Here is a 230686-nt window from a genome sequence, read left to right as displayed (position 1 = left end):
ACCGTCAGGGACCATTAGAACGGTTATGGAAAAAGGCAACCTGGATTAAAACTGGAAAAGAATAACTTGCCGAATCACATCTTCTTGTCCAGACAACTGAGTTATAGGCTCTAGGATCTGACGACTATCCTCATTCAAATGATGGGCTGCGATGTACAAATCTTCTGGAGGTTCATACTTAATTTATGAGTTGAGAGAGTAGGTTCCCAGGTCATATAATTGTATATCTTTGTAAACAATACAATAGAAGTACCGAACAGAAGGATAAATATATCAGAATCAACTACTTTTACTCTTTCTATATTAAGAGGGGAGATTTTTTATTTATTAGTCCGGATATTTCATATATTCATATCATTTTACAAGTATATTATGGTTTTATAGGCAATAGGACAATGAAAACAAAATATAAACCGGCCGGCAAGGACATAAAAAAGTAAGCAAAATGGAAAAAGTATTAGTAATAATAGATATTCAAAATGATATAACAAAGAATTATAAGGAAATAATCGGCAATATAAATAAAGCCATAGATTGGGCGGTCAATAATGGTATTCACGTTGTTTATATAAGACACGAAAACTTATCAGACGGCACCAGGACTTTTAAACCCAACACACAAGGGGCTGAATTAGTTTCGGATTTGAAAATAGTATCAAAAAATATTTTCACAAAATTCAAAGGAAACGCATTAAGCAGTGAGGAGTTCGCAGACTTTGTTAATAAAAACGGAATATCTGATTTCTATATAACAGGAGCAGATGCCATTGCTTGTGTCAAATCAACCTGTTATAACTTGGTTAAGGCAAATTATAATGTCAATGTCTTGTCAGATTGCATTACGAGTTATGATAAAAGGAAAATTGACGAGATGCTGCAATACTATGAAAGTAAAGGCTGTAAAATAACCAATTTGAATGAACTGTTATGACAACAGAAAATAAAATCAAGCATCTAAAAAATCGAGGAGATTGGCGAAAGTGGCTAACGGATAACTTCTATACTGCCGATGAAATTTGGTTTGTATTTCCCAATAAGTCGTCAGGCAAAAAAAGCATTTTATACAATGTACACAACCATAAGAATATTCACAGTTGAATATTTAATATCCTTTGCAATAAAGGTTTCTTTGAAATGAGTATTTTTCCCGTAATATCTTTATCGTTATATAATTTAATTTCTTTAGAAATATCATGAAAATCGATTTTTGCTTTATATAAAGTTCCATTATTATTTGTTTTGCTTATTGGATATATATCAGATATTTTACTCATGAAAGAATGTTCATCTAATAATATTTCTACTTCTTGCCCCTTTTGAATAATTTTCATTTGGTCGGAAGTGATGTAGAATATACCATATATTGAGTGGATAGAATCAGGTATTATCGAAAAAATGACCTCTCCTTTTTCTATGTAATCCCCATTGTCGCAATTGTATAAAATTTCACCTTTGTTCATTGCTTTATATACAATAATAGAATCATGCCCTGTTTTTAATGACCCAACGTATTCATCTAATAAAATTTCAGTTTTATTTGTATTAATTGTAATTATCCCAGAACGAGAAGCTTCTCCTATTTGAATTGTAGGATTTACATATAATGAAATTATAATCTTATTATATTGAGGGAATGGAACCAAATAAGCGATACTTAAAAAGAGTATTATTAAAAAAGAGATTATAAAGGTCCCAATTCTTAATATAATAGAAGGAACTTTTCCGATAATGTTACGAACCTTCTCGCTACGCAATTCAATATCTTTATACTCTGACATAATCTATTAATTTCCAAGTTCTAATTGATTCTTTATTAATTGAAAGTATTTGCCTCTTAATTGAACTAATTCTTCATGATCCCCTCGTTCAACGATCCCTCCCCCATCAAGAACAATGATCTGGTCGGCATTTTTCACTGTACTTAAACGATGAGCAACTACTATTACAGTTTTTCCTTTATAAAAGTTTTCCAGATTTTCGACTATTATTTTCTCATTATTTGCATCCAATGCATTTGTTGCTTCATCTAAAAAGATAAATTGAGGATTTTTATATACTGCCCTAGCTATTAGTATTCGTTGTTTTTGGCCTTGACTTAGGCCTTGTCCTTCTTGTCCGATAATTGTATTATAACCCAAAGGCAGATTTGAAATATACTCATCAATATTTGCTGTTTTAGCAGCATTTTGCAATCTGTATATGTCTATTTGTTCATCTGAAACAGCTATATTTTTAGCGATAGATTCTGAAAATATGAAACCGTCTTGCATTACAGCTCCGCATTGGGAACGCCACCAATATAGATTCATTCTGTCGATAGAAGAATTTCCTATTGTTATATTTCCATTTGTCGCAGAATAGTTTCCAAGCAGTAGTTTAATGAGTGTCGTTTTTCCACTACCACTAGCTCCAACAATTGCTGTCACTTTACCTTCCGGAATTATTACACTAATTCCATTTAGTATTTTTTTTGACAAAGAACCTTCATATTGAAAATCAAGGTTATTAACATAGATTGTCTTATCCTTTAAATTAGAATATTCTGAGATTATTCTGTTATCTGAATCTTCATCACTTTTATTATGTATTTCACTCATTCTTTCCAGACTAATGCTAACATCCTGATATTGATATATAAATTGCATCATTTGTTCTACCGGAGAGTTTAATTGCCCAATAATATATTGAGTCGAAAGCATCATCCCCAATGTCATATCTCCATGGATAACTGCAGTAGCAGCGAAAACAGTGATTAATAAATTTTTGATCTCATTGATACAAATACTTCCCGCCTCCTGTGTTTGTTGTAAAGAAAGCGATTTGAGGCTTACATTAAAAAGATCAGCCTGAGTATCTTCCCATTCCCAACGTTTCTGTTGTTCGCTATTTTGCAATTTAATTTCCTGCATCCCATTTATTAACTGATATGTTTTACTTCGGTTAATGGCTTGCTGTTCAAAGTATTTATAGTCCAGCACCCTGCGTTTTTCAAGAAAGAAAAATATCCAAATGCCATACAGTAAACTACCAGTTATAAATATTAAGAATATTTTGATACTATATATAAAGAGGACTATTCCAAATATAATAAAACTGAAAAGAGAAAATATAAGATTTAAAGACTGAGCTGTAAGGAACCGTTCAACCCTATTGTGATCATCAATGCGTTGCAACAAATCTCCCATAAGCTTCGTGTCAAAGAATGACATGGGAAGTCTCATCAATTTGATGAAAAAATCAGATATTAGAGAGATGTTAATACGAGTACTGATATGAAGTAAAATCCGCCTTCGTATAAAATCGATACTTGCCCGGCCGAGTAGTAGCATTAATTGAGCGACTAATAATAGCCATATAAAATTTATATTCTTATTCCCAATTCCAATATCAACAATTGCTTGTGTCAAAAAAGGAAACAGAAGTTGTAGAAGACAAGCAATAAATAATCCAATAAATAATTGATTGAAAAACTTTTTATATTTAATAAAATAACGTCCCAGAAATTTTAATTTACTATCTATTTTAGTTTTTTCTGTCTCCTTCTGATAAAAATCTGCTGTTGGCTCCAGAATAAGAACAATTCCTTTCTCTTTACCATCTTTTTTAGTACTTATCCAATGAGAATTAAATTCCTCATCGGAGTATTTTAATAATCCTTTGCCCGGATCTGCTATATATAAATCATAACCCGATTTTTTCTTTTTGATATGGTGAACTACAACAAAATGTTCTTGATTCCAGTGTGCAATACAAGGTAACGGAGCTTTTTCAATTAATTTTTCAAATGTAAACCGTCCACCTATTGATTTAAGTCCAATTTTTTCAGCAGCTTTACTTATTCCCAATAATGAAACACCGTCTTTACCTATGTATGAATGATTACGTAACGTTTCTAAGGTACAATTATAACCATAATAGGCAGAAATCATGCGTAAGCATGTAGGCCCGCAGTCCATAGCATCCGGTTGTATATATATAGGAAATTTTTTCATAGCAATATCTCACCTAGAATCGATTAATATCATCTTTAGCTGCGTTTGAGCCTCTGTATTTCTTCTTATAATTATTGAATAAGTAAGTTATGGTAAGTTGTCCATATCTGGTTTCCCTCTTTTTATATTGATCAAAATAAACGTTATTAACTTTCATTACATTTCCTTCTTTTACCCAATTGAAAACATCACGGATTTCCAGGTTTAACTTCAGCCGATTTTCAAAAAATGATTTCCTTAAACCCAAGTCTATTTTTTCATAGTGCCTCATATCCATCAAATAATAACTAAAGTTACTTTGATAGGAGAAATTAAGAGACAATATAAAATTATAAGGTAAAGTGAAGTCATTATATGCTCTAAAAGATAAATCTGTTTTATTATACGTTTCACTTCTATCTAAATAATCGACTGAAAAAAAGGGAGCTCTTATACCTATCGTGTAATTAGGATACCATCTTCCAATTTCATGACTAAAATTGGAAATGATATTAAGTTCCTGATATTTGGGGAAATTATCGACAGCCAGTATAATCGATTCTGAATTATCTTCTTCCTTTTGAGTAAATGTAATTGGATTTTTCTCATAAGTATATCCAACATTGATATAAAACATTTTATAATTAGCTTGTATATTCATATCAAATATATCCACCTTCTTCAAATAAGGGTTTCCAGTCTGTAATAAAAAGCGATTCAAATATATGGTATTACCATTTAAATCAGAAAAATTAGGACGTTGCACACGTTTTGTGGTCCTCAAACTCAGTTGAACATCTTCTATATTCTTTGCAATGGAGAAACTAGGATATAAAGCATTATATATCTGGTTTGTTTTTGTGGTTTTTATGCTATCCTGTGTTGCTTTTATATGAGTATATTCATAACGCAAGCCTGCAGTGAGCCCAAAACCACCAATTTCCTTTGAGTAATTTATAAAAGCAGCCGCTTTTTGTTCATTTGTAGTATATATATTATTTTTTGTATAACCTTCTGGATTTAACATAAAACCTGATCCAGAAATATTATTATATTCTCCTCCAAATTCTAATAGCCCAATAGTCGATTTATAATTATTCGTCATCTTCATCGCATAAAGATCATAATCGGATTGGCTGAGTGTATTTACTATTCTATTTTCCATATTAGAGACTTCCTCTGTATTCTGATCTCTTCTTCCATGATTTTTGATATAATCAAGGTCTATTTGTAACGAGAATCTATTATTATAAGAACCCTTATAAAAAGCATTAACGATATGCTTGTATGGCTTTTCTTTGATAAATGAGTTTGCAATATATTCATCATAGAAACTACTATTTAGAACCGACTTTCCTTTAATATCAGCCCAATTTCTAGATGATTGAAAATAATACTGATATTGTCCTCCAACAGCATGTTTGTCATTAATATTCCAATCCAATCCTAAATTTATTTGCTGAATATCATTTGTATATTTATAAGGCGATTCTAAATCATGTTCCCATAGATTATCGGAAGTAACACGAATATACTCTTTCTCATTTGTTTTCATCTTGCCATAAAGATGATAATATGATGCAAAAAGATTTAAATTGCTTGTAGAATATGCAATATTAACATTCTCATTATCCCCTAAATAAGCTGCTTGTCTCAATCTTTCTGTTATCTGAAATGAAAATCCGTTCTGCTTTTTTTTAGTTTTGATAATTAATACAGCACGTCCCGATGCATCATATTTTGCTCCAGGGTTAGTAAGCAGTTCAATAGTAGAAATTTCAGATGATTCAATTCTTTCCAACTCTTGATTATCATTTAACCGCCTGTTATTTACGTATATTATGGGATTACCTTTTCCTAATACCGAAATGTTGTTGTCTGTCACAATAATGCCAGGCATCCTTTGTATGACATCATTAGCTGTGCCAACACTATTTAGGAGAGAGGTGCTGACATTAGCGATTAGTCCACTATTGCCTGTGAGTTTAAATGGCACCTCTTTGGGTGTAACAACAATTTCATTCAACATTTTAGCAGACGGAGCCAGCATAATATCTTCAAGATTGTTTATGTCGGAACGTAAAATGATATTTTTAAAATAGCTGTTGTATCCAATAAATGATATTTTTAAAATATATTCTTTTTGCTCCAACTTGTCAATTTTGAAATAGCCTTCTTCATCAGTAATTGTTCCTGAAACAAATGTTGAATCTTTTGGCGATAGAATGACAATATTTGCAAACTCGATAGGCGTGTGCTCTATTGAGTCTATTATCTTACCTGACAATATGAAATTTGCATGAAGATTTGCTGTATTGGCAAAAAGAGAAGCAAAAAGAGTAAATAAGAAGTATTTCATATCTATTTAGTTTATTGTAATTGATATATTCTATCTGCAAGACAATTTTTAGGCTTCGCTAAAAAGTTTTTTTCTTTTTCATATCCTTTTAGCCGGCAGAATTTTAATGTGCATTTTTGTTTTAAAGAGCATCCTCCACATTTTTCTAGATTCTGTAATTTTATTTTTCCTCTGTAGTTTGCCCATTTTTCATAATCAACCCAGCAGTCTATGATTGATTTCTCTTTTATATCCCCAATAGCCAATTCTTCATGACCAAATCCATATACACATGGATATAAAATACCATTTGCACTGATTGCTATTCGACGAGTTCCTGCTGAACAATATATATAATCTGTTGATAAATTAGTTATTGAGCCTGGTTCGGATAGGTTAACAAAAGAAAGTTTTATTTTTTCTCCAAACTCTAAGTTTAAGTTTTCAATATTCTCTTTTATTTGCTTATACTCTTTGGCTGACAGTAATAATCTGTTATTAAGTTCAGCACGTCCCATTGCGTCAATAGCACTAAAAGTAATAGACTTGATATTCATTTTTACTGCGTATATTACCATATCCCGAATATGTTGATAATTCTCTTTATGAACAGTATATGAGATATTTATTTTTGCATCATGATTTAGTAATTTCTTTATTGCATTTTCAGTCCTAGAAAAAGTACCTTTTCCTCTCAAAGAATCATGCAGGTTCGCATTATGTCCATCTAAAGAGATATTTAAGAAAATATTTGGACTAGATAATAATTGGATGTTTTTTTCACTAATTAAAGTTCCATTAGTCAATATATTGTAACATAGTTTCTTTTTGATAATCTCTTCCATCAATTCATTAAAATATTTGTAGTATAAAGGTTCGCCACCTGAAATTGTAATTTGAAACATTTTCATTTGTTCAAATTGATCAAAAATATCAAGCCATTTTTCTAAACTCAAATGTGAGAACTTATTACTTTTTGCATCAGATTCTTGGAAACAATGTAAACATCTTAAATTACATTTATGTGTTAAATGGATTTCAGCATCAAATGGAGTAGATGCTACTGGAGCAGATAAACCATGTGTATCAATATTATATTTTTGATATTTTTCTTGGTAAGGAATAGTTGATGGAATTAATAAATTGATAGGGTTATTTTTCTTATATATATCAAAGAAATGTTTCCAGTCAAAATTAATATCTTTCTGCCTGAACATCTCTGTTATTTGATTGAAAGACAGTGAATTTGTCGACATTATCTTTAAAAAAGCAAAAAGGGGTTGATTTAAATATAATATTTGACCAGTGTTTATGTTCAATGCCGAATATTTATTCATATATTCAGAATCATCCCTCAATACCCATTCTTTTCCTAATGTGTATTTGTAATCTTTATTAGTGAATATTTGGTTCATATTAATTTCCTAATTAAATTGTTAAAATTAGGAGGCTTCCTTATTAACCTCCTAATTTGTAAAAAAGTTAAATTAATCTGTTTTACAACTACTTAAATTTTATCAGATCGATGTAGTACAGAATCCTAAAAGGAACTAATTTTATGGTTCAGTTACTTATCCTTCTCGTTTTTTATTGTTATACTTATGTTAAGTAGGATTGCAACAAGCTGAAATTCCATCTGTGTCACGGGATACAGAATCTTGAACAATAGCTGTTTTACCTCCTTTTAATGCATCAGCTTCTATTTCCCCAATGATATCGTTTTCAAGATTTACCTGTTCCTCTTCTTTTTTTAACTTTTCTGGTTTCATAATTAATATTTTTATGTATTACAAATTGCAACAAACATTGAGTCCGGCAATACCAGGAGCAACTGAATCTTGAGCTAAGTCAGCTTTACCTCCTTTTAATGCATCAGCCTCCGATTCATCAATGATATCGTTTTCAAGATTTACCTGTTCTTCTTTTTTTAATTCTTCTGGTTTCATAGCTAATATTTTTATGTATTAAAAATTGCAACAAACATTGAGTCCTGCAGTACCAGGAGCAACTGACTCTTGAGCTAAGTCAGCTTTACCTCCTTTTAATGCATCAGCCTCTGCTTCCTCAATGATATCGTTCTCTAGATTTACATGTTCTTCTTCTTTTTTTAATTCTTCTGGTTTCATAGTTTTAATTTTTTAATTAAAAGTGCCTACTCTCTCTAAGTTTTTCGGCTTCCACTTACTTATAATTGATCAATATAATTTTATAGATTAATGTCTGTACCCTTTGAGAAAAAATGAAAAGTTGTCATCGTTAGAAATGTAATTATTATCCGAAATTCTTTTTTTCTCCGATACATTTTTAGTCCGACCTCCTTTTATTAGTCCAAGATCTGTTTCCTCTAATAAATCGAAATCATCCATTGTTAAATCTGCTAGTCTCATAACTTTTTATTTTAGTTTATAATTTCTTGTAATGCAAATATCTGTTCATTTTCCTTTGAAGCAGGTTATTGAAATATCATCTTTATGTTATATAATTGTTAACACGATCTTTAATTGTCGACCCAGACATACTCTCCGTTTTCGAGTTTTACCCATTGTCCACCACCTTTAACTCTGGATAACATATTTTTACTTAATTCGTATTTTCTGAAATTTTCGAATTTTTTTTTCATATTGTAATAATTTAAGTTGATAATTAATTCTGATAACAAAGTAAGGCAGATAAAACGAAACAATATGTTATCAAAAAATTATATAATGTTATATGAATGTTATTTAAATATTGTTATATTTGTTTACTGTATAATCTCGTGAAAATGAAGAATAATCTTATAAAAATAGTTACCTGTATCGGCCTTGTATTAATATTTGCCCTACAAGGGATTTGGCTCTATAATACATATTCTTTCTATGAAAAAGAGTTGGAAGATAAACTCGAAAAAGAATTCGTCCAATCAATTGAAAAAGAAGTATACCTTCGATTAAATAATTCATCTCGCATACCGAGTGGTAGAACTGTAACAGGAGCAAAACCTGAGAATAGTTCTTATACAAATGCTATAATCTTTAGTGAATTCTTATCTTCAGAGGGATATCCTTTTTCTATATCTAAATTAGATAGCATCTGGAAAGAAACGTTAAAAAAGAATCTTGACCAGATTAATTATTCTATAGTAAAGATTGGAGCAGATGGTGAAATTATAGAAAAAATAGAGACTGGTTTCCAACAGGAATTATCGTCAGGGATTCGGATTCAGAAACCGATCAAAACCGATCGATCGGAAATGATTCAAACAACAGTAAAATCACCTAATCGAATGATATTCAGCAGAATGTTATTATTACTTATAACCTCATTTATAATAGCAATCTTTATTGGCTATTGCCTTTTCTTTCAAATCCGAATAATTACCCGACAGGATCGCATTGCTGAAATCAGACAAGATTTTACACATGCAATGATCCATGACATGAAAAATCCTATAACAACAATATTAATGGGAGTAAATACTCTAAAAGGAGGTAAATTGGATAACAAACCACAATTAAAAGATCAGTATTACAGTATTCTAACTGCAGAAGGAGAGCATCTCTTATCTCTCACAAACAAAATATTGACTATTGCTAAATTTGAAGAAAAAAAGGTAAACTTATCCAAACAACATATTGATATAAAATCAATATTCGACAAATTAATAGAGAAATATAAATTAAATTCAGAAAAGAATATCCAGTTCATTACAGAATATAATAATATAAATACTATCTACGCAGATAGAGAATATATGTATGAAGCATTTAGCAATTTGATTGATAATGCGATCAAGTATTCTAAAAATGAAGTTGTAATAACTATTGTTTGTTTAAAAAATGCATCCAACACAATAATAAAAATAAAAGATAATGGAATAGGTATTTCGTTGAGAGATCAAAAGCGTATATTTGATAAGTTTGAACGTGTAATTTCTCTGAAAAAGGAGAATCACAAAAGTGGATTTGGATTGGGGTTAAATCATGTTTATCAGGTTGTTACGGCACATGATGGAGAAATAAAAATTAATAGTTTATTGGATCTATACAGTGAATTTACTATAATAATACCAAATAAAAATGATAAAACTATTATTAATAGAAGATGATATAAATTTAGCCTATATTATAAAAAGCAGCCTTGAGGAAATCATTGGTGGTTATGAAGTGATAACATCCGTAAATGGTGATGAGGGTTTACAAATATTAGCAGACTATACTCCCGATGTAATTGTATCAGATATTGATATGCCAATTTTAAATGGAATAGATATGGTAAAACACATTCGGAAATCTAACACAGATATACCAATTATTTTTGCTACAGGAAAGAGTTCGTCTACAGACGTTAAAATCGGATATGAAGCCGGAGTAAATAATTATATAAAAAAGCCTTTTTTACCAGATGAATTAGATGCTCATATTAAAGCATTGATGCAGCTAAAATATAATCAGGTAATAAAACATAAAGAAAAGATATATAAAATCGGAAAATATCTATTTGACCCTACGCTCTATCACTTAGACTATAATTCAAAAAAGCAAAACCTTACTTCCAGAGAATCCCAAATATTGAATTTATTATGTGATAAAAAAGGAGAAGTTGTTCTTCGAGAAGATATACTAATCAAATTTTGGGGTACAAATGACTATTTTACATCTAGAAGTCTAGATGTATTTATCAGCAAAATGAGACGTTATTTATCAGAAGATGCCTCAATTTCTATAAAAAACATTAAGGGGGTGGGACTTATTCTAGCATGTGAGTAGCATACAGTATTAGCTCTTTGGATTTTACTCTTAATTCGGAGCTTATCTGTGGATTCACTAAAGAATCAAAATAAAGGAGTTTAGCAAGAAGATTTATTCTGAGACGCAAATCTTCACCCCAGAATTCTCTTTTCAGAAAGTTTAATATAGTCTCACTTTCATTCGAGTAAAAATAATGGAACTCTTTACCAAAAGTTAATATATAAATTGTTTTATAAAATTCTTTTTCCTCGGTTTTTGAAATCATATAAGTCCTTTTTATAGATTCAAAATTATTTAGAATTTTTATAAAAATACATTCTTTAACGTTATCATATTGTTATCATTTCTATGCACAAAAACATCTTCCCTCTTTTTATTCAGCACGATTTAGTTGATTGTGGCCCTACTTGTTTAAGAATGGTGGCAGCGTATTATGGGCGAACTTATTCATTGGAGGATTTAAAGGAGAAATCACGTATAACGCGGGAAGGTGTATCACTTTTAGGCATCAGTGAAGCTGCAGAAAACATAGGCTTTCGTACAATGGGTATAATGATTCCTTTTGATAATTTAAAAGACGCAACATTACCCTGTATCATTCACTGGAATCAATCACACTTTGTTGTTGTATATAAAATAAAGAGAAAAAGAGGTATTGATTATATATATATTGCAGATCCTTCAGGAGGAAAATTTAAATATACGAAAGACGAATTCTGCCATTGTTGGATTAGCTCAGTTAATGAAGGAGAAAAAGTTGGTGTATCTTTACTTTTGGAGCCTACCCCCGACTTTTATGAGCAGAAAACTAATAAGGCTGAGCGCGTAGGACTCAGATTCCTTTTTGCTTATTTAAAACCTTATAAGAAGTTCATATCTCAATTATTTTTAGGTCTGCTCTTTGGAAGTATTATTCAACTAATAATTCCTTTTCTTACACAATCTATTGTTGATTTTGGTATCAACACTCAAAATCTTAGTTTTATCTATCTGGTACTTATAGCCCAGCTCGTATTAATTCTTAGTAGCACATCAGTAGAATTTATACGGGGATGGATACTTTTACATTTGGGAACACGAATCAATATTGCCTTGATTTCAGATTATCTTATTAAACTCATGCGTTTACCTATGGAATATTTTGATACGAAAATGGTCGGAGATATTCTGCAGCGTATAAATGACCATGATCGCATACAAAATTATCTGACAAATTCGACTTTAAACATTTTATTCTCATTTTTCAATATTATCATTTTCAGTATTGTACTATTGCTATACAGCGTGAAAATATTTATTATCTTTTTTATTGGCAGTATCCTGTATTTCTGCTGGGTATGGATATTTATGAAACGAAGAGAAGAGCTTGACCGCAAAAATTTCGCGCAACAATCGGCTAATCAAAGCAATATAGTGCAACTTATAACAGGCATGCAAGAAATTAAGCTTAATGCTTGTGAACGACAGAAGCGTTGGGAGTGGGAACGTATACAAGCAAAACTATTTCGTATCCGTATAAAAGGTCTTGCGTTAGGACAGTACCAAAATTCTGGTGCTATATTGATTAATCAGGTAAAGAATCTTATTATAACGGCTTTAGTTGCTCAATTAGTAGTGCAAGGAGATATGACTTTGGGAATGATGTCGGCTGTACAGTATATTATAGGACAACTAAATGGCCCTATTGATCAAATGATAAATTTTTTCCGACAAACACAGGATGCAAAACTTAGCATAGAGCGTTTAAGCGAAATACATGAAAAAGAAGAAGAGGAGAGTATGGATGAGATACAAATACAGAATATCCCATCAAATAAAGATCTGAATATAAGGAGAATAAACTTCTCTTATGATAAAACATCAATTGGTAAAACCGTTATAAAAGATATTGAATTCCTAATTCCCTATGGCAAACAAACGGCCATAGTTGGAACTAGCGGTAGCGGTAAAACAACTTTGTTAAAACTTCTGCTGAGATTCTACTCTTTGGATAAAGGTGATATCCTTTTAGGTGAAAACAACCTAAATAGTTACAGTATCCGCGAATGGCGTAAAAAATGCGGAGTAGTTATGCAAGATGGGTTTATATTTTCTGATACAATTGCGAAAAACATAGCGCCTGAGGTAGAAAATATCGATAAGGAACGCTTAATGAATGCTGTTATAACCGCAAATATTCGTGAATTTATAGAGTCACTCCCCCTTTCGTACAATACTAAAATTGGAAGTGAAGGGCATGGATTAAGTCAAGGTCAGAAACAACGGATTCTTATAGCTAGGGCCGTATATAAAGATCCGGAATTCGTATTCTTTGATGAAGCAACAAATGCTTTAGACGCAAATAATGAACGTACCATCATGGAAAATCTTTGGGATTTTTTTAAAGGACGTACCTCTATCATTGTCGCCCATCGGTTAAGTACTGTACGCCACGCTGATCAGATTGTAGTGCTGGAAAAAGGCGAAATCGTGGAAATAGGAACACACGAAGAGTTAACAAATAATAAAGGCGCTTATTACAGCCTCGTAAAAAACCAACTGGAACTATAGATGAAATTGAAAGAATCGGATAAAATAGAATTACGCAGTGATGAGGTCAAGGAAATCCTGACCCGTCCGCCACATGCTCTTATAAGGTATGGTATATCGGTTATCTGCGGAGTGATTCTAGTATTGTTTATCGGTTGTTTTTTCTTTAAATATCCTGATATTGTAACTGGAGAGATTGTTATAACGACACAGAACCCTCCAGTATGGCTTGTTGCAAAATCCAGCGGACGAATTAAGGATTTATTATGCAGAGAAAAACAACACGTAAACCAATATGATCTTCTGGCTGTAATAGACAATGCAGCACAAACAAATGATGTAAATAAACTGGGTAATTTGCTAAATCAAGTGGTTATATCCGATTCCGTATTCTATATCCCAACAGAACTTTATACATGCTCATATGAACTCGGCGATTTACAATCGACGTTTTCATTATTTACAAGAGCTGCTGTAAACTATGATAACTTTCATTCCGTCAATCTCACAAGCCAAGAGAAACTGGCTCTTCAAAAACAAATATCAGAAAAGAAGAACTATTTCATTGCTTAAAAAAAACAATTGAAATTAAAAGAAAATGAATTGACATTAGCACGATCAGCTTACAAAAGGGAAGAAAGTTTATATAACAGAGGTGTAATCTCCAAAGCTGAGCTGGAAACAGCTGAACAAACCTATTTAAACCTGCAACAATCCTTTCATCAGCTCCAGACATCAATTATACATGAGAATGTAGAATCTGTACAGATGAATGAATCCGTTAAAAAACTATCTCTGCAACACCTTCAGGACAAGAATCAATATTATTCAGAATTAAGATCGGCATACAGAGAATTAGTTACCGCCATTGAAGCATGGAAGCAAACATATTTGTTAATATCTCCAATAAATGGAACTGTAACATTTAATACTTTCTGGCAAAAAGACCAGTTTGTAGAATCGGGGGATAAGGTCTTTGCCGTTATATCCGAACAGCCAGGAGAAATCATAGGGAAAACGGCTATCGCATCTTTTGGATATGGAAAAGTTAAAGTAGGTCAGGTTACAAACATCAAATTGAATGGATATCCCTATATGGAGTATGGAATACTTAAAGCTAAAATAAGGAATATATCCCTTGTTCCAACAGAAGATAAATATACTGTGGAAGTAGAATTAACTAAAGGATTAATGACGACGTCAGGAAAAATACTCAATTTTACAGGTGAACTATCGGGGCAAGCTGAGATTATTACCGATGACCGTAGCCTTGGTGAACGACTACTTTCCCCTTTAAAATATCTGCGAGAAGAAAAAATAAAATAATTTATAGAAGTTTGGAGAGAGTGTAATCCTCAAAATAGGAGTATAGTATAACGTATAACTAAAAGACGCAAGATGCATGCAATCAAATTTAAATAAACTCTAATTTTTGATCCATGAACAAACTAGCTTATATCAAATACTCTCAAAAGGAAGCCAATCGTAAGATCTGGAATTATTTGATGGATAAATATGAACTGTTAAAAAAGAAATGCATTCTATTAACATACTTATGGTTTCCAATAGCTTGCATTACATTTGGCTTTGTTGCTGTGTTCAGTTGGATTAGCAGCCTTATCTTGTTCCGAAAAAAAGTTCACTTTACGCCCCATTATCTCAGGGTATGTATTGAAATGGCAAATATGAACCAAGAAGAAGCAAATTAGAGGATATGTATATAGATGAAAAGTAAAACAGGATGATTACGATAGGATGAAGGAAAGGTATAAAAAGAAATTGCAGTCATTCAAGAAAAAAAGACAATAGAAGAAAACCTAAACCGTTCTAATATCGAACCAAAATTGAAGTACTCTATTGGCCTGATAGACAATATGGATTACTATATAAAAGAAGGTAAGGTTGAAATGAAATGCAAGCTATTAAGTTCAATGTTCCCCGAAAAAGTCGCATTTGATGGAAATTCATATCGAACCAATTCTTATAATATGGTACTTGATTTAATTTATCAGCAAACCAATGAATTACGAGGTATAAAAACAAAAAGCGGAGAGAGTTTTTCAACTTTCTCCGCCTCAGTACCCAGAGCCGGTTTTGGTAAGTTCAAAACCATCCAAATCAATAAAATTGGAAACAACGTATATTTGTTTGATACACAATATGTAATGGTTGATTTTGATTGAGTATGTTTGGATGCGATTTTAGTACTTTTTGAAAAATGCGGACAAATTGCGGACACGGAAACTTGCTAATTTTCTTATTTATTGTACCTTTGCGAATATAGAAATTTTTCACTTATGGCACAGACCAATTTTTATTTAGGAAAAGCAGTCAATACCGCGGGAGAGTCAGAGATAAGTTTGCGGTTGTATGTTTCTCGTGATATTCGTATCCGGGTGGGCTCTGGCATTTGGGTTGATAGAAAACGCTGGGGGAAGAAAAATGATATTAATATTCCGCTGATACAGGGAGAAGAAAGAGAACTATTGCTAGAAAAGCGTTCTAAACTCAAAGCTCTGACCGAACACCTTGAAAATCTCATAAATACAAGTGAAGATAAAAACACGATAGACAGACCTTTCATTGAAAAAGAAATAAAGAAGTTTTATAAACCTACTCGAAAATCTGTTGCTCCCAAAGAAGAATTCTTCTTTGATGTGATGGAGAAATACCTTTCTATTCATAAATTGTCAGTCCCACGTCAAAAAAATTTCAAAGTAATAATGCGATGTCTGCACCGCTTTGAGTTATTCAAGAAAAAAGAGGGGCATAGAGGATTTAAGCTGTCTTTTGCCAACTTATCTTTAGATTTACTACAACAGATCGAAGATTTTCTAGGAAATGAGAGGGAGGCTTTTCTCAAATATCCAGCCATATATGAAGAATTTCCGTATTCAAGCAAAATAGCAGTTAAAACTCCGAAGAGAAAACGCCCACCTACATTAGACGAAGATGGCAACGTAGTTCCCAAAGGCATTCCGAAACCTCGTGGACAAAACTCCGTTGCTGATATGATGCTCCGTTTTCGTAGCTTTATTATTTGGGCAAACGATAATGAGTACACCACAAATAATCCATTCAAACATTTTACCATTGGCGAGATTGTCTATGGTACTCCCATCTATATAAGCAATGACGAGCGAAACAAACTATTAGACGCTGATTTGTCCGATAATGCAGAGCTGGAAACCCAACGTGATATTTTTGTTTTTCAATGTCTGATTGGTTGCAGGGTTAGCGACCTATACAAAATGACCTATAAAAGCATTATTGACAATGCGATTGAATATATTCCGAGAAAAACAAAAGAGGAACGAGCAATAACCGTTCGAGTTCCGTTGAGTGATACGGCAAAACAGCTCATTGAGAAATATAAAGATTACGAGAGAGAAACCATTTTTCCATATAATACAGAACAAGATTATAACCGAAAGATAAAAGAAGCATTCAAAAGAGCCGGATTGGATCGTATGGTTACAGTTCTCGACCAACAAACCAGAGAAGAAGTTCAGAGACCTCTTTATGCAGTTGCTTCTTCACATATGGCAAGGCGTAGTTTTATTGGAAATATCTATAAAAAAGTAAAAGATCCGAATTTGGTTGGTGCATTGAGCGGACATAAAGAGGGGAGTAAAGCATTTGCCCGGTACAGAACCATTGATGACGAGATGAAGAAAGAATTAATCGGTATGTTAGAATAAAAACGTACTTTTGTATTAAATATCAGATTTTTATGATTTCAAAAGACGAAATAAAAGAATTACTGGAAGATATAGAGAACGAACGTGTCGAGCGAACAATCTCAACAAAAGATACAGATAAGTTTGCAAAAGCTATATGTGCCTATGCTAATGATCTTCCCAATAAGAAATTGCCGGGCTATCTAATGGTAGGAGCACATGACAATGGCACTCTTTGCGGATTGAAAGTTACAGATGAATTGTTGCGTAGTCTTGCCGGTCTTCGTTCTGATGGAAATATACAGCCCAAACCTGCATTGATGGTAGAAAAAGTTTCTTTTCCAGAAGGAGACCTTGCTGTCGTTGAAGTTCTACCGAGTAAAATTACACCCGTTAAATACAAAGGAACGACTTATGTTCGTATTGGAGCAAGAAAAAGCGAAGCCAATGAAGAAGAAGATAGAATCCTTCGTGAAAAAAGCGAAGTCAAATCTCCCACATACGACACTACTCCTTGCTTACACAGCACCATTGATGACTTGGACTTAGATTTATTTAGGACAGAATATCTTCCTAAAATGGTAAATACTGACACCTTAAAGGCAGATAAACGAGATATTAAACAGCAATTGGCATCATTAACACTTTTCGATATAGCTTCAGACTGTCCAACAGTAGCCGGAATCTTATTAATAGGGAAAGACCCAAAGCGTATTCTCTTTGGATCATATATACAGTATGTTGAATTTGCCGGAAAGAAAATAACATCCAAGGTAATAAACGAAAGACAGTTTTCCGGTAATCTAATTACGATGCTGCGAGAGATAGACTATTTTATCAAATACACTATTCAGAAACAGCGTCCGGTATTTGTTACGGTTTTGCGGGAGGAAATGAAAATCAATTATCCATACGAGGCGATAAGAGAGTTGGCGATGAATCTCATCATGCACCGTAATTATCAAACAAATGCACCTGCAAAGTTTTATGAATATTCCGATAGGATAGAATTGGATAATCCGGGAGGTCTTTATGGTAAAGTGCAACCGGAAAACTTTCCTAATGCAAACGACTATCGTAATCCTGTTATTGCAGAAGCAATGAAAACCCTTGGTTATGTAAATCGCTTCAACCGGGGAATAAACATGGTGCAGGAGATACTCGAAGAAAATAAAAACGGACAAGCCATTTTTGATTTCAAAGACATTTTCACTTTCAAAGTTACTGTTATGAATGCAGACCCAAAACCGGAGGATGGTGCAGATGACATAAAAAACGGTGCAGAAAATAGTGCAGATGGTGCAGAAAATGGTATAGATAGTGGTGCAGAAAATTTGACTCAAAAAGAAGCCGATATTGTTGCTCTTATTAAAGAAGATAATAAGATATCAAGAAAATCCATAGCTGAAAAACTAAATATAGGAACGACAACTGTTTATAGGTATATAGATTCTCTTAAAGCCAAAGGTATTCTTGAACGTGTCGGTGGAGACAGAGGCGGTTACTGGAAAATAAACTAAGCACAAAGTTATGGATTACCGAAAAATCAACAGCCATATAATTTTACTCTCGATAGTTGTTCTTGTCGGAGTAATCATATCCATGATTGGACGAAGAATTATGCTTGAGAAAGGCTTTGATACTGGTACAGCAAATCTAACTTTTATAATTATTCTCGGTATATGCATTGTTTTATATTTGATAATCCTTGCAACTTTAGCTCATAGTATTGTTCCTTGGGTAATGAAAAAATTGCCTAGAAAAAACAAATCCACAAGCATAGTTATTGAAGACATAAATAACGCCCTCAGTGAAAAAGAAGAAATGTTGAGACTTCAATCAATAGACGAGATAAGGCGAAATGCAGATAAACTATTCATTGATAAAGAAATAGCAAAAATAAATTTGTTTATTGAATATTCCCATCTGACGATGGCTCCCTACATAACAAATGACGAACTGCTAAGGCTTGATGAGTATATCAAATACTTTGCACGAAAAGAGAGCTTGCCGGATAATCTAATTCCAATCAAGCCAAGAGAGCTAAAGAACCCTGATATGTTTCACTTTGGATGGAACATGTCTCACTATTTTGAGCATGACAAACAAGAAGTAGTTCCTTGGCTTAAAACAGTATTTTCCGAACTGAATAAATTATCCCCCTCAACAATAAAAGGGAAACTTTACGACTACCAAACACGGAAACACACCATTCCGAACATAGACGATATCCCGAAATATATGTCCGAAAACCGTTCATAATCCTTTTTTTTAGAGATAATGGAGAGATTTTGAGGAGATAACCCAGTGATTTGGGTCTCCGAAAAATCTCTCTTTTTATTTGCCTCGGATTCGATTGAGTCCGAAAGTAATTTATTGTTTAATTCTAAAATTTCCGATTATGAATTATCGTGATTTATTGAATTCCGGGGCGAATGTTAGTGTAACACTCAAACTCGAAGATTTGCGAGAAATCTTCAAAGAGATGGTCAGTAGTATCAAGCCAAAAACGAACGACCAATCTCCAGAAGACTTTCTCAGCAGAAAAGAGGTGCTGAATCTCCTCAAAATTGATTCTTCCACTTTATGGAGTTGGGAGAAGACAGGTTATATCAAGTCTTACCCATTCGGAGGGCGAAAGCGGTACAAACTCGTAGATGTCGAAGCGATACGCACCGGCAGGAAAGGAGTACGTCATGGGAAATAAAGAAAAGTATATCCGAGTCGGCACAACTTTATACAAGATTGTCCGCCGTCCGCTAATCAGTGGCGACTATATTGAGGAGAAGATAATTTGGAGTTATGAAACTCTTCGACAGGATTATGGCAAGAATAACCTGCCGGAGATTGAAAAGTATGATGGTTTTTGCATTATTCCGAATCATATCAACTATATGCAGGTATATGGGACTTATCTAAACCAATATGAACCCGTCAATCACGTTCCTTGCGAGGGAGAGTTTCCATATATTTGCATGTTCCTTGAACATATTTTCGAGGAACAGATAGAACTGGCGTATGATTATATACAGCTACTCTACAAGAAGCCTACTCAAATCCTACCGATCATCTTATTAGTCTCGACTGAACGTAACACCGGAAAAAGCACCTTCCTGAAGTTTCTAAAGATGATATTCTGCAAAAACGCTACGTTTAACACAAACGAAGACTTCAAAAGTCAGTTCAATGCTGATTGGGCGAATAGATTGCTGGTTCTTATTGATGAACTTCTCCTTAACAAAATGGAAGATACTGAAAAGATTAAGAATCTATCAACAGCTGGAGATTATAAAATCGAAGCGAAAGGGAAAGACCGACGAGAGATTGAATTCTTCGCCAAATTCGTTCTATGTTCCAATAATGAACGAAATCCGATTATAATTCCAAAGGAAGAAATCCGTTTTTGGGTTAGGAAAGTCAGTCCGGTCGAGAACTATTTAACCGACTTGAAACAATTAATGGAAAAGGAAATTCCTCATTTTCTGCATTTTCTTCTTCACAGAGAGCTATCCACTCAGAACGAGTCTCGAATGTGGTTCAATCCAGCTTTACTCGAAACGCCTGCTCTGAACAAAATCAAGAAATACAATTCCAGTAAGATTGAAATAGAAATGGCTTCTCACTGTAACGAGATGATGGAGTTGACCGGACAGATAACTTTTCGTTGTTGTACAAAGGATTTATTAAACGCAGTTCAAAATGCCGGACTGAAAGCCGACCTCAATCAAATTCGCAATATACTGAAAGATAACTGGGGTGTCCATTCTGAGAACAACAGTTATTACACCCTCTATTCGCAGAGATTTGATGGAGAATTGGATTCAGTGAGAAAAAAAGGACGTTTCGTAGAAATAGAAAAGTCTTTGGTAGATAAAATTCTGTTGTAATGTTCTTTTTTATCTATAACTAATTAAAAATCAAAAAGAACAACTAAGCAACAACAGCGCAACAAAGATACCACAAAACGAAGATTGTGGAGAACAAAGAGTTTAGAAACTAAGATTTGTTGCGAGCCTGTTGATACCGTAACTCATTTATTATCTGCGAAATATATCCGTTTCGCAACAAATCAACAAAAATTTAAGATTATGACTTTAGAAGATATAAAGAAAATAAGTATCCGGGAATATCTTGGGCAAATAGGGATATGTCCGACGAAAGAGAATGTTCGATATGGTATGTATCACTCTCCCTTCCGGGAAGATAGAGATGCCAGCTTGAAAGTAGATTACAATCAAAATTTGTGGATTGATTACGGAACTGGCGAGGGTGGAAGCATTATCGACCTCGTTATGCGAATCAATAATGCTTCAATGAATGAAGTTATTACTTCATTAAGTCAGTACAACATAACGACAGTACAACAGACGAGCCCTTTTTCTTTTCAACGAAATAATATTCCGGAAACACAAGAACCTACAGTAACGATTCGCAAAATACAGTCATTGTCAAATCCAGCTTTGCTTGATTATCTAAAAGAAAGACGAATTTCGACCGATATTGCAAACCGATATTGCAAAGAAGTTTATTACTCAGTAAATGGTAAGCCATATTTTGCAATAGGTTTTCAGAATGATGCCGGAGGCTGGGAACTTCGGAACAAGTATTTCAAAGGAAGTACTACTCCAAAGAATATTACGACTATAAACAATGGCAATGATGCAGTTATGCTATTCGAGGGTTTTATTGATTTTCTCTCTTATCTCTCACTAAAACAGAACGCTTCGCCAACAATAGATTCGGCAATATTAAATTCATTAGCCAATCTTCCAAAAGCGATTCCTTTTCTTCAAACCCACCAGACAATACACGCTTTTCTTGATAATGATGAAGCAGGCAAGCGGGCTGTTCAATGTTTAAGCCCGGTTTGTAAAGAGGTAATCGACCAGTCTGTTTTCTATCGAAATCATAAAGACCTGAACGATTACTGGCGGGATAAATTTAAGCCCAAAAAAGAGGTCAAAGAGAATAATGCCGTCTCTTCTTTTAAACGGCAGATTCCAACGAAAAGGAAAGGGCACAGGATGTAGAGCTAACCTTTGCGCGAAGTGCATTGCAAGACGTCAGTTTGTTACCACAAACTGCGCTTGCCGCCTGAACCGCTTTCGCTGGCGGGAAAATGCAATCGCTTCGCTCTCGACAGTTTTTTTATCAAAATAATCAGTAGTCAAATGAAAAATAGCTATATAAAATTCCGATGTACGGAATTAGAAAAAGAGAGAATCGAGGGCATGGCTGAAAGGTCGGGAGTAAGCCTTTCCGAGTATTGCCGGCAACAATGCCTGACAGGTAGGATACTTGCCAGCCCGAAGCTAAGCCCGACAGAGATTTTATACTTCCGGGAGCTGAAAGAACATAATAATGCCATTGCCCGACTTGCCAATCTTATACGGAACAAAGACCCACAATTAGTGATCGCCATTGCGGAATATCTGGAACAATCCCGACAGTTGTATAACCGATTCTTTTAGGCGTATGATTGGAAAAGGAAAAGCAATAGCACACGGAGGTAATGCGATTAATTATGCCTTGCGTGAGGGTAAGCTGGATAAGATAGTCGGCAGGAACATGGTTGAAAGTGATTCGCCTGCCGACATTCTCCGGGAGTTTGAAATGGTTAATCAATACAACTACCGATGCAAGAACAAATATATGCGTTATGAAATCGGTATATCTCCGCAGGATATTGGTAAACTCAAACCGGGAGATATGATTAAAATAGCACGGACATTCGCTAAAAAAATGGGATTGCAGAATCATCAATGGATAGCCTGCACCCATAAAGACACAGGAAAACCACATATCCACCTGATTGCAAACCGCATCGGAGTAGATAGTAAAGTATTCGATACAACCTTTATGAGCAACCGTTCGGCAAAGATTGCGGAAGAGATAAGCCGTGAAATGGGACTGACGATAGCTAAGGATGTTCAGAAACAAAAAGAGCATCTGAAAGCCTATACAGACCCTGCACGCCAAAAGACAAAAGAAAAGCTCCAACAAATTGCCTATTATGAATTATTCAAGAACGTCAGTTTAGAGGGCTTTTTGCGTGGATTGGAAAACGAAAGTATAGGTGTTGAATCAGCAAAGAACAAGCAAGGGAATACCTATGGTATCCGCTTCACTTACGAGGGGCAGACATTCAAAGCATCTGAAATAGGTCGGGAGTTTGGATTCCGGTCGCTTGCCAACAATTTTTCCTCTTCACTGGAAGAGGATCATTCGCAACAAATTCGGCAGAGTCACAACCAAGATGCAAGCAATCAACAATCCTATTCAGGAGTAAGTTCCGACATAGCTTCGCTATTGGCAGACTTGTTTACTCCCAATAGGCACAATCCCGAAGAAGAAGATAATACATTGAAACATAAAAAGAAGAAAGCTAAAAAACGATATTATGGACGACAACAGTAAAAACTCCAAACGCCGGAATAAGTTTGCCGGAAAAGAGGATATTTCCCGCGAAACAGCAGATAATATCCTGAGCGGTCAAATCTACCAGCTCAGGGAAATATCCCGAATGAACGATGAAACGGCAAACCAAGTCAGGGAGAGTGTAAATATCTTATGTGAGAAGCAAATCTCTATTGACACTAACAAGTTTGAACAACTAAGCCGGAACTTTATCAACGAAATGGAAAATAAACTTCGAAAAGTAAAACAACCATCCAAAGGCTTGAAGTGGTATATTGTGATGTGGGTAATTACTTTGGCTTCTGCATTCCTTGCCGGATATTTCATTCATGAATACAGAGAATGGAAAGAGAAAGCGATGTATTGGTATCAGATGTATGAGGAAACTAAACCTAAGAAATAGATAAAATAAAGGTTTTTAGATAGAAACATGTCTAATTCTTAGATGTTTATTATTTTTGTATGAAATAAGAATTTGCGATTAACATGAATGGATTACTTCAACAGATAGAAAAAGTTTTCAATGAAAATAAATTAATTGGAAACCATGATTTTACCGAAGAAGAATATTCCTTAATGGTAGATGTTGTTGGTAGTTTAAGTGATGATTTTAATAAAAATCATCATAATCTGATATTCGCGACACTTGTTGAAATAGCAAAACGTTGGAAACAATCCGGCACTGATGAAGATAGTGAAGAAAACAGCGGATATTGGGATTATGTATTTAAAATATTATTTGGTTCTGATGTTAATCAACAACTTTGTCAAAAATACAGAGATGTAATTGGTTGGCTCGGTAGAAGTTGTAATATTCCAGTGGTTACATATGGACAAAAGTACTATGCCACCTTGATGATGCACTCGTTTGCACCCAAAAACAGTATTTGTTCATTTTTTGACCTTTGTTACAATGTATTTAAAAAAGATTTAGATTTTGGTTTTACAAGTGATGATGAATGGCTTTGTGAAATTGCTGCAGAGCAAATGAAAAATGTGTTAGGAGGCGGCTATCGAGAAGATAAGTTAGTTTCTATCGGGTCGAGTGCATATTCTATAAAAATTGGTTTACGCTCTTTTGTTTTGAATGAGAGCTTATCTGTCGAGTTCATTAAATTCATAAAAGATACATTCTATAATATAAACAAACTATTTAATAGGGAGATAGTCGAAGAAAACACAAGATTAGAACGATATATTGTTGATTGGTGGAAAAATAAAACTGAATCCGAAAAACTTTCAGATGATATAGTACACAAAAAACGAGTTCCAACAGTTTCAAAGCATGATATTGTTGCGAAATACATTAGAAACGAAAATGAGGTTTTTCTCTGCATTCCGTCAATCAGGTTAGACAACAGCAATAATAAAATATGGCTTGCGGTTTATGTGAATGGCGAACAACTTTATTCAGAAGAATTAAGGACTAAAAGAGGTGAATTGGTTGTTGCCACAAAAACAAAGGAGTTTAAATTAAATGAATTGTTGAAGTGTGCCGATGCTATCACTATTAAGATTGAAATTAAGGAAAACGAGATAGTTATATTTGATTCGGAAAAGAGCAAAACCTCTTCACTTAACAGAGAATTTATTTTGTTTGAAGGCGAAAAAGAAATTTTCAGCCAAATAAATAAACCGACAAATTACTTCGTTTATTCAAAAGATATAGATGCACTAAAAAGTGTTCCAGGCGAACTATCAACTTTTGGAACAAATCTATACAATATTTATCCAAATGCAGGAGAATGCTTAGTCGGCGAAACGAAGCAAGTCTTTTTCATAGATAAAACAAAGACGGCAAGTTTAGGCAAAAATGCTTGTTTGATAGGGAGTGTAGCCGATGTTGAATGGATATTAGATGATATTTCTTGCATTGTGTACAAAAATGCTGTTAAGTTAATGATACCCGAAAATTTCAATTTAAAAGCATTGGAATTGAAAATAGACAATAAACGTTACAAACTACAAGAACTGAATTACGAACGGATTGAACTGAATTGTTATCAATTTGGATTAAAAATACTTGGGTTAATTTCCGAATATTACCCAACTGAAATATCCTTATATTCTTACGAAAAAGAAAAGGAACTATTAAAAGAAACTATCATCGTATTGTCTGAGATTGATATACAATTCAATAATCCATTTTACTACGGAGACATTGGGCGAAAAATTACCATAAACAGCAATAATGAAACAATAGAATTATCTTGGAGTAAACAAGATGAAGAAGTTATTTGCCCCTTAAACGATGGTGTTCTTGTTGTAAAAGTACCTTATTTGAAATGGCGAATAAACGATGATGAATGGCATAATGAGCCGATTAACAAAAAAATATGGTATAAAGATTTGTTGAAAAATGGAGACTTATTGGAAATAGACAGCCCAAAAGAAAATGAAACAGTATCTATTCTTGGGAAAGTTGACGGTAAATCATTTGAAATTGCAAAAAATCAGAGCGGAAAATTTGAAATTGGTCGAGCCATTTATGCTAATGAAAATTACACAAATATTTCTGTTCGTTTTTCAGATGGAAAAAACAAATTTGACCTTTTCAATATCGCCACCAAGGAGCATTTTGTGGAAAATCCGTTAATTTACAGAAATGGAAAAGTTTGTTGGGATGTAGAGAATACTTTTATTGGAGATAAAGACAATGATTTTTTCCTTATTGCGAAAGCAAATGGAAAAAATGAGAAAAGCGGAAGGAAAAAAGTTGGTGCAACAAACATTCAATTTGGTAATTTTGATGAAGATTTTTATAAAATAATTGTGAAAATTAAAGACAAAAATGTCTTTTCAAAAGAAGAAAAGTACGATACTATTTTTGAGGGTGATTTAGTGGTTGGCACTCTCGATAAATTGAGGTTTAAAAACAAAGTAATCAAACTATTGGCAGCAACTTGTATGAATGCAAAATCTTTTGAATGGATTTCATTTATTCCAAAATACTTCATTGACAAATTGGAATTAGTTAAAGAAGAAGAAAATGTTTATTACACAGGACAATTGTGCGTAATAGACCAAAATGGAGAAACAAGAGTGTTAAACAGAATGGAAAACGAAAATGGAGATTATGACAAAGTAAATCCTGTAAGGATTGAACTGAGAGATAATTTTACGCTTTGGTTAGTGGCAGGCTATGAAGGCGAAAATGACTTTATCGGTGGTTTGTTTTTCGATAAAAGACGAAAGGGTATTTGCAATATTGCACAACAAAATGAGCTGTATGACGAGATGAATTTATATAGATTTAAAGAAGAAGAATATGTTTAATCCAGCAAAAGCCGCAGAAGAAATAAAGAAAGAGTACATTGGTTATATAAGTACAACCTTTCATTTCCGTAATCAAAATCTGCAAAAAAGATTAGTTGAAGAATTAGAAAAAACGGTTTCAAGTGGACCTTTTGTTGAGATTAAAGATTCGTTCAAGTCGGGCAAAACGCTTGATGAACTGATAGAAAAAGGTATATTGTCTTCACTTTTCAGAGATTTGGAAAAAGACAAGATACACGAACCAAAACTTCCTGTTTCTCGTCCTTTGTATTTGCACCAAGAAAAAGCAGTCGAGAAAATCGTTGCAGGAAAAAATGTTGTTGTTTCAACGGGTACGGGTAGCGGTAAAACAAACTGTTTTGTTATTCCTGTAATTAGGGTCTGCTGATAAACTGATAATTCGTTAAGGATGAGTGAAAATACTTATATTTGTTTTTTCCAAATGCAAGGATATATGAAGAAACAGCGCAAAAGTCGTGCACTTAGTCCCAATTATGCGAGTCCGAATCAGTTGGTTTTATCGGGATTTGAAAATCCATTCGATCAGCAACTCGATCCGGGAAACCGTTGGGTTGTATTGTCCCATTTGATTCCCTGGGATGAGATTTGCAATCTTTACCTCAAACATGTAGGGGTTAGTTCAACGGGTCGACCGGGATTGAGTCCTCGTGTGGTTTTGGGTTCTCTAATGATCAAGCATCTTTGCAATTTGGATGATCGGGAGACAGTGAGTCAGATTTCGGAAAACATCTATATGCAATACTTTCTGGGGTACTGTAGCTTCACCCATGAAGCCCCATTTGATGCTTCACTGTTTGTGGATTTACGAAAACGCTTGGGTCTAGATACGATCAATGCGATCAACGAGCGGATTGTTCAGTTGAAGACAGGGATGGAGTTTGTGAAAAAAGAATCGGATAAAGACGATTCCGGCATTGATCCTGATGAGGATTCCTTATCCGGTGGCTCAGCGAACAAAGGCCGGATCATTTTTGATGCTACTGCTTGTCCACAGGATATTGCTTATCCAACGGATTTGAATCTGCTCAACGAAGCTCGTGAAATATCGGAAAACCTGATTGATCAGCTCTATACCCATCTGTTACATGATAAAAAGCCGCGTAGCTACCGCAAGGTTGCTCGCAAACGCTATCTGAAGACAGCCCAGAAGAAGAAAAAGAGCAAGAAAGAGATCAGAAACTCCGTTCGCATTCAATTGGGGTATCTCAAGCGGAATATAAATTCTATCCATCGGTTGCTGGATGCTTATCCTAACCTTCCCTTAAAGAAGAAGGATCGGAAATATTTGTATGTTATCCAGACCTTGTTTGATCAACAGTTGTACATGTATAAGTCCAGGACGCATACAGTGGAAGACCGGATAGTAAGCATCCATCAACCTCATGTACGCCCCATAGTCAGAGGAAAGAGTCAAGCCAAGGTAGAGTTTGGTTCCAAGATACATGTTTCCATTATTGATGGCATCTCGTTTCTGGATGAACTTTCCTGGGATGCTTTTAACGAGGGAAGTCACATGGAGCACTATGTTGAAAAGTATCGTGAACGGTTCGGATGCTACCCCCGCGAAGTACTCGCTGATCAGATTTACTGTAGTCGTCCCAATCGGGTTATGCTCAAGGAAAAAGGCATCAAACTTTTAGCAAAGCCACTGGGCAGGCCTTCGCCCATGTCAATTCATGTAAGTCCGGGAGAGCGTAATCCAATAGAAGGAAAGTTTGGACAAGCCAAAACAGGTTATGGCTTAAACCGTATCAAAGCCAGACTCCGACAAACAAGCGAATCATGGATTGCCTGCATCTTCCTTGTGCTAAACCTGGTCAAATTGGCGGGGATGGCACTCCCGTGTCTTATTCAGAACTTATGGTTTAGTTTTTCAGCATTGCTGTTGGAGATAATCGCTAATAAATCGGATGGACGCAATAATAGTTATCGGAACCGGGAAATAGCGGACGCAAACCGAATTAAATATGAATTGGTCTGCTGAGTTTTTCAGCAGACCCTAATTAATGAATTGTTGCGCGAAAAAGAGCAAGGAAAGCTCAATGATGGTGTTAGAGCGGTTTTCATTTATCCGATGAATGCTTTGGCAAACGACCAAATCAAGGGCTTGCGTGAAATTTTAATGAATTATCCCGATATTAGGTTTGGTGTATATAATGGCGGTACTGAAAATAAAGAGGCGGACGCGATAAAACTTTATGAAGCAATGTACGCCAATGAGAAATATCCTGAATTGAGAAAACGATTGCCAAACGAGGAAGTTTCACGCGAAAGGATGAAAGAACACCCACCACACATTTTATTTACAAATTATGCGATGTTGGAACATATGCTCTTTCGCCCGGGCGATGATACAATTTTTAGTAATTCCAATTTTAAGTTTGTGGTTTTGGACGAGGCACACGTCTATGCAGGAGCAACAGGCATAGAAACAGCTTTTCTGATGGGAAGATTAAAAGGAAGAATTAACGGAGAGAGGAAGCCTCAATTTATTTTGACTTCTGCGACTTTGGGTGATGGAAGCCCTGTAAGTAATAAACGAGTTGTAGAATTTGCAGAACGATTAACAGGTTGTGATTTTAGCACAGACGACATAATAACGGCATATCGGGACAATTCTCAAAAATCGTCAGAAATAAAAAAGTATCCAATTCAACTATTTGCCGATTTGGCAAATGAGGAAAATTTCTTTGACGACATATTGAACAAGTACAATCTAAATATTGCATATTCGCGAGAGAAAGAGGCGGAAATCTTGTATGATATTATTTCTACTTCTACTTGGTATGATACAATGAGAAGTAATAGAAATTTAATCAAACTCTATGACTTTGCCAGACTACTTGAAATATCCAGCCAAGAGGCAGTTCAATTTGTTTCTTTGTGTGCAAAAGCAAGAAAAAATGGGAAACCATTGATAGATATTCGCTATCATTATTTTTTAAAAGCATTAGACGGTTGTTATTTAGCACTTGATTACGAGGAAAGTTTGTCATTAATAAGAAAAGATTTTTATTCGACGTCATATAACAATTCAGCAAAAATGTTTGAAGTTACAGTTTGTGAGGATTGTGGCGAAATTGCTATCGTTGGGAAGGTTGTTAATGACAAATTGGTCAGAGCTAGTATTTCAGATGAGCGGAATTTTTATCAACCTCATTTTGATGAAGAATCAAATGACAAAAACGAAGATGTATATTGTCTTTGTAAAACATGCGGTGCAATAGTTGCGGAAGATGAATCACACAATCGTTGGTGTACATGTGGAAATACACAACCAATAAAAGTTGTAAAATTAATAAAAAACACTTCCATAAGCAATAAGGTATCCCATAATTGCCTCAATTGCAAAGGAACTTTGAGATACTTCAATTTGGGTTACGATACAGCAACAGGAGTTGTTGCAACCTCATTGTATGAACAAATTCCCGAATATACATTTACGATTGAGGATAATACTGAAACACAGGTCAAAAAAAATATATTCCTGCAAACTGCCGAAAAGAAAAAGAGTAAATCAAAAACAGGAAGTCAATTTTTAATTTTTTCAGATAGTCGGCAAGGCGCGGCAAAGTTTGCTTGCTTTTTAGGCGATTCATACAAAGAATTTTTACGCCGTCGTGGAATTTGGAATGTTGTAACACGAGAAGAAAACAATTTTAAGAATGGAATTGGCGTTAGCGACTTTGTCGGTTTACTTGATAACTATTTTTCGAGTTTACGATTATTTCGCAAAAGTAATTCCGACAGTGCCGAATCGTCCATAGTGGAAAATCGCCGTAACGCTTGGGTTGCCGTTCTAAACGAGTTGTACAGCAGCAATCGTGATACTTCATTGGTCTCTTTGGGTAAAGTTTCGTTTGAGTATCTTGGTAATAGCGATGATATTATAAATGTACTTGTCAGTAATTATAAACTTTCAAAAGAAGATGCGAAAAATTATCTAAATTATCTTGCTTTTGAAATCGTGCGTTCGGCAGCTATTATTACTGATAACGAAACGGATATAAACGATAGTGATAGAGAATATTTATATTTTACCCCAACGCAAAAGGTAATTACTAAAAATAAAGATAATTCGCTGTATGGTTCACAGGGATTTATGCCAACCCCATACTTATTAAAAAGTGGTGAAAAAAAGTATTATCGTTCTAACAAATTGACAATTACAAAAAAAGTTCTGAGTTTAGATGATGAAAAAGCCGTAGAATTTTTGGAACAGTATTGGGATTATTTGGTTTCCGATGGCAATAAATATAAACTTCAAACAAAAGACGGTAAAGGATATGTTGTTCCTGTAAAATATTTCAGAACGAATCTTGGAAAGAATGCAGTTCTTTGGCAATGCAAGAAATGTGGAAAAGTAACTCAATTTAATATTGGCAATAATTGTATTCAAATTGGTTGTAATGGAAACTTAGAAAGGCTCAATTCAGAAGAATTTTGCCGAAATAATTATTATGCAATGCTTTACAATAGTGAAAAGGTATCGCCATTATTTGTAAAAGAGCACACCGCTCAACTTGCAAAAAAAGATGCCTTGGATTATCAACAACAATTTATACGAAAAGAAATTAATGCTCTATCGTGTTCTACTACTTTTGAAATGGGTGTTGATGTCGGTGATTTAGAAACGGTATTTTTACGTAATATTCCGCCTCTCGCGTCAAATTATGCCCAAAGAGTTGGGCGTGCAGGTAGAAGTATAAACGCAGCCGCCTTTGCTTTGACGTTCGCGAGATTAAGTTCTCACGATTTTACTTTCTTTGACCAACCACAGGAAATGATAAACGGAGTTATTTATCCACCAAATTTTAATTTAGATAATGAAAAAATTCTGAAACGACATATTTACGCAGTTGCATTAAGCTCGTTTTTGAAAATCAACCCCGAATTGTATTCAGGCAATAACGCAAAAGCGTTTATTAACGAAAAGGGGTACAAAGAATTTGTAAATTGGCTTAAATCAGAGCCAAAAGAATTAACCGAGTTGCTAAAAAACTCAATATCAGGCATAAATCAACAGTTAAAAGACAAGTATATTAATAGTTATGAATGGCTTAATGACTTTTGCGGAGAGCAAGGTTCTTTTACAAGAATAATAAATGAGTTTGAACAGAATGTAAAGTATTTAGAACTAGAATACAAAAAGGCGATGAAAGCAAATGAAGCTGCAACTGCCAGAGTATTTGAACGAAAATTAGAAAGATATCAAAAGAACGATTTAATTGATTTTCTTGTTCGTGGAAATATCTTACCAAAGTATGGTTTTCCTGTTGATTCTGTTGAATTGATACAAAACATTGCTTCTCAAAGTTCTAAATCCTTAAATCTTAGTCGTGATTTGGCTGTTGCCATTGCCGAATACGCCCCGTCTTCTGAGATTGTCGCTGATGGCGGGCTATACACAAGTCGTTATATTCGGAAACCGATTGTGAATAAAAGTGAAATGAGCGATTTTGAAACTGCATATATTGCTACTTGTCCTGAATGTAAAAATATCAATTACTCAAATATGCCAATTAGTAAGGACGAAGGCAAACTTTGCGCTATTTGCGAAAAAGAATTGAAATCAAGAGATTTTTATAAAAGTATTGAGCCAAGAGCGGGTTTTGTTGCAGAAGAAGATGTCAAAGATGTTCCACTTAGTTCGCAAGAAAGAAAATATAAAACGGAAGCAATTTACATTGGCGACAAAATGGCATTTCCAATAAGTAAATATGAATTTGAAATAGAAAATATAAAATTGGAGGTAGAATCAACTGCAAATGATTCGCTTGTGGTTAAATCTACCGATTTTTTCTATGTTTGTCCAAAATGTGGATATTCCATTGCAAGTGATGAAATGAGTAAGTTGAAAGAATATGAAGATTATAGAGATGGAGTCTTACGAATAGAAAATACCAAAAATGGACATAAAAATCCATTCGGTAAAGGGAAATGTAACAATACTTCACTAACAAGATTTTGCTTGCACCACGAATTTAAAACAGATGTTGCTAAAATTTCTTTTGGTTGCGATACTTCCGACCAAGCTACAATGCTGTCTGTAATGTATGCTTTGCTAAATTCTTTTGCTAATGAGCTTAACATTGAAAGACGAGACATTAAGGCTTGTTTAACATACAAGAGAACTAATGGCAAAATGGAACATAAGATTATCATATATGATGCTGTTCCAGGAGGAGCAGGGCATTCAAGACGATTTGTAACAGAAGACGGTGCTGTACTAAATGCCGTAATAAAACGAGCAGTCAAATCGTTAGAAACTTGTCAGTGCGAACCTTCTTGTTATCGTTGCTTACGCAGTTATGAAAATCAAAAAATACACGAAATACTAGATAGAGAAAAAGCTTTGAACTTTTTGAAACAATTTACATATAAACATTTTGAGTCGGTTAGTTGATTTGGCTGGTGCAATTCGAGTGCCTTTTTGATTTTGTCTAACACTTGGGGCAGCAGATTTTTTTCAAATATTTTTCCACCTTCCATAAAATGCGGACACGCTGCGGACACGGAGAGAAAAACAAAAACGCTAAATCTTTATTTCTAAATGATTTAGCGTTTCTAAAAAGTACCCAGAGCCGGGATCGAACCGGCATGGAAGTGAATCCACTGGTGTTTGAGACCAGCGCGTCTACCAATTCCGCCATCTGGGCTTGTGAGGTGCAAAAGTACACAATATTTTTATATATCAAATAGCACGCCTTAACTTTTTTACAAAAGAATAGTATATTTTTCACAACGCTATTGTTATCATTTGTTTTGTTTGTATATTCGTATGATGTAACTTTGCATAAATTATAATCAACATGGATAATAAGAACAACTATTGCGTGATAATGAGTGGCGGTATAGGCAGCCGCTTTTGGCCTTTTAGCAGAGAAGCCCGTCCGAAACAATTTTTGGATTTCTTCGGCACAGGCCGTTCTCTCTTACAAATGACCGTAGATAGGTTCAAGAAAATACTTCCCCTTGAAAATATATACATCGTTACAAACAATGAGTACGCTCAAATGGTCATGGATGAACTTCCCGAACTGAAGCAGAATCAGGTCCTATTAGAGCCTATGCGCCGAAACACTGCACCCTGCATTGCTTTTGCCTCTTATCATATAAATTCTTTCAATCCCGATGCAAATATAGTTGTGGCCCCCTCCGACCATCTCATACTGAAAGAAGACGAGTTTCTAGCAATTATTCAAAAAGCATTCACTTTTGTTGAAAAGCATAACACTCTTCTAACTCTCGGTATCCGCCCCAGCCGTCCGGAAACAGGCTATGGATATATACAAATGAGCGAAGAACAATTGGATGGAATAACTAAAGTCAAAGTATTCACAGAAAAACCAAATCTCGAACTGGCCAAAGTATTCTATGAGAGCGGCGAGTTTCTTTGGAACTCCGGTATCTTTATCTGGAACAACCGCACCATCCTCGATGCATTCCATCGATACCTGCCTGAAATAACAAATCGTTTCGACCTGGGATTAGGTGCATTCGGTACCGATAAGGAAAAAGCGTTTATTGATGAAAACTTTCCGTTCTGCCCTAACATATCCATAGACTATGGCGTGATGGAAAAAGCGGCCAATGTATATGTTCAGGCTGCGGATTTCGGCTGGTCTGACCTTGGCACATGGGGTTCGTTATACGAGATATCGGATAAAGATGAGAATGCGAACGCTACTTTGATTGCCGAAACTTTATTCTTCGACAGTTCCGAGAACGTAGTCACCCTGCCTGCCGGAAAACTGGCGGTTTTGCAAGGACTGAACGGATATATCGTGGCCGAAGCTGATGGCGTACTTCTCATCTGCAAAAAAGAAGAGGAGCAGCGTATTAAACAATTCGTTGCTGACGTTAAGTTGAAATATGGAGAAAAATATATTTAAAATTAGATAGATACATGTCAAAACAACTTTTATCAGGTTTACCATATCTGGTGGCAGACATCAGTCTTGCCGACTTTGGAAGAAAAGAAATCGAAATAGCTGAACACGAAATGCCGGGACTGATGGCACTTCGCAAAAAATACGGAGCGACAAAACCATTGAAGGGAGCACGCATTATGGGTTCGCTCCACATGACCATTCAGACTGCCGTACTTATTGAAACCCTTAAAGAACTGGGCGCTGATATACGCTGGTGCAGTTGCAATATTTTCTCGACTCAGGACCATGCCGCCGCCGCAATAGCTGCCGCAGGTATACCTGTATTCGCTTGGAAAGGCGAAACGCTCGAAGAGTACTGGTGGTGTACAGAGCAAGCTCTTGCTTTTCCCGGAGGGAAAGGGCCAAATCTGATTGTAGATGATGGCGGGGACGCAACATTACTTATCCACTGGGGATATAAAGCTGAAGAAAATTCAGAAACCATAAACCGTAAAGGCTCCAACCACGAAGAACAGGTTATCTTAGACACCTTGTCGCGGATATTAAGAGAAGACAGCAACCGCTGGCACCGCACCGTTGCTGAATGGAAAGGTGTTTCGGAAGAAACCACAACCGGCGTTCACCGTCTGTATCAGATGATGGAGCGGGGCGAACTGCTGATACCCGCCATCAATGTGAACGATTCGGTAACCAAATCGAAATTCGACAACCTGTATGGTTGCCGCGAGTCCCTTGCCGATGGTATCAAACGCGCTACCGACGTGATGATAGCCGGTAAAGTAGCTGTTGTTGCAGGATATGGCGACGTAGGCAAAGGCTGTGCACACTCTATGCGTTCATACGGGGCACGCGTGATAGTCACCGAGATAGATCCAATCTGCGCATTACAGGCTGCCATGGAAGGTTTCGAAGTCACCACGATGGAAGATGCCGTAAAGGAAGGTAATATCTTTGTAACTACCACAGGGAATAAAGATATCATTACTATCGAACATATGGCACGCATGAAGGATCAGGCTATTGTATGCAATATTGGTCACTTCGATAACGAAATACAGGTAGACAAGCTTGTTAATTTCCCAAGCATTGAACATACAAACATCAAGCCTCAGGTAGATAAATATACATTCCCCAACGGACACTCGATCTTCCTGCTCGCAGAAGGCCGTCTGGTAAATCTGGGATGTGCCACAGGACACCCGTCGTTTGTGATGAGTAATTCATTTACAAACCAGACGCTGGCCCAGATAGAACTTTGGCTCAACGATTATGAAGTGAACGTATACCGTTTGCCAAAACACCTGGACGAAGAAGTTGCCCGTTTACACCTTGAGCAAATCGGAGTGAAGCTCACTAAATTATCCCAAGAGCAAGCCGACTATCTGGGAGTGCCCGTAGAAGGGCCATTCAAACCGGAGCATTACAGATATTAAGTATAAAAATCAAATAATCAACAAAGAGGTTGATTCCAGCATAATAATCTTTTCAAACCTTATTCTTAGGAGCAGGGATTTGAAAAGATTATTTTTTATTGAACCTTTTTACAGTAATCAGTTAACAACCTGCAACTGTTAGAAAGTAACAAAGGTAACAGATATATCAGTTAACAGTAAACAGTAAACAGTAAACAGTGAACTAACTTGTAACCCGTAACTGCCCTAGGGCGCAGTAACTTGTAACTTTCAAAAAAAGGTAACAAAGGTAACACTTGTTTACTTATTACTTTTTACCCTCATTGTAAGTCCCCCTTGGGGAAACAACGTTCGGCGGAGCCAATTTAGGGGGCCATTTCAATACTTCAAAGAGCTCTAAACTATCTGCTTGTACTATAGATAAATTTATCAGCCAATTATAGGTCTATATTTATTAATTTATAAAATATTTTCACTTGATAAACACGCAAAAGATTCGTGCGGCAGCAGGGGTCCGTTAGCATAATGAGGCTATTTGTTTAGTATATTTTGTCATGTTTGTGTCATTTTCCCAGATTTCCATCGACTAATATATAAAAAGCGGATAAATGGATAAAGTTGATTTGGAAAAGACATTTATTGATACGCTCCGTAGTAATGAACGGATTATCTATAAAGTTTGTTCTTTTTATGTTTCAGACGAATTTCCTTTGGCAGACTTGTATCAGGAAGTTGTAAGTAATCTTTGGGCTGCATTTCCCCGTTTCAAGAATGGATGTTCTATTTCTACATGGATGTACCGAATAGCGTTAAATACCTGTATATCCGGTATGCGAAAGGATACGCGCCGCCCCAAAGGTTTGCCTGTTTCCATATTACAGGATGCAATTGCAGAACCCGAAACATTGAGTGAACAAATAAAGGAAATGTACTATCATATCTACCGGTTGAAAACAATGGAGCGCGCTATTGTCTTGCTCTATCTGGAAGAAAAGTCATATCAGGAAATAGCCGATATCACTGGATTGACGGTAAGTAATGTGGCCACAAAAATAAAGCGTTCTAAGGAAAAACTAAAAAAAATGTCAAATCTTTAAATTGGGAAAACATGGAACTGGACGAATTAAAACATATCTGGCAATCTTTGAATGAACACTTGCAAAAACAAGAAGTCCTGAAAAAGAATATAATGAAAGAAATGCTACAGACAAAATCAGATAAGGCTTTGAGCCGTTTATTAAATTATGATATATTAGGCGTTGTTATTTTATTGTTAGCGATCCCTTTAATTATTTACGCACTTGATCTACATCCATATTTAGTTGAATACCGGCCATTTATGTATTCCATGTTAATCGTTGATATTATTCTTCTCTTTTGGCAATCCTACAAAGTATATGAATTGACACGGATTGATTTCTCAAAACCTGTAAGCACCAACATACAATATACCAATAAATATAATATACATATAAAAAGGGAAAAGCTGGGAATGCTGTTCTTTGTACCTGTAGTATTTTTTTGTTGTGCTTACCTATATGCCCGGCTAAATGTCAATATAATTTTGTGGGCCGGTCTTATATGTATGGCTATCGGCTTAGTATTATTTACAATCTGGTCATACAAAAGACTTTATGATAAAAATATTAAATCTATAATCCAAAGCCTCGATAATCTGAAAGAGTTAGAAGAGGATGATTGAATATCTTCGTCCCATCGGATTGTAAATCTCCCTGTGTCGTAGGGCTGTTAAGTTCTCCGCTTTGTTCTGTTATTTTCTGCCGTCATTGGCTCCGCTTCGCTCTGCCGAACGTTGTTTCTGAGTGAAACGAAGGATCTCCTTCGATTCAGGAGATGTTTGCCTCGCCTTCGCTTCGGCGATTTGCAATTCACTTCGTTCAACATGACACAGAGGGCATAAGAATTCTGAACTTAACAGCCCGGCCCTGCGTCGTGGTAAAACAAAAGTTCTTACTTGTTCTTCTATTTTACATCACGTACTGACACGAACTTATAATCCACATCTTGCCCGATAGCGCATAGAATGGAAATTAACCTCTATCGGCCTTTCTCTCCGTATATCTAATGTAATTCATCACTGCCTTAATGTCAAGATAAGAACATTCCTTGGGCAATCTCTCCTTTATCTCGGTCAAAGGAGTCTGAGGCGCAATCTCTCTCAATACCGGAAGCATATATTCCATCCTGCTTTCATCGACCAGACGGCTAACGGCCAATTCTCCCGTAAGTACAAAACCCGCCAGATGGCCTTCGATAGTCGTAACAGCCAGATTACGTTCCCTGGAAATCTCTTTCACCGACTTCCCGTCGTTGAAGAGAGACAGGGTCAGGCGTTGCGAATCGCCTTTCTGCGGCCGTTCCTTTTTCTCCGGTTTTGTTTTCGTAATTTCTTCCTTAGGCAATGTCAGTTTATCAAAAGATAACCCTTCAGTAAGATTGACGTCACCATAACGTACAAACTCCATGCGTTCGAGCAAACGGAGTAAAGTTGCATGTATCTCTTTAGCTTTCTTCAGATATTGTTTTACTTTCGATGCGTTTTTAAGACTGTCCAGATGCTCTTCCACAGGCAGTATTATATATTGCTGCACATCTTTATGAAAATACAGTATTCCTTTCTGTACGCGTTCCCGGAGATGGTTAATATCAGGGTTCGGAGCCGACAGTATCCGGTTCAGTTCCTTCGTAAAATTCAGGGCTATCTCCTGCTGTTCCACAGCCCTGCTGCACAACCGGGCAATCATCGCCTGCGTTTCTTCCTGCTTGGGAATTTTCTTTTCCGTCGCCAGTTCATACAAAGAATGCAGGCTGCGGATAAATGGCGTCCAGTCGAAATATTTCTTTACCTGTCCGGCACAATAACGAGGCTTTTCCCGAATCAATATCTGACGGAGATATTCCGGGCTTTGCTCTTTATTAGCGAACTCTAAGGCAAAACGGTCGGTGCTTATGCTCTGCGCCGTGATACGCGAAAACAACACAATCCCCTCCAGGGAAGTGCAACGGCTAAGCGCCACATATACCTGGCCTGCAGCAAAAGCCTGCCCTGCATCTATCACTACCCGGTCGAAGGTGAGCCCCTGGCTTTTGTGGATGGTGATCGCCCATGCGAGGCGTATCGGGTACTGGGTGAATGAACCCAGCTCCTCCTCTTCTATTTCTCCTGATTCTTCGTTCAGCTTGTAACGGACATTACGCCATGTTTCACTTTCGAGCTCCATTTCGTCCCCGTTTTCGAAGCGTACCTGTATCTTATCTTCCGTCAAGAGGCAGATAGTAGCCAGTTTTCCGTTGTAATACCTGCGCTTCTCTCCCGCGTCATTCTTCACAAACATGACCTGCGCCCCTTCTTTAAGCGTCAGACTGGCTTCGGTTGGAAGGGAATTTTCGGAAAAGTCCCCTTTCACTTCCCCGTTGAATTTATATTCTTTACCGGCTAATCCCAATAACTCCTCACTATTGATACGATCGGCCTTATAGTTGTGTGTGCAAAGAACAATATAGCGGTTTTCCCCGGGCAGTTTGAATGTGGGATTATAACGCCGGTTGAGCACCTGCAAATCCTGAGATGTGGCGCAATTGTTGCGGATGCGGTTGAGTATATCGATAAATTGCTGATCCTGCTGCCTGTATATCGTTTTCAGCTCTATATAAAGAGGTGTATAATCGGCCAGTACCTGCGCATGGAAAAAGAACGGGGACGGATAATGATGTTTCAGCAGTTCCCATTCCGAAGTTTGCACGACAGGTGGTAACTGGAACATATCCCCGATAAACAGTATCTGCACCCCGCCGAAGGCCTGCTGGTTGTTCCTATACCGGCGAAGCATATAATCGATGGCATCGAGCATATCGGCACGCAACATACTTACCTCGTCTATAATCAGCAGATCGAGCTCACGCAACATTTCTATTTTAGACTTGCGCAGCTTGAAATGATAGTCCAGTTTCTTCTTTCCTTCAAAGTTGGGAATAAACGGTTCGAACGGCAATTGAAGCAGGGAATGTAATGTCACTCCCCCTGCATTGATGGCGGCAACACCGGTAGGGGCGGCCACAACGACATTCTTATCTACATTTTGTCGTATATAATGAAGGAATGTAGTTTTACCAGTTCCGGCTTTTCCCGTAAGGAATACACTTTGTGAAGTATTACCCACTATATCGGCAGCCAGCCTGAAAACTTCGTTTGCGGAAAGTTGATTCATTTATTTTGATGATTAAGGTCACAGACCTATTTATTGCGTTCATATCTGAAACAGCGATAGTTAGTTATGACTAAATAATGTAGCACTAAATATTTTCTTTTACTTATATTACAAATATAATGCTTATTTCGTACATTTAGGGTCGCAGAGCCCTTTGTTATTTCCCGGGATATGCGCACAGTTGCGATGAGATCGAGAAAAAAGTGTCAGTATCAAATGAAACGTATTATGAAACAGATATTATCCTCCATTATATTGATATATATATTGAGTTCGTGTACCACGATCAATCTTATCCCTATAGATGTACGGCAACCCGCATTCATATCTTTCCCTCCGGAAATTACGAATGTGGTTATTGTCGACAACAGCCCTACGCCAGACAACGACGAAGAAACCGCAACCCCGAATAATGGTCCGTCTATCTTATCGATGGACAGCGCACGCACAATATTCCTGAACTCACTGACTAAGTTTATGAATGAAGAAAAATACTTCAACAAAGTAGAACTATACCCTTATAAAACATATAATGGATCGAGCAATGATATAACCCTGCTGCCGGCAAGGAAAGTTCAGACCATTTGCCAAGAGAAAGATGCGGATGCATTAATATCTCTCAATCTGTTCGCCATTTCCGCTCAACTGGAAACAGAGAACACGGCGTATTTTAGTAATTACAGCATTCTCGGCACAAAGTTGGGAATCATAATGAGAGCATATGCCAAAGACGGTTCTCAATACGGCAACCCGGTCGGCCTTGTAGACAGCCTTTTCAGAGAGGAAACGGCAGACTGGAGCCGGATAAAGAACAACGTAGACGAAATAAACAGCCTTGTTACCGAAATGTCGGTAGTAGGTGCCGATAAAATAACCGGCAACTTCATACCTTCGTGGAAGACAAGCCAACGCTGGTACTACTCGGACAACTCTTCGGAGATGAAAAAGGCTGCGAAATTTGTGGAACAGGGAAAATGGGCGGAAGCCGCGGACATCTGGGGCGGATTGTACGATGACAGTAAGCCGACAAAGAAAATACGTCTGGCATCCAATATCGCTTTAGCAAATGAATCCCTCGATGATATAGAGAATGCCGTAAAATGGATAACCACAGCTTTTGAGATGTTACCCGAAAAGAGCCGCTCGGAACTGGCCATCCAGATAGCCCTGTATAAGGCGGAACTGGATACAAGGCTAAAAAATATACCCAAGCTGAAGGAACAGCTTGGGATAGAGGAGGAACCCCTCGAAGGAAATCCTGATTCTGTTTCCGAATAAAGTATTACATTCTGTCCGGAACTTCTATGCCTAACAGCGACATACCGCTTTTTACGATTTTACCTACTTCCTGCGAAAGAACGAGGCGGAAATCTTTCAACGCAGTATTTTCTTCTTTCAGTATTGTATAGTCGTGGTAGAATTGGTTATATTCCTTTACCAGATCGTATATATAATTCGCGATTAATGCAGGGTTGTATTCATCTCCGGCCTGCTTCACTACGGAAGCATAATCGGAAAGCAACTGTATAAGGTTTTCTTCTTTGGCTGTCAATTCCGTATCAACAGGCAACAATGCAGGAACAGACAATCCCTGTTCACCGGCCTTACGGATCACCGATTGGATACGTGCGTAGGTATATTGTATAAATGGCCCTGTATTTCCGTTAAAGTCGATAGATTCTTTCGGATTGAAAGTCATGTTTTTCTTCGGGTCTACCTTTAGGATAAAATATTTCAATGCCCCCATCCCCACGATACGGGCAATATTGTTTGCTTCATCTTCTGTAGCCCCGTCCAGTTTACCCAGCTCTTCGGATGTTATCTTGGCAGTGGATACCATTTCTGCGACCAGATCATCGGCATCTACAACCGTGCCTTCACGCGATTTCATCTTACCTTCGGGCAATTCTACCATGCCATACGAAAAATGCACAAGCCCCTTGCCAAACTCGTACCCAAGCTTATCTAAAACGATGGACAATACCTGAAAATGATAATTCTGCTCGTTACCTACGACATAGATCATTTCGCTCAGGTCTTTATGTGCCTTGAAGCGTTGCTGTGCAGTACCTATATCCTGAGTCATATAAACGGAAGTGCCATCGCTGCGGAGAAGCAGTTTATGATCCAGCCCTTCGGCTGTAAGGTCAGCCCACACCGAGCCATCTTCTTTCTGATAGAAAACACCTCTTTTCAACCCATCCAGAACCGTTTCTTTTCCATCCAGATAAGTTTCCGATTCGTAATATATCTCATTAAAGTCTACTCCCAGCTTCTTATATGTTTCATCAAAGCCTGCGTACACCCATGAATTCATCATTTTCCACAAACAGACCGTATCCGTATCTCCGGCCTCCCATTTGCGGAGCATTTCACGGGCCTCAGCCATCAGTTTGGACTGGCTCTCAGCTTCTTCTTTCGACAATCCTCTTTCTTGTAATTCCGCCAACTCAGTTTTATAATGCCTGTCGAACAATACATAATAGTCACCCACCAGATGATCTCCTTTTTTACTGCTCGATTCAGGCGTCTCCCCATTACCCCATTTCTGCCATGCCAACATGGACTTGCAGATATGGATGCCACGGTCATTTACTATATTGGTTTTTATTACCCTTTTACCGTTTGCTTTTAACACTTCGGACAGAGCAAAGCCAAGCAGATTGTTACGCACATGCCCCAAATGCAAAGGTTTATTGGTATTTGGTGAAGAATATTCCACCATAACGAGCGGAGCATCCGCTTTTATCTCCTGGATTCCGTAGTTTTCAACAGAATGCACAGAATTAAGTTCCTGTAACCAACAAACTCCGGCTATAGTCAGATTCAGAAAGCCCTTTATTACATTAAATTTTTCTACTTCAGAAGTATTCGCGACCAGCCATTCCCCTATCTCCTGAGCGGTTTGCTCCGGACCTTTCCTTGACATTTTCAAAAAAGGGAAAACTACCAGTGTAAGATGACCTTCAAATTCTCTTTTGGTTTTTTGCAATGAGGCCTGCTCGGGCGATACTGTTTGTCCGTAAAGGATTTCAATCCCTTTTATTACGTTTTCCTGCAACTTGGCTTCAATCTTCATATATCAATTATTTATTATTCTTAATATTAAGTTTGCAAAATTATAAAAAACTATCTATAAAGCTTATAAAAGCTGGGAAGTTTTATCTATAGGGTAGATAGCTGTTAGCAGTTGGATCTTTGACGTATTGATTAAAGCCGTTACGAGTTTGCCTCGCCTTCGCTTCGGCGAATGTTATTTCTGCGCCCTTCGGGCAGTTACGGGTTACAAGTTAGTTCACTGTTTACTGATGACTGTTAACTGTTGACTGTAAATAGTGTTGCCTTTTGACCATATATGGTTAGCATATATGAAAACAGATAATGTATCTAAATTGTAAAAGATGATGCATAGAAACGTTTCATTAGCGATTCGAACCACTTTTTCACTACATCTAGTGATTGCCGGAAATAAAGAGAATATATTACTTTGTGTAATCTAATAAATATAATCTATGAAACGATATTCATATATAAAGAATACACTATTGATCTCATTGGTATTTAATTGTATAACATCTGTTTATGCTAAAGGTGAATTACCTAAAGATACATTATATACCGAACTGAAAAATGACATTGTCATACTTTCCACAACAAAGGAAACCAATAGCCTCAAATCTTTGCCGGCTGCTGTTTCTGTATTTTCTCCTAAGAATCTGGATGCATTGCAGGTGCACTCCCTGAAAGACCTGAGTGCCATTGTGCCTAACTATTTCGCGGCCGATTACGGGTCCAAAATGACGGCACCTGTTTATATACGGGGAATAGGCGCACGGTCCGGTGACCAGACAGTGAGCATGTACGTGGATAATATTCCTTATTTCAATACAACCTCTTTCGATACCGAATTATTTGATATCCAGCGGATAGAGGTGCTTAGGGGTACACAGGGCACGCTATACGGCCGTAACGCAATGGGTGGTATAATGAATATTTATACCTATTCACCCTTGACGTATGAAGGTACGAGTGTTAAGGCAGGTGGAGGGAATTACGGTTTGTTTACAGCCAATGCATCCCATTATCAGAGGCTGAGTAATAAAACGGGATTCTCTGTGGGAGCCTATTACCGCCAGGATAACGGATATTTCACCAATCTATATACAGGCAAGAAGGCCGATGACCTTAAAAATGCAGGAGGCCGGGCTAAGTTTGTATGGGATATAACCTCCCGGCTTTCACTTAATTACAGTTTGAGCTTCGACTATGTAGATCAGGGAGCTTTTCCCTATGCGAATGTAGCTACAGGGGATATAAATTATGATTCGGAAGGCTACTACAAGCGCAGGCTCGTGACAAACGGACTGGCCCTGAAATATGCAGGCAACAACTACGAGATAAATTCTACAACCGGGTATCAATACCTGAATGACGAAATGAATATGGATCAGGATTATACGCCTTTATCCCTTTTTCAGATCAATCAACGCCAACGGCAAAATTCATTGAGTCAGGAAGTAACGGTTAAATCTGTGAGTGCATCAGATTATCAGTGGTCGTTCGGCGGATATGGTTTTTACGATTACCTGCACAACACACCTCCCGTATATATGATGAAAGACGGGATAAAGCGTTTTCTGCAAGACCCGCTGACAAACGCAGGGGCGCCCATTACTTTTACCGATGATCAAATTGATCTGAATGGTGAGTACAAGCGCCCTATTTACGGATTGGCGGTCTTTCATCAGTCGACATTCAATAATCTTTTCGGACTTAAAGGTTTTTCTGCCACGTTGGGATTACGCCTCGATTATGAAAAGACTAAACTGGATTATAATGCCTATACCTCTGCCGGATTTGATATAAATACGGGCCCGGGCAGACCTGTTATGTCGCACACTGTCGATACGGCAGTAGTAGGAAAATCATCTTCCGATTATCTGGAATTGTTGCCGAAAGGGGTATTGAAATACCAGTTCAACCCCGATTCATATGTGTATGCATCGGCGTCCAGAGGCTATAAGGCAGGCGGGCACAACATCCAGATATTTGCAGATCTGCTACAAGAGGCACTTGAGGCAAAGATGAAAAACAGCATGCCGGGAAGCCAGCCTTCGGAAGAAGGTACTCCTATAAATGAGCGTATCTCATATAACCCTGAGTATAGCTGGAATTACGAATTGGGAGGACAGGCCGATATAATCAGTAATACCTTATCCGCGAACATTGCCCTCTATTATATGGATGTCCGTGATGTACAGATCACCCAGTTTATAAAGACCGGGGGCGGACGTATGGTAAGCAATGCAGGTAAGGCAGAAAGCAAGGGACTGGAAGTAGGAATAAAAGCCCGCCCGTGCAATGGTTTCTATCTTTATGCAAGCTACGGATTAGCCGATGCCACATTCAAGGATTATAAAGTAAGGGATAAAGAGGGGACTGTTATCCATGATTATACAGGGAATCATATCCCTTTTGCTCCAAGTTCCACATTCAGCGTAGGCGGCAGTATTTCTTACGATTTCAAACATAATACGATCCTTGACAAGATCACATTCGATACTAATTTCGCCGGTGTGGGCAAAGTGTACTGGGCTGAGGACAATGATATGTCGCAGGGCTTCTACGGTACGTTGAACGCTCATCTGGCGTTGGATAAGAGTATATTTACGCTCGAAGTATGGGGGAAGAATATTCTCGACAGGGATTATAATACGTTCCTGTTCGAATCTATGGGCGACTATTTTGCACAAAAAGGAAAGCCGGTGCGCTGGGGGGCTTCGCTGAAAATTACATTGTAATTCTTGCCTTTATATAATAAGAAAAGTGCCTTTTTGAGGCACTTTTCTTATTATACATGTATTAAATTCTTTACTTTGGCAGATTGAACGCGACTTTCAAGGCTTCCATATCCTTCATCGAAGTACCTTCCGGCTCAAATCCCATCGATTTGGCTGTCAGGTAAATCTGTGCGGATTTGGATAAGGTATCCACCATATCGAAAGCTTCCATTATGTTTTCACTGACAGAGCAGACCCCGTGTTTTTCCCACATCACCACATCGTAGTCTTTCAGCATTTCCACCGTGGCATCTGCCAGTTCCATCGAGCTTGGCATTTTGTATGAAATGATACCCAGGCCTTTAGGGCAGAACGCCCGTGTTTCGGGAATCATACTCCAAAGCAGGTATGTAAGCTTGTCTTTTTCGAGGAAAGCGGGATTATGAGTCATTGCTATCAGGTCGATAGGATGCGTATGCAACGCCGCTTTATAACCCGAGCCTATTCCTATCTGGTAATTGTGCATCGATAAATGTGACGGAAGTTCGGATGTCGGTTTCACCGGATTATCCGCTATTATCACATAGCTGGCACAGTCGTCGAGAATCCGAATAACGGATGCATTTTCCATCGGCCAGCGAGCAAGGTCGCGCATGCGCCTGTTTGTACCTTTGCAGAAGAAATAGCAGCCTTTGAGATGCGGAAGGGGCTTTCCTATCTGCATCACTTCGCTTATGGGCTTCATATTCCGTATTTCATCGTCTGCCACATCGGTAATATTGATCGTGATATTTCCGCCATTACGTTCAGCCCATCCTTTTTGCCACAGGTAGCCGGCTACTTCGGCAACTTCATTTACCCGTTTGGAGAGTTCGGGGCGATTTTCTAATATTGATTTCATTTCTATAATATTATAATTTCTGTAATTATCTTTTCAATAACTGATAGTATAGACAGATACGGGACCCAGCAAACCGGATGATTGTAATCCACTGTCTTTATTATACGGATTGACAGGGCACCAGGTCTGACGCTGATCTTCCGGAAGCATACTGTCCCCGGTCAGACGGTTTACCCAGTTATTGACAACTGATATTTCTATACTGTTTTCTCCTTCATTTATATAGTTGCTGATTTCTATCCGCCACGGCGCTGTCCATACTCCACCTGCATATTTGCCGTTTACGGAGACTTTAGCCATTACCATTGTTTTACCTAAATCGAGATAATAGGATTTGTCTTTTGAAATGTTTGCCAATGTCACATTATTCTTATAGACGGCTGTTCCCGAGTAATATTTTATACTGTCATTATCTGATAGCGTCCAATCCTGGAGCGTATTCATTACCACAGGTTTTACTGGGCCTCTCATTTTTGAGTCGAAAGTAACAGTCCACGGAGAAACAACAGCTTGTACAGGTTCTAGCGCCGGGTAATTTATATTCACGTCTCCTCCGGGTGATTCCTTAGATGGTTCGCGGAATACGATGAAAGCGCTTTCCACAGGTTCCAGTTTAAGGGGTAATATGGTTTTACCGTCTTTTACTGTATATGCTTTCAGCTTCCGGACAGTAGCCGTCAAAGGGTCCCACAATTCCGGTATTTTCCCTTCTATCCTGAATTCAGGATTTATGGAGATTGTTTGTCCCGACTGGTTTGATATAAAGTACATATCCCCGTCATTTTGTGTACGATGGATAAACAGCACAGGATCATCCTGTCCGGTTCTAAAGTCCGGAACTATTTTCAGCATATCAAATAACTCCTGCATCTCCATTCCGGAGGCGATCATACCTTTTCCGGTTTTTGCGTATCTGGTATTTATTCCATCTACACCATTCCATAGAGAAGCAGCAAGCTGTTTCACTTCATTGTCCGCCGCAGGATAATTCTCGTAACTTGGAGATCGTGTTGGTGCAGGACCTAAAACTACTGCGCCGTCATTCACCAGTTGTGATATTTTCTTTAAGAGTTCAGGTCGCATAGTTTCCTGCCGGGGCAAAACGAGCACTTTATATTTTATCCCGTCCGGTAATACGATATAGCCGTCTTTTACCTTAGCCCGTGTCATTAAAACTTCCGCGTTTATATAGTCAAAAGAATAACCTTTCGGCAAGGCAGGATCACAGACTCCGGTCATTTTAGGGGCGTCTTCACCTATAAAATAAGCCACATCGGCGACATAAGTGCCCTGCTGTAACATATAATTGCACCGTTTCAGGTACCGGAGAAAAATATCCATATCATAGAACCATGTATTCTTACGGTTAAATTCATTTCCGAACCATGCGTTCATACCCGGGTTTTTATCCTCGTAAGGCTGATGAACATACACATGCAACAGTGTACTATTTATACCTTCTGTAAAAAAACGGTCGCCACGCTGTTTCAGCAATTCCGGATAACGGGCAAAATGGGCGCCTCCCGCAGTAAAGGATTCCGCGAAGATCTTCTTTTTGCCATAAATATGCCCGCAGGAAGAAGCCGCCTTGTTTTCTATATCGCCAAGGGTGCCTTCGCTCCAGAATTCGCCTCCTATCTCGTCCGACTGGCCGCCATACTGCAAAAATTCACCGGGAAATCCCCAATGACCGTAATTTTCGAGCCATGTTTTTAAGCCATGTTTGCTACCTGCTTCACGGAATCCTCCCACAAAGTCATAGGCTACTTTATCTGCCACAAGCCGTCTTAAATCCCACAGAAAACGATCCGTGATATCGCGGCTGCCGACCACATAGCCGCTGAATGCAGGAATAAAAGGAACGGGATCATAGTTGTATCTCTTTTTGAAGTCTTCAACAAAACCGTCGGTCCAGTTCTGCCCTCCCACTTCATAGCTATCCTGCACTATAACTTTCCAGGTCTTCCTATCTTCGGCAGGAATGCGGCGTATTATCTCACCCATGAATGCATCGAAATGAGCCGCAACATGCTTTTTACTCATTTTATCAATTTCCAGGCCTTCTCCTTCAGCCGATGCTGGGGAATTGCGTGTGCCTGTCGGAACCATTCCCGAACGGATGATCTTCCAGTCGCCTTCCGGAACTTTCCACTCCAGATTACCATCTTTATCCATATACCCAGTAATATCAATGATTTTAGTCGGATCGACAAGAGACAATTTGTTGCCGGTTTCGGGTTGTTTGTCCCACATATATTCATGCCAGTACGGAAGCGGGCTTTGGAACATTTTGCCTAACGTTTTTTCTACATAGCGCTCCTCTAATGTTTCGGCAGATAACGAAAGCTCCGCTATGCCACAATTTTGGTTCGCGTTTGTAAATATTACCCTGAAATCTTTACTCTCTGTTTCCGGAACGGCTATTACCACCGGGCCATATGGGTTGAATCCGACCTGTACGCTTGCATTCGTGCGGTTGATATTGAATTTTCGAACTGCGTTGTATTGCCCGTTACTGTCTTTTACGAGTAATTCAATATCCGCGTTTATGGGATGCCGGGTGGGCAAAACCGATATAGACCTTAATACATAAGGTTCCGGATTTTCAAAATCTACTGTAACGGTTCCGAACGATTCCAAATTGATCCCCGTATCAGGATTTCCGTCTGCAATATAGGATATATCCCTGATCTGAGGTGTCGATTTTATTTTAGCAATCTTAGAGTTCAACGGCAGAAGTGATTTGTCGTAAGGAAAAGCCAAAACTTTTACATCCTGAAAATCGCCATCCGGCTTTTCCAGTTTCGTGCTTAATGCAAGCGGGCCTGTAACGGACAGTTCCGATACGGAAAGATAGCGCATCGACTGACCGGGTGTTACCCAGGGGCCTCCCGACTGGCTCCAGCCAGGGCCATTGAATATTCCTATTTCTATATCTAATTCTGTAGCCTTTTTCAGTGCGGTGTGCATTATATCCCACCACTCGTCCGAGAGCAGTTTTACATTCCCGTAGGGAATATCATTAGGACCTAATCCTATATTTCCGATAAAAGCTCTGTTGATGCCGACCTTCTTCATGGCTTCAAGATCTTTTATAACACCCTCTTTTGAGATGTTGTCCGATATCCAGTACCAATATACAGAGGTTTGCACCTCCCCGGGTATATCTTTAAAGTTTTTTTCTATTTCTGAAAAACTTACAACGGAATTTTCTTCATTTTCAGAAGACAAACAGCTTGTCAGAAAGAAACATATTAAAAATGTTCCGGCAATTAAATATAAAAACTTTATAATTTTCATACCTGTGATCTTTGATGCTGTTTATTTCAATATCTGAGGTAAAATTATAGAAATTATCAATACAAGCAACCCTATAACCAGTATAGTGATCGTCTTCTGTCCCGAACCTTTCCATTCTTTCAGTATAATGCCCCACAGATTACTGAACAATACGTTCAGCGACATCAGGATACTCCACGAGAATGCCATCATTACACTACCCGGCTCAAAGAAGCTCTGACCGATACCCAATCCGAAAAACTGAGAATACCAAAGCAATCCGGCCAAGGCGCAGAACATAAGGTTATTTATCCAGTTCGCACCTGTGATGGACGTATAATCCTTAAACGATTTATTCTTATAATTCTGATAAAGGCAATAGACCGCATTTGTGATGAAACCGCCCGTGGTAACAAGTAATATAACCGGGTTGAGAGCCAGCAGGGTGCTTGCTCCGGCTTCCAGCAATTGAGCCTTGATCGGTGCTCCGGCTTCCAGCCCGAGGTTGAAGCAGGCACTCATTACTCCTGCGAGAAGCGCAATAAGGATACCTTTTTTTAATGCAAAATCTTTTACCGCCTTTTTCTTTTCCTCCTCCGACATATTGCGCGATTTCAATGCTCCGGCATATCCGATTATCGCAATGCCGGCAATGGCTATCGATACTCCGATAAGGAGAATAAGCCCGTTGCCTTCAAAAAGGTTCTCTCCTTTCAGCAGAGCCGGAATCAATGTCCCGAAAGCCGAGCAGGTGCCCAGCGCCAGCGATTGCCCCAAAGCAATACCCAGATAACGCATACTAAGGCCGAACGTAAGTCCCCCTATTCCCCAGAGAATGCCATATCCTATTGGTTTCAGTATGGCGTCCCCTCCGGAAAACAATAGTTCGGTAAGCGAGAAACCGGAGGGAACAGCCAATAATGCTCCTATTAAAGGAAATACCAACCATGCGAAGATTCCCTGAACAAGCCAGAAACATTCCCACGACCAATTTTTCACTTTATTGATCGGCACGTAGGAACTGGATTGTCCGAGGCTTCCTATTGCAATTATTATTAATCCTATGATTGTATTCATATATATTCCACCTCCCCCTTGCCCCCTCCAAAAGAGGGGGGGATGAGAGTATTTGTTTTAATTAATTATTATTCATTTAAACATTCTTACTCCTCCCTTTTGGGGAGGTCGGGAGGGGTGTTTAACGTTTCGATGTTACGTCCTTTTCATACTGCTGTATTTCGCCGATATAATCTTCTCCGACAGCAATATTGTTTTTCAGGCAGAAGTAATCCCATACGGCATTCCAAGGCAAGCCCTTAGCTTCTTCGAGCAATGCGAGACGTTCAAAGTATTGTCCGTTGGCTTCGTACTCGCGAAGTTTGACGATCGGCTCGAGCAATCCCTGCAGGAATGCTTTCTGAGTAGAGCGTATACCGATTGCATAAGCGCCGATACGATTGATAGAAGCATCGAAGAAATCCAGTCCGATATGCACTTTGTCCAGTGCATCGGCACGTACGATTTCTTTTGCCAGATCGATAGTCTCATCATTGAGCAATACCACATGGTCAGAGTCCCAACGGACGGCACGGCTGACATGTAACATGATTTCAGGAGTGAAGAGAAGTAAAGATGAAATTTTGTCGGCGACACTCTCTGTCAGGTGGAAGTGTCCCATATCCAGTGTAACCATCTTTTGTTTTTTAGCCCCATAACCCAAATAGAAGTCATGTGAGCCTACTGTATAACTTTCGAGAGCGATACCGAATAGTTTAGACTCTATACAGTCTTTCATATTTTTATACTCTTTCGCAAATATCTGGTCTAAAGAGTTTTCCAGTAATGAACGGTACAGATAACGGTTTACAGTTACATCTTTCGATCCGTCGTGTACCCAGATATTCATAATACACGGATCGTTCTGGAATTTACCCATTTCTTCCGAAATGGCACGGCAGCGTTTTGTATGCTCGATCCAGAAATCACGGATAGATTTGTCGGGATTGGCCAGAGTGAGATCGCCGCTCTTAGGATGTCCGAATGATGTGGAGTTGAAGTCCAGTTTCAGGTCTTTCTCTTTCGCCCATTGCATCCAGCTTGTAAAATGGGATGGTTCAACTTCGTCACGGTCTACTACCTTCCCTCCGAAATCGCCATATATTTCGTGCAGATTGAGACGGTGCTTGCCGCCTACCAGTGTCTGCACCTTTTCAATATCGGCACGCAGTTCGTCGATGTTGCGGGCTTTCCCCGGATAGTTTCCCGTAGCCTGAATCCCACCGCCACCGAGATTACCCAGGTTTTCAAATCCTGTGACATCATCTGCCTGCCAGCAGTGGATGGATATTTGTATCTTTTGCAGTTTTTCGAGTGTAGCGTCTACATCTACTCCTATTGCCGCATAACGTTCTTTTGCTATTTCGTACGATTTTTGTACCAGTTCATTTTTTTTCATGATTATTTTATTTAAAGATTTAATTATTTAATGTTTAAAGATTCCATTTTTTTCGTGGCTTTGCCAAAGTCCCCCAAGGGGGATTCAGGGGGCCAGGATGGTGAGGAAGTCCTGATATTTCTCATTCCACTGTCCGGTATCCTGCGGATAGAAGGTTTCGGGGCTCACACTCCTGCGGATAACGTCCCTTATCTCCTGTAAAGAACCGACCAGCCCAAGTCCTTTTGCCTGCATCATTATATTCCCTATTGCCGTGGCTTCACCGGGACCTGCTACTACGGGCATACCGATTGCATTGGCTGTCATCTGGTTCAGCAATTTGTTTTGCGAACCGCCGCCAATCACATGCAGTTTTTCTATCGGGAAAGGCGCTACCTTTTGCAGGCAACCCAATACATATTTATATTTAAGGGCCAGGCTATCAAAGATGCAACGGATAAATTCCGCATCGCTTTGGGGTGATTTCTGGTTCGTTTTCTTACAGAAGTCAACTATTGCCTTTGTCATACACTCGGGATTGGCAAATGACGGATGGTCAGGGTCTACCAATGATTGAAAACCATTTACAGAACCGGATAGGGCTACAATTTCAGGATAAGTGTATTGCCTGCCGGCTATCTCCCATTCTTTACGGCATTGCTCCAGAAGCCACATGCCGGTAATATTTTTGAGAAAACGTACTGTGCCGTCTACACCTCCTTCGTTGGTGAAGTTCATCGCGAACGAATCTTCAGTGACTATGGGGTCATTGACTTCGATGCCCATCAGCGACCATGTTCCCGAACTCAGGTATGCGAAATTTTCATTTTCGGCAGGTACGGATACCACGGCCGAGCCTGTATCGTGCCCCGCAATGGCAATGACGGGTGCGTCGGTTATTCCGCATTCGTTCGCTAAAATACTGTTCAGATTACCGATTATCTGTCCCGGCATAACAACCGGAGGAATAATAGACGGACTGAGTCCTATTGCTTCCAGTAATTTATTTTCAATCTTTTTCGTCGTAGGGTTTAACAGCTGTGCAGTGGATGCAATGGTGTACTCACATACTTTTTTCCCTGTGAGCAGATAGGACAACGCATCGGGCATGAATAATATTTCCTTGGCAGCTTTTAGTGCGGATGAGCCTTCTCTTTTAGCAGCATATAACTGGAAGAGGCTGTTGAAATTCATTATTTGGATGCCAGTCAGTTCATATACTTCTTTGCGTGGTATGATCTTGAAATACTCGTCGGGTATGCCTACCGTATAAGGATCACGGTACGAGCGCGCTGTACCCAGAACGGAACCGTCTTCGCCCAGATATACAAAGTCTACGCCCCATGTATCGATACCGATAGCATCTATTTTTATATTTTGGGACGAGGCGGCGCGCATGCCATCCTTCAATGCTTCATACAGGGCGAATACATCCCAGTAGTATTTATCATGGATGTGTATTATCTTGTTCGGAAAGCGTGTAAGTTCTTTCAGTTCTACTTTGCCGTTACATAATGTGCCGATAATACTGCGCCCGCTGGTGGCGCCAATGTCGAATGCGAGAAAATTGTACGTGTTGCTCATGATTTCAGATTAATTTTCATGATACAAATTTAGGTTTTAACTAATCCTGCGAATTGCACAAAATGATATACTACCTTGAAAAAATGATAAATCTTATTTTCAGGGACATATATATTCTGTTGGTATTTTCTTATTACTTTATCTATATTATAAGTTGATCGTTCTTTGAAGTGTTGGATTTAGTATTTAAAAATTTAATGTTTAAGGATTCAATAATTAAAATGCGTAAAAGTTGTCACCTTTGTTACTTTTTATATAGTGTTCTTTGTGTAAATCTTTGTGCCCCTTGTGGTAAAGAGTTTTAACCACCAAGTACACGAAGGAAATCACAAAGGGCACAAAGGCTGAAAAGACTGTTACTTTTGTTACCTTTTAACGAGTAGTAAGTATTGAGTAATAAGTTGAAAGTTATATGAGATACGAGTAGACAAGATACGAGATACAAGTTGCTAACTGTTTACTGCTAACTGTTAACTGTTCACTGAAAAAAGTGTTACCTTTTTTAAGAGTTACGGGTTAATTCACCCTTCGGGCAGTTACGGGTTGGCCAGCGTCTTATTTTGTTTCACGCAAAGACGCAAAGGTGCAAAGTTTTTACATCTTATGATACGAGTTGTTAACTGATAACTGTTCACTGTAAAGGTTGTTACCTTTTTACGTCTTAGCGATGGGTTTAAAACCACAGAGCAAGAGGAGTAGCGCGGGGTTCATTGGAGAAAATATATATAAAAAGAGAGATCGGAGAAGGTAATCAGAATTTTTAGGACAAAAGGGTTATAGTCCGGCTTTTACACTGGCATAGTAAAAACTAAGAAATCGAAACCCATAATTAATAACTAATTAATTATCTTTGTACTCTTATTTATTATAAAAATTCATCCGATAAAAAAATGAGAATTGCTATTGTTGGCACAAGTGGTGCTGTAGGTCAGGAATTTCTTAGAGTTCTTGACGAGCGTGACTTTCCTATTGAGGAATTAGTATTGTTTGGTTCTGCCAGAAGTGCGGGAACTACTTATACCTTTCGCGATAAACAGTATACAGTCAAACAACTGGAGCATAATGACGATTTCAAAGATATAGATATAGCTTTCGTTTCGGCCGGAGGTAGTGTCTCCGTTGAGTTTGCTTCTACGATTACCAAGCACGGGGCGATAATGATAGATAATTCGAGTGCATTCCGCATGGATAAAGATGTGCCGCTTGTAGTACCTGAGGTAAACGGAGAGGATGCGAAGGTGCGTCCGAAAGGTATTATTGCCAATCCTAATTGTTCTACGATACAGATGGTGGTAGCGATGAATGTGATAGAGAAAATCTCTCATATCAAACGTGCTCATGTAGCTACATATCAGGCCGCATCGGGAGCAGGAGCCGCTGCTATGGATGAGCTTATCAACCAGTTTAAGCAAATAGCGTACAATACGGATGTTACCGTTGAGAAATTTGTTTACCAGCTGGCATATAACCTGATTCCGCAGATAGATGTATTTACCGATAACGGTTATACAAAAGAAGAACTGAAGATGTATAACGAGACACGTAAGATAATGCATTCCGATATTGAAGTCAGCGCAACATGTATCCGTGTACCGGTTTTACGCTCTCATTCGGAAGTTATCTGGGTAGAGACAGAACGTCCGGTTTCACCCGGTGAAGCCCGTGAAGCATTCTCTAAGGCCGAAGGTGTGATCGTACAGGACAATCCTTCTGAAAAAGAATATCCAATGCCTTTGTTTGTGGCAGGTAAGGACCCTGTATATGTAGGAAGAATCCGTGAAGATATCGCCAACCCGAACGGGCTGACATTCTGGGTGGTGGCCGATCAGATAAAGAAGGGCGCAGCACTGAATGCCGTACAGATAGCTGAATATTTGATAAAAGAAAAAGCTATTTAAATAGGAAACTTGTTTGTATAATCAAAACAAACAATTATATTTGCATCGCAATTGAGCAAAATGATGCTTTTTGCGATTTCAGGAAGTGTGGGTGAGTGGCTGAAACCACCAGTTTGCTAAACTGACGTACGGGTAACTGTACCGGGGGTTCGAATCCCCCCGCTTCCGCAAATGTTAAAATTTCACCGGATTTATAAGCGACCGCAGGGTCGCTTTTTTATGGTGTAAAATCATAATAAGCGTTGATTTACAATTGACTATAAAAACATTACCCCCGATACAATTATCCATTTGTCAGTTGGCAATACCGCCCAATCATAACCGCTTTCAGCTTTTTACCACTAAAAGTGTAACTGTTTAAATATATCAATTAAGCGAAGAATCATTTAAACGATTGATTCAACGACAAATAAACCGGTCACATTTTTGAATATCACTTTTTTTATGGCAAAAAATAATAAAGCCCCATACTTTATGATACAGGGCTATTAAGTCTATATGAAAGTATATTAATAAAATACTTTTTCAATGAGTTGAGATGTAATAACCAACTCTGCTTTTGGAAATTCTTTTTGTACTTCTTGAGTAACATCTTCCATTAAAGCCATTGGGAATTTTTCTGTCGCTTTTGTTGTTGGATAATATCTTCCAAGAACGAATATTCTTTTTTCAACGCTAAAATCTATTTCATACCCCCATTTATAAGCTTCTGTAAAATTCTCGTTACCATGTTCTTTCATTTCAAAAGAAGTTTCCACCTTTTTATTACCACCGTATGTATCTGTATAAATGATAGCTTCTCCTTTGCCATTCAGTCTATCAGTAAAGATAAATTTATAACCTCCATCTACTTTTACCGGTATTTTAGCAAGTTGAGCTTCAATAATTGCATTTTTTTGGTTCTCGGTCAAATCTCCTCCAACTACTTTTACATTTTGTTGCTTTACAATATAACTATGAGTTTCATAATCCACAATAACATTCAGGATCAATGAGTTTTGAGAATTATCAGTTATGGCAATTTTAGTTTCTCCTAAACCAATAATCTCAATACTAAAATCTATAGTTGAAATCATGTTGACTTTGACTATATCTTCATTTTCTGATTTTACAGAGTAATTTCCATCTCCCCCTTGTATCGGAAAACTATATTTAGTATCGTTAGGATACATTAACGAGATTGTTGTATTTTCCTGGTCCTTTAGCGTAATAGGCTTTAAACCACTGTCATTATCATCACAGGAATAAAATATGCATCCAATCATTAACAATGTAAAACAAAGCATTTTTTTCATAGTGTATGTATTTTTAATTAGTGTCTATATTTATATGATGCAATATTGGTGTTTTTTGCTGCATTTTATATTATAGCGAATGTAAAAATATAGTTATGATACTATTTCTTATGACAAAGTCATATCGTCAAATTACACTTTTGCATAGCGATTCCTGTAGTATAGAAGTTCACATTTCCTTTTCTGTTAAATTCGTCTTTTAGTTGTTTCCGGGTATGTATTCTATTTTGTATTCCATTTTCTTTATTCTTTGAAAATAACCTGTATATCTGTAAAGAACTTATTTAAATCGCTATTAATGTCCGAAGCGGCTGTTTAAGTTTGTTAGGACAGTTATCAGAGACCGTTTGTTTACCGTTTTTCTTATAAAGAAAAAGCAGAAAAGGACTACCTTTTCTGCTCTTTATCTTTTAGAGATGTAATAGTTAAATTACAATGCAGCTAAATCAGCACCAGCTTTAAATTTAACAGTTTTCTTAGCAGGGATATTGATAACTGCCTTAGTTCTAGGATTAATCCCTTTTCTAGCAGCTTTTTGAGTTACAGAGAATGTACCGAAACCAACTAGGGCTACTTTTCCACCTGCTTTAACTTCTCCTGTTACTGATTCGATAAAAGCTTCCAGCGCTTTTTTAGAATCTACTTTGCTCAAGCCTGATTTTTCAGCAATAGCATTGATAAGTTCTGTCTTGTTCATAATAAATTTTGTAATGATTAATTAAACATTATATAACTGAAATTACGTTTTTCTCCATCTTCTATTTCTAGCTCCCAAATATAAGTGTTTTATTTAATAATCATAAAAAAAATAGGGAAAAACTCACACCAAATCGCAAAATATCTAAATGTAGACCTCATTTTAGAATAAAAAAGAAAAAATATAAGTACTTTTGGGCTTTGGATAAACAAATTTTAAGGAAATAAGATGAATCAGAATAGTGCGGGTTTTATGGGTTCCATTCCGGTTGTCACACGGAATCTGCTTATCATAAATGTATTAGCATATTTCGCAACTATAATGTTGAAGAATGTAGTGGACCTGAATGATTACCTGTCTCTTCATTATATCTCTTCCTCCCTTTTTATGCCTCACCAGATCATAACGTATATGTTTATGCACGGCAGTATTAGCCATTTATTTTTCAATATGTTCGCCGTATTTATGTTTGGACGCGTATTGGAAACAGTGTGGGGGCCTAAGAAATTCTTTGTATATTATGTTATTACGGGAATAGGAGCGGCAGCCCTGCAAATATTAGTGACCTACCTCCGGATCAGAGGTATCGAAGGAAGTTTATCTCCTGATATAGTATCACAAGTGCAAGCCGGAGTTACCAGTATTATGGCAAACGTAAATGATCACGAAGCAATACAGGATTTATTCGTACTTATCAATACTCCAATGCTGGGCGCGTCAGGCGCAGTCTTTGGAATACTGGTAGCGTTCGGGATGCTGTTTCCCAACGCAGAGCTAATGCTCTTGTTTCCACCGATACCAATCAAGGCTAAATGGTTCGTTATCGGATACGGAGTCATAGAGCTTTCTTTAGGTATTGTGGATAGGGTTGGTGATAACGTGGCACATTTTGCCCATCTGGGAGGACTAATAACAGGTCTTATCATATTACTTTACTGGCGTAAAAAAGGATTTACTACAAATGGGAATATTTTCGGATAATATAAAACCGATACTTAAGCGAAAGGATGTATTGATACGGTTGATCGTCATCAATATATGCGTTTTCCTGATATTGATAGCGGTCAACATCACCAAGCTGTTCAATATAGATATTACTGATTACATTATCAGCTATATAGCCATACCGGCACAACCCGGATTATTGAAGACGCATTTCTGGACACCTTTAACATATATGTTTGTGCATGAAGGCTTTTTCCATATACTATTCAATATGTTAATGCTGTATTGGTTCGGACAGATATTTCTTTCGTATTTCAATGCCAAAAGCCTTGGCAGCTTATATATACTCGGAGGATTGGCCGGAGCCGCCCTTTTCGTACTGACATTCAATACGGTCCCGATGTTTGTGCTTATGAACGAGGCTCCGATGATCGGAGCATCAGCTTCGGTAATGGCAATCATATTTGCGGTTGCATTTTATCGGCCTGATACCGAAATCGGGCTCCTTTTTCTGGGACGGATAAAAATCATCTATATAGCTTTGGTAATCTTTGTTCTCGATTTTATCGGCCTTACCAGCACCAGTAATCCCGGAGGTCATATAGCCCACATTGGCGGCGCATTAATGGGATATATATATGCGAAGCAATATCTGAAGGGAAAGGACATCACTCGCTGGGTCAACAGAATAATAGATTTTATTGCCAATTTAACAAAGCCTAAATCAAAGACCAACCCTAAAATGAAGGTGAAGTACAAGAACCAAACGGACTACGAATATAATCAGCGAAAATATAACGAATCCGAAGAAATAGACCGCATTCTGGATAAGCTTAAGGCCTCAGGCTATAACAGCCTTAGTTCAGCAGAAAAAAAACGATTATTCGATGCCAGCAACAAGTAATCTCTTAGGGAAGAAGATCGGCAGAGTTATTAAGTATACGGTCTTTGCAACCAACATTGTAGCAATTATTTTATTACTATTATCATTATTAGCATGGTCGGTGGTTCCCTCCAAAGCTCTCCTCATCGCTTATTTAGGGTTGATATTTCCCATCCTGCTATTTATTAATATAGCTTATCTCATTCTCTGGACTGTTTTCTTCCGCTGGAAGTATGCTGTCATACAACTTGTTGTAATCCTGGCCTGCTGGCAACCGATATCTACCTGTTTCCCCGTACATATGGAAACAAAAGAAAAAGACATCCCCAAAAACAGTATTAAGGTGCTCACCTATAATGTCAGGGGGTTTAACTGGCTGACAGGCAACAAAGCCCGGAATAACCCGATTCTGGACTATGTAACACAAAGCAATGCCGACATTGTCTGTTTTCAGGAGTTTGCCGTATCAACCAAGAAGAGTAATGGCAGTATCATTTCAGTGCAGGAACTGAACGAGATAATGAAGGACTATCCATACCGTTCTATCACCGAATTAGGGAAAACGGGTAAGGCAAAAAAGTCTTATATTTACGGCATCGCCTGCTATTCAAAGTTCCCTATCACAGAATCAATAAAGGTACCTATTCAAAGTACTTACAACGGCTCTGTTATACACAAGCTGGAAATAGACCGCCGCACTGTCACCCTTGTCGTGAACCATCTGGAGTCGAACAGGCTGACCACTGAAGACAAAAAACTCTATAAAGACTTTCTGAAAACAAGGGACAGGGAATCGTTCGACGAAATGGCCAGTACCCTTCAGGACAGATTGGGTGCAGCATATCAGATACGCGAATCGCAGGTAAACCTTATCAGAAGTTTTATGGATAAGCAGGATGCCAAAGCAACCATCGTATGCGGCGACTTCAATGATACGCCCATATCATACGCCTATCGCACGATGAAGGGCGATTTGGTGGACTCATACGCAAATTCGGGTTTTGGACAAGGGATAACTTATCATGAAAACTACTTCTGGGTGAGAATAGACTTTATACTGCACTCCCGCGCCTTCGAATCCTATAATTGCACAGTAGACAAGGTTAAGTATTCCGATCACTACCCTGTGTGGACATATCTCGCCTTCAAGTAAATTTCACTCCTCGATCACCGTATCTCCAACAGAACCACATTCTCTACATGATGAGTATGGGGGAACATATCTACCGGCTGAACTTTCGAAACTTTATACTTCTCGTCCAATAGAGACAGATCCCTGGCCTGAGTCGCCGGATTACAGCTCACGTACACAATCCGCCGGGGTTCGGCAAATAATATGGACCTGATAACATCGTCATGCATCCCTGCGCGCGGAGGATCGGTAATGATTACATCCGGACGGCCATGTTCATTAATGAAATCCTGTGTAAGTATATCCTTCATATCCCCGGCATAGAACAGTGTATTATCTATCTTGTTGTTCTGCGAATTGAACCTGGCATCCTCAATAGCATCTTCCACATATTCTATTCCAATGACCTTTTTCGACCGGCGCGCGACAAAGTTAGCGATTGTGCCTGTTCCGGTATATAGGTCATACACAAGCTCATCCCCGTTCAACTGCGCAAAATCCCGTGCAATTTTATATAGATTATAAGCCTGCTCACTATTTGTCTGATAGAATGATTTCGGACCAATTTTAAATTTAAGCCCCTCCATCTCTTCATAGATAAAATCATTGCCTTTCCATGTCAGCACCTCCTGATCGGTGATCGTATCATTCGCCTTCTGGTTGATAATATACAGCAGGGCCGTAATCTGAGGAAACTTATCGGCGATGGCTTTCAGCAAATCTTCCTGCTGTTGTTTGCCGTCATCGTAGAATACAACGATAACCATCAATTCGCCGGTAGTAGATGTGCGGATTATCAGGTTGCGCATCAATCCTCCCCTGTTCCGCAGGTCAAAAAAAGCATATCCTTTTTCATGGCAGTACTGACGGATAAAGTTGCGTATCTGGTTCGAAACATCATCTTGCAACCAGCATCTATTGATATCCAGTACCTTGTCGAACATTCCCGGAATGTGAAAGCCCAACGCATCCATATTCATTTCTGCGAAATCCCCTCCCGAACGTAATTGCTCCAAGGTCAGCCATTTCTTATTCGAGAAAGTGTATTCCAGCTTATTCCGGTAAAACTCTGTCTTTTCCGAACCCAGGACAGGTTGAATTTCGGGCAGCTCTATTTTCCCTATGCGGGTAAGGTTGTCGGCCACCTGTTTCTGTTTGAATTTCAACTGCTCCGGATATGGCAGTATCTGCCATTTACATCCGCCACAGATGCCGAAATGTTCACAGAATGCTTCTACCCGGTCAGGAGAGTATGTTACAAAGCGGACGGGTTTACCCTCTGCATACTTATTTTTCTTACGGGTGATCTGTAAATCGACTACATCGCCCGGTACTACATACGGGATAAACACGACCAGATCATCTACTTTGGCTATGGCCTTGCCTTCAGCGGCTACATCTATAATCTGTACATTCTCTATCAGAGGAAGCTCTTTTTTCTTTCGGCTCATTGATGTTTCTTTAGTTTCGGAAATGGATGCAAAGATAGGGAAATAGTTAGGAATTATGAATAATAAGTGTAAGTTATGGATATAAAGGCTATCACATATTCCGGCTTTTAGCTGATGCTTATCAGTTGCCGGCATGTATCCGGTCAGTTTTATGTAAAATCATACATATAGAAATAAACGGACAATTTTATGTATGTTTTGAAGATCTGGAAAATAAAGTATAAAAAGTATTTGCCGGAGTGTTTTTTTGCTGTCTCCCGGGGTTCTGGCCAACAGACCCGGCGCAAATGATCTCAGCTAAGATCCTCTTGCAGATATCACATAATTTTAGTATTATTGCAATCTATTTGTCATCATTATGCATGGCCGCTTTAATCTTTAAATAAGATATTTGCCCATATACATCATTTTGCAAATAAGTGCTCTTAAATTAACGATTAATATTTAATACCTATATCCGGGCCGGTTTCGGTTTATTACTGCATTCGTTTCGCCCCGGTATAAAAACAAACAGATGTCATATCCACCGGGATGCCGGAGCTTATTCAATAAAATATTCAACAAAACAAAAATAAGGTAAATGAAAAGAACGTACATTTTTTTTAGTTTAATTATCAGCGTCTGCGCTTTTAGCAACTGTAGCAAAAAGGAAGTATCAAACACCGTATCTAATCAGGAAAGAGCGCAAATCACACTGGACTCTCTTTACCGGAACTATTCGGCTCCCAATACCAACCTGCTGCGGGAAAATTATCCGTTCGACGAAGCATACACTGCTACGTATCTGGCTTCATCAGAACAGGCCAATACACCTAATCAGTATTCTTACCTGTGGCCTTACTCGGGCACATTCTCTGCTGTCAATGCACTGTTTGAAGCCACAAAGGACAAAAAATACCAGCAAATACTGGATACAAAAGTGCTGCCGGGACTGGAAGAATATTTCGATCTGAAAAGAAATCCTCCGGGATACGCTTCATATATAAACGCAGCTCCGCAGTCCGACCGGTTCTATGATGATAATGTATGGCTGGGTATAGACTTTACGGACACTTATATGATGACCAACGAGAGTAAATACCTTGACAAGGCCAAACTGATCTGGACTTTTGTTGCCAGTGGTATCGACGACAAGCTGGATGGTGGTATCTATTGGTGCGAACAGAAAAAAGAATCCAAAAATACCTGTTCGAACGCCCCGGGTTCCGTCTTTGCTTTAAAACTGTTCGAAGCTACAAAAGACAGTACATATTTCCATTTAGGAAAAAACCTGTATGACTGGACAAAAAAACACTTACAGGATACATCAGATTATCTTTATTATGACAACATAGGGCTCAACGGCAAAATAGGCGAAGCCAAATATGCTTACAACAGCGGGCAGATGATGCAATCTGCGGCGCTCTTATATAAGTTTACAAAGGATGAAACATACCTCTCCGAAGCACAGAATATAGCCAGTTCGTGCTATAATCATTTCTTTAATGATTTCACCTCACCGGATGGCGAACAGTTCAAATTACTGAAAAAGGGTGATGTATGGTTTATAGCCGTTATGCTCAGAGGTTTTATAGAACTATATCATCTGGATAACAACAAGATATACATAGATACCTTCGACAAGAATCTGGACTATGCATGGACCCACACACGTGACGATAACGGACTTTTCAATACAGACTGGAGCGGGAAAAAGAAGGATGACAAAAAATGGTTGTTGACTCAGGCCGCCATGATTGAAATGTATGCGCGGATAGGAGCTATAAAATAATGAAGGATTAATAATTAAGAATGAAGAGTGGTGTGAGTGGCATGTAACTTATAATTCTTAATTTATAACTCAATAACACCCCTTATAATTTAACGACCAGAATGAAAAAAATTTTACTTGCGGTTTTATTCATGAATTGCTTAGCGTTGTGCCTTTACGCCCAGAAGCAAACAGAACTGTCGTCTCCGGACGGGGCACTGAAAGTGTCATTAAATATATCCGACAGGATATATTATGACATTTCGTGCAATAATGATGTATTATTAAAAAATAATTATCTGCAATTAAGCCTGAGGGACGGAATACTGGGACAAAACCCCAAATTATCGAAACAAAAACGGTCGCAGGTAAAATCGGAAAGCAAACCTGTTGTCCCATTGAAATTTTCAACGGTGAAAGACGAGTATAACCAGCTCCTGCTAACGTTCAAGGGAGATTACTCAGTTGAATTCCGTGCATACAATGATGGGATCGCTTACCGTTTTATCACAAATAAGAAAACGGAAGCAGAAGTATTGGGTGAAGACCTCGTTGTGAATTTCCCTGCCGGATACCTGCTGCATCTGCAACAACCGGGTAGTTTCAAAACTGCATATGAGGAACCATATACACACATCGAAAGCAAAGACTGGAAAGCCTCCGATAAGATGGCTGTACTACCGGTATTGATAGATACAAAAAAGCAATACAAAATACTTATCTCCGAATCCGACCTGTCCGACTATCCATGCTTGTTTCTTAAAGGCACAGGCACTAACGGTATGCAATCGGTATTCCCCAAAGTCCCCCTCGAATTTGGTGACGACGGTGACCGCAGCGTAAAATTGCTTAGAGAGGCCGATTATATAGCCAAAACTTCCGGAAAAAGGAATTACCCGTGGCGCTATTTTGTGATAACAAAAGACGATAAGCAACTGATAGAAAACACCATGACATATAATCTTGCTACCAAAAACCAATTGCAGGATATTTCATGGATAAAGCCCGGACAGGTAAGCTGGGAATGGTGGAACGATGCGTCGCCTTATGGCCCGGATGTAAATTTTGTAGCGGGCTACAACCTGGAAACATATAAGTATTATATAGATTTCGCCTCCAAATTCGGAATCCCTTATATTATTATGGATGAAGGCTGGGCAATGAGTACGCGCGACCCTTATACACCGAATCCGAAAGTAGATGTACATGAACTGATCCGCTACGGAAAAGAAAAGAATGTAGGGATTGTGCTCTGGCTTACATGGCTGGTTGTAGAAAACAATTTCGAAATATTCAGGACATTTCAGGAATGGGGCGTGAAAGGTGTGAAAATCGACTTTATGGACAGGAGCGATCAGTGGATGGTAAACTATTATGAAAGAGTGGCTAAAGAAGCCGCGAAGCACAACATCCTGGTCGACTTTCACGGTTCTTTCAAACCGGCAGGACTGGAATATAAATACCCGAATGTACTCTCTTATGAGGGTGTAAGAGGAATGGAACAGATGGGCGGTTGTACTCCCGACAACAGTGTTTACTTCCCGTTTATGCGTAATGCCGTAGGGCCTATGGATTATACGCCGGGGGCTATGATCAGCATGCAGCCAAATGTATATTGCGGACAAAGGCCGAATTCCGCCAGTATAGGAACACGCGCTTACCAACTGGCGCTATTTGTGATCTTCGAAAGCGGGCTGCAAATGTTAGCGGATAATCCTACTTTATATTACCGCAATGAAGATTGTACAAAGTTTATCACACAGGTGCCTACCACATGGGATGAAACTAAAGCTTTGGCTGCGCAGGTTGGGGAATATACCATTGTAGCTAAGCGTAAAGGAGATAAATGGTATATCGGAGGAATGACTAACAATAAAGAAACCTCCCGTGAGTTTGAACTGGACCTGAGCTTTCTCAACAATGGAAAAACATATACAATGACATCATTTGAGGATGGTATCAATGCCGGCAGGCAGGCAATGGACTACAGAAAAAAGAGCACTGGTGTGAAATCCGGGGATAAGATTAAGATCAATATGGCAAGAAACGGAGGTTTTGCTGCTGTAATAGAATAAGATTATAAAACAAAGGGCAGTTAATCTTTTATTATTTACGATAGATAACCTCAGGCCTCTGGCTTGAGGTTATTTATTTTATAAGAGATATGAGGCTGTTTGCATAAAACAGGGATTTCTTTATCTATACATTTGCCGGAGCTCTTTGAAAGATTGATTAAAGCAGTTACGAGTTACAAGTAAACAAGATACGAGATACAAGTTGTTCACTGAAAAAACTGTTACGTTTGTTACCTTTTTTAATAGTTACAAGTTACTTCGCCCTGCGGGCAGTTACGAGTTACAAGTTAGTTTACTGCTAACTGTTGACTGTTCACTGTTGATTGTTAACTGATATATCTGTTACTTTTGTTACCTTTTGCAATATAAGTGTCCAGATTCCGTTTTCTCGTATTTCTTAAGAAAAACTGATAAAAACATCTAAAATCTTATATATTCAATATTTTTATGCTAAATTTGCACACTTAGAATATTTGTGTGCAGTTTTAATATATGGCCATAAACAAAACCCGAAATATATTAATTGACGTAGCTCGTCAACTATTCGCAAAACTGGGTGTGGATAACACAACCATGAACGATATCGCTGTGGCTTCGCATAAGGGCCGCCGCACATTATATACATACTTCAACAACAAGAATGAAGTTTATCAGGCAGTTCTGGAAACCGAACTCGACCAGATGTACCACGCCCTGCAATCGGTAGCGAGCAAAAAACTTCCTGCCGACGAAAAGCTTCTCCTTTTCTTTTATACCCGGTTCGACGCGGTAAAGAACGTCGTAGTGAGAAACGGCACCTTAAAAGCCGACTTCTTCCGTGACATCTGGCGTGTGCAGAACGTACGCAAATCATTTGACATAAAGGAGATACAGGTACTCAATGACATACTGACCAAAGGAGTAGAAGAGGGCACCTTCGAAATGCCCGACACACAAGCCACTGCCGAAATACTTCACCATGCGCTCAAAGGCCTGGAAGTACCTTATATAAGAGGGCAGATAAGAGCAGAAAGTCTGAAAACGGAGTCTCAGCGTGAGAATATCGCCTATCTGATATTCGAAGGGATCAAAAAGAAGAAATGATTATCAACTGAATTTATATTTAATTTACATCTTAAATTATGAAATTACTTGAAGGTAAAACCGCTGTCATTACAGGTGCAGCCCGCGGCATAGGTAAAGCCATTGCCCTAAAATATGCAGAACAAGGTGCAAATGTTGCATTCACCGATTTAGCGATAGATGATAACGCAAAAGCCACTGAAGCGGAAATCGCCGCTTTCGGAGTAAAAGCTAAAGGATACGCTTCTAATGCCGCAAACTTCGAAGATACGCATAAAGTGGTAGAAGAAATAATGAAAGACTTTGGTCAGATCGACATCCTTGTAAACAACGCAGGTATTACCCGCGACGGCCTGATGATGCGTATGAGCGAGCAACAATGGGATATGGTTATCAATATCAACCTGAAATCGGCATTCAACTTCATCCATGCCATCACTCCTATCATGATGAAACAGAAAGGTGGCAGCATTATCAATATGAGCTCAGTTGTAGGTCTTTCCGGTAATGCAGGGCAGACAAACTACTCCGCATCCAAAGCCGGTATGATCGGATTGGCCAAATCGATAGCTAAAGAGGTTGGCTCAAGAGGTATCCGTGCCAACTGTATCTGTCCGGGATTCATCATTACAGAGATGACAGGCGTATTGTCTGACGAAGTAAAACAAAAATGGGCGGAACAAATTCCGTTGCGTCGCGGCGGTACTCCGGAGGATGTGGCTAATGTAGCTGTATTCTTAGGTTCTGACCTTTCTTCGTATGTTAGCGGACAGGCTATTCCTGTTTGCGGCGGTATGAATATGTAAGATTTATATCTATATAAGGAGACGGGTTCAACTTATAGCTGAACCCGTTCTTAATTTCATTCATGGTGATATGGCTCATTATTCAGAATTGTCATAGCTCTGTATAGCTGCTCCACAAATATCAGGCGCACCATCTGATGCGAAAAAGTCATACGCGAAAGGGTCAGCTTTTCATTCGCCTTATCATACACATTCTGCGAAAAGCCATAAGGGCCGCCAATGAGAAAGACAAGACGTCTGGCCACTGTATGTGTCTTCTTCTCAATATAGGCTGCGAATTGCACGGACGTGTATTCTTTCCCCTTATCGTCCAGTAAGACCAGATAGTCACCCGCTTGCAGGTTCCTGAGGATAAGCTCGCCTTCTTTTTCTTTTTGCTGACCGGCAGTAAGGCTCTTCGTATTCTTTATATCAGGGATAACCTGAATTTCGAAAGGAATATAATGCTCGAGCCGCTTCTGATATTCACTCACTGCATCGATGAAATATCCGGCATCAGTTTTGCCTATGACAAGAAGGGTAATTTTCATTAGAATAATTTTAGCCTGCAAAAATAAGGTTTTTACCTGGTCGCATCTATCACTCCCCTGAAATATCCGATAGATTCGGCTATCCCCGCCAAAGGAGTTTTCATATTACGCTCGTATTCCAGACTACAAGCCCCGTCGTATCTTACTTCGCGAAGCATGCGCACAAATGCAGGAATATCTATGATACCACGCCCGATCTCCCCTGTTTTACCTTCTTTGCTGGCTGCAGTTGTATTTTTCATATGAATATCAAACACACGGTCTTTATACCTTTTCAGATCGGCAACAGGATCTTGTCCGTCACGGGCGTCGTGACCAATATCGAGGCACATACCAATACGCGGGTCCAGATCTTTCACATTCTCGTATATATCCGTAGCATTCGGGTATAGCTTGATATCAGGACCATGCAGGTGAATGGCATACTTGAAGCCGTACTCTTTCACCTTTTGGTCTACATAGGGCAATACCTCGAGATCAGGAACACCAACGATTAACTTCACCCCTACCCGTTTGGCATAATCGAAAGCGCGGTCTACTTCCTCCTTTGTTTTCATATAGATAGGCCCAACGGCATATCCGGTGACATTATGAGCTGCAAGTTTTGCATGAAAAGCTGCAATCTCCTCATCGGTACTGGTTAGGGGCAGATGAAAGTCTTTAATGCACAGATAATGGACATCTACTTCCTGCATCATCTTCAATGTCTCATCTAAGTTGAAGTTAACAAAAGTATAACCCGCAATGGCAACTTTAAACAGTTCTCCGTCATCCCTGAAGTTCCTTTCCGGTTCTTTTGCATACAGGCCGCTACCGGAAAGAAGTATGCAGCTGCAAATAATTGATAAAAATACGCTTAGTTTTCTTTTCATGGTTATTATCATTTAACATTAAATTTATCTATAAGGAAAGAATAACCCGTCAGTATTTTACAAAGTTAAAAATAAAATCAGATTTGTATGTCTTTTACTTTATATCGTTTACAATCTCCCCGATGGACAAAATTCCATATCTTTGCATTTCGAAATACTAAATAGAAATACTATGCGAATAATACCTGATTCCGAATTGATTATCAATACTGATGGCAGTATATTCCATCTGCATATAAAACCGGAGCAACTGTCGGATAAAATAATAATGATGGGCGACCCTGAAAGAGTTACACTCACCGCTTCGTTTTTTGATAACATAGAATGCAATATACAAAGCCGTGAGTTTCATACTATCACCGGGACTTACAAAGGTAAACGCATAACAGCCATATCACACGGCATTGGGCCTGATAATATTGATATTGTCCTCACGGAACTGGATGCCTTAGCCAATGTGGACTTCAATAGCCGGGAAGTAAAAAAAGACTTCAAGCAACTGACGATGGTGCGGGTAGGAACATCGGGCGGATTGCAACCACACTGCCCGATAGGTTCATATGTAGTAGCAGCCAAATCGATAGGATTCGACGGCGTGCTAAACTATTATGACGGACGAAACAGCATTACTCTGAACGACTTTGAAGCGGCATTCAAAGAACATGTAGGCTGGAACCCTCAGCATTGTGCGCCCTATGTAGTCAAAGCTGATGAGAGTCTTGTGGAACAAATCGGATATGACATGATAAAAGGTGTAACTATTTCCGCCATCGGCTTTTATGGCCCGCAGGGGCGGTATGTACGCATACCTTTGGCAAATCCTGATCTGAATAGCAAGATAGAGACATTCCGGTTTGGAGAAGATATGATAACCAATTATGAGATGGAGAGTGCCCCACTCGCTGGATTGGGACGATTGATGGGACATCGTGCCATGACTGTGTGTACCATTATCGCCAATCGCCTTGCCGGAGAATCAAACGCGAATTACAAAGGTTCAATTGAAGATTTAATTAAAAAAGTACTAGACCGCATTTAATGAAGCCTTACACGAAAAAGAAATTAACCAAAGTTTTGTTGATAATACTTATTCATCTGATAATTATTGGATTGGCTGTTCTTTTTGCTAACTGGAAAATCCCCCATGACACCAAAGATTATGTCTACAATAACACAGACAGCATTCCCGCACAAAAAACCGCATTGGTATTGGGGGCGGCCAGGTATATAGGAGGCCGCCAAAATTTATATTTCACATACCGTATCCAGGCAGCCAAAGAATTATACGATGCCGGAAAGGTAAAGGCTTTTGTTGTGAGTGGAGATAACAGCACAAAAGACTACAATGAAGCCCAGGATATGTATGACGCTTTAGTTGAGGCCGGAGTACCCGGAGATATTATATACATGGACTATGCCGGACTGCGCACACTCGACTCGGTGGTGAGGATGAGCGAAATATTCGGACAAAAATCTTTTATTATCGTGTCCCAGAAGTTTCATAACGAGAGAGCCGTATTCCTGGCTCAATATTACGGATTGGAGGCATATGGGTATAACGCGAAGGATATTGATCTGAATCGCTTTTCGTACCGGACAAAAATAAGGGAACTATTCGCACGGGTGAAAGTCTTTGTCGATATCATTACAGGTAAAGGGCCAAAACATCTTGGAGAACCTATAAACATCAATTAATTTATATAAACAATAAAACCATTCAAAAGACTTTATGAAGAAACTTCTACTCGCACTCTCTTTATTTACAGCATGCTCTTTGGCCTACTCGCAAGATCCGAACAGAGAACTTCTAAAAAAATTAGTAGAAAAGAATATACTTACACAGGATGAGGCTGATTCGCTGAGGGCATCATCAAATAAGGATAGTCAGAATAATTCATTTACCCAGTCTGTAGAAAAAATAAGACAAGCATTTAACACGCCATATATGCAATTCGGGGGATACGGTTTATTGCTGTATAAGTATAGCGATGTAAACAAGGTAAAGCATGATTTGAGCACCAGAGTTGTCTTTTTACATATGCAAGGGCAGATATTTAAAGATTTCAAATACTTTGCGATGATGGAATTTGTAAATCCTACGTTAACAGAATATTATGTCGACTGGACTCCCTCAGGTAGTTTTAACCTCAGGGTAGGGCAAATGAAAACACCTTTTTCCCTCGAAAATCAATTCTCTCTTACTGCTTTGGAGTCGATCACCAATACCCGTTCTGTCTCAGCACTTGCAGGTATGGGAGATGATGTTTTAAAATTACAAAACAATAAGAATAACGCCGGGCGCGACATGGGTATAAAGATATCCGGAAACCTCATCAATAAGGGTACTCATCATCTTCTCGAATATGGACTGGGAATATATCAGGGGACAGGCCTCGTTACCAGTGAAACAAATAATTCGAAGGATTTTACAGCCAATATTATGCTACAACCTGTAAAAGGATTCCGCATAGGCGGTGGCGGGTATTTTGGCGAGGCTACTTACAGAAAGACCGGAGAAAGCGAGCAAGAAGACCATGTGCGGAACCGTTGGATTATCAGTTCAGATTATAAAAACAACAGGTTATATGCACGCGCAGAATGGATAAAGGCCAACGATGGCGGTATAGCCAAGGAGGGTATTCATGGCGTGGGATTATGGTATTTCATTCCGGAGAAGCTCAACGCATTCGCAAAGATCGATTATCTGAATCAGAATAAGAATATAAATAGCGAAGTGATGGATTATACCTTAGGGGTAAATTATTACTTCTATAAATCGTGCCGTTTCCAACTGAACTACACCTATTCCGACTACTCAAATAAGTGGGACGCACCAAATTCGAATATTGTTCTGGGACAAATGCAGATCGTATTTTAAAATTGGCGGGCGAGAAAGTCAAAAAAAAGATCATAAATCATAATAAACAGCAATAAATAAGAGTGGTAACTAAAAGAAGCTATACACCGATAGCCTGCCGGAAATATGAGAGTAAAAATAATTGATAAGGATTCATTATTCTCAATTTTTCATTTATTTATTGTTTAATTTGTAAAAAGATAACACTTATTTACGCTAGCGTTAAAATATTTTAATATATTTGTCATATTAAACCAAAAACGAATTATCTGGAGTAGAGACTAACCATATGATTAGCTGTGCCTAATCTCTTTTTCTCAAAATGGTAATAACAAGATGAACTTCTGTTAATATGGCCCTAAAGTATCAAATCAACAAAAAAGTATCAAATTTATCTTTCATTCTTTCGGTTGAAAATTTGGAGGTTAGCTCTATTTTATTAGAGAGAGAGAGAGAGAGAGAGAGAGAGAGAGAGAGAGAGAGAGAGAGAGAGAGAGAGAGAGAGAGAGAGAGAGAGAACATATTAACAAAAAAAAATCAGAAAAGCAACAGATCGGATATAACAAGAAATATCTATCTGCCATTTTATTATAAAAAATCTTCTTTTGGAAACAAATTGATTTCCAGAAGAAGATTTTTGTGTGTTTACACAAAAATATAATTAAGCTGAGAGAAATGTTTCCAAATAAAATGTCGAGTTGATATAAAATAATATTTAGCTATTAATTACAATTATTATGAAGAAAAGAGTGGTGTTAATTTTATCCTGCTTATTGCTAAGCGTCGGATTTATAGTAGCACAAACAACGAGGATTTCCGGTACTGTGGTAGACAGTAATGGAGAACCCGTTATTAGTGCTTCAGTTGTAGTGAAAGGGACTACTGTTGGAACAATAACTGATCTGGATGGTAAGTTTTCCATTAATGTACCTGATGGAAAAAATACACTGGTATTCACATTGGTGGGAATGAAAACAGTAGAAGCAAAACCATCTCAGAACATGAGAGTGGTAATGGAGAATGACGATAAAGTATTAGAAGAAGTCGTTGTTACAGCCATGGGTATCAGCAGGTCGGACAAAGCTTTAGGCTATGCAGTTGCTAAAGTTGATCCGAGTAATGCTGTCCAAAAAGCAGAACCCGATTTATTCCGTTCGTTGAACGGGAAAATCCCGGGAGTACAGATAAGTTCATCGTCATCTGTTGCAGGTAGTGGTACAAAGGTGTCTATCCGTGGTAATTCTTCTATGTACGGAAGCAATGATCCTCTTTATATAGTGGATGGTATTCCTTACAGTAATACTGAAGTTACCACCGGCAACAGACTAACTTCTGCAGGTGCTTATGGAACGGGGATCTCTACCTTAGACCCGAATGACATTGAGAGCATGAGTGTTCTTAAAGGTGCGGCATCAGCGGCACTGTATGGTTCACGCGCTGCAAACGGGGTAATATTGATTACAACAAAATCGGGTGCCAAAAGGAAACGTCAGTCCCAGAAAGGAACTGAAGTAACTATATCATCGTCATATGCATGGGAAACGGTCGCTTCTCTGCCTGATTACCAAAATACATACGGCCCGGGATCGGATTTCTTGTACTCAAATGCCAATGGTTCATGGGGACCAGCTTTCTCCGACTTGGAAACGTTCCCTACATGGAGCAACTACCTAGCAGCCTACCCGGAATTAGGGGCGACACAGGAGTATAAAGCTTATCCTAATAACGTAAAGAATTTATTCCGCACAGGTGGCCTATTAGACCTTTCCGCGAACATTGTAAGTTACAATGACAAAGGGAATTTCAATCTGACCGTATCCCGTGCTGACCAGGATGGATATATCCCTCACTCTGAATTTGAACGGACGTCATTCAGTGCAGGAGGAAATCAAAAACTTGATAATGGTATCCGTGTAGGAGGGACATTATCTTATAGCCGCACTATTCAGAATGGACCATTCTTTGGGGCGGGAAGTTATACCGGATCGGCTAGTTCATTTGCCCGGACGTTGCTTCTGCCACGAAACTTCGATACTTCCTTGCCTTATGAAAACCCGCTTACCGGAGCTAATTTATTCCCGCTTAGCGGAGTTGACAATCCACTTTGGTCATGGAAATACAACACAATAAATTCGGTAAATGACCGTACTGTAGCAACAGTAAATACCGGATATGAATTCACCAAATGGCTATCATTCGATTATACATTCGGATGGAATCAATATGAACTGGAAAGAAGGCAAGTTATTAATATCGGCTCTGCTGCAAGTTCAGGAAGAGGATATATATTGAAAGATAATTATAAGTCACAGGAACTGGAATCGATCTTTGTACTTACTTTCAACAAAGACTTTGGAACGGATTATAACCTCAAAGCTGTATTGGGACACAATGTGAATCAACGCACCACAAGAAGAACCACAGTAGACGGTACCAGAATGATATACAAAGGCATCGACAATCTGGATAACGCATTGACACAAACAGCAACAGAAAACTATACAAGAAGACGACTATGGGCTATGTTCGCCGATGTGACATTTGGTTATAAAAATTATCTTTACCTGAATGCAACAATGCGTAACGACCATTCGTCCACATTGCCAAAGGATAATAACAGTTATTATTATCCGGCTTTTACAGGCTCCTTTATATTTACCGAAGCCTTCGACATAAAACCCGAGATACTTAGTTTCGGTAAACTGCGCCTTGGTTGGGGACAGGTAGGTAATGACGCATCTCCTTATTATAAAAACGGAACATACCTCAAGGCCTCGCCTTTCGACGATCGTCCGCTTATGTTATATCCGACAGCTATCTATGATGAGAAGCTAAAACCGGAGTTTACTACTGAGTTTGAAGTCGGTACGGAACTGAAGTTCTTTAACAACCGTGTAGGAATCGATTTTGCATGGTATACCAGGACAATCAAAGATATGATTGCACCTATCAGTTACCCTCGTTCGACAGGCTTGATCGAATATTATACAAACTTTGGTAAAATAAACAACAAAGGAGTAGAAATAGGACTTTCGGCGACGCCAATCGAACTACGAAACTCTCTTAAATGGGATATTTTTGCAACGTTTACTCATAATAAGAGTAAAGTCGTTTCTTTGACGGATGGTATGGAACGCGTTACATTGTCGACCGGATCAACCAGCGAACCACAACCTACCATGCAGGCAGGTTCCCCTTATGGTATTCTTCGCGGAACTAAAATTGCCCGTGACGAAGAAGGTAATCCATTAATAAATCCTGCTACCGGAGGTTATATGGTTGATACCGAATTAGGTGAATTAGGTGATCCTAACCCCGACTTTAAATCAGCTATTACAAATACGATATCATATAAAGGAGTTACATTCAGCTTTATGTTCGATATGAGTGTAGGTGGGGTTATCGTATCAGGTCCGGTTAGCGATATGTTAGGCCGGGGTGTAACCAAATACAATGAAGACCGCTTAGGAACCCGTATTCTACCAGGCGTCCTGGCTAACCCGAATACGCGCAAGCCATATCTGGATGAAAACGGTAATAAGATACCGAATACTGTACAAATCAATGAGAATAATATGTGGTTTGCATCATCAAGTGTCAGCCCTACATTCGCAATGAACGGTGTACATGAATTCAGCACTTTCGACGCTACAGTTTTCCACCTGAGTGAGATCTCTTTAGGTTATGAAATTCCAAAAAACTGGTTAAGGAAAACATTCATTGGTTCAGCCAGCTTTTCTGTAATTGCAAGAAACTTATGGCATTATGCTCCGGGATTCCCGAAATATATGAACTATGATCCGGGATCAAACTCTTTTGGTGTTGGAAATGTACAGGGAATCGACAGAGAAACAGCCCCTACTACACGAAGAATAGGATTGAACCTGAAATTAACTTTCTAAAAAATTAGAGAAAATGAAAAATAGAATAAAATTCTTATTAATAATATTCGCCCTTCTTTTCGTTACATCATGTACCAAAGACTGGTTGGATATCAATGATAATCCGAATAGCCCCACTACCCCGGAGCTTTCAAAAATGTTGTCAGGTAGCCAAAGATATATGACTAATGCACTTGGACAAGGAAACTTTATCGGTAATAGTTTATCTTCTTATACTCATCATTTAGTATCACGCGAGGTACAAAATTATGGCATGTCTCCAACAGCAAATAATATCTATAATTCATGGAATTATTTCTACAATTATTCACTCGCTGACTTTGATGCTATTATTAAACTTGCCGAACCAGATGGTAATTTGATTTATGCAGGTATTGCAAAAATATTGAAAGCCTATACAATTTCAATGATGACTGATCTTTGGGGCGACGTTCCTTATTCTGAATTCAATATATTTGAAATAAAAGCGCCTAAAGTTGATAAAAGTGATTTCATATATAATTCTGCAATTGATTTATTGGAAAAAGGAATTGCTGATATACAAAACACGAACGCTGCCAATGCCTATGCTCCGGCAAGCGATGATTTCTTCTATAATGGAAATAAAGACAAATGGGTTCGTTTGGCTAATACCATCAAACTAAAGTTGCTATTACAAACACGGAATGCAAAATCCGATATTACTGATTGGCAAAAAAAATTATCAGATTTGGCAACAGCAAATAAATTTATAGGTTCCGGAGAAGATTTTCAATTCTGGTACACTTCGAAAACCAGTCCTGATGAACGCCATCCTGCTTTTGTCGCTGAATATGCCAATAGAGGTACAACATACTATATTAGCCCCTACTTCTATGAAATGATGAAGGGCCTGACTTATAATAATACCAAAAATCCGTTTGCAGGAATTGTTGACCCGCGAGTTCCGTATTATTTCTATAATCAGTTAAAAACAGGTCAGAATGCACAGAACAATCACTCATATCGTGAAGGTAATTTCCTTTCCATCTTCTTTGCAGACAATAGTTCTAATAACTCCGGCGATCAGTCCAGCTCGATGAGTAAGATCGGCATCTATCCTTGTGGCGGAAAATTTGATGACGGTAATGGCGGCGCAGTTTCTGCAACTACCGGAAATGGTGCTGCTCCTGTTAAATTCATTACATACCATTCACTTAAATTCATATTGGCAGAACTTGTACTTACCGGAGAGATAGCCGGAGATGCAAAAAAACTGCTTAAGGAAGGAATAGACGCTTCTATTGCGCATGTGAATACAGTAGCAGCAATGCAAAATGCTCCTTCAATAACGGCTACTGACAGAGATGCTTTTACAACTGCAGTACTTAGCAAATATGATGCAGCCTCTGACGCAGGAAAACTGGAAATCATCATGAGCCAGAAATGGATAGGAAACTTCTTTTCTCCGATAGATGCTTATACGGATTATCGCAGGACAGGTTATCCGGGATTATTCAATCCGGCCAATACGGCAGATCCGGAATATGGTGTAAATCCTACTGTTACAACTAACTCTCCGGCACGGGTACCGATTAGCTTGCTTACATCTTTTCCCAGATCTTTGTATTATCCCGCAACTACAGAAGTAGATCTCAATCCGAACATAAAGCAAAAAACAGATGTGTCGGTTAAATTTATATTCTGGGATAAATAAGACAAAGCGATTGATACATAATTTAAAGTTAAAAGAAACATGAAAAAAATATATTTGTATATCATAGCAGCGATCTCATTTTGTTTGGTTGCTGCAGGTTGTGACAAAGATTTGCCGTTCCCGATAGATGAAGTAACAAGAGGGGTGGTCATAGATATTGTTAAGACCAATGGAAGTGACAACACCCTCATAAATGGGAAAACAACCGGAAACTATCAGGTAGACGTGGCTATCCCTACTCAACAAGGTGATTATTCGATGATGGATCGCGCGCAATTGCTGGCAGTGCTGAATGACGGTACAAAGACAACCAGTCAGGTTGCTGTGGATATTATTACTAGTTTTCCATCAACAATTACCATTAATATTGCCGATGTGTATAGTAAATTCGGAAAGACAGCTCCGGCTCTTGGCCAAACATTGACTTTTACGCTGAATGTTGTTTTAAAAAGCGGAGAAGTAATTCCGGGTTGGAACCAGTATACAGGAGTCTATAACAATCAGGCTTTTGCGGGTTGGCAGATGGGTAGCAGAAAGCTCTCTTATCGTGTGCAATATTCCGTTACAAATGCTACTCCTTGATAAATAACAATTGCATAATATTGAATAGCCCCAATCCCTCCTAATATCGGAGAAGGGGCTATTTAAATATCGAGAATGAAATAGGGGACGGGATACACCCCTTATAATGTTGCATCCAATTCATACAAACACTTTTTAATGCAGGGATGCATCAAATCTAAAAGAGACCGGGCCCGGCAGGAGTGGTCGGAAGAAATATCTTCCGACTATTTTTTTATATAATCATTTGATATTAAGCTGATTATGTTTGTTTTTATCACATAGTTTTATTATCTTTAAGTATTGATAATCATATATTTATGGCAATATTTAAAGATCATAGGATTGGAATAAATCAACTATTGGGAGTTATTCCAGAGGCACTTTTAAGTCATTTATCCGAAAATACAAAAGTTGACTATTATTCAAAAGTTCTGCATGGCAAGAAATTGTTTTACCTTTTGATGTATAGCATTTTAGAGAATGACAGATTAAGTCAGCGAACCTTAGAGGATACCTTTAATGATCCAGTCTTCAAGATGCTTTTTAACTTAGACAAATCAGAGAGTGTTCGCCGAAGTTCCATATCAGAACGGCTTTCTAAGATTGATGCGGACTTCTTCAAACAAATATATGAATGTATTTATGAACAATTCTCAGCAGCCTATTCATCGACAGAAAAAGAGGAATATAATCTGATACGAGTTGATTCTTCAATGGTAAGTGAAGCTTGTAGCAAACTCTTAGAAGAAGGTATTGACCATAAAAACGGAAAGAAGTCAGTTAAGTATAGCATTGCTTTTGATGGCATTTTACCTTGTGATGTTAAGATATTTACAGACTCCAAATACTCTGGCGAAGAAACAGCTTTACCTGAGGTTATAAGAAGTCATGTGAAACAAGAAACCGGACATCACAATATTTACATTTTGGACAGAGGATTGCAGTCAGCTAGAACCATGAAAGATTTTTCCGGAGAATCTATCCCTTTTATAATAAGAGCAAAAGAGAATCGAAAACATGTTGAACTAAAATCCTTGAAAAGCGATGATATTGATCTAGACTTGGGTAGTTTGATGCTTTTGAAAGATAGTGAAGTTTATTTATATACCGGTAAGCCTATTAATAATAAACGAGGTAATATCCATTACAAAGAAGAGCTGGTAGAAGTACCTTTTCGCTTAATTGTAGCACAAAGCAAAGATGATCCTGATAAAGAATTTTGGTTTATCACCAATGTGCTTAACTTATCAGCCAAAGATATTACGGACGCTTACAGGCGAAGGTGGGATATCGAAGTATTCTTCCGATTTATAAAGCAGGAACTAAATGTGAGTACTCTTGTGTCACTCAATAAAAATGGAATAAAAGTTATCCTATATATGACTTTGATTGTGGCTATACTTATCTTGATATATAAACAGGCTAATAAACTTGGATATAAAACTGCTAAAAGAAGATTTTCCATGGAATTGAGAAACCTGATTATATCTATGATTGTTGTGCAGTGTGGTGGTGATCCTTCTATTTTCTTCAAAACGTAGAAAACAAAAAGTGATCGGAATTTCTTCCGACCACTCCTGCCGGGCCCGGTCTCTTTTTTTGATATGATCTATAATGTCTTATCTGATAATAAAAATGCCAGCATAAAATCATTTATAATCCGGCTCAAGGATACCATAGGAAACGATCTTCTGGTACCCTTCGGGCAGATTATCTACAATGATCCCATCTTTACGACAAAATGACAAAGATTTATCACTCTCTTCCACGGCTTTGAATATTATACTGAAACCGCTTTCATATACTGCGGAATACCAATTATTCTTTATAAAGTCTACACTGTCCATGATCTGATTTATATAATGCATGCAAAAGTAGGCCAATCATATTTTAGGTTCAAAAATTCAATAAGAGAGTTATGAACATATAGTGTTAAAGCCTGAATATATGTTCGGATTAAAATGAACCCGCCATAGCTCATAGCCTTTCAACAAGGTTACTTTTTGCATATTTTGTCCTGAAAAATAAATTTTGTAATTTTGCAGTACCAACCCGTATATGATATCCCTATCCGATATCATATACGAACGATAAAACAAATGGAGGGGGTATCCGCAAAAGGGTACTCCTTTTTTGTGTGCTTTCTTCCGGAGATGAATATGTCGGACATAGCTGTAAATTACTAAAATTATGAATGAGAGAATAAAAGGCGGATTATTAGTATTCATGGGAGCAGCCAGCTTTGGGCTCTTATCCACTATCGTAAAATTTGCTTATACCAATGGATATACCTTAAGAGAAATTACAGGTACACAATCTTTTTCGGGCATGATTATCTTGTGGTTGTTATACCTGGCTACCAGATCGTTTAAGAAACAGAAAAAATCGGAAGAGACAGATGTATCACAACCTACAACCAGTTGGTGGAAAATTGCTTTAGCCGGAACTTTTACCGGTCTGGTAGGGATATTCTATTATCAGTGCGTTAAACTGCTGCCCGCTTCTGTCGCTATTATTTTATTGATGCAATATTTGTGGATAAGTATACTGATAGAGGCTGTTGTATTCAAGAAAAAGCCAAGCAAAAAGCAACTGTTGCTACTTGGTGTTGTCCTGGCTGGTACGCTTCTGGCAGGCGGAATATTCAGTCAGGAGATAATTCTCAATCCGAAAGGCATTATTTTCGGTCTGTTTGCAGCCACTTGTTATGCTATATTCCTGATGACCAGCGGACGTATAGGTAATGATCTCCCCGTATTGAAAAAGAGCGCGTTGATGATCACCGGATCATGTACTGTCACATGGATTATCTTCCCTCCCGTGTTTTTCTTCAATGGTGTATTTTGGGGAGGATTGGCCCTTTGGGGATTAATTTTGGCTCTGTTAGGTACTGTTATTCCTCCTCTTCTTTTCTCGATGGGTATACCGCGAGTCGGCGTTTCCATCGGAGCTATACTTAGCGCTGTAGAACTGCCTGTCGCAGTCCTGTCTTCGGCATTTATACTGCACGAATTCGTAGATACCATGCGATGGATCGGGGTAATCCTTATATTGACAGCTATTATAGCCACTAATCTCAGGACAAAAGAGATTCGAATAAATAATAAATAGAAGAAACGGTTCAACTATCGGATATTTTGTTTTTTATAAAGTAATTATTGAAAAATCAGATTAGTTCCGCACATGTCAATATAGGATCGACATGCTCCAATCCTAATCCGCATTGCTCGGAAGCAGCACGGCAGCCTCCGCGGCAAGTATCCCATTTGTTACATTTACTGCAATACTCAGGGACAGTTTCATTCCACGAATTGGCATATGGGGAATACAGGATTTCTCTTAAATCTTGTTTGTAGATATTTCCTGCCACTACGGGTGAATGATTACAAAGACGAATATTTCCGTTAATATCCATCGTTATAGGCTTTTGTAAGACATTATCCGAACAATGGCCGAACATGATGTTTGTATACTTCTCCGGATCAAGTAAGCAATCGGGAGAACATACATTGGATGATATTACCAAGCCCAGCTCCTCAGCTTTAGTATTAGCGATCGTAAATGCTTTTTTTAATTGACTGTGGTTAGCCGAAACAGAAGCCGGATCAGCAGTACCGCATCCTCCGATATTGTATCGGTTCATCATGATTCGTCTTAAACCTAAATCGGCAATAAAACCCAGGGTATCAGCAAGGACTTCTACATTGTATTTCGTCAATACAATCACAGGAACCGGATAACCGCCTGTACTTTGTGCTGCCCGAACAGAATTGATAGATTTCTTCCAACTTCCGTTTACCTGCGTAATGTAATCATGTACAACTTCGTCGGCAGAATGTATAGGGAACTCAAACAGGGTAATCCCCATAGCTATCATATCTTTATAATCATCTGCTGTACCTTTGAAACCATTACTGATAACCGTAACGGTTTTACCATCCATCCGGCAAAAAAGAGCAATCTCTTTGATACGTTGAGCAATAAAAGGTTCTCCTCCCGTAAGGGTAATGTTACGAACATCCGCTTGCGCAAAAACTTGTTTGAGGGCTTTGATTGCCTTATTGTATGAATTGAATGTTTGATGTTCAGCACCGGGTATCTTCCAGATATTGTAACAGTAACGGCAAGCAAGATTACACTTATCAGTCAGTTCTAAAGCAATGTTATATAATTGTAATCTTTCCTTATTATTCATAACCAAAATTCAGGCTAATAGTCATCGTTGTTTTAATTGGCTTACCATCATAATGGATTCCCGGTTCCCATGCTCCAGACAACGATAAAGCTCTCAAAGCTTCTTTATCCGCTTCCTTTGACAATTTCCCTATCACTTTCTTATCTGCCAATCTCCCTTTTTTGTCAATGGTAAAACTAAGGATGACTTCTCCTTTGATTTTATCTTTCTTCATCTGTTCACTATACCGGATATTACTCTGCACCCATTTTTGGAAGCTTTCAATATCACCGGCAGGAGAAAGCGGTTTTTTAGATATTTCATTATAAGAAACTCTAGTTATTGTATTCCCTCGGGGTGAATATATATCATCCCGGAATCTTGAACTACTAACTACAATGACTTCGTAGCAAAGAATCATTTCCGAATCTTTCATTGTTATTATCGCTTCTCCACCACTCATTGATGAAACAGATATTTCTCGACTTTCCATACCAACAAAAGAAAATACAAGCTTATCTGTAGGTTTAGCCTTAATACTAAAAGTCCCGTTTATATCAGATACGGTTCCAACTGTAGTCCCTTTTACAAGGATTGATACCCCGGCAATAAATTCTCCTTGTTGATCGTTTACTCTTCCCTTTATTTCTATCAGACTATCGTATTTATTACTCTGGTTTTCCGAAGATGTTATAGCCTTAGTTATTATTTCTTTGTTTTTAGATGTACGAGGAGGTATCGTATCATAACAAGGCATCTCAGCTTTTCTCTGTGCATGAGCAGTTGTCCCTGCTATGCTAATAATCAATGTACCCAGCAACAATTTATACTTGACAAAGATCGGCGATCCGTTTGTTTTATCCGCAAGAAAAGAAAACAGGCTAAATAATATGTTATATGATTTGAGTTTCATCCTATGTCACCATTAAGCTTTATTGTTATTGTTATTCTTGTTTTTACCGGAACTCCGTAGAGCTGTCCCGGTTTCCATCTTTTAGATTTAGAGACTACTTTAAGAACTTCTTTATCAGCTTCTCCTGATGGGCTTTTTACAATCTTTTTATTTATTACTTTTCCTTTTTTATTTATAACAAAACTTAGGATAACGTCTCCTTCAATTTTGCTTTTTCTCATTTGTTCGCTGTATTGAAGGTTACTTTGAATCCATTTTTCAAAATCTTCAAGATTACCAGCAGGAGATATCGGCTTTGTTGTTACCTGGTCATAATAGAATTCCCTTTCTTCAGGGCCGGAAGCATATATATCATCGTTGCTATACGGCATATTGACAATACCATAACACATGATGCCTGCAAACTCATTCGAAATATTTGTATTTAGTGGCTTGTTTATTATAGAATCTATGTTTAATGGAGCTTTGGTTTTTATTACAGGCTCTTCAATGACCTGAACTGCATAACAAGTAATAGCGGAACGATCTTTTACTATCGATCTACGCCCTACAACAACTACCTCTTTAATATCCAGAGTATCTGAGATCTGTGGTATTTTAGTTGAATCAACAGCGACCTTATAGCAGGATGCCATCTCTGAATGAAGAGGTTTTCGAAGAGGAATCGTATCATTCACGGTTTCTTTTTTTTGAGCTTTTGCTGATATTCCTGCCAATCCAATAATAAGTGTTCCTAACAGGAGCTTATATCTGACAAAAAGATTAGCCCCATTCGTCTTATCGGATAAAAAGGAAAACACATGAAATAGGGATTTGTATAATTTGAGTTTCATGATATGTTTTTATCAATTAGAACTATTAGGATATTCTATTCCATAAATGTAGTGTTTTTTGCTTATGCTCATTATATAATCGTCAGGTAAATATACCTTAAATATTCCCGGTTTACAATGATATCTTCAGTTTACCCGCATCGGGATATTGACAGAACACTTTTCCACCGTTATTAAATACAACCCTATTCTATCCTCACTTATTAAAATAATATCGTATTGAATGAAGAAAAAATAGATTACAAAGCCCTACAAAGGGCAGTGGATATAGCTATATAAAAGAAATCGAAGCTATGCCGCAAGCATATCAAACAATGATGATGGGCAAAGGTCTTAGCGGAGGGCAGAAACAACGTTTACTGATAGAAAGTGTAACTGTAACGGTTAATTTCTAGTGAAATATTCTTAATCATGCCTATTTTTTCCCTTCAAATAGTCCAGCATCAATAGAGGGCGGTCGGTTTGCAATACTCCTGCGCCTAACTCATTAATTAAATACCCCCAGGTACCATCAGGATCTTCCAATGCCCTGTCGTCGCTGTGTCTACTGCTAAGGGAGTCCCAAAGAGAATTCATCCAGATTACAGAATTTGCTGTTTGTAGCTTTTCCTTTATTTGCAGCAATAATTCAGGGTTTTCTTCCTGAAAGCAGATTTCGTAATAGGGATATTTTTTATCCAGTAGAGAAGCGATGGGATCAAGCGTTGTCTCCTTTTTCAGTGTGATGATCTGCATGAATATCATCTTGTCCAGAATGTCACCATATAGTGCTTTCAGTTCTTCATACGGTTTATCTGATTTGATAATAGCCTGTTTAATTGTACCTGTTTTTTCCAGAACTTTATAAACATCATCGAAATAAACATCGCCCTTGTCTATATTAACCATGATACGATCTTTCGCGGTCAGCATCGCTTCTTCCAAAGTTGGAATTTGGAAATCCGTTACCCGGCCCAGACCGTTTTTGAGGCGCATACCGCGGATTTCTTCCAACATAAAATCGCTGACTTTTCCTTTGCCGTTGGTAGTACGGTCAATCGTCTTGTCGTGCATCAAAACCAAATGGCCGTCTTTGGTTCTGGCAACATCGATTTCGACAATATCCACTCCCATTTTGATACAACTCTCAATGCCTTCAAGACAGTTTTCGGTATAGTTACGCCAGTCGCCCCGGTGGGCAGCAACCAACACTTTCGGGTTTTGTGCTATGATGAAGCTGTAGCACAAGAAAAATAATAGGACACTACATATTCTTTTCATTATCATATATTTAAAATTCCTTTATTATTAGCGGGCCGGATCAAAATCAAAAATAAACACATTATTACTGCGGGATGAAGACACTGCTATTCCCTTACTGTCCGACAACATGCAAAAGCCTTCCAGTTCGTCCCTGTTTTCAAAATCAATTACCTGAATGATTGATTCCTTATGGGTTTCCAGTGACTTTTCCAAATCAAGTAATGTCAGGCGCCATTTCCGGCCTTCTTCCTGATTTTGTACCAGTACAAGGATATTTTTGTCTGCTATCCAATGCAGGTTCTGTACCCAGGGCGTACATGGAAACTTGTCATATAATATACCGCTTTCACTTGTTTTTGAAGCTTTTTGCAAAAGATCATAGCGGTACAGCCGTACCTCGTTGCCATTATTTCCGTAATCGGACGTTACAACAAAACGCTCGCCTTTATATTCGATGTACTCAGGGCGGGTTCCCTGTATAGCCATATCATCTGCGACTGTGTTTATAAGACTTTTATCAAGCGTTTGTGTTTCAAGCAATTTATCCCAGTCTACGAGGTAAATCGTAGCAAGCCACTCTTGAGGATTCCTGGCATCACGCACAGAATTCCCGATAAAAGCTTTCCCATCGTAATAAGCAATGCCGGTAGGATGATTAATAATATTCTTTTTGCCAATCGTAAACCGGCACTCTCTATTCATGTAAACCAATACGCCATCTTTATATTCATATTCCCTGATGATACCGGTTTCCCTGTCGCCATACAAATAGACGCGGTTATTTATCCTGCCTACCCCTTGGCATGCACCAAGGGAATCCACTGAAAATAAAGAGCTGGCAGAAGCATGCTGGCAGTAAGCCGGTATCGTAAAAACGTATATAAAAACAAACAAAACAATAGATTTCATATCTTTAAATATAAGACAGTTACGGATCAAGCGGGTCTCGTTCCGGATTTATTTGCAGGGCTGTTATTTGTGGAAAAAATTCGAGAAACTGCTCACTTATCCTTTTTCCCAGCTCATAAGGTTTTACTCCCATTTCATTCAGACAGCGTTTTGCAAAATCGGGACTGGCCACCGAAGATATATGACTTTCCGAAGATGAGATCAGAGCACACTTATTCATCGGAATACCTTGCCTGAACATAATGCGTACAGTATTCCTCACATTGGTAGTCGTATGGCGTGCATGCGGTTCCATAAGGATTGCATGTTCCGGAACGCCGCATTCTTCCATCAGGTATTTCTTCATATAAAAAGCCTCGCTATTAGGCGTTTTATACGGATGAACCCTTCCTCCGGAAACGACAATGAACGGTGCCACTCCTTGCCGGTATTTCAGTGCGACCATCTTTAACCGTGGCCTGATATCCCTGTTTAAAGTGGAAACATATTCATTGGGGCCGGAACCGAGCAACAAGATTATCGAATAAGGATACTTATCCCAGTCTGTCCCGTGGATATGCTCATAAGCTTTTTTATTCACAGTTTCGGACAGCGGCTCAAAGTCAACAGCTTCATTTCTCTCATTGATACTCAGGAACAACAATGCTGCTTGCAGGGAATTAGCATAGAATAAATTATTATCTTTCAGAAATTCCAATAGATATCTTTTACTCTCAGTCAACATGTTTTGATGTCTGGGACTGTTACGGACAAAACTGATCGAATCGATACGCGGATAATAAGGTTTTTGTCCCTCTCCGTAAACATCAATTACGCGGTTAATTCCCCGTGCATCCTGTTCCCAGGCTTTTACCAACAAATCAGCTCCGCCCGGAGTTTCATATTCATAATAGCATCCTGAAGGTTTCAGATGATTTGATACAAGTCTGCCCAATACATTATCAGGACGGTATAATTCTTTTAATCTGTTGCTGACTACATTTATTTCAATATCGGTGAAACGTAATGAATTTACTATATTCAGCATATTCCCGGCTATTTGTAAATCATCGTATTTCCTGTGTGCTAAAGCTGAAAGGTCTTTATCATTTCTAAATATTACTTTCATTTCATCAGAATGCTCAATCAACGAGACAAAGTAAAAATTTTTGGATTCAATTTTCTGAGGATTGACGATTCTGTAACTGGCATCGGCCTGGGCATACCCTGCTGCTGAAAACAGCAACAGGGTGCATAATATTTGTATTATTTTCATTGTTCTTAGCAATTAAAAAAGAAAAAGCTTATTCATATCCCTCATTCTGGTACATGCCTTCCGGATTCAGTTTCCATTCATCGAAAGGAATAGGATAGTAAAGGTCTTTCTTTCCGAAGTTCATCGGATTGGAAAGGCCGAAATCCGTCCGTGTTTTGCTGTGGAAAAATGTTTCCAACTCCGAAATATTAAAGTTACGCAACAGATCATACCAGCGATGGTTTTCAAAAGCCAGTTCTACCCTTCTTTCATGTAATATGGCTAATTTCAGTGTCGGGTATTTTGATTTATAATCAGCATCGTTTTGCATATCCTCATAATGTGGAAGCCCGGCGCGTTCGCGAACCTGATTAAGCAGCCCGACAGCACCCGCTTCATCACCAAGGTGCATATAGGTTTCTGCCAGCAGCAGCATAACATCAGCATAACGCATCAGTACCCAGTCGTTACCACCATACCCAAGCGTTCCTGCACCTGCACTTGTATCCCTGAATTTGGCTATATAATAACTATTGGAATATACGGAATATTGCACCGACCATTCTTTGCGGATATCATCTTCTTCATATTCTTTTACCAAATCGGACGGCAGGAATACCGTTCCGGTTGAGTTATACTGGGAAAGAAGCCTTGAATCGCGGGGTTGGTTCCCTCTGGCTTTACTTGAGCTATAGTCCTTGTCGCCACGTATATACACAATCTGGAATATCAATTCCGGACAAGTATCCTTTTTCTCCACATCGAACACATCTCTGTAAGGAATTTCGTTTAGCTTGCCGAAAGTACGCATATTATAAGCGTCGGTCAGGTGTTTTTTTGCCGATCCAAGATAGTTTTGCCGCTGGCCATCATCCAGGGTTGTAGCCATTGTAAGATACACTTGTCCTAACAAGGCATTAATCGCAGCTTTGCATGTACGCCCTTTTCCCGATACTGGCTGAAGATCCGGAAGGCTTCCTGCATCCAGAGATTCAGTAAGGTCTTTTATTATCTGCTCATATACTTTCTCTTTTTTTTCGCGAAAAGTGTACTGCGCTACTTCGTCGGAAGAGGTTAAATGGGTAACGCTCAAAGGGACATCCCCCCATTTCCTGACAACATGAAAATAAACCAGGGCCCGCAGAAATTTAGCCTCCGCCTTATATTGTTTACGCAGGTTTTCGTCTGAAAATTTCACATCGTCAATATAGGTAAGTACGAAATTAGCGTTGGCAATGGCTGTGAACATCCTTGTCCAATGTGTTTTCAGATATGTATTGGTAGGTAGCAGGGAATAATCTCCAAACTGGAAAGGTTCTCCCGCACTCGACTGGTTATCCTGTGTACTGATATTATCAGAGCGTTCTTCCGTATAGGCTGTACTGCCCTCGCCCAGACAATAATTATCGCGTATGGAACGATATACTCCGTTTACAGCCCGCAATACATCATTTTCGTTTTGAAAATATTCGGAAGCAGTAATTTTATTCGGATCTTTTTGATCCAGAAAATCATTACAGGAATTGAAGAAAAAGCCTGTAACGAAAATAGCTATGATTATACTGATATTTTTAATTTTCATAAAAATAGGATTTTAAAGTAGTGAATTAAAATGATAACTGAACCCCTGCCTGAAATGCCCGCATTAAAGGGTATTTACCGTAATCGACGCCGGGAGTCAGGTTGCTTCCGTTGTTATAGTCCACTTCCGGATTATAACCTTTATATTTGGTAACGGTGAAAGCATTATCAACAGCTAAATACAATCTTAGTGAAGAAATATTATTATGAGTCATCTTCGCTATATCAGGCAGAGAATACCCCAATGTTATGTTCGTACATCTGAGGAAGGAACCATCCTGCAAATAGAAGGAAGACAGGCGCGTACTGTTACTCTGTGTACCACCGCGCGAAGCACGGTACACCTTTCCATTACCCGGGTTTTGCTCGTTACGGTAGCGTTGCGCCACATCTTTGTAGTTGTTACCCGAACCCTCCATATTGTATATATAATAATCCTGTCCGTCGAGCACTTTATTCCCCTGCGAACCGTTGAAGGAAGCCGAAAAATCAAATGCCTTGTAATTACTTGTCAGATTGAATCCATAGATAAAATCCGGATGAGGAGAGCCTATTATCTCCTTATCTTCGTCAGTAACAATCCCGTCACCATTTGTATCATTAAAGTACAAGTCGCCGGGCATAAGTTTGGCTGTCTGGGCTACCGAACGGGGAGGTCCTTTGATTTTGTATCCATCTGTGAATTTTCTGGTGGATGGATTATAATGGCTGTCGTCTTCGGCCAGATTGGCCATATCCGATTCGCGTACCATACCGGCTACTTTGAATCCGTAGAACATTCCGATAGGTTGGCCTTCCTCGGTGATATGTGTCATGTATGAACGTTCTGCTCCGTTAGTCAGAATCGTACCTGCCTGGCCTAAGTCAAGAACCTTATTGCGATTCACGCTGATATTACCTCCTAATTTGAGGGAAAAGTCTTTTGTATTCACAACCCAACCATCGACCTGGACATCTATACCCCGGTTGCGGATCTTCGAATCGGGCAAGTTGGTCAGATAACTGGTACTACCGGAAATAGCCGATATGGATTGGTTAAACAACAGGTTGTAAGTATGGCTGTTATAATAGTTGGCTATCAATGAAAGGCGTCCGTTGAAGAGACTAAGGTCAAACCCGGTATTAAGCTGAGAAGTCGATTCCCATCCCAAACCCCGGTCTTTAAAGGCCTCAGGATACATCGCCGTTAATACGCTATTACTTCCATTTGGTACTCCCACAGGTGAGCTCATAACCTGCGTATGATTATAGTTACCTATGTTATTGTTACCGCTCAATCCCCAACTGGCCCGTAATTTAAGCGAAGATGACGCGCCGAAAGCTTTTTGATAGAAATCTTCTTGCGAAACAGTCCATGCACCCGATACAGACGGGAAATAACCCCAACGGTTCAGCGGGCCGAAAAGTGAAGATCCGTCTCCGCGGAATGAAGCCGACAGAAAATAACGGCTCCGGAAACTATAAAGCATTTGGGTGAAATAAGATGCCATTGTCCAAACAGACTTGCGTGTGTTGCCGGTAAGCGATATATCACTAGCGTTGGCACCGTGTCCGGTGAGTTCAGGGATATAATCATCCTGATAACCCGTCCCCTTGACTTCCAGTATGTCCGATTTATTCTCTTGGAGGGAAGCACCGGCAACGCCCTGTATCAGATGTTCGCCCAGTTGCTTATTATAGCTTAGTGTAAATTCGCCCAGGTAATCGATCATATCATAACTCCTGCCTACGGCATTAGCTGCGGCCTGCGCCTGAACAGAATACGGAGGATTTACACCGCTTGTCAGGCTTGTCGGACGATAAAAATCGTATTTTTCGTTGTAGGTATACATACCCAGGTTGGCTTTGGCTACAAGGCCATCGAACAGTTCATAGGTTCCAAACATATTGTATGTGCTGCGCTGCCCTGTGCGGCGAATGATCGTCTCGGTGGCCATAGCCACGGGATTGTCTATATCATTCTGGAATGAAAACTCGCTGGAATACGAGGCCATTTCGTATTTAGATAATGATCCGTCTTCATTGTGTGATTTGAAAATAGGAAGATATACCAACGCGGCGAGTATAGGCCCCTGATGAAACCTTCCTTCCTGCACTTCTCTGTTACTGGTGCTTGTCAATGCAAAATTTGCACCTGCCTTGAAGCGCTGGCTTACATTCATATCAATGTTGCTGCGGAGGTTAATCCGGTTCTGTCTGGTAGAGACAATGATACCTTCCATGTTCTGGTAGGAACCACTGAGGTTGTAACGTATGCCGCTGTTTCCGCCTGTGATATTCAGGTGGATGCGGTTACCTTGCGCAGTTCTGTAAAGCTCATCCTGCCAATCGGTATCGTATTGCATTTTTTTTACGCTTTGTGTTGCATAGTCATACATCCATTCGGGAATATTAGCCGTACTGTTGTTACTTCCGATCCTTTGTGTACGTTGCGAGTTGTTATCGCTTCTATAGGAATCATCCCATAGTTTTCCGGCATTGACAAGCAAATCGCGATAGGTATTGTTATGGGCATCGACAAACAGCTCGGCAAACTCCTGTGCATTGAGCAGGTCTACTTTTTTGCTCAGCTGTCCGATAGTATGCTGGTAATTAACATCTACTTTTACTTTACTCTCCTTTCCCCGCTTAGTGGTTATCATAACCACGCCACCAGATGCACGTGAGCCATAAATAGCTGCCGATGCTGCATCTTTAAGTATCTCTATTGATTCTATATCTTCCGGATTGAGAGATATATCTGCATTTGACGGATAGCCGTCTATCACATACAAGGGATCGGATGAGGCGTTAACAGAAACGGTGCCCCTTACACGGATTTTTGTACTGTTATAGGGGGCCCCACTCACCTGGGAAATCTGCACGCCGGCCACCTTGCCAACCAAGGCTTGCCCCATTGACGGAGTAGTCAGGTTCAGTTCTTGATTTTTCACGCTTGAGACGGCTCCGGTAAGATGTGACTTACGGATAGATTGATATCCCACTACAACGATTTCATCGAGCACCTGCCTGTCCTCTTCCAAAACAATGTTCAATACCTGCTCGTTGCCGATTATAATTGTTTTTGTTGAAAAGCCGACATATGAGAATTGCATCGTATCGCCCGGTTTAGCTTGAATACTAAACTTACCATCCACATCGGTAACGGTTCCTGTCGAAGTTCCTTTTATGGTTATACTAACGCCGATTAAGGGTCCGCCTGTGTTATCTGTTACAGTCCCGGTACGGCGTGGGTTTTGTTGAGTTTGAACATGGGATTGCGAGTGTGACTGTGCAGGCTTTTCGCTGATTGCCACATTGTTTCCTCGCTGTGTGTACTGTAGATTACTGTTATTCAACGTACGTGAGATGGCATCGTTTACAGAAATGTTGTTTGCCACGATAGTGACTTTATTTGCGACATACTTGTTGATGTCCTCGCCATAAGTGAACTTTACGCCGCTCTGTTTCTCTATTTCTGCAAATGCAGTTTCCAGTGAGACATTGTTAACATTCATGCTGATTTTCTTTGCAGCCAAATCCTGACTTTGAGCCATTACAGGCAGCAGCAGAAAAAACAGGTTCATGCCCGCAAGTAAAACTTCTTTTTTACTGCGTCTAAAAAATGTTTTGAAAAAATTCATACCTTTGTTGAGTTTTTGTTTTTATGGATGAATATTATATTATTCATAAATTCACCTGCCGCCTTGGCAGTAAGGAGCGTCCTGTTCGTAGCAAGGCGCTCTTTTTATTCTTAATACGTTATGGTTTTTCTATAACTAATTGATAATTATTGTATATATCAAATCCTGGATGTAATGTCTATTGTTTGGCTATGTTTTCATCTCTTTTTTAGTTTATTGATTAGTAAATTTTATAATGTTTCTCTCCTGATTTTCTGTATCTGAAATTCCCGGCAATACTGAGTAATTCCATGATTGTTTCCACCTGTTCTTCAGATGCAAATACTCCACGTATACGACGGATACCTATTTGCCGGTTGGCAAACTCGATATCTATTCCGTAACGCCTTTCCAGTTGTTCTGCAACAAGGTTCAACGGCTGTTTATCAAAAATAAGCACGCCTGTTTTCCATTGTTCGAGGGTGGCAGGATCTATCTCTGTCCGGGTGTTTTCCCCTGTTTCAGAATTATGCCGCACCTGTAGTCCACGTGTAAGCAGGGCCACTTCCTGTCCATTACTGCTCACACTCACTTTACCCGTTGCCACGGAAATCTCCTGCTCTTGTCCGCTGAATGCCGTTATCTTAAATGAAGTACCCAGTACACGGGTTTCTATACCGCCAGTACGTATGATGAAAGGCCGCTGTTCGTCCCGTGTGACATCGAAGAATGCTTCGCCGGAAAGTTCTACACCCCGATGCTTTTTAGCAAACTGTTCGGGATACTTTAATGTGCTTCCTGCCGCCAGCCAGATTTTCGTACCATCCGGCAGAAAATAAAGTTTAGGTATTCCGCCGGGGTTGGCCAGTTCAGCGTATTGCACAACCTGTGTCTTGCCGTCCGATAAACCCGTATAGTCAGAATTATTCCACAGCATTACATTTGTTAGTACTATCACACTCACAAATATGGCGGCAATGCTACTCCAACGCAAGATTGTTCTGCTAAAAAAAAGACGGTTTCTCCTTTCATGGATTGCGATGCGCTGTTGCATCACAGGCTCTAATGAGCGTACCCATTCCTGCATGGAGATACTAGGAACTGGCGGATTATCCAACTCGTAATTTTCGCGTTGCTTTATCAAATTGAAAAGTTTTATATACTCCACCTCATTTTCTAACAGTTGGTTTACCTGCAAAAACTCCTCTCCAGTACAACGACCATCCAAAAATTTCACGAACAAATCCTGATTCTCTTCCATAGCATATTTGCGAGCTTTAAGTAGCACTTCATTTATATAGATGCTAAAAACACCCGTACCCTTGTCATTGGAAATTTAAAAAAAACATTTTTCTTAATTGATTAATAGTAATACATTGATTATTAGTAGCATTTAAATAAAGAAGAGTTTGTGAAGACACATAAAGGCCGTCCGCTACTATCCATAGCGGGAGAAAAATGAAAAGTAGTTATGGATTTAATGAATAGATGCGATAAGAAGTATTAAGACTGAAATGTATTCTTTCATATTTGTCCGCAGACCTTCCAATGCAGCGACCATATAGTGTTCTACTGCACCTATCGAGAGATTCATTTTCTTCGCAATTTCAGGGTAAGTAAGGCTTTCATACCGACTTAATACAAATGCTTCACGACGGCGGGGAGACAATTTTTCAAGGGCCTTGTTATAAATATACCGAATGTCAGCTATCAGAAGATAGCTGTCGGTAGTAGCATGGTCTGTTTGTTGTATTTTTCCCACAACTTCCAGACTAACAGTAGCAGGAATCTCTTTACGAAGATAATATATAACCGAGTGATATACGCAACGGGACAAATAATTAAGGAATTTGCCATTTATTACTGTCCGCTCACGTTTATCCCAAAGATTGAAAAAACAGTCCATAACAAGTTCTTCCGCGACCATTTTGTCTTTCACATAGCGTGAAGCTATGCGTAACATTTGCGGGGTATGACGACGGAAAATCTCACTGAAAGCCTTTTGGTCATCATATTGTCGGCAACGTTCCCATAATTCCTTATCGCTTGTACTTTTATATTTCATCTCTAAGGGTTTCTCATTTCTGTTGCGAAAATAAGAGGATAATCTTAATGAGATATTACAGCAGAATTAAGTTACCGTTACATATTACAAGACGATAAAAAGCTGTCATTTTAACTTATTTTTTCTCTTGGCCGGCCGAATCTGTTTGAGCCTGCTCCCTTTTCTTATTTTCGGTAGTAAGTGCGCATTCTTAGCCTATATCTATTGTCGTGTAAGCCATAATAAAAGAGACTAATTACTGACATCAGCTCCATTCAGTAACGATCTGTACTTCCCCGAAATATCCAAATTTGATACAGTAAATACCGAGAATCCCGGGTCCCCATTACAGAAGCGGCTTTCTACAATAGTTTGCAGTTGTTCCACAGATAGAGGATAGTGTATTATGTGGTCTTATCAATTATATCTACCAAATGTTCAATGTCCTTTGCTATTAAGCCCTCCATGCTGTCCTTGTATTTTGAACATTCAATAGTTAAGACTTTCGTCTTAATTTTTGTGTTAAGCTCCTTTTTATAGGGCACAATATCTTCCAATGCTTTCAATTTCATCCGTACTGCCGTGGGTTTCTTATCTTCGACTTTTTCCAAAAGTTCATCTATTGTTTTTTCAATCTTACTGTCCACATCCCATTTTGCTTGTTTACATAGAAGTATATAGCCGCGTAACCTAACGCTATACTTTTCGCTGTATATCATATTCATAAACTCATCAAAATAGCGGTATAAAGAATTCGATGCCTCGGAAAGTTGTTCCAACTCTTTCAAATTAGCATAGTTTTCTTTCGTATCCTTATCATGTAAGGCTTCTATTTTTTCTTTCAGATCATTCATTTTGTGACGTAAATTTAATTTAAACTCTTTTTCAAATAAACCATGTCAATCAGTTGAACACCTTCTTCAATCATTATATGATCATAATTATCTGTAAAGAAGTTTTTTATCCGGTGGGACAACTCAAAACCACAACGTTTATAGAATGATAATATTGACGGAACTTCACCCGTACCTACAAGCATTGTTCTGTATTGACTTTTGTAAAAACTTGAAATATATTTAATCAATGTGTTTCCATAACCTCGCCTCTGAAACTGCTCATATACTGCAATATTTTTCAGTTCGCAGGTTGTGCTATTCTCCTCAGTAACGACACAAACAGCTTTCAAGTCATCATCGTACAAGGCAAATAAATCACCAGATTCGAGATATCGATCAATCATACTTTCCTGCTCATCGCCTAACAGCAATAGATCAAGAAACTGCTTCTTATTATCTGTTATCTGTTTAATTATCATTGCTCGTTTATTTAATTCTATTTCCGTCTATATCTATAAAGAATGTTTCGCCATTTAGCTTTACCTTTGCTTTACCCTCTTTAGTAAAATAGCGGGCATCGTCGTATATGAGAGGTATAACAACTTCTCCTGTCTGGTTTATAAAACCACATTTACCCTCTATAGATACTGCTGCCAATCCCGTTTTGGTAAACGAGTATGCCGGATTATATATACATGGAATAACTTCTTTCCCTGTTTTGTCAATGTAGCCCCACCAACCATTTAACTGAACTAATGCTAATCCTACGGAAAATAAGTGAGCATAGTCATATCTATACGGCACAACCACTTCGTGAGTTATTTTATCTACAAATCCCCATTTACCATTATGTTCTGATGGGACTAATTTTTGCACTTCGGACGCCATTACGGATTTCTTTTTAGTTTCTTGCTTAGCTATTCTTAATTACTCGTATTTCTTACTTTCTTCTATCAGCTCTTCACAACATTGTTCCGGAGCCAATGGCGAAAAAAGTTCGATTAAATTATCTTCAGGATCACGCAGATGTAACTGTACGCATCCCCCAATCAGCCGATACAGAATGCATAGATATTTATTAATCAAGAAAATATCGATTTTTTCGGTACAAACTCATAAATAGGTTCTGTATGCATTCTTTTTTGTACCAATCACTTACGCTAATATACGTGACATTGGTGAAAAAACGAAATATTTGTCGGAAAGTTTTGATAATATTATTTTCTAATTTTATTGGATCGTACTACCCTTTAGATTTTGGTTCGTATGAACAACCTGCCGGAACAGGAATTTCTATTTGTACATATTCTGCATCCCCTGTGAGGTTAAGAGTTGCCTGTAATATAGTAGTTTACCTTCTTTCAAATCTGCTGCGTTATCATTATTTATCTTGAAATGAAAGAGATATTAACTGTGAATCATATTTATAATAATATACTTGATTTACAAAATAAAAATATCTTTATTATTTAATTATATAAAAAATAACATCAGTTTGATGTTAAAAATAAATTATTCAAACAAAAAGACTTTTATATAATAAAATAAACTTCATTTTGATACAATATACATATCTTTACACGGCCGAGTATTAAAGAATGTATGTATAAGTTAATTTTAAGCAACTATTATGAAGAAAAGATTGTTTTTGAGTATGCTCTATCTTTGGGTAGGCATAGGGTTATTAATTGCTCAAACATCAAGGGTTTCCGGAGTGGTAACCGATGATAATAAAGAGCCAATCGTAGGAGCATCGGTATTGATACAAGGTACGACAATAGGTGTTCTGACTGACATTGATGGTAAATTCACCATTTCAGACGTGCCTGCTACCGCAAAATTTCTTAAAGTCTCATTTGTTGGAATGAAGACAGCGGAAGTGGCGATAAAATCTAATTTGGTAATCGTATTGAACGCTAATTCTGAAATGCTTGACGAAGTAATGGTTGTAGCATACGGAACAGCAAAGAAAAGTAGCTATGCAGGTTCAGCCTCGCTAGTAAAGTCCGATGCGATTCAAGACCTGCCCAATACCAGTTTTGAAAATGCATTGAACGGTAAGGTTGCCGGTCTTCAAATTACAAATTCGTCTGGTCAGGCAGGATCAGCTCCGAGCATCCGCATCCGTGGTAACGGTTCTATGAACGCAAGTAACGAACCTCTTTATGTGATAGACGGAGTACCTGTAGTGTCTGGAAATATTGGGCAAATGAGTAGCTATACATACTCAACAAACAATATCATGAATTCGCTTAATCCCGAAGATATAGAATCAATATCTGTATTGAAAGATGCGGCCGCATCTTCGCTTTACGGTTCGCGAGCTGCCAACGGGGTTATTCTCATCACTACAAAGAAAGGAAAAGAGGGAAAGCCTGTTGTCAGCCTAAAAGCGTCTATGGGTTATACTCCTTCGTGGGCAACAGACAACTATGAAATAGCAAGCACGCAGGAACAGGTGAATATGTTATATACCGTATTTCATGATTATAGTACTGCGGGTAAATCTCAGACCGATGCCGAAGCTAATACTTATGCATTATCTCAACTTAATAAAAAGTTTAACAAACATGGTTACTCATTCACTACTACAGGGACAGGCGCATATCAAGATGTAACCATTTCCGATTATGACAATTCCGGTAGGGCAGGTAAGTATTACGACTGGGAAGATGCCTATTTCCGCACAGCTGTTTATCAGACTTACGATTTAGCCGTGAGTGGAGCTACACCTGCAACAAATTACTATACTTCATTTTCTTATACCAAAGATGAGGGACGATTGAAAGTAAATAGTTTCGATCGTTTGTCAGGACGTGTAAATTTATCTCAAAAGGTTGGAAAATTCTTTGAACTCGGCACGAATGTGAATGTTGCGAGAACTTCGCAAAGTGGTTATAATGATACGCGCAGCACAGGGTTAAACTATTTTATGCAGACCCGTAACTTGTTGTGGGGACTTTATTGGCCTACCGATTATAAAACAGGGGATGTATGGACTACCAGATATGGAAGTTATGCTCAAAACGGAACTTACTACGATAAAGAGTGGGAAAATGAATCTATAAATACCCGGCTTTCTGCATCAGAGACAGTAACTTTACATTTGTTTCCGGGCTTAGATGTCCGTTCTATCTTTTCTTATGATAATACGGCGGTAAAAGATCATATTTATTATAGTGCTAATCACTTTAATGGTTCAGCCACCAATGGTACTGTTACCGAAATGCGCACTACTTACGAAAAGATGGTCTCATCCACTACAGCTGCATATAATACAGTGTTCGGTGTTCATTCGGTAGGTGCTTTAGTTGGTTTCGAAGCAGAAAAAAATAAAACGGATTTTGCTCGCGCTACAGGCGAGGGGCTTCCTACAAGTACTCTACATACTGTATCTACTGCAGGAACCCTCTCTTCTGCCGGCTATGACTGGGGTAATGCGATGGTATCAGTTTTGTCGAAGCTCGATTATAATTACGATCAACGTTACTTTGCCTCGGCATCGTTTCGTAGAGATGGCTCTTCGCGCTTAAGTCCAGATACCCGTTGGGGTAATTTTTGGTCAGTTGCGGGAGCATGGAAGTTATCCGAAGAGAGTTTTTTGAAAAACAATCCGGTAATTAGCGACTTGCGCGTTCGGGCTTCTTATGGAGTAAACGGTACTTTGCCAAGTAGTAATTACGGTTATATTAACTTGATGACTTATACAGATAAATATTTGGGAAATCCCGGAGGTTCTATCACAACATTAGCGAATAAGAATTTATCTTGGGAGACGAGCTATACCTCCAATATCGGCGTTGAATTTGGTTTGTTTAAGCAACGTCTGCGTGGCACATTAGAATATTTCAACCGTGATTCGAAAGATCTTTTGCAAGATGTGCCTATTTCTACAGTTACAGGTTTCTCTTCAACTTTGCAGAACATTGGTGAAATTAATAACAAAGGAGTGGAAATTGAACTTGCAGGCGATATTATTAGCAGTGGAGATTGGAAGTGGAGTGCTTCAGTTAATGCATCATTCATCAAATCTAAAGTAACGAAGCTTTATAACGGAGCCGAAATTATATGGGATGATCCGACCGGAGGAGATTCGCGCGCTCAATTTATCTATAGCGAAGGAGAATCTACGCTGGCGTTCTATGGTTATGAATGGGCAGGCGTAGACAAGACTAATGGTAAGAGTGTTTATTATGTCAATGACCCGGAAAATATGAAAACCGGTGATTTTGAATATAATGGAAAAGGTGCTACCTACGACTATACCAAAGCCAATTATAAAGTAATTGGTAGTGCCATACCGAAAGTAAGCGGTGGATTTAGTACGAATCTTGCCTATAAAGGCATTGATCTAGGCTTGAACTTTGTCTACAAAATTGGTGGTAAGCTTTACGACGGAGCTTACAAAGATGTTGCAGATGATGGTTATTATTGGGAGCGTATTCGCTCAAAGAGTTATTATGAAAATATGTGGACCCCGACTAATACAGATGGTACACAGCCTGCGCTTTCGGGTTTGGATTTGACTGATGCTATGCAATATAGCTCTCGTCAAATGCACGATGCGAGTTTTTTGCGATTGAAAACCTTTTCGTTAGGCTATAATTTACCTAAAATATGGACTACAAAAGTGATGATTAGTAATGCCCGTGTTTTTTTCAATGCTTCCAATTTGTTGACATTCTCCAAATATAAAGAAGCTGACCCTGAAGTAAACCAATATGGTACCCGTGGTTGGGAAACTCCTGTTGGGAAAACGTTTGTATTTGGTATTGATTTGAAATTTTAATGAAGGAGGACTTTGACAATGAAACAATTTAGATATTTAATTTTCTTTGCTGCGCTTTGTGTTTTCGGACTTTCATCGTGTGATAGTTTTCTGAATATGGAGCCTAGTAATTCCGGGAATGCAGAAACCGCAATAGCAACTCCGGCTGATGCCAAAGTTGTAATCAATGGCATCATGAGATCTATGAGCTCATCTAACTATTACGGCCGTAACTTTATCATGTATGGTGATGCAAAAGGTGGCGATTTGACTATTTATTCAGCCGGTCGTGGTCTTGATGCGCTTTACTCGTTCAATCATACCCCTACCAGCAATAACTACTCAGGCTTTTGGGTAACAGGATATTATTGTATTATGCAAATTAATAATTTGTTGGAAAATGTAGAACGACTCGAAGCGGAGGGTAAAACAGGTTTTTCTTTCTACAAGGGACAAGCATTAACCTTACGCGCACTCATTTATTTCGATTTAGTCCGCCTTTATGGACTTCCTTATAATTATGATAAGTCGTCTTATGGAGTGCCTAATGTAACAACGACACTTGGGGCCGATGCTCAGCCAGTTCGTGCAAGCGTAGAAGAAAATTATATACAAATCGTGAATGATCTCGAAGAGGGGATGGCATTGCTGGCCAGTAATAAAGCTGCACAGAACGGATACATAGGTTATTATGCCAATGTAGCCTTGCAAGCCCGAGTTAAACTCTATATGGAAGACTATGACGGAGCACTTGCCGCTGCCGAAGAAATTATAAAAAACAGTAGTTATAAACTTTATCAACCTTCTACTTGGGTCGCATCATGGAATGGGCAGTTTGGTTCTGAATCCATTTTCGAAATAGGTATTGACACCGAATCTGATTTAGGAACGTCTTCTTTAGGCTTCTATCTCATGTGTTATGCACAAAAGAGCGGTGCTCAAGGTTGGTTCTTAGCAAGCGATTACTTCCTTTCCCGATTGGGACAGGATGCTTCTGACGTGCGTTGGGGTATCATGGATAATGATGAATATTGGTATGATACTAAAAATACACGTAAAGGAGCCTGTTATAAATATTTAGGTGGAACATCTCTTGCTGGTGATGGAAAGGAGACTTATACTGCGGTTAATATTAAGGTTATTCGTCTTTCCGAAGTTTACCTTATAGCAGCCGAAGCAGCGTTGCATTCCAAAACACCCGATGCCACTCTTGCTGCCGGTTATCTGAATGAGATACGCAAACGTTCTCCACAATTAGCCCTTGCAACATCTGCTACAATTACAGATGATATGATTTTAGATGAACGCAGTAAGGAACTTTTTGGTGAAGGACAGCGTTTCTTCGATATGATCCGCAAGAATAAAACAATCGAATTCAATGATGATTTCCAAGGCATACCTGTAAGCAAACGCGAAAAAACAATCAATCGTACATTTGGTAAGATCGTGCTTCCTATATCTCAGGACGAAATGAATGCCAACCCGGCATTGCGGAGCGAGCAAAACGAAGCTTATAAATAATTTTACGCAATTATATACAATTCCAATCTAAATAACTCATGTTTTATAAATAACTGACAAACAATAGGATGAAAGATAAATTTGCATATCTCAATTATTTTTTGTAACTTAATATAAATAACGGTTGAAAATATACAAAAATATAACCTCTTTTACTTCTTTAAGCAATTCCCCGATGAATTAGCTTGTAGGAAATATCTTGAACAACGTTTTTGGAAAGGTAATACTGTTTGCCCTCATTCTGGAAATTCACAGAAGATATACCGATATAAAAATGGTAAGACTTTAAATGTGCCTGCTGTAAGAAACAATTTCAAGTTACGACAGGCACAATTTATGAGAACTCGAACATACCATTGCAGAAATGGTTTCTTACTTTCTATTTAATATCGTTATCGAAGAAAGGAATTACTTCTATTGATATTACAACAATAGTTTCTTTTTAAGGTCAAACTCCTCTTGGGTAATAATTCCCTTTTCTTTCATTTCGTAAAGCCTTTTTATTTCCTCACTTGCAGAATTATTCGTTTGGTTATTCACAGCTCCGTTATTAACGGTAATAGTTGTGTTACTTGGCTGCATTGGCTGGTAAAGTGTGTTGAATTTCAGGTTAAACCTGTTTTCATCCATAGTCAGTAGCCATATAAAATCGACTAACGAAACGATAAGTGGGATAAACGTCCAACAAAACAAGAGATACAGAAGACCTAACCCCGTTTGATTCAGATAAAATCTGTGAACTCCAATACCACCAAGAAGAATTGCTAAAATAGCTGCGGTTGTTTTACTTTTCATAATTACGTGTCAAAATTTAGGTGATTAAGTATTTTACTATCGTTCTAAACACGTAAAATGAATGACGTGGGAATACACTTCCGATTAAGAGGTACGACCAAGCACCTTTTCCACCTACAAGAGTAATACCCACGTCATAAACGTAGGCACTATCTATTGTTTCTAAGGTGGATTCAAAAATTTGGTCGTTTTCTTAATCCTTAAAACAATAGCTAATGCTATTCAATATTTTCTAATTACAAATATAATAACAAATTTAATAAAGTGTACCTTTGGTGCAAATAGTATATAATTCGTATGTTATAAACTGACCATATCAAATGTAAATATAAGTTAATACTCGATTTTTGCTGATTACATTTATTCTATAATTTTATTAAATATAACCAAATAAACGTTATGTAATTTAACTAAAATACTGTAGATAAATTTCCACCTCAATATCCATTAAGACCTTTGCAAATATAGCTTATGGTTATAAGAGATGGCTGTTTATTAGTAATTTTGGAATGATTATATATCATTTTCGTATCTTTCTTTAGCCAACCTAAATTTCCATCCCATAAAATCAACTAATGATTGTGGAGATAGAATTTTTATAGTATCGGCATATCCAAAAAACTCCCGTTGCAATTCCTGATTGATAACCACATTAATTTCGAATGTTTTGGAACCGTCCTCGTGCTCTTCAACTATTTTCTGACTTTTATGAAAAGGTTTGGTCTGTACATAAGGTGCATTTTCTTTATTTATCCAGAAACGGACAGATTGAGCCTTCATTCCTACATTTTTGGTGACACCAACCAAATCATCAAAAAAAGTCTGAGGGTCGAATAAATTATTTTCTACAAACTTTTCTTTTTCTACTATTTCTATATTGTGTATCCTGTCTAATGCCAGATTGATTAGATTTCCCTTTCGGCGACCAAATACAAACCATCTGTTGCGATATTCTTTTAGTAAATAAGGATAGAATAAGAATGTATTTGCCGAGCGGGCTTTGAATGAACGATATTTCAAATTTAGTACTTGCTTGTTGACAATAGCATGATAAATAATATCAAGATAATCCAATCCTTTCAGGCTTTCGTTTTTCTCAAAGTCTATAACGGGTATAGTTTTCTGTTTTGCCGAAGTTACATGATCTTCCAAGCGGCTGACGATATCGCCCATACCTGAGAAGTAAGAGAACCCTTTGAATTGGCGCAAAACCTCAACAGCCTCCGACATTGTTTTTAGGTCTTGTTCAGACAACGGCGTATTGGTTATGCTGTAATCCTCGTCTTCATATTTGTAGTACTTATTATCATATACTATAATAGGTGCATTATACCCCAGTTTTTCGCTTCGCATCATCTGGATGTCCATTTGGACAGTTCGTTTACTGATACCTTTATCTATTCCTTCATATTCATACAAAGCATCCGAACAAGCATCTATCAGGTCTTCAAGTGTCCATTGCCTGTATTTATTACGCAGACAGGTATCTATGGTTTTATATCTTATTAAGGCGTTACGGTTTACTGGCATGGTATTATACTCAATCTGTTTTTATTTCTTTAAAAAGACCTTCTAAGATATCTTTGTTTTTAGAATACTTATAATAATCTTTATCTCTCAAAATAGAGCCTAATAACAGTTCATGATATTCTTTTTCCGATTTATCTTCTTTTTTAATACATAGCAAATGATTCAAGAGGACCTCATAATATTTACCTATAAAGTAGTTTTTATAACTTTCTTTTCCTCTATTTGTATAAATAACCATTTCAAAATCAGGAAAATTGAAATCATTATGCTGATAGTACTTTAATCCATTGAATTTAGGATATTTCTTTATATTATCATAAGCTCCTTTAGTATTCACCGGTTTTGCAATATTTATTAACCCCCAAATCTGTTTACCACAAAACTCCATACAACGTAAAAACAGAATACCCTTCTCTGTATCATTTTGTAAATTATATTCATTCAAACGAAAATCAATTTTAGACATATTAAATGGCTTTACTTTATTTCCATATGAGGCAAACAACATGCTGTAATATCTATCAATCATTTCATATCTGGAAATAGTAATATTTAATAAACTATCGACTATCTGCTCATTCGTTACTGGTTCTTTGGCATGGAGATTATAATTGACAGAGCAAACAATGTAGATGTTTTTCAGAGTCTGCTCATCAGGTAAAGTTAAATAAGCTTTATCAATAATTTTTGTTTTCGGAATTATGGTTTGGATAATGAAATCTGTAGTAGCCATTAAATCCTCTGAGCTGCTCTCTTTTAGATTTTTCACATAGTCATCCGTAGGGTTATTCATAAACATAAAATTTTTGTATGCTTTACCTAGCTCTATAAGTTTCGATTGTTTATTTTGAGCATGCAGACCAAATGTAATCAGGAAGAAGATAAAAAAAGAAGTTGTTTTTTTCATAAGATTTAGATTTATGGGTATTTATTCTCAAAAATAACAAAAATATTTTTCATTACGCAAAAATACTGCGCACTTTCTATTTTGCTTTGTATCATCAAAGTAATAAAAGGAAAAAGTTATGATAGAATTAAAAGGAAAGTATAACCAGGATTGCAAAATATTCTTAGATGAAGTTGAAGAAGGAGCTATCGAATTAGTACAAAATATCTTGAATCACGAAATATCCGAAGGTGTGCAAGTACGTATCATGCCCGATACTCATGTGGGTAAGGGCATTGTTATCGGTTTTACCATGCCAATGACTACAATGGTAAACCCTAATTATATCGGTGTAGATATCGGTTGTTCTGTAACAAGCTATAAATTAAATAAACGATTCAATGCTGCTGAACTTCCACAAATAGATAAAAAAATCCGTAAGGCTGTACCGATGGGACATGAAATCCGAAAAGGTAAGGACTTTAATTATTGGTGGGTAGATGGATATATGCAGACTGTTACTGATAATGTGAATCAATTTATTAATCAGTGGAATGTACGTTTTGCGGAAGATAAACCTGCAATGACTATTGATCGGGAATATATCGCCGAACTATGTAAGAAAATAGGTACAGGAGAAAAGATGTTCTATAACTCCGTTGGTTCACTTGGTGGTGGAAACCATTTTATTGAGATCGGAGAATCAGCAAACGATGGATCACATTATCTGACTATTCATTCCGGTTCTCGAAACTTCGGACTGAAAGTATGTAACTATCATGCGAAGAAAATGGTAGCTGCCAAATTCAGACCACAAGAGTATCACGACGAATTTAAAGATATCGCCCAAAATACAGTTCCGACATCAGATATTCCAATTAAATTGGCTGAATTGAATGAACGGTATGGTGTCGGTAAAAAAGAGTTGCTATTGAAAGGTAACGATATGTACGAGTATTTGGTAGATATGGTTATTGCCCAAACGTATGCGGAGTTTAATCATCGGGCTATGGCTCATTCTATTTTTGTCGGGTTACGAAATGTGGAAGCCGTTGATATGATACATTCGATGCATAACTTTATTGATCCGCAAGACTGGATCATCCGAAAAGGAGCGATCCGGGCTTATGAAGGCGAACGAATGATTATTCCGTTCAACATGCGTGACGGATTATTAATCTGCGAAGGGAAAAGCAATGCTGACTGGAACTGTTCAGCCCCTCATGGTGCAGGACGAATATTAGCTCGTAATCAGGCTTTCAAGACTTTGGATATGGAAGAGTTTGAGAAAGAGATGGAGGGAGTTTACTCAACATCTGTCTGCAAATCAACTCTTGACGAAGCTCCAATGACGTATAAAGACAAAGATGTGATTATAAACGCGATTCAGGATACAGCAGTTATTCTTGATACAGTGAAGCCGATATTGAATATTAAAGCAAATTGAAAGAATATGAACCAAAGAGATATTAATCTGCTAAATAAACTTGTATCAAATGCAAGAGCCATTATATCCAATCACGTTGCTATTTCTTTAGGAGTTCTAATTATGACCGGTATCATATCTGACTTGAAGTATAAGGGAATAGAGGTAAACATTGATTTGAATATTTTTAATGAGGTTTACTCTTTAATAAACCAATACGCTATAGGTACAGAAAGGCTCAGATATAATTTCGAATATTTGGAAAAGCAAGATAAAGAATTAGACCGTATTATTGCATTATACAAGAACCAGATTTTATCTAAATGCTTTGAGATTGTGAATAGATACGGTAATAGAAATGAGTAAAATAAAGAAAAACAATAAATAATTCTCATTACGCAGAAAGTTACACCGATGATTACAAATATATTTCCCAGATCCTTATATTTCATATACTAATATTTTTGTAAGCTTTTCCCTTTAGGAATTGCTTTAAGAATATTATTTCGCACTGACCTGATAGCCGGGCATAACTCCCCTTCCATCATTTCAAGAGTAGTTTTCAATTCCTGCGTTAATTCAGGAATAGTACGGCAGAGCTCGTAAGCTATTTTCATACAGAGTGACTGCACACCCGGTAATTCCTTAACAGAGAGCATTCGCTCCAGACAGAAATCCAGGAAATCAACCCTCGGAGGATCTGATAAGGGCTGTTTATAAAGCAGATTGAGGATAACCCTCCGTTTACCTCCATGCTCACACGTCATCACTTCGCTAATAAGCTCATCATGTTTTTCATACAGCCATTTATTAGCTTCCGGAGAAAAATGTGTAAAGATCCAAGCCACATGATATCCTATTTTTTCATCTTCTCCAATAACTAAATCATATAATTCCTGCTTTCGCTTGTCACTTTGTTGGGTTAAACAAAGTATTTCATGAATATCATCCATACCAATCCGCTCCGATAATTTAGCTTTGAAATTCATTGCTATCCTCATTTCTTAATATAATCCTGAAATTTCTTCCCTTCTAAAGTAAGTAACTCCTTGCTTATTTTTAACTTACTATCCCAAAAAGAAATATCAAAGTCAATCCCTTTCGCTTTCTTAACCTTTTTCCAATTACCTACACCATGACCATTATAGAGTATAATTGATTGAAATATACCATAGTTATTAAAAGCTTTCGGATGATGCTCTAAGTCTAAAACATTTGTCCTATCCTTGTAGCTGATAAGATACTCATCATATGCAGGAAGGAAGTGAAGTACATTTGTATTCGAAGAAGCGCATTCATTATAGTCTTTGTGAATATATAATTCAGTCGAACCGAAGTGATCTTTTATCAATTCATTGTCAATTAGGCTAAAAGCGTGTCTGCAATCTTTGATCGTCAACCCCGACCACCAGACAAAATCTTGTAAGCTTGCAGGAGAATGACTCTGCATATATCTTTGAGCTAGCTTTGCCAGTGCTTCATCCTTATGTATATCTTTGCTTTGGGGAGCTCTTTCGTCCAGTAGTGCATATGTTTGTTTTTTCTCTTTCAATACACCGCTGCATATAATGCCATCCGCTTCTGCCAACATTGTAAAGAGGTATATATGTCTCTCGGTAGCCCCTAATCCTTCTTGCTCGAATATTTTTGTAATTTCGTCCTTGGTCTGATGGTTATTGTCCCTAAGTGTCCTTTCTAACAGGTTATAACATTTTGTAAGTTCGTGTTCATCAACCTTCAAATCTTTTACATATTTCCATGCACCTTTAATTCGCTCTCCTGTCAATTTCAGAAGCCACCTGATATCTTCCGCAGAAACAAAATGCCAGGTTGGGCGCATGATATGGGTTCGAAGAAAATCTCCCCGGTTGAAAGCGTCTTCGATATCTTGTTCTGCACATTGTTTCGATCTGATGGCGATTGCCCATTTTGCCATAGTGAAATCCTGAGCTTGCATAGCTCCCATCCATGACACCACTTCTTTTGGTGTATCAAATGTCTGTTCTGATAGCTGTTGACTCTTTAGCCGTATGTTTTTTATAGTAATGTTCATATGTGGGTGTTGGTTTAAATTTATCTTGTTAATTGAATTTCAGTTTGTTGTTGATCCAATAAATTTTTCTGATTTAAAAGGTATTCTTCCTTTATTTTTCTGATTACTTCAATAGGGATTTTTAGCTCTGAGTGAACGATCTGTAGCCCTTCGTCCATGTAGAACTGAATAGGATAATTACCTACAACTTTCTCTAAGTCCAACTCTACATCTAGTAGTATGTCTTCTTCACTATAAAAATCCTCTCCTGATTGATATCCAATTTCCAATTTCTCAAAATCGAAGATATGTTTTTTTGTTTTAAAAGGCTTATTGACCAACACATATTCTAGCTTATTAGAGTGAAGTATAAATATCTCTAACCCTTTTCGTTTCCACCAATAGGAAGAGAAAAAATAAAGAATTACAAATATCTCTAAAAGTGATACAATACTATTAATTAGAATGAATTCCAGCGTAATATCAAGTATGGGAAAGATTAAGATTAGCATACCTATGTGAAAAAGAAAAAGTCCTGAAAATAATATGGTACAGCCTAAAAGCAGTAATCCATTACTATTTTTAGGGCTAATCGTGAGCCTGAGTACATCTGATTTTCGCTCAAGAGTATATGGATATAGTACTTTCTTTTTCATATAACCTTTTATCAATTCTTCTATATTCATAAGTTTTACTATTTCAAACTTATCTTATTCGCCGATTCTCGTTTCTTCGAACTAACCAAATCCGCATATATCTGTGCTGTAGAGACATTTTTATGTGTAAGCATCTTACTGACAGTATAAAAATGTAAATCCCCAAATATTCACGCCTTATTATCTTCATAGAATAAGGAAATAATAGAAATATCATCAAAACAACCATAATTATTGATTCGCAAAGATAGAATAGAGAAAAAGAAAAGCCACCATAAAATGGTGACTTTGTGATGATTGATAATTATTTTTGATTAATATTGATCACTTATCATTTTCCGATACAAAACTTACTAAAAATATTACCCAATATATCATCAGTAGATATCTGTCCTGTTATTTCACCCAGATAATGCATACATTCCCGGATATCCTGCGAAAGAAAATCTCCGGACAAATGTAAATCCAAGCCCTCCCCTACTCTCCTTATTGCAGACAAGGCATTCTCCAAGGCCGCATAATGACGCATATTGGTAACGATAACGTCCTGTTCCCCGATTTCCGGTATATCAGCTGCCTTCACAAGCAAACTCTCAAGGTCATTCGTTCCCTGTTCATATTTTGCCGAGATGAAGATACGATCCGGGATTTCTTCCCTTAGCAGCCTCTCTTTATTCTCTTTTCTCTCAGCAGAAATCATATCAACTTTATTAAACACCAGAATCAGCTTCTGATTCTTCACTGCGGGCAGTATTTTTTCAGCCAAATCCCGGATATGCTCATCTGTCGTTCCTACATCCGTTATCCACAGGATAATATTAGCTTGTTCGATCTTTTTAAATGTACGCTCTATACCGAGGCTTTCTATCTCGTCAGTCGTATCACGTATTCCGGCAGTATCGATCAGACGGAATGCCAGTCCTTGTATATTAATCGTATCCTCTATCACATCCCTGGTTGTTCCATGTATATCGGAAACAATAGCTTTTTCTTCATGCAACAGCAAATTCAGCAAGGTTGACTTACCAGCATTCGTCTCGCCGATAATAGCAACAGGAATACCATTTTTCACAGCATTTCCCACCTCGAAAGATTCAGCCAGTTTACTTATATGAAGTTCAATATCATAAGCTGCTTCCTTCAACCGCTCCCTGTTCGCAAATTCAACATCCTCTTCCGAGAAATCGAGTTCCAGTTCGATCAGGGATGCAAAATTCAGAAGCTCAGTACGAAGTTCGATCAATTTATTGCTAAATCCCCCGCGCATCTGGTTCATCGCCAGCCTGTGCGCAGCGGCCGATGATGAAGCAATCAGGTCAGCCACGGATTCAGCCTGCGATAAGTCCATTTTACCATTCAGGAACGCCCGTTGCGTAAATTCTCCCGGCTGTGCCAAACGCGCACCTTTGGATATCAACAATTGCAAAATATTTTGCTGTATATAAACAGATCCATGGCAGGATATTTCCACAACATCTTCACCGGTAAATGAATGCGGAGCTTTGAAAAGACTAATCAGTACCTCATCCAATACTGTATCATCTTTCATTATAGACCCGAAATGAATCGTATTTGCCTTTTGCTCTCCAAGCATTTTATTTCCATACGGCTTGAATACAGACCCGGCCAGCCGGATACACCCTTCTCCGGATAAACGGATAATGGCTATACCTCCTACACCGGCCGGAGTAGATATAGCCGCTATAATATTATTTCCTTGCATATCTTAATTTCCTCTGTTTATCCCGTCAAAGTTACACTGTTTCTGTTATATAAAAAATTTTAATCATCAAACTCAACAGAATAGGAAACAACCTCCTGTACTGTAAACTGTAACTGTTAAAAGACAACAGGCTTTATGGCTTCTGTAGGGGCAGGTCTTGTGCCTGCCCGTTATGCGACAAGCGGGCGGGCGGTAGCGGGGAAAAAACCGGAAAACAGAACGAGTGCATGTCAACAGCCAGTTAACATGCACTCGTTGTTTTATTCTGCCAGCACTTTCTCTTCTTCCAGTCCCTCATGCTCCGATATGATTTTCCGCCATGTATCGGGAATCGGAATTGACGCCTGAGTATGGGCATCATATGTTACAAAAACAGATTTACACCGGCATTTGATTTCCCCGTTCTTTACATTTCTTATTTGCTGGAGGAATATCCCGCTTTTATCTCCCAGTCTGGTAACTTTCGAGTCCACCACAATACCTTCCCTGTAATACACAGGCGAAAGAAAGTCGACTTCGATATGGGCAACTACAATCAGCCCGTCTGTCCAGCTGATATCGGATTTACCTTTCACTGTCTCGAAATATGTAGTCTTGCCGAGGTCGAAATAACTGAAATATACATTATTGTTGATATGCCCTAAAGCATCTATGTCACTAAAGCGGATTTGAATAGGAAGCGTTTCTTTAAACGTTTCGGGTTTTATTTCTTTCATTTTAGAGTCTGTTTAAATTTTATAGCTGAACCTTTTTATAATTATTTTAAGATGTATTTTTGATTTTTCCCTTGCGGATTTAGCGGGCTAAATCAAAAGGGAAAAGTAAAAAGGCGCTCAAAAGAATATAAAAAAGCAGCTAAGATTTTTTTAAGAGCCTTTAGAGAAATTTTCGCTAAAATTTAAACAGGCTCTTGATTTACCTGAATATGATATCATTTACTACATGCATACCCGCATGTTCATTCAATTTAGCAATAAGCCTGTCTTTTGCCATCAATAGTTCGGAACGGAGAACGGATGAACTCAAAGACACATAAAGAACACCGTTTCGCAGGTAAATGTTTGTCGTATATGAATTAATCATCCTGCCGAGCAATTGCGGCCAACCTGTAACAGCCCTGCTTTCAGCCAGTTTGCGTCTTATGAATGGATTTTCTTCAAAGTACTGCCTCAGGACTTCCCCTATGCTTTCGGTATTCCGTTTTCTCATAGCGTAATATTCTTTTGGATTACTTCGCCTTTTTCTACTTCATACAGATGATAGTTGCTGTTTGTGCGGGAGAGTATCTCATCCAGGTGCTCGCGGTTGGTGTCGGTTACGAATATCTGCCCGAAATCCTTGTCCAGTACCAGCTTGATGATCTGTTCCACCCGGGACGAATCGAGCTTGTCGAAAATATCATCCAGCAATAATACAGGGGTAGTCTCGGTGGCTTTGTGCAGGAAGTCGAACTGCGCCAGTTTCAATGCCACCACATAGGTTTTATTCTGTCCCTGCGAACCTACACGCTTAATGGTGTAACCGTCCATCTGCATATCCAGATCGTCTTTGTGTATGCCTGCAGTGGTATAGCCTAAGATCCTGTCCCTCTGCCTTCTCGATTTAAGCAATTCCGGAAAATCGGGATTTTCGAAGTGTGATTCATATTTCAACTCCACCTTCTCATTCGAAGAACAGATAAAATCATAAAACTTCTGGAATGTAGGAATAAATTTATCAATAAAATCCTTCCTTTTCCGGTAGATAATCATTCCCTCGCCGGCAAGCTGTTCGTCCCACAGGTCGAAAAGGGTATCGTCGACAGGAGCGTCTACCTTCAATAATGCATTCCTCTGTTGCAGAGCCTTGTTGTACCGGATAAGCGAGTACAGATATTCTTTATCGAATTGCGAAAGGAATAAATCCATAAACTTACGGCGCTCATCGCTTCCTCCGTTTATCAGTTCCGTGTCGGATGGCGAAACCATTACCAGCGGCAATAAGCCGATATGGTCCGACAGCCGTTCGTATTCTTTCTTGTTCCGCTTGAATTGCTTTTTTTGTTTCCTGCGCAGGCTGCAAAAGAATTCTTCCTGTTTATCCCCGATCTCGTACCAGCCTTGTATAACAGCGAATTCGGCTTTATGCAGGATGTTTTGCGAGTCGATGGGGTTGTTGTGGCTTTTACAGAACGACAGGTAATAGATCGCATCCAGCAGATTTGTTTTTCCCATACCGTTACTTCCCAGAAAACAATTTATTTTGGGCGACAGAGTAAGCTCGGCTTGCTCTATATTCTTATAGTTGAGTATGGACAAACGCTCTAATATCATGCATGCGAAAAATGATGGTTTTGCAAAAGTACAATTTTTTGCCGGAGGAGACAGCTTTTAAAGATAAGTAATTAGGGCAAACGCACGAAAATTACTCTTTTTAAAAAAGTTTATCTATATAGTAAGCTGTCAGCGGTTGGCTGATAGCTGATAGTTCTTTGAAGTATTGATTAAAGCGGTTACGAGTTACTGCGCCCTGCGGGCAGTTACGAGTTACAAGTAAACAAGATACGAGATACGAGATACAAGATACAAGTAAACGAGATACGGGATACGGGATACGGGATACAAGTTGTTAACTGATGACTGTTTACTGTTCACTGATATATCTGTTACTTTTGTTACCTTTGTTAATAGTTACAAGTTACTGCGCCCTGCGGGCAGTTACGAGTTACAAGTTGGCTGACGTTTTGTTTTGTTTCACGCAAAGACGCAAAGGCGCAAAGTTTTACATCTTACGAGTTGTTGACTGATGACTGTAAATACTGTTACCTTTGTTACCTTTTTGGAGAAAGATACGAGAGCCCTCGCTCGCGCAGACGTCCCGTCTGTGCGTTGCGTAGCAAACATTTTTACAACAAGACACGGACTGGAAGTCCGCGTTAGCGGGCGTTATTTTCTGCTGTCATTGGCTCCGCTTCGCTCTGCCGAACGTTGTTTCTGAGTGAAACGAAGGATCTCCTTCGATTTGGGAGATGTTTCACTTCGTTCAACATGACAAAGAGAATATAAGAATCTGCAAGGAAAAGAATTAGCTCCGCTGACTGTTGGTTCTTAATTTTTCATTCTTAATTCTTAATTGCTTTCGGTGTTACCTTTTGCGTCTTAGCGTCTCTGCGTGAAATACTGTTGACTGTTGACTGAAACGTTGCCAATTTTCATTTGCTCTAAATTGACGTTCATACATTCGCATATCTCCTTATTTTTTTATTCTTTTGTGATTTTATAGAATATTCACCGACTAACTATATAAATAGTTATGCAAAATTAATATCGATCAGAATGATGTATCTTGAAACGCAGGATATCGTAAAACAGTACGGAAACTACACCGCTCTTAACGGGGTAAGTGTGCAGGTTCCCAAAGGCTGTATCTATGGGTTGCTGGGACCGAATGGCGCCGGCAAATCGTCACTTATCCGTATAATAAACAGAATAACGGCCCCCGATGAGGGAAAGGTTTTTATCAATGGCAGGGAATCTGTCGCCGATGATATTTTCAACATAGGTTACCTCCCCGAAGAAAGAGGCCTGTACAAAAAGATGAAAGTGGGTGAGCATATTGTTTTCCTTGCACGCCTGAGGGGTCTGTCTGTTGACGATGCACACGAGAAAACGCAGTATTGGCTCCGCAAATTCGATATTCTGTCATGGGAAAACAAAAAAGTGGAGGAATTATCGAAAGGGATGCAGCAAAAAATACAGTTCATAGCCACGGTAATACACGAGCCTGATTTATATATCCTTGACGAGCCTTTCAGCGGATTCGACCCGGTAAACGCGGAGTTGCTTAAAAATGAACTTCTCGAACTGAAAGCAAAAGGCAAAACAATTATCCTGTCTACTCATAATATGGAATCGGTAGAAGCGCTTTGTGACGAGATTTCCCTGATCAATAAATCGAAGGTTGTTTTGCAGGGGAATGTGAAAGAGATACGTGCGCAGTATAGGAAGCACATTTTCAGGCTGAATGTATCAGGCGATAGCTTCGGGATGGAATCCGCTCATTTTACCGTATTGTCACAGTCTGCGGATAAGGATTCGGTCGAAGTACGCATCCAGCGAAATGACGAAGCGTCCAACTCCGATCTGTTACAGGAAGTTGCCCGGAAATATGAGATTATTTCTTTTGAGGAAGAATTACCTTCCATGAATGATATTTTTATTCAAGCAGTAAGCAATAGATGAAGTTTAGCAATATATTATCCAATCTAACCTGCGATTGTCGTTTTACAACAAAAGTAATAAACAGGTCTGCGACCTTGTCAAAACCAGCCGAATGAAAGCACTTAAATTGATTATAGCAAGAGAATTCTCTTCCAGGGTAAAGACAAAGGCTTTTATCCTGACCACATTATTGACTCCCTTCCTTTTTGCCGCTGTAGTTGCATTGCCTACTATACTGATGATGGTAAGCGATAATGATGACATAAAGAAGGTCTATGTAATAGACAACACAGGATTGTATTCCAACTTGTTCGAATCGTCTAAAAACTATGAGTTTGTACAGGTGTCTGCTACTGACACTACTGCGACCGGTAAAGAAAAGGGGACAGCCCTGTTGCAGATAAACGGGGATTTGAATCAGAATCCCAATGCGGTTACATTCTTCTCGGAAAAACAACAGCCTCCCCGCGAATTGACGGCATATATCAATGATGTACTGACCGAAGCGGTAAGGAATAAAAAAATTGACGATTTTACCTCAGAGAGTAATCTTGAGCCGAAGGTAGTGACCGATTTGCAGCAAATACTGAAGTCTAAAGATAAAATCCGCATATCTACCATCCGGTGGGATGAGACAGGGAAGGAGACGGAAACACTGGGGGAAATAGCGACCATTGCCGGAACGGCGCTCACCTTCTGTATGTTTTTCTTTATCATGATGTACGGCTCTATGGTGATGCAGAGTGTGGTAGAGGAAAAGAGCAACCGTATTATAGAAGTTATTATTTCTTCCGTCAGGCCTTTCGACCTGATGATGGGCAAGATAATAGGGGTAGGGCTCGTAGGGCTTCTCCAGTTGATCGTATGGCTTGTTATCGGAGGCGGAGTGATGATTGCCGTCCAGATGGTTTTCGGCGTCAATATGAACATGAGCGCCTCCGCGGACGCACAGCAGGCAATGGCTTTAATGAAAAGCAGCAATATTGAAATGACCTCCTTCCTCAATGGCTTTTTCAGCATCAACTGGACGCAGGTCGCAATATGTCTTGTCCTTTATTTTACCGGGGGTTATCTTCTGTTTGCATCCTTGTTTGCCATGTTCGGTTCGGGAGCGAATGATTCGCAGGAAGCCCAGCAACTTATCATGCCTGTTATGATTATACTGATGGTAGCGTTTTATACAGGCTTCGCGGCCGCCCGCAATCCGGAAGGGGCTATGGCATTCTGGTGTTCATTGATCCCGTTCACCTCTCCTGTGGTGATGATGGTCCGCGCTCCGTTCGAGATACCTTTGTGGGAACTGGCATTATCTGTTGTACTATTGTTTGCGACATCTGTCCTGATGGTAAAACTGGCAGCGAAAATATACCGTGTCGGAATACTGATGTATGGAAAGAAGGTTTCTTTTATGGAAATGCTGAAATGGCTGAAGTATAAATAATTAACAGTTAGTTGAAAGTTGTATTTTTCTACTCGTATATCGTTTACTTATAACTTCACTTACTATATCTTTATACCCAACGAGAGATAGACACTATTGTTTCTCACTTTGAGATTGTCATTTAGCATATCTCTTTTCCATATTCGGGTAAAGCCCGTATCGGAGCCGATAATGAAAACGAATCTCGATAATTCGGACTGTAATTCTATCCCCAGTCCTACATCGGGTCTGTTCCATAGCCCGTCACCGGCAAAAGTATTACCTTTGTTACTTTCGGGAGTGCCGTCGAGCGAGGTCAGCGTTGTCTTCCCTGCTACTCCGTAAGCTACATACGGCCCCATGGCAAAGCCGAAATGGGTATTGTTTGGGAAGTTGAACTTATATGTGAAATAGATAGGCAGCTGGATATACATTGCCTCCATTTTTGCTTCCATATTTCCCATGGCGGTAGACAGCCTGTTCACTTTAGCTCCTTTGGTGGTGAAGCTAAGTCCTGTCTGTAAATAAACATCGTTGCCTAAAGTGATATCGGCAATACCTCCGAAGTTATATCCGAACCTGACTTTTCCACTCTTGAACCCGTATTCGTTCTTCCATGCCGAAACATTGGAGAGATTCATTCCTCCCCTTATCTGAAAGGTGACATACTTTTGTTTTTGCACAAAGAACTGCGCGTTTGCATTGCCGCTTGTCAGCACTATAATTGAAATAACCAGTAGTCTCAAGGATGTTTTCATAGGGATTCTTTACGTTTTTTGTTTATTATAGAACGATATAGTGCTTGTGTTATTATCCGGGCAATTACCATCTCAGGATGATCCGTTCTCCCAGAGCCTTTGCCAGTGCTTTTTTTACTTCTTCCAGTTCTTTGATCTGCTGCATAAGTTCTATGGCCGTGTCCCAGTTCCCTTCTTTTTGTTTGACCGCCATTTCATCCTTTATCTCCTTTATCCTCTCGGTTATGTATGCATTCTTCAACTCTGTGACTATGCGCGGGACATCTTTCCCCAAATGCTTTTCTTCGGCAAGCGGGGTATCTTCCTTTTTTACATTTTCTCCGAATTGTTTGAGATGCAGTTTGCTTAACTGATACCTGTCGCTAACCAGTTCCGCAGCTATTTTGCTAATCTGCGCGTCGGTATGCGCCAGAAAATAGCGGGAAGGAATAAACGTCTCATCTACCGATCGGCCTATCGCTTCTTCCAGCATCAGCGTATAGAGAGGATTGGTAAACCAGAATCCGTCGCGCTGAAGGTCGAATTTTACCCAGTCTATTACAGTAGTCCGCATATCGCCGGTAACAGGGTTTGTTTCCCCTCCTTCCAGTATTATTTCCATTCCGAAGCGGACTACGTAATAAAGTATGGCCAGTTCGAATTTGTCTATCGGTATTTTCTTTACTCCTGTTTTGTTGTGGATTATCGGTTGTGACAAGTCATTGTTGACAGCCCGCATTTCGTCTTCCATTTTTTGCGGAGCTGTTTTTTCGAGATAAGCCAAACGCTTCTTTGTCACCTCCTGTACCAGGATGCGCTCGTCTACATCCAGCAGGATACTGCAATCTTTGATATAGACTGTGCGTATAATATTGTCGGGTATAATGGAAATACTGTTTACTATATCGGAAATAAGGGCGGCCCGCTTGATAGGGTCATTTCCGGCTTCTTCGAGTAATAGCTTTGTCTTGAAACGCATGAAATCGACCTCGTTGGCTTTGATATAGTTAGTCAGCGATTCCGCATTTTGTTTCTTGGCAAAGGAATCCGGGTCTTCCCCGTCGGGCAGCAGTATTACTTTGATATTCATGCCGTCTTCGAGAAGCAGGTCTATTCCCCGTAATGCCGCTTTTATTCCCGCGGCGTCACCGTCATAAATAACAGTGACATTGTCCGTAAAACGGTGAATCAGCCGTATTTGCCCGTTTGTCAATGCTGTCCCTGAAGATGCGACAACATTTTCAATTCCTGCCTGATGCATGGAAATAACATCGGTATAGCCTTCCACCAGATAACAGCAGTCGGCCTTAGTTATGGCCTGCTTAGCGAAGAAAATGCCGTATAGCTCATTTCCTTTATGGTATATCTCACTTTCGGGCGAATTGACATATTTACCTGTATTCTCCGCTTTCTTGAGGATGCGTCCGCCAAAAGCGATTACTTTTCCCGATAATGTGTGCACAGGGAACATGACACGGCCACGGAAACGGTCTATCAGCTGATTGTTATGCTCGCTTTTTATGGCTAGTCCCGTTTTTACAAGATAGTCTTCTTTATAGCCGTTTCTTAATGCCTCCTGCGCAAAGGCATCCCTTTGTTCGAGACTGTATCCAAGTTGGAATTTCTCGATAATGTCTTCCCTGAAACCACGCTCTTTGAAGTAGCTTAATCCGATGGATTTACCTTCGAGATGGTTGTGGAGAGTGTTGACGAAATAGTCGCGGGCATAATCATTGAGGATAAAGAGGCTTTCCCGCTCATTGTATGCCTGTTTCTGTTCATCGGTGAATTCACGCTCCTGTATCTCTATATTATATTTCCTGGCCAGATACTTTAATGCTTCGTAGTATGAAAGTTGTTCATGCTTCATAATGAAGTGAACAGCCGTACCCCCTTCGCCACAGGCAAAGCATTTGCAAATATTCTTGGCTGGAGAAACATAAAACGATGGCGTTTTATCTGTATGGAAAGGGCATAAGCCCACATAGTTTATCCCCCTTCGTTTGAGGGTGACAAACTGCGACACTACATCAACGATTTGAGCAGCGTCCATTATACGGTCTATTGTACCTTGGTCTATCATGATTTTTACAGATACGAAAGTAATAAAAATATCCCGATCAAGATGTTTAATTTTTGTGAATAGGAATCTTAATGGTTACTGTTAAACAAAAATTAAACAATGTATCTAAATATTTTTTGTACTTTTGTGCTTTCTTTTTAGAGTCTAAAAAATATAAAACGAAAAGTCGTGGCTAATACGAAGTATATATTTGTAACAGGAGGAGTTATATCTTCCTTAGGTAAAGGTATTATAGCCTCCTCGTTAGGTAAACTACTACAGGCAAGGGGCTATAAAGTGACAATCCAGAAACTGGACCCATACATCAACATCGACCCCGGAACTCTAAATCCATATGAACATGGCGAGTGCTATGTGACTGTCGATGGTCACGAAGCGGACCTGGACCTCGGTCACTACGAGCGTTTTCTTAATCAGCCCACACATAAGGACAACAATATCACCACAGGACGTATTTATCAGAATGTGATAAATAAAGAACGTAAAGGTGATTACCTGGGGAAAACCGTGCAGATCGTGCCCCACATCACAGATGAAATAAAGCGCAACATCAAAATGCTGGGCACAAGATATGATTACGATTTTGTAATTACTGAAATCGGAGGCACAGTGGGTGACATAGAGTCATTGCCTTTCATCGAAAGTGTGCGTCAGTTACGTTGGGAGTTAGGTAAAAACTGCCTGTGTGTGCATCTTACTTATGTGCCGTATATCGCCGCGGCGAAAGAGGTGAAAACGAAGCCTACACAGCATTCCGTGAAGCAATTGCAGTCGGAAGGAGTACAGCCCGATATGCTGGTTCTCCGTACCGAACACCCGTTGAATAAAGACATTCTGAAAAAGGTGGCATTGTTCTGTAACGTGGAGGTAGATGCCGTTGTGCAATCGGTGGATGTGCCTACGATATATGAAGTGCCATTGAATATGCAGGCGCAGAATATGGACGAAATCGTGTTGCGTAAACTGGGTATGCCTATCGGGGATAAACCGGTAATGCAGCCTTGGCGCGATTTCCTTGATAAGAAAAAACATGCCAAAGAGACGGTTCGCATCGCACTGGTCGGTAAATATGTCGAATTGCCGGATGCGTACAAATCTATCAACGAATCGTTGTTGCAGGCAGCGATATACAATGATCGCAAGCTCGATTTACATTTTATACTCTCTGACAAATTGACCGCAGACAATGTGGAAAAGATGCTCGGTTCCATGGATGGCATAGTTGTTGCTCCGGGATTTGGACAGCGCGGTGTGGACGGGAAAATACAGGCACTGAAATATGCCCGCGAGCATGATGTGCCTACATTCGGTATCTGTCTGGGTATGCAATGCATGGTTATCGAATTTGCCCGCAACGTACTGGGACTGGAGGATGCTAACTCAACGGAGATGAATCCTCATACACCATTCAAGGTTATCGACCTGATGGAAGAACAAAAGAATATCACCAATATGGGAGGGACAATGCGTCTGGGAGCCTATAAATGTGAATTGGAAAAAGGTTCGCAGGTGTATAAAGCATACGGCAAGAAGCTGGTAGAAGAACGCCACCGCCATCGTTTCGAATTCAACGGTGATTACAAGGAAGATTTCGAAAAGAACGGAATGAAGTGTACCGGAACAAATCCGGACATGGGATTGGTAGAGGTCGTGGAAATCCCCGGAAAGAAATGGTATCTGGGTGTACAGTTCCATCCTGAATACAACAGTACGGTAGTGTCACCTAATCCTTTGTTCATCAGCTTTATAAAAGCAGTAATTGACAATAAGAAAAAATAAGATTGAACGTTTTAAATGGCGGGAGCAGAAGCAAAATTTATTTTGATTATGCCGGGTCATGCAAAACGCCCAATAGAAATTGAAAGGAAAAATCGCAAATATTAAATTTATAAAAACTATAAATGGATAAGAATACGATTATCGGGTTTGTACTCATCGCTGCCGTAATCATTGGATTTACGTTACTGAGCAGACCTTCGGCGGAAGAACTTGCTAAGCAGAAAGAACAATATCGGAGAGACTCGATAGAATATGCGCAGACCAGGGAACAGGAAAAAGAACTGGCCAACCTGAAAGATACAGCAACAGAAGTGAAGAAAGAGAATCCGGTGGATGATTTCTTTACGGCTCCCGTTCAGGAGGCAGATTCTGCTCTTACGGCAATGGATTCGGTACAGCCGGGTTCACAGCAGGCAGAGCAGTTGATAACGCTGGAAAACAGCAAGCTGAAAGTTGTTTTCTCTACCAAAGGAGGAAAGATGGTAAGCGCACAGTTGAAAGAATATTCCCGGTATGATGGAGATTCTTTGTATCTGTTCAATAACGATACCGAATTTTCGCTTCAGTTGACCAATAAGCAAAATAAGGTGCTGCATACGAATAACCTGGTATTCACGCCGATTAAAACCGAAGGAGATAACTCTCTTATCATGCGTTTTTCATATGCCGCAAACCAACATGTCGATTTTCTCTATAAACTGGCAGATGATGATTATATGCTGAAATATGATGTCAATCTGGTTGGATTGCAACCGATGCTGGACAGGAATAAATCGGATGTGATAGAGCTGTACTGGGCGCAGAAGATGCGCCGGCAGGAGAAAAGCGTGAAAAACGAACAACGTTATTCGCACATTTACTACAAGTATGTAGGAGGTGATGTGAAGGAACTAAGCAGTGATAAAAACGAACAACTGGAAGTGAAAGAACCAGCCAAATGGATTGCTTTCAAGAATCAGTTTTTTGCACCTATCCTGATCGCTGATGAGAAAATAGAAACCGCACTTCTTGATTCCAAAGTTTTGGTAACGGATGAAAACAGTGAATATCTGAAGACATGCGAGGCTACAATATATGCTCCGGCAACAGTAGACATGAATGCCGGAACCATAAGCGCCGGATTCACCTATTATCTGGGGCCTATGTCGTTCACTTTGCTGAAAGGATATGACAGCCATATAAGCGATGTGAACAAGCAGCTTGATCTGGACAAACTTGTTCCGCTAGGCTGGACGCTGTTCCGCTGGGTGAACCAGTATTTCGTGATTCCGATCTTTAATTTATTGAGAGGTACGGGGATGTCGATGGGTATTGTTATCCTGTTGCTGACTATAATTGTAAAACTGGTAATATCTCCACTCACATTCAAGTCGTTTATGTCGTCGGCCAAAATGCGCGTATTACGTCCTCAGGTAGAGGAAATCGGGGCCAAATATCCTAAGCAGGAGCAGGCGATGGAGAAACAGCAGGCGACAATGGCACTCTATAATAAGGCGGGGGTAAACCCGATGAGCGGATGTATTCCGTTGTTGTTGCAGATGCCGATATTGATTGCGCTGTTCTCATTCTTCCCGAATGCAATAGAGCTTCGCGGACAAAGTTTCCTTTGGGCTACTGATCTTTCCACATATGATGCCATTATAGAATGGAAAAACCATATTCCATTGATAGGTACGCATATCAGTTTGTTCTGTATCCTGATGACGGTGACCAATATCATTTATACAAAGTTCAATATGGAAATGACCAATACCGGACAGCAACAAATGCCGGGAATGAAATGGATGATGTATCTGATGCCGTTGATTTTCCTTTTCATGTTGAATGATTACCCGTCGGGACTTACATATTACTATTTTCTTTCGCTTTTGGTAACTATCCTGTTGACAATCGGATTCCGGTATATAATAGACGAGGATAAAGTATTGGCCAAGCTGGAAGCTAATAAAGCAAAACCGAAAAAGAAATCGGGCTTCATGGCTCGTCTGGCAGAGGCTCAGAAAATTCAGCAACAGCAATTGAATGAAAGGAATAAGTCTAACAGCACCAAGAGGAAAAGATAAGACAGTAAACAACTAGTATCTTGTTTACTTGTAACTCGTAACTGCCCTAGGGTGTAGTAACTCGTAACTATTTTCAGTGAAAATCTGCTATCTTATATTAGCTCATAACAATTTCAGGCATTTAGATCGTTTGATAAATGCCCTGAATGGCGCGGATTGCACTTTTTATATCCATCTGGACAGAAAGGTTGTGCAGGAATACGCTCCGCAGTATAAGAACGTGGAAATCATTCCGGAACGTATCGATATCAACTGGGGCGGATTCAGTATGATACAAGCCACTTTGGCTTTGATGGAACATGGTGTGGCGTCTTCGTCCGATGCTGATTATTATATATTGGTTAGCGGGGTAGATTATCCTGTAAGGTCTAAGGGATTCCTTTACAAACAGCTGGAAAAGGGGAAAGAATATATGGATATTGCTCCTGTGCCGGTTCCATTTAAGCCGTTGGAACGGTATGAATATTATTACTTCGATTACGACCGCCGTAACCTGAAGTATTACCACCCTAAGTTTCTGGCCGAAGTATTACTTAAGAAGCTAAAGATAAAAAGGAAAGCGCCGTTCAGGGTGTATGCCGGTACGCAATGGTTTGCCCTCACCCGTGAATGTGTACGTTATATTTTGACTACAGCAAAAGAAGATAAGCGATATGCGGACTTCTTCCGCCATACATTAGTGCCTGACGAGGCCTTTTTCCAGACAATTATCGGGAACTCGCCATTCTTGCAAAATACAGCCGCAAGTCTTACCTATACGGATTGGGAAGTTGCTGTTCCTCCGGCCACAATAGAAGAACGTCATATTGATTTTCTGGAGAGCCATATCGAGTTCAACGATGAATACGGACAACGATACCCTTATTTTGCGCGTAAGTTCAATGATGGCAGTGAAAAGTTACTGGAGAAAATAAAGTCCCGGTTGTGGAGATAATCACTTATCCATACTGGCCAGCAGGTCCGCAATATAACTTCTGGTAAAATCTTCCGGTTTCAATACATTATTATTCCATATTACAAGGTCGATATCTATTTTTACGATGCCGTTTTTTTTATCGGTTCCGTTTCGCCCCATATCCTTTTCTATGGATTTCAATAAGCGGATAACTTCGTCCATGTCCCTGTCTGTGTAGATAACGGCAAGCTGGTTCAGGAAATCGTTTCTGTAGGTAGTGCCATAAGGCATGGTAACAGAGGTGTCGGAATAAGATATATCTGTAAATATATTATCCAGAAACTGATGGCAAAGGCTTAAGTTCGATTCCCTGTCCTCGTTTGTACCTATACTGAGTAATGCTTTGTTCATAACCGTTACAAATATACGTCCGTTTTTTTAATCATATAAGCGTTCTTTATAAAACTTTCATATTTCACGCACCCTCCCCGATTTGTCCTCATTCTTGGCCCCGCTTGCGCAGATTTGCAGTCTGTGTGTTGCAAAGCAAAAAGAAGGATTGCTTTTCAAGCAAGACACCGTTTACGAGGATAATATAAACGGTCATCAGTTATCAACTTGTATATCGTCTGTTTGTTACTTGTAACTCGTAACTGCCCGAAGGGCGCAGAAATAACATTCGCCGAAGCGAAGGCGAGGCAAACTCGTAACTAAATTTATCAAAACCAAATATCTTTATCTATATAAGAAACTGATTATTAACATTAATATTTAAGTATCTTATGAAGTATAAAGAAAAAACGGCATCGGAGATTATCCGGATGATAGAACAGGACTTGTGCAGTATCTCCGAAATATGCAAAACATTCAAGATCAGCCGCAAGACATTTTATGAATGGAAAAAGGCAAAACCTGATTTCGGTGAAGCGGTGGAAGAAGCCATCGACCACCGTGAAGAGGTGATGGTAGCTTCGGCACGTATCGGACTGAAACAACTGCTCGAGGGATACATGCAGAAAAAAGAGAAGGTCACCTACATCCCCGATAAGAACGATCCGCTGAACGAGGTGGAGAAATGCCGTGTAGTGGAAAAAAAATTCTGCCCGCCGAGCATCCGCGCGATAAAGTACGTACTCGATCGGGAGGAAAGGAGGAAGGACAGAGACCGCTTGCTTGCATCGGAACGCCATCCGCTGGTCATTGAAGTACAGGACGAAGAAACCAGGCGTCAGTTGATGATATTGAAAGGAAACGGCTTCCGTCCGGGCGGCTCGCTCAATCCGGAGGTAGTGGCGGCCGTGGACAAGGAACTGGAAGAGGAAGGGCGAAAAACAAAAAGTGAAGAACGAAAAGTGAAAAATGAGCAGGGGCAAGCTATGGAACAGCCGCCTGTCGCTCAACCATCTGCCGCTCCGGTAGAGAAGCCCAAACCAAAGAATCTCTATCCGTTCCTGCCGCCGGGATATACATCGAGAACGGATTGAAGAAGGGGTAAATAATAAGTGAAAAACGAAAAGTGAAGAACGAATTGAAAATCGGCGGAGCCAAAAGCGAAGAACGAAAAATTATACGGGATACAAGTTGTTAACTGCTAACTGTTGACTGTTAACTGAAAAGTTAACCCGCTGGCGCGGACTTCCAGTCGTGTCTTGTTGACAGGGCAAAAATGTTTGCTACGCAACACACAGACGGGACGTCTGCGCGAGCGAAGAAGACGAAAAATTTGGAAATGGACAGAGTATATGACAAACCACGATACTGTTTACTGATGACTGTTTACTGTTCACTGAAAATACTGTTACCTTTGTTACCTTTTAACAGTTACAGGTTACTTCGCCCTGCGGGCAGTTACGAGTTACAAGTTGGCTGGCGTTTTGTTTTGTTTCACGCAAAGACGCAAAGGCGCAAAGTTTTACATCTTACGAGTTATTGACTGATGACTGTTTACTGTTAACTGATATATCTGTTACCTTTTTCAAACAATAAGATTAAAACATACAGCAGGTACTTAAGTTATCAATAAAAAAATGATGCAATCAATTTATTCCGTAACTTAATTATAGACAGGGAGCATCCGTAATCATAGATTTTAAGAAGTTTTTCAATTTGATAAATAAAAACAAAGCAGCTCGAATCGATACTTTCAGTGTTTTAACTATCTTTGCACCCAAATGTATAAAGAACAACCGTTTAATAAACGATTATTATCATATACGAATTTCAATTATGAAGAAATATAACCTGATAAACAACGTCTTTGGTTGGTTTAGCTTTGCAGTGGCCGCTATTGTTTATTTAATGACCATCGAACCTACAGCCAGCTTCTGGGACTGCGGTGAGTTTATCACATCCGCCTTTAAGCTTGAAGTCGGCCATCCTCCGGGTGCGCCTTTCTTTATGCTCACCGGTAAGTTTTTCACATTATTCGCTTCTGATACTTCGCAGGTGGCAATGATGGTAAACAGTATGTCGGCATTGTTAAGCGCAGCAACGATCCTGTTCCTTTTCTGGACAATAACCCATCTTGCTAAAAAACTAATATACACGGACAACGAACAGGAAATGTCTTTAGGACAGCTTATCGCTATCATCGGTTGCGGTCTTATCGGGGCTCTGACATATACGTTTACCGATACATTCTGGTTTTCGGCTGTAGAAGGAGAAGTTTACGCCTATTCGTCCATGTTTACCGCCCTGGTTTTCTGGCTGATCCTGAAGTGGGAAAACAGAGCGGACAAGGAAGGCTCCGACAAATGGCTGGTAATTATAGCTTATGCCATGGGATTGTCTATCGGCGTCCATCTGCTCAACCTGCTGTGTATCCCTGCCATTGTTCTGGTATATTACTTTAAGAAATCGAAAAATGTAAACCTTAAAGGTACATTAATAGCTTTGGCCGGCTCCCTGTTTCTGGTTGTAATACTGATGTACGGTATCATTCCGGGCTTTACCAAAGTAGGCGGCTGGTTTGAAAAACTATTCGTCAACGGATTAGGATTCTCATACAACACAGGTGCTCTCACATATATACTGTTGATCGTAATATCCATCATATGGGGGCTTTATGAAACCCTTTCGGCCAAAGGCAGTCTGGGCAGGGCTAAAGCAGCATTTGTGATTTGCATGGCATTAAGCGGTGTTACATTTATCGGCGACAATATCTTACTCTGGATAGTATTGCTGGGAGGCCTTATCGGATTCTGCATTTTTTACAAGAAAATCAATTTCAGGTTTCTGAATACAACCATTCTTTGCCTGATGGTGATCCTGATAGGATATTCATCGTTTGCACTCATTCCTATCCGTTCCATCGCCAATACACCGATGGATCAGAACTCTCCGGAAAACGTATTTACACTGGCCAGTTACCTCAACCGTGAACAATATGGCGACAGGCCGTTATTCTATGGCAAGACATATGCTTCTTCCGAAAAAAGAGACGCCAATGGCCGCCTCGAACCACCTGTGAGTGAAAAACAAAGTTTTGATAAGGTTGTAAAAAAATCACCAGACCAAAAGGACGAGTATGTGGTAACAGGTACTATCCCTACTTATGGTTACACCAATACCATGTTACTGCCCCGCATGTATTCTACCGAAGACAGGCATCTGCTCGGTTATCAGATATGGGCGGATATAAAAGATACTTCCGTACCTCCGACAATGTTCGAGAATTTGAAATTCTTCTTTGATTATCAGTTGGATTTTATGTACTTCCGCTATTTCATGTGGAACTTCTCAGGACGCCAGAATGACGTTCAGGCAACCGGAGGACCTAGTAACGGCAACTGGATCACAGGCATCAGTTTTGTGGATGAATTACTCGGGCGTGGCCCTCAGGGCAACCTGCCTCCCGATATAGCAGAAAACAAAGGCCATAACAAATACTATATGCTGCCTCTTATACTCGGGATTCTGGGTATAGCCTTCCAATTGACAAGAGGAAAAAAAGGCGAGCAACAATTCCTTGTTACATTCATGCTGTTCTTTATGACCGGTATCGCCATTATCATATACCTCAACCAGCAACCGTTCGAGCCGCGGGAACGTGACTATGCCTATGCAGGCTCGTTCTATGCGTTCTGTATCTGGATAGGGTTTGGGGTTGCATTTATCTGGCGCCTGTTAAAGAAAGTATTACCGGAAACTCCTGCCGCCGCCATAGCGACTGTAATTACCGTATTGGTTCCTATACAAATGGCGGGACAGAACTGGGACGACCATGACCGTTCGGACAGGTACACGATGCGTGACTTCGGGATGAATTACCTGCGTGGTTGCGAGCCGAACAGTATCCTGTTCTCTATGGGCGATAACGACACATTCCCTCTGTGGTATGCGCAGGAAGTAGAAGGATTCCGCACCGATGTGCGCGTATGTAACTTAAGTTACCTGCAAACCGACTGGTATGTGGATCAAATGCGCCGTCAGGCATACGATTCACCTCCTCTGCCAATAGAATGGGAGGAAGACCGCTATCATGGTGATAAAGGACAATCGGCATATGTATTCACCAAACGTGATATAGAGCGCCTGTTGGCCCGTGATTTGCAAAATACGAAAGAATCGTCAGCTTGGGCCGGAAGGATCAATTATGCCGACTATTACGACACGCAGGCATTCAAAGATACGATGGAAGTAAGCGAGGTGCTGAACATCCTGAAAACAATGGACAATTATGCACCACGCAATCCGTATGTTGAGAATGGAATCATAATCCCTTCCAGCATTTTCAAAATGCCAATTGATGAATCGAAAGTAGACTGGAATGCATTGGGGACAAGGCCAAAGCCTGAATTTATCTTTAATCTTGGAGACAATAAGGGCGGTATATATCGTCAGGAAATGATGATTATAGACATGCTGTACAATATCAATAAAGATGACTGGAAGCGTCCTATCTATTATGCCGTAACCATCGGTGAACCACCATTAAAACTTACCGCCCAGTCGATGCTGGAAGGTATCAATTACCGCATCACACCGGGAGTTATAGACAGTACAGGTGTAAATACCGAAGTGATGTTCGACAATATGGTAAACAAATACAAATGGGGAGGCATCGAAAATCCGAAAGTATATCTGGATGAAAACAACCTGAGGATGTGCCGCACATTCCGCCTGATGTTTGACCGCCTGGTTGCAGCCCTGCTGATGGAAGGAAAGAACGACAAGGCATTGCAGGCGCTGGACAGATGTATGGAAGCTATCCCGGCCAATACGGTTCCCCGTGGCGGAGAGTCTGTTTCATTTGCAGATGCTTATTATGAACTCGGACAAACGGAAAAGGCACAGAAAGTAATCGATGAGATCCTGTACCGGGTCGATGGCAGCCTGCAGTGGTATGCAAGCATGAAGCAGAGTCTTATGATCAATTGCACATCGGAAATCAGGGATCTGGTAAATACAGAAATCCAGATATTGGATACATACCAACGCTACGATAAGGCCAGATACGAAGCATATCTGCAAAAAGTGATGGCAAATGCCGAACTGTTTATGAGCAACAGGGTCAGTTTTAGCGACAGGAGTCACCCACTCGACTATCTGATGCGCATTTCGATGAGAGGTTTGTATATGACCGAAAGCGACACAGCCCTACGCAAAGATGCCGAATCTAAGATAGAACGTATCGGAGGAATGATGCAAAAATACAAGCCTGAGCTTTTACAAAAATATTATAGCAAATAAAACAAGATGGATAAAAGGATTTCCGGGAGCTTTCCGGAAATCCTCCTCTCTGAACGTTTATCATGTTTATAGAACAGCCCCCATTTATATACCGTATGCTCTTTCCGGGAGCATTTTGGAGAAAGCCTGTTGAAGGTGAAAAAACAATATATCTCACATTCGATGACGGGCCGATACCCGAAATCACCCCGTGGGTACTCGACCTGCTGGATAAGTACGACATCAAGGCTACTTTTTTCTGTGTCGGGGACAATGTGAGAAAGCATCCGGACATTTACAAGATGGTACTCGACCGTGGGCACCGGGTAGGTAACCATACATTCAACCATATCCAGGGGATCAGAACGTTCTCGAAGAGATACCTGAAAAATACGAAGCTGGCATCGGAATATATTGAATCGGATCTGTTCCGCCCGCCTCACGGACATATGAGGATACCGCAGTTCTTCACATTACGCAGATACTACAAAATCGTTATGTGGGATGTGGTAACGCGGGATTACAGTAAACTGATGACTCCTGAAAGGGTATTGGAAAATGTGAAGAAATATACTCGTGACGGCTCTATAATAGTATTCCACGATTCACTGAAAGCCGAAAAGAATATGAAATATGCCCTGCCCCGCAGCATCGAATGGCTGAAAGAACAGGGCTATACATTCAGGTTGTTATAAGTCTGGCTGTTATTTCGTTGCAGCAAAGGTTGCCGGATACTCTACCAGATACAGTATTTCTCCGCCCAACAGACGGATATAAGTAGAGAATTCCCGCTTGCCTTCCTTCAGCTCTATCACCCGGCATCCGTTCTTCCCTAAATTGTTATACTCCGTTTTGCCACCTGAGAAACGGCCGTAAGCAAGATATATATCATAGTAATTGCCTATGTAGTCATTATCATGGTCGTGACCTACAAATGTACCCATTACATCCCCTGCCTGGCGTATAGCTGCAAACATACCTGTATTCAGCTTTCCGTTGCATTCTTTCTCATCTTTGCTTCCTATCAGCTGATCGTATTTCTCAGCCTTCATTTGAGGATATTCTGCCAATGGAATATGGAAAAAGGCCAGCGCAGGATAAGGAACTCCTCCGTTTTCTTTTGTATATGCGGCACTTTGACTTCTATACCATTCTATCTGGTTGAAAGCAAACCAATCGTAAGTTCCCAGGCCTTTTACAGGAGTATATGCGCCTGAATCGAAGAAATAGAGGATCGCACTATTCTTGCTTTCATTCGAAGACTTCACTTCCAGTATATAATTACCTATACCCTTCAATGATTTGTCTCCGGCTTGGGCCAGACAGAAAGGTTTACTTACGGCATAATCCATCAGTTCCGCCCGGGACATTCCATGTTCATCATCATGATTACCAAAAATATATGCCCACGGTATCTTTCTTTCTATAACCGGGGTAAAAACATCATCAAGTCCCGCTATCACAGGTTTTGCATAAATAATATCCCCGGTAAAAACGACTAAATCCGGTTTCTCTGCATCCAATACTTCATTTATTAACTCAATCGCGACGGCAGAAGCCGGATTATTTTTTTGATAATGAATGTCCGTAAATTGTAATATTTTGAAAATACCTTTATTATTATATTTTAGAGTCTTGTTTTGTGCTGTCAGTGTTAATGAAAAAAGGATTAAAAGAATAATTGAGAGATTGCGCATGATTGATATATTTTTTATAATTAAACATTATGCTAAGATAAAAAATATAAATCATTATTTGTTCGTTTCATTTTTTTTATATCTTTGTGAAAACAAAAAGGAAGCGGAATGAATTTTCAATCAACAAATGCATATTGGTGGTGGCACTCTCAACTCAAAAAGTCGTGAGCCAATCTGGTATGTATTAAAATGAAAGTTTATAAAGATACAAAGCCTGTCGTACTCACGATAGGCTTTTTTTATGATAGAAAAAAATAAAAACAATATAAAATGGAAAAATTTACAGTTGACTCAAATGGCTTTTATGGAGAATTCGGAGGTGCTTACATTCCTGAGATACTCTATGACAATGTGGAAACATTAAAAAACTCTTATCTGGAAGTAATTAATGACCCATTATTCCGGAAAGAATATAATGATCTGTTAAGGGACTATGCAGGCCGCCCCTCTCCTCTTTTTCTGGCAGAAAGACTCTCCCAAAAACATGGCTGTAAAATATACCTGAAACGTGAAGATCTTAATCATACAGGTTCCCATAAAATAAACAATGCAATAGGCCAGATACTGATCGCGAAGCGGATGGGAAAAACCCGCATCATTGCAGAAACCGGAGCGGGACAACACGGAGTGGCTACTGCTACAGTATGTGCCCTGATGAATCTCGAATGCATTGTATATATGGGAGCTACGGATGTAGAACGCCAAAAACTGAACGTGCAGAAAATGGAAATGCTGGGAGCGAAGGTAGTTCCCGTTACCAGCGGCAATATGACTCTTAAAGACGCAACAAATGAAGCCATACGCGACTGGTGCTCCAACCCCTCAGACACATACTACGTGATCGGTTCTACCATAGGACCTCATCCTTATCCCGATATGGTTGCACGCCTGCAATCGGTTATCAGTGAAGAAATCCGCAAGCAACTGCTTGAAAAGGAAGGCCGCGAAACGCCCGATTATGTAATGGCATGCGTTGGCGGGGGAAGTAATGCTGCAGGAACAATCTACCATTTCATAGATGAACCGGATGTGAGAATCGTCCTTGCCGAGGCAGCCGGTAAAGGTATCGATTCAGGTGAGTCTGCTGCGACCATTCATTTAGGAAAGCTAGGTATTATACATGGATGTAAAACTCTGATAATGCAGTCGGAAGACGGACAAATCGAAGAACCCTATTCCATTTCCGCCGGACTCGATTATCCGGGCATCGGCCCTATACATGCCCATTTGGCTCAGACTGGACGCTCGGAAGTATTAGCCGTAACAGACGACGAAGCAATGCAGGCTGCCTTCGAACTGACAAGGTTGGAAGGAATCATTCCGGCTATAGAATCAGCTCATGCTTTAGGAGCACTAGATAAGATGGAATTCAAAGCAGAAGATGTTATTGTTCTTTGTCTCTCAGGGCGCGGAGATAAAGATATGGAGACGTATATAAACTACAAAAAATAAAGACATGGAATACAACATACAAGTCAAAACCAAAAATCTCCTCGCCGATCTACAAACGCCCGTAGGCATATACCTGAAAGTTAGAGATATATATCCCGAATCGGCTCTATTGGAAAGTTCCGATTATCATGGTGGCGAAAACAGTTATTCATTTATCGGGATAAGTCCGATAGCCCGTTTCAAGGTAGACAATAATGAAATAACCTATACCTATCCTGATAATACAGCCAAACAGGAAATATTGTCAGAGGGCGAGAAACTAACAGATAAATTCCATGATTTTATAGGACAGTTCGATGTACAGGGCGAAAACAAGACAAACATAAACGGATTCTTCGGATACACTTCATACGATGCTATCCGTTATTTCGAAGCGGTAGACCCAGTTAATAAAAAACTGAACAATGCCGATATTCCGGAGTTCTATTATATCCTGTACCGCTTTATCCTCGTCATCAATCATCTGAAAAATGAGCTGACCATAGTAGAGAATATAGTCGACGGCACAGAAGAAAAAATGCAGGAACTGGAAGCTATTGTGATGAACAACAACATCGCGTCCTACAACTTCGAAGCTATCGGCAGCGAGCAATCGATGATTACTGACGAAGAGCATCAGGGAATGATACGAAAAGGAATTGCCCATTGCAAACGGGGGGATGTGTTTCAGATTGTCCTTTCACGGTGCTTTACGCAGAAGTTTGCGGGTGACGATTTCAAAGTATACCGTTCCTTGCGTTCCATCAATCCTTCCCCATATTTATTTTACTTCGATTTCGGTTCTTTCCGCATCTTCGGCTCTTCACCCGAAACCCACTGCAAAATCACAAAAGGCAAAGCCTATATAGACCCTATTGCCGGTACTTATTTCCGTACGGGAGACGATGAGAAAGACCGCATCCTGTCCGAGAATTTACTCAAAGACGAAAAGGAAAATGCCGAACACGTCATGCTTGTCGATCTTGCCCGCAACGACCTCAGCCGCAATTGCCACGATGTGAAAGTGGATTTCTATAAGAATGTGCAGTTCTACTCGCATGTCATCCATCTGGTTTCGCGTGTAAGCGGTATAGTAGACGAGAGCAGGAATAACATTTCTGTTTTTGCAGACACTTTTCCCGCAGGAACACTATCCGGTGCGCCTAAGGTAAGAGCCATGCAACTGATACGCGACATAGAAAAGCAAATGCGCGGAGTCTATGGTGGCTGTATCGGGTATATCGGATTCAACGGCGATCTCAATCAGGCCATCACTATCCGTACTTTCCTCAGCCGGAACAATACGCTTTATTATCAGGCAGGCGGGGGAATCGTTTCCAAATCGAATCCTGAAACAGAAGTTATGGAAGTAAAAAATAAACTGGGAGCATTAGCAAAAGCTGTAAAAGCAGCAGTAGAATTAAAAAATTAATGTAGCCATTAGCTGATAGCCGTTAGCTATTAGCTACAAGGAATAAATAATGATTATGGTAATAAAGCTATCAGCTAACGGCTAATAGCTAAAAGCTTTAAAATATGAAAATATTGATCTTCGACAATTACGACTCATTCACATACAATCTCGTTCATTTGGTTAAAGAACTGGGATTTACTGATGTGGATGTACACAGAAACGATAAAATTGCTTTGGAAGATATTGCAAAGTATGACAAGATAATCCTTTCTCCGGGACCGGGTATCCCGTCCGAAGCCGGATTGCTTCTGCCTCTGATTAAAGAATATGCAGGTAAAAAACCGATTCTGGGAGTATGTCTGGGACATCAGGCAATAGGAGAAGCCTTTGGTGCGAAACTGACTAATCTGGAAGATGTGTATCATGGTGTGGCCACCAGAATAGAAGTTATAAGGCCCGATTACCTGTTCAACGGGTTAGATAAAACCCTGGAAGTGGGGCGTTATCATTCATGGATAGTGGATAATAATGATTTACCGGAAAGCATCGAAGTTACCGCGGTAGACGATAACGGACAGATAATGGCGCTCCGTCATAAAGAATATGATATACATGGAGTCCAATTCCACCCCGAATCGGTACTGACACCAACCGGTGAAACGATAGTAAGAAATTTTTTAAATAACTAATTTATAGATACAAGTAAACAAGATACAAGATATGAGTTTAAACTTGTCTACTTGTTTACTCGCCAACTCGTTAACTAACAAAATCATGAACAAGAAAATCTTATTAAGCGAAAACGACATTCCAAGGAGCTGGTATAATATTGTAGCGGATATGAAAAACAAGCCGCTTCCACCTCTTCACCCGGGAACAAAAAAACCGTTAGAAGTAAGTGACTTAGAACCAATATTCGCGACAGAACTTGCCAGGCAGGAATTAAACGATACCGACCGCTGGATAGAAATCCCGGAACCAATAAGGGAATTATATAAGAATTACCGTCCGACCCCGTTGGTACGCGCCTATGGTTTGGAAAAGGCATTGGATACTCCTGCGCATATCTATTTTAAGAATGAAAGTGTCAGTCCTGTAGGTTCACACAAACTGAACTCGGCAATAGCACAGGCATATTACTGTAAAGAGCAGGGAATAACAAATATCACAACCGAAACCGGCGCAGGACAATGGGGTGCCGCCTTATCATATGCGGCAAATCACTTTGGCCTGGATCTGGCAGTTTATATGGTAAAGATAAGCTATCACCAAAAGCCTTACCGTCGTTCAATCATGCAGACATATGGCGCGGAGGTTATAGCATCGCCAAGTATGAGTACCAAAGCCGGACGTAAGATTATTACAGAAAATCCTAATTATCAGGGTAGTCTTGGTACTGCAATTTCCGAAGCGGTGGAATTGGCTTTAAATACTCCGAACTGCAGATATACCTTAGGCAGTGTATTGAATCATGTATCGCTTCACCAGACCATCATCGGCCTGGAGGCAGAAAAGCAAATGGAAATGGCGGGAGAATATCCGGATGTAGTAATCGGCTGTTTTGGAGGTGGATCGAACTTCTCCGGAATTACTTTTCCATTCTTGCGTCATAAACTGACCGGAGGAAAAGATATTCGTCTTGTGGCGGCGGAACCGGCGTCATGCCCGAAATTAACCCGTGGTAAATTTGAGTACGACTTTGGGGATGAAGTCGGATATACCCCTCTTTTACCGATGTACACTTTAGGCCATAATTTTGCTCCTGCAAATATCCATGCCGGAGGACTTCGTTATCATGGGGCAGGAACTATCGTCAGCCAGTTGAAAAAAGACGGATACATAGAGGCTGTGGATGTGAAGCAACTCGATACATTCGAGGCCGCCATATTATTCGCTAAATCGGAAGGTATAATCCCGGCCCCTGAGTCCTCTCATGCCATTTATGCCGCCATTCAGGAAGCCTTGAAGGCAAAAGAAGAAGGCCGGCAAAAAACAATCCTGTTCAATCTGTCAGGTCATGGACTTATCGATATGGCTTCTTATGACCGTTATTTCGATGGCGAATTATCTAACCATGAGTTGAGCGACGAGGAAATTGCCAAAACAACGGATATGTTGGAAAAATTAGTATAAAATAAGCTAGCAAAATGAAACAGATACTCAACAGGCTTTTTGAACATCAGTACCTCAACCGCACCGAGGCAAAGGAAATACTGACTAATATGGCAGCAGGCAACTACAATGAATCCCAGATTGCCGCGTTTATCAGTGTATTCCTTATGCGGAGCATCAGTGTAGACGAATTCCTCGGATTTTCCGATGCACTGCTGGATTTGCGGGCAAATGTAGACGCACTGGCCGCATACAACCCGATAGACATTGTAGGTACGGGCGGCGACAACAAAAACACCTTTAATATATCCACGCTTGCCTGTTTCGTTACGGCGGGGGCAGGATACAAAGTGGCCAAGCACGGTAATTATGGGGCTACATCTGTCAGTGGCGCATCCAATGTGATGGAACAGCATGGAGTGAAATTCACCGCCGATGTCAGCAAGCTGGAAGAGTCTCTCGATAAAACCAACATCGCTTATATGCATGCCCCATTGTTCAACAATGCCCTGAAAGTGGTTGCGCCCGTTCGCAAAGCACTGGGAGTACGAACATTCTTCAACATGCTGGGACCTGTTGTAAACCCCATAAAGCCCAAAAGAACAGTATTAGGCGTTTTCAACCTGAAAATGGCGCGGTTGTATTCCTACATGTATCAACAGACCGATGTCGATTATTCTATCGTACATGGTTTAGACGGATATGATGAGATCTCACTAACGGGGGATTTCAAGATAATCAATAAATTTGAAGAGAAAATCTATACTCCCGAACAGGTCGGATTTGACCGTTGCCTGGAACTGGAACTGGATGGAGGTAATACTCCCGAAGATGCTTCAACGATTTTCGACAATGTTATCGGTAACACGGCAACCAAAGCTCAGACAAATGCTGTTATAGCGAATGCGGCAACAGCAATACAAACTATAAATCCACAGCTTTCTTTCGAAGGTGCGATAGCTGAAGCACGTGAATCGTTAGAGAGTGGAAAAACAAAGGAAACGTTTTTGAAGTTCCTGACGTTAAATACATAACAGTTTTGGTATGAAATCACAAAATGAAGCCCTGCATTGCTCTCTCAACGAAGTGAGGATGAACATTGATAAAATAGATGCGGAACTGATCGGATTGATTGCAAAACGCAGTAAATTTGTATCGCAGGATGTCCGGTTCAAACAATCGGCGCAGGATGTTGTTGCTCCTGACAGGGTAAGCTCCGTAATATCCAAAGTGAGAACTCTGGCCGAAGAATCCGGACTAAACCCTGTGGTGGCAGAGAAAGTGTACAGGGCTATGATAAATGCGTTTATCAATGAGGAATTAGCCGAGTTCGATTCTTTATATAAAGAAATAAAGCAGTCATATTATTAAGATGAAAAAAGTACTGATAATTAACGGCCATCCCGATAGGGAAAGCTTTTGTTTCGGATTGCACCAAAGCTACAAAAAGGGTGCTTTAGAGGAAGGTAATGAAGTAAAAGAAATTATCCTTACGGATATGATCTTTAACCCTATACTGATGTATGGTTACCGTAAGCGGACAGAGCTAGAGCCTGATTTGCTGGAAGCATGGGAAAAGCTAAAATGGGCAGAACATATTGTCTGGATTTACCCTACATGGTGGGCGTCACCTCCTGCGCTATTGAAAGGGTTTATAGAACGTATTTTCCTCCCGGGATTTACATTCGAATATCAGGAAAAATCTCCGTTTCCCAAAAAGCTGTTTACAGGAAAAACTTCCGAAATAATCAGTACAATGGACGCTCCTGTCTTCTATTACAAATGGATTGTAAAAGACATTGGAGGAAAGATGATCAGAAAAGATATCGGCGCATTTTGCGGTATAAAAAATATCCGGACTACTTATCTGGCAACAATAAAAACATCGACTCCCGAACAGCGGGAAAAATGGTTGAACAAAATAGAGCTTATCGCTCGTAAATAATGGAGAACAAAATACAAACAATATCAAAAGGACGTATACGGATAGCAATCTTCTTCCTGTATTTTTGTACAGGATTATGCTTCTCGAGTTGGGCCAGCCGCATTCCCGACATTAAAACAACATTAGGACTGGGAGATGCAGCATGGGGTACAATTCTACTGATGATACCAATAGGGCAAATATGCGGTATGACGATTTCGGGCCTCCTTATTTCGAAAGTCGGAAGCAAGAAAATATTGCCTGTTGCGCTCGTAGGATATGTAGCAGCCCTGCTGTTCATCGGGTTATCAGCCAGTGAATATGCACTGATTATCAGCCTGATTATTTTCGGATTCTTCGGGAACTTCTGCAATATATCCGTCAATACGCAGGCTGTGACACTCGAAACGACTTACAACAAACCCATTATGGCATCCTTCCACGGAGGATGGAGTTTTGCCGGACTCACCGGAGCCAGTGTCGGGTTGCTGATGGCATCGTTAAAACTATTGCCTGTCTATCATTTTGCCATTATCGGACTACTTGTCTTTATTACATTACTCATCAACAGACCGTTCTTGCAAGCAGACCTGAAAAAAGAAAAAGACCCGGCGCAGGCAGCAAATAAGAAGAAAAATAAACCCGAAACATTCCTTTTCCTGCTAGGCATAGTCGCATTTTGCGGGATGGCTGCAGAAGGGGCCATGTCTGACTGGAGCGGGCTCTACCTCATCGATGTGGTAGGTACACCGAATCATCTGGCGCCAATAGGACTGGCCGCGTATATGATAACCATGGCATCGGGCCGTTTCCTGATAGATAAAGCAACCCAGAAGTGGGGAAGAAAAAGGGTTATACAAACAGGAGGAATCCTTATATCTGTGGGTTTATTCACCGCGGTAGCTTTTCCTCATTTTATTACTACCATTATTGCATTTATGATTATCGGGTTCGGAACCGCCGGAATCGTTCCCACCATATACAGCATCGCCGGACAAAAGACCAGAATACCAACAAGTATAGCGCTTACAATAGTTTCCAGTGTCAGCTTCCTCGGATTTCTGATGGGGCCTCCGCTGATAGGATACATCGCCAGTGTAACCAATCTACGGTATTCTTATGCCTTGATAGGCTTGTTCGGAATATGTATAGTTGTATTAGCTTCTACTATTAAGATTCTTAAATATGATAAGATTGAACTCCGCAAAACAGATATAAAATGAGCAACATATTAGATAAGATAATCGCCAACAAAAAGATAGAGGTTGCCAGGCAAAAATCGCTGGTTTCTATCAGTGAAATGGAGAAAAAGATTACAGATATCCGCATAAACTCGTTCAAGGCTGCATTGGCAGATTCACCGACCGGGATCATAGCCGAATTCAAACGCCGCTCCCCATCGCGTGACTGGATATTTAAGGATGCTGAAATCTCCGATGTTATTCCACTTTACTCAAAAAACGGAGCCAGTGCCATATCAGTACTCACCGACATGGACTTCTTCGGAGGTAATCTCACCGATCTGGCACAAGCAAGAGAGTTAACCCAAACTCCTCTGTTGAGAAAAGATTTTATGATTGACGAATATCAGCTTTATCAGGCAAGACTGGCAGAAGCCAGCGCGATACTTCTCATTGCTTCGGCATTGACTGTACAGGAAACGAAACAACTGGCGGCAAAAGCTAAGGAGTTAGGACTCGATGTATTACTCGAAATACACAGCGAGCAAGAGTTAGGCCATATCAATAACAAAGTAGATGTAGTAGGTGTAAATAATCGTAACCTCGGCACATTCGCCACTGATGTGCAAATATCATTCGATCTGGCAGATAAAATCCCCGGTGAGTTTGTAAAAATATCGGAAAGCGGTATTTCACAACCCCAGACAGTAATTGAGCTCCGGCAGGCAGGATATAAAGGATTCCTCATGGGTGAAAACTTTATGAAAACCGGCAATCCGGGCAAGGCTCTCGAAGACTTTATAAAACAACTGGCATGAAGATAAAAGTCTGTGGGATGAAGTATCCCGGTAATATAAGGGATTTGTCCAAACTTCCGGTCAGCTATATGGGAATGATATTCTATGATAAATCGCCACGGTTTGCTGACGGGCTGACATTTGACGATGTAAATATATTGCCGTCTTATATACAACGTGTAGGTGTATTCGTCGATGCAGACTTTAATTTTATCATGGAGAAGATGAATAAGTACAATCTCAGTCTCGTACAGCTACATGGCTCCGAATCTGCTGCTTTCTGTAAAGAACTGGATGAAACGATACCCGTTATTAAGGCTTTCAATGTTTCGGACGTCTCCGACTTCGGCCAGACAAAAGCCTATGAAGATGCGTGCAGTTATTTCCTCTTCGATACAAAGACGCCTCAACATGGAGGCTCAGGACTAAAATTCGACTGGCAGATACTGGATGCATATACAGGCAAACGCAATTTCTTCCTAAGTGGCGGTATTTCCATCGGAGACACTGAAAGCATAAAGAAAATACAACACCCGAAGTTCTACGGAATCGACCTCAACAGCAAATTCGAGACAGAGCCGGGACTGAAAGATATAACACGATTACAGCAATTTATAAAAGCATTAGAACTATGAACAGGATTAAACAACTATTCGAAAAGAAACAGAAAGATATATTATCCATATACTTTACAGCAGGATTTCCCAACCTGAATGACACCCGCGATGTTATCCGCGAACTGGAAGCCAACGGCATTGACCTTATCGAAATCGGCATCCCGTTTTCCGACCCTATGGCCGACGGCCCTACGATTCAGGATAGCGGAACGATAGCATTAAAGAATGGCATGACGCTCAAAATCCTGTTCAGCCAGTTGAAAGATATCCGCAAAGAGGTGAATATTCCCCTTATTATGATGGGCTACCTGAATCCCATTATGCAATACGGATTTGAAAACTTCTGTAAACAATGTAAGGAAACCGGTATAGACGGGGCTATTATTCCCGACCTCCCTTTCAATGATTATATCAATGAATTTAAACCCATTGCCGATAAATACGATATCAAGATAGTGATGCTTATCACACCTGAAACTTCGGAAGAACGTATCCGCCTGATAGATGAACATACCGACAGTTTTATCTACATGGTATCATCCGCTGCAACAACAGGCGCTCAAAAGAGTTTTGACGACAAGAAGCAGGATTATTTCCGCCGTATCAATTCCATGAACCTGCGCAATCCGCGCCTTATCGGATTCGGCATTTCTAACAAAGCGACATTGGATGCAGCACAGGCAAATGCCAGCGGAGCAATCATCGGCAGTAAATTCATTACTTTGCTGAAAGAAAGCCAAGATATAAAGGCAGCCGTTAAAGCATTGAAAGAGACATTGAATAATTAACAAAGAAAATTTGTATCTTCGTGGCTTAATTAATTATAACACAACTCTTTCAAGATAAGAATGTCGAAATCCGTTGATTATATAAAACAGGCAGGCAACTTTCTTTACAAATATAAGTTTACCATCCTCTGTCTTGCTTACTTCTGTACAATATCCGTTCTGGCGTTGTACATAGTCAGCAAGCCCGCATTAATCAATGCATTATCGTTCATCCTTGTTCTCAACATCCTGGCTAAGACCAGATATACCCTGTGGCTGTCACTCATACTGTCCGTCATCGTTTCATTCGATGCCTACTTTGCCTTTGTCTATTCCAATCAGATGTCGATAGGCACAATGGCCTCCGTACTGGAGACAAATGCCTCGGAAGCATTCGGCGTAATGTCTGAAGCCATATTCGCCGCTTTGGGATGTCTGGCTGCAAGCACTTTCCTTATACTGATGTCGCAGCGGGAACTGAAAGAAAGCAAATTTCCACGAAAGATATCCGTCATCCTGTTACTCGGTTACTGGATTATAATAATGCCCGCTATCTGTTACTGGAAAGTAAAATCCCTGAAATGGGAGAATTTTATAGAGACATTTCCGGTAATCGGGACCAATGCCGTTATCGCAGCCAACTTTCCGCTTGTTTACATCGATATTTCCACGTTCATCGCGTACCAGCACGAGAGGTACCAGATGAAACAGTTCCTGAGACTGGAGAAACGGATGCCTGCCGGAATCACTTTCGACGAAAGTAAAGATAGCCCGGAAAAGATATTCTTCATCATAGGAGAAAGTGCTTCCCGGTCACACTATTCGCTTTATGGCTACAAAGAAAAGACCAGTCCTTTTTTCGATAGCCTGGCTTTAGTTCAACCGAAAGTTCTGGATTACTACAATGCCTATTCTCCCGCATCCATTACCCGTGACGCCCTGCGTATTATCCTTTCATTCTCCACACCAAACGATATAAAGCCATTCTTCGAGAATTTCAGTATCATCGACATGGCCAATAAGGCGGGATACGAGACTATATGGCTCTCCAACCAGGATAAGCTGGGCGAAAGCGACAGTTACATCGGCTTCGTGTCGGCAAACGCATCTCAGTCGATGTACGAAAAAGCCATTATAAGGGAAGACTTTACGCTGCTCGACCATCTGAAAGAAACATATAGTCCGGATAAAAAACAGTTCTTCGTCATCCATCTCAATGGCAGCCATGTACCATATGGCGAGCGTTACGATGATGTGGATGAAAGAGCACTGCCCGGCAGCAAGACCAAAACCAGAGAATATGACCGTTCAATCCACCATACCGACAGGCTGCTGCGTTCTATCTATCAGATAATGAAGCGAAACAACTCGTCTGTCCTTTATTATTTCTCCGACCATGCCGAACTGGTAGAAGGTGGAGGACACGGAGTCCTGGTAATGGACCACAACCTGTTCGATACACCGCTGGTGACTATCAACAATAGTCCTGTTCCTGTCGATTCCATTGTGAGGCGGTATGCAGACCCTGACACTTCACTGATAAACAGTTCGAACAGTATATTCATCATCTCCGAAATAATGGGCTATAATGTATCCGACGAAAATGTGAAAAAAGCGGTGGAAGACGGAAAATATATTTTTCATGTGGATAAAAATGCTTACTTGTATAAAGATTTACTACTGGATCAGTAAACAGTCGGCAGTAAATAACCTGTAACTGTTAAAAGGTAACAAAGGTAACACTTGTTTCAGTTAACAGTAAACAGTCATCAGTTAACAACTTGTATCTCGTATCTTGTTTACTCGTATCTTGTTTACTTGTAACTCGTAACTGCCCAAAGGGCGAAGTAACTCGTAACTGCTTTAATCAATACTTCAAAGAGCTCTAAGCTAACAGCTAAAGGCTGAAGCCTCTTGTTATATAGATAAAGTTCTTTCAAAAAAGTAGGGACGAATTTCGATTCGCCCCTACAATATATATCATTCTCTCCCTAAAACCTCAACTCAACCGGCTCACTTCTTTTACCCCTTTCACTGTTTTGAGTTTCTTTATCAGGCCATTCAGCATATCCGTATTATTCAGCATTACGGATATACTTCCATGAAAGAGCCCGTCGTTGGAATCGATGCTGATAGAACGCATACTGATGCCCGACTCCTTGGAGATTATGGACGTCAGGTTATTGATAATACCGATGTCATCGTTTCCTATCACGCGAAGTGTAACCGTATAAGTAGAACCCGATTTTCCCGACCATCGGGCAGGGATAACCCTGTATGCGAAACGTGAAAACATATCGTGAGCATTCGGACAGTTCTTGCGGTGTATTTTTATCCCCTGCGAAGACACAAAGCCGAATATATCATCCCCATAAATGGGATTACAACACCTGGCCAGCTTATAATCCACACCTGTAAGATTTTTGTCGAGTATAAGTTCCTCTTTGCTTAACGTCTCCTTTGCTATTTCCAGATTCTGAGGAACATAATTCTCCGCGCTGACCGCCTCATGCTTATCATGCTGTTCGGTTTCTTTTTTCTCCAGCTCTACGTACTGATCTATCACCGAATTCACATCGAGGCTTTCTTCCGCTATCTTTATATAAAAATCGGTAATGGTCTTAAAGCCGAGCTTCTTTATCATCCGCATCATTATCGACTCGTTGATTTCTATCTTACGATTCTTGACACGGCGTTTGAGCATTTCCTTCGCTATCTCCACCTGTTTGTTGGCCTCTTCTTTCAGGCTCTGACGAATCTTATTCTTCGCTTTGGAGGTAGTGACAAAGTTCAGCCAGTCCTGTTTCGGCGACTGGTTGGGAGAAGTAACTATTTCTATCTGGTCCCCGTTCTTGAGCTTATGGCGGATAGATACATTCTTTCCATTCACTTTTCCCGATACACAGGTAGAACCTATACGGGAGTGGATGGCAAAGGCAAAATCGAGGATGGTAGCCCCATATGGCAGCTTATGCAAATCACCTTTGGGCGTGAATACATAAATCTCCTCATCGTAAAGATCCAATTTGAAATTCTCAAGTTTCTCTCCCGAATCCAGGTTCTTATTCTCCAGCATTTCCCTGAGGCTGGTCAGCCAGTCATCCATCTTCGACTGGCTTTTCACTCCCTTATATTTCCAGTGGGCAGCAAGTCCGCGCTCGGCTATTTCATCCATTCTCTTAGTCCGGATCTGCACCTCTACCCAGCGTGATTCGGGCCCCATAACTGTGGTGTGCAATGATTCGTAACCATTACTTTTCGGGATGGATAGCCAGTCTTTGAGCCGTTTCGGATTAGGTGTGTACATATCCGTCACAATGGAGTAAACCTGCCAGCATTCGGCCTTTTCCTTTTCCATCTCCGAGTTAAGGATGATACGGATAGCAAAGAGGTCGTAAATAGATTCGAAGTCTATCTTCTGCTTCTTCAGCTTATTATTGATGGACGAAATGGATTTCACCCGTCCTTTTATGTCATATTTCAGCCCTGTTTCCTTCAGTTTGGCATCTATGGGCTGAATAAATTCCGCGATGTATTTATCACGGGCATCCTTACTCTCACTCAATTTGCTGAGGATATAATCATAAGCTTCACGGTCGGTATATTTCAGGTAAAGGTCTTCGAGTTCGGTCTTTATATTATACAGCCCCAGTTTATGAGCCAAAGGAGTATACAGATACGAAACTTCTATGGCAAGTTTTAAACGATACTGTTCGCTGTACTTCTCGGCACATCTTATTTTATGCAGGCGGCTGGCAATCTTGATAAGGATTACCCGCATATCTTCGGCTAATGAGATCAGCAATTTTATATAATTGTCCGAAGCCATCGCCGATTCGTTCATCTCCAGCGCGTTTACCTTTATCAGCCCGGTAACGATATCGGCGATATCCTGACCGAAAAGTTTTTTCACCTCAGCATCTGTAATTATTTTATGAACAACCGGGCGGTAAAGGATCAGCGCTATTATGGAGGCGCTCTTCAGTCCCAGTTCTTCCATCAGTATGATGCTCGTACTTACAGTAAGATCTGTTATGCTGCCTATCTTTTCATCCTTTTGATAGACGTTTTCCGACATGGCCCTCTTCACCACCGAGCGAAGTTTTTTCAGTTCTTCGGCCGTAAGGTTTGCCGTCAGGCCCTTCACCAGTCTCTTAAACTTGGAATAGGTCAGTCCATCTGCATTATATGTAGGGTTATTGTTATTATCCATTGCTTCGTGCTGCTTATATCTGTTTAAAGGGATAATACATTATTCTTGATAATCGGGTATAAAATTAATTCTTTTCTGATAGTATAACGCCTTTTTTGGGCGGATGTTTTCATTTTTCTCAATTTGGTTAGCATTAAGCAACAGAAAATCAGGCAAAGCATATTAAGTAAATGATAATAATAATTATTGTCGCCTTTGTCATTTTGAACGAAGTGAAAAATCTCTTGTGTAATAAGGAACGAGATTCTTCGTTTCACTCAGAAACAACGTTCGGCAGAGCGAAGCGGAGCCAATGACAAACGAGAATATACAACATTATATTCTTTTTACTACTTAACTTTGTCATACAACAAATAAGAGTTGTGAAAGGAAATTAATTTAATATAACAATCCTGCAAAAAAAGGAAGCAAAATCAAGATAGAACTATACTTAAGGCTATTTTTGTATAGAATTAATTATTATTTGAAAACAAAGCAATTACAATATGAAACCGAATGATTACGCAAAACTCGAAAAAGATTATAGTTTCAAAAAAAACTATCTGAATAGCACCCTATGGTGGAAAAACATACTCATGGTACCACCTGTATGCCTCCTCTTTGTCGGATTAGCCGGCATACTGTACTTATTTAATCTCGACAAACTCGTATCCTGGTATATTATTCCATACCTGTTACTCTTTGTTGTAGGCACCATATTGCTAAAAGCGATAAAGAAGCATATACAAAAAACAGCAATCAACAAACCGGATTCTTTCCTGATCTGCCTGGCCAAGCCTATCGGGGGGAAAGACGGATATACCTATGCCGCATTTGTAAAAGACAGCCACAGGCATAACAAATATTATATTGCAGACGAAATAAAGGATATATATACAGATGATATTTTAAACAATCATAATGAACCCTTCAGGAAAAAGACAGTGCTTATCCATAACGATGAAACCGGTTCCGGTCTATATATAAGGGCATTTCCCAACAGGGATATGAACCGGCGGTGTCCGGCATGGCGCGAAGATGAACTCATCCCTGTATTGTATATCAATGATAAATACACGTTTATCATCAAAAAGAAAGATCTGGTAATCGCCGGTTAGTTATCAGATCTCCCGAAAACTCATAACCTATAATTTATAACTCATAACTAAAATCCCTATCTTTGCATCTAAATATAATACAAACTATATGAAGATTCTTTTGATAGGCGAATACAGCCGTGCACATCTCACTCTGGCTGAAGGATTACGGTCTTTAGGACATGAGGTACTGACAGCTTCGGATGGCGACGGGTTTAAAAACTATCCGCGCGATGTGGACCTGAGCCGGAAGAGTTCGGGAGTGACAGATACTCTTTCCAGTATGCTATCTGTACTTAGCAAGTTCGGGGAGTTTAAAGGATATGATGTCGTGCAACTAATAAACCCCTGCTTCACTACCCAGAATGTACGGATCAACGATTACCTGTATAAGAAACTGAAAAAGAACAACAAGAAAGTCTTTATGGGTGCTTTCGGCGATGACTCGTATTGGGTAAACGCCTGTCTGGGAAACAAGATATTCGACTATTCCGAATTTTTTGTCGATGGCAAAGCTATCAATGTCGATTTCAATCAACGGTTCATAGATAAATGGATAGGCACGCCGCTCGAAGCATTTAACCGCAGGCTGGCAAAGGATGTGGATGGGATTGCAGCCTGCCTGTATGAATATTACAAAGCATATGAACCTTTCTTCCCCGATAAGCTGAGATATATCCCCTTGCCGATGAACATTTCGGAAATAGAATTTCAGCCGATACCCGAAGAGCCCGAAAAAGTAAACTTCTTTATCGGAATCAACAAAGTACGTGAGAAGTTTAAAGGTACCGATGTGATGGAGAAGGCACTGGCCAGAATCAAAGACAAGTACCCGGATAAAGTAATCGTTACGCGGGTCGAATCTGTCAGCTATGATGTATATCAGCAACTGATGTCGCAGGCACACGTGGTACTCGACCAGCTATATTCGCACACCCCGGCGATGAACGCCTTATTGGCAATGGCCCAGGGAAAAGTTGTTGTAGGCGGAGGAGAGCCATATATCTATGATTTATACGGCGACACATCCAATCAGCCGATTGTAAATGTACATCCGCACGAAGACGATGTGTTCGATAAACTGGAATGGCTGGTATTGAACAAAAAGGATATTCCGGAAATATCGGGAAAGAGCCGCCAATTTGTTGAAACAAATCATGACTATGTGACAGTGGCAAAGAAATACCTGGATTTCTGGAGGTTATAAAATTGCAACAGAGTATCGTCCACTTAGCAGATGCCTGATACATCGAATAATATTTTTTTAACATTTTCGTTCAAAAACTTGTTTAATATTCTTTTTGAATGTATTTTTATGGAATATTCTCTAGATATAAAGACAAAAATGTCATATTTTTTACAATATATAACACACTGTACACCATTTTTTCTTCCTGAAAATTTGGCTGTTAGCTATATCTTGTTAGAGAGAGAGAGAGAGAGAGAGAGAGAGAGAGAGAGAGAGAGAGAGAGAGAGAGAGAGAGAGAGAGAGAGAGCACACACACACACACAAGTGTAAGTGCCAATCCAAGTTTTTTCCCAAATATCCAACTTTGCGAATCCTTTAAGATTCGTCCGGCATTTTCATATCTATACTTTACACATATAATACACGCACGCATAATGTGTGCATATACGCGTATATTAGCCATTCCGGCCACAAAAAACAAAAAAATCGGATATAAAAATTCAATGTATTCAAAGAAGCCTGCGCTTTGTCATTTATTGTCTTCGATAAATTTATCATGAATTTTTTAGGTTCCTCTTTACCATGTACTGCGAAACTCTATTGTATAAAAAATAAGGACATAGTCTATAATTTTAATTCAGTATTTTATATATTTACCTCGGAATCGAAACTAGCATGAACAACGAATTACAAGAACAGGATATAATAAGAAAGAAGGTATGCATCTGGTATTTATATATTATAGTAATGATATTATCCGTTTTTACTGTATTTTATATAAAGGAAGATATCAACCCCTTGAAAAATTTGTTTTTAATATATGGGATAGTACATATACCCCTGATTTTCTTTGCTTATAGGTTTAATTACGGATTATTAAAATACTTTGTACTGGTCTATATAGTCTACCATTCTTTCTTCCTTTACGCCAACGCATTGTTTTACTGGCTTTTTGGACAGACAACTGCATTTATATGGTTCTTGATTATACCGGTGGCGGCAATGATATTTTTCCAGAGGAAAGTAGTAATCCTTTTTAGTATTTATGCTTTCGCGCTTATATGCTCTGTTTTTATCGTAGTACCTTTTATCCCTGAGGGATACTGTCAGCGCCCTACCGATCATCAGCTGATGCTTGTAAATATCCTGACTATTGTTATAAGTATATGTTGCATTTGTTTTTTTTTATATTATCTGAATCTGATAAATCTGATAAAAGAATTGCAGTTAAGCAAGTATAGAATAAGAGACGAAAAAATAACAACGGATACGGACAATATTAAATTCGAAAATCTGTACATCAACATTCTGAATTATTTTTCCGAGAAAAAACCATATTGTAATCCCAATTTCACGATTGTACAGTTAGCAGAAGATCTTAATAGTAACGTAAAATATATATCAAAGATTATTATAATAAAAGAAAAGGTAAATTTCAGCATTTTTCTGAATAAATATAGAATTAATCTGGTAAAAGAACTGATAGCAATGAACTATCATAACAAATATACTATCAGGCATATATATACCTCCGCAGGTTTCAGGCATCAGGCAACCTTCAATAAAGTATTTAAAAATATAGAAGGAATTACCCCTTCCGAATATATAAAAAGGAACAATACAAAGTGGTGACCTTAACAGGCCTGTCCCTGAGAAGTGAATATGGCAGACAAAATGACACTGAAAAGTTTATTAAATAATATAAATACTATTAAGCCCCTCTTTGGGAAAAGTTACGGATATTAGTATAATTCTGGTATTGCTATGTCTTAAAAAAGCTTTAGTCAAACTCTCTTTTGACTAAAGCTTTTTCTTTTCCCGTAATAATACCCATACATGACAAAAAATTTATATTGTCTAGTCCGCAGGTTTCCAAATAATCTTTTCCGTGGTACTGCCCAATGCTATTAAGTTGAGCTTTTTCTTAGTTTTCCCAGGTACTACATAAACAATATGCAATTCCTTTTTAAACTTATATAAATACATATAAATCAGCCAATACGTATATTTTAGTGGCTATTCGAATTGTATTATTTTTCCGAAATCCACTGCTTTATTTATATTTTATTTGTATTATATTTCACCACAAAATATCTTTAGATAAAAATTATGCAAAATACTACTTACTAAGAAACAATTTCTTTCATTTAGATTCATGTACTACCTACTACCCTGTGAAAGCACCGGGTAATAAAATAAGTACACAAACTCTAACGAAATTAATTTAAAAGATTATGAAAATACAACTAGCAATTTTATTTGTGTGTTTCCTGCTCATACTACCAGGAAACGCAAACCTATCCGCCCAGGTGACAATAGGGGCAAAAGGTCCTCCCGGGAACGGAGTTTTACCGGATCTTAAAGAAAAAGATGTCACAGAAATACATTTTGTCACATTTTTCCCTGTCTTTTTATTTTTGTATAAATTTTGACAAATACCTATTTGACAACAGACGTGAATTGTCAAAAAATAACCCATATTCATAAGTGATTATTCTACTTTTGTTCCGAAAATAACATGTATCAGGTTGCAACATCATTTATTCCCTGTACTACCGATAGCTGTTTTTCAGGAGTGGTCATTATAATATTTTGCTATTTACGACATTTAAATTGTCGTTTACGATATTTTATTATCGACAACTACCCCCCTCTATACTTTAACTTTGTAAAGTATTATTGATGATATTTTGGATTCATATATAATTATAACATATAAGGCACATAAACAAGGCTTTATTAATTACAAACTAAACAAACAATGAGAAAAACAAACACTAACTTTATAAAACGGAAGATAAAAGATATACTTCTGTTGATCGTATTACTATTTAGCTTAACCATTACCACACATGCCCAAGTAACAATAGGAGCAGGAACTCCTCCCGAGAAAGGGGCATTATTGGATCTTAAAGAAAGAGATGCCACTAGTCCGACACAGGATATCACCAGTCTGGAAAATTCTACAAAAGGAGTCCTGCATCCAAAGGTTTTCCTTCACGACGCAGCAAAACTGACTCCTCTGTATGGCGGCTCCGACGATGGCTCCGGAGTATGGTCCGACGAATCCACAGCCGAAGAGAAGCTGAAAGCGACGGGGATGGTCGTTTATAACGTCAACCCTGACGCAATCAATATGGATGAAGGCTTATATATGTGGCAGATAGATGAATGGGTGAAATTGAATCAGGACGGAGCGGCAATTATCCAGCCTGTAAACTGTTCCGCTATCCGGATAAACGGTTCCTACATAGAAGGAGTACCTGCCAACAATAACAACTATCTGGAAATAGACCTGACTGTAACCAAAAAAGGTTCTTTCGTTATTTCAGTCTTGTCCGGCAACGGCTATAGTTTTTATTACACAGGGGTAGCTTTGGAAACAGGGACATTAACAGTTAAAGTACCCGCACAGGGAACACCGGCTTTGGTACAAACGGATAGATTGACATTCAGTGGAATAAGTCTGGTTTCCGGTTGTGAGCCGGAAATAACGGTACAGGAAATGGTTGCCGCCTATACGATGGTCTGCTCATCGGCTGTGGTACAAGGTCAATTTTTCAAGGGCCAGGCTTTAACAGCTTCGAATAAAATAAGAATGAATATCAATGTATCTCAACCGGGCTCATATAATATTTATACGGAAACGAAAAATGGCATCAGTTTTAGGGCTTCAGGATCATTTGCCGCTACAGGAACACAAACCGTAGAATTGCTGGGTACCGGAATCCCTACCATAAATGAAGACTTTCAGGTCGTAATAAAAGCAAATACATCGCTGGGTTCTGCGGAATGTTCCGTCTTGATTCCTATCATATTGCCGGATATGACCTATGCGATAATAGGCAGCGGAGTTTGGTCCTGGGCTGCAACACCAAGAACAAATGCTCTATCGAATACGGGTTCCGCCAGCTTTAGCCCTGATGGCCTCGTAAGGATAAAAAGTTTTAAACAATTATGGAGTACTACCAGTACATCCACCGCTACAACTAATCTAACCAACGGCATAAATGGTGGTAAATATCCTGATGTTGTTTTATACTTCGCATATGGTGCGGATCCGACATCTGCATTAACTACGGCACTTCTTAATTATATCAATGCGGGAGGTTGTGTAATATATGGTTCCTCTGATAATACAGCCACTGCTGTCAATACATTGATGAGTGGTCTTTTTGGAATATCACCGGCTCAGAATCAAACAGGAGGAGGGGATGATAATGTATATCCAATAGCAAATAATTCTTCTGATCCTATCATAAACGGGCCATTCGGTAATCTTGCGGGAATGTATTGGGGTGAGGATAATACTTCTAATTACTCTATTGTAATGTCTTCTTTGCCTCCAAACTCCGTACAAATTTGTACAGCGCAGTCCACGTCAAAACCCGGTATAGATCCCGTCATATCAATTGTATGGTACAATAATAGTAAAAACTTTGTATATTTTGGGGATAGTACAGGGGCCAGTGCCAGTGATACAAGTACCGGTGCATATCCTGCAATTTACAGGAACAACTTGCCTGCATCTAAACTTTATGGGCCTGGCAGTACCAACAACCGTTATGTTTATAATGCGGCTTTAGAACTAAATGCAGTGGTATTTATGATTCGAAAGGCGGCGGTTAGCGGAATTAATCCTTATTAATTAGTATAAGCAGAATATGGATCAGGTCGTATCTACTGCCGGAAGTGCCCTCTTTGGCGCAAGCCTGCAAGAGTAAACCTTATAAAAGCGAAAGCGGACAATTCTTTGAATTGTCCGCTTTACTTTTAATGGTATGTTAGATTGGATTGATTACATCATTCCTCCCATTCCACCGCCCATTGGAGGCATTGGAGCAGGGTTTTCTTCTTTCTTATCCGCGATGATGCATTCCGTAGTAAGGAACATACCCGCGATAGACGCCGCGTTTTCAAGAGCGACACGAGCCACTTTGGCAGGATCGATTACTCCGGCTGCATTCAGATTTTCATAAACATCCGTACGTGCATTGTAACCGTAATCTCCTTTACCTTCACGTATTTTCTGAACTACGACAGCTCCTTCTTTTCCGCTGTTAGCTACAATCTGACGAAGAGGTTCCTCGATAGCGCGTTTTACGATTTCGATACCTGTAGTTTCATCTTCATTTTCGCCCTTCATGTTTTCAAGAGCATCGATAGCACGGATGTAAGCTACACCACCTCCCGGTACTGTACCTTCTTCGATAGCGGCACGGGTTGCGGAAAGAGCATCGTCGACACGGTCTTTCTTTTCCTTCATTTCCACTTCAGAAGCAGCGCCAACATAAAGGACAGCTACACCACCTGCCAATTTAGCAAGACGTTCCTGTAGTTTTTCCTTATCGTAATCCGATGTTGTTTTCTCCATCTGTGAACGGATCTGGCCTACACGTGCGGCGATAGCTTCTTTTGCACCGGCTCCGTTTACGATAGTAGTATTGTCCTTGTTGATAGTAATCTTATCAGCAGTACCAAGCATATCGAGAGTAGCAGCTTCCAGAGAAAGACCTCTTTCTTCTGTGATCACTGTACCTCCTGTAAGGATAGCGATATCTTCCAGCATTTCCTTGCGGCGGTCTCCGAAGCCCGGAGCTTTAACGGCAGCTATTTTCAAGCCTGCGCGAAGACGGTTTACTACTAATGTGGTCAAAGCCTCTGAATCGATATCTTCAGCAATGATAAGCAGTGAACGGCCCGATTTAAGAGCAGCTTCAAGTATTGGAAGGATATCTTTCAATACAGAAATCTTCTTATCGTGGATCAGTATATACGGGTTTTCAAGGTCAGCTTCCATTTTCTCTGTATCAGTTACAAAGTAAGGAGAAATATAACCTCTGTCGAATTGCATACCTTCTACTACGTCAACGTATGTTTCGGTACCTTTTGCTTCTTCAACTGTGATAACGCCTTCTTTTTTCACTTTACCCATAGCTTCAGCAATCAGCTTACCGATGGTTTCATCGCCGTTTGCAGAAATTTTAGCTACGTTCTCTATTTTTTGCAGGTCATCGCCTACTGTTACCGATTGCGCTTTGATGTTCTCAACAACTTTAACCACGGCTTTATCGATGCCACGTTTCAAATCCATTGGATTTGCTCCTGCGGTAACGTTTTTAAGGCCTACGCTAACGATTGACTGTGCCAATACTGTAGCAGTAGTTGTTCCGTCACCGGCATCGTCGTTTGTTTTAGAAGCTACTTCTTTTACAAGTTGTGCTCCCATGTTCTGGAATGGTTCTTCCAGTTCTATTTCTTTAGCAACAGTTACACCGTCCTTTGTAATGTGAGGCGCGCCGAATTTCTTATCCAGAATGACATTACGGCCTTTAGGCCCAAGTGTTACTTTTACAGCATTAGCCAATGCATCAACACCTTTTTTGAGCTCGTCGCGAGCATCTATATTAAATTTGATTTCTTTTGCCATTGTATTTTTGAGTTACGAGTTACGAATTACGAGTTACGAGTTTCTTTTTATTGAAATTGTAAATCGCAGTCTATAACTCTATTGTTAAATTAATATTTTTGTTTTCCTTGTAACTTGTAACTTTTTTAGATAATTGCAAGAATATCAGACTGACGCATGATCAGGTAAACTTCGCCTTCCAGTTCTATTTCTGTTCCGGCATATTTACCATAAAGCACATTGTCTTTTGGTTTTACCACCATATCTTCGTCCTTTGTTCCATTTCCTACGGCAATTACTTCGCCTTTAAGCGGTTTTTCTTTTGCAGTATCAGGAATAATGATACCTCCCACACTTTTTTCTTCTGCAGCGGCCGGTTTTACAAGCACTCTGTCTGCTAATGGTTTAATACTCATGATTCTTTAAGATTTTAAATTGTTATATATTAAATTTTAAATATTTTCTGATTAGAGATAAGCGAAATGCGTGCCAAAGTATATTTCTGTCAAAAAAGCAGGATAAGGAACGTGTGAAAACTGACAAGTAGTCATTTACTGTTCGCAGCCATGAATTAAGCAAATGATAAGATTTATTGTCGTATTTGTCATGCTGAGAAACGAAGCATCTCGTGCCTCTTTTTAGGGTCGGGATCCTTCCCTACGGTCAGGATGACATGCGACAGTAAATATTTTAGACTACATATATATATCAGTTAATGGTGAACAGTCAGCAGTGACCAACTAGTAACTGTTAAAAAGTAACAAAGGTAACAGATATATCAGTTAACAGTAAACAGTTAGCAGTAAACAGTTAACAACTTGTATCAACTCCGCTCGCGCAGACGTCCCGTCTGTGTGTTGCGTAGCAAACATTTTTGCCCTGTCAACAAGACACGGACTGGAAGTCCGCGCCAGCGGGGGTACTACTCGTTAAAAGGTAACAAACGTAACAGTTTTTTAGCCTTTGTGCCCTTTGTGATTTTCTTCGTGTACTTAGTGGTTAAAACTCTTTACCACAAGGGACACAAAGATTTACACAAAGAACACTATATAAAAAGTAACAAAGGTAACAGAAATATCAGTTAACAGTAAACAGTCATCAGTTAACAACTTGTATCTCGTAACTGCCCGAAGGGCGAAGTAACTTGTAACTGCTTTAATCAGCACTTCAAAGAACGATAAGCTAACAGCTATTAGCCGTTAGCTTACATATAGATAAAGTAATTTATTATTATTCAGTCTCCGGATTCAGTTTCTTTTTATCCAGATTTTTTACCACCCGCCCATATATAACAAGTGCGATGGCAGAGACCATACCGATTCCGACAAAGACATACCATATATAATGCGCGTTTACTGTAGCTGCGGCATATTCTACCTGCGATGCAAATGCCTTAGGGTCCGGACAGTACTTTTCCAATAAGAAGCCTGACAGTCCGAATGCAAAGAGGTATGAAAAGAATGAGTGTAAGTGACTAAATCCTAAATAAAGGCCTTCTTCCCCTTTTGGCGACTGTAATGAGAAATATTCCAAAAAGCGTGGAGATATAAAACACTCTGCCAATGCCTGCATGGCAATACCCACTATCATCATAAAGGCAACAGGGTGCAATCCCATTACATAATCAGTCCCGATCTGGTTGCCAAACGACATTACCAATGCCGAGAACGGTATAATCAGCATCCCTATAGTCATTGAAGTGAGAGCAGTACGCCTTTTCATAAATGAGGTGACAAAGTTGACACATACAAATACCACCAACGGATTCACATTGGCATACCAACCCGGGGAAGCTCCTTCGCCGATCATACGGATCACATACTTAGGCATAGTCGCATACATCTGGCTCTGAATCATCCAGAAACCGCTAATAATGAGTATCAATGCTATCAGACGTCCGTTCTGACAAACTTTCCACAGGGCTTTTCCTATCTCGGCAAAACTTTTCCCTTTACCTTCGGTTTTTACCGATTTATAGAAAAAGAAAACCGCGATCAAAGCAAAAAGGGTCATTGACGCGGAAAAGAAATTAAGGTATACAAGCCCTTCATCACCCATGCTTCTGCGTAGCGGGTCAACAACGGTTTTACCCGTAAATGCCCCGATATTTACCATCATATAAAAGATGGCATATCCGCGTGCACGGTTTTCCGATGTAGTCTCACGCGCCACCGTCCCCGAAATAACAGCCTTTATAAATGCTCCGCCTATAACGATAAGCACCAGAATGGGAGCGATACTCCAACGCAGATAACTTGTTTCAAGGCCGGTGAAAGTAGCTGTCATCCCGTAACTTACCAGTCCCGCACTCTCCAGCATGGTAGGCAAGAGGCCCAAGCCTCCATAACCAACTGTCAACAAGGTAAATGCAAGTATAATGGATGAACGGAAGCCTATTTTATCTGCATATGCTCCGGCAAAAGTGGGAAGGAAGTATAGCATTGCTGAAAATATACCCGAAATGATACCGGCTTCGATATCAGAGAATCCCCAAACATTGGATAAATAAAGGGTGATTACAATAAATACGGCATAATACGCCAGCCGTTCGAGCAGTTCGACGGAATTGGCAACCCAAAAGGCCCTTGAAAATTTAGTCATTAGATTTGATAGAATTGTTAAAATTTAAACGAATTGTCACAAAAATAAGAAAATAATCCTGTTTACAAAGGTTCTGAACTTTACGGAACATGTTAATTAGACCTTTTTAACTCAATACAGAAGGTCGTGCCTACACCTATTTCCGAAGACTTCACATAGATTTTCCCCTTGTGATACGATTCTATGATACGCTTTGCCAGAGACAGCCCCAGTCCCCACCCTCTTTTCTTTGTAGTAAATCCCGGACTGAAGATAGTTCTGAACTTTGATTTCGGAATACCTTTTCCCGTATCCCGTATATCCAGACTTATTATTTTACCTTTATCGGACAATGTGTAAATGATCTCACCCTGTCCCTCCATCGCATCCACCGCGTTCTTTGTCAGATTCTCTATCACCCAGCTTAATAAAGGCCCGCTTACATTCGCATAAAGAGGAGTAGCGGACAGATGAAGTTCAAAGATAACTTTTTTCGAGATTCGCTTTTCGAGATAGGTTATAGACTGAGTTACGATCTCATTTATATCCTTTCGTTCCAAAGATGGCGCAGAGCCTATTTTCGAGAACCTGTCCGTTATCATTTGCAGGCGGTTCACATCTTTCTCCATATCCGGCAAGATGGAGCGGTCGGCATTTTTTAATTTCAGATACTCCAGCCACGCCAGCAATGATGATATCGGCGTTCCTAACTGATGCGCCGTTTCTTTCGACAGGCCTACCCAAAGGCGGTCCTGTTCCATCCTCATCGTAGTAAACAATGCAAAAAAGGCAGTTATCATAAATATGATCAGTACGCTTACCTGAACATACGGATATAATTGCAACCGCTTTAGTGTATATGAATCGTCATAATATACATATTGGTCAAAATCCTCAACTTCGATAACAATAGGTCCATGCCTCTTTTCAAAAGTCCGGGACTGCTGTCTCAGAAACTCCTGCTCACCGGTCTCGGGAAGTTCTATATTTGTGGAAGTATAGTAGTTGTCTTTTCTATCGTATAAAATAACGGGAATAGTCGTATTGCTTTTCAGAATCTGTATTACCAGGTTCATATTCAGGTTTTCGTTATTGCTGGCCATCTCTTTGGTAGCCTCAGCCCAGATTTCTATCTTATTGCGCTCTTCTTTCGACAGGTCTTTTACCAGGTAATGAGAGACAACAAGCGACCCGAAAGCTATTATTATAGCCACTATAATAAGGATGTACCGCAATAAGAGCTTATTGTTCTCAAATATTTTCATGCAATAAAGATAATTGTTTTATTCCTTAACGCATTTTCGAAGTAAAAAATATTGATTATCAGATTTTCTTCAGTTCCTGATACAAGCGTTGTATGGGTAATCCCATAATATTGAAATAAGACCCCGATATATATTCCACGGCGATATAACCGATCCATTCCTGCACGCCATATGCACCGGCTTTATCCAAGGGTTTATATTTAGTCACATAGTATTCTATTTCATCTTCTTCGAGCCGTGCAAATCTCACTTCGGATGAAATGCCGAATGCTCTCTGTTTCTCTTTTATAGTAATACAAACGCCTGTTACCACCGAATGCGTCTTACCCGAAAGATCGCGGAGCATTTGTTTGGCATCCTCCTCATCGAGTGGTTTGCCATATACCTTTCCACCGAGGAGAACGATTGTATCGGCTGTGATAAGAAGCGTGTTATCTTCCATACAGGCCCTGTACGCGTTTGCTTTTTCCTTTGCGATGTAGATAGCGATATCTTCTCCGCGCAGATTATCGGGATACGATTCGTCTATATCCGGTAATGTTTTTATTTCGTAAGCAATATCCAGCCCTGAAAGAAGTTCCTTCCTGCGGGGAGAATTGGAAGCGAGTATGATTTTATATTTAGATAAGTCAAGCATTCAGAATAAGTTTTTTTGCCGGCTTTCCAGTTCCAGCAGTTTCCTTTTCACCTCAAGGCCGTAGGCATATCCGCCCAGCTTCCCGCCTTCGTTCACTACCCGGTGGCAAGGAACGATTATGGCTATATTGTTTTTTCCATTGGCGGAGCCGACAGCGCGGCACCCTTTCGGAGAGCCTATGCTTATTGCTTCTTGCTTATAGGAGACGGTTTCCCCGTAAGGAATCGTATTCAGGTAGTCCCAGGCTTTTTGCTGAAAGGCAGTTCCTTCCTGAGCCAAAGGTAAGTCGAAGATTTCCCGCTCACCGGCAAAGTATTCTTTCAGTTGCTTTATAGCCTCAGCGAGAACGGGAACTAAGATAGTATCCGTTTGTTTCATTTCTGAGACAATCCGCAGAGCTGAAATAAAACCGTTAGTCTCTTCTATTTCTATTGCTCCGACGGGAGATTGTAAAAAAGCCTTCATTTTTTTTCTTCGGTTTATCTTCGTATTTCGACCAGCTCCAGTTTATCATCTGGCGCAGGCGTTTAAGGAAACGCTTCGATGGTTTGTCTCTCAGATACGATTCTATGTGGCGTTTCTTCTTTTCTTCCAGTATTTCATCCACATTGATAAGTATGCCCGTTTCCTCCACATTGCCAAAAGTATCGTTCACGGCCGTACCGAACACTTTCATCTGGGGCGAAAGGCTCATATAGGCATTTACCAGTGGCGGAATGTTAAGCCCTAACCTGCGGACAGATGTATTTAAGATTTTATAATCAGCCTTGAATGTATCCTCATCGAACAAACGTATAAGCTTCTTTTCATCTGTTTCTATCCGAAGCGCCTGCTTTGGCCAAACCAACCTATCAGGATCGGGGAAATACTTTCCCAGAAAATAAAGGATCATATCGCGGGCCTGAGTATTATAGGTATCGTACATGGTCACTTTCCCGAAAAAATATTTCATGGACGGGTCAGCCACAGACAATGCCCCTAATCCGTCCCAAAGATTATCGAGAGCGAATATACCTTTCGAACCTGCAAGAGTGGACTGATATTCCAGTGTGACGAACGAACGGCCCAGTTCGAACGTATAAGGCAGGTATTCTTTTATAAACTTCCTGGAGAAATGAAACAGGTGGGAGGTCGCCAGTACCGGCTCGCCATTATCATCGAAACAAATATCCGGCCCGCAGATAAAACGGTATCCTCCTATTATTTCTTCTGCTTCCGGATTCCATACGATCAATTGCTTGTACGGATTGTCCATTGTATCATACTCGTCAATATCGGTAGACAATCCTGTTCCTCCCCCGTAATAACGGAATGCGATCTCACGCAGACGGCCTATTTCCAGCATCACATTAGGCGAATTGTGATGTGTGATTATATAAATCTCGTTATTCGCCTTATTGGTATGCCTCAGAAGTTTATCCTTCGTCAATTCGGCTTTTAAGAGACTTTTATCTATTGGTGAGATGATTTTTTCCATCTAATATTATCTGTTTGATTTCGCTAACTTATACACTTCATCTTTCACATATCCGGCCCATTGTGAAGCATTCTTCGAATTATTGAACGTTGAATACGGAATTGGCTCGCCAAATGTAATAGAAAAACTTGTACCTTTATTCTTAAACATTTCGTCGGGCAAAAGTATCAATTCCACATTGAACTTTAACCCTAACCGCTTTCTTATATTTGCAAATCTATAAAAGAAATTTGAATTTTTCCCATCAAAGTAGACAGGAACAACATCTCTCCTGGATTCAATGGCTTTCAGTATAAAATTCTTTTGCCACGGCAAATCGTATATCTTTCCCCTTTCCCTGCGTGAACATAAGCCCGCCGGAAAAGTGACAATCTGATTATCGGAGTCATAAGCTTCATTTAATGTATGAGTTGCCTGCTTCGACTGCCTGCCGTATTTATTAACCGGAAGAAAAATCGGTTGCAGATTCCTGATGAAATACAATACATCATTTACCACATACTTTATCTTCTTATTGTACTTTTCACCGATAACTGCCGAGAGGCAAATACCGTCGAGCCCTCCGAGCGGATGATTGGATGTAAATATAAAACGCCCACCTTCCGGAATATTCTCCAGACCGTTCACCTCCAGTGTAAGATTGAAATAGCCGACCACAGCCTGCATAAAATCGACACCTTCCTTATCTGCATATATCCTGAGTATTTCATTTAACTCATCGATATGAACCTTACGCTTCAGATAATTTATAATAAAGCGTGGTATTTTATTATAAATTTTCGGAGCTTTTTCTTCCAGTACTTTATCTAAATCCAGTATAAGTGGTTCTTGAGCCATTTCTGAAAAATCATATGAATCACAAAATTAATTGATTTTGAGTTATTATTACTTCAAAAAATCAATAAATAGTCATAACTGATATGTTTTAATTGATTTTACCTATTATATTTGTGTTCTTATTACAAAATATATAATAATAGAATAATGAAAAACAGAATATTATTTTCTATTCTCAGCATCGCATTACTAGGCATATTCACCCTGACAAGTATCGATGTATCGGCGGAAGCTAAAGATGAACCGAAAGGAAAATCGCCTGTCGTAACATTATCCGCATCAAATTATGAGAGTGAAACTTCCAAAGGGCTCGTCTTTGTAGACTTCTGGGCAGCATGGTGTGGCCCTTGCCGCCGCATGGCTCCAATCTTGGATGAAATTGCTACGGAATACAAGGATTCTGTCAAGATAGGCAAGGTAAATGTAGACAATTACAAGAAATTCTCGATAGACAAGGGTATACAGGCACTGCCTACCATAGTCGTTTACAAAGATGGAAAAGAAGTAGACCGTATTATGGGACTGGTATCGAAAGAGAAACTGGTGGAAGTAATAAAGGAATATTCAGCAAAGAAAGCTAACTGATCCAGTCGAAACGCAGGTACGGGATCACAGCCTTTGCTATTTCAGTTACAAGAGGATAGGTATGGGATCTCTCCCGCACGTCCTCTTTTATTATGCGCTTATGCTGGTCAAATTTGGCAACAAGGTTCAAAACAATACTGAATACCACAATCCATTTAGCTGCACAGAACACAGCTCCTGTCAATCTGTTCAATATAGTCATTTTCAACGCGTCCACGAAAGATTCCAAAAGCTTTCCGGCAAAGAACAATGCAACCAATATCGCTATAAATGCCACAATATAGGAAAGCGGACCTATAATATGAGGCGAACCATCGATCAGATTAATAAGCCGGGGGGCAATGTATTCCGATAATTTCCCTGCAAAGACTGCGCCCAATATAATCCCCGCGAGAGAAGCGATTTGCATCACCAATCCCGAAAAGAATCCTTTTATCAGCGTTACCAATACGAGAATTACAACTACCAGATCAAACCAGTTCAACTCCATAACATGCACTTATAAACAACAAAAGTAAGAATTAATACTAATTCTTACTTTGTTTGCCTGAGCAAAATATCTTTTTACAAGCTAAGGCCGCAGATCTGTTTATTGCTTTCGCATCTGCAACAGCAATAGTCAGTTGCGTTCAGAATGCTGCATTAAATGCATTTCCTCACTTAATTACTTGCTGTATTCGTCTGAAACTGAAAGCTTAGCTCTACCTTTGGCCCTGCGGGCTGCAAGCACTCTACGTCCGTTTGCTGTAGCCATTCTTGAGCGAAAACCATGTTTGTTTTTTCTCTTTCTGTTTGATGGTTGAAAAGTTCTTTTCATCGCTATATATATTTTCTGTTATTATTTCTTTGTTCAGTTTCGGGTTGCAAAAATAGGATGTTTATTTAATATAAGCAAGGATATTAACGTTTTATTTTCTCGAAAGTTATAAAACTATATGCATATTTATGCTTCTCATCCATAGGATGATCTTCCTTCGATACTTCCATCCACAACTCCGGATCAATCCGGGGAAAGAAAGTGTCGGCATCTCCGAACCGGTGATGAATACGGGTCAGATACAATTTGTCCGCTACATTTACAACTTCGTTATATACAGAACCGCCGCCAATAAAGAAAATTTCAGGTTCATCTTTGCACAACTCAACAGCTTCTTCGACAGAAGAACACATCTCGCATCTGTCGAAATGCAAATCCTTATTCCTGGTAATTACAATATTCCGCCTGTTGGGCAGAGCCCCTTTAGGCAATGACTCGAATGTTTTCCGCCCCATTATCACAGGGTGGCCATCTGTTACTTTTTTGAAATACTTCAAGTCGTTAGGCAGATGACAAAGGAGGTTATTATCCTTGCCTATCGCATTCCCTTCATCCGTTGCTACTATAATCGATTTTACTGTCATATTTTATTTCTCCTTCGGTTTCAGCCCTATTTTCTTTCCTTTTTCCACCAGATATTCATACGCGGCGTCATATTCATTGGGTATAACTCCGTCCATAATAGCGTCTTTGACAGATGATTTCAACCGCCCCACTTCCACACCCGGAGCAAGCCCGAATATTTCCATAATTTCCTCGCCGCCGATCGGAGGCTGAAAATTACGTACATGATCTTTCTCTTCTATATCCTTTAATTTATGGCGTACCAGTTCAAAGTTTCGCAAATAACGGCGGACCTTCTCCGGATTTTTAGACGTTATATCAGCTTCGCACAGAGTCATCAGATCTTCAATATCATCTCCGGCCTCAAACAATAAACGGCGGACGGCCGAATCGGTTATATCCTCATCTACAAGCACCTGTGGGCGCATATGAAGCGTCACCATCTTTTGCACATACTTCATTTTCTCATTCAGAGGAAGCTTCATCCTGCGGAATATTCCAGGGATCATCTTTTCTCCTATAAAATTATGGTTATGAAAAGTCCATCCCAGTTTCTTGTCGAAACGCTTGGTTGCCGGTTTGGCTATATCATGCAGGATGGCAGACCAGCGCAACCACAGATCATCGGTTTTCTTCGATATATTATCCAAAACCACCAATGTGTGATAAAAATTATCCTTGTGCCCTACCCCCTCTTTAGTCTCAGCTCCCTTGAGTGCTACCAGTTCCGGAAAAATAATAGCCAACAGACCTGTCTGGTCAAGTTGAAGGAATCCGACGGACGGCCTGGGGGACAATATGATCTTATTTAATTCATCTATAATACGTTCACCCGATATTATACCGATGCGGTCTTTATTACGGGAGATGGCATCGAATGTTCCCGGTTCGATGTCGAAACCCAGCTGCGAAGAAAAACGTATCGCCCTCATCATCCGCAAGGGATCGTCACTGAACGTAATATCCGGATCGAGTGGAGTCCGGATAATCAGGTCTTCCATATCCTTCAGCCCGTTAAACGGATCGAGTAACTCCCCGAACCTGCTTTTATTGAGGCAAACGGCCAGTGCATTTATTGTAAAATCGCGACGATTCTGGTCGTCTTCCAATGTCCCGTCTTCTACAACCGGCTTACGGGAATCCCTTTGGTAAGATTCGCGGCGGGCACCTACAAATTCTACTTCCGTATCCTTATATTTGATCTGCGCCGTACCGAAGTTTTTGAATACAGAGAGATGAGCTTTTCTACCCAGCTTCTTAGCCACAGCCTGAGCCAGTTCAATACCTTTACCTACTGTAACAATATCTATATCCTTTGACGGGCGATGCAAAAAAATATCACGCACATATCCCCCGATAGCATAGCACTCCAATTGCATATCATCTGCAACCTGAGAAATTATTTCAAATATTTTCCCTGAAAACTTCTCTCTTAGTTCGCTTTGTATTTCCTTTTCGTTGTGGTTTATCATTTTAATCTTACAGCATCTCTCTCTTCGGCCAACAGAACAATTTATTCGAGCAATCAAATCAGACAATCGCCCTGATTCCGAGAGGTTAGAAAGTGCAAAGATAATAATTTCTACTTATCAATTATCATAAGGCAGCCCGGCCTCAACAAGAATTATCGAACATCCGCAATACATCATTAAACGATAAATTCCCTTTAACTAAAACCATTTTTTTCTTTTTCCCGTTAAAGGTATATACCGAAAGATCTTTTTTCCTATTTTTAATATCGAAAAGCTAAATTATTAGAGAATAATTCTGTCAAAATCAAAATAATTTGTAATTTGGTACAGGATTATGAAAGATTACCCAGAATATTTTCTCTCTAAAAAAGAATAACATCCTATGCAAATTTTTTTAAGAAATACAATGGTGTTTCTCTTTGTCTTCCTGTTTGCTTGCGGGACAAAAGATGATGGCGCCAAGCTGCGCCTGGACGCGGCGCGGCATTTCTATGCCAATAAAGAATACTCACTGGCCAAACAGGAAATAGACAGCATCAAAATTTTATACCCGAAAGCATTCGACCAGATCCGCTCCGGCCTGGCATTTCTCGACACTATAAGAAGAGCCGAAAACGAACAGGTAATTGCCGGATGCGATTCCCTTATCGCCCTGCATGAGCCTACATTGGAAGCAATGAAAAAACTTTTTTCGTTTCAGCGTAACAAAGAATACCAGGAAACCGGTGCATTTATCCCCAGAGAGAGTCTCTCGGGCGGTATCATCACAGGCATCATGCTCCGGTCAGGAGTCGGTGAAGATGGCGTATTATATATTGAGAGCGTTTTTGTCGGATCAAAGCAAAAACACAATCAAATAAAGGTATCGGCAAAAGACGGCTCTTTTGCTCAGTCGCTGGCAGTGAACGACGACGGCCTTAATTACCGGTTCTCCAATATGGGAAAAGAATACGAGATTATCCGTTTTGCGGGGGCCAGTGAAAATGGCGTAGCCAGATTTATATTCACCAATTCAGGCAATCCCTTAACCGCCACATTGGAGGGACAGGGAAAATATTCATACACCTTATCACAAACTACAAAGTCCGCAATTTCAAAATCTTTTGAGTTATCTACAATGATGTTACAACTGGATAGTTTAAAAACTGCCAAAGAAAAGGCAGAGTATCATATCTATTACCTTGATAACAAAAAAGATAAAGCCCATACGGACAATATCATCAAATGAAAAAAACTTATGAAAAAAGAGCAAGCGCCTGTTGAGATCCTGAATCAAGGACCGGACATATTCATCCCTAATATATCGGTCGATTGTATTATACTGGGTTTTCATTCGTGTAGCCTTAAAGTATTGTTATGTAAATTTAAAGTCTGTGAAAAGTGGATGCTCCCGGGAGGTTTCGTAGCAAAAGACGAAGATCCCGACGAATCTGCCCGGCGGGTATTAAAAGACCGGACCGGACTCAAAAATGTATATCTTAAACAATTCTGTTTCTTTGGTAAAAAAGATCGTATCGACACCGGGGAAAATGCCGATATGCTTAAACGGTTCAACATACAAGGGGACAAAGGCCGATGGTATACCGACCGTTTCATAAGCCTCGGATACTACTCCCTCATTAAATATGATGAAGCCCGGCTATTTGTCAACGAAGAACATGAAGAGGCCCGATGGTTCGATATAGACGACATACCGCCATTATATGCCGACCATAAAGAAATCATAGACACAGCCACCTCCACTATACGGAAGCAGATCGGCTTTATTCCAATGGGTTATGCATTACTACCGGAGAAATTTACCATGCCCGAACTCAGATGTATATATGAAGCTATTCTGGGACGGGAAATAGACAGACGTAACTTTCAGCGAAAAATGTTATCGATAGGTTATATCCAGCCTTTGAATGAAACAAGAAGAGCCGGCGCATACAAATCTCCAAATCTGTACACTTTCATAAAGGATAAGTATGAAGAGGCCGAAAAATACGGTATCCAGGTGATGAGCAATAATTTCTGAAGAAACAGAAGGAATAAAAGAGAATAAAAAAGCGCGGAAGTACCAACTTCCGCGCTTTCTATATATTGAGGTAATCTTTGCGTCTCTTACTTTGCTCCTCCGGCTTTCATCAGATTAGCTTCTTCAATATATTTATCAGCTTCCATGGCAACAGGTGAATTCATATATTGATTTTTGACCGTTGTAAATGTCTCAACTACCTTATCATAGTTTCCCTGATTACGGTATATAAGACCTGCTTTCTTATACAATATCGGGCTTTGCACAGGATTATCAACGCCTTTGGCAGCCTTAACGTAGTAAGAAACAGCATCATTTTCTTTTCCGGTATTGCTTAGACAATCACCGATAGTTCCGTTTACCAACTGGGACAATACTTTATCTCCGCCGCTAAACCCTTTCAGATAGTCCAATGCTTTATCATACTGGCCCAGATTAGCATAACAGATACCGGCATATAATTTCGCAAGGTTTCCGGCGTTGGTCGAGCCATAATCACTGATAATAGACTCAAAACCTACATATCCGTTTGCATCTCCATAGATAGCAAGGGAATCCTGCCCGTTCCTGTAATATTGCTCACCCTTGAATAAAGCAACTTGTGCTTCTGCATTCTTTGGCCCGAGGTAGAAGTTCCTGAAAGCCAGATAGCCACTGATAACCACAACCACGATACCGATTCCGATCAATATCTGTTTTTGATATTTTTCGATAAAGTTTTCAGATTTATGAACGGCACTGTCGATTTTTTCCCAGTCCTTCTCTTCCCGTATTTCAGCTTGTTTCTTTTTAGAAGACATTGTATTATTAGTTATATATTTTAATATTCAGAATTAGCAGCGACAAAAATAGCGGTTTTATCCTTATAAATAAAATCCTGACTGTATTTTTTTTACTCAGTATAGAATTTTACAAGTTGGAGGATAGCCCTTTGACATACAGGGCAGAAGTCTTTACATGTATTTGTCTTCATCCGGCAATCGATAGCAGGGCGATATATCCCCTTTGCCGAATAGCCCGCACCCTCGAACACACCTACATTATATCTGTCTGCAAGGCTAATATTCGTAGGCACCGGAGTCTGGGGCTGAAGCATATCCTGCCACTTTACGGTAAAATCAGCCAGAGTGGTAATATTCGGCTCCCACGGTTCTACTGAATGAATATATGTATTATCCAGCACATCGCTGTCATAAAAATATTCGTCGGCCAGTCCGGCAAAGCTATGCCCGAATTCATGGACTACAACAGGTTTGAATGCAGCATGGCCGGTAGTGGTCAGCGTATATGCATTAAATATCCCCCCGCCTCCATATACATCTGTATTTGCCAATATAATAATATGTGCATATGGGATTCCGGCAATAGCATCATGTATGTCTTTTACATGGGAAGTAGTCAGGTACCGGTCGGAATAAAAAGTATCAAAATGGGAACTGAAAGCTGTCCTGCTCCATTTGCCCTCACGCGGGACACTGACCCCTGAATCCTCAGAAATCGTTTCCACCGCATAGAAATTAAACTTATCTTTCAGTTGATTGAACGGACTGTGATTGAATATTTGTTCGCAGGTTATCTGCGCATGCTCTCTAAATTTTGTCATTTCTGAGGCGGTGTATCCTTCTGCGAGAATAACAACATTCACACATTTATTGACCGAATCGCCCCGATGTATGGCTGTATAGGCCGGAATATTCTTCAGTCCCTTTTTCTTTATCAGAATATCATCCGGATTTACATCGTGCCTGATAGCAGTCCTGTAAACGCCGGACTTATCTCTCAGCTTTATCTCCACTGATATCTTACCCTTAGGATAAGGTACTAAAAACGAGTTCTCGAAACTTTTTCTTACCGCCTTAGCTTCAGGTGTAGTCTGCCATTCTGAAAACAAGGTACTGAAAGCATCGGTATAGATGCACGTTCCTGTTTTTGCATCTGTCACCCATATCTGCCCGTTCCCTTTACGGAGTAGCTGTGACAGGTTATGCCTGCGCCCGGCCCAACGGGGCAATTGGTTCAACTGATCGAGAGCTACGACCTGAGACCCGTCATTTCCCGAAAATATGTAATCTATACGCAAAGTTTTATCGACAAAATAATCTTCAAAATCCTGGGCCTGTGATCCTATAATAGAAAAGAAAAGAGTAAGGGCTAATAAAAAATATTTCATAGAAAGATTCGTTTAATAAGTGACAAAGATAAAAAATATATACATAAATATCCGGACTCCAGGCAATAACATTGAAAGTGAATATTGAACCTGAATACAAAAATTTATACTTTTTTTGTTTTTTCGTATTCTGCTTTCTTGTTTAATTGATTAGCTTTGCATCCGAATATATAAGCATGAGGTTTTGTAGATGAGAAAAGTTCGCATCTTAGCATACATTTTTCTGTGTATATTGTTCTCCGTGCCTTTCTGGGGCGCACAATATGCCTATACTAAGCATCGTGCTGTAAATTCAATATATAGCAACGATACCCTGCCCCGTGTGAATGGTGATTCCCTCCCGAAGGATGATTCCCTGAAACTCCGGAACGACTCTTTACTGCAAGACTCTACCGCTCAGAAAAAAAATGCGCTGGATGCCGTAGTAGACTATACGGCCAATGACTCCGTTGTACTCATGTCCAACAATTGGGGTTATTTATACGGCTCTGCAGAAGTAAAATATACCGAGATAACACTGAAAGGCGAGAAATTATCCATGAATATGGACAGTAGTTTGGTATATGCCACATACGGTCTGGATTCCGTAGGAAAAGAATTCGGCTATCCTGTTTTTTCCGATGGTGGCACGGACTATGAGTCGAAAGACATGAAGTATAACTTCAAGACAAAAAAAGGATATATCACCAATGTTGTTACCACTCAGGGAGAGGGTTATGTAATAGCAGGAAGAGCGAAGAAGCAGGAAGACAACTCGTTCTTTATGCTCGACGGTAAATACACAACCTGCGACGATCACGAACACCCGCATTTCTATCTGGCTCTGACAAAAGCAAAGGTCAAGCCTAAAAAGAATGTAGTTACGGGTCCTGCCTATCTCGTTATCGAAGGATTACCTCTGCCTCTGGGACTTCCTTTCGGGTTCTTTCCTTTTTCCGATAAATATTCATCGGGAGTTATCATGCCGTCGTACGGAGACGAGATGGACAGAGGATTCAATCTGCATGACGGAGGATATTACTTTGCCATTAATGACAATATAGACCTTGCCCTCACAGGGGACATTTATACAAAAGGTTCATGGGCGCTCAAAGCCCGTTCATCATACCGTAAGCGTTATAAATATTCCGGATCGTTCGACTTCAATTATCTGTACAACAAATACGGGGAAAAAGATGTAGACCAATCTATAAGCAAAGACCTCTCGATCAACTGGACGCACTCGCAAGACCCTAAAGCGAATATGTTCCGGACACTCTCCGCAAGTGTGAATTTTTCGACAAGCTCATACAACCAGAACAGCCTCGATAACAGATATATCCCCCGGGGAACCAGCAATACCAAAGGTTCAAGTATCAACCTGACCCAGAAAATACCAAATTCGGCATGGAGCCTTTCAGCCTCTATGAACATAGCCCAAAGAAGCCAGGACTCATCCATTTCCATGACTTTGCCAAACCTGACCGTAACAATGAGCCGTGTGGCTCCGTTCAAAAGAAAAGAGGCGGCGGGAGCAGAACGCTGGTATGAGAAAATTCAGTTAAGCTATACAGGGGATTTCAGAAACAGCATCGACACAAAAGAAAACCTGTTGTTAAAATCCAACTTACAGAAGGACTGGAAAAATGCGATGAAGCATACCATTCCGGTTTCCGCGACATTCAGTGCATTCAATTACCTGAATATCACCCCATCTATTAATTACACGGAACGTTGGTACACCAGTAAAATACAAAAGCAATGGAATCCTGAGACAAATACCCATATGAGTATGCGTGGCGACACGACATATTCATTTAAACGTGTCTATGATTTTAATGCCGCATTGAGTTTCCAGACAAAATTATATGGGGAATACATACCCGTTTTCTCGAAAACAACACGAATACGCCACGTCTTTACTCCTAGCATCAGCCTCAGCTATGCTCCCGACTTCAGCGACCCTATATTTGGATTCTATGAAAGATATAAATATATAGATTCGAAAGGGCAACAAATGGAATATGTATATTCCCCTTATTCGCAGGGAATGTTTGGTACAGCTCCGATGGGCGCTTCAGGAATGGTTTCGTTCAACTTTGAGAATAACCTGGAAATGAAAGTCAAATCAGAAAAGGATTCGACCGGAATGAAAAAGATAAGCCTGATAGACAATCTCAGTGTCAATTTCAGCAATAATATGATGGCCGATTCCCTCAAATGGAGCGACATCGCTGTAAATGCGCGTTTCAAATTCAGCAAATCGTTTGTAGTAAATATAGGCGCCGCTTTCGACCCATATATGTATGGATTGAATCAATACGGCAGCCCGACAAAGGTAGACAAACTGCGTATCAGTCACGGCAAGGGTATCGGACGGCTGAAAAGCACGGGATACTCCATATCCCCGTCCATCAACCAGGATACATTCAAAAAACTCTTTGGAAAAGATATAGACAAGGAGGAGGGCAAAAAAGAAGGAGCTCAACCGGGAACCGACACTCCTGAGGGAGAAGCCGGGGAGCAGCAAAAAGGCAGTCTGCTGGAAAAAAAGAAAGATGACAACGAATATGATGAAGACGGCTATGTAAAGAACGATATAAAATGGAACCTGTCATTTAACTTCTCCATGAACTATAACTATGGGGATTTTGATTATGACAAGATGGAATATAAAGGCCGGCTGACTAAAAACTTCGGACTAAGCGGAAGCATACAGCCTACAAAAAACTGGAATTTCAATTTTAATACGAGTTACGATTTCGATGCCAAGAAAATCGCATATATGAGTTGTAACCTGACCCGGAACCTGCATTGCTGGTCAATAACAGCCAGCTTCAACCCTGTTGGAGCATACAAATCATACTTTGTGTCGTTGCGGGCAAGTTCATCATTATTGCAGGATTTGAAATATGAGCAAAGAGGCCGTTCATCCAGTTACGACCCTAACTGGGATTAAACCCGGTTATAATCTGTCAACTATTTGTATCGGCAGGTTGTTTAGTATAAAACCTTAATTTATTAATAGACATGAAAAAAATAAGCTTCTACTCTATTATCGTACTTCCCGTATTGATTATTATCAGTGCCTGTAGTGAGTCGAATCCTCATTTTCTGAAAAACGAAAAATACAGGAAAGAAGTGCACGAGCAATTCCTTAAAAGAAAAGAACTGGCTTCCGGCCGTGGTAAACAACTATTTACTGTATTAGACAAACCGGGTCTGAGTTTGGAAAAAAGAGAGGCTTTGGAATTTCTATATGCTTATATGCCGCTCTCCGATCTGGCTGATTATGACGGTGATTTTTTTCTCGGACAGGTAGACGCCGCATTCCATGCCCGCGACTATTTTGATTGGGGAAAGAAAATACCTGATGATATTTTCCGCCATTTTGTATTGGTTTACCGTGTGAATAATGAAAATCTGGATACGGCACGCCAGGTCTTTTTCGAAGAATTAAAAGACCGGGTCAAAAACCTGACAATGGAACAGGCCGTGCTCGAAGTCAATCACTGGTGCCACGAAAAAGTAACATACAGAGGAACGGACGGACGCACATCTTCCCCTTTGGCTTTAGCCAAAACATCCTGGGGCCGCTGCGGGGAAGAGTCTACATTTACTACAGCAGCCTTACGGGCTGTAGGCATTCCTGCCCGCCAATGCTACACTCCACGTTGGGTACACACCGACGACAACCATGCATGGGTCGAAGCATGGGTCGATGAAAAGTGGCACTATATCGGCGCCTGTGAGCCCGAACCGGAACTGGATGTGGCATGGTTCTCCGCGCCTGTAAAACGGGCGATGATGGTGCATACCAATGTTTTCGGATTATATGACGGCCCGGAAGAAAAAAATGTACAGACCGGTCTGTATTCCGTTATCAATCTATTGGGCAACTATACTGCTACCCGCGATGTAAAAGTAAAGGTCGTGGATGAATCGGGCAAACCCGTATCCGGAGCAAACGTAAACTTTAATGTATATAATTATGCCGAATTTTATCCTATTGCTACAAGCATTACAAAGGAGGACGGCAGCGCGTCCATTGTTTCCGGTATGGGAGACATACTTGTGTGGGCGAACAAAGATAATATATACGGCTATGCAAAATCGGCGCCTGGCGGCGAAGAATTAACCGTTACCCTGAAAGAAAAGCAAGGCGGGGAATTTGAAGAATCCTTCATTATGGAAGCTCCTTCCGAACAGTCTGTAAAAGAACTTTCCGCCGAGAAAATCGCTGAAAACGCGAAGCGTCTGGCACATGAAGACTCTATCCGCAATGCCTATATGAATACATTTATAAGTGAGGCCGATGCCCGCAAATTTGCCGGGGAAAACGATCTGAACGCTGATAAAACATGGGAATATTTATCCAAATCGCAGGGAAACTGGCAAGAGATATCCGCATTCCTTAAATCTCAGAAAAGCAACGGGTATTTGTACCCATTCATAGAATCATTAAAAGACAAAGACTTGCGCGACACCCCTGCGGATTATTTATCAGACCATCTGGATGTCAGCGGCTCATGGCCGGGTGAAATACCTGACTTCCATAAACGTTATGCAGAATATATATTATCACCCCGCATCAGCCTGGAATTAATCCGCCCCTGGCGTGGCTATTTCAAACAGGTACTGACTGAAGATTTTATCAATAAATCCCGTTCCGACATACAGACCGTGGCAGACTTCGTCCGTACTAATATAAAAGTGGATAATGACCAAAATTATTTCAAATGTCCTGTCTCGCCGCAAGGAGTATATGAACTAAAAGTTTCCGATAAACATTCGAGAGATATATTCTTTGTCGCCTTATGCCGTTCGATGGATATACTGACACGTATAGACCCCGCTACCAGCCGCCCTCAATATCTCAGGGCAGAAGATAATCTGTGGACAGATATATTTTTTGAAAAACAAGCCGAGGAAAAGCCAAAAGCGGTTATAACATTCACAAGCGCAAAGGATAATATAGTAAAACCGGGATACTATACCCATTTTACAATCGCCCGTTTCGAAAATGGAAATTTTGTCACACTGGATTATGAGAACGAAATAAAAAGCCTGCCTGCAAAAATATCCGTTGACGAAGGTTATTACCGTATAATGACGGGCAGCAGGGGAAATGATGGTTCTGTAACCATTGACACACGTTACATAGAAGTGAAAGGCAAGGAGTCCAGAGCCATAGAAATCAAACTGCCTAAGGTGGAAGGACGTATTCAGGTACAAGGTATCGTAGATCCGAATACGATAGTCACATTGAATGACGGCAGCAAAAAAACACTGAAGGAACTGACCAATAAAAAAGGTCTGGTTATCTGCTTCGCCGATCCTGACAAAGAACCGACCAAGCATATTCTTCAGGATCTGCCGGCTGTACAGCAGGCTATTGAAGACTGGAACGGCGGAATATTATTTGCTGTGCCGGACGATAAATTGAGCAAGGCGTTTGATGCCTCTGTATTTAAAGGCCTGCCTAAGCAATCGTTATGGATGACCGACAATAACCGCGTATTGCTTAATGCCGTCGCAGGAGCTTTGCAAATAGATTTCTCCAACAATTTCCCTCTGACGATTTATTTGTCTACGAACGGAGGCATATTATATTCGTCACAGGGTTACCGGATCGGCATCGGAGAAAATATCCTTAAAACGATAGAAGAAGAAAAAGCAACGAAAAAGTAGCCTTGGGAAGAGACAATTATAACCTGACGGCCATCATTTTGATGGCCGTTATGGTTATAATTATGATATTAATGCTGGCTCTGTTCAGTCTTTATCATTCAGCTTATAGCTTAATGCACCGGAAGGACACTTATTTATCTGAGCAATTAGTTGTTCCGTCGTCGCATTTTCCGGTTTTACCCAAGGCCTGTCTTTAGGATTATATACTTCCGGCAGCATTTTCACACAAACACCGGCGTGCTGGCAAAGCTGCGGTTGCCATATGATGGTAAGTTCACCATTGGTGTATTCGATTTTCTTTTCCATGTCTTTAGTTTTGTATATTTAGTTGATCTTACTATTTCCTCCGAATCACACGTTGAAGCCTTTCATAACAAGACGCCTCCAATCCGGATGTTTTTTGATATATCCTGCCACGAAAGGACAAAGAGGAATCAGGCGTAATTCTTTTTTCTCTATATCTGCCAGAACTTTTTCTACGAGCCGGCTGCCTATCCCCTGGCCTTCGAGTGCAACAGGAACCTCAGTGTGTGTCAGGTATATTTCGCCGTTATTTGTTTTTATATATTCTATCTTAGCAAGATATTTTCCCACATGAAACTCATATTGGTTTCCGTCTGTATTGTTGATTAATTCATAGTTTTCCATTGCCGGATAGTTTATTTAGTTTGTAACTTATTTATAAACATCCTGTTGCCGCATATTGTTTATCCCCTTATTTTTTTACGCCCTTTCTTCTTCGAATCTACAACCTCGTAAATACTGATAAAGACAAATATAGAGACAGACAATGTATTAGCAGCGATCAGATTAAGATGAGAACTGAAGAAAATAAGGATAAGCAAAGCCGCGATGGCTATAATATGGGACTTAGCTACAACCCTGCATGTAAACCATTTATACACCATATTAGCAACCAGATAGATAACCGGCCCCACAATCACGACAAATATTGCAGCAGCGGTCATGTGTTCCAAAGGATGGTTAACAACCAGCTCATCTCCCACTGCACAAAGGATCAATGCACCGACCAGGATAACATGTATCGAATGATATTTCAAGCCCAGCAAACCCGGATTATCTACCTCCATTATTTTTTCCGCTCCGGCTTCGCTACTTGCATCAAAATAAATCCACCACATAGCCAGACTGCTTATGAATGATATAAGTGCCGCTAAAACAACCGGAGCTGTCCAGACTTCGATTTCGCTTAATGAAGCGCCGGACATCAAAATCGTTTCCCCAAAGGCTATAATAACAAAAAGCTGGCTTCTTTCGGCCAGATGATGCCCGTCTATTGTCCAGTCTTTAGCCGAATCCGACCGTCCCAGAAACGGAAGGTAAAAACCGAACATGGGAGCAGTATAGTCACACAGGACAGCAATAGCCCACAGGAATAAACGCATTTCTCCTTCCTGAAATGCACCGATTATCCAGAAGACTGCGGATATAACAAACCAGCCGAATATACGGGTATAATTTGGTGTTAACTGATGTTTCCTGCCCAGCATAAACAGGATAGATGCCGTACGTCCGACCTGAATGACGACATAACAGACGGCAAATATCCAACCCCTTTCGCCAAAAGCCCCGGGAATGGCTGCCGCGACCAATAGCCCGATCATCATCAGCACAAACAGTATGCCCCTTATACTGCGGATATTCGGGTCGAACCAGTTTGTCATCCATGTGGTATGCTGCCATCCGAGCCATACTGCAAACCAGAGTACAGCGCTTTGCAAAAAGCCTGTCCAGTTCAGATGATGTAAAAAGTAATGGGATAGTTGCGTTACAGCAAATACATATATAAGATCAAAAAGCAGCTCGGAAAAAGAAACAGTAGCGATTCCTTCTCCACGCTTGCGAAGAAGGGAATGCGATGTATGCGAAGAATGAGCCATAAGTTAATACATTTTATCAAATCACGCTATGTTATTAACGATTCGACCTAAGCTTTGTTCAATGGCGACAAGGCAAAAAAAAGACAAGCCCGAAAGCCTGTCTTCCTATGATATTCCGGAACTTTTATTCCAACTCGAACCCATAGCTTTTACCTTTATCTGCAGCTGGCACCCCGGTCTTCATCCAGACAGGCATTGGTTCGCCTTTCAGGTAATGGTCGAAAAACTGTTGTAAACGTATGCTCAGGTCTTTGGTATTTCTCCGCTCTTTCAGATTGTGTGCTTCATTATTGTATTGTAGCATCCATACCGGTTTTTGTAAACGGCGGAGAGCCATAAAATATTCGATACCCTGATACCACGGCACAGCGCCGTCTTTATCATTGTGCATAATAAGCAGAGGAGTCTGCACTTTATCGGCAAAGAAAACCGGAGAATTTTCCTTATACAGTTCCGGAGCTTCCCACATAGTGGCGCCGATACGCGACTGAGTCTGCTCATACTGAAACTGGCGGCTCATTCCCGTTTCCCAACGGATACCACCATACGCGCTGAACATATTGGATACGGGCGCTCCTGCTCCCGCAGCCTTAAACATATTGGTGCGGGTTATCAGGTAAGCCGTCTGGTAGCCGCCCCAGCTTTGTCCTTGTATAGCCATATTATTTTTATCCACCCATGTGTTTTTAGCCAGTTCCCCGGCACCGGATACAACAGCATTGTATGCGCTCTCGCCGGGATGTCCTGTGGTATATACTATGTCGGGAGTAAATACAATATAACCCCTGCTGCAATAAAACGGGATATTGATGATGGAACGGCTGGGCGCTGGAGGAAAATACTGATAAAGATTATCTGTATGCTGCTCATAGAAATAAATCATTACAGGATATTTCTTTGCGGGATCAAAATCCTCGGGTTTATATACAATACCCTGAGTCTCCTTACCATCAAACATGGTCCACGACATTAACTCTGCCGTGCCCCAGTTGTATTCTTTCATCTGTGGATTTATATCCGACAATTTAGCATCTGTCTTCCATAAATCGGCAGTAACATATAAATCGGGAGAAGTGTTGAAATTGCTTTTCGTAAAACAATATACATCCTTATCTTTTGCCTTTACCGGCGTAGTATATGTATATTTACCCATTATCAGGGGAATTACTTTCGATTTATTCCATTCATAAAATCCGGCTTCCTTACTGGTCTCATCAAAAGCAGAGAGTAATAATTTTTCGTCAGGTTTTATAAAGCGGCTCTCCGGGTCAGTCTTAATATACCGGAGTACGGTTTTCTTTTCACGCCCAATACCCTTCGTCAGGTTTTCGGGCTTCTTCGCTCCGTCAGGATCAAGCTTCCATATATCATATCTGTCATAAACCAGAACAGCGGCATCATTTTCCATCCATGTCGCAGGGCCATATGGATAAGGCAGCATCGGCGTATCTGTTTTTTCGTCCCAGAAATTTACATCAAGGCTGTTTGTCAGGCAGACTTCTTGTCCTGTTTTGGCGGAATAAGCATAGTATTTCTTATCTTCCGGAGCATACCATAACAGATAATTTCCTTGGGGAGAGAAATAAATTCGTCCTTCTAAGCCCGTTTTTATTAGCTTCTTTGTATTGTTCTCCAGATCGAAAAGCCAGATATCATTTCTTGATCCTGCCCAAAGGTCCCATTGCTGCTCAATTTCATATTTGAGGTCAGAAACTCCCAACGCGTATTTTCCGTTATTCTCAGCGGAAATATTCACATCAGGAATTTCCTCTGTTGCCAGCTGATAAAACTTATTATTGTTTAAATCTATATATGAGAGATAAGTTTGCTTGTTTTTCTTTTCCAGTTGAACCAATTGCATAGGTTGTATCTGAGGCTCCTGCCAGTGCCAGAGATCGAGCTGAGCCTTTTCAAAATCAGGAATGGTTGTATCTTTTGGTAATTTTATGGGTGCAGTGCCCAACAGCAAGCGCTTCTCATCTTTACTGAAAACAGGTGAATAATTTTCACTCACACCCCATTTATCAGGCATTCCTGATGTACTTTTATCTGCCATAAGTCTGGCTGAATCGAGAGTGGCATCGAAACAGAACAGAGCATATTCTTTGATTTCTTTCTTCAGGCTATCGGCTGTGGCAATGAACGTAAGTTTGCTTCCGGACTCCGACAATGCAACATTTTTGTATATCGTCTTTCCTGTCGAAACTGTTTTTTTATCCAGGTTACCCAGATTAATGAATAATACACCCGGTTTATTCACTGTGTCTTTGGCATTCGGTTTCAGTATAGTAGTAAAAAATTTACCGTTGCGGCTGAATACATATTCGGTTGCATGTTTAATTGTATCTTCCTTTGCTGAATAAAGATTCCGGAGAACAAGCGAATACGCCTTTACGTCTTTCTTATCCTTTACTTTTGTCGTATCGTCCAATGTGTAAGCCACATAATCGGAATAATCTTTTCCTATTTTATAACTCTTCACATTCGGTATCTTAGATACGGTAAATTTACCGAGGGATATTATCGCCAGAGAGTCTTTAGGCAGTTTCTCATCGGCCGTTTTCTTTATTTTCGCCTGACGGGTTACAGCGTAAGGCGCTTTTATCTGAGCTACTACATTCTTCTGGTCTGGAGTAACGGTATATGTATAACCACGGGGTAGGACAAGTTCCTTTTGGCTTTTCAGGTTCCGGATAAGAAGATAATCGTCCCCCTCCTGTTCCTTTACTATAGCAACGCTATACTTTCCGTCATTCGTTATTTCAATATTGGAAAGGCTTTTCCATGTATCATAAACAGAATGATCCAATACTTTCTTCTGCGCCACTGCGGGAAGTACTGTTGATAATGCTATACCCAGAACAACGCACATCTGATATGCTTTCATTATTAAGGTCTTTTTAGGTTATATGATGACTGTGTAATGGAAAAGAAACCTTTTCAGGCTTCTTCTCCATACTCCATTAAATATGCTTTGATAAAATCGTCCAGATCGCCATCCATTACTGCATTCACATTGGAAGTCTGATAGTTTGTCCGGTGATCCTTCACACGACGGTCGTCAAATACATAGCTGCGGATTTGTGATCCCCATTCTATTTTCTTCTTACCGGCCTCTATTTTCGACTGTTCACGACTACGTCTTTCCAGTTCCATTTCATACAACTGCGATTTCAGCAAACGGATCGCATTATCCTTGTTTCCGAACTGGGAACGGCTTTCTGTATTCTCTATTACAATTTCTTTTTCTTCTCCTGTCTCAGGATCTTTGTATTTGTAGTGCAGGCGAACCCCGGTCTCTACTTTATTTACGTTCTGGCCTCCGGCCCCACTGGAACGGAATGTATCCCATGTAATATCGGACTGGTTTACTTCAATCTCGATAGTATCATCTACCAACGGCACTACATAGACCGAAGCAAACGAAGTCATACGTTTACCCTGAGCGTTATATGGCGATACACGGACAAGACGGTGCACGCCGTTCTCCGATTTCAGATAACCATATGCATACTCGCCTTCGACCTGCAATGTAGCGGTTTTGATACCTGCTTCATCTCCATCCTGCCAGTGAGTGACAGTCGTTTTATAACCTCTGGAATCGCACCATCGCTGGTACATGCGAAAGAGCATCGACGCCCAGTCCTGCCCTTCGGTTCCTCCGGCACCACTGTTTATTTTTAATACTGCGCCGAGTTTATCTTCTTCGCGGCGAAGCATATTTTTCAATTCCAGGTTTTCGACAAGTTTCACGGCATTATCATATGCCGCGTCTACTTCCTCCTCGGACGTAACACCTTCTTTCTGAAAATCGAATGCCAACTGTAGTTCTTCGGCTGCACCTTTTACTTCTTCGTATCCTTCTATCCAGCCTTTAAGCCCGCGGATAATCTTCATCTGGGCTTCCGCAGTCTTTGCGTCATCCCAAAAACCGGGAGCATGTGTTCTTAATTCTTCTTCTTCGAGTTGTATTTTTTTCGCATCGACGTCAAAGATGCCTCCTTAACGCATCCTCGCGTTCCAACACTTCTTTGAGTTGGTCTGATGTAATCATAAGTTACCTTTTAAGTTATTACTAAATTGAGATGCAAAGGTAAAAATAAGTTGTAAGTTACGGGTTATAAGTTGTCAGTATTTTGTAATGTGATAAGATAGTGAGTGTGTTTCTTTTTGATAATGGAAGGAGGTAATAGGTATTACAGTCTGAAAGCCTGTGAGATCAGTCAAGTGATGAAGAATATATACTTAATAAATATGGAAAAATGGATGGCTTTTCCTCTAATTTATATAACCTTATAATTGAAACTAATGACGATGAAATATTTATTTTTATTGCTGATTTTAGCCTTATTATGTTGTTCAAATACACAGAATAAATTTGATGTTCCGTCTCGCTTTTATTTTAAAATTAGTGATGGCGCAAATGATAGTTATAATTCACAGACTGCCTTATTCAAGAGACGTTATTCAAATGGCGCCAAATCTTATGAAATATCACTCAATGATGCTGAAAGAAGAATGATCTATAACTTATATCAGGAGATTCATTTTCAGAATTTCCCCAAAGAGTTTGAAATAGAATGGAATGATACTGATCCTGTTACAGTAGTTATTCCAAGCTTTGATACTTCGATAGAAATCTGTGAAAACGATAGTTGTAATAAAGTTATTTTAAATCTTATAGATTTGGAAAATCCTATTAATGATAAAGAAAAAGCTTTGCAATATAAAAGGCTGTATGATAAAATCTGGCAGATAATCATAAATAAAGAAGAATATACGGATATTCCAGATTCTGATTGTATTTATTTGTAAAATTGAATTAGAATTATCCAAAGATCAGAAAGAGTTTTTCTTAAATAAAATTGATTCGTACTTTTATATATCACTAATAGACCCGCTGACGCGGACTTCCAGTCCGTGTCTTGTTGACAGGGCAAAAATATTTACTATGCCACACACAAGCGGGGCATCTGCGCGGGCAGAGGCTATATCAGCGTAACTGAAAATTTATCAGAACCAAATATCTTTATCTATATAAGAAACTAATTATTAACATTAATATTTAAGTCTTATGAAGTATAAAGAAAAAACAGCCTCGGAGATTATCCGGATGATAGAACAGGACTTGTGCAGTATCTCCGAAATATGCAAAACATTTAAAATAAGCCGCAAGACATTTTATGAATGGAAAAAGGCAAAGCCCGATTTCGGCGAAGCGGTGGAAGAAGCCATCGACCACCGCGAAGAGGTGATGATAGCTTCGGCACGTATCGGACTGAAACAACTGCTAAGGGGAAGGCTATGTGCAGAAAAAAGAGAAGGTCACCTATATCCCCGATAAGAACGATCCGCTGAACGAGGTGGAGAAATGCCGCGTAGTGGAAAAGAAATTCTGTCCGCCGAGCATCCGCGCGATAAAGTACGTACTCGACCGGGAGGAAAGGAAGAAGGACAGAGACCGCTTGCTTGCATCGGAACGCCATCCGCTGGTCATCGAAGTACAGGACGAAGAGACCAGGCGTCAGTTGATGATATTGAAAGGGAACGGCTTCCGTTCGGGCGGCTCGCTCAATCCGGAAGTGGTGGCGGCCGTGGATAAGGAACTGGAAGAGGAAGGCAAAATGAAAAGTGAAGAACCGGAAGTGAAAAGTGAAGAACTAAAAGTGAAAGATGAGCAGGGGCAAGCTATGGAGCAGCAGCCTGCCATACAACCATCTGCCGCTCCGGTAGAGAAGCCCAAACCAAAGAATCTCTATCCGTTCCTGCCGCCGGGATATACATCGAGAACGGATTGAAGAAGGGGTAAATAATAAGTGAAAAACGAAAAGTGAAGAACGAATTGAAAATCGGCGGAGCCAAAAGCGAAGAACGAAAAATTATACGGGATACAAGTTGTTAACTGCTAACTGTTGACTGTTAACTGAAAAGTTAACCCGCTGGCGCGGACTTCCAGTCCATGTCTTGTTGACAGGGCAAAAATGTTTGCTACGCAACACACAGACGGGACGTCTGCGCGAGCGAAGAAGACGAAAAATTTGGAAATGGACAGAGTATATGACAAACCACGACACTGTTTACTGATGACTGTTTACTGTTCACTGAAAAAGAGTTACGGGTTAGAGAGTTCTTTGAAGTAATGAATATCGAGTGATAAGTATAGGATAGAATATGTTTTTTTACGTCTTTGCACCGCTATCATGCGAATCTTTCGCATGTATTTATGACACAATACAGTCGTGCGGTAGCAGGGGAGAATGGATTGAGGAAGGGGAAAGTAGTATGCAGAGACAGCAGTATTACTGTTTACTGCTAACTGTTGACCGTTAAATGATATATCTGTTACCTTTGTTACTTTTTTAAGTTGAGAGTCTACGGGGAGACAGATCACCACCGATATGGTTATTCATCGGGCATCTACAAAAAAAGTCCCTCACTGTTTAGTGAAGGACTTATCTTAAAAACGGCGGTAACCTACTCTCCCACTTGCGCAGTACCATCGGCACGACCGGGCTTAACTTCTCTGTTCGGAATGGGAAGAGGTGGAGCCCCGGTGTTATAACCACCTGAATATCTTCAGTTAACAGTTTACAGTTAACAGTTTACAGTATTAAATACCACAACCGTATGCCTTGCTGTCAACCGTGTAGGATTGACTGATGTAAAAGAGCGAGTATCGTTATCTTATATTCGTAATATAGCAAACCTCTGGTTTGTTGTTTGGCGTCAGTTAACATCATTCTGGTTACTGACACCCTTGAAAGCGTCCGGGCTATTAGTACTACTCGGCTATGACATTGCTGCCTTTACACCTGTAGCCTATCAAGGTCGTAGTCTACAACCACCCTTAATGGATATCTTATCTTGAAGTCGGCTTCGTACTTAGATGCTTTCAGCACTTATCCAATCCGGACTTAGCTACCCGGCGATGCTCCTGGCGGAACAACCGGCAGACCAGGGGTCCGTCCAACACGGTCCTCTCGTACTAGTGTCAGATCTCCGCAAATATCCTGCGCCCACGATAGATAGAGACCGAACTGTCTCACGACGTTCTGAACCCAGCTCGCGTGCCACTTTAATGGGCGAACAGCCCAACCCTTGGGACCTGCTCCAGCCCCAGGATGTGACGAGCCGACATCGAGGTGCCAAACCATTCCGTCGATATGAGCTCTTGGGAATGATCAGCCTGTTATCCCCGGAGTACCTTTTATCCTTTGAGCGATGGCCATTCCATACTGAAACCACCGGATCACTATGCTCTAGTTTCCTACCTGATCGACTTGTGGGTCTCTCAGTCAAGCGTGCTTATACCATTACACTCTACGAACGGTTACCAATCGTCCTGAGCACACCTTTAGAAGCCTCCGTTACTCTTTTGGAGGCGACCACCCCAGTCAAACTACCCACCATACACTGTTCCTGCATCCGCAGGTTAGATTCCAAACAATTAAAGGGCCGTATTTCAAGGATGGCTCCACAAGTACTGGCGTACCCGCTTCACAGCCTCCGGCCTATCCTACACATCAAGTGCCCAGAATCAATGTAAAGCTATAGTAAAGGTTCACGGGGTCTTTTCGTCCCATCGCGGGTAATCGGCATCTTCACCGATACTACAATTTCACCGAGATCACAGTTGAGACAGTGTCAAGATCATTACACCATTCGTGCAGGTCGGAACTTACCCGACAAGGAATTTCGCTACCTTAGGACCGTTATAGTTACGGCCGCCGTTTACTGGGGCTTCAATTCAATGCTTCTGATTGCTCATGACATCTCCTCTTAACCTTCCAGCACCGGGCAGGTGTCAGGCTATATACTTCTTCTTTCAAATTTGCATAGCCATGTGTTTTTGTTAAACAGTTGCCTTGACCTATTCTCTGCGGCCACCCTTACAGATGGCACCCTTTATCCCGAAGTTACAGGGTCATTTTGCCTAATTCCTTAACTGTGAATCGCTCGAGCGCCTTAGTATTTTCAACCCGACTACGTGTGTCCGTTTGTGGTACGGTTGCTATACAGATTAGCGTTTAGCGGTTTTTCTAGGCAGTATGCTTACCTGCATTATCTACGCTCCCGAAGGATTGTAGTACTATCAGTTTCAACTCCAAAGGCGGATTTGCCTACCTCTGTCTACGTCTACTTCCTTTAACCAAGTAATCCGTCACTTGGCAGCAGTGTCACTCCTGCGTCCCCACATAACTCTGTATAACAGTACCGGAATATTAACCGGTTCTTCCATCGGCTTCGCCGTTCGGCTACACCTTAGGGTCCGACTTACCCTGATCCGATTAGCGTTGATCAGGAAACCTTAGTCTTTCGGCGAGGAGGTTTCTCACCCCCTTTATCGTTACTTATACCTACATTTGCTTTTCTACACGCTCCAGAATACCTGACGGTACGCCTTCAACGCTGAGTAGAATGCTCCCCTACCGATAATATTTTATCCCATAGCTTCGGTAACATGTTTATGCCCGATTATTATCCACGCACGACCACTCGACTAGTGAGCTGTTACGCACTCTTTAAATGAATGGCTGCTTCCAAGCCAACATCCTAGCTGTCTTAGTAGTCATACTTCGTTAATTCAACTGAACATGTATTTGGGGACCTTAGCTGATGGTCTGGGTTCTTTCCCTCTCGGACATGGACCTTAGCACCCATGCCCTCACTCCCGGTATTAACTTATGCCCATTCGGAGTTTATCTGGACTTGATAGGCGGCGAAGCCCTCGCATCCAATCAGTCGCTCTACCTGACATAAGTAATTCGCCGAGGCTGCACCTAAATGCATTTCGGGGAGTACGAGCTATCTCCAAGTTTGATTAGCCTTTCACCCCTACCCTCAGGTCATCCGAAAGCTTTTCAACGCTTACCGGTTCGGTCCTCCATTTGGTGTTACCCAAACTTCAACCTGCCCAAGGGTAGATCACTTGGTTTCGCGTCTACTCCTACTGACTCAAACGCCCTGTTAAGACTTGCTTTCGCTTCGGCTGCGTACATCATTGTACTTAACCTTGCCAGTAAGAGTAACTCGTAGGTTCATTATGCAAAAGGCACGCCGTCACATTTTAATGCTCCGACCGCTTGTAGGCACATGGTTTCAGGGTCTCTTTCACTCCTCTGTTCGAGGTGCTTTTCACCTTTCCCTCACGGTACTGGTTCACTATCGGTCTCTCAGGAGTATTTAGCCTTACCGGATGGTCCCGGCTGATTCACACAGGATTTCTCGTGTCCCGCGCTACTCAGGATACTGCTAGGCTTCGGATATGATTCGTATACGGGATTATCACCCTCTATGATCGCTCTTTCCATAGCGTTCTACTTCAAATCGGTCTTGCCACGGCGCAGTCCTACAACCCCGCTATTGCCTAAACAATAACGGTTTGGGCTCTTCCCATTTCGCTCGCCACTACTCTGGGAATCATTTTTATTTTCTTTTCCTACGGGTACTTAGATGTTTCAGTTCCCCGCGTTTGCTCACTACATACATAGTGTAATATCCTCTTCGGATACTGGGTTGCCCCATTCGGAAATCCACGGATCAAGGGTTATTTGCACCTTCCCGTAGCTTATCGCAGCTTATCACGTCCTTCTTCGCCTCTGAGAGCCTAGGCATCCCCCATGTGCCCTTTCCTACTTTCTTTTTTCTATCTAACAAATAACCCGAAGATTATTCATTAGCAGGGTTTGATAGATTATTTCCATAATCTAACTTTACTTGCTCTTTTTATACATCATGTCAAAGATCGTTTTTAAGTGTAAACTGATAAGTGTAAAGTGAAAAATATAATTTATATTCTTCGTTTTTCACTCTTCGTTATTCACTTAAGTTGTGGAGAATAACGGATTCGAACCGTTGACCCCCTGCGTGCAAGGCAGGTGCTCTAGCCAGCTGAGCTAATCCCCCGTAAGGTGATTTAAAGATTTCAAAATTTAATGATTGCAAAATTATTTGTGGAATCTTGAAATTTTTAAATCTTGGAATCTTGAAACCTCGCTGCTCTCGCAGCGATGTAGTCCCAGGCAGAGTTGAACTGCCGACCTCTACATTATCAGTGTAGCGCTCTAACCAACTGAGCTATAGGACTGGCTGTTCTCGCCTGAAACTGATTGCCAGCTTCTTGGTTTCTCTTGGTCAGTTAACAGTTAGCAGTAAACAGTAAACAGTATATTTCAACTGGTAAACCTGTACCTACTCCTGTAAACTGAGTATATGTTAAAACAACAACATCATTTAAGAGTGCAGTACCTTTCTTAAAAAGGACTACCTTGCTCGAACAGCATCTCCAGAAAGGAGGTGTTCCAGCCGCACCTTCCGGTACGGCTACCTTGTTACGACTTAGCCCCAGTCACCGGTTTTACCCTAGGACGCTCCTTGCGGTTACGCACTTCAGATACCCCCAGCTTCCATGGCTTGACGGGCGGTGTGTACAAGGCCCGGGAACGTATTCACCGCGCCATGGCTGATGCGCGATTACTAGCGAATCCAGCTTCACGGAGTCGAGTTGCAGACTCCGATCCGAACTGGGAGTGGCTTTGGAGATTAGCATCTTGTCACCAAGTAGCTGCCCTTTGTACCACCCATTGTAACACGTGTGTCGCCCCGGACGTAAGGGCCGTGCTGATTTGACGTCATCCACACCTTCCTCGCATCTTACGACGGCAGTCTTGTTAGAGTCCTCAGCCTGACCTGTTAGTAACTAACAATGTGGGTTGCGCTCGTTATGGCACTTAAGCCGACACCTCACGGCACGAGCTGACGACAACCATGCAGCACCTACATACATGCCATTGCTGGCTTACATCTTTCAACGTAATTCATGTACATTTCAAGCCCGGGTAAGGTTCCTCGCGTATCATCGAATTAAACCACATGTTCCTCCGCTTGTGCGGGCCCCCGTCAATTCCTTTGAGTTTCACCGTTGCCGGCGTACTCCCCAGGTGGATTACTTATCGCTTTCGCTTAGTCACATACGGTATATCGCATACAACTAGTAATCATCGTTTACGGCGTGGACTACCAGGGTATCTAATCCTGTTTGATCCCCACGCTTTCGTGCTTGAGCGTCAGTTATGGCTTAGTAAGCTGCCTACGCAATCGGAGTTCCTCGTTATATCTAAGCATGTCACCGCTACACAACGAATTCCGCCTACTTCATCCATACTCAAGACTCCCAGTTTCAACGGCAGTTTCGGAGTTAAGCCCCGAGATTTCACCGCTGACTTAAAAGCCCGCCTGCGCACCCTTTAAACCCAATAAATCCGGATAACGCTCGCATCCTCCGTATTACCGCGGCTGCTGGCACGGAGTTAGCCGATGCTTATTCGTACAGTACATGCAATAAGGGACGCGTCCCCCTTTTTATTCCTGTACAAAAGAAGTTTACAACCCATAAGGCAGTCTTCCTTCACGCGATTTGGCTGGTTCAGGCTCTCGCCCATTGACCAATATTCCTCACTGCTGCCTCCCGTAGGAGTCTGGTCCGTGTCTCAGTTCCAGTGTGGGGGACAAACCTCTCAGTTCCCCTATCCATCGTTGCTTTGGTGAGCCGTTACCTCACCAACTGGCTAATGGAACGCATGCCCATCTATAACCGATAAATCTTTAACAAATATCTCCATGCGGAGCCCCTGTTTTATGCGGTATTAGTCCGAATTTCTCCGGGTTATCCCCCTGTTATAGGTAGGTTGCATACGCGTTACTCACCCGTGCGCCGGTCGCCATCAAAGTATTGCTACCCTATGCTGCCCCTCGACTTGCATGTGTTAGGCCTATCGCTAGCGTTCATCCTGAGCCAGGATCAAACTCTTCTTTGTATATTCTTTTTTTTAACCTTTTGATCCTGTTCAAGCGTTTTTATTTTACTATTGGGTAATAGTAATTGACGGTAGCACCTTTTTTTACTATCTCTAGCTTTTTATCCAAACCCCAAACTTAACCAGGGTTCAGACTGTGTACTACACTCTATAATGTTGTTATTTCATAATCTCAAAGATCGCTTTCTCTACTCCCATAAACTCCCCGCTGCCGAAGAGCCTTTTAGTGGTAAAGCGGGTGCAAAAGTAGAAAACAATTCTTTACTCTCCAAATATTAAACAACCTTTTTTTAATTATTTTTTTACATAATCACTAACCAAGATAACTATTACATTAATCAACAACATGTTATTAAACACAAAAAAGTTTATACGGATCACAATATATTTTTGAAAACGGGCTTTCAAAAACAAGTTCAGTCATTTTTATGTTTTATATTATGTCTATGGTAACCTTTATATATCATATAAATCACTACTTTTACGCAAAATAACACCTAAATAACCAATTTATGATCTATGAACAGCTAATTAACCCTAAAAGCATCGTAGTTGTAGGCGCATCTGATAACATTTTGAAACCCGGAGGAAGCGTCCTTCACAATTTAGCCACCGGAACATTCGATAAGGATTTATACGTTGTTAATGCCAGAGGAGGCTCTATACAAGGCATAAAGGCATATGTAAGCATTGAGGAAATCCCCGGAACAGACCTGGCTATCATCTCCGTACCTGCAAATCAATGCCTACAAACCGTAGAATACCTGGCCAAAGAAAAAGGGGTAAAAGCCTTCATTGTTTTCTCGGCAGGATTCAGCGAGGAATCTGAAGATGGAGCTAAATTGGAAAAAGAATTAGTAGACATAGTCAACAAAGCCGGGGCAATTATGATCGGCCCTAACTGCTCAGGCTTCTTCAATACGAAGCATCAGAGCATTTTCACCCGTCCGGTTCCAAACCTGGACCCTCAAGGCGTGGATATCATCTCCAGTTCGGGAGGAACTATTACATATATTATTGAATCGGCCATGAGAATCGGCTTAAGATTCAACTCCGCATGGTCTATAGGAAATGCGGCACAGGTAGGCGTAGAAGATATTCTGGAATTCTTGGACAACGAATTCGATCCTAAAAGCAGCCCTAAGATCAAATTATTATATCTGGAAAAAATCGCAGATCCAGACCGCTTTCTCAATCACTCAGCATCCCTCATCCGAAAAGGCTGTAAAATTGCAGCCATAAAATCAGGCAGTTCCAGTTCAGGCAGCCGGGCAGCCTCATCACACACGGGAGCCATAGCAAGTTCCGACTCGGCAGTCGAAGCCCTTTTTAGAAAAGCAGGAATCATCCGCTGCTATTCCAGAGAAGAACTCGCTAATGTAGCTGCCGTCCTCACCCTTAAAGAAATAAAAGGGAGAAACCTGGTTATCATTACCCAGGCCGGAGGGCCCGCGGTTATTCTGACAGACGCCTTATCGAAGGGAAACATTGACGTTCCTGAGATGGACAAAGAACTTGCTGCGGAACTGAAAGGACATCTTCTCCCGGGAGCTGCCGTATCGAACCCGATAGACATCATCGGCACAGGGACAGGAGAACATATGGCTATCTGTATCGATTTTTGCGAAAAGCGCTTCAAAGAAATTGATGGCATAGCCGTAATATATGGCAACCCTGGTGTAAGCAATGTCGCCGAGGCATATGAAATACTTGACCAGAAAATAAGAACATGCAGATTACCTATTTACCCGATCCTTCCTTCGGTTATCGCCGCTTCACAGGAAATGGACAATTTTGTAAAAAAAGGGCATGTAAACTTCACTGACGAATATGCTTTAGCAAACGCCCTATCGAAAGTAGTATCATGGACTCCCCCGTCGGTCGGAAAAATGGAGGATATAAAAATAGACATCCCCCGCATCAGAAATATTATAGATAATGCGCCGGACGGATATATAGACAGTGATACAATCAGGGAGTTATTTGATGCAGCAGGAATACCGCAGGTACAGGAACTGGTAACAAACGACAAAGATAAGGCTATCAACTTTGCTAATAAAATAGGCTATCCGATAGTGGCAAAATGCGTGGGCCCGGTACACAAATCGGATGTCGGAGGAGTGGTTCTCAACATAAGGTCGGATAATCATCTTGCTCTCGAATTTGACAGATTAATGAAAATACCGGCAGCTACAGAAGTTATGATACAACCGATGCTTTCGGGACAAGAATTGTTTGTAGGCGCAAAATATGAATCAAAATACGGACATATTGTCTTATGCGGGCTGGGAGGCATATTTGTGGAAATATTGAAAGATGTAGCATCAGGCCTGGCTCCTCTAAGCTTCAATGAAGCGTCATCCATGATACGTTCGTTAAGGGCGTACAAAATAATACAAGGTACCCGAGGACAAAAAGGATTAAATGAAAAACTATTTACAGAAATAATCGTCCGCTTATCTATACTGTTAAGGTTTGCTACCGAGATAAAAGAAATGGACATCAATCCACTTCTGGCAAACGAAGAGAAAGTTATTGCCGTAGACGCAAGAATAAGAATAGAGAAATTGCAGGTGATACCCTGAATCATAAAGGACAGTGTTTGCAAAAGCCGGACACTGTCTTTTCTATAAAATAGCATCCAGCCTTTGCAATGCCGCCCACATCATCGGAGCCAAAGGATCTTCCAGAGAGAAGAAACCGCCGCAACAAGACAATAAGCGAATATTCTGCCGCTATATCTGCAGATTAAAAAACTACTTAAGAAGACAAAAAATAAGTTTATTAAACAATATCGACTTTTTAGATGTTAATTAACAGTTGATTTGTTGTTTTTCCTCTTTAGAAGTATATATTTGTAGTATTATTATGGAAAACAAAGAGATGGATTTGATTAAGTATCATTCATTGTTAGAAACAGCACTTTAAGTAAGCTACAGTCTCAATATTTAGTTAGTCATCTCAAATTTAACGTACTACATTCTTAACATTATGAGAATTGGAATAGATATAGATGGCACAAGTATGCGGCTGGGAATTGTTGACGGAGGTCAAATATTCCGCAAGCTGGTAGTTCCTACAAAAGCCGAAGAATCGGAACATGCGATCATAGACCATCTGATAGAAACGATCGGAACAATCATAAACTCTAATATCCGCGGTATAGGGATAGGAGTATCCGGCATTGTCAAGACCGGAAAAGGGATTATCCAGGATGCAATCAACATTCCATCGTGGAAAAAAGTCCCTTTAAAAGATATCCTCGAAAAAGAATTCAGAATTCCGGTTTTTGTTAACAATGATTCCAACTGCTTCGCTTTTGGAGAACGCTACTATGGAGAAGGTACTCTTTACCGTGATCTTGTCTGCGTAACGTTAAGTATAGGAGTTGGAGCGGGTATTATCATAAATAACGAATTATATAACGGATACAATACGGGAGCAGGGGAAATAGGAAGTCTTCCATACCTGTACTCCGACTATGAACGTTATTGCGGCCAGAAATTTTTTGTACGGAATAATACGACCGCTAAGGAAGCTTATGAACTTGCACTGCAAGGAGATGCAAAAATGTTAGCTCTATGGAATGAACTGGGTGAGCATATAGGCAATCTCATGAAAACAATCCTTTTCACTTATGATCCTCAAGCTATTATCCTGGGCGGCAATATAGTAAAAGGCTATGAACTCTTCGCGGACAACATGTATGAAAGCGTATATAAATTTCCTTTTAAAGAAACGGTTGAGCGTGTGAAAATCCTTTTATCCAAGAGGGAAGATATCAACCTGCTCGGAGCCGCAGCTTTAGTTGTTTAGGTCAGTTATTCCGAATGTTTATTCATAAATAATTATATATAAAACCTTTAATATGAGATTAGATCTAAGTTCGCAAATTGTATTGGATAGAGTGCCTCTGCGTTACTACCGTCCGGAAAATGAATTTGAGCTATCTGCCCTGACCCGCTACGAAAAAGTACCTACCGAGATTTATGAGTCCTCTGTAGAAGCATCTTTGCATATAGCGAGAGAAATAGCCCGAAAAATCAAGGAGAAACAAGCTACAGGCTCTCCGTTCGTGCTCGGCCTTCCGGGAGGACATTCCCCTCAAACAATCTATCAGGAACTTATCCGCCTGCACAACGAAGATGGATTGAGTTTTAAGAATGTAATCGTATTTAATATATATGAATTTTATCCTATCGCTCCCCAATCGAACAGTAACCTGAAGCTATTAAAAGAATCATTGCTGGATTATGTCGATATAGACCCAAAAAATGTGTATTCGCCGGATGGTTCCGTATCGAAAGAAGAAATACTGAACTACTGCAAAACATATGAACAAACAATCCGCAATGTGGGAGGAATAGACTATCTTCTCCTCGGTTTGGGGCGTGCAGGCAACATTGGTATCAATATTGCCGGTTCGAGCATGAGTTCGCAAACGCGTCTGATCCTATTAGATGTACAGTCAAAAAAAGAGGCGGTCAACACATTCGGCTCTATAGATAAAGTTCCGGTTAGCGCTGTTACAATGGGCGTAGCCACAATCATGAAAGCGAAGGAGATCGCTCTTATTGCATGGGGCGAAGACAAATCAAAGAGCGTGAAAGATGTCGTAGAGGGAACACTTTCCGATTCCATACCCGCTTCATGTTTGCAGGCGCACGAAAATGCCAAGGTGCATATCGACCTGAATGCCGCATTTGAGCTCACCCGCATCAACCACCCGTGGCTGGTTACAAACTGCGACTGGAACAACAAGCTTATCCGCAGGGCGATTGTATGGCTCTGCTTCAAGGTAAACAAACCTATCCTGAAACTGACCAATAAAGATTATCAGGATAACGGATTAGAGGAATTATTAGCCTTATACGGCTCGGCATATAACGTGAACATCAAGATATTCAACGACCTCCAGCACACCATCACCGGCTGGCCGGGAGGAAAACCCAACGCTGATGATACCAACCGCCCGGAAAGGGCTAAACCATACCCGAAGCGTGTCATAATTTTCAGCCCGCATCCCGATGATGATGTCATATCTATGGGAGGGACATTCAAAAGGCTGGTAGATCAAAAGCACGATGTACATGTAGCTTATCAAACATCGGGCAATATTGCCGTAGGTGATGAAGAAGTCATCCGTTATGTATCTTTTCTTGAGGACGTAAGAAGAAAATACGACGCAGGCAACGATGCTTTGGAGAAGAAATATGCGGAGATACTTCAATACCTGCTCCACGACAAGGAAGAAGAAGATATAGACACTCCCGACATCCTGTTCCTGAAAGGACATATACGCCGTCAGGAAGCTACAACAGCATGCCGCTATGTGGGTATGGACACACATAAAACAACCTTCCTCGATCTTCCTTTCTACGAAACGGGACGCATCAAGAAAAACCCTATATCGGAGGCCGATGTGGAAATAGTGAAGAAATATCTGCAATCGGTCCAGCCACACGAAGTATTTGTAGCAGGAGACCTGGCCGACCCGCACGGGACACACAAGGTATGCCTGGATGCCATTCTGGCAGCAGTAGACGAACTGAAGGGTTCAGAATGGCTCAAGGAATGCCGTTTCTGGATGTATCGTGGCGCATGGGCTGAATGGGAAATAGACCATATAGAAATGGCTGTACCTATCTCTCCGGAGGAATTACGATCTAAACGGAATGCGATTCTAAAACATCAATCACAGATGGAAAGTGCGCCGTTCCTGGGAAATGATGAACGTCTGTTCTGGCAGCGTTCCGAAGACAGGAACAAGGCTACAGCAGAATTGTACCGCCAGTTAGGACTTGCCTCTTATGAAGCTATTGAAGCTTTCGTAGAATATCATCCCCTATAAATTACAGTTAAAAGGCAAACCTTTCAGGATATAAGAGCCATTATTGGAAGGTTTGTCTTATTTTTTGCCATAATATTAAAACACTGATATATCATGAGACTAATTATTCAACCCGATTACAACTCCTTATCCCAATGGGCAGCAAACTATGTGGTAGCCAAAATCAATGCCGCCAAACCAACAGCTGAACAACCGTTTGTACTGGGACTGCCAACAGGCTCCTCTCCACTGGGGATGTACAAAGGTCTGATTAAACACTATCAGGAAAAACGGGTTTCATTCAGGCATGTAGTCACATTCAACATGGATGAATATGTCGGATTGCCGAAAGACCATCCGCAAAGCTACTATACATTTATGTGGGACAATTTCTTCAATCATGTAGATATAGATGCCGCCAATGTAAATATACTCAATGGCAGCGCGCCGGACCTGGATGCAGAATGCGCTGCTTATGAGGCAAAAATGAAGGCCTTGGGCGGTGTGGACTTATTCCTTGGAGGAATAGGCCCGGACGGGCATATAGCATTCAATGAACCGGGTTCATCCTTATCATCCCGTACGCGTATCAAAACATTAACCCACGATACAATTATAGCCAATTCCCGCTTCTTCGACAATGATGTGAACAAGGTTCCCAAAACATCGGTGACGGTGGGCGTAGGTACTATCCTCGATGCAAAAGAAGTCCTGATTATGGTAAACGGACACAACAAGGCCCGGGCGCTGGCTCAGGCTGTAGAAGGCGCCGTTAATCAGATGTGGACCATCACTGCCCTGCAACTGCATCCGAAAGGAATCATCGTATGTGATGAAGCTGCCACGGACGAACTGAAAGTGGGTACATACAAGTACTTTAAAGATATTGAGAAAGACAATCTATAAAGATCTCACACCTTGTTGTTACTCCGGCAGGTACAAATGCAAAAGTAACACCTGTTCTAAGTACATGACAAAATTTATATGCTGCCCTTACAGAGCGTTTACCTAAGATCATTATTTTCCCCTTTCAAATCGCACCCTGTAAGGGCAATATATAGAGCGGCATTCTATTTTTGTCATGTATTAAGTGCCTGTTTCATTTTAGCTGATAACTATTAGCTTTGGTTATCGCACAAGTGACTTTTTCAGTTATCAGTCAACAACTCGTAAGATGTAAAACTTTGCGTCTTTGTGTGAAACAAAACAAAACGCCAGCCAACTTGTAACTCGTAACTGCCCAAAGGGCGCAGAAATAACATTCGCCGAAGCGAAGGCGAGGCAAACTTGTAACTATAAAAAAGGTAACAAAAGTAACAGAAATATCAGTTAACAGTAAGCAGTAAACAGTGAACTAACTTGTAACTCGTAACTGCTTTAATCAATCTTTCAAAGAGCGACCGGCCATCGGCCGTTACATATAGATAAATATCTTTTATATTACTGCAATATACCTCACAAATTCTTGTAACTTTACGTGTTAATATGTTTTTTGACAGGTAAAATGACTGATTTTTCACAGACCGATATAAAGTTTTTAGCCGGAGTAGGCCCCAAAAAGGCCGAGATACTAAATAAAGAACTTAATGTATTCTCGGTAGAAGACCTACTCTATTACTTTCCCTATAAGTATATCGACCGCAGCCGCATCTATTTTATACACGAAATAGATGGCAATATGCCTTATATCCAGCTCAGGGGAAGAATAACAGGATTTGAAACCCATGGAGAAAGACATAAGAAACGGCTTGTAGCCCACTTTACCGACGGTACGGGATACATAGATCTGGTTTGGTTTCAGGGAGCAAAATTTATAGAAGATAAGTACAAACTGAATTTACCCTATATTGTTTTCGGCAAACCGACCATGTTCGGAGATAAATTCAATATCGCGCACCCCGACATAGACCCGTATATAAACGAAGAAGAACGGCCGGCTGGCCTGATGCCGTATTATAATACTACGGAAAAGATGAAAAATCATTATCTGAATTCCAAAGCGATTCAGAAAATGATGGCTGCCGCCTTTACTTCCATTATAAGAAACCTGCAGGAAACATTACCCGGAAAGGTTATACAGGACGCCCGCCTGATGGATCTGAAACAGGCTATGCGAAATGTGCATTTCCCCGAAAATGCTGCACTGCTGCGGGAAGCCCAGTACAGGCTTAAATTTGAGGAACTATTTTATATTCAACTCAATATACTGAGATATACAGCCGACCGTAAGTCAAAACTGAAGGGTTTTGTATTTACAAAGGTAGGCGGCTACCTCAATACGTTCTACGAACAGAATCTCCCGTTCCCGTTGACCAATGCCCAAAAACGCATAATAAAGGAAATACGGCAGGATATGGCCACCGGCGAACAAATGAACCGCCTGTTGCAAGGTGATGTCGGCAGTGGAAAAACACTCGTAGCGCTCATGCTTATGCTGATAGCTTTGGACAATGGTTTCCAGGCGGCGATGATGGCGCCCACCGAAATACTGGCGACTCAGCATTATTACACTATCAGGGAATTCCTTGCAGGGATGGACGTGAATGTGGAACTACTGACAGGCTCTACAAAGAAAAAAGACAGGGAACGCATACACAGCGGCCTATTGACCAATGACGTGCAAATCCTCATCGGTACACACGCCCTGATAGAAGACACCGTACAGTTCGGCAATCTGGGGTTGGTAGTGATAGACGAACAACACCGTTTCGGAGTCGCCCAGCGGGCAAAACTTTGGACAAAAAACACCAATCCTCCCCATATACTGGTAATGACAGCCACTCCGATCCCGCGTACACTGGCGATGACCGTATACGGCGACCTTGATGTCTCTGTAATAGATGAGTTGCCTCCGGGACGAAAACCCATTCAGACCATCCACCAGTATGATAAGAAGCGGGGCGCGCTGTACGAATCCATCCGCAAACAATTACAGGAGGGAAGACAGGTATATATTGTGTATCCACTCATAGAGGAGAGTGAAAAACTGGACTTAAAGAATCTGGAAGAAGGCTTCGAACATATCAAAGAAGTATTCCCCGAATATACGGTATGCAAAGTACATGGCAAGATGAAGCCGAAGGAGAAAGATGCGGAAATGCAGCGTTTTGTTACTAAAGAGGCCCGGATAATGGTGGCTACTACCGTGATCGAAGTCGGTGTGAATGTACCGAACGCCTCGGTTATGGTAATAGAATCGGCGCAACGGTTCGGACTTTCGCAGTTGCACCAGTTACGAGGGCGTGTAGGACGCGGAGCCGACCAGTCTTATTGTATTCTGGTCACTCCTTACGAGTTATCGGCTGATACCCGCAAGCGTATCAACATTATGGTAGAAAGCAACGACGGGTTTGAGATAGCCGAAGCCGACCTTAAACTGCGTGGCCCGGGCGACCTTGAAGGTACTCAACAGAGCGGTATCCCCTTCAATCTGCGGATAGCTAATCTGGTACGTGACGGTGAAATAGTACAATATGCACGGGAAATCGCACAAAATATACTGGATGAAGACCCGTTGATGGAGAAGCCTGACAACCTCATCCTGCGAAAACAATTGCGCAAACTGGGAGGAAACAGGTACAACTGGGGCCAGATAAGCTGAATTCCTTATCTGACCATTTCTTTTTCCAATTTGGAAATATGGAAATCCAGGTGTTTTACTTTAAATTCTGTCTCTTCTATTTCTTTGGGTTCAACTCCTTCTTTCACCCTGAGTTTCGAAAGGTAATTATCCAGACTGGCCTTATACAGCTTAAAGTATTCCAATGCTTTAAGCTTATCTTCAAGGTAATTCTCCGCAATATTCCCAATCATATAATAGAGATTCATTTGCTGATTTTCTCCGCCATATGCCAGGGCTTTGGTGTATGAATCCACTGCTTCCTTATAATGCGAACCTTTATCATATGCCGAACCCAGGTTGCGATAATAAAGGTATAGGGTCAGGTCGGGAGGGATAGTCCTGCCTAAAAGCCGCAAAAAGTGAGGAATCGCTTTTTTGTGTTCACCCATATCATTGCAGGTCACGGCCAGGCAATAAAGTACATTGTTATTTGTCGTATCCTGCTCATATGCCCTTTCGAGAAAAGGTTGCGCATTGTAGCTGTCGTTAAGTGAATAGTATGCCAATCCGAGACTGCGGTTTACAATCAGTGAACTGTCCCCTTTTTCGTAACACTTTTCAAATTTAGCTATTGCTGTTTCATAATCGTCTATACTATAATAACTAAGGGCATTCAGCAGATTCATCTGTTGATCGGTGGTATCCATCTCCATATACACATCCGAATAGGTTACAGCCTCGAGCGACCGCCTGTTTTTCAGGCATAGGTTCACAAGGCTTGCAGCCGAGAATCCATCTTTCGGATTAACCTCCCATGCTTCTTTAAAATATATCATGGCACTATCGGCTATATTCATCTTCTCGAAGCACTGCCCCACCCTTTTCAGGGCGTTCGTCATCATATGATCTTTGCTGATATGCCGGAATAGGTCCAATGATTCTTTATATTTTCCCTGTTGATATAACAAATCGGCTTTCTGCATCTTGAAATATACATTTGCAGAATCGAGGCGGATAAGTCCGTCGTAACAATCAATGCTCGCTTGCCGCTGGGAAAGAGCCTCATAGCAAACAGCCATTTCTGTTATAATTTGCAGATCGGCAGTATATTCTTTCGATAAAGGATATAATATTTCCAGCGACCTCTGATAATCACCCAACGCTTTATAGCACAAAGCCTTCCGGATAAGCAAATCCCTTGTTTGCTCCTGTGTTTCTATATAATCCAGCGCCTTCTGATATTGAAAGCTGCGCAAATAACCGGATAACAGATTCGGGTTATCCTGAGAGAACAGATAACAGGAACAAAACAACAGGTAACACAGGATGGTCCTCAATTTCTTCATCTTTAAAATATAATTCAGACAGCTTCTAAAAAGAGAGGCAGAAAGTGCTGGTCCCTGCCTCCGTCAAATAAGTAGTATTAATGGTCAGCCTTCACATATCCTATTTTTTCTCGTCTTTCTTTAATTTGTAAACAATAGGTAATGTAAAATATACATCCACAGCCTGTCCATTCTGCTTACCAGGTGTCCACTTCGGCATGGATCTGACTGTACGTGCCGCCTCTTTGTCCATATCCGGCTCAATCCCGCGGATAACCGAAACATCGCTTATCTCACCTGTACTCCTCACAATGAAGCGGACAGTCACACGTCCCTGAATACCATTCTTCTGAGCCGACTCAGGATATTTCAAATTATTGCTGATAAATTCATGCATTGCCTGCTCGCCTCCGGGGAAAGAAGGCATCTGTTCCACCGTTATAAAAGGCATCATCTTATCATTTGGTGAACCCTCCTTCAAGGATGCCACTCCCACTTCTTTCTCCGGAGCGGCTCCATAGCCCACCACGACAATTTCATTCGGTTTACCGCCGGATTTCACCTTATCAGTATTACCGCCTGCAAGTCTGAAAACGATAGGTAATGTATAGTACACATCCACCGCTTTTCCTCCTTGCTTGCCGGGTTCCCATTTAGGCATGGATTTCACGATACGGATAGCCTCTTTATCCAATAGAGGGTCGACACCTCTTATTACTTCGATATCGGATATTTCACCTGTACTCTTTATCACATAGCGGATAGTGACTCTTCCCTGGATACCTTTGGCCTGTGCCTCCACAGGATATTTCAGGCCATCCGCGATAAAACGCTGTTGAGCGTCCAATCCTCCGGGAAATGAAGGCATCTGTTCTACCGTCACATATACATCACCTTTCTTTTGAGGCGCCTGATTACCATCCATCACTTCGGTTATTCCATCTATCGAGAAATTATCTAAAGACGTGGTTGCCTGTACAGCATTGCCTAAAAGCAATGCCGTGCCTACCGGAATAACCAACAGGTATTTTATGGATGTAAATATTGAGCTTTTCTTTTTATTCATCATCGTAATTCTTCTTTTTAGTTGTGATACATTGAAATTATTAATAAGTGGTATACCGGTACTTCTATTTGAGACTTGTAATAATATATATTGATATTCCTTTGAGTCGACTCCCGATTCCAGTACTCCTTTATCTGCCAGGTACTCCAGGTTCAGTTTTATTTCTTTCTTCAGTAACCACGCGAACGGGTTCCACCAGAAACAGATACATAAGATTTCGGATAGTACTACATCGATGGAATGATACTGATTCACATGCACTTGCTCATGTGCTATTATCTCGGCCAATTCGAACGGATTGTGAGCATCGGAATTAATAAAAATCCAGTTAAAGAAAGAAAACGGAGAAGTCCGCCTGTCTTTCATTTTTATGATGCGGTACGTAGATAGTCTTTCAGTCTCATTTGCCACCCTTAGCTTAACCAAGCTGAATAACTGTATTATAAATTTAACGGCATAAAAAGCCGATACAGCAGCAAGTATTACCAAGACAACAGACCATATACCCATTGTCGCCTCCATCGAAGTCTCCGCATCAACGGCGCTCCCGACTTCAATATCTGACAGCCAGTATGTAGGAATCTGTACAGAAGTATTACTGCTGGCAGGCATTTCTATCGCAATAACAGGAAAAAAAAGGGAAAAAAGGATAGCGGAAAAGAAATAGGCTCTTCTTAGTTTAAAGAATGTGTCTCTTTTCAGGCAAAGCATATACAAGCCATAGAACAGCGCCAGAGCAACTGACACCTTAATAAGATATATTAGAATTGTGTTATCCATGGTCGCTCAGATTATAGTTAACTTTTCCCCTTTTCTATCATCTTCATTATTTCCTGTAATTCCTCCGGAGATATTTTTTCCTCTTTTACAAAGAAAGAGACAAGCTCTTTGTATGAGTTTTCAAAATAACTTTTCACCACATTCGACATAAATGCCTTCTTATACTCATCTTCTTTGATCTTGGGAGTATATACCCATACATTACCATACTTCTTAGAGTGCAGGTATCCTTTCTGCTCCAGATTGCGGACAATAGAAGCAACTGTTGTATAAGGAGGCCTGGGATCGTCCATTTCATTTATAATATCTTTTACTACACATTCGCTAAGCTGCCAAATATGCAACATTACTGATTCTTCCTGGTGAGTAAGCTTTTCCATAAAATACAAAATTGACGTAAATCTACTATTTTTTCGTAAATATACGGATATTTTTTTATTTGCAAAATATATAAGCCTTTTTTAAAGGTCCGGAATGTTAAAAATCAACAGTAAAGATTCTCAAAAACAGATCATTCAAAAGGATAAATCATACGCCAGCTTTGTCAAAAGTAGCATAAGTACCACTAACAGCATAGGCCTGACGATTTTTTGCCCGTTCTTAATAGCCAGTCCGCTACCGATATAATGCCCGGCGATAGCGCATAAGGCGGCAGGTATTCCCACAACAAAAAGAACCTTTCCTTCTGCAAGAAATACAATTAACGATGCTAAATTCGATGTCAGATTAACCAGCTTCGCATTCCCCATACTCGTCAGCAAATCCAGTCCCAGAACCGAAGTATAAGCCAAGATAAGAAAAGTGCCTGTTCCGGGGCCGAAAAAACCGTCATATCCGCCGATAACAAAGCCGATCAGAGACGACAGCGTGATTATTCTGGCTTTCGAAAAATTTTTCGAAGCTATGTTCGAAAAATTCTTTTTCTTAAAAACAATGACGGCAATAACCGGAATACCGGCAATAAGGATATATCGCAGAATTCCGGCATCGAGACAAACCGCAATTTTAGACCCTATGGCGGAGCCTATAAATGCAAACAAGATGGACGGTATTGCACTTGTCAGGTCATAACTCTTATTCCTGATAAAACGCATTGTACTGAAAAATGTACCTATACAGCTGCTGAACTTATTCGTTCCCAATGCAAAATGAGGAGGCAGGCCGGCGACATTATAGGCCGGCAATGAGATCAGGCCTCCCCCGCCAGCAATACTGTCGATAAATCCGCTGATAAATATTAAAGGACAGATTATTAGCAATTGCTCCGTATAATCCATTATCCCGGTGTATAGTTTATAGTCATTTGCATACAAGATGGCCGGCTAATCATTATTAACTATCGGATATATTACTTCATTACTTCACAGCGGCCAACACCTTATTCTTCAGTGCAGTAGCCACAAATTCTTTCAGATAGAAAGGTTCGAAATAAGCCACATTTACAAAATCTCCGGCGGCATAGGCCTCCTCAGCCAGACCAATCATATTGAAAGCACGCGGATAGACATTGTCTAAGAACAAAGCCGCTTCACTTTTCAATACAGCCTTACATTTTTCCGCGCCATTACCAAAGAAAACAATCCTCTCCTTGCCAAGATAACCGGCAAAAGAATTTTCGTCAATAATATCGGCACTAACAGGGCGAACTTCCTGTAATTCTTTATTTAACAATACATCGTACACTTCCATCCGGCGGGCATCTATCATCGGACAAAGCAACGTATAATCCTGTAAATCTTTCATTTTAGATACGCCGTTTGCCATTATTTTTAAAGAATTAAGGGCAATCAACGGGATATTCAGCCCAAAGCAAAGCCCCTTCGCTTCCGATACACCAATACGAAGCCCTGTATATGAACCGGGACCACAACTTACCGCCACAGCATCCGGTTTCAGATTCTGCGCGCGAAGCATTTCCATTGCTTCATCTACAAATGTACCCAGTAAAACCGCATGAGAAGGACCCTTCGTTTCTTCTTTTTGGAAAACCACCCGCCCGTCTACGGACACCGCTACGGAACACACTTCTGTAGCTGTTTCTATATTTAATATGCAAGGCATAATCTTGTATTTCATTTAATTCAGAAACAAAATTACATAATTTCTGACAAAAGTATTTCATTCACAAAGAATCAGATGTACAATTTAATTCTTTTTTGTACATTTGAAATTCCGAATAATAACCGGGATAATAACATTCCAAGCCCGTTAATGTTTGCCCGGCAATAGAAATTAAAGAAATAAATTATATATGAGTAAGAACAAAGCTCCGCACAAAACCGATAAGAGAAAATCAAAAGCAGATATAGTAAACAGCGTCGTAAATTTTTTCAATAGAAACTCAACCGAGTCGTTCAGTCCTAAACAAATCACAGAAAAGCTGGGATTCAAAAAACCTGCTGAAAAACAATTAATCACAAATATACTGTACAACCTGCTCGAAGACGACTTCATCGTAGAACCTGTACGCGGAAAATATAAATCGAACAATCGCGGGCTCTTCCTCGAAGGTACATTCGAAAGAAGGAGTAACGGAAAAAACTTTTTCAAACCGGATGACGAAAGCAATAATATCTTTATAGCCGAACGAAACTCGGCGCATGCCATGAACGGCGACCGTGTAAAAATACAAATATTGGCCAAACGTAAAGGACGTGATACGGAAGGCGAAGTACTGGAAATACTCGAACGTAAGCAAACAACCTTCGTAGGCACACTGGATGTTCAGAAACAATTCGCCTTTCTGGTAATGGACAGTAAAATACTGGCTAATGACATATTTATACCCAAAGACAAACTGAATGGAGGTAAAGACGGAGACAAAGCTCTGGTAGAAATAGTGGAGTGGCCTCAGAAAGCAAAGAATCCGATAGGGAAGGTATTGGACATACTGGGACAGGCCGGAGAGAACAATACAGAAATGAATGCCATCTTAGCCGAATTTGGCCTGCCATATAAATATCCTGAAAAAATAGAAGCTTTTGCCAACAAGATACCGGATGAAATCACCCCGGAAGAAATCGCGAAACGTGAAGATTTCAGAAATACACTCACATTTACAATAGACCCGCGCGATGCGAAAGACTTCGATGACGCCCTCTCTATCAAACAGGTTAAGAATGGCCGTTGGGAAGTCGGGGTACACATCGCCGATGTGACACACTATGTGCAGGAAGGCGACATTATAGACAAAGAAGGCGAAAGCCGGGCCACATCTATTTACCTGGTCGACAGAACGATCCCTATGCTTCCTGAGCGGCTCAGCAACGGACTGTGTTCGCTTCGTCCGCACGAAGACAAATTATGTTATTCAGCCATATTCGAACTCGATGACGACGCGAATATAAAGAAGAGCAGAATTGCCCGCACAGTCATACATTCCGACAGGCGCTTTACGTATGAAGAAGCGCAGGACATTATAGAAACCGGCGAGGGCGACTACAAGGACGAAATGCTGAAATTGAACGACCTTGCTAAAAAGTTACGGACAAAACGTTTCGATAACGGAGCAATCGCGTTCGACCGCCATGAAGTCAGATTTGAAATAGACGAAAAAGGAAAACCAATCAGCGTATATTTTAAATATGCTAAAGATTCGAATAAGCTGATCGAGGAATTCATGCTTCTGGCTAACCGTACCGTTGCCGAATTCATCGGGAATGTACCGAAAAATAAGAACGCAAAAACATTTGTTTACCGTATCCACGACCTGCCGAATGCGGAAAAGATGGAGAACCTTTCTGAATTTATCCGCCGGTTCGGATATAAAATAAAAGTGGACGGATCGAAAACGAATGTATCAAAATCTATCAATCACCTGTTGGACGAGGTAAGCGGAAAGCCGGAAGAAAATCTGATCTCTACCATTGCCATCCGTGCCATGGCCAAAGCGATATACTCTACGGTCAACATCGGACATTACGGGCTGGCATTTGAGTATTACACTCACTTTACCTCCCCTATCCGCCGTTATCCCGACATGATGGTTCACCGTTTGCTTACCCGCTATATGGATGGCGGACGCAGTGTGAGCAAACAACTTTATGAAAGCAAATGCGAACATAGTTCGGAAATGGAACAACTGGCCGCAAATGCCGAAAGAGCATCTATAAAATACAAACAGGTAGAATATATGTCCGACAAACTGGGACAGGTATTCGACGCTGTTATTTCAGGAATCACAGAATGGGGCCTATATGCCGAAATAAATGAGAACAAATGTGAGGGAATGATTCCTATCCGCGATCTGGATGATGATTTCTACGAATTCGACGAAAAGAATTATTGTTTGCGCGGACGCCGCAACAAACGAACCTACAGCTTGGGCGATCCTCTGAAAATAAAAGTAGCACGGGCAAACCTTGAACGTAAACAACTGGATTTTGCCTTGGTAGAGTAAACATACAAAGCAGCACGCCATTTTGATGTTAAAACCGGCGTGCTGCTTTGCTTAAATACTTAAAATGGCTATTTTCGTAATCTATATACCGTTAACATTATTTCTAACAGATACATAAGAAAATGACACAAAAACCTTCAGGAAGACTATTGTCTCTCGATGTACTCCGTGGCATCACTATCGCCGGAATGATAATGGTAAACAATTCCGGTGCGGGAGAATACACCTACGCCCCGCTAAAACACGTTGCATGGGATGGGTTAACCCCTACCGACCTCGTATTTCCGTTCTTTATGTTCATCATGGGAATATCCACTTATATTTCCCTTCGGAAATTTAATTTCGAGTTCAATACTCCGACTCTTCTCAAGATACTCAAACGCACCATTGTCATATTCTTAATCGGACTGGGACTTTCGTGGCTCGGATTATCATTCCGTACATACCACATGCTGGAAGCTGACAACCTGGGATTCTGGGAGCGCTTTTTCAGGTCAATAACGGACTTCGACCATCTCCGTACGTTAGGGGTGATGCAACGGCTGGCCTTGACTTACGGCGCTGCATCCATTATAGCTATTACCGTAAAGCATAAATACATCCCGTATATAATCGGCACAACATTGATCGCCTACTTCCTGCTTCTTCTGTTTGGAAACGGGTTCGAGAAAAGTGAAAACAGCATCGTATCCATAGTAGACCGGGCTATACTGGGAGTGAATCACATGTACAAAGATTCGGGACTGGCTCTAGACCCCGAAGGGCTGTTAAGCACCATTCCGGCCATAGCCCATGTCCTCATCGGATTCTGTTGCGGTGAGCTCATAATGAATACCAAGGACAATGACAAACGGATATCCCGGCTGTTCATTGCCGGAACGATACTCACTTTTGCCGGATTTTTACTCAGCTACGGATGCCCTATCAACAAGAAGATATGGACGCCTACATTCGTTTTGGCAACATGCGGGCTGGCCTCCCTCCTCCTCGCCTTGCTGATCTGGATAATAGATATAAAAGGGCACAGGAAATGGAGCGTTTTCTTCGAATCATTCGGGGTTAACCCTCTATTTATATATGTTATGGCCGGAGTACTGGGCACGCTGGCCTATCAGGCGGTATTCCCGTACAATGGAGAATACATCTCAGCCAAAGGGTATATATATTCCGTTCTGCTCCAACCATATCTGGGCGATTATTTCGGCGCCTTGATATATGCTCTCGTTTTTGTAGGCCTTTGCTGGATCGTAGGAAATATTCTTTATAAGAAGAACATCTATATAAAAATATAATCGCGATATTTTTCAAAAACTGATCCGATGCAATGCATCAGGTGACCAATAAAATCTAATACAATATTTTTCGGTTGCAACATACGGGAAACGAATCAATATGTGCCATTCGGGATATAAAGGGCAATATTGTTGTAACAAACGATGGCACTCAGCCTCACGATAGCTTGTTTAGTAACTTCGTTTATAATAGAAACGGCGACCCTATCGGTATCTGCAAAGACGCTTCTTATAGAAATATATTTGAAAATATAAGAAATATTACTTTGTAGGTTTTATCCCTAAGAAAATGAGTCTTGTCATACTGAACTTTGAGAATATCCAATAAATTAATAATGGAATGAATAAGGCAAAAACAAATCTAATCAGAATGTTAGGCGTATAATATTGAAGTATATATAGCTGTATAAATTGATGTAGATACATTATCGGCATTGAGGCTTTACCCGTATAAGATAGGATATTTGTAATAAATCTATATTTTGATATTTGTTGAGATAAAAGAACAATACCTAATATTAGAATTATGCCAAGCAAAAAGGAAATTACGGGTACACCATAATTAGTATATTTTATATTGATTGAAACAATGGGATATAAAAAACATACAATCATTGATATAGCGGATAGGGATACAATTAATATCTTTTTACTTATTATTACATTCTCATACTTCTTTATTAAATACCCACTCGAAAAAATCGGCAGGGTGTATAATAAAAGGTTCAAAGCCCACGGTAATGAAAGTGTTTGAAAAAATATATAGTTCACGTATGCAAGTAATAAAAATAAGCAAGCAATCAAGATTAAAAGCCTTTTATTGCATTTGGTAAATAGAAAATTAAAGAATTGTTGTGTAATAAAAAAGCAAGTAATAAACCAAAATATCCCTGTCCAGCCTGCAAGTTTTGTACCTCCCCATAGAAATAAAAAAACTGAATGCTTTAGATTATAGTAAATGTAATTAGTTCCATATTGAAACATAAAAATAATCAATAAAAAAATGAAGTAGGGAATTAATAGAGAAATACTCTTATTATAAAGATATTTAGCGCATTTCCTTTCAGGCTTATATAGATAGCCGCTAATAAAAAAGAATAAAGGCATATGAAAAAGGAAAATGAATTTATGTATAAATCCATCATTAATAATATGTGCTATAATAACACAAATTATACCAATACCTTTAAATATATCTATCCAATTAATTCGATTATTCACATAGCAAAAATAAATATTAAAAGCGATTAATTATGCTTTAAATACTGTTTAATTATCTTTGTGCAAATCATATCTCTTTATTGTAGATGTGATTTGCATTTTTTTTGTACTTTTTATTTTGAAAAACTGGATTTTTCATTTTCGCGATTATATATGTGCCCCCGCATTCAACAATATTGTAACAAATTATTTTCATTACTTTATTTCAAACTTTAAGATTATTTCCCTAATTTTAGAACTTAAAAAAACAACAAATACAAACAAACCATTTTAATTTATTAATTTTTTTAAACCTTACACTATGAACAAGTATTCCATTAAGGCTTTCATTGAAGAAACAGCACAAGACGAGTCAAAAAACGACTTTTTCCAATTAGAGAGCCCATACATGCTTGAGCTTAATATCAACAACCAAATGGTAATGTTGAAAAAAGGAGCAATGGTAGCTTATACCGGAAACGTGAAATTTGAAAGAGAAGGTATGCTGAGCAAAGGTATCGGCAACCTGCTTAAAAAAACCATGTCGGGTGAAGGCACCACAATGATGAAAACAACAGGTACCGGACGCATTTATGCAGCCGACGTAGAGAAAAGAGTGCGCATCTTATACCTGGAAAACGAATCTATCAACGTGAACGGCAATGATATCCTTGCACACGAAGAAGGAGTTAAATCGGAAGTAAAAATGATGAAAAGTGTTGCCGGCATTATGGGTGGAGGTTTATTCCAGGCACGCCTGAGCGGAACCGGACACATTGCCATCACAACTCACGGCAATCCGATGACACTGATCGTTAAACCGGGACAGCCTGTATTCACAGATCCTAACGCCACAGTAGCATGGTCAGGCAACCTGACCCCTCAGATGAAAACCGATATTTCCCTTAAAACATTTATTGGACGAGGCAGTGGTGAAAGCTTCCAGATGATGTTCGAAGGCGAGGGCTGGGTGATTATTCAACCTTGCGAAGAAGTGTACGGAGCTCCTCAGTAAACATTTATCTCAGATAATTATAGGAACGGGACAACGGCAGTTTTCCCGTTTTTTCTTTTTTAGACATTTAAAATACCATCATTATGATAGACAATCAACTGATTTATGCTACTTTTGCAGTTTAATAACAATTTAGAGTAAAATCATCTATGAAAACGGTGACTATTAAGGATAAAGAATTTGATCTTTTTCTCACGGAAGAAGTTATAGAAAAAGCGATTGACAATGTAGCTGCCAGATTGAATAAAGATTTGGCCGGCAAAGACCCTTTATTCATTTGCGTGCTGAACGGTTCGTTTATGTACGCCTCTGAATTGATGAAGCGTGTATCTATTCCTTGTGAAGTATCTTTTGTAAAGATGTCGTCTTATAAAGGAACTTCTTCGACAGGGAAAATAAAAGAAATATACGGGCTGGAAGAAGATATTAAAGGCCGTACAGTTGTCATCGTGGAAGACATAGTAGATACAGGTTATACAATGTCATTAATGCTCGAACAATTGGTTTGCGACGAGCCGGAAGAAATACTGGTAACTACACTTTTGCTCAAACCCGACGCTTTGAAGTACGACATCAAACTGGACTATGTAGCATTGGAAATACCTAGTGATTTTATTGTTGGTTTCGGTCTCGATTACGACGGATACGGGCGTAATCTTCCCGATATATATAAAATAAAGAACTCTTAAATATAAATCTTGCAGGCCATACTCTTACAAACCGTATAACCGGAGCCTGTGACATGTAACTTAATTAATATGTTGAATATTATAATCTTTGGAGCGCCGGGCTCAGGAAAAGGTACTCAAAGCGAGAACCTCATCAGGAAATATAATCTGGCGCACATCTCTACCGGCGATGTTTTACGCGCCGAAATGAAGAACGGTACAGAACTAGGCAAGTTGGCGGAAGGCTACATCTCGAAGGGGCAACTGGTACCCGACGATGTAGTTATCGGTATGCTGGCAAATGTGCTGGACAGCAAGAAAGATGCTTCCGGAGTTATCTTCGATGGCTTCCCCCGCACCATTGCTCAAGGCGAGGCTTTGGAAAAGATGCTGAAGGAAAGGGGGCAGGATATCTCTGTTGTCGTTAGCCTCGAAGTGGACGAACCGGAACTGATAGACCGCCTTATCAAACGCGGACAACAATCGGGACGATCAGACGATAACCTGGAAACAATCAAATCCCGTCTCGACGTTTACAAAAATCAGACATCCCCATTAAAAGAACATTATAAAAACACAGGTAAACTTGCCTCTATAAAGGGTGTAGGCACTGTGGAAGAAATCTTCGGTCTTATAGCTGAAGCTGTAGACAAAGTGAAATAATATTATTGTAGTTACGAGTTACAAGTTACGAGTTACAAGCCGCTTTACTTGTAACTCGTAACTTGTAACTCGTAACTTATAGCTAAATATGGCAGATTCAAATTTTATAGATTACGTCAAAATTTATTGCCGTTCGGGCAAGGGTGGTAGAGGATCGACTCACTTCCGTCGTGAAAAATACATACCTAAAGGTGGACCTGACGGCGGTGACGGTGGTGACGGTGGTCATGTGATACTACGTGGCAACCGGAACTTATGGACATTGCTCCATCTGAAGTTTCAACGCCATATTCTTGCAGGACACGGCGAAAGCGGTTCCGGCAGGTTAAGTTCCGGTAAAAAAGGCGAAACCAAGATAATAGATGTCCCTTGCGGAACAGTGGCCTATGATGCCGAAACGGGAGAATATCTATGTGATGTAACCGAAGACGGACAGGAGGTTATCATGCTGAGAGGGGGCAAGGGCGGCCGTGGGAACAACCACTTCAAAACGCCGACCAATCAGGCGCCGCGATATGCTCAACCGGGAGAACCGTATCAGGAACGCAGAGTGATATTAGAGCTCAAAGTATTGGCCGATGTGGGGCTGGTCGGATTCCCGAATGCCGGCAAATCTACTTTACTCTCGGTCATGACTGCTGCAAAACCCAAAATAGCCAACTATCCGTTTACTACACTGGAACCGAAGATCGGAATTGTCAGTTACCGTGACTACAAATCGTTTGTAATGGCCGACATTCCGGGCATTATAGAGGGAGCAAGTGAGGGGAAAGGCCTGGGATTGCGTTTCCTGCGACACATTGAGCGGAATTCATTATTATTGTTCATTATAGCTGCCGACGCGGACGACATTCATCAGGAATACAGGGTTCTGCTCAACGAACTGGCTCAGTTCAACCCCGAATTACTGGATAAACGACGGGTACTGGCCATATCTAAATCCGACATGCTGGACGAAGAACTGATGGAAGCTCTGGAAGCCGATCTGCCGGAGATACCTCATATATTCATCTCATCCATTACAGGCTATAACCTTGTGGCACTGAAAGATTTATTGTGGCGTGAACTGAATGCTGACGGAGAATATCAGAAATCATTCAATATAACACATCGCAATCTGGATATTAAGACAGTAGAGTTTGATGAAGAGGATGACTCTATACCGGAAGATGATTACGAGGAAGAGGACTGGGATGAAGAAGACGAAGTGGACGGATTCTTCTACGAGGAGGATGAAACGGAATAATTCAATTATAGAATAGAATAAGGCCTGTAGAATATTTTCCACAGGCCTTATTTTTTATTTCATTATCACGAAAAAACGTTCTTAGCTGCTTCCTTTCCTCTTTTCAGAGATTCTTTCCTCAACCTATAAGTATCTTTCAATGACTGGAGTCTCATTTTTCCCCGGTTTATATTTCAAAGCCAAAGCGTGTTTACGCTGCCCTTTTCGTTGTCCCGGAATCGTTCTGTCGCGCCTAATTGCCTGAAACTGTTTTTTCACCTCCCTCTTCAAGTCTTTGATTTGTGCGGTTTGTTTAAATGAAAGCTGCAAATCTTTATAGACCTCTATATTGTTATAATACAAAGATCCATCTCCCGTTTGCGCATATGTAGCGGATGAAGAGGCAAGAATAAATAATAATAACAAAATCTTTTTCATAACTTTATGTAGTTTAATAAATTCATTATAAATAAGTAAAGAAGGCGTCCGGTATAACATTATTCAAATATAACCGGCCATTGTTCTTTCAGATACAAAAAAAACAGGTCTGCGACCTTAAAAGAAAGCATTTAACTATGGAATATTTCTCTTTAAATAATATCGGACTTTTCCGTTTCTCTATATTTCCCCAGTCTGATCTGTTCCATTTTTCGTCCAGCATAAAAGGCGGGGTTAGTACAGGCGCATACAGTTCCCTCAATCTCGGCCTGTACTCAGGTGATAATCCGGAACATGTAAAAGAAAACAGAGAACGCATTGCGAATGTGGCAGGCGTTCCTGTAGAAAATCTGTATATACCCTGCCAGACTCATGATGACAAAACATTCATTGTAGACGAACAGTTTTTAAATCTTAATGATGAGGAAAAAGAAAAGAAGCTATATGGCATCGACGCCCTTATCACAGACCGGAAAAATATATGCATAGGAGTTACTACCGCCGACTGTGTACCGGTACTGATATACGACCCGCACAAGGAAGTATTGGCTGCCATACATGCCGGATGGAAAGGTACTGTTGCGCGGATTGCGGAAAAGACAGTGATAAGGATGACAGAACATTTTGGCTCCAATCCCAAAGACTTACTTGCCGGGATAGCTCCATGTATATCACAGGAGCGTTTCGAAGTGGGTGAAGAAGTAGTAGAAACCTTTCAGGAAGCAGGTTTTCAAATTGAGGATATTGGTTACCGGAACACCGAGACCGGAAAAATGCATCTGAATTTGCAACAGGCAAACAAACTGATTTTAAATGATGCAGGCATACCGGCACAGAATATTGAAATTGCAAACCTCTGTACCTATTCAAATCCTCAGCTATTTTTCTCTGCGCGGCGTCAGACCATTCATTCAGGACGGATGGTTACAGGTGGTATATTAAAATAATTATTTTGTATTTTTGCTATCTGATAAACATTTTAGAATAAAAAACAAATGGCTCACCCTATACTTTTACCTCCCGAATGGTATCCCCAAAGCGCAATACAACTGACATGGCCTCATATTGGAACCGATTGGGAATACATGATCGAAGATGTAACCGCCTGTTATGTAAACATAGCATACGAAATATTAAAGAGGCAAAAGCTTGTCATTGTATGCTATAGTGCAGAAAGCGTAAGGTTTGAATTGAGGGCGCACAAAGAATTGTTTGGCAACCTCACTCTGATTGAATTACCTACAAACGATACCTGGGCACGTGACCATAGCGGCATCTCGGTTATTAAGGACGGCAAAAAATATGTATATGATTTTACGTTCAACGGATGGGGCTTGAAATTTGCCTCCAATTTTGATAATCAGATAACCCGGGGATTATTTACAGGAAAGATATTCGCTTCTGATGTGGAACTGATAAATAAAAAAGATTTTGTACTCGAAGGCGGAGCAATCGAATCGGACGGGAAAGGAACCCTGCTCACCACATCAGAATGTTTATTATCTCCAAACAGAAATTCATACCTTTCGAAAGAAAGCATAGAAGAATATCTGAAAGAGACTTTTGGCCTCAGCAGGGTACTATGGCTCGATCACGGCTATTTTGCCGGGGATGATACGGATAGCCACATCGACACTCTTGCCCGCTTTTGTGACCAGCATACGATAGCCTATGTAAAATGTGAGGATACATCGGACGAACATTACGATGCCCTTGCTAAAATGGAAGAGCAACTCAAAACATTTACCGATTATCAGGGAAACCCATACAAACTGGTAGCTTTACCTATGGCAGAACCTGCATATGACGAAGATAATCAAAGATTACCCGCAACATATGCCAATTTCCTTATTATGAACAATGTGGTATTATTACCGTTCTACAACGACAAGGAAAGGGACGAAGAAGCCCGTAAGCAACTGCAAAAGGCTTTTCCGGCAAGGGAAATCATCGGTGTGGATTGCTCGCCGCTGATAAGGCAACATGGTTCCCTGCATTGCATTACAATGCAGTATCCCGAAAGTTTTATATAACATATTGCATGAAATGAAAGATCAGAAAGCATTATTATTCAGATGTATAAAAAATGACGTTCCTGCAATGGTATTTTCGGGAAATGATATACTGTTCCTCCCTCTACTGAAAAAATATTACGAAGATGCAAAACAAGCCGGATGCACACAGGAATTTCTGGACGATATACAACTGCGAATAGAAGAATTCGGGAAACATATAGAAATGTCGCCTGATACAATAAAGTTACCGGATTGATTACTAATTTGCCAATCAGCAAATATGCCAATGATTCAAAGCCATCTGATTTATAATTTGTAACTCACAAATAAAATGAAAATAGGATTAATACAACAGGCCAATACACCCGACATCAGGAAGAATATTGAAGGGCTCAGGAATAAAGTAAAAGACGCCGCAAAACAAGGCGCACAACTTATCGTTTTAGAGGAGTTACATAATTCACTGTATTTCTGCCAGGTAGAAGACACCAACATCTTCGACCTTGCCGAAACAATCCCCGGCCCGTCGACTGACGAGTTTGGAGCACTGGCCAAAGAGCTGGGAGTCGTTATTGTACTCTCCCTCTTTGAGCGGCGTGCGCCGGGCTTGTACCACAATACAGCTGTGGTAATGGAAAAAGACGGAACTATTGCCGGAAAATACCGCAAAATGCATATTCCCGATGATCCTGCCTATTATGAAAAATTCTATTTCACTCCGGGAGACCTCGGATTCAAACCTATCGAGACATCTCTCGGCAAACTGGGCGTACTGGTTTGCTGGGACCAGTGGTACCCCGAAGCTGCCCGCCTGATGGCAATGGCCGGAGCCGATCTGCTCATTTATCCTACTGCCATAGGTTGGGAATCGACCGACTTGCAGGAAGAAAAAGACCGCCAGCTAGGAGCATGGGTAATCTCCCAGCGGGGACATGCCGTAGCAAATGGCTTACATGTGGTATCAGTTAACCGTACAGGTTACGAACCCGATCCGTCGGGACAAACGAATGGCATTACATTCTGGGGAAACAGTTTTGTGGCTGGTCCTCAGGGAGAAATACTATGGCAGGCCCCGAACGACAAGGAAGAAGTCCGGATTGTGGAAATAGATATGAAACGCTCCGAACAGGTAAGGCGCTGGTGGCCGTTCTTCCGTGACAGGCGCATCGATTATTTCGCGGATATAACAAAGCGGTTTATAGATTAATTGGAAATGTACAAAACTTTATAATATTTACTCTTTGCCAGTGACCGACTGACAGAGTGTAGTTTCTATGTTATAGGATATGTTCAGAAACCGGGAATAAAATGTACATTATCCCGAATAAATTTATCTATACAACTATAAGCTGTTAGCTTATATAGTTCTTTGAAGTATTGATTAAAGCAGTTACAAGTTACTTCGCCCTTTGGGCAGTTACGGGTTACAAGTAAACAAGATACGAGATACAAGTTGTTAACTGTTTACTGCTAACTGTTTACTGTTAACTGATATTTCTGTTACCTTTGTTACTTTTTGCGTCTTTGCGTCTCTGCGTGAGAATACTGTTAACTGCTAACTGAAAGTCACTTGCGCAACAGCCAAAGCTAACGGCTAAAAGCTATCAGCTAATAGCTGAAATATCTGTTACCTTTTATCGCATTATACTATTAACACATTGGTTTTTAATAAAAATATTGTGGCGATCTAAGCTGATTGCCAATGGCTAATTTTGAAAAATGATTTTAACTGACGACGAAAATAAACAGTACCTCACAAAAGGTACGCTCTGGCTGATGGCAGTCGGAGCCGGACTGGTTGTAGCGAATAACTATTACAACCAACCCTTATTGGGCATGATAGCCAAAGAGCTCGGCGAGTCCGAAGCCGCGGCCAGCAGGGTTGCCATGTTTACCCAGATAGGCTATGCCGCAGGGCTTTTGCTCATAATTCCGTTAGGAGACATGTTCAGGCGAAAAAAAATAGTACTGATAGACTTTATCTTTATTATTATTTCATTACTGATCTTCGCTCTTAGCAAGTCACTGACAGTAATGATTACCGCCAGTTTCTTTATCGGGCTGACATCCGTCGTACCTCAAATATTCGTGCCCATAGCCGCCCAGTTATCCGCACCCGCAGAGAAAGGCAGAAATGTGGGAATAGTAATGAGCGGACTGCTTATCGGCATACTGGCCTCACGTGTTTTCAGCGGTTTGCTGGGTGAGTATCTCGGCTGGCGCGAAGTGTTTTACGTTGCAGCCGGAATGATGGTCATACTCGGCATTCTTATCGCTTGGCTGTTGCCGGATATGCAACCGACCTTTAAAGGGACATATAGTCAATTAATGGGATCTATATTCCGCTATACAAAAGAAATCCCAAGCCTTAGATTAGCTTCCTTGCGAGGCGCATTGGGCTTTGGCTCCTTTTCTATGTTCTGGACCACACTTACTTTCAGGCTCGAGCAAGCGCCCTTCTTTCAGGGTAGTGATGTCGCGGGTTCGCTGGGACTTGTCGGGATCGCGGGCGCATTGGCAGCATCCGTTACCGGCTCTGTTTCGGGAAAAGCAGACAAGAATAAGATAATCTTTATAGCTTGCCTCCTGATGCTTCTATCGTGGGGAATATTCGGTTTCTCCGGAAATACCTATATCGGGCTGATTGCAGGCATTATCTTCCTCGATATGGGACTACAAGGCATGCATGTCACTAACCAGACTATCGTTTTCTCTACTCATCCGGAGGCTTCCAACAGGTTGAATACGGTATATATGGTATCCTATTTCATTGGAGGCTCGGTAGGCACATTCCTCGGCGGGATCGCTTGGCAGTATTATGGATGGGACGGCGTTGTGAGTGTCGGGAGCCTGCTTATCCTGCTTTGTTTATCCATACATATATTGCTGTGTAACAGGACTAAATACAAGATGTAAGCACTTACAGCTTTCCTGTCCGTTTTATCCCGGACATCAGCAGAGATATTGCCGTACCTATTACGGCAAAGCCGAGCAAAAGGAAAGGCATGTACCATACGATCACATCGAGTTGTATATGCCAAAACGCGTGTTCTTTGAAAATAATGTACCATGATAAAGGGCATACCACCGAGAAGAGTGTCGCCAGTATCAAAGCCACGTATTTACGATCATGTAATTTACGGGTAAGAAACCAAACAATACCCGTGCAGACAATGATAATGAATATGAGATAGACGAAACGGAAGCGGATGAAAACAGGAGTAAAACCCCAGTCCGAACTATTTTCGCCAAGATAGTATTTGATGACATTGTTCCATACAAACGAAAGTGAGGAAGGGTCGTTATCCGTTCCCTCCAGATCGGAGAACTGGACAAACGATGAACGACGGACAAAGGCCGTTTGCAGGTAGCCAAGGGCCCCTCCCAGACCGCCCAGATAAGTCCATAATTGAAGGATCAGAACAAGAAACTGTACCAATACTGCACCTAAAGCGGCTAGTCCGGCTTTGAAAGAGAACACGAAGAACTCTGCGAACCGCTGCCTTTCCAGATAGGAATAATACACTATAGGGATAAAGATAGACAGCATTGCCGTAGAACTGAACTCAAGCCCCGAAAAGAAGAACTTGACCAGAACGGCTAAAAAAAGCGAAACAAAGATGCGTCTATCGGACACAGTACCCGGAGACGAGTACCTTTTCTCCAGGAGCAAGAGCAGGGCGAGGAAGGGAACATAAAAGTTCCACAGCGACCACCATAGCCCATTCCCGCCAAACATAACAATCTTAGGAGAAAGGAATGTAAACAGGAAAGTGATAATGGCAGGAGTAATCCCAAAGTTGCGCAACACCCAGCCGGTAAATACGAGGAAACCCATCGCCATCAGCATGGCATTCAGGAAACGGAGTATCTGATAGTTAATATCATTGCTGAAAGGGAGTATTTTCTGTATCAGGTAATAGAGAGAGGCCTGCCCACCCGAATGGCTCACATAGACACAGTAGCCGTCAGGAGCATCCTTCTCGCCAAGATAATACCTAATCTGATCGAACCGGTTTCCGGATACAATTGAATCTCGCAAGCCTAGGTCATCAACACGCAGTGCATCCTTTACGCTATCGGGTTTGATATAATTCACACCCATGAATCCTGATGAGGCGAAGAACCCGTCTTTCTCGGCCTTTACCATCCGGCCTATCACAAGACCTTCTTCAAAAGTCTCGTATTCCTTATAATGAACGGGTACTGCCACCTTGAAAAGGTTGCTGTAAAAGCTAAAGGTAAGCAGGAAAAATGCGATACCAAAGAAGATCAGACGAGCCTTTCCGGCCTTATTCATATCCATAGCGATTCCGGCTTATGATTTTCCTAAAAGGTCTTTGAAGAAATACTTTACCTTCCACCAGTTGGTATAAAGTTGCCTGTACCTGTAGCGATGTTTGTAGTGGAAAGTCGATTTATAATAGAGATTGCGGGTTGCCCATATCGGATAATCTTTTAGTAAGCTCCAGTCGTAATGTTCATCGAAAGGGCATGTCTCATTTGTAGAAAATTCAGCTATCCGGTATTTCTTTCCTAAAATGGAATATATGCTTTGGTCGTGCCGGTTTTCCTTAAAGCCAGGCAGATTCGGAGTCCGCGAAGGAGAGTCGGTAGCCAGGCTGTAATCGTCAAGATAAGCCTGATACCAGTCTTTTACAAACTGCATCACCAGAGGGCTTTTCTTAAAAAATATGATACCAGACTCGAATTGGGTCGTATGCGTGTAATATCGGTCATCCCTGACACCGAAATAGTCAAGAACATCTCCCTTCGTCCATTCATAATCGCAGCGTATCATCTCAGGCATATCGTTGGTGGGTATCACCTGCCCCCTGACACCAAGGATACCCGTTTCCGACTTATCCACTATATCGTAGTATTCCAGCATACGTTTGCGTCCGTCAGGATTATAAAAGCAACCCAAATCGGCATACAGGAGCACATCACCGTCATTCATCCTTTCCAGTGTCTGCAGTACCAGATAGGGCTTCCAGCACCAGTAGCCGAATCCGCGGGAATAAGGGATCAGATACCGTCCCCACTTCTTCCTGAAACCGGCATCGAGATCTTTGTCGTTATAGGTATATATTTCATCGAAAACATTCAGGCTTTCAGCGGATTTCCGGTATCGTTCCGCTCCCTTGAACATGGGGTAATTGCCGAATGTGCATAAAACTCTCTTCATGTAGGTCGTGTTAATTGTTGAATAAGTCTTTGAACCAATATTTCACCGCCCACAATCTTCGATAGAGCTTCCTCAACCTGAAACGGTGCTTGTAGTGGTACTTGCTTGTATAATATTTATCGCGGCGGGCCTGTATGGGATAGGTATCCAACAGAGACCAGTCGCGCTGAAAGATCTCGTTCGTAGAAATCCCGACTATGCCGTATTTCTTTCCCAGGATGGAATAGATGCTTTGGTCGTGCCTGTTCTCTTTAAAGCCGGGCAAGTTCGGCACACGTGAAGGAGAATCTGTGGCCAGACTATAATCGTCCAGATAAGCCTGATACCAGTCTTTTACAAACTGCATCACCAGAGGGCTTTTCTTAAAGAAAATGATTGTGGATTCGAACTGGGGAGTATGAGTATATGCTTTATCCTCATATACATTATAGTAGGCAAAGACATCTCCTTTGGTCCACTCGTATTCATAATAGAGTGTTTCGGGCATACCATTATAGCTCACTTCCTGACTCTTAACACCGAGAATGCCTGTGGGAGTATTTTCCACCATCTCATAGTATTCCAGCAGCCGTTCGCGTCCTTTAGGGTTGAAATAGCAACCGATATCGGAATAGAGAAGCACATCGCCATCCTGCATTCCTTCCAGAATTTTGAGGATGAAGTAAGGTTTCCAGCACCAGTAACCGAATCCCCGGGAATAAGGTATAAGATACCTGCCCCAGAGTTTATAGAAGTCCTTGTCCAGATCCTTTTCGCAAACGGTATGGATATCATCGAATATATCCATGCTTTCGCACATCTTTCTGAAGCGGGGGAAACCTTCGGTCAAATAATAGCTGCCGAATGTACAGACTGCTCTCTTCATTGATGTTGTGTTATTATAAGATACAAAAGTAGGGTATTTATTTGATAAACACCCTATTTTTAGTTACGAGTTACAAGTTACAAGTAGGCAAGACAGGAGCTTTCAGTTTTGTCGCTCCGCGCCATTTGCTAATCTGCTAATCATTGTCTTACTTCTACCCACCGTCCCGTGGTACGGCTTTGCTCCGACGGATTATACATAGGCTCGTTACTTATCGCAGGGAGGTAGAACCTTCCGCAATACGCGGCCTGCAACCTGATGCGGAACGAAGACGAATAACCGGAACCAATATTATAATAGGTATATACCCTGTCGTCCCTTATGTCCTGATAATTGAACGAACCGGCCGTCCTGCTATCCGCTTCGTTGAACAGACGGGTATTGAATATCTCCCATCCCGAAGGAAATATCTGGCTCAGGGTCATATCAGTCAGATATTGTCCCGATATATTCTGTACGATTACGTTGGCAAAGAACTCCGTACCCTGCTTCAGGGAAGTGACATCTATCTCCTTACCGTTCTCATCCACATACTTCACATACAGGTTCGTCCCGTTACTCTGAGCCGGAGTATTATCTACAACCGGCTGAGTACGTCCAAGCAAACGGACGAAAATCTGCCCCTGTCCTTTATTTTTGATGGAGACATGTACTTTCTCCTGTGGCTTAACAACAACTTCCTGAAAAACCTCTCCGGAATTTCCCGTTGTTTGTTTCACCCCATTCAGTTCCCATTCATAGGAGATAACACCTTTACCCATTTTTTCGGCGAGCTTCGACATCGCTATCAGTCCGTAAGCTGCCGTTTGAGTAGTGATATATCCGCCGCTCAGGGCTTCCGACACCTTAAATGACAGAGCCAGCGCTTTTTCGGTTCTTCCCAGCAGCAGGTATGTTTCCATTATCATCGACATATCACGGGATGAACTGCCGTATGTATTATTATTGAATGAATAAGGGCTGACCTGATCGCTAAGATTAGTTATCAACTGATTCGCTGCGTCCTTTTTACCTGCAAGTGCATAAGCCGCGGCCAATCGCCAGCGTGCCTGTGCCGACAATCCACTCATTTCTTTCAGACGGTTCATAGCTCCCAGTTCAGGCTCTCCGGCAAGGGCAAGCGTGTACAGGCGATATGCCTGTTGCAGATCGGCCATCGAATTGCTGTAATAAGAAGTATAAAGATCTGCCCTGTTCCATGTCTGGGCAGCCTTTTTCTGGAACTGCTTCCATTTTGCCAGTACCGATGCCGGCACATCACGCCCTGCCCGCTGGGCTTCGACAAGAAAATGCCCCGCATAAGTCGTTACCCATTCGTTCGGCACGGTATTACCCGGCCAGTACGCGATACCTCCATCCATCAGCTGACGTGAGGTTATCATCCTTATCCCTTCTCTTATATTGTTGTCTATCACATCCTTTTCTTTATTGGAGAATGGACGGAATGCCTGTACATACAACAGCGGGAATACCTTGGATGTCACCTGTTCGGAACATCCGTGAGGATAATCGTGCAAGTAAGACAGGTTCTTGTTCAGATCCACTCCCGGCATACGCGATACCTCCATCTTTGCCCAATCTTCGCTTCGCAACGATTCGAAAGCGATCTCCAGTTCAGCAGTCTCATTAGCAGGAACCAATGCCTGAGAAGATAACAGTACCGGCGGATTCGGATTCCGCACTTCTATGTCAATTGTTTCTGTTGCCGACTCTCCATTACCTGTAGCTTTGACTACTATCTTTTCAAACCCGGTCTTCTTCCCTACTTTCACTTTGAAATAAACCATCTTGTCGCCTGTCTGGGTAAATGTTACCGATTTGGAAGTTCCCTCTGTGAACTGGAACAGGCCTGTAGACTGTGCTGTCAGACTTACATTCTTTATCTTCTTATCCATTGCGAATACATTGACAGGAAGAAGTATTTCTTCATCAGGCCCTGCCACGCGCGGCAAGGTAGATAGTATCATCAACGGATTGCGAACAGGGACTGCCTTCTCTGCGTTGCCATACGCCCCCTTTGCATTTCCGGCAACAACCATCACGCGAACCGAACCAAAATACGGAGGTAAGGTTATCTTGTGCGTATCCTTTTTACCTCCTCCGAGCGTATAAGGCCCCAGATATTTCACTACCGGTTTGAAGCGGCTCATTGTATTATTACCCGGTTTCAGTGCTTCGTCCCCTCCTATGCTCAATAGTGGCCCCAACTTTCCTGTTTGGGCACCTACCACCATATCGAACATATCCCATGTGCGGACACCCAGAGCCTGACGGGAATAGAATTCATCCCATGCATCCGGCGTGCGGAACGAAGTAAGATCGAGTAATCCTTCATCTACAATGGCAAGAGTATAGGTCATATTTTTACCGTTCTTTTCAGATACGGACACAGTAAATTCTTTTTCAGGACGTAACTCGTCAGGCATCGTTATTACAGGAGACAATTTGGTCTCGCTATTTTCTACATTTATATTCAGTACGCCATACATGCGGATAGGCAAGTCATTATCCGTCTGCGCATGAGGCTGGAACAGGCTGGCGAAGATATAGAAATTAGGCGCCATCTCCTCAGTTACTTTGAATGTGTGCTTGGTATCTTCTTTGGCCGTAGTGGTTACCCATTCACGGGAAATGATGCGGGAACCATCTTCCAGGCTTAGTAAAGCCCGGCCGTCAGAACTCTTAGGAAGGATAACAGTAACTGTTTCCCCTACCTTATATGACTGTTTATCCGTTGTGAATGAAAGCATTGTCAGTCCACTAGGGTCTTGCTTATCGGAACGCCCACGCCATGACGGCCAGTCGGCATATAACAAACGGCCTGATGTATGCCCTCCCTGTCCATCGGTTACCATAATCAGATAGCGTCCCCATTCAGGATAATCGACACGGAACTTCACTTTCGCTTTTCCCCCGCCTGAAGTAGAAATGGTCTGGTCGAGGATAACTTTTGTTGATGTATTATTTACATATGAAGACAGATTATCGTTGGAATTCCACCACCAGGACCAGTCGAGTTTATATATCCTGACCTCCAGGTCAGACCGGTTGAGAGGTTTGCCCTCAGGTGTAAGGGTAACAATATCTATCATATTGTCCTTATCGGTCTCCAGCCATCCGTATTGAGTATCGGTCGGAGATTTAATTCCTATATAAGCTGAAAACGGAGAATAAGCGGCAGTCTGTGTATAGATGCTGGCATCGCCTCCCAATTCGAAAACACGCGAAACAATATTGGCCCGCAACATGCCCGGTGCACTTGCCGCCTGAGGAAGATTCGCCCTTATAGTCGCATTGCCGGAAGCATCCAGCCTGCCATCGAAGATGGTATATGTATCCGAAGTAAAGTTTGACGCCGGATTATTAAACGCATATTGCTCATATCCCTTGAAAGGTGTGCGCGCCGAACTCAAAGTCATTTCCACTTTAGCCGCCAGATTTACAGCCGGAGCGCCATGCAGCCATTGTGAAGATAATGAACCGGAGAATGAGCCTGAACCGGCATTAATCATATCGCCTACATCGAGACGGATTTTCAGGCGGTTTGGTTTCACCGTCTCTATCTTTAATGTTTTATAGAATGTAACACCTCCCACTTTCACTCTTGCCTGCCAGTTACCGGTAATCGCATTGGCATCCGTAGCCATACGGAACGGATAAAAGCCATCCTTGCCCGAAGTAGCTGTATATCGTTGGGCCATTTGCCCGCGAGGGGTATAAAGTTCGAGTGATACCGGATGTTCTTTCGGCAGGGTCTTGGCCTTATCTTCCAGAATGAACGTTACAAATATGGAATCGCCCGGACGCCACACCCCACGTTCGCCATAGATATAACCTTTCAATCCTTTCTTTATTTCTTTACCGCTTACATCGAAGTTACTCAATGAAAGGGAAAGATTTGAAGTTACTTTCAAGTAGCCTTTTTCCTTCTCGCGAGAAGCAATTACGACAAATGGCACGCCACCTTTATAGTCTATATCGGCGAATCCGTCTCCATCAGTTTTTCCGCTACCTATCCGCTGCATCTGATAATTATAGATATCTACTACTCCGCCCGATATGGGTTTAGTGGTAAGAATATCGGTCAGCGCGACAAACATTTTCTTATCGGCTCCCAGTTTTGCTGTTATCCCTATGTTAGATGCCAGCACCACACAACTATACGTCTTATTCATATAGAATGTAGGGTCGCATGGGTTCTCTCTTTCAGCCCAGTTGTAATTATCCCAATCCCAGTCATCGGAATAGTAATATCCCGGCCTGTCCCATTGGGCTTCGTCCTCTTCGGTCAGTTTATTATCGAATCGTTCGAGACTGGCCTCTTCGGGTATCTGAGGAGTTATGCCACCACAAGGGAATAATGAATACTCCTTCTTCATCGAAAATTCCACCTTATAGACAGCTCCCGGATCTTGCTTAATCATTGTAGCCAAATCGAGGGAGAAGTTGTTCCACTCTTCGAGTTTCATTGTAGGATCTTCGTCCAGACGAATACGTTTCTTTAATATAAGACGGCCGAAGCGTTTCAACTCATCACTCTCGCCAAAATCGTTGGCTTGCAGATAGCCCAAGATATTATTTTCGAATATCTTAATCACTTTTACGTCTATTGCCCACAGATTGACTGCCTGAAACGGAATTATAAGGTTATCGGAATTAGGGAGAATATTTCCCGAACCCACCATTTTTATCTCCGGACTATTTTTCCGGAAATTGACACTGTAAGTATAATCGTCCTTGAGGCGCATATTCGCCACACTCTTTATTTCCCTGAATATCTTGAGCTCGACACTCGATCCCCGGGTTGTTTTATCCAGATATAACCTCAACACATTCCTGTCTATGTCGAATGAAAAACTTTCGATGGCCCCGGGCTTCACCAAACCTTGTATATTCTGGCTAAGTGAGAGCGGGTCGCTAAAAGTAACACGGATACACTCCTGCGGATCGTATTCCATACCCACATCTATTACTTCAAACTGTGATATCTTAGGAATGACGATCTTTATATCTTCGTTCTTCTTCAATCCTATGGCATCCCCTTTTACATGAAGCGTATATTCAATATCTGAATTGTCCCGGTATAGGCTATCTACTAAAAGGCTGAAACGCCCTTTTGTTTCAGTCGGAGTAATCTTTATCTTCGCGTCTTTGGCCTTATCTCCACCCGATAGTGAAAACATTTTAGTTACATTATCAAGCTGCGCATCATCGGCCAGCAATACGGTTCCCTGCACAGCGTTCCATTTAAGGTCGGTCTCTTTGATAGGAGAGTATGGCATCAGGCTGACACTGTAATTCTGTTCCGGAATATGGAAATGAAAATAAAATTCTTTAAACTCGCTCTCTACTTTCAGCACCTTATCCAGTTTGAACCAGGCTTCGTATTCCTGACCCGGCTTCAGTTCTCCGGCATCAGGGACGAATTTTATGGTGCGGGAACTTGACCAGTAAGCTTTCCCTTTTATTGACGGAGAAAATTCAAACAGCTTCTGATCGATTTCCTTATTCAATTCCACAGTCGGAATATCCTGCGTCAACTCGATTTGTATTTCGGAAGAAGATGAAACTTTTCCGTAGGTGAATGCTGCAATGTATTTTGCAAACTCGGAATTAATTTCACGGGTACCGCCCTTCTTACATGAATTCACTATAAAAAGACACGATAAAAGAAAAACAGGGATGAGGAAAAGATTTTTTTTCATAGTTATATTTATTTGTGTCCGATGCGATTTTATTATATACTAATTCACAAATATAAAAGAATATTTGCGATTAGCAGAAGGCTAAAAGGAGTAATTGTAGGAAGTTGCCTTTTCCGGTGACGAAATGGCCATATGGCTTCATGTAATTTATTAACTAATTCAAGTTGCTATTTATAGAATTATCCAATAAAAAAGGTCAATCCCTTAACTTTGCGGTGCTAACACACAAAAAAGGACTGACCATGGTTACAAAAACCATTGCAATATACGTATTTTTTGATGATATATTGAAATCGATGAACCACAAAGAGCCTGAGAGCCGTAAGACCAGTGATGCGGAAATCATTACGGTAGTTCTGATTGCCGCCCAGTATTTTGCAGGCAATATAGAGAAATCCATCTGTTTTGTCCGTTCTACCGGATTGATGCCTCGTATGCTTGGCAAAAGCCGCTTCAACCGCAGGTTGCACAATATAGGAGAATTTCTTAGCCAACTCTTTTTCTATACAGGCCAGGCAATAAAGGGTATGAGCCTTGAGACAACTTATAGCATCGATAGCTTTCCTGTAGAGGTCTGCCATAATATACGCATAAGTAGATCCAGGATTGTCAAAGGGGAACAATACCGAGGTAAATGTGCTTCCAAACGTGTTTATTTTTATGGTTTTAAAGTTCATATGATAGTTACTTCGGATGGTATTCCCGTAGAATTTACCTTTACAGCAGGCGGAATCCATGATATTGACGGTATAAAACAATTGCCGGTCAACCTGCCTGATGGAAGTCAACTTCTGGCTGATTCCGCTTACACTGATTATTTGCTTGAAGACATGCTGGCCGATAATAATATTTATCTGAAAGCTGCCAGGAAAAGTAATTCCACAAAGCCGCATAATCCGTGTATGGAATATCTGATATCTATTCACAGAAAGCGGATTGAAACAGCTTTTAGTGATATTACCAAGTATTTGCCTAAGAAAATTCATGCCGTCACTCAAAAGGGGTTCTTGATTAAACTTATTGCTTTCATTTGGGGATATACTTTTGATAAAATTTACAATCTATAAATAGCAACTTAAATTAACTACACAAACAAATACAGGCTAAAAGCCATTACCAGCATACCTGCTACCAATCCCATAATAGAAATATGGTGTTTTCCGTACTTCTCGGCACTAGGCAGCAATTCGTCGAGGGAGATAAATACCATAATTCCCGACACGGCAGCCAGGATAATCCCATTCATAGCGGGTGTCCAGAACTGCATCAGGAAGAAATATGCGATCAACGCGCCGAAAGGTTCGGCCAGCCCGGAAGCGAACGATAGCCAGAATGCTTTTTTGCGGCTGCCCGTAGCGTGATAGATAGGTACGGCGACAGCTATTCCTTCGGGAATATTATGTATGGCAATAGCGATAGTTATGGGTATGGCAACATCGAGGGAGCCAAGAGCAGATGTAAAAGTCGCGATACCTTCAGGGAAGTTATGTATGGCAATGGAAAGGGCGACAACAATGCCTGTACGTTTCAGAGAACGTTTTTTATCCATATCTTCCACACCTTGAATCTCATGCGGATTTAACGACTTGGGAATTGCAAAGTCTATCATATTTATGAGGGCAATACCGGCAAAGAAAGCAAGTATCAGATAGAGCGTTCCCGTTTTTTCACCATAGACCGATACCAGTTCCAGCTTACCTTGCGGCATCATCTCCATAAATGAGACATACAACATTATACCTGCCGAAAAGCCCAGAGACGCACACAGGAATTTTGTATTCGTATGTTTGGCAATCAGCGCTATAAGGCTGCCTATACCAGTCGATAGCCCCGCAATAGCTGTAAGTATAAACGCAAGTAGTATATTCTGTTCGGTCATTATATTCTCCTGAAACGTTAAGATTGCAAAGATAATGGATTACCGTGAGGTATGGTAAAGATTTACAGGATGAAATGAAGAATATCCGATTAAATTTCTTTTAAGTATAAACAATTTGATAATTTTATGAGTTCAATTACATTAAGCGTTTTCGTGACCCGGAATAATCAAAATAAATTTTGCTTTTGCTCCCGCGGCTTAAATACATTCTTATAAAATAACATATACTATCTCTATGGCAAATAAAAGTAATTACAGAGTCCATTTTATACAACATGTTCCTTTCGAAGGGCTCGGATATATTGAAACATGGATAGATGAAAACAATTTTACCCTTTCCACAACCAAAATGTACGAAGACTACGAATTTCCCGATTTGTCGGAATTCAACCTTCTCATCATTATGGGAGGCCCTATGGGCACATATGAAGAGGATAAATATCCGTGGCTGAAAGAAGAAAAAGCATTTGTGAAGGAGGCTATAAATGCAGACAAGACTGTTGTGGGTATTTGTCTGGGTTCACAAATCATAGCCAATGCATTAGGGGCGAAAGTATATCCGAACAAGGAAAAAGAAATAGGCTGGCTGCCTGTTACTCTCACCGATACCCGGGCGCAAGCCTTATTCGCTTCTAAGGATAAATCACCAATCGTTTTCCAATGGCATGGAGATACCTTCGACCTTCCTGTTAACGCAAAGTTGCTGGCCTCGAGTGAAGCGTGTAAGAATCAGGCATTTTTGTACAAGGACAATGTTCTGGCTTTGCAATTTCATTTCGAAGTGACAGAAAAAAGTTATGCGGAAATGCTGGACAACGGATTAGACGAACTAACAGACGGAAAATACATTCAGACAGAAAATTATATACGAAATAATACTCATTATATAGAGGAATGCAACCGGATGATAAAATCCGCGATGGACAAGTTTATTGAAAATATATGACACAGAAAACACGTAATACAGACACAGGCGCGCTGATATTCATCATCTGCCTGTCGGCCTCTCTGGTTCCATTCATGGGTTCGGCTCTGAACCTGGCCTTACCATATATAAACAGCGATTTATCTCTTGATGCCGTCATGTCCGGATGGGTACCGACTTCCTATATGCTGTCTACGGCCATACTTCAGATACCCTGCGCGCGTATCGCCGATATGATAGGCCGCAGGAAGGTTTTTATATGGGGCGTCATTGTGCTTACTGTATTTTCTGTTTTAAGCGGCTTTGCCTCTACGGGTACAAGCCTTATCATATACCGCTTTCTGGCCGGAGTGGGCAGCGCGATGATGTTCGGCACAAGCACAGCCATACTGACCTCATCTGTTCCCGCCGAAAAACGTGGAAAAGCACTGGGTATGGTCGCCGCGGCCGTATATTTCTCCCTCGCAGCCGGTCCGTTTATAGGGGGAATACTTACCCAGTATTTCAACTGGCACAGCATATTCTTTGTATCGGCGGCTCTCAGTCTGATTGTGGCTGTCGGCGGCATACTGATAATTAAAGACGACTGGAAGGAAGACGGGAAAAGTACATTCGACACTGTCGGGGCTATATTATTTGCCGTGGCTCTTTCATCTTTGATCTATGGTTTTTCGGAACTTCCGCATGTCAGCGGATTCATTTTTATCGGCATCGGTATCGTTGTTATCCTTTGCTTTGCTGTATATGAGAAAAAGCAGGAATTCCCCGTATTCAATATCAGGGTATTCCTCGGCAACAGGGTATTCCGTTTATCTTCCCTCTCGGCACTGATTAACTATTCGGCAACTTTTGCCATATCCTTTATGCTCAGTCTCTATCTGCAATATGTGCGTGGCCTGTCGCCCCGCGATGCCGGACTGATACTTATCGTGCAATCGGTGGTACAGGTGGTAGCTTCTCTTAAATCGGGAAGTCTGTCGGACAAGATGTCCGCGACATTTCTGGCAACACTAGGTATGGGAATTATAGCTGTAGGATTGGTCGGATTATGTTTTATAACCGAAACTACCAACTTATATTATCTGGGAGGCATACTTATATTATTAGGACTGGGATTCGGTATTTTTTCTTCACCGAATACCAATATCATTATGAGTTCGGTAGAGAAGAAACATTACGGGCTGGCCTCGGCCACTATGGGAACAATGCGCCTCACGGGGCAGGCATTCAGTATGGGTATCGCTATTATGGCTATTTCGATAATGATAGGAAATGTGAAGATGTCCCCTGCCCTGTCGTCTCAATTTATCGGCAGTATGCGGATAACATTTGTTATTTGTCTGGTATTATGTTTATTCGGAGTATACGCCTCGTCGGCAAGGGACAGGAAGAAAAAAGATGTGTAAAGGTATTCCGGAAAGTTTATCTATATATATAGCCAATAGCATTTAGCTGTTAGCTTATAGTTCTTTGAAAAAATGATTAGTAAATTAGCATATTAGCAAATGAATGAAAAGGTGTAACCTTTGTTACCTTTTAACAGTTACAAGTTACTGCGCCCTGCGGGCAGTTACAAGTTACAAGTA

177 protein-coding genes, 4 tRNA genes, 3 rRNA genes and 7 pseudogenes (1 of these 191 cut by a window edge) are annotated in these 230686 nt (G+C 40.4%); 103 read left to right on the top strand and 88 right to left on the bottom strand.

Annotation, left to right across the window (positions count from 1 at the left end):
* The 3 genes and pseudogenes from ACYQ3L_RS23620 to ACYQ3L_RS23610 all read left to right on the top strand — a co-directional run.
* Positions 1-65, top strand: partial view of a DUF418 domain-containing protein gene (locus ACYQ3L_RS23620; RefSeq protein WP_379998737.1) — the final stretch only. 1123 nt of this gene lie to the left of the window's left edge; 65 of the gene's 1188 nt are visible here — the last part of the coding sequence; its start codon lies beyond the left edge, outside the window; it ends in the stop codon at positions 63-65.
* Positions 66-445: 380 nt separating this feature from the next.
* Positions 446-931, top strand: coding sequence for a cysteine hydrolase family protein (locus ACYQ3L_RS23615; RefSeq protein ID WP_379998735.1), 486 nt, complete (start codon positions 446-448; stop codon positions 929-931).
* Positions 928-1068, top strand: a pseudogene (locus ACYQ3L_RS23610) (YdeI/OmpD-associated family protein); the annotation flags it as partial. The gene ACYQ3L_RS23615 and the pseudogene ACYQ3L_RS23610, both read left to right, overlap by 4 nt.
* Positions 1069-1088: 20 nt before the next feature.
* Here the strand turns inward: ACYQ3L_RS23610 and ACYQ3L_RS23605 are convergent.
* The 8 genes from ACYQ3L_RS23605 to ACYQ3L_RS23570 form a co-directional block, all read right to left on the bottom strand.
* Positions 1089-1778, bottom strand: a complete 690-nt coding sequence (locus tag ACYQ3L_RS23605; RefSeq protein ID WP_379998733.1) for an HlyD family secretion protein — start codon at positions 1776-1778, stop codon at positions 1089-1091.
* Positions 1779-1784: 6 nt separating this feature from the next.
* Entirely contained in the window at positions 1785-3992 is a 2208-nt protein-coding gene (locus tag ACYQ3L_RS23600; RefSeq protein ID WP_379998731.1) for a peptidase domain-containing ABC transporter, read from the bottom strand.
* A 13-nt stretch (positions 3993-4005) separates the two neighbouring features.
* Positions 4006-6330 (bottom strand): outer membrane beta-barrel protein, encoded by a 2325-nt coding sequence (locus ACYQ3L_RS23595; RefSeq protein ID WP_379998729.1) that lies wholly within the window; start codon positions 6328-6330, stop codon positions 4006-4008.
* An 11-nt stretch (positions 6331-6341) separates the two neighbouring features.
* Positions 6342-7724 carry a radical SAM protein gene (locus tag ACYQ3L_RS23590; RefSeq protein WP_379998727.1) on the bottom strand — a complete coding sequence of 461 codons (1383 nt, stop codon included), beginning with the start codon at positions 7722-7724 and terminating at the stop codon, positions 6342-6344.
* A 189-nt stretch (positions 7725-7913) separates the two neighbouring features.
* Positions 7914-8078, bottom strand: coding sequence for a hypothetical protein (locus ACYQ3L_RS23585; protein WP_379998725.1), 165 nt, complete (start codon positions 8076-8078; stop codon positions 7914-7916).
* Between the two features lie 18 nt (positions 8079-8096).
* Positions 8097-8255, bottom strand: a complete 159-nt coding sequence (locus ACYQ3L_RS23580; RefSeq protein WP_379998723.1) for a hypothetical protein — start codon at positions 8253-8255, stop codon at positions 8097-8099.
* 18 nt (positions 8256-8273) lie between these two features.
* Entirely contained in the window at positions 8274-8435 is a 162-nt protein-coding gene (locus ACYQ3L_RS23575) for a hypothetical protein (RefSeq protein ID WP_379998722.1), read from the bottom strand.
* A 371-nt stretch (positions 8436-8806) separates the two neighbouring features.
* Positions 8807-8929 carry a hypothetical protein gene (locus tag ACYQ3L_RS23570; RefSeq protein ID WP_379998718.1) on the bottom strand — a complete coding sequence of 41 codons (123 nt, stop codon included), beginning with the start codon at positions 8927-8929 and terminating at the stop codon, positions 8807-8809.
* 144 nt (positions 8930-9073) lie between these two features.
* Between ACYQ3L_RS23570 and ACYQ3L_RS23565 the strand changes: the two genes are divergently transcribed.
* From ACYQ3L_RS23565 to ACYQ3L_RS23470, 20 genes and pseudogenes are all read left to right on the top strand, one after another.
* A complete protein-coding gene (locus ACYQ3L_RS23565) occupies positions 9074-10396 on the top strand; it encodes a sensor histidine kinase (RefSeq protein WP_379998716.1) in 1323 nt (440 codons plus the stop codon).
* The gene (locus tag ACYQ3L_RS23560; RefSeq protein WP_379998715.1) at positions 10368-11057 is read left to right on the top strand and encodes a response regulator transcription factor; all 690 of its coding nucleotides are present in this window, start codon (positions 10368-10370) and stop codon (positions 11055-11057) included. The genes ACYQ3L_RS23565 and ACYQ3L_RS23560 overlap by 29 nt, the downstream gene beginning before the upstream one ends.
* Positions 11058-11387: 330 nt before the next feature.
* On the top strand, positions 11388-13589 hold the full coding sequence (locus ACYQ3L_RS23555) for a peptidase domain-containing ABC transporter (protein ID WP_379998714.1): 2202 nt from the start codon (positions 11388-11390) through the stop codon (positions 13587-13589).
* On the top strand, positions 13590-14141 hold the full coding sequence (locus ACYQ3L_RS23550) for an HlyD family secretion protein (RefSeq protein ID WP_379998713.1): 552 nt from the start codon (positions 13590-13592) through the stop codon (positions 14139-14141).
* A 9-nt stretch (positions 14142-14150) separates the two neighbouring features.
* Complete coding sequence (locus ACYQ3L_RS23545) at positions 14151-14894, top strand: HlyD family secretion protein (protein WP_379998711.1); 744 nt, start codon at positions 14151-14153, stop codon at positions 14892-14894.
* 361 nt (positions 14895-15255) lie between these two features.
* Positions 15256-15751: pseudogene (locus tag ACYQ3L_RS23540) on the top strand (hypothetical protein); the annotation flags it as partial.
* Between the two features lie 114 nt (positions 15752-15865).
* Positions 15866-17269 (top strand): site-specific integrase, encoded by a 1404-nt coding sequence (locus ACYQ3L_RS23535; RefSeq protein ID WP_379998709.1) that lies wholly within the window; start codon positions 15866-15868, stop codon positions 17267-17269.
* A gap of 32 nt (positions 17270-17301) precedes the next feature.
* Positions 17302-18768 carry an RNA-binding domain-containing protein gene (locus ACYQ3L_RS23530; RefSeq protein ID WP_379998707.1) on the top strand — a complete coding sequence of 489 codons (1467 nt, stop codon included), beginning with the start codon at positions 17302-17304 and terminating at the stop codon, positions 18766-18768.
* Positions 18769-18778: 10 nt separating this feature from the next.
* On the top strand, positions 18779-19510 hold the full coding sequence (locus ACYQ3L_RS23525) for a magnesium transporter (protein ID WP_379998705.1): 732 nt from the start codon (positions 18779-18781) through the stop codon (positions 19508-19510).
* Positions 19511-19649: 139 nt separating this feature from the next.
* Positions 19650-19955: a helix-turn-helix transcriptional regulator gene (locus ACYQ3L_RS23520; RefSeq protein WP_379998703.1), complete on the top strand. Its 306-nt coding sequence runs from the start codon at positions 19650-19652 to the stop codon at positions 19953-19955.
* On the top strand, positions 19945-21135 hold the full coding sequence (locus tag ACYQ3L_RS23515; RefSeq protein ID WP_379998701.1) for a primase-helicase family protein: 1191 nt from the start codon (positions 19945-19947) through the stop codon (positions 21133-21135). The genes ACYQ3L_RS23520 and ACYQ3L_RS23515 overlap by 11 nt, the downstream gene beginning before the upstream one ends.
* A 201-nt stretch (positions 21136-21336) precedes the next feature.
* Positions 21337-22278: a toprim domain-containing protein gene (locus ACYQ3L_RS23510; protein WP_379998699.1), complete on the top strand. Its 942-nt coding sequence runs from the start codon at positions 21337-21339 to the stop codon at positions 22276-22278.
* Positions 22279-22419: 141 nt separating this feature from the next.
* Positions 22420-22719 (top strand): plasmid mobilization protein, encoded by a 300-nt coding sequence (locus tag ACYQ3L_RS23505; RefSeq protein WP_379998697.1) that lies wholly within the window; start codon positions 22420-22422, stop codon positions 22717-22719.
* Positions 22720-22723: 4 nt separating this feature from the next.
* Entirely contained in the window at positions 22724-23665 is a 942-nt protein-coding gene (locus ACYQ3L_RS23500) for a relaxase/mobilization nuclease domain-containing protein (protein ID WP_379998695.1), read from the top strand.
* Entirely contained in the window at positions 23649-24068 is a 420-nt protein-coding gene (locus ACYQ3L_RS23495; RefSeq protein WP_379998693.1) for a hypothetical protein, read from the top strand. The genes ACYQ3L_RS23500 and ACYQ3L_RS23495 overlap by 17 nt, the downstream gene beginning before the upstream one ends.
* 83 nt (positions 24069-24151) lie before the next feature.
* Positions 24152-26941, top strand: coding sequence for a hypothetical protein (locus tag ACYQ3L_RS23490; protein ID WP_379998691.1), 2790 nt, complete (start codon positions 24152-24154; stop codon positions 26939-26941).
* On the top strand, positions 26934-27329 hold the full coding sequence (locus tag ACYQ3L_RS23485) for a DEAD/DEAH box helicase (protein ID WP_379998689.1): 396 nt from the start codon (positions 26934-26936) through the stop codon (positions 27327-27329). The genes ACYQ3L_RS23490 and ACYQ3L_RS23485 overlap by 8 nt, the downstream gene beginning before the upstream one ends.
* A gap of 66 nt (positions 27330-27395) precedes the next feature.
* Positions 27396-28946: an IS5 family transposase gene (locus ACYQ3L_RS23480; protein ID WP_459952245.1), complete on the top strand. Its 1551-nt coding sequence runs from the start codon at positions 27396-27398 to the stop codon at positions 28944-28946.
* A gap of 15 nt (positions 28947-28961) precedes the next feature.
* Positions 28962-29465, top strand: a pseudogene (locus tag ACYQ3L_RS23475) (DEAD/DEAH box helicase); the annotation flags it as partial.
* A gap of 291 nt (positions 29466-29756) precedes the next feature.
* Positions 29757-33368, top strand: coding sequence for a DUF1998 domain-containing protein (locus ACYQ3L_RS23470; RefSeq protein WP_459952546.1), 3612 nt, complete (start codon positions 29757-29759; stop codon positions 33366-33368).
* Between the two features lie 169 nt (positions 33369-33537).
* Here the strand turns inward: ACYQ3L_RS23470 and ACYQ3L_RS23465 are convergent.
* Positions 33538-33621 (bottom strand) — tRNA-Leu (locus ACYQ3L_RS23465).
* Positions 33622-33774: 153 nt separating this feature from the next.
* Here ACYQ3L_RS23465 and ACYQ3L_RS23460 point away from each other — a divergent pair.
* From ACYQ3L_RS23460 to ACYQ3L_RS23445, 4 genes are all read left to right on the top strand, one after another.
* Positions 33775-34857, top strand: a complete 1083-nt coding sequence (locus ACYQ3L_RS23460) for a mannose-1-phosphate guanylyltransferase (protein WP_379998901.1) — start codon at positions 33775-33777, stop codon at positions 34855-34857.
* A gap of 14 nt (positions 34858-34871) precedes the next feature.
* Positions 34872-36290: an adenosylhomocysteinase gene (gene ahcY, locus ACYQ3L_RS23455; RefSeq protein ID WP_379998903.1), complete on the top strand. Its 1419-nt coding sequence runs from the start codon at positions 34872-34874 to the stop codon at positions 36288-36290.
* Between the two features lie 587 nt (positions 36291-36877).
* A complete protein-coding gene (locus ACYQ3L_RS23450; RefSeq protein ID WP_379998905.1) occupies positions 36878-37366 on the top strand; it encodes an RNA polymerase sigma factor in 489 nt (162 codons plus the stop codon).
* Positions 37367-37377: 11 nt separating this feature from the next.
* Entirely contained in the window at positions 37378-37971 is a 594-nt protein-coding gene (locus ACYQ3L_RS23445; protein WP_379998907.1) for a hypothetical protein, read from the top strand.
* Positions 37972-38320: 349 nt separating this feature from the next.
* Here the strand turns inward: ACYQ3L_RS23445 and ACYQ3L_RS23440 are convergent, their stop codons facing one another.
* Positions 38321-40498: a helix-turn-helix domain-containing protein gene (locus tag ACYQ3L_RS23440; protein WP_379998909.1), complete on the bottom strand. Its 2178-nt coding sequence runs from the start codon at positions 40496-40498 to the stop codon at positions 38321-38323.
* A gap of 228 nt (positions 40499-40726) precedes the next feature.
* On the opposite strand from ACYQ3L_RS23440, the gene ACYQ3L_RS23435 reads away from it, so the two are divergent.
* On the top strand, positions 40727-41776 hold the full coding sequence (locus ACYQ3L_RS23435) for a DUF6340 family protein (RefSeq protein ID WP_379998911.1): 1050 nt from the start codon (positions 40727-40729) through the stop codon (positions 41774-41776).
* Between the two features lie 4 nt (positions 41777-41780).
* On the opposite strand, the gene argS is transcribed toward ACYQ3L_RS23435, so the two are convergent.
* A complete protein-coding gene (gene argS, locus ACYQ3L_RS23430) occupies positions 41781-43577 on the bottom strand; it encodes an arginine--tRNA ligase (protein ID WP_379998913.1) in 1797 nt (598 codons plus the stop codon).
* A 433-nt stretch (positions 43578-44010) separates the two neighbouring features.
* On the opposite strand from argS, the gene ACYQ3L_RS23425 reads away from it, so the two are divergent.
* Positions 44011-46299 (top strand): TonB-dependent receptor, encoded by a 2289-nt coding sequence (locus ACYQ3L_RS23425; RefSeq protein WP_379998915.1) that lies wholly within the window; start codon positions 44011-44013, stop codon positions 46297-46299.
* Positions 46300-46369: 70 nt separating this feature from the next.
* Here ACYQ3L_RS23425 and rhaD read toward each other — a convergent pair whose 3' ends face one another.
* The 5 genes from rhaD to ACYQ3L_RS23400 all read right to left on the bottom strand — a co-directional run bounded on the left by rhaD (position 46370) and on the right by ACYQ3L_RS23400 (position 54476).
* Positions 46370-47179 carry a rhamnulose-1-phosphate aldolase gene (rhaD, locus tag ACYQ3L_RS23420; RefSeq protein WP_379998917.1) on the bottom strand — a complete coding sequence of 270 codons (810 nt, stop codon included), beginning with the start codon at positions 47177-47179 and terminating at the stop codon, positions 46370-46372.
* A 33-nt stretch (positions 47180-47212) separates the two neighbouring features.
* A complete protein-coding gene (locus ACYQ3L_RS23415; protein ID WP_379998919.1) occupies positions 47213-50479 on the bottom strand; it encodes a glycosyl hydrolase in 3267 nt (1088 codons plus the stop codon).
* Between the two features lie 21 nt (positions 50480-50500).
* The gene (gene rhaT, locus ACYQ3L_RS23410) at positions 50501-51535 is read right to left on the bottom strand and encodes an L-rhamnose/proton symporter RhaT (RefSeq protein WP_379998921.1); all 1035 of its coding nucleotides are present in this window, start codon (positions 51533-51535) and stop codon (positions 50501-50503) included.
* Positions 51536-51656: 121 nt separating this feature from the next.
* Positions 51657-52913 (bottom strand): L-rhamnose isomerase, encoded by a 1257-nt coding sequence (locus ACYQ3L_RS23405; RefSeq protein WP_379998923.1) that lies wholly within the window; start codon positions 52911-52913, stop codon positions 51657-51659.
* Positions 52914-52997: 84 nt separating this feature from the next.
* On the bottom strand, positions 52998-54476 hold the full coding sequence (locus tag ACYQ3L_RS23400) for a rhamnulokinase (RefSeq protein WP_379998925.1): 1479 nt from the start codon (positions 54474-54476) through the stop codon (positions 52998-53000).
* Between the two features lie 890 nt (positions 54477-55366).
* On the opposite strand from ACYQ3L_RS23400, the gene ACYQ3L_RS23395 reads away from it, so the two are divergent.
* Complete coding sequence (locus tag ACYQ3L_RS23395) at positions 55367-56374, top strand: aspartate-semialdehyde dehydrogenase (protein WP_379998927.1); 1008 nt, start codon at positions 55367-55369, stop codon at positions 56372-56374.
* Between the two features lie 81 nt (positions 56375-56455).
* Positions 56456-56542: transfer RNA gene (locus ACYQ3L_RS23390), tRNA-Ser, on the top strand.
* Between the two features lie 341 nt (positions 56543-56883).
* On the opposite strand, the gene ACYQ3L_RS23385 is transcribed toward ACYQ3L_RS23390, so the two are convergent.
* Both ACYQ3L_RS23385 and ACYQ3L_RS23380 read right to left on the bottom strand, forming a co-directional pair.
* Complete coding sequence (locus ACYQ3L_RS23385; RefSeq protein ID WP_379998929.1) at positions 56884-57669, bottom strand: hypothetical protein; 786 nt, start codon at positions 57667-57669, stop codon at positions 56884-56886.
* A 430-nt stretch (positions 57670-58099) separates the two neighbouring features.
* A complete protein-coding gene (locus ACYQ3L_RS23380) occupies positions 58100-58366 on the bottom strand; it encodes an HU family DNA-binding protein (RefSeq protein ID WP_006801109.1) in 267 nt (88 codons plus the stop codon).
* Between the two features lie 228 nt (positions 58367-58594).
* On the opposite strand from ACYQ3L_RS23380, the gene ACYQ3L_RS23375 reads away from it, so the two are divergent.
* Genes ACYQ3L_RS23375 through ACYQ3L_RS23365 form a run of 3 tightly spaced genes read left to right on the top strand, consistent with a single transcriptional unit; the run spans position 58595 to position 61347 of the window.
* Positions 58595-59347 carry a rhomboid family intramembrane serine protease gene (locus ACYQ3L_RS23375; protein WP_379998931.1) on the top strand — a complete coding sequence of 251 codons (753 nt, stop codon included), beginning with the start codon at positions 58595-58597 and terminating at the stop codon, positions 59345-59347.
* Entirely contained in the window at positions 59328-60215 is an 888-nt protein-coding gene (locus ACYQ3L_RS23370) for a rhomboid family intramembrane serine protease (RefSeq protein ID WP_379998933.1), read from the top strand. Before ACYQ3L_RS23375 ends, ACYQ3L_RS23370 begins: the two co-directional genes overlap by 20 nt.
* Positions 60199-61347, top strand: a complete 1149-nt coding sequence (locus ACYQ3L_RS23365) for an endonuclease/exonuclease/phosphatase family protein (protein ID WP_379998935.1) — start codon at positions 60199-60201, stop codon at positions 61345-61347. Before ACYQ3L_RS23370 ends, ACYQ3L_RS23365 begins: the two co-directional genes overlap by 17 nt.
* Positions 61348-61361: 14 nt before the next feature.
* Here ACYQ3L_RS23365 and rlmD read toward each other — a convergent pair whose 3' ends face one another.
* Entirely contained in the window at positions 61362-62777 is a 1416-nt protein-coding gene (gene rlmD / locus ACYQ3L_RS23360) for a 23S rRNA (uracil(1939)-C(5))-methyltransferase RlmD (RefSeq protein WP_379998963.1), read from the bottom strand.
* 580 nt (positions 62778-63357) lie between these two features.
* Here rlmD and ACYQ3L_RS23355 point away from each other — a divergent pair.
* The 4 genes from ACYQ3L_RS23355 (at position 63358) to fabG (ending at position 68470) form a co-directional block, all read left to right on the top strand.
* Entirely contained in the window at positions 63358-64548 is a 1191-nt protein-coding gene (locus tag ACYQ3L_RS23355; protein WP_379998937.1) for a glycoside hydrolase family 76 protein, read from the top strand.
* Between the two features lie 101 nt (positions 64549-64649).
* Positions 64650-66602 carry a glycoside hydrolase family 97 protein gene (locus tag ACYQ3L_RS23350; protein ID WP_379998939.1) on the top strand — a complete coding sequence of 651 codons (1953 nt, stop codon included), beginning with the start codon at positions 64650-64652 and terminating at the stop codon, positions 66600-66602.
* A gap of 492 nt (positions 66603-67094) precedes the next feature.
* A complete protein-coding gene (locus ACYQ3L_RS23345; protein WP_006801063.1) occupies positions 67095-67685 on the top strand; it encodes a TetR/AcrR family transcriptional regulator in 591 nt (196 codons plus the stop codon).
* Between the two features lie 38 nt (positions 67686-67723).
* Complete coding sequence (gene fabG / locus ACYQ3L_RS23340; protein ID WP_379998941.1) at positions 67724-68470, top strand: 3-oxoacyl-[acyl-carrier-protein] reductase; 747 nt, start codon at positions 67724-67726, stop codon at positions 68468-68470.
* A 56-nt stretch (positions 68471-68526) separates the two neighbouring features.
* Here the strand turns inward: fabG and rlmH are convergent, their stop codons facing one another.
* The gene (rlmH, locus tag ACYQ3L_RS23335; protein ID WP_379998943.1) at positions 68527-69000 is read right to left on the bottom strand and encodes a 23S rRNA (pseudouridine(1915)-N(3))-methyltransferase RlmH; all 474 of its coding nucleotides are present in this window, start codon (positions 68998-69000) and stop codon (positions 68527-68529) included.
* Between the two features lie 32 nt (positions 69001-69032).
* On the bottom strand, positions 69033-69872 hold the full coding sequence (locus ACYQ3L_RS23330) for a sugar phosphate isomerase/epimerase family protein (protein ID WP_379998945.1): 840 nt from the start codon (positions 69870-69872) through the stop codon (positions 69033-69035).
* 172 nt (positions 69873-70044) lie between these two features.
* Here ACYQ3L_RS23330 and ACYQ3L_RS23325 point away from each other — a divergent pair, with 172 nt between their 5' ends.
* The 8 genes from ACYQ3L_RS23325 (at position 70045) to ACYQ3L_RS23290 (ending at position 80411) form a co-directional block, all read left to right on the top strand.
* Entirely contained in the window at positions 70045-70911 is an 867-nt protein-coding gene (locus tag ACYQ3L_RS23325) for a nucleoside phosphorylase (protein WP_379998947.1), read from the top strand.
* Positions 70911-71567 carry a SanA/YdcF family protein gene (locus tag ACYQ3L_RS23320; RefSeq protein ID WP_379998949.1) on the top strand — a complete coding sequence of 219 codons (657 nt, stop codon included), beginning with the start codon at positions 70911-70913 and terminating at the stop codon, positions 71565-71567. Before ACYQ3L_RS23325 ends, ACYQ3L_RS23320 begins: the two co-directional genes overlap by 1 nt.
* A 34-nt stretch (positions 71568-71601) precedes the next feature.
* Positions 71602-72750, top strand: a complete 1149-nt coding sequence (locus tag ACYQ3L_RS23315; RefSeq protein ID WP_379998951.1) for a porin — start codon at positions 71602-71604, stop codon at positions 72748-72750.
* Between the two features lie 331 nt (positions 72751-73081).
* Positions 73082-73390 carry a hypothetical protein gene (locus ACYQ3L_RS23310; protein WP_459952489.1) on the top strand — a complete coding sequence of 103 codons (309 nt, stop codon included), beginning with the start codon at positions 73082-73084 and terminating at the stop codon, positions 73388-73390.
* 76 nt (positions 73391-73466) lie between these two features.
* Positions 73467-76631 carry a SusC/RagA family TonB-linked outer membrane protein gene (locus ACYQ3L_RS23305; protein ID WP_379998955.1) on the top strand — a complete coding sequence of 1055 codons (3165 nt, stop codon included), beginning with the start codon at positions 73467-73469 and terminating at the stop codon, positions 76629-76631.
* A gap of 13 nt (positions 76632-76644) precedes the next feature.
* Positions 76645-78306: a SusD/RagB family nutrient-binding outer membrane lipoprotein gene (locus ACYQ3L_RS23300; protein WP_379998957.1), complete on the top strand. Its 1662-nt coding sequence runs from the start codon at positions 76645-76647 to the stop codon at positions 78304-78306.
* A gap of 39 nt (positions 78307-78345) precedes the next feature.
* The gene (locus ACYQ3L_RS23295) at positions 78346-78888 is read left to right on the top strand and encodes a hypothetical protein (protein ID WP_379998959.1); all 543 of its coding nucleotides are present in this window, start codon (positions 78346-78348) and stop codon (positions 78886-78888) included.
* Positions 78889-79187: 299 nt separating this feature from the next.
* The gene (locus ACYQ3L_RS23290; RefSeq protein ID WP_459952243.1) at positions 79188-80411 is read left to right on the top strand and encodes an IS4 family transposase; all 1224 of its coding nucleotides are present in this window, start codon (positions 79188-79190) and stop codon (positions 80409-80411) included.
* A gap of 108 nt (positions 80412-80519) precedes the next feature.
* Here ACYQ3L_RS23290 and ACYQ3L_RS23285 read toward each other — a convergent pair whose 3' ends face one another.
* Positions 80520-80717 carry a hypothetical protein gene (locus ACYQ3L_RS23285; RefSeq protein WP_379994239.1) on the bottom strand — a complete coding sequence of 66 codons (198 nt, stop codon included), beginning with the start codon at positions 80715-80717 and terminating at the stop codon, positions 80520-80522.
* A 343-nt stretch (positions 80718-81060) separates the two neighbouring features.
* Here ACYQ3L_RS23285 and ACYQ3L_RS23280 point away from each other — a divergent pair, with 343 nt between their 5' ends.
* Positions 81061-81981 carry an EamA family transporter gene (locus ACYQ3L_RS23280; protein ID WP_379994240.1) on the top strand — a complete coding sequence of 307 codons (921 nt, stop codon included), beginning with the start codon at positions 81061-81063 and terminating at the stop codon, positions 81979-81981.
* Between the two features lie 55 nt (positions 81982-82036).
* Here the strand turns inward: ACYQ3L_RS23280 and ACYQ3L_RS23275 are convergent, their stop codons facing one another.
* The 14 genes and pseudogenes from ACYQ3L_RS23275 to ACYQ3L_RS23210 form a co-directional block, all read right to left on the bottom strand.
* Positions 82037-83065 (bottom strand): radical SAM protein, encoded by a 1029-nt coding sequence (locus ACYQ3L_RS23275; protein ID WP_379994241.1) that lies wholly within the window; start codon positions 83063-83065, stop codon positions 82037-82039.
* Positions 83058-83957 (bottom strand): carboxypeptidase-like regulatory domain-containing protein, encoded by a 900-nt coding sequence (locus ACYQ3L_RS23270; protein WP_379994242.1) that lies wholly within the window; start codon positions 83955-83957, stop codon positions 83058-83060. Before ACYQ3L_RS23270 ends, ACYQ3L_RS23275 begins: the two co-directional genes overlap by 8 nt.
* The gene (locus ACYQ3L_RS23265) at positions 83954-84790 is read right to left on the bottom strand and encodes an energy transducer TonB (protein WP_379994243.1); all 837 of its coding nucleotides are present in this window, start codon (positions 84788-84790) and stop codon (positions 83954-83956) included. Before ACYQ3L_RS23265 ends, ACYQ3L_RS23270 begins: the two co-directional genes overlap by 4 nt.
* 405 nt (positions 84791-85195) lie before the next feature.
* The gene (locus tag ACYQ3L_RS23260) at positions 85196-86050 is read right to left on the bottom strand and encodes a glycerophosphodiester phosphodiesterase family protein (RefSeq protein WP_379994244.1); all 855 of its coding nucleotides are present in this window, start codon (positions 86048-86050) and stop codon (positions 85196-85198) included.
* Between the two features lie 27 nt (positions 86051-86077).
* Positions 86078-86941, bottom strand: a complete 864-nt coding sequence (locus tag ACYQ3L_RS23255; protein WP_379994245.1) for a hypothetical protein — start codon at positions 86939-86941, stop codon at positions 86078-86080.
* A 19-nt stretch (positions 86942-86960) separates the two neighbouring features.
* The gene (locus ACYQ3L_RS23250; protein WP_379994246.1) at positions 86961-88196 is read right to left on the bottom strand and encodes a YdcF family protein; all 1236 of its coding nucleotides are present in this window, start codon (positions 88194-88196) and stop codon (positions 86961-86963) included.
* A gap of 28 nt (positions 88197-88224) precedes the next feature.
* Positions 88225-89757 (bottom strand): RagB/SusD family nutrient uptake outer membrane protein, encoded by a 1533-nt coding sequence (locus tag ACYQ3L_RS23245; RefSeq protein WP_379994247.1) that lies wholly within the window; start codon positions 89755-89757, stop codon positions 88225-88227.
* A 25-nt stretch (positions 89758-89782) separates the two neighbouring features.
* Positions 89783-93379, bottom strand: a complete 3597-nt coding sequence (locus ACYQ3L_RS23240) for a SusC/RagA family TonB-linked outer membrane protein (RefSeq protein ID WP_379994248.1) — start codon at positions 93377-93379, stop codon at positions 89783-89785.
* A 220-nt stretch (positions 93380-93599) separates the two neighbouring features.
* Complete coding sequence (locus ACYQ3L_RS23235; protein WP_459952488.1) at positions 93600-94646, bottom strand: FecR family protein; 1047 nt, start codon at positions 94644-94646, stop codon at positions 93600-93602.
* Positions 94647-94835: 189 nt separating this feature from the next.
* Complete coding sequence (locus ACYQ3L_RS23230; protein WP_379994250.1) at positions 94836-95423, bottom strand: RNA polymerase sigma factor; 588 nt, start codon at positions 95421-95423, stop codon at positions 94836-94838.
* A 383-nt stretch (positions 95424-95806) separates the two neighbouring features.
* Positions 95807-96256, bottom strand: coding sequence for a hypothetical protein (locus ACYQ3L_RS23225; RefSeq protein ID WP_379994251.1), 450 nt, complete (start codon positions 96254-96256; stop codon positions 95807-95809).
* 14 nt (positions 96257-96270) lie between these two features.
* The gene (locus tag ACYQ3L_RS23220) at positions 96271-96717 is read right to left on the bottom strand and encodes a GNAT family N-acetyltransferase (protein WP_379994252.1); all 447 of its coding nucleotides are present in this window, start codon (positions 96715-96717) and stop codon (positions 96271-96273) included.
* Positions 96718-96724: 7 nt separating this feature from the next.
* On the bottom strand, positions 96725-97126 hold the full coding sequence (locus ACYQ3L_RS23215; protein ID WP_379994253.1) for a WG repeat-containing protein: 402 nt from the start codon (positions 97124-97126) through the stop codon (positions 96725-96727).
* Between the two features lie 39 nt (positions 97127-97165).
* Positions 97166-97289 (bottom strand): annotated as a pseudogene (locus ACYQ3L_RS23210) (VOC family protein); the annotation flags it as partial.
* Between the two features lie 579 nt (positions 97290-97868).
* On the opposite strand from ACYQ3L_RS23210, the gene ACYQ3L_RS23205 reads away from it, so the two are divergent.
* The 3 genes and pseudogenes from ACYQ3L_RS23205 to ACYQ3L_RS23195 all read left to right on the top strand — a co-directional run.
* Positions 97869-101027: a SusC/RagA family TonB-linked outer membrane protein gene (locus ACYQ3L_RS23205; RefSeq protein WP_379994254.1), complete on the top strand. Its 3159-nt coding sequence runs from the start codon at positions 97869-97871 to the stop codon at positions 101025-101027.
* A gap of 96 nt (positions 101028-101123) precedes the next feature.
* Complete coding sequence (locus ACYQ3L_RS23200; RefSeq protein WP_379994255.1) at positions 101124-102527, top strand: RagB/SusD family nutrient uptake outer membrane protein; 1404 nt, start codon at positions 101124-101126, stop codon at positions 102525-102527.
* A 132-nt stretch (positions 102528-102659) separates the two neighbouring features.
* Positions 102660-102964: pseudogene (locus tag ACYQ3L_RS23195) on the top strand (transposase); the annotation flags it as partial.
* On the opposite strand, the gene ACYQ3L_RS23190 reads toward ACYQ3L_RS23195, so the two are convergent.
* The 3 genes from ACYQ3L_RS23190 to ACYQ3L_RS23180 form a co-directional block, all read right to left on the bottom strand.
* Positions 102951-103322: an NINE protein gene (locus ACYQ3L_RS23190; RefSeq protein WP_379994256.1), complete on the bottom strand. Its 372-nt coding sequence runs from the start codon at positions 103320-103322 to the stop codon at positions 102951-102953. The pseudogene ACYQ3L_RS23195 and the gene ACYQ3L_RS23190 sit on opposite strands and share 14 nt — an antisense overlap.
* A 513-nt stretch (positions 103323-103835) precedes the next feature.
* The gene (locus ACYQ3L_RS23185; RefSeq protein WP_379994257.1) at positions 103836-104852 is read right to left on the bottom strand and encodes a helix-turn-helix transcriptional regulator; all 1017 of its coding nucleotides are present in this window, start codon (positions 104850-104852) and stop codon (positions 103836-103838) included.
* A gap of 10 nt (positions 104853-104862) precedes the next feature.
* Positions 104863-105759 carry a hypothetical protein gene (locus ACYQ3L_RS23180; protein ID WP_379994258.1) on the bottom strand — a complete coding sequence of 299 codons (897 nt, stop codon included), beginning with the start codon at positions 105757-105759 and terminating at the stop codon, positions 104863-104865.
* 118 nt (positions 105760-105877) lie between these two features.
* Between ACYQ3L_RS23180 and ACYQ3L_RS23175 the strand changes: the two genes are divergently transcribed.
* Both ACYQ3L_RS23175 and ACYQ3L_RS23170 read left to right on the top strand, forming a co-directional pair.
* Complete coding sequence (locus tag ACYQ3L_RS23175; RefSeq protein WP_379994259.1) at positions 105878-107185, top strand: RtcB family protein; 1308 nt, start codon at positions 105878-105880, stop codon at positions 107183-107185.
* Between the two features lie 6 nt (positions 107186-107191).
* The gene (locus ACYQ3L_RS23170; RefSeq protein WP_379994260.1) at positions 107192-107530 is read left to right on the top strand and encodes a hypothetical protein; all 339 of its coding nucleotides are present in this window, start codon (positions 107192-107194) and stop codon (positions 107528-107530) included.
* An 89-nt stretch (positions 107531-107619) separates the two neighbouring features.
* Here the strand turns inward: ACYQ3L_RS23170 and ACYQ3L_RS23165 are convergent, their stop codons facing one another.
* From ACYQ3L_RS23165 to recF, 8 genes and pseudogenes are all read right to left on the bottom strand, one after another.
* The gene (locus tag ACYQ3L_RS23165) at positions 107620-108153 is read right to left on the bottom strand and encodes a hypothetical protein (protein ID WP_379994261.1); all 534 of its coding nucleotides are present in this window, start codon (positions 108151-108153) and stop codon (positions 107620-107622) included.
* Positions 108154-108161: 8 nt separating this feature from the next.
* Complete coding sequence (locus tag ACYQ3L_RS23160; RefSeq protein ID WP_379994262.1) at positions 108162-109217, bottom strand: winged helix DNA-binding domain-containing protein; 1056 nt, start codon at positions 109215-109217, stop codon at positions 108162-108164.
* 20 nt (positions 109218-109237) lie between these two features.
* The gene (locus ACYQ3L_RS23155) at positions 109238-109882 is read right to left on the bottom strand and encodes a hypothetical protein (protein WP_379994263.1); all 645 of its coding nucleotides are present in this window, start codon (positions 109880-109882) and stop codon (positions 109238-109240) included.
* Positions 109883-109890: 8 nt separating this feature from the next.
* A pseudogene (locus ACYQ3L_RS23150) lies at positions 109891-110001 on the bottom strand (site-specific integrase); the annotation flags it as partial.
* Between the two features lie 182 nt (positions 110002-110183).
* The gene (mnmE, locus tag ACYQ3L_RS23145) at positions 110184-111575 is read right to left on the bottom strand and encodes a tRNA uridine-5-carboxymethylaminomethyl(34) synthesis GTPase MnmE (RefSeq protein ID WP_379994264.1); all 1392 of its coding nucleotides are present in this window, start codon (positions 111573-111575) and stop codon (positions 110184-110186) included.
* A 260-nt stretch (positions 111576-111835) separates the two neighbouring features.
* Positions 111836-112291: an acyl-CoA thioesterase gene (locus ACYQ3L_RS23140; RefSeq protein WP_379994265.1), complete on the bottom strand. Its 456-nt coding sequence runs from the start codon at positions 112289-112291 to the stop codon at positions 111836-111838.
* Between the two features lie 199 nt (positions 112292-112490).
* The gene (locus ACYQ3L_RS23135) at positions 112491-112784 is read right to left on the bottom strand and encodes a DciA family protein (RefSeq protein ID WP_379994266.1); all 294 of its coding nucleotides are present in this window, start codon (positions 112782-112784) and stop codon (positions 112491-112493) included.
* On the bottom strand, positions 112781-113887 hold the full coding sequence (gene recF, locus ACYQ3L_RS23130) for a DNA replication/repair protein RecF (RefSeq protein WP_379994268.1): 1107 nt from the start codon (positions 113885-113887) through the stop codon (positions 112781-112783). Before recF ends, ACYQ3L_RS23135 begins: the two co-directional genes overlap by 4 nt.
* Positions 113888-114889: 1002 nt before the next feature.
* Here recF and ACYQ3L_RS23125 point away from each other — a divergent pair.
* On the top strand, positions 114890-115795 hold the full coding sequence (locus ACYQ3L_RS23125) for an ABC transporter ATP-binding protein (RefSeq protein ID WP_379994269.1): 906 nt from the start codon (positions 114890-114892) through the stop codon (positions 115793-115795).
* 91 nt (positions 115796-115886) lie between these two features.
* Entirely contained in the window at positions 115887-117215 is a 1329-nt protein-coding gene (locus tag ACYQ3L_RS23120) for an ABC transporter permease (RefSeq protein WP_379994270.1), read from the top strand.
* A gap of 62 nt (positions 117216-117277) precedes the next feature.
* Here the strand turns inward: ACYQ3L_RS23120 and ACYQ3L_RS23115 are convergent, their stop codons facing one another.
* Both ACYQ3L_RS23115 and dnaG read right to left on the bottom strand, forming a co-directional pair.
* On the bottom strand, positions 117278-117952 hold the full coding sequence (locus ACYQ3L_RS23115) for a porin family protein (protein WP_379994271.1): 675 nt from the start codon (positions 117950-117952) through the stop codon (positions 117278-117280).
* Positions 117953-118016: 64 nt separating this feature from the next.
* Positions 118017-120014 carry a DNA primase gene (gene dnaG, locus ACYQ3L_RS23110; protein ID WP_379994272.1) on the bottom strand — a complete coding sequence of 666 codons (1998 nt, stop codon included), beginning with the start codon at positions 120012-120014 and terminating at the stop codon, positions 118017-118019.
* A gap of 168 nt (positions 120015-120182) precedes the next feature.
* On the opposite strand from dnaG, the gene pyrG reads away from it, so the two are divergent.
* From pyrG to ACYQ3L_RS23095, 3 genes are all read left to right on the top strand, one after another.
* Positions 120183-121793, top strand: coding sequence for a CTP synthase (pyrG, locus tag ACYQ3L_RS23105; protein WP_006801149.1), 1611 nt, complete (start codon positions 120183-120185; stop codon positions 121791-121793).
* A 122-nt stretch (positions 121794-121915) separates the two neighbouring features.
* The gene (yidC, locus tag ACYQ3L_RS23100) at positions 121916-123856 is read left to right on the top strand and encodes a membrane protein insertase YidC (protein WP_379994273.1); all 1941 of its coding nucleotides are present in this window, start codon (positions 121916-121918) and stop codon (positions 123854-123856) included.
* Positions 123857-123932: 76 nt separating this feature from the next.
* Complete coding sequence (locus ACYQ3L_RS23095) at positions 123933-124790, top strand: beta-1,6-N-acetylglucosaminyltransferase (RefSeq protein WP_379994274.1); 858 nt, start codon at positions 123933-123935, stop codon at positions 124788-124790.
* Here ACYQ3L_RS23095 and ACYQ3L_RS23090 read toward each other — a convergent pair whose 3' ends face one another.
* A complete protein-coding gene (locus ACYQ3L_RS23090; RefSeq protein WP_379994275.1) occupies positions 124791-125162 on the bottom strand; it encodes a 2-amino-4-hydroxy-6-hydroxymethyldihydropteridine diphosphokinase in 372 nt (123 codons plus the stop codon).
* Between the two features lie 371 nt (positions 125163-125533).
* Here ACYQ3L_RS23090 and ACYQ3L_RS23085 point away from each other — a divergent pair, with 371 nt between their 5' ends.
* The 3 genes from ACYQ3L_RS23085 to ACYQ3L_RS23075 all read left to right on the top strand — a co-directional run bounded on the left by ACYQ3L_RS23085 (position 125534) and on the right by ACYQ3L_RS23075 (position 131116).
* Positions 125534-126235 carry a helix-turn-helix domain-containing protein gene (locus tag ACYQ3L_RS23085; protein ID WP_459952487.1) on the top strand — a complete coding sequence of 234 codons (702 nt, stop codon included), beginning with the start codon at positions 125534-125536 and terminating at the stop codon, positions 126233-126235.
* A 742-nt stretch (positions 126236-126977) separates the two neighbouring features.
* A complete protein-coding gene (locus tag ACYQ3L_RS23080) occupies positions 126978-130442 on the top strand; it encodes a DUF2723 domain-containing protein (RefSeq protein ID WP_379993553.1) in 3465 nt (1154 codons plus the stop codon).
* Between the two features lie 62 nt (positions 130443-130504).
* Positions 130505-131116: a polysaccharide deacetylase family protein gene (locus tag ACYQ3L_RS23075; RefSeq protein WP_379993554.1), complete on the top strand. Its 612-nt coding sequence runs from the start codon at positions 130505-130507 to the stop codon at positions 131114-131116.
* A gap of 9 nt (positions 131117-131125) precedes the next feature.
* On the opposite strand, the gene ACYQ3L_RS23070 is transcribed toward ACYQ3L_RS23075, so the two are convergent.
* The gene (locus tag ACYQ3L_RS23070) at positions 131126-132118 is read right to left on the bottom strand and encodes a metallophosphoesterase family protein (protein WP_379993555.1); all 993 of its coding nucleotides are present in this window, start codon (positions 132116-132118) and stop codon (positions 131126-131128) included.
* A 270-nt stretch (positions 132119-132388) separates the two neighbouring features.
* On the opposite strand from ACYQ3L_RS23070, the gene trpB reads away from it, so the two are divergent.
* From trpB to ACYQ3L_RS23010, 12 genes are all read left to right on the top strand, one after another.
* Positions 132389-133570 (top strand): tryptophan synthase subunit beta, encoded by a 1182-nt coding sequence (gene trpB / locus ACYQ3L_RS23065; RefSeq protein WP_379993556.1) that lies wholly within the window; start codon positions 132389-132391, stop codon positions 133568-133570.
* A gap of 4 nt (positions 133571-133574) precedes the next feature.
* On the top strand, positions 133575-134981 hold the full coding sequence (locus ACYQ3L_RS23060) for an anthranilate synthase component I family protein (protein WP_379993557.1): 1407 nt from the start codon (positions 133575-133577) through the stop codon (positions 134979-134981).
* A gap of 104 nt (positions 134982-135085) precedes the next feature.
* Complete coding sequence (locus ACYQ3L_RS23055; RefSeq protein ID WP_379993558.1) at positions 135086-135652, top strand: anthranilate synthase component II; 567 nt, start codon at positions 135086-135088, stop codon at positions 135650-135652.
* A gap of 82 nt (positions 135653-135734) precedes the next feature.
* The gene (locus ACYQ3L_RS23050; RefSeq protein ID WP_379993595.1) at positions 135735-137096 is read left to right on the top strand and encodes a TrpB-like pyridoxal phosphate-dependent enzyme; all 1362 of its coding nucleotides are present in this window, start codon (positions 135735-135737) and stop codon (positions 137094-137096) included.
* Positions 137097-137110: 14 nt separating this feature from the next.
* On the top strand, positions 137111-138109 hold the full coding sequence (gene trpD / locus ACYQ3L_RS23045) for an anthranilate phosphoribosyltransferase (RefSeq protein WP_379993559.1): 999 nt from the start codon (positions 137111-137113) through the stop codon (positions 138107-138109).
* A 10-nt stretch (positions 138110-138119) separates the two neighbouring features.
* Positions 138120-138446 carry a chorismate mutase gene (locus ACYQ3L_RS23040; RefSeq protein WP_379993560.1) on the top strand — a complete coding sequence of 109 codons (327 nt, stop codon included), beginning with the start codon at positions 138120-138122 and terminating at the stop codon, positions 138444-138446.
* Position 138447: 1 nt separating this feature from the next.
* Positions 138448-139020 (top strand): NAD(P)H-dependent oxidoreductase, encoded by a 573-nt coding sequence (locus ACYQ3L_RS23035; RefSeq protein WP_379993561.1) that lies wholly within the window; start codon positions 138448-138450, stop codon positions 139018-139020.
* Positions 139020-140222 (top strand): MFS transporter, encoded by a 1203-nt coding sequence (locus ACYQ3L_RS23030; protein WP_379993562.1) that lies wholly within the window; start codon positions 139020-139022, stop codon positions 140220-140222. Before ACYQ3L_RS23035 ends, ACYQ3L_RS23030 begins: the two co-directional genes overlap by 1 nt.
* Positions 140219-140998, top strand: coding sequence for an indole-3-glycerol phosphate synthase TrpC (gene trpC / locus ACYQ3L_RS23025; protein ID WP_379993563.1), 780 nt, complete (start codon positions 140219-140221; stop codon positions 140996-140998). Before ACYQ3L_RS23030 ends, trpC begins: the two co-directional genes overlap by 4 nt.
* Positions 140995-141612 (top strand): phosphoribosylanthranilate isomerase, encoded by a 618-nt coding sequence (locus ACYQ3L_RS23020; protein WP_379993564.1) that lies wholly within the window; start codon positions 140995-140997, stop codon positions 141610-141612. Before trpC ends, ACYQ3L_RS23020 begins: the two co-directional genes overlap by 4 nt.
* Positions 141609-142382 carry a tryptophan synthase subunit alpha gene (gene trpA, locus ACYQ3L_RS23015; RefSeq protein ID WP_379993565.1) on the top strand — a complete coding sequence of 258 codons (774 nt, stop codon included), beginning with the start codon at positions 141609-141611 and terminating at the stop codon, positions 142380-142382. Before ACYQ3L_RS23020 ends, trpA begins: the two co-directional genes overlap by 4 nt.
* Before the next feature lie 60 nt (positions 142383-142442).
* Positions 142443-144053 carry a phosphoethanolamine transferase family protein gene (locus tag ACYQ3L_RS23010; protein WP_379993566.1) on the top strand — a complete coding sequence of 537 codons (1611 nt, stop codon included), beginning with the start codon at positions 142443-142445 and terminating at the stop codon, positions 144051-144053.
* 307 nt (positions 144054-144360) lie between these two features.
* Here ACYQ3L_RS23010 and ACYQ3L_RS23005 read toward each other — a convergent pair whose 3' ends face one another.
* Positions 144361-146574: a RelA/SpoT family protein gene (locus ACYQ3L_RS23005; protein WP_379993567.1), complete on the bottom strand. Its 2214-nt coding sequence runs from the start codon at positions 146572-146574 to the stop codon at positions 144361-144363.
* 485 nt (positions 146575-147059) lie between these two features.
* On the opposite strand from ACYQ3L_RS23005, the gene ACYQ3L_RS23000 reads away from it, so the two are divergent.
* The 5 genes from ACYQ3L_RS23000 (at position 147060) to ACYQ3L_RS22980 (ending at position 153488) form a co-directional block, all read left to right on the top strand.
* Positions 147060-147671 carry a hypothetical protein gene (locus tag ACYQ3L_RS23000; RefSeq protein WP_379993568.1) on the top strand — a complete coding sequence of 204 codons (612 nt, stop codon included), beginning with the start codon at positions 147060-147062 and terminating at the stop codon, positions 147669-147671.
* An 88-nt stretch (positions 147672-147759) separates the two neighbouring features.
* Positions 147760-148857, top strand: coding sequence for a glycosyltransferase family protein (locus ACYQ3L_RS22995; RefSeq protein WP_379993569.1), 1098 nt, complete (start codon positions 147760-147762; stop codon positions 148855-148857).
* A gap of 108 nt (positions 148858-148965) precedes the next feature.
* A complete protein-coding gene (locus ACYQ3L_RS22990) occupies positions 148966-149400 on the top strand; it encodes a hypothetical protein (protein WP_459952486.1) in 435 nt (144 codons plus the stop codon).
* Positions 149401-149515: 115 nt separating this feature from the next.
* Positions 149516-150472, top strand: coding sequence for a helix-turn-helix domain-containing protein (locus ACYQ3L_RS22985; RefSeq protein WP_379993571.1), 957 nt, complete (start codon positions 149516-149518; stop codon positions 150470-150472).
* A gap of 1129 nt (positions 150473-151601) precedes the next feature.
* Positions 151602-153488, top strand: coding sequence for a hypothetical protein (locus tag ACYQ3L_RS22980; RefSeq protein ID WP_379993572.1), 1887 nt, complete (start codon positions 151602-151604; stop codon positions 153486-153488).
* Positions 153489-153638: 150 nt separating this feature from the next.
* Here ACYQ3L_RS22980 and groL read toward each other — a convergent pair whose 3' ends face one another.
* The 8 genes from groL to glsA all read right to left on the bottom strand — a co-directional run bounded on the left by groL (position 153639) and on the right by glsA (position 162045).
* A complete protein-coding gene (gene groL / locus ACYQ3L_RS22975) occupies positions 153639-155270 on the bottom strand; it encodes a chaperonin GroEL (RefSeq protein ID WP_006801181.1) in 1632 nt (543 codons plus the stop codon).
* A 125-nt stretch (positions 155271-155395) separates the two neighbouring features.
* Entirely contained in the window at positions 155396-155665 is a 270-nt protein-coding gene (locus ACYQ3L_RS22970; RefSeq protein WP_291112430.1) for a co-chaperone GroES, read from the bottom strand.
* An 814-nt stretch (positions 155666-156479) separates the two neighbouring features.
* Positions 156480-157850 carry an MFS transporter gene (locus ACYQ3L_RS22965; RefSeq protein WP_379993573.1) on the bottom strand — a complete coding sequence of 457 codons (1371 nt, stop codon included), beginning with the start codon at positions 157848-157850 and terminating at the stop codon, positions 156480-156482.
* Between the two features lie 92 nt (positions 157851-157942).
* Positions 157943-159094, bottom strand: coding sequence for a sensor histidine kinase (locus tag ACYQ3L_RS22960; protein ID WP_379993574.1), 1152 nt, complete (start codon positions 159092-159094; stop codon positions 157943-157945).
* 58 nt (positions 159095-159152) lie between these two features.
* Entirely contained in the window at positions 159153-159731 is a 579-nt protein-coding gene (locus ACYQ3L_RS22955; RefSeq protein WP_379993575.1) for a Maf-like protein, read from the bottom strand.
* Positions 159732-160196, bottom strand: a complete 465-nt coding sequence (locus ACYQ3L_RS22950; protein WP_379993576.1) for a methylated-DNA--[protein]-cysteine S-methyltransferase — start codon at positions 160194-160196, stop codon at positions 159732-159734.
* Positions 160144-161208 (bottom strand): glycine N(alpha)-acyltransferase GlsB, encoded by a 1065-nt coding sequence (gene glsB, locus ACYQ3L_RS22945; RefSeq protein ID WP_379993577.1) that lies wholly within the window; start codon positions 161206-161208, stop codon positions 160144-160146. Before glsB ends, ACYQ3L_RS22950 begins: the two co-directional genes overlap by 53 nt.
* A 6-nt stretch (positions 161209-161214) precedes the next feature.
* Complete coding sequence (gene glsA, locus ACYQ3L_RS22940; RefSeq protein WP_379993578.1) at positions 161215-162045, bottom strand: lyso-glycine lipid O-acyltransferase GlsA; 831 nt, start codon at positions 162043-162045, stop codon at positions 161215-161217.
* A gap of 147 nt (positions 162046-162192) precedes the next feature.
* Here glsA and trxA point away from each other — a divergent pair, with 147 nt between their 5' ends.
* Positions 162193-162630: a thioredoxin gene (trxA, locus tag ACYQ3L_RS22935; protein ID WP_379993579.1), complete on the top strand. Its 438-nt coding sequence runs from the start codon at positions 162193-162195 to the stop codon at positions 162628-162630.
* Here trxA and ACYQ3L_RS22930 read toward each other — a convergent pair.
* The 4 genes from ACYQ3L_RS22930 to ACYQ3L_RS22915 all read right to left on the bottom strand — a co-directional run bounded on the left by ACYQ3L_RS22930 (position 162623) and on the right by ACYQ3L_RS22915 (position 165483).
* Positions 162623-163120 carry a CvpA family protein gene (locus tag ACYQ3L_RS22930; protein WP_379993580.1) on the bottom strand — a complete coding sequence of 166 codons (498 nt, stop codon included), beginning with the start codon at positions 163118-163120 and terminating at the stop codon, positions 162623-162625. The two genes, trxA and ACYQ3L_RS22930, sit on opposite strands and share 8 nt — an antisense overlap.
* 174 nt (positions 163121-163294) lie before the next feature.
* A complete protein-coding gene (gene rpmH / locus ACYQ3L_RS22925) occupies positions 163295-163447 on the bottom strand; it encodes a 50S ribosomal protein L34 (RefSeq protein ID WP_081852563.1) in 153 nt (50 codons plus the stop codon).
* A gap of 83 nt (positions 163448-163530) precedes the next feature.
* On the bottom strand, positions 163531-164031 hold the full coding sequence (locus ACYQ3L_RS22920; RefSeq protein ID WP_379993581.1) for a dihydrofolate reductase: 501 nt from the start codon (positions 164029-164031) through the stop codon (positions 163531-163533).
* A gap of 3 nt (positions 164032-164034) precedes the next feature.
* Entirely contained in the window at positions 164035-165483 is a 1449-nt protein-coding gene (locus tag ACYQ3L_RS22915) for a CCA tRNA nucleotidyltransferase (RefSeq protein WP_379993582.1), read from the bottom strand.
* 382 nt (positions 165484-165865) lie between these two features.
* Here ACYQ3L_RS22915 and ACYQ3L_RS22910 point away from each other — a divergent pair, with 382 nt between their 5' ends.
* Together ACYQ3L_RS22910 and ACYQ3L_RS22905 are read left to right on the top strand one after the other, a co-directional pair.
* Positions 165866-166711: a hypothetical protein gene (locus ACYQ3L_RS22910; protein WP_379993583.1), complete on the top strand. Its 846-nt coding sequence runs from the start codon at positions 165866-165868 to the stop codon at positions 166709-166711.
* A gap of 9 nt (positions 166712-166720) precedes the next feature.
* Entirely contained in the window at positions 166721-167503 is a 783-nt protein-coding gene (locus ACYQ3L_RS22905; protein ID WP_379993584.1) for an NUDIX hydrolase, read from the top strand.
* Positions 167504-167589: 86 nt separating this feature from the next.
* Here the strand turns inward: ACYQ3L_RS22905 and ACYQ3L_RS22900 are convergent, their stop codons facing one another.
* Both ACYQ3L_RS22900 and ACYQ3L_RS22895 read right to left on the bottom strand, forming a co-directional pair.
* Positions 167590-168303: a tetratricopeptide repeat protein gene (locus ACYQ3L_RS22900; protein ID WP_379993585.1), complete on the bottom strand. Its 714-nt coding sequence runs from the start codon at positions 168301-168303 to the stop codon at positions 167590-167592.
* Between the two features lie 92 nt (positions 168304-168395).
* Positions 168396-169673, bottom strand: coding sequence for a M64 family metallopeptidase (locus ACYQ3L_RS22895; protein ID WP_379993586.1), 1278 nt, complete (start codon positions 169671-169673; stop codon positions 168396-168398).
* Positions 169674-169863: 190 nt separating this feature from the next.
* On the opposite strand from ACYQ3L_RS22895, the gene ACYQ3L_RS22890 reads away from it, so the two are divergent.
* Entirely contained in the window at positions 169864-172611 is a 2748-nt protein-coding gene (locus ACYQ3L_RS22890) for a putative LPS assembly protein LptD (protein ID WP_379993587.1), read from the top strand.
* A gap of 71 nt (positions 172612-172682) precedes the next feature.
* The gene (locus ACYQ3L_RS22885) at positions 172683-175343 is read left to right on the top strand and encodes a transglutaminase domain-containing protein (protein WP_379993588.1); all 2661 of its coding nucleotides are present in this window, start codon (positions 172683-172685) and stop codon (positions 175341-175343) included.
* A gap of 84 nt (positions 175344-175427) precedes the next feature.
* Here ACYQ3L_RS22885 and ACYQ3L_RS22880 read toward each other — a convergent pair whose 3' ends face one another.
* From ACYQ3L_RS22880 to prfB, 5 genes are all read right to left on the bottom strand, one after another.
* Positions 175428-175649, bottom strand: a complete 222-nt coding sequence (locus ACYQ3L_RS22880) for a (4Fe-4S)-binding protein (RefSeq protein WP_379993589.1) — start codon at positions 175647-175649, stop codon at positions 175428-175430.
* A 45-nt stretch (positions 175650-175694) separates the two neighbouring features.
* A complete protein-coding gene (locus ACYQ3L_RS22875; RefSeq protein WP_379993590.1) occupies positions 175695-175991 on the bottom strand; it encodes a GNAT family N-acetyltransferase in 297 nt (98 codons plus the stop codon).
* Between the two features lie 59 nt (positions 175992-176050).
* Positions 176051-177244 carry a low temperature requirement protein A gene (locus ACYQ3L_RS22870; protein WP_379993591.1) on the bottom strand — a complete coding sequence of 398 codons (1194 nt, stop codon included), beginning with the start codon at positions 177242-177244 and terminating at the stop codon, positions 176051-176053.
* A 124-nt stretch (positions 177245-177368) separates the two neighbouring features.
* Positions 177369-180131 carry a S9 family peptidase gene (locus ACYQ3L_RS22865; protein WP_379993592.1) on the bottom strand — a complete coding sequence of 921 codons (2763 nt, stop codon included), beginning with the start codon at positions 180129-180131 and terminating at the stop codon, positions 177369-177371.
* A 53-nt stretch (positions 180132-180184) separates the two neighbouring features.
* A protein-coding gene (gene prfB / locus ACYQ3L_RS22860; protein ID WP_379993593.1) for a peptide chain release factor 2 occupies positions 180185-181298 on the bottom strand; the annotation gives its coding sequence in 2 pieces (ribosomal slippage) (positions 180185-181234 and positions 181236-181298; 1113 coding nt in all).
* A 260-nt stretch (positions 181299-181558) separates the two neighbouring features.
* On the opposite strand from prfB, the gene ACYQ3L_RS22855 reads away from it, so the two are divergent.
* Both ACYQ3L_RS22855 and ACYQ3L_RS22850 read left to right on the top strand, forming a co-directional pair.
* On the top strand, positions 181559-182059 hold the full coding sequence (locus tag ACYQ3L_RS22855) for a hypothetical protein (RefSeq protein ID WP_379993594.1): 501 nt from the start codon (positions 181559-181561) through the stop codon (positions 182057-182059).
* Positions 182060-182318: 259 nt separating this feature from the next.
* Positions 182319-183042: pseudogene (locus tag ACYQ3L_RS22850) on the top strand (helix-turn-helix domain-containing protein).
* 663 nt (positions 183043-183705) lie between these two features.
* On the opposite strand, the gene rrf reads toward ACYQ3L_RS22850, so the two are convergent.
* From rrf to ACYQ3L_RS22825, 5 genes are all read right to left on the bottom strand, one after another.
* A 5S ribosomal RNA gene (rrf, locus tag ACYQ3L_RS22845) occupies positions 183706-183814 on the bottom strand.
* Positions 183815-183999: 185 nt separating this feature from the next.
* A 23S ribosomal RNA gene (locus ACYQ3L_RS22840) occupies positions 184000-186886 on the bottom strand.
* A gap of 190 nt (positions 186887-187076) precedes the next feature.
* A tRNA-Ala gene (locus tag ACYQ3L_RS22835) sits at positions 187077-187150 on the bottom strand.
* A gap of 107 nt (positions 187151-187257) precedes the next feature.
* A tRNA-Ile gene (locus ACYQ3L_RS22830) sits at positions 187258-187331 on the bottom strand.
* A gap of 202 nt (positions 187332-187533) precedes the next feature.
* Positions 187534-189060 (bottom strand): 16S ribosomal RNA (locus tag ACYQ3L_RS22825).
* The 16S, 23S and 5S rRNA genes sit together here with 2 tRNA genes alongside, the layout of an rRNA operon.
* Before the next feature lie 512 nt (positions 189061-189572).
* Here ACYQ3L_RS22825 and ACYQ3L_RS22820 point away from each other — a divergent pair.
* The 5 genes from ACYQ3L_RS22820 to recG all read left to right on the top strand — a co-directional run bounded on the left by ACYQ3L_RS22820 (position 189573) and on the right by recG (position 198491).
* Positions 189573-191645, top strand: coding sequence for an acetate--CoA ligase family protein (locus ACYQ3L_RS22820; RefSeq protein ID WP_379999599.1), 2073 nt, complete (start codon positions 189573-189575; stop codon positions 191643-191645).
* Between the two features lie 406 nt (positions 191646-192051).
* A complete protein-coding gene (locus ACYQ3L_RS22815) occupies positions 192052-192876 on the top strand; it encodes an ROK family protein (RefSeq protein WP_379999601.1) in 825 nt (274 codons plus the stop codon).
* Between the two features lie 52 nt (positions 192877-192928).
* A complete protein-coding gene (locus ACYQ3L_RS22810) occupies positions 192929-194911 on the top strand; it encodes a glucosamine-6-phosphate deaminase (RefSeq protein ID WP_379999603.1) in 1983 nt (660 codons plus the stop codon).
* A 93-nt stretch (positions 194912-195004) separates the two neighbouring features.
* A complete protein-coding gene (gene nagB / locus ACYQ3L_RS22805; RefSeq protein ID WP_379999605.1) occupies positions 195005-195796 on the top strand; it encodes a glucosamine-6-phosphate deaminase in 792 nt (263 codons plus the stop codon).
* Positions 195797-196394: 598 nt separating this feature from the next.
* A complete protein-coding gene (recG, locus tag ACYQ3L_RS22800; RefSeq protein WP_379999607.1) occupies positions 196395-198491 on the top strand; it encodes an ATP-dependent DNA helicase RecG in 2097 nt (698 codons plus the stop codon).
* A gap of 5 nt (positions 198492-198496) precedes the next feature.
* On the opposite strand, the gene ACYQ3L_RS22795 is transcribed toward recG, so the two are convergent.
* From ACYQ3L_RS22795 to tsaB, 5 genes are all read right to left on the bottom strand, one after another.
* A complete protein-coding gene (locus ACYQ3L_RS22795) occupies positions 198497-199798 on the bottom strand; it encodes a tetratricopeptide repeat protein (RefSeq protein ID WP_379999609.1) in 1302 nt (433 codons plus the stop codon).
* 100 nt (positions 199799-199898) lie between these two features.
* Positions 199899-201623, bottom strand: coding sequence for a TonB family protein (locus tag ACYQ3L_RS22790; RefSeq protein ID WP_379999611.1), 1725 nt, complete (start codon positions 201621-201623; stop codon positions 199899-199901).
* A 17-nt stretch (positions 201624-201640) separates the two neighbouring features.
* The gene (locus ACYQ3L_RS22785) at positions 201641-202003 is read right to left on the bottom strand and encodes a BlaI/MecI/CopY family transcriptional regulator (RefSeq protein WP_379999614.1); all 363 of its coding nucleotides are present in this window, start codon (positions 202001-202003) and stop codon (positions 201641-201643) included.
* Between the two features lie 135 nt (positions 202004-202138).
* Positions 202139-202900 carry a TSUP family transporter gene (locus ACYQ3L_RS22780; protein ID WP_379999616.1) on the bottom strand — a complete coding sequence of 254 codons (762 nt, stop codon included), beginning with the start codon at positions 202898-202900 and terminating at the stop codon, positions 202139-202141.
* Between the two features lie 79 nt (positions 202901-202979).
* Positions 202980-203684, bottom strand: coding sequence for a tRNA (adenosine(37)-N6)-threonylcarbamoyltransferase complex dimerization subunit type 1 TsaB (gene tsaB / locus ACYQ3L_RS22775; RefSeq protein ID WP_379999618.1), 705 nt, complete (start codon positions 203682-203684; stop codon positions 202980-202982).
* Between the two features lie 190 nt (positions 203685-203874).
* Here tsaB and rnr point away from each other — a divergent pair, with 190 nt between their 5' ends.
* Together rnr and ACYQ3L_RS22765 are read left to right on the top strand one after the other, a co-directional pair.
* Positions 203875-206022, top strand: a complete 2148-nt coding sequence (gene rnr / locus ACYQ3L_RS22770) for a ribonuclease R (protein ID WP_379999620.1) — start codon at positions 203875-203877, stop codon at positions 206020-206022.
* A 122-nt stretch (positions 206023-206144) separates the two neighbouring features.
* Positions 206145-207314: an acyltransferase family protein gene (locus ACYQ3L_RS22765; protein ID WP_379999622.1), complete on the top strand. Its 1170-nt coding sequence runs from the start codon at positions 206145-206147 to the stop codon at positions 207312-207314.
* 261 nt (positions 207315-207575) lie between these two features.
* Here ACYQ3L_RS22765 and ACYQ3L_RS22760 read toward each other — a convergent pair whose 3' ends face one another.
* The gene (locus ACYQ3L_RS22760) at positions 207576-208535 is read right to left on the bottom strand and encodes an acyltransferase family protein (RefSeq protein WP_379999624.1); all 960 of its coding nucleotides are present in this window, start codon (positions 208533-208535) and stop codon (positions 207576-207578) included.
* 301 nt (positions 208536-208836) lie between these two features.
* Between ACYQ3L_RS22760 and ACYQ3L_RS22755 the strand changes: the two genes are divergently transcribed.
* From ACYQ3L_RS22755 to obgE, 4 genes are all read left to right on the top strand, one after another.
* A complete protein-coding gene (locus ACYQ3L_RS22755) occupies positions 208837-209529 on the top strand; it encodes an AIM24 family protein (protein ID WP_379999626.1) in 693 nt (230 codons plus the stop codon).
* Between the two features lie 149 nt (positions 209530-209678).
* Complete coding sequence (hpt, locus tag ACYQ3L_RS22750; protein WP_379999628.1) at positions 209679-210218, top strand: hypoxanthine phosphoribosyltransferase; 540 nt, start codon at positions 209679-209681, stop codon at positions 210216-210218.
* Between the two features lie 69 nt (positions 210219-210287).
* Positions 210288-210860 (top strand): adenylate kinase, encoded by a 573-nt coding sequence (locus ACYQ3L_RS22745; protein ID WP_379999630.1) that lies wholly within the window; start codon positions 210288-210290, stop codon positions 210858-210860.
* A gap of 88 nt (positions 210861-210948) precedes the next feature.
* A complete protein-coding gene (obgE, locus tag ACYQ3L_RS22740) occupies positions 210949-212106 on the top strand; it encodes a GTPase ObgE (RefSeq protein WP_379999632.1) in 1158 nt (385 codons plus the stop codon).
* 123 nt (positions 212107-212229) lie between these two features.
* Here obgE and ACYQ3L_RS22735 read toward each other — a convergent pair whose 3' ends face one another.
* On the bottom strand, positions 212230-212523 hold the full coding sequence (locus ACYQ3L_RS22735) for a hypothetical protein (RefSeq protein WP_379999634.1): 294 nt from the start codon (positions 212521-212523) through the stop codon (positions 212230-212232).
* 137 nt (positions 212524-212660) lie between these two features.
* Between ACYQ3L_RS22735 and pgeF the strand changes: the two genes are divergently transcribed.
* From pgeF to ACYQ3L_RS22710, 5 genes are all read left to right on the top strand, one after another.
* Positions 212661-213470: a peptidoglycan editing factor PgeF gene (pgeF, locus tag ACYQ3L_RS22730; protein ID WP_379999636.1), complete on the top strand. Its 810-nt coding sequence runs from the start codon at positions 212661-212663 to the stop codon at positions 213468-213470.
* Between the two features lie 48 nt (positions 213471-213518).
* Positions 213519-214556, top strand: a complete 1038-nt coding sequence (locus ACYQ3L_RS22725) for an agmatine deiminase family protein (protein ID WP_379999638.1) — start codon at positions 213519-213521, stop codon at positions 214554-214556.
* Positions 214557-214569: 13 nt separating this feature from the next.
* The gene (locus ACYQ3L_RS22720; RefSeq protein WP_291111854.1) at positions 214570-214794 is read left to right on the top strand and encodes a hypothetical protein; all 225 of its coding nucleotides are present in this window, start codon (positions 214570-214572) and stop codon (positions 214792-214794) included.
* A 75-nt stretch (positions 214795-214869) separates the two neighbouring features.
* Positions 214870-215745, top strand: coding sequence for a carbon-nitrogen hydrolase (locus ACYQ3L_RS22715; protein WP_379999641.1), 876 nt, complete (start codon positions 214870-214872; stop codon positions 215743-215745).
* 512 nt (positions 215746-216257) lie between these two features.
* Positions 216258-217454, top strand: a complete 1197-nt coding sequence (locus tag ACYQ3L_RS22710; RefSeq protein ID WP_379999642.1) for an MFS transporter — start codon at positions 216258-216260, stop codon at positions 217452-217454.
* Between the two features lie 4 nt (positions 217455-217458).
* Here ACYQ3L_RS22710 and ACYQ3L_RS22705 read toward each other — a convergent pair whose 3' ends face one another.
* From ACYQ3L_RS22705 to ACYQ3L_RS22690, 4 genes are all read right to left on the bottom strand, one after another.
* Positions 217459-218844: a hypothetical protein gene (locus ACYQ3L_RS22705; RefSeq protein ID WP_379999644.1), complete on the bottom strand. Its 1386-nt coding sequence runs from the start codon at positions 218842-218844 to the stop codon at positions 217459-217461.
* 12 nt (positions 218845-218856) lie between these two features.
* Positions 218857-219726 (bottom strand): hypothetical protein, encoded by an 870-nt coding sequence (locus ACYQ3L_RS22700; RefSeq protein ID WP_379999646.1) that lies wholly within the window; start codon positions 219724-219726, stop codon positions 218857-218859.
* A 10-nt stretch (positions 219727-219736) separates the two neighbouring features.
* Positions 219737-220591 (bottom strand): hypothetical protein, encoded by an 855-nt coding sequence (locus ACYQ3L_RS22695; protein ID WP_379999648.1) that lies wholly within the window; start codon positions 220589-220591, stop codon positions 219737-219739.
* Positions 220592-220731: 140 nt separating this feature from the next.
* Positions 220732-226296 carry an alpha-2-macroglobulin family protein gene (locus ACYQ3L_RS22690; RefSeq protein WP_379999650.1) on the bottom strand — a complete coding sequence of 1855 codons (5565 nt, stop codon included), beginning with the start codon at positions 226294-226296 and terminating at the stop codon, positions 220732-220734.
* Between the two features lie 242 nt (positions 226297-226538).
* On the opposite strand from ACYQ3L_RS22690, the gene ACYQ3L_RS22685 reads away from it, so the two are divergent.
* Positions 226539-227363: an IS982 family transposase gene (locus tag ACYQ3L_RS22685; RefSeq protein ID WP_459952367.1), complete on the top strand. Its 825-nt coding sequence runs from the start codon at positions 226539-226541 to the stop codon at positions 227361-227363.
* Positions 227364-227380: 17 nt separating this feature from the next.
* Here ACYQ3L_RS22685 and zupT read toward each other — a convergent pair whose 3' ends face one another.
* Entirely contained in the window at positions 227381-228175 is a 795-nt protein-coding gene (gene zupT, locus ACYQ3L_RS22680; protein WP_379998499.1) for a zinc transporter ZupT, read from the bottom strand.
* A gap of 235 nt (positions 228176-228410) precedes the next feature.
* Here zupT and ACYQ3L_RS22675 point away from each other — a divergent pair, with 235 nt between their 5' ends.
* Both ACYQ3L_RS22675 and ACYQ3L_RS22670 read left to right on the top strand, forming a co-directional pair.
* Positions 228411-229121, top strand: coding sequence for a type 1 glutamine amidotransferase (locus ACYQ3L_RS22675; protein WP_379998497.1), 711 nt, complete (start codon positions 228411-228413; stop codon positions 229119-229121).
* The gene (locus tag ACYQ3L_RS22670; RefSeq protein ID WP_379998495.1) at positions 229118-230506 is read left to right on the top strand and encodes an MFS transporter; all 1389 of its coding nucleotides are present in this window, start codon (positions 229118-229120) and stop codon (positions 230504-230506) included. The genes ACYQ3L_RS22675 and ACYQ3L_RS22670 overlap by 4 nt, the downstream gene beginning before the upstream one ends.
* Positions 230507-230686: the final 180 nt, after the last annotated feature.

It is taken from the genome of Dysgonomonas termitidis, assembly GCF_054657735.1.
This window is presented reverse-complemented; position numbering and strand designations above follow the sequence as displayed.

What these genes read in the sequence shown, in the direction of transcription:
- ACYQ3L_RS23615 (WP_379998735.1), top strand. Translation starts at nt 446, where the DNA reads ATGGAAAAAGTATTAGTAATAATAGATATTCAAAATGATATAACAAAG.
- ACYQ3L_RS23605 (WP_379998733.1), bottom strand. Translation starts at nt 1,778, where the DNA reads ATGTCAGAGTATAAAGATATTGAATTGCGTAGCGAGAAGGTTCGTAAC.
- ACYQ3L_RS23600 (WP_379998731.1), bottom strand. Translation starts at nt 3,992, where the DNA reads ATGAAAAAATTTCCTATATATATACAACCGGATGCTATGGACTGCGGG.
- ACYQ3L_RS23595 (WP_379998729.1), bottom strand. Translation starts at nt 6,330, where the DNA reads ATGAAATACTTCTTATTTACTCTTTTTGCTTCTCTTTTTGCCAATACA.
- ACYQ3L_RS23590 (WP_379998727.1), bottom strand. Translation starts at nt 7,724, where the DNA reads ATGAACCAAATATTCACTAATAAAGATTACAAATACACATTAGGAAAA.
- ACYQ3L_RS23585 (WP_379998725.1), bottom strand. Translation starts at nt 8,078, where the DNA reads ATGAAACCAGAAAAGTTAAAAAAAGAAGAGGAACAGGTAAATCTTGAA.
- ACYQ3L_RS23580 (WP_379998723.1), bottom strand. Translation starts at nt 8,255, where the DNA reads ATGAAACCAGAAGAATTAAAAAAAGAAGAACAGGTAAATCTTGAAAAC.
- ACYQ3L_RS23575 (WP_379998722.1), bottom strand. Translation starts at nt 8,435, where the DNA reads ATGAAACCAGAAGAATTAAAAAAAGAAGAAGAACATGTAAATCTAGAG.
- ACYQ3L_RS23570 (WP_379998718.1), bottom strand. Translation starts at nt 8,929, where the DNA reads ATGAAAAAAAAATTCGAAAATTTCAGAAAATACGAATTAAGTAAAAAT.
- ACYQ3L_RS23565 (WP_379998716.1), top strand. Translation starts at nt 9,074, where the DNA reads ATGAAGAATAATCTTATAAAAATAGTTACCTGTATCGGCCTTGTATTA.
- ACYQ3L_RS23560 (WP_379998715.1), top strand. Translation starts at nt 10,368, where the DNA reads ATGATAAAACTATTATTAATAGAAGATGATATAAATTTAGCCTATATT.
- ACYQ3L_RS23555 (WP_379998714.1), top strand. Translation starts at nt 11,388, where the DNA reads ATGCACAAAAACATCTTCCCTCTTTTTATTCAGCACGATTTAGTTGAT.
- ACYQ3L_RS23550 (WP_379998713.1), top strand. Translation starts at nt 13,590, where the DNA reads ATGAAATTGAAAGAATCGGATAAAATAGAATTACGCAGTGATGAGGTC.
- ACYQ3L_RS23535 (WP_379998709.1), top strand. Translation starts at nt 15,866, where the DNA reads ATGGCACAGACCAATTTTTATTTAGGAAAAGCAGTCAATACCGCGGGA.
- ACYQ3L_RS23530 (WP_379998707.1), top strand. Translation starts at nt 17,302, where the DNA reads ATGATTTCAAAAGACGAAATAAAAGAATTACTGGAAGATATAGAGAAC.
- ACYQ3L_RS23525 (WP_379998705.1), top strand. Translation starts at nt 18,779, where the DNA reads ATGGATTACCGAAAAATCAACAGCCATATAATTTTACTCTCGATAGTT.
- ACYQ3L_RS23520 (WP_379998703.1), top strand. Translation starts at nt 19,650, where the DNA reads ATGAATTATCGTGATTTATTGAATTCCGGGGCGAATGTTAGTGTAACA.
- ACYQ3L_RS23515 (WP_379998701.1), top strand. Translation starts at nt 19,945, where the DNA reads ATGGGAAATAAAGAAAAGTATATCCGAGTCGGCACAACTTTATACAAG.
- ACYQ3L_RS23510 (WP_379998699.1), top strand. Translation starts at nt 21,337, where the DNA reads ATGACTTTAGAAGATATAAAGAAAATAAGTATCCGGGAATATCTTGGG.
- ACYQ3L_RS23505 (WP_379998697.1), top strand. Translation starts at nt 22,420, where the DNA reads ATGAAAAATAGCTATATAAAATTCCGATGTACGGAATTAGAAAAAGAG.
- ACYQ3L_RS23500 (WP_379998695.1), top strand. Translation starts at nt 22,724, where the DNA reads ATGATTGGAAAAGGAAAAGCAATAGCACACGGAGGTAATGCGATTAAT.
- ACYQ3L_RS23495 (WP_379998693.1), top strand. Translation starts at nt 23,649, where the DNA reads ATGGACGACAACAGTAAAAACTCCAAACGCCGGAATAAGTTTGCCGGA.
- ACYQ3L_RS23490 (WP_379998691.1), top strand. Translation starts at nt 24,152, where the DNA reads ATGAATGGATTACTTCAACAGATAGAAAAAGTTTTCAATGAAAATAAA.
- ACYQ3L_RS23485 (WP_379998689.1), top strand. Translation starts at nt 26,934, where the DNA reads ATGTTTAATCCAGCAAAAGCCGCAGAAGAAATAAAGAAAGAGTACATT.
- ACYQ3L_RS23480 (WP_459952245.1), top strand. Translation starts at nt 27,396, where the DNA reads ATGAAGAAACAGCGCAAAAGTCGTGCACTTAGTCCCAATTATGCGAGT.
- ACYQ3L_RS23470 (WP_459952546.1), top strand. Translation starts at nt 29,757, where the DNA reads ATGAGAAGTAATAGAAATTTAATCAAACTCTATGACTTTGCCAGACTA.
- ACYQ3L_RS23460 (WP_379998901.1), top strand. Translation starts at nt 33,775, where the DNA reads ATGGATAATAAGAACAACTATTGCGTGATAATGAGTGGCGGTATAGGC.
- ahcY (WP_379998903.1), top strand. Translation starts at nt 34,872, where the DNA reads ATGTCAAAACAACTTTTATCAGGTTTACCATATCTGGTGGCAGACATC.
- ACYQ3L_RS23450 (WP_379998905.1), top strand. Translation starts at nt 36,878, where the DNA reads ATGGATAAAGTTGATTTGGAAAAGACATTTATTGATACGCTCCGTAGT.
- ACYQ3L_RS23445 (WP_379998907.1), top strand. Translation starts at nt 37,378, where the DNA reads ATGGAACTGGACGAATTAAAACATATCTGGCAATCTTTGAATGAACAC.
- ACYQ3L_RS23440 (WP_379998909.1), bottom strand. Translation starts at nt 40,498, where the DNA reads ATGAATCAACTTTCCGCAAACGAAGTTTTCAGGCTGGCTGCCGATATA.
- ACYQ3L_RS23435 (WP_379998911.1), top strand. Translation starts at nt 40,727, where the DNA reads ATGAAACAGATATTATCCTCCATTATATTGATATATATATTGAGTTCG.
- argS (WP_379998913.1), bottom strand. Translation starts at nt 43,577, where the DNA reads ATGAAGATTGAAGCCAAGTTGCAGGAAAACGTAATAAAAGGGATTGAA.
- ACYQ3L_RS23425 (WP_379998915.1), top strand. Translation starts at nt 44,011, where the DNA reads ATGAAACGATATTCATATATAAAGAATACACTATTGATCTCATTGGTA.
- rhaD (WP_379998917.1), bottom strand. Translation starts at nt 47,179, where the DNA reads ATGAAATCAATATTAGAAAATCGCCCCGAACTCTCCAAACGGGTAAAT.
- ACYQ3L_RS23415 (WP_379998919.1), bottom strand. Translation starts at nt 50,479, where the DNA reads ATGAAAATTATAAAGTTTTTATATTTAATTGCCGGAACATTTTTAATA.
- rhaT (WP_379998921.1), bottom strand. Translation starts at nt 51,535, where the DNA reads ATGAATACAATCATAGGATTAATAATAATTGCAATAGGAAGCCTCGGA.
- ACYQ3L_RS23405 (WP_379998923.1), bottom strand. Translation starts at nt 52,913, where the DNA reads ATGAAAAAAAATGAACTGGTACAAAAATCGTACGAAATAGCAAAAGAA.
- ACYQ3L_RS23400 (WP_379998925.1), bottom strand. Translation starts at nt 54,476, where the DNA reads ATGAGCAACACGTACAATTTTCTCGCATTCGACATTGGCGCCACCAGC.
- ACYQ3L_RS23395 (WP_379998927.1), top strand. Translation starts at nt 55,367, where the DNA reads ATGAGAATTGCTATTGTTGGCACAAGTGGTGCTGTAGGTCAGGAATTT.
- ACYQ3L_RS23385 (WP_379998929.1), bottom strand. Translation starts at nt 57,669, where the DNA reads ATGAAAAAAATGCTTTGTTTTACATTGTTAATGATTGGATGCATATTT.
- ACYQ3L_RS23380 (WP_006801109.1), bottom strand. Translation starts at nt 58,366, where the DNA reads ATGAACAAGACAGAACTTATCAATGCTATTGCTGAAAAATCAGGCTTG.
- ACYQ3L_RS23375 (WP_379998931.1), top strand. Translation starts at nt 58,595, where the DNA reads ATGAATCAGAATAGTGCGGGTTTTATGGGTTCCATTCCGGTTGTCACA.
- ACYQ3L_RS23370 (WP_379998933.1), top strand. Translation starts at nt 59,328, where the DNA reads ATGGGAATATTTTCGGATAATATAAAACCGATACTTAAGCGAAAGGAT.
- ACYQ3L_RS23365 (WP_379998935.1), top strand. Translation starts at nt 60,199, where the DNA reads ATGCCAGCAACAAGTAATCTCTTAGGGAAGAAGATCGGCAGAGTTATT.
- rlmD (WP_379998963.1), bottom strand. Translation starts at nt 62,777, where the DNA reads ATGAGCCGAAAGAAAAAAGAGCTTCCTCTGATAGAGAATGTACAGATT.
- ACYQ3L_RS23355 (WP_379998937.1), top strand. Translation starts at nt 63,358, where the DNA reads ATGAAAAGAACGTACATTTTTTTTAGTTTAATTATCAGCGTCTGCGCT.
- ACYQ3L_RS23350 (WP_379998939.1), top strand. Translation starts at nt 64,650, where the DNA reads ATGAAAAAAATTTTACTTGCGGTTTTATTCATGAATTGCTTAGCGTTG.
- ACYQ3L_RS23345 (WP_006801063.1), top strand. Translation starts at nt 67,095, where the DNA reads ATGGCCATAAACAAAACCCGAAATATATTAATTGACGTAGCTCGTCAA.
- fabG (WP_379998941.1), top strand. Translation starts at nt 67,724, where the DNA reads ATGAAATTACTTGAAGGTAAAACCGCTGTCATTACAGGTGCAGCCCGC.
- rlmH (WP_379998943.1), bottom strand. Translation starts at nt 69,000, where the DNA reads ATGAAAATTACCCTTCTTGTCATAGGCAAAACTGATGCCGGATATTTC.
- ACYQ3L_RS23330 (WP_379998945.1), bottom strand. Translation starts at nt 69,872, where the DNA reads ATGAAAAGAAAACTAAGCGTATTTTTATCAATTATTTGCAGCTGCATA.
- ACYQ3L_RS23325 (WP_379998947.1), top strand. Translation starts at nt 70,045, where the DNA reads ATGCGAATAATACCTGATTCCGAATTGATTATCAATACTGATGGCAGT.
- ACYQ3L_RS23320 (WP_379998949.1), top strand. Translation starts at nt 70,911, where the DNA reads ATGAAGCCTTACACGAAAAAGAAATTAACCAAAGTTTTGTTGATAATA.
- ACYQ3L_RS23315 (WP_379998951.1), top strand. Translation starts at nt 71,602, where the DNA reads ATGAAGAAACTTCTACTCGCACTCTCTTTATTTACAGCATGCTCTTTG.
- ACYQ3L_RS23310 (WP_459952489.1), top strand. Translation starts at nt 73,082, where the DNA reads ATGGCCCTAAAGTATCAAATCAACAAAAAAGTATCAAATTTATCTTTC.
- ACYQ3L_RS23305 (WP_379998955.1), top strand. Translation starts at nt 73,467, where the DNA reads ATGAAGAAAAGAGTGGTGTTAATTTTATCCTGCTTATTGCTAAGCGTC.
- ACYQ3L_RS23300 (WP_379998957.1), top strand. Translation starts at nt 76,645, where the DNA reads ATGAAAAATAGAATAAAATTCTTATTAATAATATTCGCCCTTCTTTTC.
- ACYQ3L_RS23295 (WP_379998959.1), top strand. Translation starts at nt 78,346, where the DNA reads ATGAAAAAAATATATTTGTATATCATAGCAGCGATCTCATTTTGTTTG.
- ACYQ3L_RS23290 (WP_459952243.1), top strand. Translation starts at nt 79,188, where the DNA reads ATGGCAATATTTAAAGATCATAGGATTGGAATAAATCAACTATTGGGA.
- ACYQ3L_RS23285 (WP_379994239.1), bottom strand. Translation starts at nt 80,717, where the DNA reads ATGGACAGTGTAGACTTTATAAAGAATAATTGGTATTCCGCAGTATAT.
- ACYQ3L_RS23280 (WP_379994240.1), top strand. Translation starts at nt 81,061, where the DNA reads ATGAATGAGAGAATAAAAGGCGGATTATTAGTATTCATGGGAGCAGCC.
- ACYQ3L_RS23275 (WP_379994241.1), bottom strand. Translation starts at nt 83,065, where the DNA reads ATGAATAATAAGGAAAGATTACAATTATATAACATTGCTTTAGAACTG.
- ACYQ3L_RS23270 (WP_379994242.1), bottom strand. Translation starts at nt 83,957, where the DNA reads ATGAAACTCAAATCATATAACATATTATTTAGCCTGTTTTCTTTTCTT.
- ACYQ3L_RS23265 (WP_379994243.1), bottom strand. Translation starts at nt 84,790, where the DNA reads ATGAAACTCAAATTATACAAATCCCTATTTCATGTGTTTTCCTTTTTA.
- ACYQ3L_RS23260 (WP_379994244.1), bottom strand. Translation starts at nt 86,050, where the DNA reads ATGAAAAGAATATGTAGTGTCCTATTATTTTTCTTGTGCTACAGCTTC.
- ACYQ3L_RS23255 (WP_379994245.1), bottom strand. Translation starts at nt 86,941, where the DNA reads ATGAAATCTATTGTTTTGTTTGTTTTTATATACGTTTTTACGATACCG.
- ACYQ3L_RS23250 (WP_379994246.1), bottom strand. Translation starts at nt 88,196, where the DNA reads ATGAAAATAATACAAATATTATGCACCCTGTTGCTGTTTTCAGCAGCA.
- ACYQ3L_RS23245 (WP_379994247.1), bottom strand. Translation starts at nt 89,757, where the DNA reads ATGAAAATTAAAAATATCAGTATAATCATAGCTATTTTCGTTACAGGC.
- ACYQ3L_RS23240 (WP_379994248.1), bottom strand. Translation starts at nt 93,379, where the DNA reads ATGAATTTTTTCAAAACATTTTTTAGACGCAGTAAAAAAGAAGTTTTA.
- ACYQ3L_RS23230 (WP_379994250.1), bottom strand. Translation starts at nt 95,423, where the DNA reads ATGAAATATAAAAGTACAAGCGATAAGGAATTATGGGAACGTTGCCGA.
- ACYQ3L_RS23225 (WP_379994251.1), bottom strand. Translation starts at nt 96,256, where the DNA reads ATGAATGATCTGAAAGAAAAAATAGAAGCCTTACATGATAAGGATACG.
- ACYQ3L_RS23220 (WP_379994252.1), bottom strand. Translation starts at nt 96,717, where the DNA reads ATGATAATTAAACAGATAACAGATAATAAGAAGCAGTTTCTTGATCTA.
- ACYQ3L_RS23215 (WP_379994253.1), bottom strand. Translation starts at nt 97,126, where the DNA reads ATGGCGTCCGAAGTGCAAAAATTAGTCCCATCAGAACATAATGGTAAA.
- ACYQ3L_RS23205 (WP_379994254.1), top strand. Translation starts at nt 97,869, where the DNA reads ATGAAGAAAAGATTGTTTTTGAGTATGCTCTATCTTTGGGTAGGCATA.
- ACYQ3L_RS23200 (WP_379994255.1), top strand. Translation starts at nt 101,124, where the DNA reads ATGGAGCCTAGTAATTCCGGGAATGCAGAAACCGCAATAGCAACTCCG.
- ACYQ3L_RS23190 (WP_379994256.1), bottom strand. Translation starts at nt 103,322, where the DNA reads ATGAAAAGTAAAACAACCGCAGCTATTTTAGCAATTCTTCTTGGTGGT.
- ACYQ3L_RS23185 (WP_379994257.1), bottom strand. Translation starts at nt 104,852, where the DNA reads ATGCCAGTAAACCGTAACGCCTTAATAAGATATAAAACCATAGATACC.
- ACYQ3L_RS23180 (WP_379994258.1), bottom strand. Translation starts at nt 105,759, where the DNA reads ATGAAAAAAACAACTTCTTTTTTTATCTTCTTCCTGATTACATTTGGT.
- ACYQ3L_RS23175 (WP_379994259.1), top strand. Translation starts at nt 105,878, where the DNA reads ATGATAGAATTAAAAGGAAAGTATAACCAGGATTGCAAAATATTCTTA.
- ACYQ3L_RS23170 (WP_379994260.1), top strand. Translation starts at nt 107,192, where the DNA reads ATGAACCAAAGAGATATTAATCTGCTAAATAAACTTGTATCAAATGCA.
- ACYQ3L_RS23165 (WP_379994261.1), bottom strand. Translation starts at nt 108,153, where the DNA reads ATGAATTTCAAAGCTAAATTATCGGAGCGGATTGGTATGGATGATATT.
- ACYQ3L_RS23160 (WP_379994262.1), bottom strand. Translation starts at nt 109,217, where the DNA reads ATGAACATTACTATAAAAAACATACGGCTAAAGAGTCAACAGCTATCA.
- ACYQ3L_RS23155 (WP_379994263.1), bottom strand. Translation starts at nt 109,882, where the DNA reads ATGAATATAGAAGAATTGATAAAAGGTTATATGAAAAAGAAAGTACTA.
- mnmE (WP_379994264.1), bottom strand. Translation starts at nt 111,575, where the DNA reads ATGCAAGGAAATAATATTATAGCGGCTATATCTACTCCGGCCGGTGTA.
- ACYQ3L_RS23140 (WP_379994265.1), bottom strand. Translation starts at nt 112,291, where the DNA reads ATGAAAGAAATAAAACCCGAAACGTTTAAAGAAACGCTTCCTATTCAA.
- ACYQ3L_RS23135 (WP_379994266.1), bottom strand. Translation starts at nt 112,784, where the DNA reads ATGAGAAAACGGAATACCGAAAGCATAGGGGAAGTCCTGAGGCAGTAC.
- recF (WP_379994268.1), bottom strand. Translation starts at nt 113,887, where the DNA reads ATGATATTAGAGCGTTTGTCCATACTCAACTATAAGAATATAGAGCAA.
- ACYQ3L_RS23125 (WP_379994269.1), top strand. Translation starts at nt 114,890, where the DNA reads ATGATGTATCTTGAAACGCAGGATATCGTAAAACAGTACGGAAACTAC.
- ACYQ3L_RS23120 (WP_379994270.1), top strand. Translation starts at nt 115,887, where the DNA reads ATGAAAGCACTTAAATTGATTATAGCAAGAGAATTCTCTTCCAGGGTA.
- ACYQ3L_RS23115 (WP_379994271.1), bottom strand. Translation starts at nt 117,952, where the DNA reads ATGAAAACATCCTTGAGACTACTGGTTATTTCAATTATAGTGCTGACA.
- dnaG (WP_379994272.1), bottom strand. Translation starts at nt 120,014, where the DNA reads ATGATAGACCAAGGTACAATAGACCGTATAATGGACGCTGCTCAAATC.
- yidC (WP_379994273.1), top strand. Translation starts at nt 121,916, where the DNA reads ATGGATAAGAATACGATTATCGGGTTTGTACTCATCGCTGCCGTAATC.
- ACYQ3L_RS23090 (WP_379994275.1), bottom strand. Translation starts at nt 125,162, where the DNA reads ATGAACAAAGCATTACTCAGTATAGGTACAAACGAGGACAGGGAATCG.
- ACYQ3L_RS23085 (WP_459952487.1), top strand. Translation starts at nt 125,534, where the DNA reads ATGAAGTATAAAGAAAAAACGGCATCGGAGATTATCCGGATGATAGAA.
- ACYQ3L_RS23080 (WP_379993553.1), top strand. Translation starts at nt 126,978, where the DNA reads ATGAAGAAATATAACCTGATAAACAACGTCTTTGGTTGGTTTAGCTTT.
- ACYQ3L_RS23075 (WP_379993554.1), top strand. Translation starts at nt 130,505, where the DNA reads ATGTTTATAGAACAGCCCCCATTTATATACCGTATGCTCTTTCCGGGA.
- ACYQ3L_RS23070 (WP_379993555.1), bottom strand. Translation starts at nt 132,118, where the DNA reads ATGCGCAATCTCTCAATTATTCTTTTAATCCTTTTTTCATTAACACTG.
- trpB (WP_379993556.1), top strand. Translation starts at nt 132,389, where the DNA reads ATGGAAAAATTTACAGTTGACTCAAATGGCTTTTATGGAGAATTCGGA.
- ACYQ3L_RS23060 (WP_379993557.1), top strand. Translation starts at nt 133,575, where the DNA reads ATGGAATACAACATACAAGTCAAAACCAAAAATCTCCTCGCCGATCTA.
- ACYQ3L_RS23055 (WP_379993558.1), top strand. Translation starts at nt 135,086, where the DNA reads ATGAAAATATTGATCTTCGACAATTACGACTCATTCACATACAATCTC.
- trpD (WP_379993559.1), top strand. Translation starts at nt 137,111, where the DNA reads ATGAAACAGATACTCAACAGGCTTTTTGAACATCAGTACCTCAACCGC.
- ACYQ3L_RS23040 (WP_379993560.1), top strand. Translation starts at nt 138,120, where the DNA reads ATGAAATCACAAAATGAAGCCCTGCATTGCTCTCTCAACGAAGTGAGG.
- ACYQ3L_RS23035 (WP_379993561.1), top strand. Translation starts at nt 138,448, where the DNA reads ATGAAAAAAGTACTGATAATTAACGGCCATCCCGATAGGGAAAGCTTT.
- ACYQ3L_RS23030 (WP_379993562.1), top strand. Translation starts at nt 139,020, where the DNA reads ATGGAGAACAAAATACAAACAATATCAAAAGGACGTATACGGATAGCA.
- trpC (WP_379993563.1), top strand. Translation starts at nt 140,219, where the DNA reads ATGAGCAACATATTAGATAAGATAATCGCCAACAAAAAGATAGAGGTT.
- ACYQ3L_RS23020 (WP_379993564.1), top strand. Translation starts at nt 140,995, where the DNA reads ATGAAGATAAAAGTCTGTGGGATGAAGTATCCCGGTAATATAAGGGAT.
- trpA (WP_379993565.1), top strand. Translation starts at nt 141,609, where the DNA reads ATGAACAGGATTAAACAACTATTCGAAAAGAAACAGAAAGATATATTA.
- ACYQ3L_RS23010 (WP_379993566.1), top strand. Translation starts at nt 142,443, where the DNA reads ATGTCGAAATCCGTTGATTATATAAAACAGGCAGGCAACTTTCTTTAC.
- ACYQ3L_RS23005 (WP_379993567.1), bottom strand. Translation starts at nt 146,574, where the DNA reads ATGGATAATAACAATAACCCTACATATAATGCAGATGGACTGACCTAT.
- ACYQ3L_RS23000 (WP_379993568.1), top strand. Translation starts at nt 147,060, where the DNA reads ATGAAACCGAATGATTACGCAAAACTCGAAAAAGATTATAGTTTCAAA.
- ACYQ3L_RS22995 (WP_379993569.1), top strand. Translation starts at nt 147,760, where the DNA reads ATGAAGATTCTTTTGATAGGCGAATACAGCCGTGCACATCTCACTCTG.
- ACYQ3L_RS22990 (WP_459952486.1), top strand. Translation starts at nt 148,966, where the DNA reads ATGGAATATTCTCTAGATATAAAGACAAAAATGTCATATTTTTTACAA.
- ACYQ3L_RS22985 (WP_379993571.1), top strand. Translation starts at nt 149,516, where the DNA reads ATGAACAACGAATTACAAGAACAGGATATAATAAGAAAGAAGGTATGC.
- ACYQ3L_RS22980 (WP_379993572.1), top strand. Translation starts at nt 151,602, where the DNA reads ATGAGAAAAACAAACACTAACTTTATAAAACGGAAGATAAAAGATATA.
- groL (WP_006801181.1), bottom strand. Translation starts at nt 155,270, where the DNA reads ATGGCAAAAGAAATCAAATTTAATATAGATGCTCGCGACGAGCTCAAA.
- ACYQ3L_RS22970 (WP_291112430.1), bottom strand. Translation starts at nt 155,665, where the DNA reads ATGAGTATTAAACCATTAGCAGACAGAGTGCTTGTAAAACCGGCCGCT.
- ACYQ3L_RS22965 (WP_379993573.1), bottom strand. Translation starts at nt 157,850, where the DNA reads ATGACTAAATTTTCAAGGGCCTTTTGGGTTGCCAATTCCGTCGAACTG.
- ACYQ3L_RS22960 (WP_379993574.1), bottom strand. Translation starts at nt 159,094, where the DNA reads ATGAAAATATTTGAGAACAATAAGCTCTTATTGCGGTACATCCTTATT.
- ACYQ3L_RS22955 (WP_379993575.1), bottom strand. Translation starts at nt 159,731, where the DNA reads ATGCTTGACTTATCTAAATATAAAATCATACTCGCTTCCAATTCTCCC.
- ACYQ3L_RS22950 (WP_379993576.1), bottom strand. Translation starts at nt 160,196, where the DNA reads ATGAAGGCTTTTTTACAATCTCCCGTCGGAGCAATAGAAATAGAAGAG.
- glsB (WP_379993577.1), bottom strand. Translation starts at nt 161,208, where the DNA reads ATGGAAAAAATCATCTCACCAATAGATAAAAGTCTCTTAAAAGCCGAA.
- glsA (WP_379993578.1), bottom strand. Translation starts at nt 162,045, where the DNA reads ATGGCTCAAGAACCACTTATACTGGATTTAGATAAAGTACTGGAAGAA.
- trxA (WP_379993579.1), top strand. Translation starts at nt 162,193, where the DNA reads ATGAAAAACAGAATATTATTTTCTATTCTCAGCATCGCATTACTAGGC.
- ACYQ3L_RS22930 (WP_379993580.1), bottom strand. Translation starts at nt 163,120, where the DNA reads ATGGAGTTGAACTGGTTTGATCTGGTAGTTGTAATTCTCGTATTGGTA.
- rpmH (WP_081852563.1), bottom strand. Translation starts at nt 163,447, where the DNA reads ATGAAAAGAACTTTTCAACCATCAAACAGAAAGAGAAAAAACAAACAT.
- ACYQ3L_RS22920 (WP_379993581.1), bottom strand. Translation starts at nt 164,031, where the DNA reads ATGACAGTAAAATCGATTATAGTAGCAACGGATGAAGGGAATGCGATA.
- ACYQ3L_RS22915 (WP_379993582.1), bottom strand. Translation starts at nt 165,483, where the DNA reads ATGATAAACCACAACGAAAAGGAAATACAAAGCGAACTAAGAGAGAAG.
- ACYQ3L_RS22910 (WP_379993583.1), top strand. Translation starts at nt 165,866, where the DNA reads ATGCAAATTTTTTTAAGAAATACAATGGTGTTTCTCTTTGTCTTCCTG.
- ACYQ3L_RS22905 (WP_379993584.1), top strand. Translation starts at nt 166,721, where the DNA reads ATGAAAAAAGAGCAAGCGCCTGTTGAGATCCTGAATCAAGGACCGGAC.
- ACYQ3L_RS22900 (WP_379993585.1), bottom strand. Translation starts at nt 168,303, where the DNA reads ATGTCTTCTAAAAAGAAACAAGCTGAAATACGGGAAGAGAAGGACTGG.
- ACYQ3L_RS22895 (WP_379993586.1), bottom strand. Translation starts at nt 169,673, where the DNA reads ATGAAATATTTTTTATTAGCCCTTACTCTTTTCTTTTCTATTATAGGA.
- ACYQ3L_RS22890 (WP_379993587.1), top strand. Translation starts at nt 169,864, where the DNA reads ATGAGAAAAGTTCGCATCTTAGCATACATTTTTCTGTGTATATTGTTC.
- ACYQ3L_RS22885 (WP_379993588.1), top strand. Translation starts at nt 172,683, where the DNA reads ATGAAAAAAATAAGCTTCTACTCTATTATCGTACTTCCCGTATTGATT.
- ACYQ3L_RS22880 (WP_379993589.1), bottom strand. Translation starts at nt 175,649, where the DNA reads ATGGAAAAGAAAATCGAATACACCAATGGTGAACTTACCATCATATGG.
- ACYQ3L_RS22875 (WP_379993590.1), bottom strand. Translation starts at nt 175,991, where the DNA reads ATGGAAAACTATGAATTAATCAACAATACAGACGGAAACCAATATGAG.
- ACYQ3L_RS22870 (WP_379993591.1), bottom strand. Translation starts at nt 177,244, where the DNA reads ATGGCTCATTCTTCGCATACATCGCATTCCCTTCTTCGCAAGCGTGGA.
- ACYQ3L_RS22865 (WP_379993592.1), bottom strand. Translation starts at nt 180,131, where the DNA reads ATGAAAGCATATCAGATGTGCGTTGTTCTGGGTATAGCATTATCAACA.
- ACYQ3L_RS22855 (WP_379993594.1), top strand. Translation starts at nt 181,559, where the DNA reads ATGAAATATTTATTTTTATTGCTGATTTTAGCCTTATTATGTTGTTCA.
- ACYQ3L_RS22820 (WP_379999599.1), top strand. Translation starts at nt 189,573, where the DNA reads ATGATCTATGAACAGCTAATTAACCCTAAAAGCATCGTAGTTGTAGGC.
- ACYQ3L_RS22815 (WP_379999601.1), top strand. Translation starts at nt 192,052, where the DNA reads ATGAGAATTGGAATAGATATAGATGGCACAAGTATGCGGCTGGGAATT.
- ACYQ3L_RS22810 (WP_379999603.1), top strand. Translation starts at nt 192,929, where the DNA reads ATGAGATTAGATCTAAGTTCGCAAATTGTATTGGATAGAGTGCCTCTG.
- nagB (WP_379999605.1), top strand. Translation starts at nt 195,005, where the DNA reads ATGAGACTAATTATTCAACCCGATTACAACTCCTTATCCCAATGGGCA.
- recG (WP_379999607.1), top strand. Translation starts at nt 196,395, where the DNA reads ATGACTGATTTTTCACAGACCGATATAAAGTTTTTAGCCGGAGTAGGC.
- ACYQ3L_RS22795 (WP_379999609.1), bottom strand. Translation starts at nt 199,798, where the DNA reads ATGAAGAAATTGAGGACCATCCTGTGTTACCTGTTGTTTTGTTCCTGT.
- ACYQ3L_RS22790 (WP_379999611.1), bottom strand. Translation starts at nt 201,623, where the DNA reads ATGGATAACACAATTCTAATATATCTTATTAAGGTGTCAGTTGCTCTG.
- ACYQ3L_RS22785 (WP_379999614.1), bottom strand. Translation starts at nt 202,003, where the DNA reads ATGGAAAAGCTTACTCACCAGGAAGAATCAGTAATGTTGCATATTTGG.
- ACYQ3L_RS22780 (WP_379999616.1), bottom strand. Translation starts at nt 202,900, where the DNA reads ATGGATTATACGGAGCAATTGCTAATAATCTGTCCTTTAATATTTATC.
- tsaB (WP_379999618.1), bottom strand. Translation starts at nt 203,684, where the DNA reads ATGCCTTGCATATTAAATATAGAAACAGCTACAGAAGTGTGTTCCGTA.
- rnr (WP_379999620.1), top strand. Translation starts at nt 203,875, where the DNA reads ATGAGTAAGAACAAAGCTCCGCACAAAACCGATAAGAGAAAATCAAAA.
- ACYQ3L_RS22765 (WP_379999622.1), top strand. Translation starts at nt 206,145, where the DNA reads ATGACACAAAAACCTTCAGGAAGACTATTGTCTCTCGATGTACTCCGT.
- ACYQ3L_RS22755 (WP_379999626.1), top strand. Translation starts at nt 208,837, where the DNA reads ATGAACAAGTATTCCATTAAGGCTTTCATTGAAGAAACAGCACAAGAC.
- hpt (WP_379999628.1), top strand. Translation starts at nt 209,679, where the DNA reads ATGAAAACGGTGACTATTAAGGATAAAGAATTTGATCTTTTTCTCACG.
- ACYQ3L_RS22745 (WP_379999630.1), top strand. Translation starts at nt 210,288, where the DNA reads ATGTTGAATATTATAATCTTTGGAGCGCCGGGCTCAGGAAAAGGTACT.
- obgE (WP_379999632.1), top strand. Translation starts at nt 210,949, where the DNA reads ATGGCAGATTCAAATTTTATAGATTACGTCAAAATTTATTGCCGTTCG.
- ACYQ3L_RS22735 (WP_379999634.1), bottom strand. Translation starts at nt 212,523, where the DNA reads ATGAAAAAGATTTTGTTATTATTATTTATTCTTGCCTCTTCATCCGCT.
- pgeF (WP_379999636.1), top strand. Translation starts at nt 212,661, where the DNA reads ATGGAATATTTCTCTTTAAATAATATCGGACTTTTCCGTTTCTCTATA.
- ACYQ3L_RS22725 (WP_379999638.1), top strand. Translation starts at nt 213,519, where the DNA reads ATGGCTCACCCTATACTTTTACCTCCCGAATGGTATCCCCAAAGCGCA.
- ACYQ3L_RS22720 (WP_291111854.1), top strand. Translation starts at nt 214,570, where the DNA reads ATGAAAGATCAGAAAGCATTATTATTCAGATGTATAAAAAATGACGTT.
- ACYQ3L_RS22715 (WP_379999641.1), top strand. Translation starts at nt 214,870, where the DNA reads ATGAAAATAGGATTAATACAACAGGCCAATACACCCGACATCAGGAAG.
- ACYQ3L_RS22710 (WP_379999642.1), top strand. Translation starts at nt 216,258, where the DNA reads ATGATTTTAACTGACGACGAAAATAAACAGTACCTCACAAAAGGTACG.
- ACYQ3L_RS22705 (WP_379999644.1), bottom strand. Translation starts at nt 218,844, where the DNA reads ATGGATATGAATAAGGCCGGAAAGGCTCGTCTGATCTTCTTTGGTATC.
- ACYQ3L_RS22700 (WP_379999646.1), bottom strand. Translation starts at nt 219,726, where the DNA reads ATGAAGAGAGTTTTATGCACATTCGGCAATTACCCCATGTTCAAGGGA.
- ACYQ3L_RS22695 (WP_379999648.1), bottom strand. Translation starts at nt 220,591, where the DNA reads ATGAAGAGAGCAGTCTGTACATTCGGCAGCTATTATTTGACCGAAGGT.
- ACYQ3L_RS22690 (WP_379999650.1), bottom strand. Translation starts at nt 226,296, where the DNA reads ATGAAAAAAAATCTTTTCCTCATCCCTGTTTTTCTTTTATCGTGTCTT.
- ACYQ3L_RS22685 (WP_459952367.1), top strand. Translation starts at nt 226,539, where the DNA reads ATGGTTACAAAAACCATTGCAATATACGTATTTTTTGATGATATATTG.
- zupT (WP_379998499.1), bottom strand. Translation starts at nt 228,175, where the DNA reads ATGACCGAACAGAATATACTACTTGCGTTTATACTTACAGCTATTGCG.
- ACYQ3L_RS22675 (WP_379998497.1), top strand. Translation starts at nt 228,411, where the DNA reads ATGGCAAATAAAAGTAATTACAGAGTCCATTTTATACAACATGTTCCT.
- ACYQ3L_RS22670 (WP_379998495.1), top strand. Translation starts at nt 229,118, where the DNA reads ATGACACAGAAAACACGTAATACAGACACAGGCGCGCTGATATTCATC.